General features: G+C 41.6%; 210 protein-coding genes, 1 tRNA gene and 2 riboswitches (2 of these 213 running past the window's edge). Of the genes, 95 read left to right on the forward strand and 116 right to left on the reverse strand.

The genetic code is table 11. From position 1 onward, the window contains the following. From LEP1GSC192_RS20050 to LEP1GSC192_RS06545, 3 genes are all read left to right on the forward strand, one after another. Positions 1-2,486 carry the 3' portion of an efflux RND transporter permease subunit gene (locus LEP1GSC192_RS20050; RefSeq protein ID WP_020769308.1) on the forward strand. Its footprint begins 1,180 nt before the window's first position, so 2,486 of the gene's 3,666 nt are visible here — the last part of the coding sequence; its start codon lies off the left edge, out of view; it ends in the stop codon at positions 2,484-2,486. Between the two features lie 84 nt (positions 2,487-2,570). Next, on the forward strand, positions 2,571-5,222 hold the full coding sequence (locus tag LEP1GSC192_RS06540) for a cation-translocating P-type ATPase (RefSeq protein ID WP_020769201.1): 2,652 nt from the start codon (positions 2,571-2,573) through the stop codon (positions 5,220-5,222). A gap of 214 nt (positions 5,223-5,436) precedes the next feature. After that, positions 5,437-6,036 carry a hypothetical protein gene (locus tag LEP1GSC192_RS06545; RefSeq protein WP_020769103.1) on the forward strand — a complete coding sequence of 200 codons (600 nt, stop codon included), beginning with the start codon at positions 5,437-5,439 and terminating at the stop codon, positions 6,034-6,036. Here LEP1GSC192_RS06545 and LEP1GSC192_RS06550 read toward each other — a convergent pair. From LEP1GSC192_RS06550 to LEP1GSC192_RS06575, 6 genes are all read right to left on the reverse strand, one after another. Next, a complete protein-coding gene (locus LEP1GSC192_RS06550) occupies positions 6,029-6,793 on the reverse strand; it encodes a glycerophosphodiester phosphodiesterase family protein (RefSeq protein WP_020769142.1) in 765 nt (254 codons plus the stop codon). The genes LEP1GSC192_RS06545 and LEP1GSC192_RS06550 overlap by 8 nt on opposite strands. Beyond that, complete coding sequence (locus tag LEP1GSC192_RS06555) at positions 6,793-7,611, reverse strand: hypothetical protein (protein ID WP_020769070.1); 819 nt, start codon at positions 7,609-7,611, stop codon at positions 6,793-6,795. The genes LEP1GSC192_RS06550 and LEP1GSC192_RS06555 overlap by 1 nt, the downstream gene beginning before the upstream one ends. Before the next feature lie 102 nt (positions 7,612-7,713). Continuing rightward, positions 7,714-8,085, reverse strand: coding sequence for a hypothetical protein (locus LEP1GSC192_RS06560; RefSeq protein WP_020769408.1), 372 nt, complete (start codon positions 8,083-8,085; stop codon positions 7,714-7,716). Between the two features lie 121 nt (positions 8,086-8,206). Next, entirely contained in the window at positions 8,207-8,965 is a 759-nt protein-coding gene (locus LEP1GSC192_RS06565; RefSeq protein ID WP_020769228.1) for a PPK2 family polyphosphate--nucleotide phosphotransferase, read from the reverse strand. Between the two features lie 6 nt (positions 8,966-8,971). Further along, a complete protein-coding gene (locus LEP1GSC192_RS06570; protein ID WP_020769067.1) occupies positions 8,972-9,991 on the reverse strand; it encodes a DUF2804 domain-containing protein in 1,020 nt (339 codons plus the stop codon). A gap of 42 nt (positions 9,992-10,033) precedes the next feature. Beyond that, positions 10,034-11,458, reverse strand: coding sequence for a PLP-dependent aminotransferase family protein (locus LEP1GSC192_RS06575; RefSeq protein WP_020769312.1), 1,425 nt, complete (start codon positions 11,456-11,458; stop codon positions 10,034-10,036). A 38-nt stretch (positions 11,459-11,496) separates the two neighbouring features. Between LEP1GSC192_RS06575 and LEP1GSC192_RS06580 the strand changes: the two genes are divergently transcribed. Together LEP1GSC192_RS06580 and LEP1GSC192_RS06585 are read left to right on the forward strand one after the other, a co-directional pair. Then, positions 11,497-12,726, forward strand: coding sequence for a PLP-dependent aminotransferase family protein (locus LEP1GSC192_RS06580; RefSeq protein ID WP_020769399.1), 1,230 nt, complete (start codon positions 11,497-11,499; stop codon positions 12,724-12,726). Positions 12,727-12,882: 156 nt separating this feature from the next. Then, positions 12,883-13,290: an MmcQ/YjbR family DNA-binding protein gene (locus tag LEP1GSC192_RS06585; RefSeq protein ID WP_020769087.1), complete on the forward strand. Its 408-nt coding sequence runs from the start codon at positions 12,883-12,885 to the stop codon at positions 13,288-13,290. Positions 13,291-13,372: 82 nt separating this feature from the next. Here the strand turns inward: LEP1GSC192_RS06585 and LEP1GSC192_RS06590 are convergent, their stop codons facing one another. The 5 genes from LEP1GSC192_RS06590 to LEP1GSC192_RS06610 form a co-directional block, all read right to left on the reverse strand. Next, positions 13,373-13,753: a hypothetical protein gene (locus LEP1GSC192_RS06590; protein WP_020769276.1), complete on the reverse strand. Its 381-nt coding sequence runs from the start codon at positions 13,751-13,753 to the stop codon at positions 13,373-13,375. Between the two features lie 245 nt (positions 13,754-13,998). Then, positions 13,999-15,864 (reverse strand): motility associated factor glycosyltransferase family protein, encoded by a 1,866-nt coding sequence (locus LEP1GSC192_RS06595; protein ID WP_020769155.1) that lies wholly within the window; start codon positions 15,862-15,864, stop codon positions 13,999-14,001. After that, positions 15,861-17,675, reverse strand: coding sequence for a penicillin-binding protein (locus LEP1GSC192_RS06600; RefSeq protein ID WP_020769256.1), 1,815 nt, complete (start codon positions 17,673-17,675; stop codon positions 15,861-15,863). Before LEP1GSC192_RS06600 ends, LEP1GSC192_RS06595 begins: the two co-directional genes overlap by 4 nt. Before the next feature lie 92 nt (positions 17,676-17,767). Then, positions 17,768-18,364 (reverse strand): signal peptidase I, encoded by a 597-nt coding sequence (lepB, locus tag LEP1GSC192_RS06605; protein WP_020769060.1) that lies wholly within the window; start codon positions 18,362-18,364, stop codon positions 17,768-17,770. 27 nt (positions 18,365-18,391) lie between these two features. Further along, positions 18,392-19,582 (reverse strand): acyltransferase, encoded by a 1,191-nt coding sequence (locus tag LEP1GSC192_RS06610; RefSeq protein WP_020769370.1) that lies wholly within the window; start codon positions 19,580-19,582, stop codon positions 18,392-18,394. A 166-nt stretch (positions 19,583-19,748) separates the two neighbouring features. Between LEP1GSC192_RS06610 and LEP1GSC192_RS06615 the strand changes: the two genes are divergently transcribed. The 5 genes from LEP1GSC192_RS06615 to LEP1GSC192_RS06635 all read left to right on the forward strand — a co-directional run bounded on the left by LEP1GSC192_RS06615 (position 19,749) and on the right by LEP1GSC192_RS06635 (position 24,725). Beyond that, complete coding sequence (locus tag LEP1GSC192_RS06615) at positions 19,749-20,288, forward strand: hypothetical protein (RefSeq protein WP_052005213.1); 540 nt, start codon at positions 19,749-19,751, stop codon at positions 20,286-20,288. Positions 20,289-20,346: 58 nt separating this feature from the next. Beyond that, positions 20,347-21,339, forward strand: a complete 993-nt coding sequence (locus LEP1GSC192_RS06620) for an SPFH domain-containing protein (RefSeq protein WP_020769105.1) — start codon at positions 20,347-20,349, stop codon at positions 21,337-21,339. Positions 21,340-21,342: 3 nt separating this feature from the next. Then, on the forward strand, positions 21,343-22,725 hold the full coding sequence (gene thrC / locus LEP1GSC192_RS06625) for a threonine synthase (RefSeq protein ID WP_020769040.1): 1,383 nt from the start codon (positions 21,343-21,345) through the stop codon (positions 22,723-22,725). 141 nt (positions 22,726-22,866) lie between these two features. Continuing rightward, positions 22,867-23,601 carry a hypothetical protein gene (locus LEP1GSC192_RS06630; protein WP_020769003.1) on the forward strand — a complete coding sequence of 245 codons (735 nt, stop codon included), beginning with the start codon at positions 22,867-22,869 and terminating at the stop codon, positions 23,599-23,601. A 38-nt stretch (positions 23,602-23,639) separates the two neighbouring features. Beyond that, a complete protein-coding gene (locus tag LEP1GSC192_RS06635; RefSeq protein ID WP_020769265.1) occupies positions 23,640-24,725 on the forward strand; it encodes a hypothetical protein in 1,086 nt (361 codons plus the stop codon). A gap of 138 nt (positions 24,726-24,863) precedes the next feature. On the opposite strand, the gene leuS is transcribed toward LEP1GSC192_RS06635, so the two are convergent. Further along, on the reverse strand, positions 24,864-27,452 hold the full coding sequence (leuS, locus tag LEP1GSC192_RS06640) for a leucine--tRNA ligase (RefSeq protein WP_020769028.1): 2,589 nt from the start codon (positions 27,450-27,452) through the stop codon (positions 24,864-24,866). 283 nt (positions 27,453-27,735) lie between these two features. Further along, positions 27,736-27,924: a hypothetical protein gene (locus LEP1GSC192_RS06645; protein ID WP_033271995.1), complete on the reverse strand. Its 189-nt coding sequence runs from the start codon at positions 27,922-27,924 to the stop codon at positions 27,736-27,738. A 302-nt stretch (positions 27,925-28,226) separates the two neighbouring features. On the opposite strand from LEP1GSC192_RS06645, the gene LEP1GSC192_RS06650 reads away from it, so the two are divergent. Both LEP1GSC192_RS06650 and LEP1GSC192_RS06655 read left to right on the forward strand, forming a co-directional pair. After that, complete coding sequence (locus LEP1GSC192_RS06650) at positions 28,227-28,946, forward strand: ABC transporter ATP-binding protein (protein ID WP_020769294.1); 720 nt, start codon at positions 28,227-28,229, stop codon at positions 28,944-28,946. After that, complete coding sequence (locus LEP1GSC192_RS06655; protein WP_020769030.1) at positions 28,943-31,483, forward strand: ABC transporter permease; 2,541 nt, start codon at positions 28,943-28,945, stop codon at positions 31,481-31,483. The genes LEP1GSC192_RS06650 and LEP1GSC192_RS06655 overlap by 4 nt, the downstream gene beginning before the upstream one ends. Before the next feature lie 68 nt (positions 31,484-31,551). Here the strand turns inward: LEP1GSC192_RS06655 and LEP1GSC192_RS06660 are convergent, their stop codons facing one another. The 8 genes from LEP1GSC192_RS06660 to hrcA all read right to left on the reverse strand — a co-directional run bounded on the left by LEP1GSC192_RS06660 (position 31,552) and on the right by hrcA (position 38,840). Continuing rightward, positions 31,552-31,848, reverse strand: a complete 297-nt coding sequence (locus tag LEP1GSC192_RS06660; protein WP_020769176.1) for a hypothetical protein — start codon at positions 31,846-31,848, stop codon at positions 31,552-31,554. A 57-nt stretch (positions 31,849-31,905) separates the two neighbouring features. Next, positions 31,906-32,415 carry a DUF2721 domain-containing protein gene (locus LEP1GSC192_RS06665; RefSeq protein WP_036089225.1) on the reverse strand — a complete coding sequence of 170 codons (510 nt, stop codon included), beginning with the start codon at positions 32,413-32,415 and terminating at the stop codon, positions 31,906-31,908. A gap of 4 nt (positions 32,416-32,419) precedes the next feature. Next, a complete protein-coding gene (locus LEP1GSC192_RS06670; protein WP_020769251.1) occupies positions 32,420-32,974 on the reverse strand; it encodes a YqgE/AlgH family protein in 555 nt (184 codons plus the stop codon). 9 nt (positions 32,975-32,983) lie between these two features. After that, positions 32,984-33,943 (reverse strand): Gfo/Idh/MocA family protein, encoded by a 960-nt coding sequence (locus LEP1GSC192_RS06675; protein ID WP_036089227.1) that lies wholly within the window; start codon positions 33,941-33,943, stop codon positions 32,984-32,986. 21 nt (positions 33,944-33,964) lie between these two features. Continuing rightward, on the reverse strand, positions 33,965-35,086 hold the full coding sequence (gene dnaJ, locus LEP1GSC192_RS06680; RefSeq protein ID WP_020768993.1) for a molecular chaperone DnaJ: 1,122 nt from the start codon (positions 35,084-35,086) through the stop codon (positions 33,965-33,967). Between the two features lie 7 nt (positions 35,087-35,093). Beyond that, positions 35,094-37,028 carry a molecular chaperone DnaK gene (gene dnaK, locus LEP1GSC192_RS06685; RefSeq protein ID WP_020769113.1) on the reverse strand — a complete coding sequence of 645 codons (1,935 nt, stop codon included), beginning with the start codon at positions 37,026-37,028 and terminating at the stop codon, positions 35,094-35,096. A 99-nt stretch (positions 37,029-37,127) separates the two neighbouring features. Beyond that, positions 37,128-37,799: a nucleotide exchange factor GrpE gene (gene grpE, locus LEP1GSC192_RS06690; protein ID WP_020769206.1), complete on the reverse strand. Its 672-nt coding sequence runs from the start codon at positions 37,797-37,799 to the stop codon at positions 37,128-37,130. Between the two features lie 12 nt (positions 37,800-37,811). Then, positions 37,812-38,840 (reverse strand): heat-inducible transcriptional repressor HrcA, encoded by a 1,029-nt coding sequence (gene hrcA / locus LEP1GSC192_RS06695; RefSeq protein ID WP_020769009.1) that lies wholly within the window; start codon positions 38,838-38,840, stop codon positions 37,812-37,814. Positions 38,841-39,121: 281 nt separating this feature from the next. Here hrcA and LEP1GSC192_RS06700 point away from each other — a divergent pair, with 281 nt between their 5' ends. After that, a complete protein-coding gene (locus LEP1GSC192_RS06700) occupies positions 39,122-39,436 on the forward strand; it encodes a pyrimidine/purine nucleoside phosphorylase (RefSeq protein WP_020769139.1) in 315 nt (104 codons plus the stop codon). Positions 39,437-39,490: 54 nt separating this feature from the next. Here the strand turns inward: LEP1GSC192_RS06700 and LEP1GSC192_RS06705 are convergent, their stop codons facing one another. Continuing rightward, positions 39,491-40,381, reverse strand: a complete 891-nt coding sequence (locus LEP1GSC192_RS06705; protein ID WP_036089230.1) for a GNAT family N-acetyltransferase — start codon at positions 40,379-40,381, stop codon at positions 39,491-39,493. 203 nt (positions 40,382-40,584) lie between these two features. Then, positions 40,585-40,712: riboswitch (cyclic di-AMP (ydaO/yuaA leader) on the forward strand. 94 nt (positions 40,713-40,806) lie between these two features. Here LEP1GSC192_RS06705 and LEP1GSC192_RS06710 point away from each other — a divergent pair. The 4 genes from LEP1GSC192_RS06710 (at position 40,807) to LEP1GSC192_RS06725 (ending at position 43,272) form a co-directional block, all read left to right on the forward strand. Next, a complete protein-coding gene (locus LEP1GSC192_RS06710; RefSeq protein ID WP_020769286.1) occupies positions 40,807-41,514 on the forward strand; it encodes a universal stress family protein in 708 nt (235 codons plus the stop codon). A gap of 168 nt (positions 41,515-41,682) precedes the next feature. Beyond that, the gene (locus LEP1GSC192_RS06715; protein ID WP_020769271.1) at positions 41,683-42,207 is read left to right on the forward strand and encodes a hypothetical protein; all 525 of its coding nucleotides are present in this window, start codon (positions 41,683-41,685) and stop codon (positions 42,205-42,207) included. A 197-nt stretch (positions 42,208-42,404) separates the two neighbouring features. Beyond that, the gene (locus LEP1GSC192_RS06720; protein ID WP_232420978.1) at positions 42,405-42,842 is read left to right on the forward strand and encodes a Crp/Fnr family transcriptional regulator; all 438 of its coding nucleotides are present in this window, start codon (positions 42,405-42,407) and stop codon (positions 42,840-42,842) included. Between the two features lie 4 nt (positions 42,843-42,846). Then, a complete protein-coding gene (locus LEP1GSC192_RS06725; protein ID WP_020769013.1) occupies positions 42,847-43,272 on the forward strand; it encodes a cyclic nucleotide-binding domain-containing protein in 426 nt (141 codons plus the stop codon). A gap of 7 nt (positions 43,273-43,279) precedes the next feature. On the opposite strand, the gene LEP1GSC192_RS06730 is transcribed toward LEP1GSC192_RS06725, so the two are convergent. Further along, positions 43,280-43,717, reverse strand: coding sequence for a DUF1564 family protein (locus LEP1GSC192_RS06730; protein WP_020769349.1), 438 nt, complete (start codon positions 43,715-43,717; stop codon positions 43,280-43,282). Positions 43,718-43,836: 119 nt separating this feature from the next. Between LEP1GSC192_RS06730 and msrA the strand changes: the two genes are divergently transcribed. The 3 genes from msrA (at position 43,837) to LEP1GSC192_RS06745 (ending at position 45,439) form a co-directional block, all read left to right on the forward strand. After that, the gene (msrA, locus tag LEP1GSC192_RS06735; RefSeq protein WP_020769121.1) at positions 43,837-44,370 is read left to right on the forward strand and encodes a peptide-methionine (S)-S-oxide reductase MsrA; all 534 of its coding nucleotides are present in this window, start codon (positions 43,837-43,839) and stop codon (positions 44,368-44,370) included. Between the two features lie 136 nt (positions 44,371-44,506). Further along, positions 44,507-44,890 carry a hypothetical protein gene (locus LEP1GSC192_RS06740; protein WP_020769258.1) on the forward strand — a complete coding sequence of 128 codons (384 nt, stop codon included), beginning with the start codon at positions 44,507-44,509 and terminating at the stop codon, positions 44,888-44,890. Positions 44,891-44,893: 3 nt separating this feature from the next. After that, on the forward strand, positions 44,894-45,439 hold the full coding sequence (locus LEP1GSC192_RS06745; protein WP_020769320.1) for a TetR/AcrR family transcriptional regulator: 546 nt from the start codon (positions 44,894-44,896) through the stop codon (positions 45,437-45,439). Positions 45,440-45,442: 3 nt separating this feature from the next. Here LEP1GSC192_RS06745 and LEP1GSC192_RS06750 read toward each other — a convergent pair whose 3' ends face one another. Further along, complete coding sequence (locus tag LEP1GSC192_RS06750) at positions 45,443-47,827, reverse strand: ATP-binding protein (RefSeq protein ID WP_036089232.1); 2,385 nt, start codon at positions 47,825-47,827, stop codon at positions 45,443-45,445. Positions 47,828-48,052: 225 nt separating this feature from the next. On the opposite strand from LEP1GSC192_RS06750, the gene LEP1GSC192_RS06755 reads away from it, so the two are divergent. The 3 genes from LEP1GSC192_RS06755 to LEP1GSC192_RS06765 all read left to right on the forward strand — a co-directional run bounded on the left by LEP1GSC192_RS06755 (position 48,053) and on the right by LEP1GSC192_RS06765 (position 50,850). Continuing rightward, entirely contained in the window at positions 48,053-48,766 is a 714-nt protein-coding gene (locus LEP1GSC192_RS06755) for a fatty acid desaturase CarF family protein (protein ID WP_020769352.1), read from the forward strand. A 78-nt stretch (positions 48,767-48,844) separates the two neighbouring features. After that, positions 48,845-49,909 (forward strand): alpha/beta hydrolase, encoded by a 1,065-nt coding sequence (locus LEP1GSC192_RS06760; RefSeq protein ID WP_020769012.1) that lies wholly within the window; start codon positions 48,845-48,847, stop codon positions 49,907-49,909. Positions 49,910-49,923: 14 nt separating this feature from the next. Then, on the forward strand, positions 49,924-50,850 hold the full coding sequence (locus tag LEP1GSC192_RS06765) for an alpha/beta hydrolase (protein WP_020769073.1): 927 nt from the start codon (positions 49,924-49,926) through the stop codon (positions 50,848-50,850). A 138-nt stretch (positions 50,851-50,988) separates the two neighbouring features. Here LEP1GSC192_RS06765 and LEP1GSC192_RS06770 read toward each other — a convergent pair whose 3' ends face one another. The 3 genes from LEP1GSC192_RS06770 to LEP1GSC192_RS06780 form a co-directional block, all read right to left on the reverse strand. Continuing rightward, entirely contained in the window at positions 50,989-52,152 is a 1,164-nt protein-coding gene (locus LEP1GSC192_RS06770; RefSeq protein WP_020769263.1) for a M48 family metallopeptidase, read from the reverse strand. A 21-nt stretch (positions 52,153-52,173) separates the two neighbouring features. Continuing rightward, positions 52,174-53,130: a YjgN family protein gene (locus LEP1GSC192_RS06775; RefSeq protein ID WP_020769404.1), complete on the reverse strand. Its 957-nt coding sequence runs from the start codon at positions 53,128-53,130 to the stop codon at positions 52,174-52,176. A 148-nt stretch (positions 53,131-53,278) separates the two neighbouring features. Beyond that, a complete protein-coding gene (locus LEP1GSC192_RS06780) occupies positions 53,279-53,890 on the reverse strand; it encodes a uracil-DNA glycosylase (RefSeq protein WP_036089315.1) in 612 nt (203 codons plus the stop codon). A gap of 93 nt (positions 53,891-53,983) precedes the next feature. Here LEP1GSC192_RS06780 and LEP1GSC192_RS06785 point away from each other — a divergent pair, with 93 nt between their 5' ends. Next, positions 53,984-54,925: a cation diffusion facilitator family transporter gene (locus LEP1GSC192_RS06785; RefSeq protein ID WP_036089234.1), complete on the forward strand. Its 942-nt coding sequence runs from the start codon at positions 53,984-53,986 to the stop codon at positions 54,923-54,925. On the opposite strand, the gene LEP1GSC192_RS06790 is transcribed toward LEP1GSC192_RS06785, so the two are convergent. Then, positions 54,926-56,887, reverse strand: a complete 1,962-nt coding sequence (locus LEP1GSC192_RS06790) for a methyl-accepting chemotaxis protein (protein ID WP_020769346.1) — start codon at positions 56,885-56,887, stop codon at positions 54,926-54,928. A 300-nt stretch (positions 56,888-57,187) separates the two neighbouring features. Between LEP1GSC192_RS06790 and LEP1GSC192_RS19910 the strand changes: the two genes are divergently transcribed. The 6 genes from LEP1GSC192_RS19910 (at position 57,188) to LEP1GSC192_RS06815 (ending at position 60,813) form a co-directional block, all read left to right on the forward strand. Next, complete coding sequence (locus tag LEP1GSC192_RS19910; RefSeq protein ID WP_008594055.1) at positions 57,188-57,337, forward strand: hypothetical protein; 150 nt, start codon at positions 57,188-57,190, stop codon at positions 57,335-57,337. 116 nt (positions 57,338-57,453) lie between these two features. Then, positions 57,454-57,831 carry a 6-carboxytetrahydropterin synthase QueD gene (gene queD / locus LEP1GSC192_RS06795; protein WP_020769321.1) on the forward strand — a complete coding sequence of 126 codons (378 nt, stop codon included), beginning with the start codon at positions 57,454-57,456 and terminating at the stop codon, positions 57,829-57,831. Between the two features lie 3 nt (positions 57,832-57,834). Beyond that, positions 57,835-58,542, forward strand: a complete 708-nt coding sequence (queC, locus tag LEP1GSC192_RS06800) for a 7-cyano-7-deazaguanine synthase QueC (RefSeq protein WP_020769242.1) — start codon at positions 57,835-57,837, stop codon at positions 58,540-58,542. 64 nt (positions 58,543-58,606) lie between these two features. Then, positions 58,607-58,888: an NAD(P) transhydrogenase subunit alpha gene (locus LEP1GSC192_RS06805; protein ID WP_020769315.1), complete on the forward strand. Its 282-nt coding sequence runs from the start codon at positions 58,607-58,609 to the stop codon at positions 58,886-58,888. A 7-nt stretch (positions 58,889-58,895) separates the two neighbouring features. After that, complete coding sequence (locus LEP1GSC192_RS06810; RefSeq protein WP_020769001.1) at positions 58,896-60,305, forward strand: NAD(P)(+) transhydrogenase (Re/Si-specific) subunit beta; 1,410 nt, start codon at positions 58,896-58,898, stop codon at positions 60,303-60,305. A 49-nt stretch (positions 60,306-60,354) separates the two neighbouring features. Beyond that, a complete protein-coding gene (locus tag LEP1GSC192_RS06815; RefSeq protein WP_052005209.1) occupies positions 60,355-60,813 on the forward strand; it encodes a YbaN family protein in 459 nt (152 codons plus the stop codon). Here the strand turns inward: LEP1GSC192_RS06815 and LEP1GSC192_RS06820 are convergent, their stop codons facing one another. The 3 genes from LEP1GSC192_RS06820 to LEP1GSC192_RS06830 all read right to left on the reverse strand — a co-directional run bounded on the left by LEP1GSC192_RS06820 (position 60,814) and on the right by LEP1GSC192_RS06830 (position 62,709). After that, positions 60,814-61,917, reverse strand: a complete 1,104-nt coding sequence (locus LEP1GSC192_RS06820) for a tetratricopeptide repeat protein (RefSeq protein WP_020769413.1) — start codon at positions 61,915-61,917, stop codon at positions 60,814-60,816. Next, entirely contained in the window at positions 61,914-62,318 is a 405-nt protein-coding gene (locus LEP1GSC192_RS06825) for a hypothetical protein (protein ID WP_232420979.1), read from the reverse strand. Before LEP1GSC192_RS06825 ends, LEP1GSC192_RS06820 begins: the two co-directional genes overlap by 4 nt. Positions 62,319-62,418: 100 nt before the next feature. Next, a complete protein-coding gene (locus LEP1GSC192_RS06830) occupies positions 62,419-62,709 on the reverse strand; it encodes an STAS domain-containing protein (RefSeq protein WP_036089317.1) in 291 nt (96 codons plus the stop codon). Positions 62,710-62,818: 109 nt separating this feature from the next. Here LEP1GSC192_RS06830 and flgB point away from each other — a divergent pair, with 109 nt between their 5' ends. From flgB to fliE, 3 genes are read left to right on the forward strand one after another with little or no spacing between them, the layout of a single operon-like run. Then, positions 62,819-63,250, forward strand: coding sequence for a flagellar basal body rod protein FlgB (gene flgB / locus LEP1GSC192_RS06835; protein WP_020769034.1), 432 nt, complete (start codon positions 62,819-62,821; stop codon positions 63,248-63,250). 37 nt (positions 63,251-63,287) lie between these two features. Beyond that, on the forward strand, positions 63,288-63,749 hold the full coding sequence (gene flgC / locus LEP1GSC192_RS06840) for a flagellar basal body rod protein FlgC (RefSeq protein WP_020769017.1): 462 nt from the start codon (positions 63,288-63,290) through the stop codon (positions 63,747-63,749). A gap of 12 nt (positions 63,750-63,761) precedes the next feature. Continuing rightward, positions 63,762-64,142, forward strand: a complete 381-nt coding sequence (fliE, locus tag LEP1GSC192_RS06845) for a flagellar hook-basal body complex protein FliE (protein WP_020769365.1) — start codon at positions 63,762-63,764, stop codon at positions 64,140-64,142. An 82-nt stretch (positions 64,143-64,224) separates the two neighbouring features. Here fliE and LEP1GSC192_RS06850 read toward each other — a convergent pair whose 3' ends face one another. Next, positions 64,225-65,898 carry a P83/100 family protein gene (locus LEP1GSC192_RS06850; RefSeq protein WP_020769044.1) on the reverse strand — a complete coding sequence of 558 codons (1,674 nt, stop codon included), beginning with the start codon at positions 65,896-65,898 and terminating at the stop codon, positions 64,225-64,227. Between the two features lie 157 nt (positions 65,899-66,055). On the opposite strand from LEP1GSC192_RS06850, the gene serC reads away from it, so the two are divergent. The 4 genes from serC to LEP1GSC192_RS06870 all read left to right on the forward strand — a co-directional run bounded on the left by serC (position 66,056) and on the right by LEP1GSC192_RS06870 (position 70,158). Then, on the forward strand, positions 66,056-67,147 hold the full coding sequence (gene serC / locus LEP1GSC192_RS06855; RefSeq protein WP_081603577.1) for a 3-phosphoserine/phosphohydroxythreonine transaminase: 1,092 nt from the start codon (positions 66,056-66,058) through the stop codon (positions 67,145-67,147). An 18-nt stretch (positions 67,148-67,165) separates the two neighbouring features. Then, a complete protein-coding gene (locus LEP1GSC192_RS06860; RefSeq protein ID WP_020769259.1) occupies positions 67,166-67,741 on the forward strand; it encodes a hypothetical protein in 576 nt (191 codons plus the stop codon). Between the two features lie 79 nt (positions 67,742-67,820). Further along, complete coding sequence (gene rpiB / locus LEP1GSC192_RS06865) at positions 67,821-68,255, forward strand: ribose 5-phosphate isomerase B (RefSeq protein ID WP_020769363.1); 435 nt, start codon at positions 67,821-67,823, stop codon at positions 68,253-68,255. Between the two features lie 22 nt (positions 68,256-68,277). Further along, positions 68,278-70,158 (forward strand): hypothetical protein, encoded by a 1,881-nt coding sequence (locus tag LEP1GSC192_RS06870; RefSeq protein ID WP_020769055.1) that lies wholly within the window; start codon positions 68,278-68,280, stop codon positions 70,156-70,158. Here the strand turns inward: LEP1GSC192_RS06870 and LEP1GSC192_RS06875 are convergent. Genes LEP1GSC192_RS06875 through LEP1GSC192_RS06895 form a run of 5 tightly spaced genes read right to left on the reverse strand, consistent with a single transcriptional unit; the run spans position 70,120 to position 74,596 of the window. Further along, positions 70,120-70,536 carry a hypothetical protein gene (locus tag LEP1GSC192_RS06875; RefSeq protein WP_020769186.1) on the reverse strand — a complete coding sequence of 139 codons (417 nt, stop codon included), beginning with the start codon at positions 70,534-70,536 and terminating at the stop codon, positions 70,120-70,122. The two genes, LEP1GSC192_RS06870 and LEP1GSC192_RS06875, sit on opposite strands and share 39 nt — an antisense overlap. Further along, positions 70,533-70,736, reverse strand: a complete 204-nt coding sequence (locus LEP1GSC192_RS06880) for a hypothetical protein (RefSeq protein WP_036089237.1) — start codon at positions 70,734-70,736, stop codon at positions 70,533-70,535. Before LEP1GSC192_RS06880 ends, LEP1GSC192_RS06875 begins: the two co-directional genes overlap by 4 nt. Continuing rightward, positions 70,736-71,329, reverse strand: coding sequence for a M48 family metallopeptidase (locus LEP1GSC192_RS06885; RefSeq protein ID WP_020769212.1), 594 nt, complete (start codon positions 71,327-71,329; stop codon positions 70,736-70,738). The genes LEP1GSC192_RS06880 and LEP1GSC192_RS06885 overlap by 1 nt, the downstream gene beginning before the upstream one ends. Before the next feature lie 31 nt (positions 71,330-71,360). Beyond that, entirely contained in the window at positions 71,361-73,598 is a 2,238-nt protein-coding gene (locus tag LEP1GSC192_RS06890) for a hypothetical protein (protein WP_020769202.1), read from the reverse strand. Next, complete coding sequence (locus LEP1GSC192_RS06895) at positions 73,595-74,596, reverse strand: hypothetical protein (RefSeq protein ID WP_232420980.1); 1,002 nt, start codon at positions 74,594-74,596, stop codon at positions 73,595-73,597. The genes LEP1GSC192_RS06890 and LEP1GSC192_RS06895 overlap by 4 nt, the downstream gene beginning before the upstream one ends. A 74-nt stretch (positions 74,597-74,670) precedes the next feature. Here LEP1GSC192_RS06895 and LEP1GSC192_RS06900 point away from each other — a divergent pair, with 74 nt between their 5' ends. Beyond that, entirely contained in the window at positions 74,671-75,636 is a 966-nt protein-coding gene (locus LEP1GSC192_RS06900) for a metalloenzyme domain protein (protein ID WP_020768991.1), read from the forward strand. Positions 75,637-75,642: 6 nt separating this feature from the next. Here LEP1GSC192_RS06900 and LEP1GSC192_RS06905 read toward each other — a convergent pair whose 3' ends face one another. After that, positions 75,643-76,794, reverse strand: a complete 1,152-nt coding sequence (locus LEP1GSC192_RS06905) for a lipopolysaccharide assembly protein LapB (protein ID WP_020769062.1) — start codon at positions 76,792-76,794, stop codon at positions 75,643-75,645. Further along, entirely contained in the window at positions 76,791-78,428 is a 1,638-nt protein-coding gene (locus LEP1GSC192_RS06910) for a hypothetical protein (RefSeq protein WP_020769159.1), read from the reverse strand. Before LEP1GSC192_RS06910 ends, LEP1GSC192_RS06905 begins: the two co-directional genes overlap by 4 nt. A 177-nt stretch (positions 78,429-78,605) precedes the next feature. Between LEP1GSC192_RS06910 and LEP1GSC192_RS06915 the strand changes: the two genes are divergently transcribed. Then, the gene (locus LEP1GSC192_RS06915; RefSeq protein ID WP_020769297.1) at positions 78,606-79,268 is read left to right on the forward strand and encodes a class I SAM-dependent methyltransferase; all 663 of its coding nucleotides are present in this window, start codon (positions 78,606-78,608) and stop codon (positions 79,266-79,268) included. A 69-nt stretch (positions 79,269-79,337) separates the two neighbouring features. On the opposite strand, the gene mtaB is transcribed toward LEP1GSC192_RS06915, so the two are convergent. The 7 genes from mtaB to LEP1GSC192_RS06950 form a co-directional block, all read right to left on the reverse strand. Continuing rightward, on the reverse strand, positions 79,338-80,657 hold the full coding sequence (gene mtaB / locus LEP1GSC192_RS06920) for a tRNA (N(6)-L-threonylcarbamoyladenosine(37)-C(2))-methylthiotransferase MtaB (protein ID WP_020769011.1): 1,320 nt from the start codon (positions 80,655-80,657) through the stop codon (positions 79,338-79,340). Further along, positions 80,638-81,426, reverse strand: coding sequence for a tetratricopeptide repeat protein (locus LEP1GSC192_RS06925; protein ID WP_020769006.1), 789 nt, complete (start codon positions 81,424-81,426; stop codon positions 80,638-80,640). Before LEP1GSC192_RS06925 ends, mtaB begins: the two co-directional genes overlap by 20 nt. Before the next feature lie 32 nt (positions 81,427-81,458). Next, a complete protein-coding gene (locus LEP1GSC192_RS06930) occupies positions 81,459-81,884 on the reverse strand; it encodes a hypothetical protein (protein ID WP_020769211.1) in 426 nt (141 codons plus the stop codon). Positions 81,885-81,958: 74 nt separating this feature from the next. Continuing rightward, on the reverse strand, positions 81,959-84,499 hold the full coding sequence (locus LEP1GSC192_RS06935) for an ATP-dependent Clp protease ATP-binding subunit (protein ID WP_020769333.1): 2,541 nt from the start codon (positions 84,497-84,499) through the stop codon (positions 81,959-81,961). Between the two features lie 114 nt (positions 84,500-84,613). Further along, complete coding sequence (locus LEP1GSC192_RS06940; RefSeq protein WP_020768998.1) at positions 84,614-85,438, reverse strand: ATP:guanido phosphotransferase, C-terminal catalytic domain protein; 825 nt, start codon at positions 85,436-85,438, stop codon at positions 84,614-84,616. Positions 85,439-85,444: 6 nt separating this feature from the next. Next, positions 85,445-86,137: an ABC transporter ATP-binding protein gene (locus LEP1GSC192_RS06945; RefSeq protein ID WP_020769332.1), complete on the reverse strand. Its 693-nt coding sequence runs from the start codon at positions 86,135-86,137 to the stop codon at positions 85,445-85,447. 1 nt (position 86,138) lies between these two features. Then, positions 86,139-87,512: an ABC transporter permease gene (locus tag LEP1GSC192_RS06950; protein ID WP_020769282.1), complete on the reverse strand. Its 1,374-nt coding sequence runs from the start codon at positions 87,510-87,512 to the stop codon at positions 86,139-86,141. Positions 87,513-87,647: 135 nt separating this feature from the next. Here LEP1GSC192_RS06950 and LEP1GSC192_RS06955 point away from each other — a divergent pair, with 135 nt between their 5' ends. Together LEP1GSC192_RS06955 and LEP1GSC192_RS06960 are read left to right on the forward strand one after the other, a co-directional pair. Continuing rightward, positions 87,648-88,664: a hypothetical protein gene (locus LEP1GSC192_RS06955; protein WP_020769174.1), complete on the forward strand. Its 1,017-nt coding sequence runs from the start codon at positions 87,648-87,650 to the stop codon at positions 88,662-88,664. Positions 88,665-88,743: 79 nt separating this feature from the next. Continuing rightward, positions 88,744-89,790, forward strand: coding sequence for a membrane protein (locus LEP1GSC192_RS06960; RefSeq protein WP_020769272.1), 1,047 nt, complete (start codon positions 88,744-88,746; stop codon positions 89,788-89,790). Here the strand turns inward: LEP1GSC192_RS06960 and LEP1GSC192_RS06965 are convergent. From LEP1GSC192_RS06965 to LEP1GSC192_RS06980, 4 genes are read right to left on the reverse strand one after another with little or no spacing between them, the layout of a single operon-like run. Further along, the gene (locus LEP1GSC192_RS06965; protein ID WP_020769417.1) at positions 89,746-90,027 is read right to left on the reverse strand and encodes a hypothetical protein; all 282 of its coding nucleotides are present in this window, start codon (positions 90,025-90,027) and stop codon (positions 89,746-89,748) included. The two genes, LEP1GSC192_RS06960 and LEP1GSC192_RS06965, sit on opposite strands and share 45 nt — an antisense overlap. Before the next feature lie 6 nt (positions 90,028-90,033). Then, positions 90,034-90,720 carry a toxin-antitoxin system YwqK family antitoxin gene (locus LEP1GSC192_RS06970; protein WP_020769406.1) on the reverse strand — a complete coding sequence of 229 codons (687 nt, stop codon included), beginning with the start codon at positions 90,718-90,720 and terminating at the stop codon, positions 90,034-90,036. Then, on the reverse strand, positions 90,721-91,452 hold the full coding sequence (locus LEP1GSC192_RS06975; protein ID WP_020769047.1) for a hypothetical protein: 732 nt from the start codon (positions 91,450-91,452) through the stop codon (positions 90,721-90,723). After that, entirely contained in the window at positions 91,442-92,200 is a 759-nt protein-coding gene (locus LEP1GSC192_RS06980; RefSeq protein WP_020769041.1) for a ParA family protein, read from the reverse strand. The genes LEP1GSC192_RS06975 and LEP1GSC192_RS06980 overlap by 11 nt, the downstream gene beginning before the upstream one ends. Positions 92,201-92,316: 116 nt before the next feature. Between LEP1GSC192_RS06980 and gatB the strand changes: the two genes are divergently transcribed. Then, positions 92,317-93,774, forward strand: a complete 1,458-nt coding sequence (gene gatB / locus LEP1GSC192_RS06985; RefSeq protein ID WP_020769108.1) for an Asp-tRNA(Asn)/Glu-tRNA(Gln) amidotransferase subunit GatB — start codon at positions 92,317-92,319, stop codon at positions 93,772-93,774. A 30-nt stretch (positions 93,775-93,804) separates the two neighbouring features. On the opposite strand, the gene LEP1GSC192_RS06990 is transcribed toward gatB, so the two are convergent. From LEP1GSC192_RS06990 to LEP1GSC192_RS07005, 4 genes are all read right to left on the reverse strand, one after another. Then, entirely contained in the window at positions 93,805-94,521 is a 717-nt protein-coding gene (locus LEP1GSC192_RS06990; RefSeq protein WP_020769385.1) for an ABC transporter ATP-binding protein, read from the reverse strand. Next, positions 94,518-95,771 carry an FtsX-like permease family protein gene (locus tag LEP1GSC192_RS06995; protein WP_020769027.1) on the reverse strand — a complete coding sequence of 418 codons (1,254 nt, stop codon included), beginning with the start codon at positions 95,769-95,771 and terminating at the stop codon, positions 94,518-94,520. Before LEP1GSC192_RS06995 ends, LEP1GSC192_RS06990 begins: the two co-directional genes overlap by 4 nt. Before the next feature lie 10 nt (positions 95,772-95,781). Further along, positions 95,782-96,591 carry an efflux RND transporter periplasmic adaptor subunit gene (locus LEP1GSC192_RS07000; protein ID WP_020769124.1) on the reverse strand — a complete coding sequence of 270 codons (810 nt, stop codon included), beginning with the start codon at positions 96,589-96,591 and terminating at the stop codon, positions 95,782-95,784. A gap of 149 nt (positions 96,592-96,740) precedes the next feature. Next, positions 96,741-97,211 carry a GNAT family N-acetyltransferase gene (locus LEP1GSC192_RS07005; protein WP_020769291.1) on the reverse strand — a complete coding sequence of 157 codons (471 nt, stop codon included), beginning with the start codon at positions 97,209-97,211 and terminating at the stop codon, positions 96,741-96,743. 531 nt (positions 97,212-97,742) lie between these two features. Here LEP1GSC192_RS07005 and dnaE point away from each other — a divergent pair. Together dnaE and LEP1GSC192_RS07015 are read left to right on the forward strand one after the other, a co-directional pair. After that, complete coding sequence (dnaE, locus tag LEP1GSC192_RS07010) at positions 97,743-101,264, forward strand: DNA polymerase III subunit alpha (RefSeq protein ID WP_198289302.1); 3,522 nt, start codon at positions 97,743-97,745, stop codon at positions 101,262-101,264. A 38-nt stretch (positions 101,265-101,302) separates the two neighbouring features. Further along, positions 101,303-101,845, forward strand: coding sequence for a GNAT family N-acetyltransferase (locus LEP1GSC192_RS07015; protein ID WP_020769290.1), 543 nt, complete (start codon positions 101,303-101,305; stop codon positions 101,843-101,845). Between the two features lie 3 nt (positions 101,846-101,848). On the opposite strand, the gene LEP1GSC192_RS07020 is transcribed toward LEP1GSC192_RS07015, so the two are convergent. Further along, a complete protein-coding gene (locus tag LEP1GSC192_RS07020; RefSeq protein ID WP_020769144.1) occupies positions 101,849-102,913 on the reverse strand; it encodes a histidine kinase dimerization/phosphoacceptor domain -containing protein in 1,065 nt (354 codons plus the stop codon). Positions 102,914-103,058: 145 nt separating this feature from the next. Further along, positions 103,059-103,967 (reverse strand): M23 family metallopeptidase, encoded by a 909-nt coding sequence (locus LEP1GSC192_RS07025; RefSeq protein ID WP_036089241.1) that lies wholly within the window; start codon positions 103,965-103,967, stop codon positions 103,059-103,061. A gap of 34 nt (positions 103,968-104,001) precedes the next feature. Between LEP1GSC192_RS07025 and LEP1GSC192_RS07030 the strand changes: the two genes are divergently transcribed. The 4 genes from LEP1GSC192_RS07030 (at position 104,002) to LEP1GSC192_RS07045 (ending at position 108,317) form a co-directional block, all read left to right on the forward strand. After that, positions 104,002-104,907: a sigma-70 family RNA polymerase sigma factor gene (locus tag LEP1GSC192_RS07030; protein ID WP_020769274.1), complete on the forward strand. Its 906-nt coding sequence runs from the start codon at positions 104,002-104,004 to the stop codon at positions 104,905-104,907. 39 nt (positions 104,908-104,946) lie between these two features. Then, on the forward strand, positions 104,947-105,687 hold the full coding sequence (locus LEP1GSC192_RS07035; protein ID WP_020769387.1) for a hypothetical protein: 741 nt from the start codon (positions 104,947-104,949) through the stop codon (positions 105,685-105,687). 74 nt (positions 105,688-105,761) lie between these two features. Continuing rightward, positions 105,762-107,600: a CHAT domain-containing protein gene (locus LEP1GSC192_RS07040; RefSeq protein ID WP_020769054.1), complete on the forward strand. Its 1,839-nt coding sequence runs from the start codon at positions 105,762-105,764 to the stop codon at positions 107,598-107,600. Next, positions 107,601-108,317, forward strand: a complete 717-nt coding sequence (locus LEP1GSC192_RS07045) for a hypothetical protein (RefSeq protein ID WP_020769082.1) — start codon at positions 107,601-107,603, stop codon at positions 108,315-108,317. It abuts the gene before it with no gap. A gap of 61 nt (positions 108,318-108,378) precedes the next feature. Here the strand turns inward: LEP1GSC192_RS07045 and LEP1GSC192_RS07050 are convergent, their stop codons facing one another. The 10 genes from LEP1GSC192_RS07050 to LEP1GSC192_RS19915 all read right to left on the reverse strand — a co-directional run bounded on the left by LEP1GSC192_RS07050 (position 108,379) and on the right by LEP1GSC192_RS19915 (position 117,758). Beyond that, positions 108,379-108,645: a hypothetical protein gene (locus LEP1GSC192_RS07050; RefSeq protein WP_020769229.1), complete on the reverse strand. Its 267-nt coding sequence runs from the start codon at positions 108,643-108,645 to the stop codon at positions 108,379-108,381. A 142-nt stretch (positions 108,646-108,787) separates the two neighbouring features. Beyond that, a complete protein-coding gene (pckA, locus tag LEP1GSC192_RS07055; RefSeq protein ID WP_020769306.1) occupies positions 108,788-110,386 on the reverse strand; it encodes a phosphoenolpyruvate carboxykinase (ATP) in 1,599 nt (532 codons plus the stop codon). A gap of 125 nt (positions 110,387-110,511) precedes the next feature. Continuing rightward, complete coding sequence (locus tag LEP1GSC192_RS07060) at positions 110,512-111,780, reverse strand: PIN/TRAM domain-containing protein (protein ID WP_020769422.1); 1,269 nt, start codon at positions 111,778-111,780, stop codon at positions 110,512-110,514. A 41-nt stretch (positions 111,781-111,821) separates the two neighbouring features. Then, a complete protein-coding gene (locus LEP1GSC192_RS07065) occupies positions 111,822-112,385 on the reverse strand; it encodes a CarD family transcriptional regulator (RefSeq protein WP_008593510.1) in 564 nt (187 codons plus the stop codon). A gap of 112 nt (positions 112,386-112,497) precedes the next feature. Then, positions 112,498-113,157, reverse strand: a complete 660-nt coding sequence (locus LEP1GSC192_RS07070; RefSeq protein ID WP_020769154.1) for a hypothetical protein — start codon at positions 113,155-113,157, stop codon at positions 112,498-112,500. Positions 113,158-113,315: 158 nt separating this feature from the next. Then, complete coding sequence (locus LEP1GSC192_RS07075) at positions 113,316-114,095, reverse strand: cytochrome c oxidase subunit 3 family protein (RefSeq protein WP_020769383.1); 780 nt, start codon at positions 114,093-114,095, stop codon at positions 113,316-113,318. Beyond that, a complete protein-coding gene (gene ctaD / locus LEP1GSC192_RS07080; RefSeq protein ID WP_020769330.1) occupies positions 114,082-115,665 on the reverse strand; it encodes a cytochrome c oxidase subunit I in 1,584 nt (527 codons plus the stop codon). The genes LEP1GSC192_RS07075 and ctaD overlap by 14 nt, the downstream gene beginning before the upstream one ends. 11 nt (positions 115,666-115,676) lie before the next feature. Continuing rightward, complete coding sequence (gene coxB, locus LEP1GSC192_RS07085; protein WP_198289298.1) at positions 115,677-116,702, reverse strand: cytochrome c oxidase subunit II; 1,026 nt, start codon at positions 116,700-116,702, stop codon at positions 115,677-115,679. 26 nt (positions 116,703-116,728) lie between these two features. Further along, entirely contained in the window at positions 116,729-117,538 is an 810-nt protein-coding gene (locus tag LEP1GSC192_RS07090; RefSeq protein ID WP_367899108.1) for an SCO family protein, read from the reverse strand. A gap of 58 nt (positions 117,539-117,596) precedes the next feature. Then, positions 117,597-117,758, reverse strand: coding sequence for a hypothetical protein (locus tag LEP1GSC192_RS19915; RefSeq protein WP_020769045.1), 162 nt, complete (start codon positions 117,756-117,758; stop codon positions 117,597-117,599). 324 nt (positions 117,759-118,082) lie between these two features. On the opposite strand from LEP1GSC192_RS19915, the gene LEP1GSC192_RS07100 reads away from it, so the two are divergent. The 3 genes from LEP1GSC192_RS07100 (at position 118,083) to LEP1GSC192_RS07110 (ending at position 122,069) form a co-directional block, all read left to right on the forward strand. Beyond that, positions 118,083-119,021, forward strand: a complete 939-nt coding sequence (locus LEP1GSC192_RS07100; RefSeq protein WP_020769357.1) for a heme A synthase — start codon at positions 118,083-118,085, stop codon at positions 119,019-119,021. A 5-nt stretch (positions 119,022-119,026) separates the two neighbouring features. Then, on the forward strand, positions 119,027-119,896 hold the full coding sequence (gene cyoE, locus LEP1GSC192_RS07105) for a heme o synthase (RefSeq protein ID WP_020769244.1): 870 nt from the start codon (positions 119,027-119,029) through the stop codon (positions 119,894-119,896). A gap of 166 nt (positions 119,897-120,062) precedes the next feature. After that, the gene (locus LEP1GSC192_RS07110; RefSeq protein WP_020769415.1) at positions 120,063-122,069 is read left to right on the forward strand and encodes a M48 family metallopeptidase; all 2,007 of its coding nucleotides are present in this window, start codon (positions 120,063-120,065) and stop codon (positions 122,067-122,069) included. 83 nt (positions 122,070-122,152) lie between these two features. On the opposite strand, the gene LEP1GSC192_RS07115 is transcribed toward LEP1GSC192_RS07110, so the two are convergent. From LEP1GSC192_RS07115 to amt, 6 genes are all read right to left on the reverse strand, one after another. Then, positions 122,153-122,362, reverse strand: a complete 210-nt coding sequence (locus LEP1GSC192_RS07115) for a hypothetical protein (protein ID WP_036089242.1) — start codon at positions 122,360-122,362, stop codon at positions 122,153-122,155. Further along, positions 122,346-123,860, reverse strand: coding sequence for a hypothetical protein (locus LEP1GSC192_RS07120; RefSeq protein WP_020768990.1), 1,515 nt, complete (start codon positions 123,858-123,860; stop codon positions 122,346-122,348). Before LEP1GSC192_RS07120 ends, LEP1GSC192_RS07115 begins: the two co-directional genes overlap by 17 nt. Positions 123,861-123,950: 90 nt before the next feature. After that, entirely contained in the window at positions 123,951-124,487 is a 537-nt protein-coding gene (locus LEP1GSC192_RS07125) for a metal-dependent hydrolase (protein WP_020769216.1), read from the reverse strand. 12 nt (positions 124,488-124,499) lie between these two features. After that, positions 124,500-125,672 carry a hypothetical protein gene (locus tag LEP1GSC192_RS07130; RefSeq protein ID WP_020769350.1) on the reverse strand — a complete coding sequence of 391 codons (1,173 nt, stop codon included), beginning with the start codon at positions 125,670-125,672 and terminating at the stop codon, positions 124,500-124,502. Next, positions 125,673-125,936, reverse strand: coding sequence for a hypothetical protein (locus LEP1GSC192_RS19920; protein ID WP_020769024.1), 264 nt, complete (start codon positions 125,934-125,936; stop codon positions 125,673-125,675). 148 nt (positions 125,937-126,084) lie between these two features. Beyond that, complete coding sequence (amt, locus tag LEP1GSC192_RS07140; protein ID WP_036089243.1) at positions 126,085-128,184, reverse strand: ammonium transporter; 2,100 nt, start codon at positions 128,182-128,184, stop codon at positions 126,085-126,087. A 401-nt stretch (positions 128,185-128,585) separates the two neighbouring features. Here amt and LEP1GSC192_RS07145 point away from each other — a divergent pair, with 401 nt between their 5' ends. From LEP1GSC192_RS07145 to LEP1GSC192_RS07165, 5 genes are all read left to right on the forward strand, one after another. After that, positions 128,586-129,896, forward strand: coding sequence for a 3-hydroxyacyl-CoA dehydrogenase family protein (locus tag LEP1GSC192_RS07145; protein WP_020769275.1), 1,311 nt, complete (start codon positions 128,586-128,588; stop codon positions 129,894-129,896). A gap of 18 nt (positions 129,897-129,914) precedes the next feature. Next, positions 129,915-131,180 carry an acetyl-CoA acetyltransferase gene (locus tag LEP1GSC192_RS07150; protein ID WP_020769382.1) on the forward strand — a complete coding sequence of 422 codons (1,266 nt, stop codon included), beginning with the start codon at positions 129,915-129,917 and terminating at the stop codon, positions 131,178-131,180. 56 nt (positions 131,181-131,236) lie between these two features. Next, on the forward strand, positions 131,237-131,671 hold the full coding sequence (locus tag LEP1GSC192_RS07155; RefSeq protein WP_036089320.1) for a hypothetical protein: 435 nt from the start codon (positions 131,237-131,239) through the stop codon (positions 131,669-131,671). Between the two features lie 118 nt (positions 131,672-131,789). Further along, entirely contained in the window at positions 131,790-132,302 is a 513-nt protein-coding gene (locus tag LEP1GSC192_RS07160; RefSeq protein ID WP_020769345.1) for a thioredoxin-like domain-containing protein, read from the forward strand. Between the two features lie 4 nt (positions 132,303-132,306). Then, positions 132,307-134,697: an ankyrin repeat domain-containing protein gene (locus tag LEP1GSC192_RS07165; protein ID WP_020769279.1), complete on the forward strand. Its 2,391-nt coding sequence runs from the start codon at positions 132,307-132,309 to the stop codon at positions 134,695-134,697. A 31-nt stretch (positions 134,698-134,728) separates the two neighbouring features. Here LEP1GSC192_RS07165 and LEP1GSC192_RS07170 read toward each other — a convergent pair whose 3' ends face one another. The 9 genes from LEP1GSC192_RS07170 to LEP1GSC192_RS07210 form a co-directional block, all read right to left on the reverse strand. Further along, positions 134,729-136,075 carry a hypothetical protein gene (locus LEP1GSC192_RS07170; RefSeq protein WP_020769284.1) on the reverse strand — a complete coding sequence of 449 codons (1,347 nt, stop codon included), beginning with the start codon at positions 136,073-136,075 and terminating at the stop codon, positions 134,729-134,731. Positions 136,076-136,385: 310 nt separating this feature from the next. After that, positions 136,386-136,811, reverse strand: coding sequence for a thioesterase family protein (locus LEP1GSC192_RS07175; protein ID WP_020769002.1), 426 nt, complete (start codon positions 136,809-136,811; stop codon positions 136,386-136,388). 1 nt (position 136,812) lies between these two features. Continuing rightward, positions 136,813-137,838, reverse strand: coding sequence for a phenylalanine--tRNA ligase subunit alpha (gene pheS, locus LEP1GSC192_RS07180; protein ID WP_020769132.1), 1,026 nt, complete (start codon positions 137,836-137,838; stop codon positions 136,813-136,815). Further along, the gene (gene murC / locus LEP1GSC192_RS07185) at positions 137,835-139,235 is read right to left on the reverse strand and encodes a UDP-N-acetylmuramate--L-alanine ligase (RefSeq protein WP_020769019.1); all 1,401 of its coding nucleotides are present in this window, start codon (positions 139,233-139,235) and stop codon (positions 137,835-137,837) included. Before murC ends, pheS begins: the two co-directional genes overlap by 4 nt. Continuing rightward, positions 139,232-139,861: a hypothetical protein gene (locus tag LEP1GSC192_RS07190; RefSeq protein WP_020769270.1), complete on the reverse strand. Its 630-nt coding sequence runs from the start codon at positions 139,859-139,861 to the stop codon at positions 139,232-139,234. Before LEP1GSC192_RS07190 ends, murC begins: the two co-directional genes overlap by 4 nt. Next, on the reverse strand, positions 139,861-140,973 hold the full coding sequence (locus tag LEP1GSC192_RS07195) for a DUF4340 domain-containing protein (protein ID WP_020769262.1): 1,113 nt from the start codon (positions 140,971-140,973) through the stop codon (positions 139,861-139,863). Before LEP1GSC192_RS07195 ends, LEP1GSC192_RS07190 begins: the two co-directional genes overlap by 1 nt. Then, positions 140,966-142,900 carry a Gldg family protein gene (locus LEP1GSC192_RS07200; protein ID WP_020769381.1) on the reverse strand — a complete coding sequence of 645 codons (1,935 nt, stop codon included), beginning with the start codon at positions 142,898-142,900 and terminating at the stop codon, positions 140,966-140,968. Before LEP1GSC192_RS07200 ends, LEP1GSC192_RS07195 begins: the two co-directional genes overlap by 8 nt. Then, on the reverse strand, positions 142,897-143,625 hold the full coding sequence (locus tag LEP1GSC192_RS07205; protein WP_020769135.1) for an ABC transporter permease: 729 nt from the start codon (positions 143,623-143,625) through the stop codon (positions 142,897-142,899). Before LEP1GSC192_RS07205 ends, LEP1GSC192_RS07200 begins: the two co-directional genes overlap by 4 nt. A 3-nt stretch (positions 143,626-143,628) precedes the next feature. Beyond that, positions 143,629-144,561, reverse strand: a complete 933-nt coding sequence (locus tag LEP1GSC192_RS07210) for an ABC transporter ATP-binding protein (protein ID WP_020768989.1) — start codon at positions 144,559-144,561, stop codon at positions 143,629-143,631. Positions 144,562-144,840: 279 nt separating this feature from the next. Between LEP1GSC192_RS07210 and LEP1GSC192_RS07215 the strand changes: the two genes are divergently transcribed. The 6 genes from LEP1GSC192_RS07215 (at position 144,841) to LEP1GSC192_RS19925 (ending at position 150,255) form a co-directional block, all read left to right on the forward strand. Then, positions 144,841-145,998: an ACP S-malonyltransferase gene (locus LEP1GSC192_RS07215; RefSeq protein WP_020769394.1), complete on the forward strand. Its 1,158-nt coding sequence runs from the start codon at positions 144,841-144,843 to the stop codon at positions 145,996-145,998. A gap of 47 nt (positions 145,999-146,045) precedes the next feature. Further along, a complete protein-coding gene (locus tag LEP1GSC192_RS07220; protein WP_020769075.1) occupies positions 146,046-147,626 on the forward strand; it encodes a DUF2779 domain-containing protein in 1,581 nt (526 codons plus the stop codon). An 87-nt stretch (positions 147,627-147,713) separates the two neighbouring features. Further along, positions 147,714-148,925, forward strand: a complete 1,212-nt coding sequence (locus LEP1GSC192_RS07225) for an argininosuccinate synthase (RefSeq protein WP_020769181.1) — start codon at positions 147,714-147,716, stop codon at positions 148,923-148,925. Further along, complete coding sequence (coaD, locus tag LEP1GSC192_RS07230; RefSeq protein WP_020769314.1) at positions 148,922-149,407, forward strand: pantetheine-phosphate adenylyltransferase; 486 nt, start codon at positions 148,922-148,924, stop codon at positions 149,405-149,407. Before LEP1GSC192_RS07225 ends, coaD begins: the two co-directional genes overlap by 4 nt. 13 nt (positions 149,408-149,420) lie before the next feature. Continuing rightward, on the forward strand, positions 149,421-149,834 hold the full coding sequence (locus LEP1GSC192_RS07235; protein ID WP_008593886.1) for a nucleoside-diphosphate kinase: 414 nt from the start codon (positions 149,421-149,423) through the stop codon (positions 149,832-149,834). Between the two features lie 244 nt (positions 149,835-150,078). Then, positions 150,079-150,255: a hypothetical protein gene (locus LEP1GSC192_RS19925; protein WP_020769068.1), complete on the forward strand. Its 177-nt coding sequence runs from the start codon at positions 150,079-150,081 to the stop codon at positions 150,253-150,255. A 30-nt stretch (positions 150,256-150,285) separates the two neighbouring features. Here LEP1GSC192_RS19925 and LEP1GSC192_RS07245 read toward each other — a convergent pair whose 3' ends face one another. Further along, complete coding sequence (locus LEP1GSC192_RS07245; RefSeq protein ID WP_020769368.1) at positions 150,286-153,822, reverse strand: nitrate reductase; 3,537 nt, start codon at positions 153,820-153,822, stop codon at positions 150,286-150,288. A gap of 315 nt (positions 153,823-154,137) precedes the next feature. On the opposite strand from LEP1GSC192_RS07245, the gene LEP1GSC192_RS07250 reads away from it, so the two are divergent. From LEP1GSC192_RS07250 to LEP1GSC192_RS07280, 7 genes are all read left to right on the forward strand, one after another. Further along, positions 154,138-155,352 carry a NarK/NasA family nitrate transporter gene (locus LEP1GSC192_RS07250; protein WP_020769112.1) on the forward strand — a complete coding sequence of 405 codons (1,215 nt, stop codon included), beginning with the start codon at positions 154,138-154,140 and terminating at the stop codon, positions 155,350-155,352. 34 nt (positions 155,353-155,386) lie between these two features. Then, positions 155,387-157,900: a nitrite reductase large subunit NirB gene (nirB, locus tag LEP1GSC192_RS07255; RefSeq protein ID WP_020769015.1), complete on the forward strand. Its 2,514-nt coding sequence runs from the start codon at positions 155,387-155,389 to the stop codon at positions 157,898-157,900. A 9-nt stretch (positions 157,901-157,909) separates the two neighbouring features. Next, the gene (gene nirD, locus LEP1GSC192_RS07260) at positions 157,910-158,275 is read left to right on the forward strand and encodes a nitrite reductase small subunit NirD (RefSeq protein WP_020769375.1); all 366 of its coding nucleotides are present in this window, start codon (positions 157,910-157,912) and stop codon (positions 158,273-158,275) included. Between the two features lie 4 nt (positions 158,276-158,279). Continuing rightward, positions 158,280-159,050, forward strand: coding sequence for a uroporphyrinogen-III C-methyltransferase (gene cobA, locus LEP1GSC192_RS07265; RefSeq protein WP_020769289.1), 771 nt, complete (start codon positions 158,280-158,282; stop codon positions 159,048-159,050). A gap of 183 nt (positions 159,051-159,233) precedes the next feature. Beyond that, positions 159,234-160,148, forward strand: coding sequence for a bifunctional molybdenum cofactor biosynthesis protein MoaC/MoaB (gene moaCB / locus LEP1GSC192_RS07270; protein ID WP_020769157.1), 915 nt, complete (start codon positions 159,234-159,236; stop codon positions 160,146-160,148). Next, positions 160,145-161,341: a molybdopterin molybdotransferase MoeA gene (locus LEP1GSC192_RS07275; RefSeq protein WP_020769092.1), complete on the forward strand. Its 1,197-nt coding sequence runs from the start codon at positions 160,145-160,147 to the stop codon at positions 161,339-161,341. The genes moaCB and LEP1GSC192_RS07275 overlap by 4 nt, the downstream gene beginning before the upstream one ends. Before the next feature lie 131 nt (positions 161,342-161,472). Next, positions 161,473-162,939, forward strand: a complete 1,467-nt coding sequence (locus tag LEP1GSC192_RS07280; protein ID WP_020769278.1) for an NADP-dependent isocitrate dehydrogenase — start codon at positions 161,473-161,475, stop codon at positions 162,937-162,939. On the opposite strand, the gene LEP1GSC192_RS07285 is transcribed toward LEP1GSC192_RS07280, so the two are convergent. The 3 genes from LEP1GSC192_RS07285 to LEP1GSC192_RS07295 all read right to left on the reverse strand — a co-directional run bounded on the left by LEP1GSC192_RS07285 (position 162,940) and on the right by LEP1GSC192_RS07295 (position 165,808). Next, on the reverse strand, positions 162,940-163,350 hold the full coding sequence (locus tag LEP1GSC192_RS07285) for a response regulator (protein ID WP_020769158.1): 411 nt from the start codon (positions 163,348-163,350) through the stop codon (positions 162,940-162,942). Next, positions 163,334-165,247, reverse strand: a complete 1,914-nt coding sequence (locus LEP1GSC192_RS07290) for a PAS domain S-box protein (protein WP_020769138.1) — start codon at positions 165,245-165,247, stop codon at positions 163,334-163,336. Before LEP1GSC192_RS07290 ends, LEP1GSC192_RS07285 begins: the two co-directional genes overlap by 17 nt. Before the next feature lie 327 nt (positions 165,248-165,574). Then, positions 165,575-165,808: a ferredoxin gene (locus LEP1GSC192_RS07295; protein WP_020769378.1), complete on the reverse strand. Its 234-nt coding sequence runs from the start codon at positions 165,806-165,808 to the stop codon at positions 165,575-165,577. Positions 165,809-165,911: 103 nt separating this feature from the next. Between LEP1GSC192_RS07295 and LEP1GSC192_RS07300 the strand changes: the two genes are divergently transcribed. The 5 genes from LEP1GSC192_RS07300 (at position 165,912) to LEP1GSC192_RS07320 (ending at position 169,653) form a co-directional block, all read left to right on the forward strand. Continuing rightward, positions 165,912-166,493, forward strand: coding sequence for a hypothetical protein (locus LEP1GSC192_RS07300; RefSeq protein ID WP_020769319.1), 582 nt, complete (start codon positions 165,912-165,914; stop codon positions 166,491-166,493). Further along, a complete protein-coding gene (locus tag LEP1GSC192_RS07305; protein WP_020769149.1) occupies positions 166,483-168,036 on the forward strand; it encodes an FAD-dependent oxidoreductase in 1,554 nt (517 codons plus the stop codon). Before LEP1GSC192_RS07300 ends, LEP1GSC192_RS07305 begins: the two co-directional genes overlap by 11 nt. An 80-nt stretch (positions 168,037-168,116) precedes the next feature. Next, positions 168,117-168,206 (forward strand) — tRNA-Ser (locus LEP1GSC192_RS07310). 25 nt (positions 168,207-168,231) lie between these two features. Continuing rightward, entirely contained in the window at positions 168,232-168,462 is a 231-nt protein-coding gene (locus LEP1GSC192_RS07315; RefSeq protein ID WP_020769134.1) for a DUF2905 domain-containing protein, read from the forward strand. A 9-nt stretch (positions 168,463-168,471) separates the two neighbouring features. Then, the gene (locus tag LEP1GSC192_RS07320) at positions 168,472-169,653 is read left to right on the forward strand and encodes a pyridoxal phosphate-dependent aminotransferase (protein ID WP_020768988.1); all 1,182 of its coding nucleotides are present in this window, start codon (positions 168,472-168,474) and stop codon (positions 169,651-169,653) included. 68 nt (positions 169,654-169,721) lie between these two features. Here the strand turns inward: LEP1GSC192_RS07320 and LEP1GSC192_RS07325 are convergent, their stop codons facing one another. After that, entirely contained in the window at positions 169,722-171,320 is a 1,599-nt protein-coding gene (locus LEP1GSC192_RS07325; RefSeq protein ID WP_020769340.1) for a 7TM diverse intracellular signaling domain-containing protein, read from the reverse strand. Between the two features lie 341 nt (positions 171,321-171,661). On the opposite strand from LEP1GSC192_RS07325, the gene LEP1GSC192_RS07330 reads away from it, so the two are divergent. Both LEP1GSC192_RS07330 and LEP1GSC192_RS07335 read left to right on the forward strand, forming a co-directional pair. Further along, positions 171,662-172,144: a nuclear transport factor 2 family protein gene (locus tag LEP1GSC192_RS07330; RefSeq protein WP_020769198.1), complete on the forward strand. Its 483-nt coding sequence runs from the start codon at positions 171,662-171,664 to the stop codon at positions 172,142-172,144. Between the two features lies 1 nt (position 172,145). Next, positions 172,146-172,964: an RNA polymerase sigma factor gene (locus tag LEP1GSC192_RS07335; protein ID WP_020769220.1), complete on the forward strand. Its 819-nt coding sequence runs from the start codon at positions 172,146-172,148 to the stop codon at positions 172,962-172,964. Positions 172,965-172,987: 23 nt separating this feature from the next. On the opposite strand, the gene LEP1GSC192_RS07340 is transcribed toward LEP1GSC192_RS07335, so the two are convergent. From LEP1GSC192_RS07340 to LEP1GSC192_RS07380, 9 genes are all read right to left on the reverse strand, one after another. Further along, positions 172,988-173,983: a M14 family zinc carboxypeptidase gene (locus LEP1GSC192_RS07340; RefSeq protein WP_020769338.1), complete on the reverse strand. Its 996-nt coding sequence runs from the start codon at positions 173,981-173,983 to the stop codon at positions 172,988-172,990. An 83-nt stretch (positions 173,984-174,066) separates the two neighbouring features. After that, positions 174,067-174,525: a hypothetical protein gene (locus LEP1GSC192_RS07345; RefSeq protein ID WP_020769348.1), complete on the reverse strand. Its 459-nt coding sequence runs from the start codon at positions 174,523-174,525 to the stop codon at positions 174,067-174,069. 3 nt (positions 174,526-174,528) lie between these two features. Beyond that, a complete protein-coding gene (locus LEP1GSC192_RS07350) occupies positions 174,529-175,257 on the reverse strand; it encodes a flagellar motor protein MotB (protein ID WP_020769328.1) in 729 nt (242 codons plus the stop codon). Then, positions 175,254-175,916: a hypothetical protein gene (locus LEP1GSC192_RS07355; protein ID WP_020769079.1), complete on the reverse strand. Its 663-nt coding sequence runs from the start codon at positions 175,914-175,916 to the stop codon at positions 175,254-175,256. Before LEP1GSC192_RS07355 ends, LEP1GSC192_RS07350 begins: the two co-directional genes overlap by 4 nt. A 12-nt stretch (positions 175,917-175,928) precedes the next feature. Beyond that, on the reverse strand, positions 175,929-177,071 hold the full coding sequence (locus LEP1GSC192_RS07360) for a hypothetical protein (protein WP_020769193.1): 1,143 nt from the start codon (positions 177,069-177,071) through the stop codon (positions 175,929-175,931). Between the two features lie 56 nt (positions 177,072-177,127). Continuing rightward, positions 177,128-177,967 carry a DUF455 family protein gene (locus tag LEP1GSC192_RS07365; RefSeq protein ID WP_020769287.1) on the reverse strand — a complete coding sequence of 280 codons (840 nt, stop codon included), beginning with the start codon at positions 177,965-177,967 and terminating at the stop codon, positions 177,128-177,130. Between the two features lie 2 nt (positions 177,968-177,969). Beyond that, positions 177,970-178,551, reverse strand: a complete 582-nt coding sequence (locus LEP1GSC192_RS07370; RefSeq protein WP_036089257.1) for an ATP-binding protein — start codon at positions 178,549-178,551, stop codon at positions 177,970-177,972. Between the two features lie 78 nt (positions 178,552-178,629). Beyond that, positions 178,630-180,192, reverse strand: a complete 1,563-nt coding sequence (gene gltX, locus LEP1GSC192_RS07375) for a glutamate--tRNA ligase (RefSeq protein ID WP_036089259.1) — start codon at positions 180,190-180,192, stop codon at positions 178,630-178,632. Then, the gene (locus LEP1GSC192_RS07380; RefSeq protein ID WP_232420981.1) at positions 180,179-181,132 is read right to left on the reverse strand and encodes a hypothetical protein; all 954 of its coding nucleotides are present in this window, start codon (positions 181,130-181,132) and stop codon (positions 180,179-180,181) included. Before LEP1GSC192_RS07380 ends, gltX begins: the two co-directional genes overlap by 14 nt. Before the next feature lie 227 nt (positions 181,133-181,359). Between LEP1GSC192_RS07380 and LEP1GSC192_RS07385 the strand changes: the two genes are divergently transcribed. Both LEP1GSC192_RS07385 and LEP1GSC192_RS07390 read left to right on the forward strand, forming a co-directional pair. Continuing rightward, positions 181,360-182,745, forward strand: coding sequence for a DNA gyrase subunit A (locus LEP1GSC192_RS07385; RefSeq protein WP_020769313.1), 1,386 nt, complete (start codon positions 181,360-181,362; stop codon positions 182,743-182,745). After that, positions 182,742-184,886 carry a toprim domain-containing protein gene (locus LEP1GSC192_RS07390; RefSeq protein ID WP_036089325.1) on the forward strand — a complete coding sequence of 715 codons (2,145 nt, stop codon included), beginning with the start codon at positions 182,742-182,744 and terminating at the stop codon, positions 184,884-184,886. The genes LEP1GSC192_RS07385 and LEP1GSC192_RS07390 overlap by 4 nt, the downstream gene beginning before the upstream one ends. Positions 184,887-184,944: 58 nt before the next feature. On the opposite strand, the gene LEP1GSC192_RS07395 is transcribed toward LEP1GSC192_RS07390, so the two are convergent. After that, positions 184,945-186,285, reverse strand: a complete 1,341-nt coding sequence (locus LEP1GSC192_RS07395; protein ID WP_020769056.1) for an FAD-dependent oxidoreductase — start codon at positions 186,283-186,285, stop codon at positions 184,945-184,947. Positions 186,286-186,523: 238 nt separating this feature from the next. Beyond that, a riboswitch (adenosylcobalamin (AdoCbl) riboswitch) is annotated at positions 186,524-186,650 on the forward strand. A 192-nt stretch (positions 186,651-186,842) separates the two neighbouring features. On the opposite strand from LEP1GSC192_RS07395, the gene LEP1GSC192_RS07400 reads away from it, so the two are divergent. From LEP1GSC192_RS07400 to LEP1GSC192_RS07425, 6 genes are all read left to right on the forward strand, one after another. Next, positions 186,843-187,424 carry a hypothetical protein gene (locus tag LEP1GSC192_RS07400; RefSeq protein ID WP_020769096.1) on the forward strand — a complete coding sequence of 194 codons (582 nt, stop codon included), beginning with the start codon at positions 186,843-186,845 and terminating at the stop codon, positions 187,422-187,424. A gap of 37 nt (positions 187,425-187,461) precedes the next feature. Then, positions 187,462-188,319 carry an LIC_13355 family lipoprotein gene (locus tag LEP1GSC192_RS07405; RefSeq protein WP_020769180.1) on the forward strand — a complete coding sequence of 286 codons (858 nt, stop codon included), beginning with the start codon at positions 187,462-187,464 and terminating at the stop codon, positions 188,317-188,319. Positions 188,320-188,392: 73 nt separating this feature from the next. After that, complete coding sequence (cobT, locus tag LEP1GSC192_RS07410) at positions 188,393-189,436, forward strand: nicotinate-nucleotide--dimethylbenzimidazole phosphoribosyltransferase (RefSeq protein ID WP_020769203.1); 1,044 nt, start codon at positions 188,393-188,395, stop codon at positions 189,434-189,436. A gap of 55 nt (positions 189,437-189,491) precedes the next feature. Next, positions 189,492-190,304: an adenosylcobinamide-GDP ribazoletransferase gene (locus LEP1GSC192_RS07415; protein WP_036089266.1), complete on the forward strand. Its 813-nt coding sequence runs from the start codon at positions 189,492-189,494 to the stop codon at positions 190,302-190,304. Continuing rightward, entirely contained in the window at positions 190,289-190,930 is a 642-nt protein-coding gene (cobC, locus tag LEP1GSC192_RS07420; protein ID WP_020769380.1) for an alpha-ribazole phosphatase family protein, read from the forward strand. Before LEP1GSC192_RS07415 ends, cobC begins: the two co-directional genes overlap by 16 nt. Before the next feature lie 112 nt (positions 190,931-191,042). Next, positions 191,043-192,131, forward strand: a complete 1,089-nt coding sequence (locus tag LEP1GSC192_RS07425; protein WP_020769120.1) for a VWA domain-containing protein — start codon at positions 191,043-191,045, stop codon at positions 192,129-192,131. A gap of 4 nt (positions 192,132-192,135) precedes the next feature. Here LEP1GSC192_RS07425 and LEP1GSC192_RS07430 read toward each other — a convergent pair whose 3' ends face one another. The 7 genes from LEP1GSC192_RS07430 to LEP1GSC192_RS07460 form a co-directional block, all read right to left on the reverse strand. Then, positions 192,136-193,794 (reverse strand): mucoidy inhibitor MuiA family protein, encoded by a 1,659-nt coding sequence (locus LEP1GSC192_RS07430; protein ID WP_020769230.1) that lies wholly within the window; start codon positions 193,792-193,794, stop codon positions 192,136-192,138. An 8-nt stretch (positions 193,795-193,802) separates the two neighbouring features. Then, positions 193,803-195,908: a mucoidy inhibitor MuiA family protein gene (locus LEP1GSC192_RS07435; RefSeq protein ID WP_020769356.1), complete on the reverse strand. Its 2,106-nt coding sequence runs from the start codon at positions 195,906-195,908 to the stop codon at positions 193,803-193,805. A gap of 117 nt (positions 195,909-196,025) precedes the next feature. Continuing rightward, positions 196,026-197,318 (reverse strand): sterol desaturase family protein, encoded by a 1,293-nt coding sequence (locus LEP1GSC192_RS07440; RefSeq protein ID WP_020769362.1) that lies wholly within the window; start codon positions 197,316-197,318, stop codon positions 196,026-196,028. Between the two features lie 136 nt (positions 197,319-197,454). Further along, positions 197,455-199,020 (reverse strand): OmpP1/FadL family transporter, encoded by a 1,566-nt coding sequence (locus LEP1GSC192_RS07445; protein WP_020769029.1) that lies wholly within the window; start codon positions 199,018-199,020, stop codon positions 197,455-197,457. Between the two features lie 270 nt (positions 199,021-199,290). Further along, a complete protein-coding gene (locus tag LEP1GSC192_RS07450; RefSeq protein ID WP_020769117.1) occupies positions 199,291-201,141 on the reverse strand; it encodes a chloride channel protein in 1,851 nt (616 codons plus the stop codon). A gap of 9 nt (positions 201,142-201,150) precedes the next feature. Beyond that, positions 201,151-201,951: a hypothetical protein gene (locus LEP1GSC192_RS07455; RefSeq protein WP_036089267.1), complete on the reverse strand. Its 801-nt coding sequence runs from the start codon at positions 201,949-201,951 to the stop codon at positions 201,151-201,153. Continuing rightward, positions 201,951-202,811, reverse strand: coding sequence for a CPBP family intramembrane glutamic endopeptidase (locus LEP1GSC192_RS07460; RefSeq protein WP_020769016.1), 861 nt, complete (start codon positions 202,809-202,811; stop codon positions 201,951-201,953). Before LEP1GSC192_RS07460 ends, LEP1GSC192_RS07455 begins: the two co-directional genes overlap by 1 nt. A 79-nt stretch (positions 202,812-202,890) precedes the next feature. Between LEP1GSC192_RS07460 and LEP1GSC192_RS07465 the strand changes: the two genes are divergently transcribed. Then, positions 202,891-203,805: a M23 family metallopeptidase gene (locus tag LEP1GSC192_RS07465; RefSeq protein WP_020769215.1), complete on the forward strand. Its 915-nt coding sequence runs from the start codon at positions 202,891-202,893 to the stop codon at positions 203,803-203,805. Further along, positions 203,805-204,905 (forward strand): SMP-30/gluconolactonase/LRE family protein, encoded by a 1,101-nt coding sequence (locus tag LEP1GSC192_RS07470; protein WP_020769402.1) that lies wholly within the window; start codon positions 203,805-203,807, stop codon positions 204,903-204,905. Before LEP1GSC192_RS07465 ends, LEP1GSC192_RS07470 begins: the two co-directional genes overlap by 1 nt. Positions 204,906-205,103: 198 nt before the next feature. On the opposite strand, the gene LEP1GSC192_RS07475 is transcribed toward LEP1GSC192_RS07470, so the two are convergent. The 6 genes from LEP1GSC192_RS07475 to LEP1GSC192_RS07500 are packed head-to-tail and all read right to left on the reverse strand — an operon-like array spanning position 205,104 to position 211,079. Next, positions 205,104-206,789, reverse strand: a complete 1,686-nt coding sequence (locus LEP1GSC192_RS07475; protein WP_020769414.1) for an NADPH-dependent assimilatory sulfite reductase hemoprotein subunit — start codon at positions 206,787-206,789, stop codon at positions 205,104-205,106. A 33-nt stretch (positions 206,790-206,822) separates the two neighbouring features. Beyond that, a complete protein-coding gene (locus tag LEP1GSC192_RS19685; RefSeq protein WP_020769283.1) occupies positions 206,823-207,419 on the reverse strand; it encodes a bifunctional precorrin-2 dehydrogenase/sirohydrochlorin ferrochelatase in 597 nt (198 codons plus the stop codon). Beyond that, on the reverse strand, positions 207,416-208,192 hold the full coding sequence (cobA, locus tag LEP1GSC192_RS07485) for a uroporphyrinogen-III C-methyltransferase (RefSeq protein WP_020769169.1): 777 nt from the start codon (positions 208,190-208,192) through the stop codon (positions 207,416-207,418). The genes LEP1GSC192_RS19685 and cobA (LEP1GSC192_RS07485) overlap by 4 nt, the downstream gene beginning before the upstream one ends. 9 nt (positions 208,193-208,201) lie before the next feature. Continuing rightward, positions 208,202-209,443 carry a sulfate adenylyltransferase subunit 1 gene (locus LEP1GSC192_RS07490; protein WP_020769080.1) on the reverse strand — a complete coding sequence of 414 codons (1,242 nt, stop codon included), beginning with the start codon at positions 209,441-209,443 and terminating at the stop codon, positions 208,202-208,204. Continuing rightward, positions 209,443-210,351: a sulfate adenylyltransferase subunit CysD gene (cysD, locus tag LEP1GSC192_RS07495; RefSeq protein WP_020769398.1), complete on the reverse strand. Its 909-nt coding sequence runs from the start codon at positions 210,349-210,351 to the stop codon at positions 209,443-209,445. The genes LEP1GSC192_RS07490 and cysD overlap by 1 nt, the downstream gene beginning before the upstream one ends. Beyond that, on the reverse strand, positions 210,348-211,079 hold the full coding sequence (locus LEP1GSC192_RS07500) for a phosphoadenylyl-sulfate reductase (protein WP_020769316.1): 732 nt from the start codon (positions 211,077-211,079) through the stop codon (positions 210,348-210,350). The genes cysD and LEP1GSC192_RS07500 overlap by 4 nt, the downstream gene beginning before the upstream one ends. A gap of 690 nt (positions 211,080-211,769) precedes the next feature. On the opposite strand from LEP1GSC192_RS07500, the gene LEP1GSC192_RS07510 reads away from it, so the two are divergent. Further along, a complete protein-coding gene (locus LEP1GSC192_RS07510; RefSeq protein ID WP_020769059.1) occupies positions 211,770-213,737 on the forward strand; it encodes a phosphoethanolamine transferase in 1,968 nt (655 codons plus the stop codon). Here LEP1GSC192_RS07510 and LEP1GSC192_RS07515 read toward each other — a convergent pair whose 3' ends face one another. Beyond that, complete coding sequence (locus tag LEP1GSC192_RS07515; RefSeq protein ID WP_020769418.1) at positions 213,738-214,721, reverse strand: lysophospholipid acyltransferase family protein; 984 nt, start codon at positions 214,719-214,721, stop codon at positions 213,738-213,740. Between the two features lie 180 nt (positions 214,722-214,901). On the opposite strand from LEP1GSC192_RS07515, the gene LEP1GSC192_RS07520 reads away from it, so the two are divergent. The 6 genes from LEP1GSC192_RS07520 to LEP1GSC192_RS07545 all read left to right on the forward strand — a co-directional run bounded on the left by LEP1GSC192_RS07520 (position 214,902) and on the right by LEP1GSC192_RS07545 (position 222,196). Beyond that, positions 214,902-216,032: a carotenoid 1,2-hydratase gene (locus LEP1GSC192_RS07520; protein ID WP_020769318.1), complete on the forward strand. Its 1,131-nt coding sequence runs from the start codon at positions 214,902-214,904 to the stop codon at positions 216,030-216,032. A gap of 103 nt (positions 216,033-216,135) precedes the next feature. After that, a complete protein-coding gene (locus tag LEP1GSC192_RS07525) occupies positions 216,136-217,149 on the forward strand; it encodes an ABC transporter permease subunit (protein ID WP_020769219.1) in 1,014 nt (337 codons plus the stop codon). Then, positions 217,146-218,186, forward strand: a complete 1,041-nt coding sequence (locus tag LEP1GSC192_RS07530) for an ABC transporter permease subunit (protein ID WP_020769126.1) — start codon at positions 217,146-217,148, stop codon at positions 218,184-218,186. The genes LEP1GSC192_RS07525 and LEP1GSC192_RS07530 overlap by 4 nt, the downstream gene beginning before the upstream one ends. Beyond that, complete coding sequence (locus tag LEP1GSC192_RS07535) at positions 218,183-219,175, forward strand: ABC transporter ATP-binding protein (protein ID WP_020769192.1); 993 nt, start codon at positions 218,183-218,185, stop codon at positions 219,173-219,175. The genes LEP1GSC192_RS07530 and LEP1GSC192_RS07535 overlap by 4 nt, the downstream gene beginning before the upstream one ends. Continuing rightward, complete coding sequence (locus LEP1GSC192_RS07540) at positions 219,172-220,134, forward strand: ABC transporter ATP-binding protein (RefSeq protein ID WP_020769410.1); 963 nt, start codon at positions 219,172-219,174, stop codon at positions 220,132-220,134. The genes LEP1GSC192_RS07535 and LEP1GSC192_RS07540 overlap by 4 nt, the downstream gene beginning before the upstream one ends. Before the next feature lies 1 nt (position 220,135). Next, a complete protein-coding gene (locus LEP1GSC192_RS07545) occupies positions 220,136-222,196 on the forward strand; it encodes an AsmA family protein (RefSeq protein WP_020769225.1) in 2,061 nt (686 codons plus the stop codon). Here the strand turns inward: LEP1GSC192_RS07545 and LEP1GSC192_RS07550 are convergent, their stop codons facing one another. From LEP1GSC192_RS07550 to LEP1GSC192_RS07560, 3 genes are all read right to left on the reverse strand, one after another. Beyond that, a complete protein-coding gene (locus LEP1GSC192_RS07550; protein WP_036089330.1) occupies positions 222,197-224,167 on the reverse strand; it encodes an LTA synthase family protein in 1,971 nt (656 codons plus the stop codon). An 80-nt stretch (positions 224,168-224,247) separates the two neighbouring features. Next, a complete protein-coding gene (locus LEP1GSC192_RS07555; protein WP_020769400.1) occupies positions 224,248-226,158 on the reverse strand; it encodes a MutS family DNA mismatch repair protein in 1,911 nt (636 codons plus the stop codon). Continuing rightward, complete coding sequence (locus tag LEP1GSC192_RS07560) at positions 226,155-226,388, reverse strand: hypothetical protein (protein WP_020769226.1); 234 nt, start codon at positions 226,386-226,388, stop codon at positions 226,155-226,157. Before LEP1GSC192_RS07560 ends, LEP1GSC192_RS07555 begins: the two co-directional genes overlap by 4 nt. A gap of 165 nt (positions 226,389-226,553) precedes the next feature. Here LEP1GSC192_RS07560 and LEP1GSC192_RS07565 point away from each other — a divergent pair, with 165 nt between their 5' ends. Next, positions 226,554-226,760, forward strand: a complete 207-nt coding sequence (locus LEP1GSC192_RS07565) for a hypothetical protein (protein WP_020769014.1) — start codon at positions 226,554-226,556, stop codon at positions 226,758-226,760. Positions 226,761-226,906: 146 nt separating this feature from the next. On the opposite strand, the gene LEP1GSC192_RS07570 is transcribed toward LEP1GSC192_RS07565, so the two are convergent. After that, positions 226,907-228,529 (reverse strand): caspase family protein, encoded by a 1,623-nt coding sequence (locus LEP1GSC192_RS07570; RefSeq protein ID WP_020769353.1) that lies wholly within the window; start codon positions 228,527-228,529, stop codon positions 226,907-226,909. Between the two features lie 309 nt (positions 228,530-228,838). On the opposite strand from LEP1GSC192_RS07570, the gene LEP1GSC192_RS07575 reads away from it, so the two are divergent. After that, entirely contained in the window at positions 228,839-229,204 is a 366-nt protein-coding gene (locus LEP1GSC192_RS07575; protein ID WP_036089342.1) for a hypothetical protein, read from the forward strand. 81 nt (positions 229,205-229,285) lie between these two features. On the opposite strand, the gene ilvC is transcribed toward LEP1GSC192_RS07575, so the two are convergent. Both ilvC and LEP1GSC192_RS07585 read right to left on the reverse strand, forming a co-directional pair. Beyond that, positions 229,286-230,287 carry a ketol-acid reductoisomerase gene (gene ilvC / locus LEP1GSC192_RS07580; protein WP_020769171.1) on the reverse strand — a complete coding sequence of 334 codons (1,002 nt, stop codon included), beginning with the start codon at positions 230,285-230,287 and terminating at the stop codon, positions 229,286-229,288. A gap of 194 nt (positions 230,288-230,481) precedes the next feature. Further along, a protein-coding gene (locus LEP1GSC192_RS07585; protein WP_020769407.1) for a SpoIIE family protein phosphatase crosses the window boundary here: on the reverse strand, positions 230,482-230,686 show its end. The gene runs 2,567 nt beyond the window's last position; 205 of the gene's 2,772 nt are visible here — the last part of the coding sequence; the start codon falls outside the window, past its right edge — the gene reads right to left on this strand; its stop codon occupies positions 230,482-230,484.

Here is a 230,686-nt window from a genome sequence, read left to right on the forward strand (position 1 = left end):
ACATAATGTCCTTATCCGGTCTTGCAATTGCGATAGGCGACGTAGGCGACATGGGGATCATCATGACGGAGAGTATCTACCGTCATGTCATGGATAAAGAGGATAACAAACCTTATTTCGAGAAAGTTTACGAAGGTGCAAAAGAAGTGTCCGGGGCGATCTTAACGGCAGTAACAAACACTATCGTTTCTTTTGTTCCGGTATTCTTTTTGACCGATCAAGAAGGAAAACTATTTAAACCCCTGGCCTTTACAAAAACCTTCGCCATCGGCTCCTCCGTGGTACTCGCTCTGACGGTGGTTCCTTTCCTTTGTTACCTGCTATACAAACCTTTCAGCATTTCCCAAAAAAGAGCGGTCCTTCTCTCCTCCCTTTCGGCTTTCCTTGTCGCCATTTCGGTAAAGTTCGTAATCGCGCCGAATCTTATGGGGATCTACAGCGGCTGGCCGAGCTCCATCACGGCCGGGGTAATCGTGGGCTTGTTCGTATATAGAGCCCTAACGGAGAAATTCATTCCATTAGAAAAAAATTATGCTTCCAGACTATTGATCAGGATCTATGAGCCTTCGCTCCGCTGGGTATTAGAAAATAAGAGAAAATTTATCATCCTGCCGATCTCAATCCTTGTGATAGGGGTCACGATCTGGGTCGGGATCGGCACTGTTTTTCGCCCGTTAGAATGGGTCGTAAATTTGTTCAGCTTCGAAGAAGCTTCCGAAGAGCTCAAACATTCATTATTTATACCTCATAACCAAAAGTTCAAAAGACCTTTATTAGAATTATCTTATATGAGGTTCCAAAATCTGAAAAACGTTCACAATGGATCTTTTTCCTTTACGCTTCTGCTTCGAAGGAAAGATCCCAAAGACCTTCACAAGGAGATGGAACAGGGCTGGAGATTGTCCTCCGAGACTAGGATATTGCCGGGGATCGGAAGGGAGTTTATGCCTCCGTTAGACGAAGGCTCAATCCTATACATGCCGACGATGCTTCCTCAAGCCGCGTTATCCGAAGTAGTAAACGTGAATCGCGGACAAGACGAGATTATTTCCAGAATTCCGGAAGTGGAATCTATAGTAGGCAAGTTAGGAAGATCCGACTCGGCCCTGGACCCTGCTCCCATCGGAATGATAGAATCCATCATTTCCCTAAAGCCGGAAGAGGAATGGAGAAACATAAAGGAAGAAAGGTTCTATTCAAGCTGGCCTAATTTTCTCCAATTTCCTTTTCGTATATTCTTTCCAGATTCTAGAAAGATCACAAAGAAGGAAATTTTAGAAGAGATCCAAAAGAAGACCAGCATACCCGGGGTGATCCCCACCTTCTTACAGCCGATCCAAACCAGGTTGATAATGCTCCAAACCGGATTTAGAGCGATGATGGGGATAAAAATATACGGAACGGATTTAAAGAAAATAGAGAACTTGGGACTGCAAATCGAAGGGATCCTCAAGGGTGTTCCGGGGGCAACGGACGTAATCGCGGATCGTATAGTAGGAAAACCTTATATAGAACTGGTCATTGACCGGGAAAGGATCGCTAGATACGGAATTGCCATCCGTGATGTCCAAGATGCGATCGAAATCGGTATCGGCGGTATGAATATTACCGAGACGGTCGAAGAGAGGGAGAGATACCCTGTTCGCGTTCGTTATCTACGCGATTTCAGGGAGGATATCCCCGAAATCGGAAAAATTTTAGTGCCTGGTATGAGCGGAGCTCAAATCCCCCTAGCTCAACTCGTTTCAATCCGGACAGTAATGGGTCCGCAGGAGATCAAGGGAGAAAAGGGACTCCTCGTAGGATACGTCACGCTAAATACCAGGGACCGGGACGAGATCAGCGTAGTAGAAGATGCGGAGAAAGTGCTGCGCGACGCAGTGAAGTCGGGACAATTGATCGTCCCGCAAGGATGTTTTTGGGAATGGTCCGGACAATTCGAAAACCAAAGAAGGGCGACCGCTACGATGAAGGTCGTAATTCCGGTATGCCTTTTCGCGATGTTCGTACTTCTCTATATAGGTTTTAAAAGGAAATGGGTCGCGTTCATCATCTATTTCGGAGTCTTGGTCGCCGCTTCCGGAGGTTTCATTTTTCTAGCAGCTTGGGGAGCGAATTTGTCGGTTGCAGTCTGGGTCGGGATGTTGGTCCTGTTTGGAGTAGTGGACGACGACGGAGTCGTGATCTCAAGCTATTTGGAGGATATATTTGATAAAGGAAAGCTTCATTCCGTTCGAGATATTCGAGAAGCGGTAGTAGCGGCAGGGATCAAGAGGATCCGTCCTTGTGTGATGACTATCTTCACTACAGTATTCGGACTGGCTCCGATATTTATGACTAACGGAAGGGGATCAGATATTATGCAGCCTATGGCGATCCCGTCCATCGGGGGTATGACGGTCAGTTTGGTCACTTTATTCATAGTTCCTTGTTTGTTTTGTGCGGTGGAAGAATGGAAGTTCAAAAAAACGGGAGCAGCTTTGTGATGCGGTTTAGACCGAGCAGCAAAGGCAACAAGGAGTGGGAAGGATCGTAAACATCCTATCCCGAAAGAAGGCGGGGACAAATCGTTGAAAGAAGTTATACATAACATAAATATAAATGAGATTATTCGAATATTCCAAACTGATACCGAAGCAGGCATATCCTCGCCTGAAGCGGAAAGCCGTCTCCAGAAATACGGACCGAATAAGATCCAAGAAGAGAAAAAGAAAAGTATATGGTTGGTGTTTATAGAACAATTTAAGAGTCCGATCGTATACTTACTTTTTCTTGCAACCGCCCTATCCTTTTACTTCGAAGAATGGCTGGATGGAAGCGCGATCTTGGTCGTAATTTTGGTCAACGGATTGATCGGATTTTATATGGAAGTGAAAGCCGCAAAATCCATGGATGCCTTAAAAAAATTGTCCACGGTGACTGCAAAAGTAAAGAGAGACGGAAAAATACAAGAACTGGATTCGGAGTTGGTTGTTCCGGGAGATATCATTTACCTGGAAGCCGGAGATATTATTCCGGCTGATGCACGGATTTTTTCCCTTGTAAGCCTTCAAACCGACGAATCGACGTTAACCGGTGAATCCACCCCTTGCGATAAGAACAACGTATCTTTGCCGGATGACATCCCCCTGGCAGAAAGATCCAACTTGTTATTTAAGGGAACCTTCGTCACAAAGGGGAACACATTCGGCATAGTAACTTCGACCGGTATGGCGACTGAAATCGGAAAAATCGCCAAAATGCTGCAAGGAGCGGATTCCAGCGCCACACCTTTAGAAGCCAAACTATTACAATTCACTAAAAGATTGATCCAAGTAACCGTCTTCTTGATCGGTTTGATCTTTGTACTAGGTCTATGGGAAGGCAGACATTTCCTGCAAATGCTTGAGACTTCCATCGCATTGGCGGTCGCCGCTATCCCGGAAGGACTTCCAATCGTGTCCACTCTTGCGTTAGCCCAAGGAATGCTGCGGATGGCAAAGCACGACGTAATCGTGAAAAAACTTTCCGCAGTAGAAACATTAGGCGGAACAAACGTAATCTGTACGGATAAAACGGGAACTTTGACCCAAAACAAGATAGAAGTCGTAACGATCGTTACTCCTGACGGAAGTTTTGATCTTGCCTCGAATTGGACCGGCATAACAGGAATTAGCCGGGATATATTGCTTCAAGTTTCTATTCTGTGCAATACGGCCGAGATTGATCATCAATCCGGATCCGAAAAGGAGATAGGAGATCCTCTGGAAACTGGTCTATTAAAATTTGCGGAACGACTCGGTTCGGATCCGACTAAGATCCGTAAAATGTATCCTAAGATCGGCGAGATCCCTTTCGATTCCGATACGAAGATCATGTTGACACTTCATCGAAATGAGGAAGGAAATAGGTTACTGGCAAAAGGCGCGGCAGAGGTTATGATACAAAAGAGCAAAAGTATGCTGTCCTCTTCCGGAGAAAAGGAGATGGCTAACTCCGATTCAAAAAGTTGGCTTGACCGGGCTGATGAGATGGCTTCCTCCGGTCTTAAAGTAATCGGGTTTGCTTATTCGGACACTAAAAGATCGGAAATAGATCCATCGTCCGAATTCGTATTCGCAGGTTTGGTAGGTCTAAAAGATCCTCCAAGACCGGAAGTCTATAGTGCATTAGAAGAATGTAAAACTGCCGGGATCAAAGTGATCATGATCACAGGGGATCATCCTTTTACCGCAAAAAATATCGCTTTAGAACTAGGGATCACCGATCCTTCTTCGAGTTCGAAGGTCATACTCGGAAAAGATATGCCCGGGTTAAAGGAATTGACCCAAGAGCAAAAACAGGATTGGATCGGTTCCAATATTTTTGCGAGAGTCAGCCCGAAACAGAAACTTGATCTAGTAACGGTACTTCAGGAAAATAAATTCATAGTCGGAATGACAGGAGACGGAGTCAACGACGCACCTGCTTTGAAAAAGGCCGACATAGGGATTGCGATGGGAGAGAGAGGAACACAAGTCGCCCAAGAGGCGTCCGACATGGTGCTCAAAAACGACTCTTTCAGTTCGATTACCGTTGCCATCCGTCAAGGCAGGGCAATTTTTGAGAATATTAGGAAATTTGTAATATACCTTCTTTCCTGCAACCTAAGCGAACTACTGGTGATATCTTTTGCATCAATACTAAATCTTCATTTTCAGTTATTTCCTTTGCAGATACTTTTTATCAATTTGATCACCGACGTATTGCCCGCTTTGGCATTAGGAGTGACCGAGGCCGGTCCCAAAATTATGGATCAGCCTCCTCGTCCTTCTTCTGAACCGATTATCGACTCCAAGAGATGGAAAACGGTCTTTATATACTCCTTTCTAATCTCTCTTTTCAGCCTTTCGTCTGTCTTTATAAGCCATTACACCGTCCATCGGTCCGAAGCTTGGAATCCGGAGCTTTGCAATAATATTTTGTTTTTTACCCTTATCTTTTCGCAAACACTCCACGCATTTAATATGGGCTCAGGCAGATCAGGTTGGAGAAATTCGGAAATACTAAAAAACCGCTATCTTTGGATATCTTCCTTCGTTTGTATAGGACTAGTCTTGATCTGCATCTACATTCCAGTGTTTAAAAAAGCATTAGATATTCATGAAATGACTTTCGAAGATTGGTCTATTTCGATCGGCTTTTCTCTTTTCTCATTTTGTGCGATCCAGATTTTCAAAAAGCTAAAGTTAGTGACTCAGTAGTTTTTCGAAAAAAATTGCATTCGTAAAGAAATCGGATCAGGAGAATTGTATCAGATAAAATGCGGATACTTAAATAAACGCTGCGTATTAGAATTCTAAATCCTCTGAAGGTACTCGGACGGATTGAACGTTAAAATTGTATTTTTATCGATGGATTTTTTTCCGAAAATAAGTCATACTAAACGACAGATCGGTTTTTGCTTTCGGTATTCCTATGAAAACAGCTCTTCAAATATTATTGGTCTTTCTGGCCATTCTCCAATTTTCTTCCTGTTCCAAATCACCTCAAGAAAAAGTAAGAACGATACTTTCCGACGCGCAATTAAACGAAGAAGAAAAGATCAAAATGGCAGCATTCGCTTTATTCGGTGAAAGATTAAAAGAAATCGATCTCATCAAAACCCAAGATGATAAGGGCACTAAATATGAGGTGTACTTAGGATTCGGAGGAACTTCTGCACTTACATTTCTAGGTTCCGAAAAATACTCAGATCATATGAAACTGGAATTGGCTTTAGGTACTTATAAATTCCTGCAATCTTTGCAGGGTTTTCGTTTCGGAAAATATAGAATGAGCCTGATCAAACCCTTTTTCATTAAGAACGGAGAAGCAAGAGGTGCAGAAGAATTCGAGATCTATAGATTCAGAGCGGAAGGAGAAGATCTGAAAAATATAGAAGGATTTCAAGAAACCGACGCATTCTCCTCCGATAATTACGATGTTCCTTCCGAACAGGTAGTATCTGTCCTAAAAAATATGATAGATCATTGGCAAGTAGAGCTGGACCAATTTGCCAGAGTAGAGATCAAGTAAGAAGAGATCTCATTCTTTTCGGATAATTCGTAAAGATCCCGTCCACGCCTAGATCTATTCCGAACTTCAATTCTTCTTCCGTATTCAAAGTATAAACTAAGACGTTAAAACCTTCCTTTTGGATCTTGGAAACAGTTTCCTTGTCCAGACCCTTTGCGGAAAGATTCAAACTGAAAACGTTCAATCTAAAACCTAGATCTAAAGCTTCCATCCAAGAAGAAGTTTCTTCTCCGATCAAGATCCCAAGTTTTGCTTCTACGGACAATTCCCTGAGTCTCACCAAAGAGTCCCAGCAGAAAGAGGAGAATAACGTTTTATGGAAAAGAGAATTTTTTTTCGTATAGTCTATCAGTTCCTGTTCGATCGGAATTTCGATCGGGATCTCTTCGTAGGCGCAGGATTTGATCTCCACATTCAGGCCTATATTTTTGGATTTTAAAAAATCCCAGACCTCCCAAAGTTCCGGCACCTTCTCCCCTTTAAATTTTGGATCTTTCCATACGCCCGCATCCGCTTTACGGATCAAATCGAAAGGAAGAAGTTTTACTTCTCCTTTTTGATCGGTGGTTCTATCCAGGGTATCGTCGTGAATGACTACTATTTTTCCATCAGCAGAATGGATGATGTCCAATTCTATCCAATCGGCCCCCAGTTCACAGGCGCTTTGGAAGGAGATCATAGTGTTTTCGGGATATTCTCCGCTGTCTCCTCTATGCGCGATCACCCAAGGTTTAGGAAGAAGAAATGGATCCGTCATTAGAAGGCCCACCCGACAAAAAGATTCAAACCAAAGCTGGAGCCGGGCAATCTTTCTCCATTCTGATATGCATACTTTCTGTATAAAAGATCCCCCATACTTGCGGTCCTATCCGAATAATAAAGATCGGAAACGGAGAATGAATTATGATAAGGAGAATACCAGCTCCATACACCTTCCCAACCGAAAAAAAGACCGGAAGAAGTTTGGAATCTGAATCCGACTCCGAAACCGGCATAGTTTCTTGGTCCGGAACTATAAGAATCTTTTTCGAAACGATACGTATTTCCGGCGGATTCCCAATAAAGAACCGTTTGGGTTTTTTGGAAATGTTCTCTTCCCAACCAAAGGGAAACGAAAAAAGGAGAATCTGCTATGAACCTTTGGACGAAGAATGCTCCTCCCCAATACTTTTCCTCATAATTTCTCAACCTACCGTAAAAATCATGAGGCGGAAGAAAATAAGAATAAGCGGTATCATTATCAAAACGATTCACATAAGAGTTAGTATATCCGCTGAGTCCGATTGCCCATTGTGAATCCAACATTCTGGCAAACTGCAAAGAATAATACCTATCGAATCTTCCTAACGCGAACCCTCCGATCTGGTTCTTGAATTTTTCCCTAAGTTCCGGCTGGCTTGGTCCAGTCGGAGTTTTTTCAGGAGGAAGTTCATTCAAAGGACTAGGCTTTTGCTCAATATTTTTATCCGGAGAAGGTTCCGTAGTTTGGGGCCAAACTTGGAAAGATAGGATCATTACTAGGAGAACGGATAATTTAGGAAAAAACGCTGAGGCGGATTTTGGATGGGAGAACATCCCTAGCAAAAACACCCGAAAAAAGAAAATGTCAAGCAGTGGAAAATAAGAGGTGGGAAGAAATTAGCAGGCGAGGTTTCCCTTCGCCCGCTCGGTCGGAAATTAAGCTTTTCCCTTTGCAGTAGCTTTGATTGTCTCAGCCACTTCGGTTAATTTCGCTTTAACAGCTTCTAATTGTCCTTCCGGAACGCGTTTTTTGATCTCTTCGGAGATTTGATTGTACTTCTCAACGATCTTGCCACGAGTTTCCTCGTAGTTTTTACCGGCAACAGTGGAAACTTCTTTGATTTCGTTCAAAAGTTTATCCACAGATTCGCGAATTTTTACGGAAGTTTCAGAATTGTCTGCAGCGCCTTTCGCTACTAATTCTCCGTAGGTTTTTTCCAAATCTACTTTCGCTTTGTCTAGTCCTTCTTGTCCAGATTTCAAAAGTCCGATTCCGGCGTTAAGAATGTCCAACAGTTGTTTTTCCATTTTTCTCTCCTTTTTTCGCAGCATTTTTAGTGCAGCGCACAAACCATTCATATTGCACCGCACCACAACGGTCAACCTCTAATTTATGAAAAATTTGAAAAAATGAAAAAAGAAAACTAGGCTAAATCCCGCCTGGTAGGACTTCCAACTTAGGATATTTGAGATCCATATCTTCCAATTCCTTGCGGACGGACTTAGCGATCAAATAATCCCGGCACCATTTTTTGTTCGAAGGAACGATTACCCAAGGAAAACGATCCTTTGAATGGGAAAATATCCACTCATACGCGCTCAGATACTTCTTAAAATTTTTACGAGCTTCGAGATCGCTTGGATCGAATTTCCAATTCTTTTCCGGATTTGATAATCTTTCTTCTATTCTTTTGGTCTGCTCCTCTTGGGAAATATGTAGGAAAAATTTCAGGATATGAGTATGATTTTCCTTTGATACAAATTCCTCGAAAGAATCTATAAATCCTAATCTGTCCTTCAGCCTATCTTTGGATAAACTTTCAGAAACGTACGGAACCAGAATATCCTCGTAATGAGATCGATTGAAGATCTGGATCCAACCTTTCCCGGGAAGTTCTTTATGGATTCTCCAGAGAAAGTCGCGACTTAATTCCTCGGACGTAGGAGCTTTCCAAGCCTTGCAGGTACAACCCAACGGATTTAAAGCCGAGAAAAGTTTTTTAACAGTCCCGTCTTTTCCGGATGCATCTACTCCCTGAAGAATGATTAGTAATGATTTCTTTTTACTAGCAAAAAGACGGATCTGAAGTTCTTCTATTCTTTCCAATTCCTTAAGGCGAAGTTCTTCCGCTTTTTCTCTGGAAAGATCTTCGTTCGGTTCCGTGGAATATTCGGAAAGTTGGATCATTCTAACCTACCAACGAGCGATATGATCTTCCGCCCAACCTTGACCGTTTTCAATCCTAAATTCACTTTTGCCGATCCGGAAAACGCCGTCAAAACTTCCGATCATTTGATTCACCTTCGAAGAAATTAAACCCATATTGGAGTAGGCCTTTCGATGGAAGTCGGGAGTGAATACAAGCTCGACCGCTTTACTTTCCTTGGAATAGATCATCCAAGGTTTTTTAGGATCTTTTTTATCGAATTCAAAAGCGATCACGGAAGGAATTTTATAAATCCTACCATTGATCAAAAGAGCATTCTCGGTAGTCCCTGTTCCGTCGGTCCAACCCCCGCCCAAATTCATTCCATAGACTTCGCTGCCACCGGGACGATACGACATGGATGCCCAATTCCATTTGCTGAAATATGGCCAAACACCTCTTCCATAATCCAAAACACCGAAAGAGGTTTTAGGTTGGAATTCATAAGATTTAGAAGCAGTCGTAACTTTCCCCTTTGCCCCCAATCCGAATAATTTATGAGTGAATTGAAAACGATTTCTATTCCAAGGAACCACAACGTTCAGACTTTCCCATTGATTCGGAACTTCTAATGTAATATCCGCTTGGATGGCCTTGCGGGTTCCCTTTAGGAAGTCGACTTTGATCCGGTAATTTCCATCTTCGTCCATTTGGAAATCCAGAAATCCTTCCTTACCTTCGTAACGAGCGCTGCTGGAAACGGTTTGCCCTAATAGAGTACCTTTTCCGAAAGGAGTGATGACAGTGGACTCTTGGAACTCGCCGGTCTTTCTATCCAACCAATAACAAAAGATCACGCCTGCGTAATCGATATCCGAAACAGTAAAAGAAGCCAAAAAATTTTGATCGTAAAAACACCAGTAATTCCATTTTTTCTTTCGGAGCCAGTGGCCTTTTACATTACATCTATGTAAGGGAGTTTTGGACCAGCCGATCGCATTCCGATTCACTTTACCGGAAGGGTCGCATAAAATGGTAGGTTGTTGGATTTCTGTTTCTAAGTTCATGCTCGCAATGGACAATACCTTGGGCCTGTACGGACCCACAATCTAAATTTCTTTTGCAATTTTTCCGAGAGTCTGGATGGCAGAGATCACCTTTGGTCCCATGAGAACTCCTGCATTAATCCTAAAATTGTTCACATACTTACCGGAAAGAGAGAAAAGATTTCCGGGAACCAAACTGATCTTCTTTTTAGCGGCTTGGAATCTGAGGACTCTGGAATCTTTTCCTTTCGGAAGTTCTATCCAGAGAAGAAAGCCGCCTTGTGGAATGGCAACCTTGGTCCCCTTCGGAAAATATTCCAAAAAAGAATCCGCATACGAAAGCACCAAACCTCCCAACTTTCGTCTAAATTCCCTCAAATGTCTTTCATGAGCTAGAGATCCCATAAAATAAGAAGCGGCAAGCTGGGGAATTGCAGGTAAAGAGATCGCCTCCGCTAAACGAAGACGTCTAACATTTTCCACTTTAGTCGGATCACTGATCATCCAACCGATCCTAAGCCCGGGATTCACGGATTTAGAAAGAGAAGAAACCTGGGTCACAATTCCTTCCGTATCCAAAGATAAAAGAGAAGAAGGACGGATGCCGCCGTTATGCTGCAAGTCCCCGTAAATATCGTCCTCCAGAATTTTCACACCGTACTCGGAGGAAATTTTCAGAAGTTCATTTTTGGATCCCAATGGCATAAGACTTCCGGTGGGATTCGAAAAGGTAGGAATGGTGATCAAAAACTTAGGAGATTCTTTCTTTATAACGGAAATATAAGATTGAAGATCCAAACCGGAAACAGGATCGGTTGGTATCTCGATCGCCTTTAGTTTTAAATCGGAAAGAATTTGATACAAAACAAAATGAAGAGGACTCTCTACTGCAACCTTATCACCCGGTTTGGTGGAAAGGCTCAAAGCCAAAAACGCCGCTTCCGAACAACCCAAGGTGATAAACACTTCCTCGGGACGGATCCTTCTTTCTTTACCGGAAGAACGGATTGCGATCTTTTTTCTGAGTTCCAAAATACCGGCTGCATCCGAATATTTATAAACCTGAGAGTCCTTTAAGGATTTCTTATATGCTTTCTGCAAGGAAGAGTACGGCAAAAATTGAGGATCCGGGACCGCTGCCCCGAAAGGAATGAAGCCGGGATCCGCAAGTTCCGACATCAAAGAACTTACCTCTTCCGGAACCGACGGATTCGGAACTCTTACAGGTTTTTGTAATTTATATTTAGGATAAAATTCCGGTCGCGGAAGAACGAAATAACCGGACCTCTCTCTACCGCTGATAAGGCCTCTTTCCTGAAGAATGCCGAAAGCTTCCACGGCAGTTGAAAGATTACATTCTTCGAATACACAGATCTTTCGTAGAGAAGGTAATTTGGAACCGGGAGGGAATTCTCCAGATTCTATCCTACGTATCAAAGAATTTGCGATCTTAGAATATTTAGTAATAGCTCGATCTGTATCGGTCATAAAAACGATTTCTGTATCTGTATGGTATTCTCAATTTAATGTATAAACAAAATAAGAAGATGGGCAAGTTAATTCTAGAAAATAGCTCCGAAATTTTCCGACCTTCTGCAAGGCCGGCCAGAACTCCTGCGTCTGTGACGAGAGAGATACTGAAGGTAATCGATACACCGGGTATGATCTCTTTTGCGGGAGGTCTTCCGGATGATACTTTGTTTCCGATCCAAGATCTAAAATATTTTTTCGAGGCTTCCGTTTCTAAAAAAGGCGCAAAACTATTTCAATACGCGGATACTCAGGGACATTCCGACTTACGTGCCTGGATCGCAGATCGATATTATCCAGGTTCTAATGCTGACGAAATTCTTTTAACTTCCGGCTCACAACAAGCATTGGATCTACTCGGTCGTTATTTTATAGAAGAAGGTTCGCTCATTCTTTTAGAAAGACCCAGCTACTTAGGAGCCATCCAAGTATTCTCTTCTTATGCACCATCCTTCTTAGGGATCAGCTATGGAGAAGAAGGCCCGGACATGGAAGAATTAAAATATACATTGGCGACTTCCTCCGTAAAACCGAAATTCTTTTACTGCATTCCTGATTTCCAAAATCCTTCCGCGTATTCTTATTCTTTAGAAATTCGACATTCGATCTCTGAACTCCTTTTAAAAAATACAGTTCCGATCATAGAAGATACTGCTTATAGAGAATTGTATTTCCAGGAGAACTTGCCGATTTCTTTATGCGAATTAGGCCCGGAAAATACGATCTCTATCGGGACATTCTCCAAAACACTTTCACCCGGATTGAGAGTCGGATGGATCAGGGCACCGAGACAGATCCTCCAAGATCTGATCGTACAAAAACAATCCATGGATTTACATTCCGCTACCCTGAATCAGGAATTAGTATTTGGATTCGTATCTTCTTCCAAATATGAAGAACATCTATCCTTGATCCGAAAAACTTACAAAAAGAAATCGGAGCATACGTTTACCTGTTTCCAAAATAATTTCAAAGATTCTATTCCATTACAAATTTCTAAAGGAGGTTTATTCTATTGGCTGGAATTTCCGGAAGAGATCGATACGGACCTACTTTTTCGAAAATGTTTGGAGAAGGGACTCGCGGCGGTTCCAGGATCTTCTTTCTTCGTAGGTAAACCGGAAAACAATCATCTACGATGGAACTTCTCAAACGCTTCGGAGGAAGAAACAAAACTTGGAATAGAGAGATTATATAAAGTGTATAAGAGCCTTTCAGGCTCTTGAAGCCCGAAATCAAGTACCAGTCGATAACCTTAATTTAGGGACGGACTATCAGGAAATGACCGAGGTATAAAGTTTACTTTCTTCCTGTACTCTCTTTCGAATTTAGATTGCAAGTTTGTATCTAAGGAACTATAATCCTTCCCCCCGGGTGTTCCAATGTCGGATCATATTTCAGTCCCAAATACAATTCTATCCAAACTACGTTTGATCTGTTTGGATCTTCCGGAAGCTTATGAAGAACAGGCTTGGATCGGAACTCGCTGGTGTATCAAAAAGAAAAATTTTGCTCATGTATTGATGTTGCAGAACGGGTACCCGCCTGCTTATGCAAAGGCTTCCGACCTGGAAGGAATTGCTTGTTTATTAACCTTTCGTTATTCTCCCAAAAAGATGGATGTTTCTCGTTTTAAAGATTACCCATTTTTTAAACCGGTCTGGTGGGAAGATATTATCGGGCTCGTGATCGACGATTCGATCGACTGGGACGAGGTAGAAGTTTTATTGAAGGAAAGTTACTGCCAACTTGCGCCTAAAAAATTAGCGGAGATGGTGGAAAATCGTTAATTTAGATCAGAAAAAGAAAAGAGAAAAAAATTTTCGGCGGGAAGGATCTCCCGCCGATATTGGGAGGTTCAAAAGGCTTTTATTAAGCAGTTTTTTTAGTTGGAGCAGCAGGTTTTTTAACTGTCTCCGTAACTTCGCTAAATTTTGCCTTGATAGCTTCGATTTGTTCAGCGGGAACTAATTTCTTAGCTTCTTCAACAATCTGGTTATAAACTTCAAGTGCCTTAGCGCGAGAATCTTCATAGGTTTTAGTAGCTGCGGTAGTTAATTCTTTAGCTTCGTTTAAGAATTTGTCTACGAACTCACGAACACGAACAGATGCTTCGGAATTGTCGGAAGCGCCTTTAGCTGCGAGTTCTTGAAAACTCTTAGTAAATTCTGCTTTCGCTTTATCCAGACCTTCTTGTCCGCTTTTAACCAAACCAAGACCTGCGTTCAGTACATCTAGAATTTGTTTTTCCATTTTTAGCTCCTTGATGCACCGTTGTGCGGCGCACAATCCATTTGTAGTGCGTAGCACAAATACAGTCAACAAAAAAACGAAAAAAAGTTTCAAAGGTGGATTTTTACGTTAATTGAGGAATGCGACGCACATGGCAGAAATCTGCCGAAATTCTAGCATGATATAGACGTTTATAGGGATTCGGGCAGGGTTATTTACAGGTTATGAACATATACCGGCTAGGAAGAACGAAAATAATTCTTTTTTTACGAAGAAAAGCGCCTCACTGCCTTACTGATCAGCTGCAAATTCATTTCCGTACTTTTTCTTAGACCCGAATAAAGAAGAAGGCTCTTTTTCGCAACTGCAAGTCTTTCATTCTTCTTCTCTTCCAATGTAAGTTCGGTGTCGTATCCTTCCGTGATCGCCAAGATCACTCTCTGCAAACTGATCCCTAAAAATTCAGTTAGCCCTTTTTTAGAACTGATACGATCATCTATTACGGAAATCTCATGCAATGCTTTTCGAATGGACTCTTTGTCCTTCTCTCCGTTTTGGATGAGGTCGTAAATTTTCTCGGAAAGGACTTCTCCTTTGGAAACTTGCACTCCGAATTCTTTTAACTCGTTGCGGATCTTGTTTAATTCGACCGATACTTTTTTGCGATTGATCTTGGAAGGAAGAAGGTCCTGGATCTTTTTTTTGATCTCGGTTACCTCTTTTATATTCGATGGGTTTTGTCCATACCATTCTTGAAATGTAATATTCTGGATCCCTTCTAACTTTGCTCCGTCTTGCCCCAGATTGGCCCAAGGACGGTCTTTTTGTCTTTCTTCGAACCATTTTTTGAAGATCAGAAGTTTTTCATTTGTCCTAAGTTTTTTTCCCCGGATAGATTCGATCCACTTTGGCGGCAAAGCGGTCATCTGCTTATAATTATGATGTTCCCTTCTCTTTGTTCTGGATTCCAAAAAATTTAATCTTTCTTCTAAGATTGCACCCTTACAATGCGCTTGGGAACCCGGAAAAGAAAGGTCTTGTCCTAAAAGTAAAACGGACCTTGCATCCATTTTTTCCGCTAGACTTGCGGCATTTGTGGAAACGGAACCTCCGAAGTCCACGGCTCCCAGTCCGTTTTCGGAAGCATTTTCCAAAAGTTTAATCCAGGGAAAAGGAGAGGAAGTCAGATAATGGTTTCCACCTATATAAGGCATTCTTAATGAATGATAGGAAGTAGTAGGATCGAATACAAACTTTGCCTTTCCGAAATATCCTTCTAAATATTTTGAATTTAAAGGTTGGGGATCCACACTAAATACAAGATCGGGATCTATTCCTGATTTTTGCAAAATAAGAAGCGCAGTATCCACTGCGATCAATATAAAGTTTTCTCTATATTCTTTCAAGTCTTGCAAAGAAAGATAAAGAGAGGGCCCGGCACCGCAAACTACCACATCTATCTTGGATTTGCATAAACCGAATAATTCATTGATGGGGCTCATATCTACAAGTTCCGGAAGATTGCGGATAAAATTACCGGTCCAGACCTTCTCGAATCTGGTCAATGTGGCTGTGTTCACATCTTTTTTATGGAAGAATGTCTCGGCCAAAAACCTAAGTTCTTGGTATTCTTCCTGTTTCCATTGTAGACTTCCTCTATGAGGTATAAAACTTACGGGATATCCCGAGATCCCTTTAAAACCCTCGTAAAACGCGGATTCTTCGTATGGGGGGAGAAATATTCTCAACTTACCGGAAAGGATCATGGGAGAAAAATCGAATAATGAAAATGCAGCCTTGATAATTTCCGGAAAAGGTTCCATCCATACGCAGATTATTTTATCAAATCTTAATGTATATTGGATGGAATAACCGAGCCCTGCTCCGAAAAATAGGAATGCCCTTTCTTCATCCCCTTTTTTCAGATCCGCAAGCTGTCTTTCCGCTTCTTTGCGAGGATCCATGGAACTATGTAAAAGTACATTGCCGATCTTTAAACTTGGATCTTCCGTTTTTGTAGGGACTATCTCGAAATTGATCCGGGAAGATCCTATTCTTTCGGAGGCTTTCGGCGCGAAACTGCGAAGTGAGGCCAAATTTTTTTCGAGTAAATCCGACCTGAGTTCTTTCATTGGAAGAATACGTTTATCCTTTTTCCTTCGTAAGAAGAACCCGGAGAGGGATCTTGCTCGTAACAGAAACCGCTTCCGTGAAGTTTATAAGGAACTCCTAACGGAGCTAATAATTCCACAACTTCTCTTTTACTCCTTCCGATGAGATCGGGAATACGTTCCGATTTGCCCGTAAGAGGTTTTCTGTCCAACTTAGGGAGTTTTACGTTAATCGTCCTTTCCCCTTGTTCTATGATCGGAATAATATTCTCCACTACTTCCCTGAATACGGGAGCGGCAAGTCCTCCCCCTGTATGACTGTCCCCTCTCGGCTCATCAAAAAGGATGAGGCCGACCACTTTCGGTTTGTCTGCCGGAAAAAATCCTAAAAAGGATGCGGACCAAAGTCCGTCTTGGTATCCTCTACCAGACACCGCTTTTTGACCGGTTCCTGTTTTTCCCGCGATGGAATATTCTTGTATGTATGCGTTCTTTCCTGTTCCGGCTTGGACGACTCTAGTCATCGCTTTCAATAATTTTTCGGTGGAATATTCTTTGATACCTACCGGAGTCTCTTCCGATTGGAATTCCTGCATGACTTCTCCGTAGGAATCGGTGATATGAGAGACCACCCTAGGTGTGATAAATCTTCCTCCGTTTACGATAGAAGCTGCGGATGCTACTAACTGTATAGGAGTTACCGATATTCCCTGGCCGATTGCCATGAACATCGGAGTGGTCGGAGTCCATTTATTCAAGATCGGCATATATCCCACGGATTCGTTGGGCAGAAGTCCCGCTCTTTCCCCGAAACGGAATCGTTTCATATATTCATAAAGTACATCGTTCGGGATCTTTGCGGCCGCCTTTATGATCCCAGCATTGCAGGAATACTGCAAAATCTCTTCCAAGTTCACTTTTCCATGAACATGTGTACATTTGATCCTGGTCCTTCCATAATCGACGTAACCTGGACAATCGAATTTTTCGTTCGGATGGATTAAGTTTTCATTAAGAAGAATACTTGCTAGGAAAATTTTCATGGTAGATCCGGGCTCGTACACATGTCGGATCGCCCAATTCGTATGAGAATATTCTTCAAAAGAAGAATAACGATTCGGATCGAAGGATGGAAAACTGGCCATCGCCAAAATTCTTCCCGTATGGATCTCCATCAATAGACCTACTGCTCTTTTAGCACCGGCTTCTTCGAATCTTTTTCCAAGCGCCTTTTCCAGTTTGAATTGGATGAGTCCGTCCAAAGTCAAATGGACATTTGCACCTCTGGTGGAATCCGCTTCAGTAGGCGTCATCAATTCTTGATTATAATAATATTCTAAACCGGATAGAGCCTTATCGTCGTCCATCCCGGTAAAACCGACAAGACTTGCCGCCAAACTTCCGTGAGGATATACTCTTTTAAATTCTCGTTCTCTTCTGACTCCGGGAAGGGCCATCTCCATAATACGGCTCGCGGTCGTATCGTCTATCTCCCTTTTCAAAAGGAAATATCTGCTTTTTTCTCGGATCAAAGATTCTATCTTTTCGGGAGGAATGTCCAAATAAGGAGAAATTTGTACTGCGGTAAAATTCGGATCGTAAACATTCCCGGGATAGATCCCGATCGTAGAAGAATCAATGGACAATGCCAATTCGATCCCTCTTCTATCGTAGATCGCGCCTCGCCCAATCCTTTCTCCATTCTTGAATGCGATCTCTCTATCGTTAAAGAATACCAGATAACCTACTCGGACCAAAAGCCCGGAGAAGAATACGCATAATAGAACGAATAATATGGTGAATCTTTTTCGATTAAGAGGGCTATAATCCATCGATGAGCGAACCGCTTTTATAAATTTCGGTCTTTTTCAGAATGATTAAAGAGCTTTTCTAGTACAAGTGAAATCCGAATTCGAATAATGGTTTAAAAGCTAGCGATTACCTTTCCTCTCAACTTTTTGAAAGGAATTAGGCCGTAATTTCTGGAATCTGTGGAGAATTCTCGGTTATCCCCCAAAACCAAAACATAACCAGGAGGGATCCTTCCCGAATCTCCGATGCCTATATTTCCGGAGACTCCGATCACAGGTAGAATGGAGGCGGAAGGAGCTTGGGTCTTATAGCCTGAGTTCAAGAAAGGTTCTTCTAAGGAAGAGTCGTTTATTAAAATTCTTCCTTCCGAAAATCTGAAAAAATCTCCGGGAAGCCCTACCACTCTTTTTAAACTTAACTCCGCTCCGATCCCATCCAAGACTAAGACATCGAATCTGTTAACGTCCGGTTCTAAAATGTATAAAACCCAGGGACCGATCTGCGCCGGGAAACCCCATTTTTTAACTAGGACCCAATCGTTTTCTTTATAGCTTGGCATCATGCTCGTGCCGCTGATTAGATAGAATTGGATCACAAAAATTCTAAAATATAAAATGAAAAATATTGCGAACAAGATCGGAAAAGAAAGTTTAATCCATCGAAATGTGGAGTGCCGAATAGAACGAATTATTTCCGAATCGAATTTCATACTATGGTTTCGTAATTATTGGACAGACTATGAAGTCTTGGTCTCACTCTTATTTTCCAAAACTTTCGGTTTTTCTTTCCACCAAATAAAAGGTTGTTCTATGAGTAAAAAGATCGGCCAAGCTGCTAAGAATGTAAACCCAAAGCATATAAAATAGAGCTTAGGTAATACGCTTAAAGTGACCAATGTTTCCCCTTTTAGAGCCCATTGAGTGGCAATCCCCATCAACGGTATGTTCCATAAATACACAGTAAATGTGATCCTGGACAATGGACGGAAGATCGGTAATGCTAAGATAGTTTTAAAAATTCCTTCTTTTTGGATCGCTAAATAGATGATCAGAACCAATGCGATATTGTAAAAATTATTCGCAAGCGTCAATCGAATGAAATGTTTCCAATTGAAAGAATAAGAGATCAAAATGAATACGATCGCCGAGAATCCGATCAAAGAATATTTCAGTTTTCCTAAACTTTCTCCCACCGGTCTAGAGTCCACATATTCCGCCAAAAGCATTCCTGCGATCATGGAATCGAATCTGTTCTCCGTCCAGAATAGGGCATTTGCGTTCATCTGACCTTTAGAGTATAGATAACATCTAGATAAGAAAGGGATAATATATATGATCGATAATATGATGACCCTTACTTTTTTGGTTCTAGAGAATAAGAAGAAGGGTCCAAGAACCACCATCAAAAAGTAGATCTGCTGCTCTAAGGAAATATACCAACCCACATCCAAAACCCTAGGAAAAAAGTTGGATAAGAAGATGCTGTCGGCCCAAACGTAATCCAGACCCTTTTGGCCTTTATCTATTAACCAGATCAGATCCGCACTTGGATTCGGTATATTTTTCAGGCCTTCTACCTGTTTAGAAAAGAAATAGTAAGAAAAAGCTAATGCAGTGTAATATGCAGGAAGAATTCTCAAAGAACGATTTATGATAAATTTGCGATAGGGAAAACTGTTTTCCCTTTTATAGTATTGGAGTATACCTCCGTAATTCAGAAAACCTCCCAATACGAAAAACACATCCACGATGGTGGTTTGATTCTCCACGAACCAGGACAACCAATAAGGCATTTCGCGCATGATCGGTTGTTTGGAAACCCAGAGATGGTTTGTCATAACCATCAGAATTCCGATCGCTCTGATCCCGTTTAATGATTCTATTTCCCCCTTTTTAGAAGCAAAGATAGACAATATATAGGATTTCATAATGAAAAGATTCTGTTTCCTGAATTGAATTAAAAACTTTTCAAGGATCTGCGAGCAAGAAATAAACCGGGGAACCCCAAGACCTAAGTTACGATTTCACGGATATGATACGAAAAGAGTAGTATTTGTCTTGCTTGGGAAGAAATTCCGGATCATTCTTCTAACCATGACTTCGAACAACCCAATCTCACAATATGTTTCCAGATTCAAAGCGGAGAAGGGAAAGATCTTATCCTTTCTATCCGCATTTCCATTTTATGGAGAAGTCTTAAAGAACCATCAGTATTACGAAGCGGATAGGATCGCTCGAAACGAATTAGCCAAAAAATTGGATTCGCTCAAAGAACCGATCCGTAGGATCGAAGAAAATTTCGTCCGAGAAAGAAGAATGGACCTAATCGGTTCTACGGAGGTCTTACTTTCCGTCTTAGAAAGACTCAAAAATGAAATTATCGGAGCAAGTTACGGCCTAAACGGATTGGGCACCGGGTTTAAGGCGACCGAATCTGAGTTGGAAGCTTTGGCGGAATGGGATTATTCTTTGATCCATCATGCGGAAGAATTGTCCACCAAGGTTCGATCCCCGGACTTTCCTCCGGAAGTTTCGGTCGACACTGTAAGGAATTGGGTCAGCAGTTTTAGATCGGAATTAGATGAGTTCGATGCCGCGCTAAAGAGCAGAAAGGACGTCTTCTTAAAACGATAGTCTCATTTTTGATTTGCCGAATGTAGAGTAGTGAATAATATATTTCCAAGGAGTTCTTATGGCATTAATAGACGTAATAAAATACGAAGGGAAACCGGGAGAGATTGTATGGAAATTTCCCAGAAACGATATCAGTACCTTCGGACAATTGGTAGTGAACGAAAGCCAGGAAGCTATCTTCTTTAAGGAAGGTAAAGCTCTGGATATTTTCGGACCTGGAACTCATACTTTAAAAACAGGAAACGTTCCTATTTTAGAAAACTTAGTGAACCTTCCTTTCGGAGGACAAACTCCTTTTACTGCGGAAGTGGTTTATATTAACAAGGCCCTTATCCAATTAAAATGGGGAACTCCTGCACCCATCCAAGTCGAAGATCCTAAATACACCATCACTTTGGGAGTCCGTGCAAACGGTGCATATAATATCAAGATCGTAGATTCCAAAGCGTTTGCAGTAGGAGTGGTCGGTGCAAGAGGAGCTTATTCACAAGACGAGGTGGATAATTTTCTAAGACCGATGATCGTAACTAGGCTAAGCGATTTCCTAGCGGAAGTCGTTTTAAAATCGGGAGAGCCGATCACTCGATTGAACCAACATTTGGAAGAGGCCTCGTCCGCAGGAAAAACGAAAATCCAACCGGACTTCTCAAAATACGGGATAGAAGTTTTGGATTTTTTTGTCCAATCCATCAACTTCGATCAGAACGATCCGAACTTCCAAAAGATCCAAAAGATCCTCACAGACAAATTCGAGATCGATGCTTTGGGCGGAATGTACCAACAAAAAAGAATGTTGGATATCGGAGAAGCGGCCGCAAAGAACGAAGGCGGGAACGCAGGTGAAGGAATGTCCGCAGGTATGGGACTCGGAATGGGAATGAATATGGGCAATATGATGGCCGGGATGATGGGCCAAAACAATGCAGGTAATAATGCCAACCAGAACGATGCGACAGCGAGACTCACAAAACTTAAGAGTATGTTGGACCAAGGCCTGATTTCTCAGGAAGAATTTGATACCAAAAAAAAGGACATTTTAAATTCTATCTAAAGTATGAGCCTTACCTTCACCAAGTTGAAAGCGGAATTTCGCTGTATCAACGATTCTTGCGGAGCAACGTACGATCTGAATGATATCGTATACGAATGTCGTAAATGTGGAAGCCTTCTCCAGGTTTCCCATGATATGGGAGCTCTCAAAGAAAAATCGGGAAAGGAATGGAAGGACCTATTCGATTCCAGATTGGGTTCGGTAAAATTCCCGAACAGCTCGGGTATCTGGAACAAAAGAGAATGGGTTCTTCCTCATGTAGGGGACTCGGAGATCGTAAGCTCAGGCGAAGGTCTTTCTCATCTATTCAATTCCGAAAGACTCACAAAACATTTCGGCCTAGGGGGACTTTGGATCAAACAATGTGGGATCTCCCACACAGGTTCATTTAAGGACCTGGGCATGACCGTTCTTCTCTCCCAAGTAAAACATATGTTGAATCAGGGAGCAAAGATCAGAGCGGTTGCTTGTGCAAGTTCCGGAGATACTTCCGCCGCACTTGCTTCTTACGCTGCGAAGGCAGGGATCCCTGCGATCATTTTTCTTCCAGCAGGGAAAGTTTCCCAAGCACAATTAATCCAACCGGTTTCGAACGGTGCAAAGGTAATCGCTCTCGAAACCGATTTTGACGGTTGTATGAAGATCGTGAAAGAAGTTACCAAAGAAGCCGGCATCTATCTTGCAAACTCCATGAACAGCCTCCGTATCGAAGGACAAAAAACGATCGCACCGGAGATCGTTCAACAATTGGAATGGAAAGTTCCCGATTGGGTGATCATTCCCGGAGGAAATTTGGGGAATGTTTCCGCACTCGGAGCAGGCTTCGAGATGGCAAAAGAGTTGGGACTGATCGACAAACTTCCAAGGATCGTTTTAGCTCAAGCGGAGAATGCAAATCCGCTCTATCTTTCTTATCTGAAAAATTTCGAGGAATTCAATCCTGTTGACGCGAAGCCGACTCTTGCTTCTGCAATCCAGATCGGAAATCCTGTATCAGTCCAAAAAGCAATTCGTACATTAAAAAAATTCAATGGGATCGTGGAGCAAGCAAGCGAAGCGGAACTTTCGGAAGCTTCTGCCAAAACCGACCTATTTGGATTGTACAATGACCCTCATACCGGAGTGGCGCTTGCTGCTCTTTACAAACTAATGGCTAAAGGAACGATTGCCAAAGGTGATCAGGTGGTCGTGATCTCCACTGCTCATGGACTAAAATTTACCGAATTCAAACTCAAATTCCATGAGGGAAAGATCCAGGGAACCGACCCGAAATTGGTTAACGTTATTCGATCCTGCAAACCGGAAGTAGGGGCCGTCATGGACGAAATCGGGCAATTTCTTAATCCCGAAAAAAGCTGGAATTTATCTGATGTTAAAGAAGTTTAATCGAGTTCAAAAAAGTTGAATTTTCTACAAGTGAACCCCTGATTTTTTGCAAATTCGACTCGAAATAACCCTTCTTTTTTCCCGGGTGTTTTTCGTTTTTTTCTCGTAAGCGCGCCGGGGTCCATATAATCGAGAATCCAAATGTACGAGGGAATCGAGGAACTCCCCCAAGAATTCCTCTTCGAGGTCGAGACGGCCGTAAAAAAAGAAGAGCCAATTTCTATCATTACCTACGTCCTGAGTACCCGGGGCGAAAATAAGCTCAAACATATCATACAAACCGTCCTTTCCAAATACCAAAGAGTGGATCTGACGGAACTCATATTTACCTCCGCAAAAGAGCTGATCGTAAATGCGACCAAAGCGGCTATTAAACGGGTTCTATTCAAAGAACTAGGACTGAATATCGCTGATCCATCCCAGTACGATTTGGGTATGGAATCCTTTAAGGAAAATCTAGTCAGTAGAAAGTTTCCCTACTATCGTAGGAAAATGAAAGAGCATGGTCTATTTGTAAAAGTCACCCTCAGTTTCAGTTCGGACCGGATCATTCTATTCGTACAAAATAATTTCACACTCGCAGTCCGAGAAGAGAAACGGATCCGGGAAAAGTTCGTACATTCTAAAGAATTTGACAATCTATTCGAATACTATATGAAATACGGTGATACCACGGAAGGTGCAGGTATGGGTATCACTATGGTGGAAATTCTGGTAGCCCAAAGCGGCTATGACCGCCATTTGTTTACGATCTATAGCCGCCAAGCGGAGAATAAAACCGTCGCGAGAGTTGAAATCCCTTTGGATCAGAATTATGTGCCTAGAAGACAAAGATACCAAAAATGGTTACAAGAAAAGGCTAGCGGCTTAACATGACCTAAAGTTCTCCTTACGACGGTTAGGTCTTTTGCAATATGGAACAGAATCCTCAGACAAGTAAACTCCAAGAACAGGCAAACCAGATGAACCTTGCTTTGGAATCCGTTCATACCGAAGAACAAGCAATCGAACTTATCCAAGGAAAAATTAAAGACGCCTATCTTTTAAAATTAAGGATCGATGTTGAGAACAAAGCGGGTGTGGTCCTAGGGCTTTTATCCAGATATAAAAACGAATTTTTGGAATTGTATTCCTTGTTTTCCAACTCTTCCATGATCCGAAAAATCAGGACCTTCGAAGATTTCGGTCAAATCTCGCATGATATCGCAGAAGCAGCTAGACAGGAAGCTCCGGATCCGGGTTTGTCGGACCAGGTCGGAAGAATTCTTCACACTAAATTAACAAAACAAATATTAGAACAATATTATCCTATGTGGGATCGAAACGATACCGCTGCTCTGGTAAACATGTTGGAGAACCAGATCAAAAGTGCTATGAAGATCAATATGATCCGCGTTCAAGCAGACGTAGAATACGTATCCAGCTTGAAATGTAGGGGTAAAAGTTTTTTTACAGGTATCATCCAATCCATTCCTAAACCTCCTGAAGAACCCGCAGACGGAGCAGTTCCTGTAGAAAATTTAGATCCGGAAAAAGCGGCAGTCATGCGCCAGATTGAAACCATTCGAAAAGGTTTCGGAAGAGTGGTGCAAGCAAAGACGATCCTTTCTCCTGTAAACGGGGTCGATTTTGATGACCTGAATGAAGGCGACAAGATCCTTTTACAACTTCCTTCCGTTTCTCCTGAAGAAAAAGCATTGGCCAAAACTTTAGGCGCTATGGATAAGGACGGGAACGTAAAACCGGTGGTCGGTTCTTTCGTAGCGATCGCTTCCGGTAAAAACGAATATCATATTTTTGCAAAAGGTCCGGCAGGAGTTCTTTTACAAGCATTCGAAGAAAGACCGGTCCGTTTAGCCAGGCCTAAAACCGCTGCTAACGCTCCTCGTCCAGCAGGTATGGGTGCAAAACAATCCGAAGGAAGTAATACTCTTAACTACGCTATCCTGGTTGGTGTCGTGTTGTTGGTGGGGCTATTAGCTTTTATTCTTTTGAAATAGTATGTCTACCCTGCACTCGCGTATTCGTCACCGGGATGTAGGAGCTTATAAAACTTTATCGTTTATCTGCAAATCCGCGATGCAGGAATTCCTACATCGCATATTCTGAAAATTTTGATCGGTGTAATCTCGGATCTTCTATCCGACCACTAGGTTCACCAGTTTGCCGGGAACATAGATCTCTTTTCGGATCTGTTTTCCGTCTAAAAAGACCTGTACCTTATCTAAGGATTTTGCGATTTTAATCGCTTCTTCCCCCGCGATCTCTTTTGCTGCTTTGAATTCGGCTCTTAACTTTCCGTTTACCTGGACCACGATCATGATCTCGTCGTCGGTCAGATATTTCTCCTCATAACCCGGAAAAGTTTGGTAGGTCAAAGAATCGGATTTTCCTGCTAAAGACCAAAGTTCTTCCGCCAAGTGAGGAGCGAACGGAGCGATCAAAAGTAGGAATGGTTCCAGGATCTTACGAGGTCTGCGTTGGCTTGGAGTTAACTCGTTCACAAAGATCATCAACTGAGAGATAGCAGTGTTGAATGAGAAATTATTAATATCATCATCCACTTTTTTAATGGTTCTATGAAGGATCTTTAATTCGTCTTCGTTCGGTTCGATATCTTCCAAACGGAAAGATTCTTCCGCACCTGAATGATATAATCTCCATACACGGTTCAAGAAACGGAAAACACCCTCTACACCTCTAGTGCTCCAAGGTTTTACCATTTCGAAAGGTCCCATGAACATTTCGAAAAGACGTAAACTATCCGCTCCGAAATTCGTAACCACTTCGTCGGGATTGATCACATTCCCTAATGACTTGGACATTTTTCTTTTATCTTCGCCCAAGATCAGACCTTGGTGGACCAGTTTTTTGAAAGGTTCAGGGGTCGTTACGTATCCTAGATCGAATAATACCTTATGCCAAAAGCGAGAATAGAGTAAGTGAAGAACCGCATGTTCCGCACCACCCACATACAGGTCCACCGGCATCCAAGTTTTTTCCAAATCTACATCCACGAACTTGTCCGGATTTTCCGGATCTATATAACGCAGATAATACCAACAAGAACCCGCCCATTGAGGCATAGTATTCGTTTCTCTGGTACCGATCTCACCAGTTTCAGGATCTTTGTATTTCAACCAATCTCCCGCTAAAGCAAGCGGAGATTCTCCCGTTCCGGAAGGTTTAAATTCCGATAAATTAGGAAGTTCTAATGGAAGTTCGGACTCAGGAATGGCCTTTGTAACTCCGGAAGGAAAATGTACCAAAGGTATAGGTTCTCCCCAATATCTTTGGCGAGCAAACAACCAATCTCTGAGTTTGAATTGGGTTTTCCTCTTTCCGATCCCTTTTTTCTCAGCCCAATCCGCAATTTTAGAAAATGCTTCCTTATATTTGAGACCATTAATAGAAACTTCCGATGAAGATGAATTGATACAGACGGATTCTTTAGAATCGAAAGCTCCTTGGGAAAGATCTCCTTCGATCACAGGTAGGATATCCAACCCGAAAGCTTTTGCAAATTCATAGTCTCGTTGGTCATGAGCAGGCACCGCCATAATAGCCCCTGTTCCGTAACCATAGAGAACGTAATCTCCGATCCACACCGGGATCTTTTTAGAAGGGTCCGCAGGATGGACAACATAAGCGCCTGTGAATACACCTGACTTTTCTTTGGAAAGTTCCGTTCTATCCAAATCACTTTTTAAAGCGGAAGACTTTTTGTATTCTTGCACCTTCTCCCATTGTTCTTTGGAAGTTATGGAATCCACTAAAGGATGTTCCGGAGCAAGCACCATATAACTTACCCCAAATATGGTATCGGGACGAGTGGTGTATACTTTGATCCCATTTTGAGGAGAAGAAGGATCAAAAGGAAATATCAGCTCCAAACCTTCGCTCTTTCCGATCCAATTCTTCTGCATTTCCAAAGTAGAACTTGGCCAAGTGACTAAAGACAGATCCTCTAGCAACCTTTCTGCGTATGCAGTGATCCGCATCATGTACTGTCGCATAGGTTTACGAACTACTTCGTACCCTTTTCCAACCCATTCTTCTACTTCTTCATTCGCAAGAACTGTTCCAAGACCCGGGCACCAGTTTACCGGGATTTCCGCCTGATATACGAGACGGAATCCGGAGAGAATGGCTTCTTTCTTAGCATTAGAAAATTCTTTCCAATCCTTTGCGGAGAAGGTCTCGAGATCCTCAAATCCTTCGGAGCCCTTAGATTGGAAGATTTGGACCAATTCGAGGATTGGTTTTGCCTTAGAAGCCTTAAAATCATACCAGGAATCGTATAATTTCAAGAAGATCCATTGGGTAAATTTGTAGTATTTTGGGTCTGTGGTGGAGATTTCCCGGTCCCAATCATAGGAAAGACCGATCAATTTGATCTGTCTTCGGAAATTGTCCACATTCTGCTTTGTAGTGATAGCAGGATGAATCCCTGTCTGCATTGCGTATCTTTCTGCAGGAAGACCGAACGCATCCCAACCCATAGGATGCAAAACCTCAAAACCTTTCATTCTCTTGTAACGAGAAATAATGTCTGTAGCCGTATAACCTTCCGGGTGACCGACGTGCAATCCCGCGCCTGAGGGATAAGGGAACATATCTAAACAGTAGAACTTCGGTTTAGAAGAATGCAGATCCGTTCGAAAGGAAGAATTCTTTTCCCAGTAGTCTTGCCATTTTGATTCAATTTTCCGAAACGGATAGTCCATACCGTGAAGTTTTTTCCTCCGGCCTAGAATCCAATTCTTTTTTGTGATACTGGAAGTTGATTATAGGGGTGAAAAATCTTGAATGAGAAAGGTTTCTTTCCTTTTAGGAAGAAAAAAGGGATTCAGATTTGTTACTATAAGAAGTGTTTTTAAATAATCGGGAACCAAAGAGTTGATTTCGGGTCCGAAATGAAGAAAGCCGGAGGGAAACCGGCTTTCTCTGGGAGTGAAATTCTAAGCTCTTGCTTAGAAAACGGACAAAAAATTTGGATAAGAATCTGACTTATTTACGTACTGAGTCAATAACCTTGATCAATCGTCGAAATGTTTGGTTCAAACAATCTCGACATAGGTCGTACTGAAAGAGATTCGGTGTTTCTTTACCGCATCCTTTACATGTATATTGCTTACTTTGCGCTTGGGTAAGTTCCGCTTCTTCTTCGTTCAAATCCGTCACTGCTAATAATTGCATTTTGCTCCCAGAAAATTCCATTGAATGTCTTTTTATTTACGGAGTGTAAATAAGTCCGAAGATTGATAAGTGTTTTCGGAACTTCTCTCCGTACGTCGAGAGTTACTTTATAAAATCGGCTCACTCTAGAGTCAAAAAAAATTAGGTTGGAAGTTTGTGAAAATGACCGCAATTTTTTTAAAAAAAATTTCTAAGCGCGGTTTTATTTGGAATAGATTTTCAAGTGCGGTTTTTTCAGGTAAAAATAAATTTCCTATCAAGTGCCGAGTTTACGTCAGTCAAATCAAAAAGAAGGTGATCATTTGTTATCTATATCAGGCTTAAACAAGTCTTACACTGTTGCAGACCAAACATTTAACGTACTAAAAGATGTTTCATTCCAGGTAAAGTCCGGTGAGTTCGTTGCTGTTATCGGCCCTTCCGGTTCAGGCAAATCTACATTACTCGCAGTTTCGGCAGGATTAGACAAAGCTGATTCAGGAACGGTGCTTTTAGATGGAATATCTCTATTTGAAAAGACTGAAGATGAATTGGCAAAGATCAGAGGAGAACAAATCGGCTTTGTATTCCAAAATTTTCAACTGATTAAGACGTTAAACGCTTTGGAAAACGTTTCCCTTCCTCTTGCTTTGACGACAAACCTTCCGGAAAAAGTGATACATGAAAAAGCGATGTATTGGTTGGAGAAGGTTGGCATCGCACACAGAGCATACAACTTTCCGAGCCAACTCTCTGGCGGAGAAGAACAAAGAGTAGCGATAGCACGTTCCTTTATACACGAACCTAAACTTCTTTTTGCCGACGAACCTACCGCGAACTTAGATAAGAAGAATGGAGAGAATATCATGTCTCTTCTTAAACAACTCAATAGAGATCGAAAATCCACTTTATTGGTTGTTACTCATGATCCGAAAGTAGCGTCAATGGCGGATAGGATCTTAGAAATGAGAGATGGAGTGATCTTAAACGGAACAAAATCCAAAGTGGGCGTTAAAAAGAAAGTATCTAGGAAGAAAAAATGAATATCAGATTCTTTTTAAGGGTAATGTTCCGGGAGATTTTTTCCAAAAAGACTTCTTCCTTGCAGATCATTCTGGCAATCACGATCGGAACAGGCGCTGTTCTTGCAGTTCACTCATATAGGGACCAATTTACGGCATCTATCATAAAAGAGGCTAAAAACATTATGGGTTCGGATCTTGTTGTTACGAGCCCTACTCCATTAAATTCCGAACAAACAGCGTTTCTTTTGAAGGAATTGCCAAAAGGAAGCAAATTATCGCAATTAGTGCAGTTCCCTTCCATGATCCGAAACCCTGATTCCCAGGATTCCAGTCTTTCCTTGATCAAGGCAATCCAAGGAGAATATCCGTATTTTGGAGAAATAGAAACGGAACCAAAAGGCCTTTTTCGCAAACTAAAACCGGGAGAAATACTCTTAGAAAGCGGGCTGATCAAAAACTTAAAACTTAAAGTAGATTCCAAGGTTCAATTAGGAGAAAGTAATTTTGTCCTAAGAGGAAGTATCTTAAAAGAACCGGGAATGGCAGGAAACTTCCTCTCCATGGCTCCAAGCTCCATCATTCGAAAAGAATCTTTGGCCGAAACAGGTCTGGAACAGAGAGGTTCGCGTATAAGTTACCAGGTCCCGATCCTTCTTCCTATCGGAACAAACGCAAACGTATTCAAAAAAAGTAAATTTTCCGAATTCGCCAAGAATGATCTGATCTTATACGAAAGTACGGAAGCAAATTCAGGATCTCAAAAATTCCTTACAAACACATTGGATTTCTTTTCTTTATTGGCATTATGCGCATTCTTCCTGGGAGGGATCTCCATCCTTCTTACAAGCAGGGCTGTCGTAAGAGCTAAATCGAACACATTCGCGATCTATAAATGTTTAGGGGCCGGACCGAATTTGGTTTTAGGTCTTGTACTTTCGGAACTTTTAATACTATCCACGATAGGAGCCGTATTCGGATTTTTATTCGGAAGCTTTTTACAAACTCAGATCCCGAATATGGCGGATAAGGAATTTCTTTTCGAACCTAAGCTCGTTCCGGATCTAAAAGCGTTTTTCTGGGCATTCGTTTTAGCTTGGGTAGTTCCGTTAGTTTCCGCTTGGGAAAGTCTCTCTGCTACTCGAAATTTAAGTCCGATGTACGCACTTAAATCGGATTTTGCAAATGAACTTTCTTCCGTACCCAAACTAAAATTAAAACAGTCCGTTTCTTTTTTTGGAGTATTCGGATTATTTTTCATACTCGCTTGGTGGGAAACGGGAGACTGGATCAAAGGATTGATCTTATGTGCAACTCTTCTTTTCTTACCCGTGGTTGTTTATCTCGGAATTTTAGGAATTCGTTTTGTGATCCGGTTTTTACTACAAAGATCCGAATTTTCCGCAAGTGTAAGAATGGCATTACGAAAACTAGATAGACCTAGAACGGGACTCTCTTGGGTTTCAGTCGGACTTGGTTCTTCCGTTTTCGTTCTATTGCTCAGTATTTTTTTAAGCGATAGTTTATTGGAATACAGCGGAGCAAAGGACAAGGAAAGAAGACCGAATATGTTCGTGTTGGATATACGACCGGAACAACTGGAAAGTTTCCAACAAACGGCGGAAAAGTATAATGTGGAAAAACTTTTAACTTCACCGGTGATCGGAGCAAGACTCACACGAGTGAACGGTGAACTCGTTAAAAAGGAAGATATGGAACTTTCCGCTCTCAGAAGAGATTGGAGATCCACGGCAAGGACCAGAGAATATTTCTTATCTTATAGAGAAAATTTATATCCGACTGAAAAGGTCACTGACGGTGATTTTTGGAGAAAAGGAGAAGAAGACCAAATCTCCGTCGAAAAAGAATTTTCCAAAAACTTAAAAGTGGACTTAGGAGATAAACTTTCTTTTTCGATTGGCGGGGTAGAAGTCACCGGAACCATCCGGAATTTCAGGACAGTCAACTGGTCGGACATGAGGCCGAACTTCGTAATCCTATTTTCAAAAGGGATCTTGGAAAAAGCTCCTAAATTCTATTTAAGTTCGTTTTTGCTAGAATCTTCGGACTCTAGATATTCTCTCCAAAAAGAATTATCAAATGAATTTCCGAATCTCACCATTGTAGACACGGAAAAGGCGGTCCAATCCTTCTTAGGGATTTTAGAAAAGATGTCCTTTGCCATCCGTTGGATGACCGGGCTTATCGTTTTGTCTTCTCTACTGTTGATACTTTCTTCTTTGGAACTGAGTAGAAAGGAAAGATTGGAAGAAACTTCCCTTCTCAGGATCATCGGCGGGACTAAAACCTTTTTACGAAAATACTTTCTAGCGGAATCATTACTTCTCGCGAATCTTTCTTTCGTATTGGCGTTCGTTTTAGTTTGGGGAGTTTCTTCCTACATGTCGGAAATGATTTTCGAGATACAAGCAAGTGTTCCTTGGTTGGAGATAGCGATCTTTTATGTTTCTCTGAACTTGGCGGTTGTAGGAATGTATTTCGGAACCTTACGGAACGAATGGAAAAGAAGTCCGACTCTATATCTGAAGGAAGTGTAAGTTAGCCGAACCGATGCTGGCAGAGTTTAAAAAGAGCGGACGCCCGAATAAATCTGGATGATGAAATGTTATTTTGTGCGAGTCATGCGGGCAAGAAGATCTTCCGGTTTCGGATCGAATTTCGCGGAACAAACCTTATAATTCGAAGCGGTCGGACAGGCCGCGGTTCCGGTGATCTTACATCCTTTGTTCTCGCAACGTTTCCTTGTATCGAAAGAATCAGATCCGGAAAATCTACAATAATCCCTGCAAGCGTCAGAACTATTTACGGAACAAAGATAACAACCGTCAGCGGACAATTCTTTTATAAACCCAACGTAACCTAAAAAGAATATGATAGAAAGTGAATATAATATCTTTTTCAAATAAAACCCCTTAACCTTAGATCCCGATTGTAAGATATCGCATTGGGAACCTGGCTTTTATTTACTTATGGAGGTGTCCGACTTCTTCTCCACTTTATCTTCTAGAAACTCCGCAAATTCTATCTGACCTTGGATAAAATTCAAATTATAACGGCTTTCGTACAGTAAAAGACTGCTCGCAATAAACAAGAAAATCCCGCCTATCAAAGCTAGTCCTGTGGCTACCCAAGATGCGGAACTAGATATGGCAACTATAATCCCCAAACTCAGACTGGAAGATACAAAAAACAAAGTCGCTGTATAAAGAGCTGCCATAGACCTTTGGATCAAATTCGCTCTTTTCTTTTGAACTTTTAATTGTCTTCTGAGATAGGCAAGTCTCTCTTCCGGAAAAGAAAGTTTTCCTTCCACGACTCCTTCTATCTCGTTTTTCAGTAAATTCACGCGATCGAATATTCTACCCAATCGATTTGCGGTAGAAAAGATCAAACTCGCGGTTGCCGAAATCAAAACGGCCGGAGCGATCATACCTGCTAAAATTTCCGTTCCGGTCAAAGCAGAGAGCATAATCCTAGTTCAGCATCGGATCTTTTGTATGTTCCACAAAATACTTATACAATCCGCCTTTACTCTTTAAGGCTTCTTGCCAAGTTGCTTCCGGATCTTCCGTAAAGATCCACTCTGCATTCGGATCGTGAACAACCCAAGATTTACGCTCCATTTCCCCTTCTAGTTGAGAAGCTCCCCAGCCGGAATATCCTTGGTATACGTTAAACTTCGTTTTATCAGGATGTTCTAATAGTTCCACCAAAGCTTCGAAACTTCTGGCTAAAAACACACCTGGAATAACTTCGATCCCCGGTTGTTTCAACTTAGGATTATCGTGAAGGATAGAGACAAATGTAGGATCCACAGGGCCGCCGGAATAGATCGGATAAGAACCGTCTATGCCCTCCGGGATTCCTTGGATCACATCGCTTAGGGCAACATCCATCTTTTTATTCAAAACAAGACCGAACGCACCTGCATGATCATGTTCGACCATGAGGATCACGGTACGATTGAAATAATCCGTTACGATGGATGAATTAGAAATTAATACTTTTCCGCCAAATCCGTTTTCCATACAACCCGATCAGTTTTTATGTATCTCACTCAAAATTTTGTAGGCGATCTCCAAGGTTTGGATATCGGATCTTCCATCTACTAAAGGTTCCGTTTCTTTCAGGATACATTTTACAAAATGTTCATGTTCCTGTTTTAAAGGGTTGTCTTTGTGAACAAAGATCTTTTCCACGATGGATTCTTGGCGATACTTGATCTCTCCGGTCCTGAGTAGAATGTCCGAAGTTGCTTGCCGATGAAGCTCGATCTCTTGATCGCTAAAATCCAATGTTATGTACACGTCTTTTTGTGTGATATTCAGGGTCCGAATTTTTGATTGTGTATTTCTGCTCGCGGAAATATTTGCTATCGCGCCATTCTCAAAATGAAGAATAACGGCAGCAATATCTTCGTGACCGGAAACCACTTTGGTCCCCACTGCACTTAGATATTTGACGGGAGATTTTACTAGATTCAAAACGATATCTATATCATGGATCATCATATCCAGAACTACACCCACATCCTTAATTCTAGGATTAAAAGGGGCTAATCTTCTGGATTCGATTAAGAGAGGTTCGGTTACGATCTTTCCGAGTTCCAAAACGGCTCCGTTAAAACGTTCAACGTGACCTACCTGTAAGACCAGATTGTTTTTAGAAGCAAGTTCCACGAGTTCTTTTGCTTGTTCTAAAGTTTCCGCGATCGGCTTCTCTACCAAAACATGTTTACCAGCAACAAGCGCCTTTTTAGCGATTTCATGATGTAGGAAAGTTGGTACCGCAATGATAACTGAATCAGTATGTTTGATCAGATCGTCTACGGTGGAGAAGGCGGAGGTTTTGTGTTTTTCCGCCATCTGAGACGCTCTTTCGGAATCGGAGTCGTAAATGCCTATCAGCTCCGCATCGCTTAATGTTTTTGCCACGTTTACGTGGTATTGGCCCATATGGCCAGTTCCGATTACTCCGATCTTGACTCTATTAGTCATGAAACTTCCTTTTTATGGATATTACTTATTCGTAAAAATTTTACCCTTAGAACCGGAAACGGATTCTCCGGACTCTCGAGCAAATTCTTCGATCAATTCTCTTTGTCTTCTAGTCAGTTTTTTAGGGATCTCAATGCGAACGATCACATGCTGGTCCCCTTTTCCATATCCGCCTAAATACGGAATACCATGACCTTTCAAGCGAAACACTTGGCCTGACTCGGTTCCTTCCGGAATTTTCATCTTTACCTTTTTGCCGTCTATGGTTGGGACTTCTATGTCCCCGCCTAAGATCGCTTGTGTTAGGCTGATCTTTTTGTTTAAGATCAAGTCGTTCGCTTGGCGTTCGAATAATTCATGTTTTTTAATATGTGTTACCACATATAGATCGCCATGAGGACCACCGTTAGGTCCTGCTTCCCCTTCTCCGGAAACTTTTAGTCTGCTACCGGATTCGATACCGGGTGGGATCTTAATATTGATGGTACGTCTTTTTTCTACCAGACCTTGTCCATGACAGGTCTTGCATGGATTGGAGATGATAGTACCTTTTCCCCGACAAGTACCGCAGGTAGTTGCTACGGAGAAGAATCCCTGAGATCTACGGATCTGCCCTGAGCCTCCACAGTCCGGACAAGTAGAAGGTGTACTTCCTTTGTTCGCACCGGAACCTCCGCAATCTACGCAGGTTTCAAGTCTTGGGATCTCGATCTTATATTCCCTACCTAAGCTTGCGTCTTCGAGAGAAACTTCTAGATTGTAACGAAGATCAGAACCGCGTTGAGGACCGGACCTGCGGGATCCACCGCCCCCGGCTCTTCCTCCTCCGAAGAAGTCGCCGAAAATATCTCCGAAATCACCGAAAATATCGGAGAAGTCGGTATACGCTCCTCCTCCGTATCCGCCTTGGGCGCCTGCACCCACTCCGGCTTTGCCGTATTGGTCGTACATGCGACGTTTATTAGCGTCTCTTAAAACTTCGTAAGCCTCGGTAGCTTCCTTAAATTTCTCTTCAGCAGCTTTATCACCCTGATTTTTATCAGGGTGATATTTGATAGCTAACTTCCGATACGCGGACTTGATCTCTTCGTCAGTCGCGGATTTGGAAACACCGAGGATATCGTAGTAACTTTTGTCACTCATGTCTTAGTTACTTTTTCTCATCGTCCACTACGGTATAGTCCGCGTCCACGACCTTTTCTCCCTTAGCTTGGGAATTGTCGGCACCTTCGCTTGCTCCGGCACCGTTAGGTCCTGGACCTGCTTCTTGCCCTGGAGCTCCTTGGGAATAAATTTTGGAACCTATTTCCGAAGCTCTTTTCGTGATGGACTCTTTCGCAGCATTGATACGACCGATATCTCCAGATTCGATCGCTTCTCTTGCACGTTTGATCTCGTCATTCGCCAACTGTTTTTCGCTGTCGGAAAGTTTATCCCCGGCATCGGTTACCGCTTTTTCCAAAGAATAAGTGATCGTATCCAACTCGTTCTTAGCTTCCACAAGTTCTCTAGCGGCCTTGTCCGCAGCGGCATGTGCCTCCGCATCTTTTACCATTTTAGAGATCTCATCTTCGCTTAATCCGGAAGAAGATTCGATACGTATCTTCTGCTCTTTACCTGTTCCCAGATCTTTTGCGGAAACATGGACGATACCGTTCGCATCAATATCGAATGTAACTTCGATTTGAGGAACTCCTCTTGGTGCCGGCGCAATCCCGATCAGATCGAATCTTCCGAGTGTACGGTTACCTGCCGCCATATCCCTTTCTCCTTGGAGAACATGGATAGACACAGCATTTTGGTTGTCCGCAGCAGTTGAGAACACCTGGGATTTTTTAGTCGGGATCGTAGTGTTTCTCTCGATCAGCTTAGTCATTACACCACCCAAAGTCTCGATACCGAGTGAAAGGGGAGTAACATCCAAAAGAAGAACATCGGAAACTTCTCCCGCTAAAACTCCTCCTTGGATAGCGGCACCGATTGCTACCACTTCGTCAGGGTTTACGGAACGATTCGGTTCTTTTCCGAAAATTCCTTTTACAAGTTCCTGGACCGCCGGGATACGAGTGGATCCTCCCACTAATATCACTTCGTCGATGTCGGCAGCCTTTAAGCCAGCATCGCGCAGCGCGTTCTCACATGGAATACGAGTTCTTTCCACCAAGTTGCGGGTCAACTGATCGAACTTAGCTCTGGTAAGATTCATATCCAAGTGTTTTGGTCCGCTTGCGTCTGCAGTGATGAACGGAAGATTTACTTGGGTGGACATAGTACCCGAAAGTTCTATCTTCGCCTTTTCCGCTGCTTCCTTCAAACGTTGAACGGTATTTTTATCTTGGGAGATATCTATCCCGTATTGTTTTTTGAATTCTTCGATCATCCATTCCATGATGACCATATCGAAGTCGTCCCCACCTAAGTGAGTGTCACCGTTGGTGGACTTAACTTCGAACACTCCGTCTCCCAATTCTAGGATAGAAATATCGAAGGTTCCTCCTCCTAAGTCGTAGACAGCGATCTTTGCGTTAGTCTTCTTTTTATCGAATCCGTAAGCAAGCGCGGCTGCGGTCGGTTCGTTAATGATCCTTTCCACGTCCAAACCTGCGATCCTACCTGCGTCTTTCGTAGCCTGACGTTGTTCGTCATTAAAATAGGCAGGAACTGTGATCACAGCCTTGGTTACTTTGTGGCCTAGGTAATCTTCCGCAGTTTGTTTCATCTTTTGCAGAACTCTTGCGGAAATCTCCTGAGGAGTAAACTCTCCGGAAGCAGTTTCGAATTTCAGGCCGTCGTTACCGCTGCGGATCACTTTATAAGAAACGTGTTTCATTTCTTGTTCCGCTTCGTTAAATCGGCGCCCGATAAATCTTTTTGCTGAACGTACGGTATTTACTGCGTTAGTAATTGCTTGGTTTTTGGCAAACTGCCCAACCAAAGTTTCTCCCTTAGCGGTAAAAGCCACAATCGACGGAGTGGTTCTCGCTCCTTCGGAGTTTTGGATTACTACCGGATCCCCACCTTCCATTACGGAAACGCAAGAGTTGGTGGTCCCTAAGTCGATCCCGATAATCTTCTCTTTTGACATTTTGGTTTCTCCTTCCGCTTTTTCGGGATTTCCCGCCAGCGGTTATTCAAGATATATTTCGCTCTATTCAAGGCGATATTTCGCCTAACAACCAAAGTATTATACCTTTGGTTTTCCGATCCTCACCCTAGCGGGTCTTAAGGAAAACTTATCTTCATTTTCCTTAATATAAAATCCCGCCTGATAGACTTCTATCACGGTTTCTTCCTTATACTGATCCCCTTCTTCCGAAGACAATGCTTCCATCAAAGTCGGATCGAAAGGTTCTCCCTGAGGATACTGCCTAAACACATTCGACTTTTCCAAAACGGAATAGAATTCCTTCAGGATCATGGCGACCCCGTCCACGAAAGGTTTCACCTCTTCCGTGACGTTTACACCGGAACCTACACGATCCAAATTATCGATAGGATTCAAAAACTCCGTTACCAAAGATTTGACTGCTTCCCTCTTTATATTAGAGAATTCTTGTGCAGATCTTCTCTTATAATTCTGAAACTCGGCTCTTTCCCTGGTCCAGGAATCTTTTAGGGATTCGATCTCCTTTTTCGCAGCCTCTAATTCCTTACGTAAAGTTTCCTCTGCCGTTTCCGGTTTTTTGGAATCCTCCGGATTTTCTCCGGCAGGCGTTGCGACCGCTTCTTCCTGACTCATCTCTTTGTCGTTTCCTTGTATAATATTTTCGGTACGCGTATTTTCGGGCTCCGGTCTCGCGTTATCCGGAGCGGCGTCGGTCCTATTTTGAAAGTTATTACCCTCTCTGGTTTCCACGTCGTTCTCCCTTTATTTACTAATCCGTGTGATCATCTCCGAAACTAATTTCGAGGTAAAATCCACAAGAGGAAGCGCTCTATGATAATCCATCCTTTGAGGACCGATAATTCCCATAGCGCCTATCCTTTTCTCTCCCATTCTATATCCGGACGTAATGATGCTCACCCCGCCCATTCTTCCGTCTCCGTCCTTTCCTATAACGGTATACACTCCGTCGTGTTCGGAATATTCTCCGAACATTCCGGTGAGGAATCTTTTATCATCCAGCAATGAGAGAACCTGGTTGAGTTTTTCCTCTTCATCCTTAAATCTTCCGTATAAATTCTTGAGACCGTCGATATACAAAGACACTTCCGAATTATCGGGTGTCATAGCAGCGGAGATCACTCCGGACACTTTATAAAAATCTAATGGTCCATCCTTTCTCAGCAACAGGGAAGGGATAACCTTCTCCTGGATCTCGAACATATCGTAACCTTTCGCGTTATCGTTCAGATACTTTGAGATCTGATACAACTCTTCCTGGCTGTAATTTCGATCCAAAAATACGTTTCGGTTCAGGACAGCTCCGGAACGCATTACCATGATCATCAGGACCTCGTCCCCATGCACATGGATCAATTCCACGTGTTTCAGAGTGTCCAAACTTTTAGCCGGTCCTAAAACCACTCCCGCAGAATTGGAAAGACTAGCGAGAACACTTGCAGTCGCCTTCAGGATTTGATCCAGTTTGAACTGCATCTTCAGATATTCTTCCTGGATCCTTTGTTTTTCCTTGATGGTTAACTCATAAAGAACCACCAGCGAATCCACATAGAATCTATAACCGATCTCTGTCGGGATCCTTCCCCCCGAAGTATGCCGAGAAGCGAGATAACCCATCTCTTCCAGTTCCTTTAAAACGGTCCGAATGGAAGCCGGGGACAAACCTATATCATGTTTGTCGAATAATGTTTTAGAGCCAACTGGACGGTTCTCCTGGATAAACTCGTCCACCGTTGCCTTAAGGATCATCCTATGTCTTTGGGATAGTTCCATATCTACTCTTATTGGCACTCTGCAAGTTAGAGTGCCAAATCACCTCTCAAGTTTCCATACGGCTCAAAAAAAAGTCAAGAATTTTGGATTTTAAGCAGTCCCAGAGCTAGTCTGACAGAAAAAATTGGAAAAAATACATCCCATAAGGGATAAAATTAAAAGGCCAAGTGGATGAAACCTTAGTTTCCTTTGAGGTGGCATGAGTAGGAAGAACCAAGCGATTATTTGGTATCGCTCTAGGCTCCGTTCTAAATTTTAGTTTCGGAGCTTGATTCTATAAAATGCAACAATTCGAGAACGTAACAGTAATCAAAAAAGCAAACGTATACTTCGACGGCAAAGTTACCAGCAGAACCGTATTATTCTCCAATGGAGAAAAAAAGACGCTAGGTATCTTGATGCCCGGAGAGTACGAGTTCGGAACAGACGAAAAAGAAATTATGGAAATTTTAGACGGAGATCTTTTGGTCCAACTGCCCGGAAATACGGATTGGAAGCAGATCAAAGGTGGACAATCTTTCGAGGTTCCTGCAAATTCCAAATTTAAACTAAACGTTAATAAGCTGAGCGATTATTGCTGTTCCTATATTAAATAAATCTATTTGGCCGTTCTCGTCTTATCCGAACGAAAACGGCCTTTTATATCGATTTCAGGTTTGAGCTAAAATCGGAAATTTAAAGCACTTTTCTGGAACCGGAAATTCTCCCTTCACAAACAGAGGTGACTCAAAAGGCGCCTCGAATTTTTCGCAACGAATATCGAATTTTTCCGGAGAAAAACCGAATCGAATCTCGGCGGCCTCAGGTATTCCTAAAGAAGCAAGTAGTTTTTCAAGATCGGGCCTTCTATCGCACAAAACATCATAAATCCATAATGTTTTGTCTTCCCTCCCAATAACTAAGATCGAATTTTCCGAATCGTCGTATAGGAACTGAAAAGATTCTCCCGCTAAAAAATAAAAAAGTAGGATCGAACCGTATCCCATAGCCCCGAAAATTTCCGTTGTAGGCAACGAAAAAGATGAGATCCTTTTCAAGATCTCCACATCTTGTGCAAAATTTGGATTTAGAATTCTGTAATGCTTTTTCTTTCCTTTCCCTAAAATACTTTCAGGATATGCCGCTCTGAACCAAATTTCTTCCACTTTTCGAAATCCGAACTTAGGATAAAAATCGGTAACGGAATCGTTTGCAAAAAGAAATACCAAGCCGTTCGAATACTTTTCCAAAACGGTTCGTATCAGTTTTGCGGACAGACCCTGTTTTCTATAATCGGGGAGAGTTCCTACTGCCCCGAGTTGAATTGCGCTCCTTCTATCTCCTAAAAGAAGAACGTCCATTTCCATTACGGAAACGTTAGATAGGATTTTTCCCTCCGGATCGATCAATGAATTGGGATGGTACTTTTCAGACCAACCTCCTTTTTCGAACCAAGGACGAAAGTCAGCCCCATACAAAGCCTGGGGAGTAAATTCGAAATATTTTTCTCTCAGGTCGGATCTGTCTCTATAACTCGAGACCGTGGATACACCTCTGTTCATAAGTTTTCCTTTTCTTAAAGACAATATATATACCTGCGCAGTTCGATGATTAGAATGCGCATTTTGTAACTTAGATTTGTTTCGGAAAATTTTAGAGGTGGGTCGGAGTCATGGCTGGTCTTAATCTGTATGTACCAAGGTATTTTGTCAACATTTAGCTTCTATTCTACTACTTGACAAATTCGTTTTCCAAGCTACACTTCGTTTAGAGTCTGCTTAATCCGACAGAAATCGGAGCGGAGGAACCAATTTTTGGGGCTAACCGTTCTCACGGGGGAAATCTCTCTTTCCTAGCCCGTCAGCTAACTTCGTAAGCATGGAGAGAAGACCAGGAGTTCCCTCCCAATCTTCCCGGCTCATTCTGACCTCGGGATTTTTTCATCCAACGAAATAGTTCCGGGAAAATTATAACCTAGGAGGCGAAAATGAAAGTCCTAATTTCTTTTGCCAATCCCAAGATGGGAGCAAAACTTTTCGGGCTAACAAGGGCACTATTCTCAAAGTCCCGCGAAAACCTTTCCATAGTAGCGTTACACGTCGTTTCAGTGGAATCTAGATCCGAAGGGTTTCCAATATTAGAAGAAGACGAAATTTTCCAAGCAGTAAGAGAAGAAGCTGCCGGTTCCGAATTCGATTTTGAAACCGTTGGATTTCCTTCCGACTGGGTAGTGCCGGGTATTGTCGAGATCGCAAAAAGTAAACAGATCGATTTACTTCTATTAGGTGCAGCGCGTTCGTTATTCTCCGAGGATCTGCTAGGAGGAAAAGTAGGAGATGTGCTCAGACAATTGTCCGATCTGGATATCGCAGTACTTGCGGATAACGGATTAGTCGCTCCGATCGAGCCGATTATCTATTCTCCAGGTCTGGATTCGGCTCCACTTTTTCCATTCTCCACCGGTCTTTCTGCTTTTATAGAAAAACCGATCCCTGTCCTTTCTGGCGTAAATCAGTCGGAGTTCGGGTTGAACCAATCCAATCAATTTAAACCTTGGATCCCATTTTCTTTGAACGCAGCCGCGGACCAAACCAAAAATTTGGCAATCCTAGATTACGGGACCTATAAATCTTTTCACTCGGCTCTTTTGGATAGAAAAGGACTCTCCTTTCTAATCTTAAGAAAGGGAAATTAAAATAATAGTCTAAGTTTCGGAAAATTATACTCTCCGTATAACAATTTCTTAGCAGCATTATTTGTAATCGCCGCCTTACTGAAAACAGGCGGTCTTTTTTTATAATATTATCTTTTCCTTGCCTAAAAGTACAAAGCGTTAGATCCTTCCCGAAATCGGAAGGCGCACTTGAAATCCAAAATTTTAAATCCTGTTCTAATTCTTTTCATTCTATCCATAATCTCCGCCATATCGATATTTATTTTTGTAGCGACTTATTCTTCCCCTATTAATAGAAGTCAAACGTCCGCAACTAACACTGAAATTGGGGGATTGATCTGGTTGGTAGTTACTATATTAATTTTATATAATGCGGGATTAGCTTCTTTTCGGAACCTATTTTTGGAAAAATTTTCGGAGACCCGAGAAAGTTTAGGAACTGCAAAAGGTTTGTTTTTTAGCGTTGTGAGCCTTATTTTATTTCTAATCGGATCTAAACTTGGTAGTTTATTTAAGGCGGAGATCAGTAGCTCGGAACTTCTCATGATCTTTCCTATCGTCTTTGTAGCGACTTGGGAAAATTTTCTAACCAAAACGATCGCCCTAAAATTCAGATCCGTTTATCTCATCTTAACCACAGTATTCCAAATTATAGTTTATATAAGTTTCATGCTCTCTTTTCTCACAATAGCCAGTTTGGACGGATTCGACTAAAACCCGGTCTAACGGTGTTTTAGAACGGTTTATCAAATTCGATTTTTGAAAAAAATCGGATCCGGTTTCGGATATCCGTTTTTTTTCCCGTCTTACATGAAATGCCGACCATTCTGGATTTCGTTCATAGCGTTTTTACTCGAGTTTATCCCAAAGATTCCTTCATTTTTAAGGAAGGTGAAGAATCCGACGGAAATATGTATTTCCTTTTCCAAGGACATTTAATGGTCAGCAAGAATCGCCCGGAGGAAGGAGATAAATCCATTAAAGAAGTTTTTCCGGGAGAATTTTTCGGAGAGATCGCTTTGATATCCGGAAGAGCCAGAGCTATGTCCGTCCAAGTTCTTTCTCCTTCCGCAAAAGTTGGGGTCCTGAACAAGGGTGTTTTTGAAAAACTGGAAAAAACAAGTCCTCAATTCCTACTTTTACTTCTTAAAAACACTTTTGAAAAATTGAATCGAGCAGAGATGAAACTAGAATCCCTATACGCGGAAATCCATAAAAAGGAAGAAGAATCCAAAACCGCAGCTGGGCCCATTACGGAGAACCAAGCGGTAATTCCGGAAAATGCCGAAGTTATCGATTCCGGTACCTTCCACGAAACTCCCGCAGAAGCGACAGGAAATAAGGAATGATCAGATGGGAATTAATATTTTAGAATTCATTAATAACGTTTCCGTTAAAACCTATCTAGCCGGAGAAGAAGTTTTTAAAGAAAAAGATCCTTCTAACGGTATGATGTATTTCGTATTCACAGGAGCTTTAGAGATCAGAAAGTCTTATGACGGAGAAGAAAGAGTGATCCGAAATTTGGAACCCGGAGCTTTTTTCGGAGAGATTGCATTGATCAACAATGTACCAAGGGCTGCAACCGCAAGAGTGATCACTGAAAAAGCTAAAATAGGGATCTTGGACCAGGAAATGTTCTATCGGATCGGACAAACGAATCCTAAATTTTTTTCACTGCTTCTCAATACTACGATCCATAGATTGGTTTCCGTAGAAGACGAGATCGCAAAATTATGTTCAGGACAGCCTATCCATCCGATCCGCAACAAGGATTAATTTCCGATCAAGCTACCTTCTTCTTTTCGGAAACCTCCGGAGAAGGAGTTTCCGAAAAATATCTACTTAACAAAAACGTAAATAAGTAACACTTGGAAACTCCGTGTTTTCTTGCATAGTTGCCTAGAAGGTTCCAATCGTCTAGATCCGGCCTAAAATTCAGGCGGTTCCAGTCTTTCTGTTTACCTTCTTCCTTTTTTTGGTACAACATCAAAGTGGAGTCCGGATTTAGTTTTTCTTGAAAATGTAGATCGGGACCGTACAATTCCAATAAATCCTTTAGGCATCTGGCTCCTGACCTAGACCCGCTCCAGTTTTTCAGATAATTTTTAAATAACTTATCCGGCAGGATCAACGTACAGACCGGCATAGATTCTCTGGGAGACTTTGCCTTCCAAGATTTACTTTTGATGGGTTTTGGGTTTAATATTAGTTTGAACTTCATACCCGTCCCGGTCTCTATTCCGGTCCGACGCTTACGTTTTTTTCCGCGTAAATCCGGAAAAATGTTTCCGGGACCCTACTTTCCGACCGGAATCAAATCTAATAAGAAAGGAGGATGGAATGTCGGAACAAAAAGATCTGGAATATGCAATTTTAGGTGGGGGATGTTTTTGGTGCGTCGAAGCGATCTACCAATTGGTAGACGGTGTAGAATCCATTGTCTCCGGCTATGCGGGAGGTCATGATCCTGCGCCCAATTATAGATCCGTTTGCACCGGACTGACGGGACATGCGGAGGTGATCCGAGTCGGATTCGATCCAAATAAGATCTCCTACAAAAACATTTTAGAAATCTTTTGGGAAGCGCATGATCCAACTACTAGGAACAAACAAGGCAACGACGAAGGTCCTCAGTATAGAAGTATCATCTTATACGAAAACCAAACTCAGAAAGAAATTGCGGAAGCTTCCAGAGCGGAAGCAGGTCCTAAGTTTGCTTCCCCTATCGTGACGGAGATTGTTGCATTAGAGAAGTTTTTTCCGGCGGAGAATTACCACCAGAATTACTTCAGACTGAATCCGGGACAGCCATACTGTCATTATGTGATCCGCCCTAAGATAGAAAAATTCCTGAAAAAGAAAACTTCTGCCTGAAATCGTACGAATTATTGGGACAAAACTCGGATATTTTCGGGTTTTATTTTAATAAAAAACATACCATACTGTATGGTATGAAATTGACAAACTCCGGAAAAAGCTTATCTTTAGGTTGAGAAAAAAGGAGGGAGATATGGACTCCGAAATTTTAATCAGATCAGGCGCCGTATTTAATCTTGGATTTGCGGTATTCCATTTATTCTTTTGGAAATTATTCGAATGGAAGAAGGAATCCAAACGAATGAGCCGAGCCAACTACGCGATTATCCAGATTTTCAATCTATGTTTGATCCTAGTATTTATCGCGATGGGCTGGATCTCCTGGTTCCATTCAGGAGAACTTTTAGGTTCTGCATTAGGCAAAACCGTCATTTTCTTTTTTGGTTTATTTTGGGCGGCAAGATTTCTGGAACAATTCATATTTTTAAGAGTGAATCGAGTTATGGTACATGTATTGTCCGTTTTGTTTTTACTCGGAACATTATTATATTCAGTTCCGTTCTTTAGAGGGATCTAATAATTGAAATCAGGAAAAGAAGATTGGATCAAAGAAGGTCTTAGGATCTTGTATGAATTAGGACCGGAGTCTTTGGTGATCGAAGAACTTTGTAAAGGGCTTTCCAGGACCAAGGGCTCCTTCTATCATCATTTTTCCGGAAGAGAAGATTATTGTTCCCAACTTCTAAATTATTGGAAAAATAAAAACACGTTAGAAGTGATCCGTATTTCTTCTAAAAAAAATAGTTCGGATAATGCTTTGGCGAGACTTACCGTCTTAACTCGCAATCTAGAATCTAATCCAGAAAGAGCGATCCGAGCCTGGTCTTTTAGAGATCCAATCGCAGCAAAAGTCCAGAAAGAAGTAGATGAATGGAGAATCGATTATTTAAAAAAATTATTATCTGAAACCTATTCCGAAAAGATCGCAGAACTCAAAGCGAAAGTGATCCATTCCGTTTTTCTAAGCTACACTTTAGCTTTCTCTTCTATTTCGAAAAAAGATCTGGTGAAAATTTACGAAGATATTGTTCCGGAAACGTATCCGAATACATCCAAAAAAAGATGAGGATTATATCGGCAGGATCACTAAGAAGGCAGTACCTTGGGGAGAGGTTTCGAATCCTATAGATCCCCCATGATTTTCCACGATTCGTTTTGCGATATCCAAGCCTAATCCGGATCCTTCTCCGGGGGCTTTGGTTGTGAAGAACGGTTCAAAAATCCTTTCTTGTATAGCTTCCGGGATCCCAGGTCCATTATCCGAAATCTTAATACAGATATGATCTTTACCTTTCCCGGTGCTTACGTTAATTTTTAGAATTCCTTTGAAGCTCATCGCTTGTGCCGCGTTGTAGATAAGGTTGGTCCAAACATGTAACAGATCATCAGAGTATCCCGGAACAATCGAGGTTCCTGCATCATATTCTTTAATGATCTCAATGCCCGCCTTCAATTGATTTTGATAAATAGTAAGAACGGTATCTATACTTTCCCTAATATTCACAGGAGTTTTAGGTCCACCATTGCTAAAATGGGAAAAGTTTTTAAGCGCATACACGATCTTAGAGGTTCTGTCTACGGACATATCCACTAATTTGGAACTTCTGCTTGCTTGGATCTCATCCAAGGCATATTGGATAATTTGATGGACCTTTTCTCCGATAAATAATTTCGGGAATTCTTCTAGTGCGGCCTCTAATCCTGCTTCTATCAAACCTTCCGCTATATTTCTAGCTTCTGAAATCCCAAGTTCCTTAAGTCGAGATTCTAAAATTTTTGTTTTGGCTCTCACTTCTTTTGGTGGAATAATTTCTTGGTAGGCTCTTCCTTTTTTTAATAAAGATTGGAATTCCAATTTGGCTTCGTTATCAAGATTTTCCGAAACTGAAGCAGCTTCCTGCATTCTATCCAATACACGATCAAAATGGCTTTTGACGGACTCGTTCGCCGCTCGGATCACTCCGATGGGATTATTGATCTCATGTGCAATCCCGGCGACCAATTGACCTAAGGAAGCCATTTTCTCGGAAAGTATCAATTGATTTTGAGTTTTTTGAAGATACTCAAGTGTGGACTCTAATTCCGTTTTTTGTCTTGCAATCAATTCGTTCTGAGCGGAGATCTCATTGTTCAAAATCCTTAATTCTTCAGCCTCTTTTTTGGAAGAAATATCCTTTACCATATTGATCATACGGGCTTCTCCGTCGATCACTGCGAATCTAGTGGAAAATTCAACTTGGATCATACGTCCATCTTTGGCCCGGAATATTACTTCTTCGTTATGTAAGAATCCGTCCCGTTTGATCTTTTCCTTAAAGTATTCCCTTTCAGCGGAATTTAACCAGATACCAAGCTCCACGCTAGTGCGACCGATTACATCGTCTCTTGTATAACCGAGTAATTCGGTAAATCCGTCATTGATATCCACATATTTTCCATCTTCGAAATTGGAAATGGATGTAGCATAAGGGCTTAATTTGAAAACTTTGGAAAATAATTCCTGGCTCGCTTTAATCTCTTCACCGGCGATATGTTTTTCGGTAATATCCTGGCCGGTCCCATAACCCATTATGGAATCTTTATATTTCCCCTTTGCTAAAATATATCTGGTTCTCCCGTCGTCACCCTTGGCCTTAAAAATAAATTCAACGGAGAAAGAAGGATCATTGAAATTTTTTGCTCCTTCGGAAAGTGTAAAAATAATTTTTTCCTTATCCTCCGTTTCTACGTATTTTTCCAAAAATTGATCCATAAGCATCGTTATGGCTCCTTTGGCGGTTTTATCCCCCAACATGATACGATATTCTTTTGATAAGGTCACTTCCTTAGTTTCCAAATTTATCGTAATTCCGCCTAACTTAGCATCGATCTGTGCCCTGGATAATTCTTCTCGTATTTTAGATAATCCCGATAGTCCGAATTTCATCAGGATCCAGGCCATAAACAAACCTACTGAATTTCCAATGAAGACGGACCATTCTCCCACCGGATAATTTGGCGCAGGTATCATCCCTTTGGATTTTAAATAGATGCTTACAAGTCCGGTAAAGAAGGACAATAATGTATAAAATAAAGCCCCAGCTTTCCCCAGGATCAAAGAAGCGAGAACAATTATGATCATAAACTGAGAGAAAGATATGGCATAAACTCCGCCTTCTCTCAATGACACGATACAAAGTGCAAGCCATTCTAAAAAGATCATGAGATGGGCGCCTAGTTTTACCTTCCCCGATTTGGCAAGAAGGTGGCAAAGGATCACCGCAGTAGGAATGATATAAAAGGAATAATAAACATTCTTAGGTTTTTCAGAAATGAGCGGATGAATGATACGATAGAGGACCGCAACGGTAAAGGTGACATACATCAGACCATAAAGAAGTTTTATCGAAACCTCTTTTTCGGCGTCTGCTGACAGTGGAGGATAAATTAATCTTTTAAGACGTCGCAGAATCATTCTTAATGCCGTTGACTTGCCAATTTAGAATTTCTTGCACAAGATTGAAAAGCGGGATTTAATGATCCTTATAAAATTCAAGTAAGATCAAAACATTCCATTAATCCGAAAGATCTAAATTTTTAGTCGATCTGTCTCTTATGTATCGGTTTTGAAGGGATCTTTTTTTATCCGTATAAACAGATCTTGTAAAAAAATTTTTGCAAACCAGGTGACATGGTATAAATGAGAATCATGAATTTCCTGAAAAATCTATTTCCTTCTCCTTTTAAGATCCACAGACTCGTGGAAGTTCTAAGCATACTTTTATTTTTAGTTTTTTTAGGAATGTGCCTGTATCAGTTTGCAAAGATGTCCTTGCCGATTTTGCAGGATTCTCCCTGGATCTTCTTTTCCAAACTTTTAGCTCTCTTATTCTTAGCTTATATTGCTGCTGATTTTCTTTCAGGCCTCGTTCATTTTTTAGGAGATAGTTTCGGGAACGAATTCACTCCTTATATCGGTCCAGCTTTCATTTTTCCTTTTAGGGACCATCATGTAGACCCGAAAGGGATCACAAGACATGATTTCGTAGAAACGAACGGAAATAATTGTCTAGTTTCTCTTCCGATCCTTCTGTATTGTTTTTTTGCTCCTTTAAAAAGCGGGGATTTTCCTTGGATGAGAACATTTTGGACCTTAGTTCTAGTCGGGATCTTTTTCACGAACCAGATCCATAAATGGGCCCACCAAGATGAGCCCAATACGTTCATTAGATACATGCAAAAAAAACATTGGATACTTTCTCCTGAACACCATAAAATACATCATACCGCTCCATACGATACGTATTTTTGTATTACCACCGGTTGGTGGAATCCGTTACTGCACAAGATACGATTTTTTCCGGCAGTGAAGAAGTCTGTGAATTCCTTTCTAGATCTTCTACACATCCGATAATACGAACATCGTTCTTTACTTCCATTTTGATTTGGAATTTTCCTTGATTCCATTTCGGCAAGGAGGAGGATCGCGGGTATGCTTCGTTTTCTCTCCGCATTCTTCGTATGCGTACCGCTAATCGTTTCTTGTTCCGCGAATATCGCGTTAAAAGGTGAGATCCTTCATCCAAAGACCTCCGACGGTTGGGATCTGACTCTGGAACATTTTCCTCCTCTACAAGGAACTTCACAAAAAAAATATCCTGTGATTCTTTGTCATGGATTCATAGCGAATCGTATCTATCTTAAGATCAATGAAAAGTCGTCGATTGTCGCACATCTTCAAAAAGAAGGTTACGACGTTTGGCTTTTGGACCTAAGAGGAAAACAAGAAGCCGGATCTCCATCTTTATTTTGGGGAGATAAAACTTTCGATTATTCCATAGATGATTATATAAAACAAGATGCGGATGCAGCGATCCAATATGTTCTTAAAACAACCGGCAAGGAGAAGGTGAACTGGATCGGTCATAGTATGGGAGGAATGCTGCAATACGCAAGACTCGGAAGTTTAGGAGAAAATAGAGTCGCTAACTTCGTAGCGATAGGTTCTCCCGCAATCATGGATCCCCCATCCGACGCGTTAAAATTATGGTCTAGTTTTACTTGGCTTATGAACCTTTGGCCGGCAGTCCCGACGGAAACCTGGTCTGGCATCCGGGGAGGAACGGGACTCCCGATCTTTCCTAAAAAAAGTTTCGAAGAAGTTTTTTGGCACCAACCGAATATAGAACCGAAAATTGTATCTGGGATCTTTACCGACTCTATCGCAACAGTATCTAAAAGAGAAGCAAGACAGATGGATAAGATCGTAGAAACAGGACAATTCCGTTCCGAAGACGGTAAGTTGATCTACACCCAAGGTTTTGGAAATATCAAGATCCCCGTATTACTCGTAGCGGGCAGAAGGGATAAACTAGGATTCGCATATTCTCTCCGATACGTTTACGACCAATTAGGTTCTACCGATAAAACATTATTCGTACTTTCTAAAGGGAAAGGTTTCTCAGAGGACTATGGTCATACGGACCTAGTGGTAGGAAAAAAGGCGGATGACGAAGTATTCCCGACGATCATCCAGTGGCTGAACAAAAGAAATTAACTCCGGATCATAAAATGAAATTCAAAAACAAAATCATATTTTTCTTTTTTTCCATTTTTCTGCTTCTCTCATGCACTCGATACGCAGTGATCACGGAAGAAACTTTTAAAAATCAGACGGCAAATATTGCGTCTAACGTATATCTCACAAACTTTTTAAAACATAGCTCGGACTATCCGCCTATCCTACTATTGGATCCTATCCTAGTGAATAAAAAGTCCTTATACCTGGGTGATTATAACGGATTGATCGGAGTACTAAGCGGCAATGGATTCTCGGTATTCCTTTTACATTTCGAAGTGTATCCCGGTTTAGATCTGAAAGAAGTCGGAGAAAAACTACTCCCACAAGCCGTCTCTCAAGTCCAAGGTTTAAGCAATCGAAAAGATTACATTTTAGGCGGGGTATCCGTTGGAGGTCAGGCAATTCTTCATTATATACGATTCAAAAAAGATCCTGCAATCTCAAAGGTTTTCTTTTTAGGGACCGGAATGGATTATAAATACAACGATAGTTTTTTGGATGATATGAAAAAAGAGAAACGATTCGGCACTGACCTTTCCAATTCCTGCAAGAACAAAGATAGTTTCTGCTCTAGATTTATTTCTTTGGACGAGGATAATCCGACTACTTTATATCTTTACCAAACATTGTGGAACTATCTCCCTCCATTGGAAGAAAATCCGAAGGTTTGGACCGATTTCGAATTAATGGATTTTCCTACTCTTTTTGTCGCAGGTAAGTTGGACAATATTGCAACTTCAGAATCTATCCATCCGGTATATCGTAGAAAAAGAGGATTTTCTCAGTTTTTCGAAGTAGGAAGGGACAATGGAGGAAAGATAGACTATGACCATCTTTCCTTATTTGCACATGAATCAGCTCCTTCCGATATTTATCAAAAAATAGCGGATTGGTTGGCTAAGAAGAAAGGAGAGTAATTCGGACGGCGATGCAGGAATTCCAGTAAGCTCCGAACCGCACGTCGAAAGTTATGTTGGAATTCCAACTTCGTGTAAACTGTAAATTCCTGGTCTTGTAGGAGTTCCAACAAAATGTTAGAAGGGGTTGTAGAAAGATTACAACTCCAGTGGATTCTTAAATTCCTTTTTCGGTTTAATAGGAGAACAAAGCCCGCGGATACGATTCCATTCTTTATTCGAAATCCCTAATTTTCCTTTTGGATAGTCGGGATGAGAGATTATATTTTTCACATATTCTATTCTCTCTTGCGTAGCAGGATGAGAACTTAAAAAATCCGGGACATTGACAGTGTCTTTTTCTTCTTCCCCTTCTACTGGGACTTCGTATTCTTCCTGGATCCTTTTAAAAAAATTCAAAAAACCTTCTCCGGTTAGATTCGATTTTTTTAATTTTTCCAATGCGATCTCATCCGCTTCGGATTCGTATTCTCTGGAGAATTTTTGGTCGTATATAGTTACGCTTAAGACTTCGTAAAGAGAGTCCATATTTTCCAACATGTCCACTCCCTCAAATCCGGAACCGATACCTAAGGACAATAATACTACATTCCCCGCAGAGCGGATCTGCCTTCGGACTCCGTGCCTTTTGTGAATATGGGCCATTTCATGGGCCAATACTCCTGCGAGTTCTTCCGGAGTTTCCGTCTTTTTTAATAGTTCCGTAAAAACCACTATGGTCCCACCCGGCATAGCGAATGCGTTAAACACATCGTCATCGATCACTATAATATCGTAATCAAAGGGATCGTCCTCATCCTTCAGCTTTTTGCCGATCTTCTTCAAGGTAGATTTTAAACTTGGAGAAGAACATTCTGAAAAATAATCCCGGACCCATCCTGACATTACTTGTGATTGTTTTTTATCGTAACTGGTCGGGACAAAAAAATATGCGTAAGAAAGCCCCGTATTATAAACTGAAAAAGCCAATATTGCGGTAAGTATTAAGGCTCCGATCTTAACACCAAAATTGGCATTCTGCCAAAGATCTAAAAAAGGTAACTTTCTCAGGGACTTTCTTCCCAAAAGAATCGAGGTATAACTTTCTTTCGAATAAAATACGATTATAAAACTATGAGTTGGATTTTCCGGATTTCTGATCTCTAATCTAAATTCCCGACCGACGGGATCTAAGTTTAGAATATCGGAATATTGGAAACTAACGGTTTTCTGATCCGAGAGAAAGATTATCTTGTCTTCCTCCGAGACCAGATTCCCCTGAAAAGGGACAGCCGTTTTTCCGTCGTATAGTTTATCTTTCATCTGTATTTTCTCGGATTAGTATTAGTCGAAGATATCCGCTAATGCTTCCAGAGAACTTTCAAATCCTTCTGCCAATGCGGAAGCTCCCTTGTCATATTCAGGCTGGATCTGGCTAAGATCCGGTTCCACTTCCAGAGAGATCGCTTCATAAAATAGTTTGTACCAAATCACGGCAATCCAAGGAAATGCCAAACCTAAAGAGAACAAGATCGCCAAATAGGAAAGGATGGTATAAACCAGTATATCTTCTCCCTTTAAATTGGACTTGAATCTGATCCCGTTTACCGTGGTGTGATTCCAAAAATAGTTATAAACGTTTGCCTGCCACCAAAAAGTGTAAAATCCTAATGTCGGCAAAAGAAGAAGGAAACCTTTTATATGGATCCAAAATAAAGATCCCCCCTTACCGTCAAATTTGAACCCTGCGTTCCCGTAATACGTATTTTCTATCTGGAACCTTTTCAGACGTATCGTGAACCAGGGAGAATAAAATCCGAATGTGATAATCGTAAGCGGAAGGCCGATTAGGAAAATTTTAACAAGTTCCAGTACTCTTCCCGCGAAATGAAATCGGATATTATTGTAAGACGTCCTACTTAAATGAAATCTCAATCTTCCTACGAAAATAAAAGGTCCTAATATATATAAAAGAAGGAAGATCGGGATCAAGTTGGAGAGAGGTTCAAATTCCGGAGAAAAGACCCACCATTGTAACGGAAATTTGATCGCGCAGAATAGGATAATTGCGATCGGAGCCGCTTTTAAGAATCCTAAAAATCTTTCCAGACCGGTGGCGTGAAAATCAAACCTTTGTCCCAAAAAAACGGTATGTTGTCTTAAGTATTTTTCGACCCTTACCCTTGCCCAAAATGAATAAATACCTAAAGTACTGATGGTAGCTAAAGCATTAAAAAGATATAATTTAAGCAATTCCCATCCGGTCCCATCAAACTTGGCCCGGGTCGTTGAATTTTCCATTTCATTCTCCTGAAAGATTCCCTATTCGTAAATCAAGGATTACGCAAAAGTTTACAAACAGAGGGTCAGATTAGATCTCTGTTTCCCGTCTGCAAGAAACAAATTTCCAACCGATTTCCTTTTACATTGGAATAGGATCTATTTTATACTACCCGGAACGTTTCCAACCCAGTCGTTCCAAGACTTTTTTTATATCTTCCCAAACGTCTCTTTTTAAGGGACTATTCTCTCCACCGTTGCGGATTACGTAACTTGGATGGTAAGTTGGCATGACAGGGATCCCGTGAAAGTCTCCCCAATTTCCCCTAAGTTTCGTGATCCCTTCTTTTGTTCTCAAAATAAATCTAGTAGAGGGATTTCCTAAGGTAATGATCACTTTAGGTTGTATGATCGAAATTTGCCTTAGTAAAAAAGGAGAACATGCGATCACCTCATCTTCTTCGGGGGGTCTGTCCTTTTCAAATTTTAGATCTACTGTAGGTCTACATTTTGTGATGTTCGCGATGTAGACGCTGTCTCTAGAAACTCCCATCCCTCTTTCAATAATCCTAGTTAATAATTCTCCCGCTTTTCCTACGAAGGGCCTGCCTGTCAGGTCCTCTTGTTTCCCTGGACCTTCTCCTATGAACATAACTTCCGCATTCGGATTACCTTCTCCGAACACGGTTTGAGTCCGAGTCTTACTCAATTTGCATCGAACACAAGGAGCCACTTCTCTTGCGATGATCTCCAACTCTTGTTCTTTCGAAGTTTCACTCATACCTACCCTTATCGATAAAGAGAACCTATTATCCTGCAACCAATTTCTAAAAAAGTGACTGGAAGATTTCGAACCGTTCTTTATCTTAGATCCATGCACGGACATCATCATCATTCTCACGATGATCATCATGAACATTCTCACTCTCATTCGGGCGATCCGCATTCGACTTCTATGCCTGAAAACTCCCGTGCATTCTTATTCGCGTTCCTTTTGAACTTCGGATTTGCCGGGATCGAATTTGTAGGCGGTTATTTTTTCGATAGTTTGGCCATTCTTTCGGATTCACTCCATGATCTGGGAGATAGCGGATTTTTAGCTCTTGCTTGGATCTTTCAAAAGATCGCAGCAAAACCAAGGACCCAAACGTTCACATTCGGGTTCCGAAGACTTAGTCTTTCCGCCGCATTAGTAAATTCTTTTGTTCTATTCTTAGGATCTTTCGGGATCTTATTCTTTGCTATTTCCAAATTGAAAGAACCAGGTTCACCAAACGGCTGGGGAATGTTAGGACTTTCCGTATTAGGTGTGATCGTAAACGGAGCTGCGTTATTCAAATTAAAAAACAGCTCCGGTCTAAATGCAAAGACTGCATTCCTTCATCTTTTAGAAGATGTGTTAGGATGGGTCGCGGTATTCTTCGGAAGTATCGCTTTATTGTTATTCAAATGGTCTTGGGTGGATCCTGTCTTATCCATAGCAATCTCTCTTTGGGTCGGCATCCAATCATTCCGCAATCTTAGAAAGATACTTCTTTTACATCTGCAATCTTCTCCGGAAGGGATCGATACCAAAGAATTAGAAAATCGGATCTTGAAATTAAAGGGGGTTCGCTCAGTTCATGATCTTCATCTTTGGTCTATGGATGGAGACTATCATGTTCTTACACTTCATGTCGGCGTTCAGGAAACTTCCATCGCGCAAGCTCAGAAATTAAAGGAGAAGATCCGTAATATCACTAAAGAATTCCATATCCCTCATGCAACTGTGGAATTAGAACCTGCAGGTGCGGAATGTCCGTATCAGGAATGCTGATCAGTGGATCCTGAAGGAATCCACTAATTCCCTAAGTCGGTTCGTCTTCGAATTCATTTCCGAAGTGCGGGCTTTTAATGATTTTGTGGATCCGTTCGATTCCTCGATCGACTCATTGATCTGATATACTTTAGAAGCAATCTCTTGCAACGCATTCTTTTGTTCAATCGTACTTGCGCTGATGGACAAAGATCTTTCCTTTATAGTAGTAATAGAAGCTTCCAATTTTTCCTTTATTTTCATTTCCTCCGGAAGAAGTAGAGTCATTTCGTTTAACCCATCAAAAATAGAATCCACTCCGGAGGTGATCAATCGCCAAGAATTTACTGAGGCATCTACTGCAGACTTACCGGCTTGGGCTTCTTCCGAATTATTAACTACTATTTTGCGTATTTCTAATATACTCTGCGAAGTCTGTTCGGCTAACTTAGTAATTTCGGAAGCCACCACTGCAAATCCTCTTCCTGCCTCTCCGGCCCTTGCAGATTCAATGGACGCGTTGATTGCGAGCAATTCCACTTTTTCGGCGATTTCATTAATGATATCCACAATTTTACCGATTTTGTCCGAACTTTTAGAAATACCATCGATAGTCTTCACAAGAGACCCTAGATTCGTTTCGCTTTCATTCGCTACTTGTTTCATTCTTTCCATTGAAGTTTTTACTACTTGGATCCCATTAGAGATCCTCTCTATTAGAATCGAGAGTTCCCCGGCTTTTTCCGTTAGAAAAGATAAACTTTCAATCTCTGCCTCAACGGTATTGGTAACAAATTCGGAGGAAGATGCAATTTCTTCCGTCGTCGCAGTCAACTCCTGAATAGAAGAAAAATTATTGCTCGAAGTCTTTTCTAATGTATCCGAAACGGAGACGTTCAAATCGGCTATCTCTTTTAATCCTTCTGTCACTTGAATTACGTCCGCCAAAACCAAACGAATTCTTTCGACGAACGTATTAAAACCGACCGCTATCTCCCCGAATTCCGCACCGGCATTCTCATCCAATCGTTTCGTAAGATCCCCTTTTCCTACGGCAATTCCTTCCATCCTTTTAACGACATTCCCGAATTGGGAAGATAATTTAAACAATGTAATCGCGATACCAACGACAGGAATCGTTAACAAAACAAAAATGAACCCGAGAATCGAATAATTACGAATTTTTAAACTGCTTATCCTATTTATTAAACCTTGTTCAAGAGAATCAGAAGATGCTTGATACAGATCTTCTGTATATTTCGAAATATTTAACAATTCTTCGGATAATTGCTTCCGATAATCTTCTGTTCCATTTACATTCGATATTAGATTATTTAAATTTATCAGACCGGATTTAAACCTGGAATATGGAGTAAGTAATCGATTATTATAATCAGAATTAGTTTCGAGAATCACTGAGATGCCTCGGTCCATTCCAGAAATCGTTTCTGTTAACACTCCGGATTTGGAAATTAGCCTTACTTGGAAACTTTCGAAATTTGCCCCCCGCTCTTGATTCATACGATTTATCTCTTCCAATAATTTATAGAGTATAGGTATACGTATGAGTACGATATCCATCAGATAGTACGTATCCAAGTCAGGATCTAAAATGAGATTTGAAACATCTCCGATTCTGTTATTCAATTCTAAAAGTTTATTGATTTCCCTTTCAGATAATTCGGGAGATTTTTGATTAGGGGTTTCCTTTTTGAATAATTCCAAAGTGGGAGAAAGTTCTATTATTAATTTTGAATTTCTGAATTCGTGATCGAAAGTTTTCATCTTTGTAGACCAATCCGTTTTTTGATCCTTCCATAGGTGCATAACTCTTCTTAATAAATGAACACCGGATAATTCCTTTTCAGCGAACTCGATTCGTATATTTTGTTCCGAGACTAAAAAATAGATTATGAATGGGTAAGGTAATGAAAGAAATACGGATAAAAATAAAATCCTCTGCCAAATTTTCCAATTTTTCATTTTTCTCTACCGGTTAACGTTCCTAACGCTTTTGGATTGATTTTGACGAGACAAAAGGAGTAAATTAACAAACACAGAGGTTGAAAATTATCAACATTCGATATAGGCCTACGGGGACAATATCTCTCCTTTGGTGGATTTTTCGTTGGGGCTTATGTTATTGCGGTTATTATTCAGGCTTATTTTGGACATAATTGGTTTTCTTTTTCATTCGAATATTCCTGAACATGTTTCAATTCCATACTCCTGAACAAACCTTCTATACTTGACAGGGCGGAAACGACCCGGATTTTGGTTGGTATGAACCAAAAAACAGCTAAACTTCTCAAAAAATACGCGGAAGCAAAAGGTATTAACGAGAAACAGATCAAACGTGAGTGGCTGGTATTAAACGAATTTCAGAAGGACCAAAAAAAACAGGAAATCCTGAAAGAACTGGTTAAAAAGTAATCCGCTACCTGAGCCTTCTTAAGACCGGATTCACAAAGTCGGTCCATGTATTCCCGGATCGGTTCTCCGAAACCGGGCTTTCATTTTCCAGAACCAACCACTCATCCAATGTCTAAATGGAAGAAATAGAACTTACCAAAGAATTTCGTTTCGATGCCGCACATTTCCTTCCGAATGTTCCGGAAGGTCATAAGTGCAGAAGGATGCACGGACATAGTTTTCGATTCAAATTACATCTGAAAGGTAGGGTAGACGAAAAAACAGGTTGGTTGATGGACTTCGCAGAAGTTAGTAAGGTTGTTAAACCGCTTCTCGAAAACTATCTAGATCATTATCTTTTGAATGAGATCGAAGGTCTAGAAAATCCTACCAGCGAAAATATCAGCATTTGGTTGTGGAAAAAACTTAGACCTGAGCTTCCTCTTTTATACAAGATCACTTTAAACGAAACTTGTACTAGCGCCTGTGTTTATAACGGACCTTCCGAGAAATAAAAGATGAGTCCTTCTGCTAAGTCGAACAGCGTTCGAACGAAATCTCATTCTAAAGATCCAAAGGCAGTCGTTCTTTTCTCAGGCGGTTTGGATTCCACTACTTGTTTGTTCCAAGCAATCCAAGACGGTTATTCTCCTATAGCTCTTTCCTTCGACTATAATCAAAAACACAAACAAGAACTGAAATCGGCCAAAAAGATCGCAAAACTTTTAGATATACCTCATCTGATCCAAAAATTGAATCCTGAATTTTTCCAAGGTTCTTCCCTTACTGAAAAGAAGATCAAGGTACCTAAAAATTCTTTGGGGCATTCTGAGATCCCAAACACTTACGTTCCAGGAAGAAATATTTTATTTTTATCTTTCGGAGTCTCTCTGGCAGAAGGTATCGGAGCCAAGAGACTCTATATTGGCGTGAATGCATTGGATTATTCCGGTTATCCGGATTGCAGACCTGAATTTATCAAAGTTTATTCTGATGCAATCCGTCTCGGGACCAAAACAGGAGCGGAAGGTCATCCTCTTGAGATCTGCACACCTTTGCAGTTCCTGGATAAAAAAGAGATCGTTTTATTAGGCTCTAAATTAGGCGTTCCGTTTGCCATGACTCATTCTTGCTACGATCCCGTCGGAGGCAAACCTTGCGGAAAATGCGACTCCTGCCTGCTTCGAAAAAAGGGTTTTCAGGAAGCAGGCGTCCCAGAAAAGTGAACGAACAGATTTTAAGGCATCGGTTTTGAGGATTTTTTCCCGCCGCCGTCCATAGGAAGCTAATATGGAACAGTTCGTAAGCTACCTGACGATATTTTTAATCGCAGTGTTCGTAGGAATCGAGGTCATCAACCGTATTCCTCCTTTATTACATACCCCTCTTATGTCAGGCTCTAATGCCATTTCAGGGATCACGATCATCGGGGCGATCCTAACTCTTCATACAACCAATCATTGGATCATTCAAGTATTAGGATTTCTAGCAATTGTTGCGGCAACCGTCAACGTGATCGGAGGGTTCGTAGTAACTCACCGTATGTTGGGAATGTTCAAGAAAAAGGATTAAACCATAAATGGAAAAAGCGTATATCAACCTCATTTATCTTATCTCCAGTATCCTTTTTATCGTTGGATTAAAGTTACTTTCTCACCCTAAAACTGCGGTGAGAGGAAATTTTACCGGAGCATTCGGAATGTTCCTAGCGGTTGTGGGAGTATTCTTCGAATATGGAACCATCAACCAAAGTGATATCATCATTATCGGTGCGGCGATCCTAGTCGGGACCACAATCGGAACTTTTATCGCTCTTAAAGTAGAAATGACAGGAATGCCTCAGCTTGTGGCCCTTCTAAACGGACTTGGAGGACTCGCTTCCTTCTTAGTCGGTGGAAACTCCTTGATGGAGATCCTACAACCAGGTCATGATACAAAACAACTTGCTGATTTCCAGTTCACAATCTCCACTGCGGCAACCGGTATTATCGGAGCCGTAACTCTTACAGGAAGTTTGATCGCATTCGGAAAACTGCAAGGTTTGATCTCCGAGAAAGCCGTTCGCTACTTCGGAGACCAGATCGTTAAAGTTCTATTTTTGATCGGTGCGCTTTACTTAGGTTATTTGAACGTAACCGAGCCTACTAAGATCGAGTGGTACTGGTACATCGTATTAGTCGCTTCCGTCCTCGGAGTTCTGTTAGTAATTCCGATCGGTGGAGCGGATATGCCGGTGGTAATCGCTCTTCTGAACTCTTATTCGGGACTTGCTGCTTCCGCTACAGGATTCGTTTTAGGAAACAACGTACTCATCATCTCCGGATCTCTTGTTGGAGCTTCCGGGATCCTTCTTACTCAAATTATGTGTAAGGCGATGAACCGTTCCCTTCCAAACGTTCTTTTCGGAGGAATTGGAGCAGCGACGTCTTCCGCGGATTCCGGGGACATCTACGCCGGAAAAACAAAATCTACTTCCGCAGAAGAAGTGGCTATGTTACTGGATATGGCTCAAAGAGTGGTGATCGTTCCCGGTTACGGAATGGCGGTTGCCCAAGCACAACACGCAGTTCGCGAACTTTACAACCAACTTACAGATAAAGGGATCGAAGTTGAATTTGCAATCCATCCGGTTGCTGGAAGGATGCCTGGTCACATGAACGTTCTATTGGCGGAAGCTGATATTCCTTACGACAAAATGAAGGAAATGGACGAGATCAATCCTACTTTCAACACTGTGGACGTAGTTATCATTAACGGTGCAAACGACGTCGTGAATCCTCTGGCAAAAACGGATCCAGGTTCTCCAATCGCTGGAATGCCGATCCTAGATGTGGACAAAGCAAAAACCATTATCGTGATCAAACGTTCCTTGAGCCCGGGATTTGCAGGGGTTCCTAACCCGCTTTTCATCCAAGAAAACTGTCTCATGTATTTCCAAGATGGTAAAAAAGCCACCCAAGAGATCGTGACTGCACTCAAGGATACCTAAGAAGGTTTTTCCGAAAAATATCGGAAATGATCCTTGCAAAAGGGAGGCTATGGCCTCCCTTTTTTTATGTAGGAGCATTCCGTTGGCAGAACAAAAGGATTATAGCCATGAAGTAAAACTTCACAGATATGGATTCGTTCGTTATTTATTGATCATAATCGGGACCATATCCTTAATTCTGGGAATTATCGGGATCTTTACCCCGGTTTTACCTACTACTCCGTTCTTACTTTTAACCGCAGCTTGTTATGCGAGGGCCTCTCAAAAATTCTATAACTGGCTGATGAATAATAAATATTTCGGAAGTTTTATTAGGGATTGGAGAATACACAAAGCGATCCCTCTAAGAGCAAAGATCATCTCCGTTTCCACAATCGTGATCACAATGACTATCAGCGCGATATTCGCACCGATCCTGCAAGTTAGGATCGGAATGGCAGTGATTGGTGTATGCGTAATCTATTATATTCTCCGCTTTCCGACTAAAAAGAAAGAAGTTTCCGAATAATCAGTTATTATACGGTGAACGGGAAGGAAGCATATGATATACTTTCGGATCATTCTCTCTCAAAAGTTCCGCTGTATCCAATGCTTCTTGGATCTTTAATTTTTTTTCAGGTTCTTCCAACATCCATGAAGCGACAAAAGTTTCTAACCTTCGGTAATCCTTAATATACACCAAAGATCTGAGATAGTTGATCCGATCCTCTTCCGAGAGGATCTTAGAACCCGAAATGATAGAATACACGTTTGCAGAAGCCCTGTAATTCGAAGTGTGAAAGTAAGCATGGGCCAAAAATCTTTTTTCGTTAAAAGGAAGATCAGGGAACTGATTGTATAATTTGATCGCCTTACGGAAATTTTTATCTATATCCATCGTAAGACGTGCATAAATATAAGCGAATTCCCTGTGAACAAAACCTTCTTTTGCAAATTCCTTACATTGGGCGAGAGCGTCGGCTTTATTTCCCAAAAGAAAATTCACTTTTAATAATATGAGTTTTAAATTCCTGTAATTCGGCTTGAGCTCTATTCCCTTCTCCGCTTCTGCTTTTGCTTTCAGATATTGCCCTGTTTCGAAATAAGCCAGAGCCATATTCAATCTGTAAAATGGGTTATAATTCGCAAGCTCTACCGCTTTTTGGAAATAGGGGACGGAAGATTCCCATTTACTTCTTCTTACAAATATCATTCCGAGAAGGTAATAGGATGGATCATGACTTGGATTAATCTCTACCGCTTTTAAAAGCGCTTTTTTAGATTGGGGATATCTTCCTATTACGTACAGATACGCGCCGTTCAGATAATGATACTCCAAACAATCCGGATCCAACTTTTTCAAACGTTCTATATTTGTTTGGGCTCTTGCTAAAGCATTGGATCTTAAGAGATTGATGGTCTCCGTATTCAGGGCAAGGATCTGGTATTTTCTTCTAGAAACTTCGCTTTGGTCGGTCGGTTGAGGGGGAAGAGGTAATTCCCCTTCCGGAGAAGGGGCAATTATCGATTGGTTTTCGTCGGAAAGTTCGGTTTCCTTTGATCCTAGGTTCGCTCCGAATAAAAATATAAAACCTAGGAGTAATGCAGAAATATTCTTCCGACAGAAGATCATTCGGGAGCAGGACCTAACTTTTTATAAACTTCGGTATTGTTCAGATCCGGATTGAGTAGTTCTAAAGTTTCTTTATTCGCTTTTTTCACTATATAACGAATATCGAATCCTAGATTCAAAAACCTAAATATAAGTTCAGGCTCTCTAGACTTGGTTTCTTTCTCATAAAACTCGTATTCTATTCTGCGCTGATTTTCTGGATCTTCCGGGTTTTCGTAGATCGCAAGTCCTGGTCTAAAGATAGAAAGTTTAGGAGCCTTACCCGGATCCGAATTTTTACACTGTCCGTCGGCTGCACAAACGGCGGTTCTTTCCCAGATACCTAAAATTCTCTCTTGTAGTGGAGGTTGACAGCCTATAAATAAGGATAAGATCGCTAAGGAAAAAAGAATTTTTTTCATGGAAGCCAAGCTATATCCTATAGTAAGGATGTCCAGGGAATTCCCGAGCCCCCGGGGACCTAAAGCGATTTGAGGAATAAAGTGAGGCTCTAAGCGAATTTTAGATTCGCTGAAAGTACTCGTCGATCTTGAGCACTTCAAATGTTTTCATCAGGTCGGGATGTATTTCCCTAATATCGATCTCGATCCCTTCTAACTTAGCGTTTTTGCAGAACCAAACCAAGGAACTAATAGAAATGGAATTCATCACGGGAATTTTGCCCAGATCCAAGACGATTTTAACCGGCTTTTTGGCGATCGCATCCATTAACTGGTTTCGAAATGCGTAATAGTCGTTAAAAAGGGCAGTTAGCTCCGGTTTGATCTCGATAATCTCCGAATTTTCACCCATTTTCGATTTGAGTCCTTTTTTGGCCTTTTCTGAGAAATTTTTGGCCGGATTTCTTTTTTTATCTTTGGGAATTTTGAAATTCAACCGAAATTTTATTCGGGAGAGCTTTATGTTCCAAAAAACACATTTCATGAAGACTCAGGACTTGCTCGAGAGAGGAATGAACGCTGCCTCAATGAAAAGAAAAGTCCTCGCGGACAATATCGCGAATGCGGATGTTCCCCATTTTAAAAGAAGTGAAGTACTTTTCGAATCCATGATCAAAAGAGCCTTGGAATCCGAAAAGATAGAAGCTTCTAAGGCGATCCCGACCAGGATCGAAGATGAACGTCATATTTCCTTTTTTACGCCATTAGATTATAAATCCGTAAAGCCAAAGGCTAACATAGATTATCTGACCACAGTCAGAGCCGATGGAAATAACGTGGATCCCGAAAAAGAAGTAATGGAAGCATCCAATTCTCAAATGCAATACATGATGATGGTCGAAAGACTGAATGCGAACTTCCGTGATTTGAAGAACGTAATGAGGTTGGCTTAATCTCGATAGAGACATAGCTAAGATTTAGAGGAAGAAGATGGGACTATTTAGCGCAGTTAATATCTCCGCCACCGGGCTTTCGGCACAAAGACTTAGAATGGATGTGATCGGGAACAATATCGCGAACGCAACCACTACCAGAAATACGAATGGAGACGGTCCTTTCCGTAGGGACAGAGTGATACTGACTCCCGTAAATCTAAGAACCCGCTGGAAAAGTCCAGTTTATCCTTTTGGTCTCTCTCCCGGAGAAGGTAAGGGTGTGAAAGTAATGAAGATCGAGAAGGATATGAGTCCTTTAAGATTAACTTACGATCCTACCCACCCGGATGCGATCCAGATTGGACCTAAAAAAGGCTATGTAGAAATGCCGAACGTAAATATAGTCACCGAAATGACGGACATGATCTCTGCTTCCAGATCCTACGAGGCAAACGTCCAGATGATCAACGGATCTAAGGCAATGTTCAACAAGGCCTTGGAGATCGGAAGAGCTTAATAGGAGAGAAGAATGAACGTAGATTTTAATTCCAAACTTTGGTACACCTATAACTCGGGATATTCCGATTCTCGTTATCCCCTTTCTCCTAAAGGAGACAAGGTTTCCGTAAAGATAGAAGACCAACGTCATTACGGAGATGTGAAAGAGCCTGTTGCTCCGGACTATGTTGCTGAAAGTTTTTCGGAAGCGATGAGAAACGCATTCAAATCAGTAAACGATCTACAAGTAGAAGCGGACGAACTCACTCAAAAAATGGTATATGATCCGAATAGTGTGGACGCTCACGAAGTGATGGTCGCTTCCGAAAAAGCAAGAGTAGCACTAACATTCACTAAAACTCTAGCGGATGGTGTAGTAAGAGCTTATAGAGATCTTACTTCCATGAGATAATTTTCATCATTCGATTATCTATTCCTAATATAAAAAAAGGCGGGTGGAGACCCGCCTTTTCCGTATAAACCAAAGCCAAATCTTACGGTTTGATCTTTTTGATTAATTTCAGATCGGCTTTGCCGAACACTGCAATTTCGGTTTTTCCGGAACCTTCTTCCTTGCCGGTTACGTAAATTTTTTCACCGAAGAAAGTCACATTGGAGTTCGGGCTGATCTCCTCTTCACTTCCCGCAGTTTTCTTTAAGGCTTTGTCGTAACGGCTTAAATAATATTTTCCGTTTCTTTCTTCAAAGGCGTAGATCTCTTCTCCTTTGATGATCATTGGAGAACGCCAGAATACGGAATCTGCAGACCAAATCGCCGGCTTTAATGTTTCCTGATCGATCAGTATCAATTTGTGGGCAGCGGAGTGATCGGATTCGTAACCGACCACAAGCGCTTTTCCATCCACTACTTCGAATGTACGTCCACAAATCTTATTGAAGTCACCCTTGAAGATCGTATCGTCCTTGGTAGGATCTAACGCGTGTAGCTCATTGCTATAATGTCCGTCGGAAGTGTACTTTAAGGTTTTTAAGAATAGAATTTTTCCTCCGACAACGTTCTTGTCGAATTCTTCCTTCTTCTTCTGTTCTTCTTTAACCGTTTCCAGTTCCTTTTTAGTTTCTTTCAGTTCTTGTTTTAACTCTTCCTTGGACTTATTATCATCGGACTTAGCCTCGGATTTTTTTGCATCTCCGGAGGAAGAACTTTTGGAATCGGAAGAAGATGAGGAAGATTTAGAATCCGATTTACGGGATTCTTCTTTTTTAGCGATTTCTTTCTCTTTTTCCTTTAATTGTTGCTCTTCTTTTTTGGCCTTTTGTTGTTCTTGTTGGGCCTGTTTACGTTCTTCTTGTTTTTGAGTGATCTTTTGTTTGTTTTTAACAGGATCTTTGTTCAGTTCCTGGATCTCTCTTTCAGCTTCTCTTTCTTTGTTGGAAGCTTCTTCTTGTTTTTTTCTATTCTCTTCTTTTTTGTCCTGGAGTTTACGTTTTTCTTCGTCCGCCTTCTCGTTTTGAAGGTCGTTCATTCTTTTTTTATCGTCTTGGCCTTCTTTCTTTTTGTCCAGGTCCTTATTGACTTCTTTTTCTAGCTCATCGGTATCCAGATCTTTTCCGTCGTCGGTAAGAATATTAAATACGATTGGGATTACGATCTGTGTTTTACCAGGCCATTCCGTATAACGTCTACCGATACCGATCTTGTCTTTTTGCGCGTTTTTCACAACTTCGGTATTATACTTACGTTTGATATAATCCGCACTCTTACGATGGATCGCGTTGTAATAAAGTATATAAGTCGCTAATGTATCCGAGTTCGCTTCGGAATATCCGAAATTTGCCTTAACATATCCGGAAAGGATCCTTTGGATGGAGTTGATATGTCCGTAGTCGGCGTCTTTACCGATGCTGATCAGATCGGCTCCGAATTTTTTTTCCTTCTCGTCGGGAAGGATGCGGATCGCGGTGATCCCATCCGCAGAAGCGGGAGATTTAGGATCTTTTTTTAATGCTTCGGAGATACCGGCACCGGTTCTGGCGTTACTTCCTTTTGTCTCTTCGTCGGCTCTTGCAGCGGATCTATTGATGAAGTTCACCTTTCCGGTAGAACGAACTTCCTTTTCTCCAAGTTTGGGCCCCTCTTGGGCGAAGATCGGAAAGCTAAAACTTCCGAGGAAGATTAGAAATACGGCCAGTCGAATCCGTGACATTATGGAACTCCTTACAAATACGAATCTCCCGAAATCGGGTGAGACGATTGGCTATCTTACGATTCTAGTTAGGACTCTGCCAAGGATTTTTCAATTCTTCCAGAATGTTGGAACAGTAAGAAGTTGCCTCCCGAGACCTGATTTTTACCCTAACCTCATGAGCAAATTTGAGCGCCGAATCTACAATTTTTGCGCAGGTCCTGCGATGCTTCCCACTCCAGTCATGGAAAAGGCCGCATCCGAGTTTCTGAACTATCGCGGATCCGGTATGTCCATTATGGAAGACAGCCATAGGGGAAAACTTTTTGAAGAAGTCCTGGATACGTCCCTTTCCTTGCTCAGAGAATTATTATCTATTCCGGAAAATTACGAAATTATGTTTCTTTCCGGAGGAGCTAGCCTTCATTTCTCCGCCCTCCCCTTAAATCTTCTAAAGGAAGGGGAATCGGCCGACTTCGCAGTCACAGGTATCTGGGCGAAGAAGGCTATGGAAGAAGCTCTCAGATTCAATCCGGTCAAAAAGATCTACGACGGAGAAGATCATAAGTATACCGAGACTCCGGAACTAAACGACTCCATGGTAAATCCGGGAGCGGCTTACGTATATATTACTTCTAATAATACTTTATTAGGAACTCGTTATGCGAATATTCCGAATATCACCAAGGCTCCACTGATCGCGGATATGACTTCCGAAATTCTTTCTAGAAAAATAGACGTAAGTAAGTTCGGCGCGATATTTGCGGGAGCCCAGAAAAATATCGGACCTTCCGGTCTCAGTGTTCTCATTATCCGCAAAGAACTGCTCGGACGTTCCGGAAGAACCGTTCCTATATTGATGGATTATGCTCTGACAGCAAAAAATAAATCCATGTATAATACTCCTCCTACTTATTCCATCTACATGTCCAAACTTGTGTTTGAATGGCTAAAAGATCTAGGCGGAGTGGAGAAGATCGAAAAGATCAACGAGGAGAAGGCTAAAATCCTGTACGATTATTTGGATACAACTTCCTTTTATAATGCTCCCGTAAAACCGAATTCCAGATCCGTAATGAACGTTGTCTTCACTTTGCAAGATAAAAATTTAGAATCTAAGTTTTTGGCTGGAGCAGAAGAAAGAGGACTCCACGGATTAGAAGGTCATAGGTTAGTCGGCGGTTTACGAGCTTCTATCTATAATTCCATGCCGAAAGAAGGTGTAATTGCCTTAGTGGAATACATGAAGGAATTCGAGAAAAAGGTTTAAATCTTTCGGAAGGATAAAATGAAACACATTCTTCTGATCCTCACTCTTGTGTGCGCGGGTATGATCCGGATATCCGCTTCTCCATTATTTTTTCCTACAAAACTGAAAGTAGGCCATTGTTTATCCCAAGGCTCTGGCTCAAAAGAGTTAAAGGAATTTTATACTTCTAAACTCTCTCCGGAAGAGAGGACCAAGATCGCCGAAAATCTCGCCTTACAAGAAGCTAAATCCGCTTACCAAAGTTTGGAATGTATCCGTATGTCCGGACTTTCTAAAGAAGAACAAGTGACTTTACTCGCCGACCATTCTCGTCATAGAGAAACCAAAGAACTTATGTTTTCTTATTACGAAAACTTTTTACTCTCCGACGAAAAGACCATTCGTTTGTCCGCTTTTGAAGAGAAAAACTTACGTAACTTTTTAGAGGCTAAAAAGGAACTTTTAGCAAGGCTTCACCAGGCTGAGTACCAATCCTTATCGGAAAAGCTTCTTCCCTTATCCACTTTCCAAAATACCTATATGGCCCTCTTCGTCCAACATTGGGAATTCTACCAGACCGCTCCCGATTTCCTGAAAGAAGGTCTCTTCGATTAAGAAACTTTTCCTTATTTTCCGATCCTTGCTGTAAATTGCTTGAATCGGAGAATTCACGTAGGTACGGTACCTATAGAACATGAAAAAAATTGGCATCGCTTCCGATCACGGTGGATTCGAACTCAAAGAATACCTTCGCAAAGAATTGGCGGACTCGATTGAGATCCTGGACTTAGGCACAAAGGATGAGACCTCTGTGGATTATCCTTTAGTAATTGCAGACGCTTGCAAAAAAGTACTTTCTAAAGAAGTGGATGGACTGATCGCACTTTGTGGGACAGGGATCGGAGCTTCTATCGCAGCAAATCGTCATAAGGGGATCAGAGCTGCTCTTTGCCATGACGAGTTCACCGCGGAAATGTCCCGCCGTCATAACAATGCAAACGTATTGGTTTTAGGCGGAAGAGTTTTAGGTAAAGACCTGGCAGCCCGAATCGCTCAAAAATGGCTGAATACTTCTTTCGAAGCGGGACGCCATGAAAGAAGAGTGGGTCAGTTAGACACCATCGTTTAAAATCGGAATATAACTTTTAAGAATGCGAAACAAGATCCTTTATCCGGTCTATCTCTTAGGTTTGGTCGGTCTTGTTTCTTTTTTCTCCGTCTCCATCTCAGCCGAATCCAATTCATTTTCTTTAAGCGCATTCGTTCTCAAATATGTTCGTTTGGGAAGTACGGAAAACGGAGCCCCCAAATTAGAATTAAGCCCCCGCGATCGTAAAGAAGGTTCCGATCTATTTTTAGATTTCGAGGAGAAGGAAGCCTCGGACCTGAACGACAAAGCGGGAGGTTACAGAATATTATCCTCTTCTTATCTTCCCGATTCGGCAAAGGCACATTCCGGAAAAAGATCCGCAGATTTCGTCGGTAAAAGATCGGGTATCAAAGTTTCCGGAAAAACAAAAGGAATACTTACAAGTTCCGACATTAAGGAGGAATTTTATATCTCCTTTTTTATATTGCCCGGAAATCTGGATAAGGAAGCCGTCCTACTCTCCAAAGAGCTGTATACTCGAGGAAAAAAATTCGGCTGGGACCTTAGGATAAAAGACGAAATACCGATATTAGAATTTCGTAATTTTTTCCAAAAAACGGACAAAACACATTTATCTTTGAAACTTGCAGGGAACTCGAGACTATCCAGATCGGATTGGAATCATTTTATCATCCATTTCAAGCCTGCTCAAAGAGAAATTGTATTCTATATTAACGGGAAAGAAACCGACAGGGCTTCTGTCTCTTCTAAGGAACCGATTATGCGGATCGGTTTCCATCCGGAGGACAGCACTCCGTTCAAGATCGGGGAAAGTTTTTATGGATGGTTGGACGACTTTTTAGTCTCTAAAGGAAGCCCTGATCCTGAGGTCCTATCCACACAATACGACGGGCAAAAGTACGATCCTTCTTCCTTTACTGCGGATGCGAAATTCGGGACCGCAATTTCTCCCGTTTACAAGACCAAGTTCTCCAATTCTTTACCGGAAGCAATATTATTAAAAGCGAATATACCCAAATCTTCCGTGCTCGAGTTATATTTCAGATCATCTCCTAAAATTTTCTCCAAAACGGAAGAATACCCTTCGTGGAAATCGATCGATCTCAGAAAGATAGAAGAAGAATTCAAAGAAGATGATCCATATAGGGAAACGGAAGAAGAAAGTTCTCCAAAAGGAAAATCTTCCAGCTATCGTATCCCTCTGGATAAAATCTGGGGAAACAAACTCTCTTATTTCAAATATTACCAAGTAAAGGTCAAATTTAAGACCGATTCAGGTTCAAAGTCCAGCCCTGAATTAGAAGCTTTAACTTTTTCTTATAGAGAAACTACTCCTCCAGTCAAACCCGCCGGTTTAAAAATAGTGAACTTTGACGATTATGATCCGGAAGCACAAAGTCCTCGCGTTTGTTTGAGCTGGACCCAAAACCCGGAAAAGAATGTGCAGCAAAAAGGCGGTTATGTTATCCATTATGGGGTCGGTCCAAACCGTATGGTCGGGATCTTAAAAGGCACCAGCAAAGAATTGGAAAAAGGAAAAATGCCGGTTCTATCCACCAAGGGAAAAACCAAACATCCGATGAGCGAGTATTTAGATCCGATCTTTGGTGATGATTCGACTTGTCCAAAACGTAACGATATGAGCGGGCCAAAACTTTGTCAGTGTATAGACAATCGGCTCATTTCTTTGAACGCGGAAAAGCCGGAAGAAAATGACGACGAAGATGATAGTCCTAAATCCAAAAAGAAAAAGAAGAAACCTCGTAAGGACCCTTACGATAAAAAACTTTTATTCTTCCAAAAAGGATTAACGTATTATTTCAAAGTTGCGGCTTATAACTCTTTGTACGATCCGGAAAATGGTCCGGACCAACTGAGTCCTTTAAGCGACCCCGTCGAGGTCTATTTCCTGAGCGAGTAAGATCTTTACTAAATTCTGCTCTTTCCATTTAGGATCCGTACATAAGATCCCATCCAAGTCCGCCAAAGAAGCGGTCGCAATCTCCAACCATTCTTTCCAATCCAGATTTTTAGATGCAGAAAGCCGTATCGCAAGCGAGATCTCTTCCTTTCTTATGGTGAGAAAATCCAAGAATAAATTTTTGGATTGGTTCCAGATGATCTCCCTTGTTAAAGGATCGGGCTCTTTTGCAAGAACCGTATCCAAACTAGGAAGAGCCAAAACGAAGATATGATTTTTTTTGGTAAGTGATTCGATCGCATTCGATACGGAGCGACGAGAAGCGGAATTTCCGAGCATCAAATCCCTGAAACAATCGGAAGAAACTAATAATTTCAAACTTTTGCTTCCGGATAAATTTTGGATAATTCTCTCAAGGCTTCCAATCTTTGATAAGAATCCGATTTAAACACTTCGTTCCGAAAACAGGAGCGAAGTAGTTCGGACGCGGAGAGGTCTCGTTTCTCCGCCTCAGTCCTCAATAATTCGAATTCTTCCTCGGTGAGGAGCATCTGAAATCTTCTTTCGACACGGGCCATTACTCCTCTTCTTTCAGTTCCTTTTCGTTTTTCAAGTAGGTTCCGTAATAAATTTGAGAATCTAGGATTTGTCCAAGGCTTTCGTAAATCGCCCCAATATTGTAATTTGCCTGATTCAAACGAAAATCATGCTTAAAAGACTTCTTAAATAGCTGAATAGCTCGGTCTTCCCTGCCTGCATACCATTCGGACATGGCCCATAAAAAGGTCCACTTTCCCAAATCCGGATCTCTCGGACTTACCTTTGCTAAATATCCGACGTTCTCTTCGAAAAGACTGGCTGCTCTCAAGTAATTATCCCGGATCTTTCGGACCTTCTCCATTCTAGAAAACACATCTTCCGAATGACCAGGCAGTTCCAAGTCGGCTCTCCAAAAAAGTGCCCGGGCTAAATAGAGTTTATAGACCAACTCATTCGGATTTTTTTTAACGTATTCTTCCAGGAAAGGAAGGCTCTCCGCTTCTTTTCCACTTTGGTGAAGAAGTAAAACTTTCTGTTTTGCCGCCTTATTCCATTCTCTTCTATTTTCTTCTTGGGGAAAAGAAGGAAAAAAACTGGAACAGATCAGAAGGATGTATAAGAGAGAGCGCATTTTCGATTCAATCTTATCCGACAGAAAAATATTAAATATATGTGTACAAATTTTTTCCGTTTTCCGGATAAGGAAGTGGAGTGATCTGATATTCCTTTCCTATCGAATCCAAGATCATTCTAAGTTCCGATTCTCTTTCCTCTCTGGACAAAACGAAAATTTCGGAAGGAGAAACTCCAAACCCGTAATCTTCCGCTCCGAGTCTAGGTTGGACCTCCTCAAGTACTTCTTTTCTCCATTTGTCAATGGCAGAATAATCCAAGTCGCCCGTACATTTGATCTTGTATAAATTACATCTGCTTCTTTCGCCGTGAGTTGCCCAACGAAGAAGTAAAAATTGGATCTGGACCAAATCCCTTTTGTCCTGGATGGCATGCGAAGCCTGCTCTATCTCTAATTGTAAAAATGCATCTTCCACGGGTTCTATGGAATTTTCCACATTCTCTTTAATCTGATCCGCCAGATCGTTATTAGGCGGGTCCGGGAACATTAGGAAAAATCTAAAATCCAAACCGGATCTAAAAAGTGGAAAAGAAACAATTCTCATCACTCCATCCAAATCCGCAGAGTCGAATTTTTTACGGAAAAAATGATCGTTACGCCTTTCTTCAGTAACGTCAATGATGGAAACATCTCCCGTTTCTTTCCCTAAAAATTGATCTCCGTATAAAAAGATCATATTCTGACGGCTATAAGGTTGTAAACCGTAGGACACAACAGGAAGATAAGCTCCCCTTCTTCTATCATAAAAATGAATACTGAAAGATTTCAGATGAAGAGAGGAAAAAATCGTAAGATAATATTTTAATAAAGAAGAAACGGGAGCATCCAAACCCTGGTGGATCTCATCTAAAACTTCTAAAATTTTCCTTTTTTCACGGATCGGTTGTTTATCCAACCAGCTTCTGAATTTTTCCGAAAGGGGAAGTTCCTCGTTCGGATCGGTTTTACGAATTCCCCACCAAGCTCTCGCCCAAAGAAAAAATCTTGATTTATGCTGAGGAGCAAGCCCCCTCGCAGCTTTCAAACCGATCTCCGCTAGTCCTGTTACTCTCAGGGCTTTTGCTAATAGTCCCGAATCTTTTGGACGATCTAAAATTTGGATCTTAGGAATTTCTGGAGAAGTGGATTTTACCTTATCCACAAGTCTTGCTAATTCGTCCGTGAAAATAGAATCTCTCTTTTTCTGCAGAGCTTCGGGCATTTCCACAACGGATACCGCCGAAAGAGCGGAAGCCACTTCACTTTCTATATGGATTGGCTCTTTCTTTTCTCTCAAAAACTTAGGAGTTAAAAAAGAATCCCCGGGCAGATCGAAAGGTAGAACATAGAATGTCCCGCTAGCATTAGGTTTAGTCTCCAAAACGGGAGGGATCGTTACGATTTCCGGAAGATCGGGGAACTCTTGCATTTTTGCCGCTTCGATCTGTTTAAAATTGGTCTCTTCTATCCTTTTAGAAAGAGTTTGAATGAGTTTGGAAACATCCGATTTCGAATAGGAAGAAGAGGACTTACTTTTGCGGACAAAAAGGATACAAGCATCCAATAGGAGCAATAAGCCGAAAAATACCGGGAACAATATTAAGAAAATATTACGTTCGAAAGGTACTAAAAGCAAAATCCCTTGGATAAAACCTATCTTATCTTCCGGATAAAAAGCGTAATATGCCCTGTATAATTTATCTCCTAAACGGATCTCTTTAAAGTCGGTTCCTCCATCTTTCATAGATTTCAAAACTTCTTCCGAAACCTTTCTAGGATCCGTTTTATCCCCATTTTCTTCCCAATCTTGGAAAGTGCCTAGTCTTGGTTCAGGAACGAAGTATTCCACCTTATCGTCCAAGGAAATTTTGAATTTTTCCTTATCTAAGACGGCAAGTACTGCGACAGACTTCGTATATAAGGGAACGAATAGTACAGGTTCGTTTTCTAAAGAAAGAAAACGACTCGTCTTTCCTTCCCAAGCTTGGGACAATAAATACCTTTCCTTGTCCCCTGAAAATTCCAGATTCGGAGTATTTTTTAGGTTCGGGTCCCAGGATAAAAAATTTTTTACGGGAAGAAATACATTGTTCGCGTCCAATTCTTCCGGATCCGATTCTCTGATCTTTTTTTCTAACTCTAAGATCTCTTTATTAAAGGAAACAAATACGGATTCCAATCTGGACTTATAAAAGATCCCGGAAGGGAAGTACGGTTCTAATAGAAGTACGGAAACGGAAAATATAAAAGATAAAGCGAGTATAAGTCTGAATTTAAAGCCGATCATTTTGCCTTTTCCCTAAATTGTCCGAGTAAACGGATCAGCTCGGTTTTCATTTGGACCACCTCATCTCTTTCGGAAAAACGGTTCTCCATTCGGATTGTGAAAAGTATTCTTGAGGCGAGTATTCCGCAAATCAAAGCGATTAAAGAAATTCCGAAAGCACTCAAGACCAATAATAACTCTTCCGCTCTTGTCTTCCTTGGTTGGGAAAGAAAAATTTCCAAATCGCCTGTAACGATCTTTTCCCAAACGGGACGCACTAGAATATTCCGGGACTTGGAGTTTTTATCCAACAGTGCATGTATCATTACCTTTGATTCCTCAGAGTTTGCAACTTCGGTACTATCGGGAAGTAAAGTACTGTTCGGGTTCAGATTGGTTTCTAAGAGTTCGGAATTTTCTTCTTTCTTCTTATATACCCAATACAAGATCCCTTCCGAAAAGTCCCTAGGTAAAAAGGATTTTTTAGAACCGCTTGCTTCTTGGACGATCCGATCGCCGTCTTCTTTTAAGATCTGTAGATATAGATCACCTGAAGAATTTCTGTATAATAAAAATCCGTCCGTATCTTCTACCCAATCTGCCTTAGACACCTGCATTCCGAGTAATCTGAGTCCTTTGTGAAAACCAGGACCTTTCGGATCGGAAGAATACATTGTCCTAAAATTATAATCATAAATTCGGATCTGTTTCAACTGGATGGAAGAAATGAAAAGTTTTCCCAAAGCCTCTGCGCCCTTGTCGGTTTCAGGTTTGGGAAATTCTCTCATCAAATATTCGAATCTATAACCCAAGTCATAGTACTTGTTCTGAAATCTTTCTAGGATAGAGTCTAGGAAAGATTCCTTTTTCAGTTTAGGGTACAAACTAAGAATTTGGATCGGAGAGAAGAAAACTGCATCCTTCCATGCGCTTGGAAAAAAAGGGATGGTAATCAATACGATACATAGCAGTATCAGAGATAGAATTCGAGATCTTTTGCTATGTTTACGCGGGTTCACCCTTCTAGTATCGGCGATTCCTTCATAAAGAATCAGTCTAATTCAATGGGATAATCGATACTTCTCGGACCAATATGATATTTTATGTATTTATAGACGGGATAGGCTTTGGGGAAAACAATCCGGATAAAAATCCATTCTCCAAGTATGCAAAGGGGATATTTCTACCCTTGGGCAACAAAACGATCCCGGAAGATTCCCCCTCCAAATTAAGAGAACTCACCTATATTAAAACGGACGCAAGTATGGGTGTCAAAGGGCTCCCCCAAAGCGCCACAGGCCAAACTTCACTTTGGACAGGGATCAATGCCTGCCAGGTCTTGAACCGTCACATGAGTGGATTTCCCACATTCACCTTAAAACGTATCATCGCAAAATATTCCATTATTCGTATCTTAGAAGAGAACGGATTTAAAGCGGATCTATTGAACTGTTATACCCCAGGTTTTGCAGAACATATAAAAAAACATCCTAGACATGTATCCGCTTCTACTTTGATCCAAATGGCTGCAGACAAACCCTTAAAAGATATGGATGATTTGAGAGATGGTAAGGGTCTATATATGGACATCAGCCGCGATTTCCTTAGGAAGTTCGGAAAGGACTTTATAGATAAGGATGATCCGGTTTTAGAGATCCAAGATCCGTACAAAACCGGTAATGAGATCATTCCCGCGATGAAGGATCATACTTTGTGTATCTACGAATACTTTATCACGGATAAGGTAGGCCATAAAATGAACTGGAAAGGTGCCGAAAAATGTATCTCCGACCTGGAGAGTTTTTTACTCGGAGTTTTGGACGCGATGGATCCTGAACAAGACCAGCTCATTCTCACTTCCGATCATGGAAACCTGGAAGATCTGACTGTAGATGTGCACACTGTGAATCCGGTGCCAACTATTCTGTACGGTAAATATACGGAACAAATGAAGGACAAGATACACGCTTTAAAAGATATCCCTCATGCAATCTACGATTGTTTAGGGATACAGATCCAAATGTCCGAACAAGAATTTATTCAGACATCTGCAAATTAAAATTTCTTAATATTTCCAATCGTCGTCTTGACGATCATCGTCGCTAGGTTTAGCTTTTCCGCCGCCTTCTCCGTCCTTGTATCTAAGATCGTCTTCTATCTGATCCAAGGCTTCTTTTTTCCAAGCAGCCGATTTTTTACCTACAGGACTATCGGGATTTCTATCCGCAGATTCTTGGAAAACCGCAGCAGCTTTCTCATACTTTCCGCCTCTGAAATAAATGGTCCCCTTTCTGAACATAGCGGCTTGATCCAAGGTTCCGTCCGAATTTTCCAGGATTTTGTTCAAATACTGGATGGCTTGTTCCGATTTTCCCAAAGCGTCGTAACTTTCCGCGATATAATACCAGGCTTGTTCCCTAGCTCTTTCGCTGACACCGATGTCCAAAGCCTTTTTCAAGGTTTCGATCGCAGAGTAATATTCCTTGCGAACGTATAATTCTCTTCCCTTCTCGAGAAGTCCGGAACGGAATTCCTTATCCACGGCAACCTTGTCCGGATCGAAGTAAGCGTCGGACTGAACGTAATCCTCGTACACATCGTAAGCGGACCAATCTTTACCCATTCTACGTAAAGATTTTCCCCATCTGACCCTCGCTTTTACGTTTTCAGGATCTTCTTGTAAGGCCAATACGTAGTTCTTTCTAGACTGATCGTAGTTACCTTTTTTCATATAATAATCGGCAATTGCGGATAACGCGTTGGATCTAAGCTTATTGTCTCCGGAAGTCCTAAGAACTTCTTCCAAGTGTCCCTTACCTTCTTCATCCCTGTTTAATAAAAGAAGTAGATTCCCAAGGCCGTAGGCGACCCTAGCCTTTTCCTCGCGAGCCAAACCTTCTTTTTGGTTCAGCTCTCTGAAGATGCCAAGGGCTCTCATCTTATCTCCGGTCTTGTCCAGAGCGGTTGCCAGATCGTATTGGATGCGGAAAGAAAGATCCGTGCCCACATCCTTGGAGGATAATTCAGCGAAAATGTCCAAGGCCTTTTCGGAAGATTTAGGATTGGAATGTTTTAGGAATTCCTCTCCTTCTCTGACTTTTTCCATGATCCCTTTATTTGTGGAATCAGTGTCTTGGATCACCGCAGTGTATATTCCGGTAAGAAGGCCTGCGCATACGAATAAAAATCCCGTGACTAAAATGATGGAACGGTTCATCTTCTTCCTCCGCCGATCCGGGCCAGACATTGTTTGGTCCAGAACTCGGTTCGTTCCGGATTGTAGTTCTTTGTATCCTTTTGAACGAAGAACTTTAGGGCTTTATTATATTCGCCCTTCTTATAAAAAGACATTCCGAGGAAAAACTTTGCTTTTCCTCTAATATCTATATCACTAGAACCTGCATAAGGAGCCAATTGTTTTACCGCTTCTCCGTATTCGTTTTTCCAATACGTCGATCTCAATACACGATCAATTTCTTCGTCGGTCGGTTCTTCCTGCTCGACGATCAAAGGTTGTTTTTCATCGTTCTGAACGTTTTGGTTATTCTGAGGAACTTGCTCTTCTTCCGTCGGTTCGTTTTTGCTAGGTTTGTCGTTTTCTGCCGTTTGGGTATTGTTCTCGGTAGGACCGGATCCACCGATCGCCACATACGATTGATCCTGAGTCAGAGTGAAATCTTCCAAATCTCCTCGTTTTACGGTAACCCCAAAATACATGGTTCCGGTGTAGGCTTTCATCTTCACCATCACGTTCGTATCCGGATGAGCTATTTCTCCCAATTTTCTAACATTACCGCCAAGGAAAGTAGAAACCCCGCCCGATAATGGTTTACCCGCTTGGTAGATGGAATAGATAGTATTTTCATCCGCACGATCGGGAGATTTCCAATCTAGACGAACTCCTCCGTCAATCACACTTGCCTTCAGATCCTTTACGTGCATTTCATCGTATGCGAATTGAGGATTTGTAACTACTGAATCTCCTTCGTTAGGAGGTTTTCTTTTATCTTGATCATAAACATAAAATTGACGAATGAAGGATTGGTTCTGCACCAAAGGTAGAACTTCTTTCAAACCTTGTTTTACGGAAACGCCATAATAAAGAGTTTGTGACTTTGTCAGATCCTGATCCAAGAAAGTGTTTTCCGGATGAGAAACTTCCGCTAACTTCTCCGCTTTTCTCATCGATGTCATGCTGGACATCGGTTCTGCGGATTTATAGATCGTGTAAATAGTCTCCCCTGGAATTCCTTTAGGATACGGTTCCCAAGAAATACGAAGGAACTGACCTTCTCTTTTTACGGAGATATCGGTGACCCTAGCGTTATCCGAAAGATACTTCTGCTCCTCAGGTGGCGGCTGATTCGTATTCGTAGCGGGAGGGTAATTATTCTGAGTATTGGTCGGAGGATAATTTGTCTGTGGTTGTGGATTGTTCTCTATCACAATCGGGATCGTAGTGTAATTACGATTTGCGACTAATCGAACATCCTTCTTCCTTACGTGATGAGCCAATATAACTGCGTAATAATAAGTTCCGGGTTTCAGATTATAATCATAGATCTGATTCACACCGTTAGCGACACCGCTCGGAAATTTTCCTAACGAATCGGAGATATAACATTTTTCGGGACTATCAATGATGGAAGAAGAACGGGCCACTATAATTTCGCCTGTCTCCCTAGGCGCCTCCCAACTGATTCGGACGGACCTACCATCTTTTAGGACTTCCACGTTGATCGAATTGGCGACACTTGCGTTATCATTATCCAGACGAAAGTCCTGGGCATAGATAGAGCCGCCAAATACCGAAAGGAAGAATATAGATAGGATCCGGAGTCGAATTTTCATCTGGAAATGAGGTTCCGAATTAGATTATCGGTTGCTACAACGCAAATTTTTACTTCGGTTTTTAGGAGAATGTGGGGAAAATAATATAAAATGCACAATATATGGAAACTTCTCCTTTCGGTTTGATCTTGACTAACGAAAGCATTCATATGACATAATACGACTTCCGGCAATTAAATGATCGATATAGAATATTATTACGACCCAGAATATCAGAATTTTCTCCTCTCTAGTAAGAGACGTGAGCTTACTCCTCCGGAAATCGTTTTGAAACATTTTTCGCTAAAGGATGTGCAGAATATCGTGGATTTCGGGATGGGTCTTGGTTTCTGGACGGAAACACTTCTCAAATCCATTCATAAAGAGGGCTGGGTCTGGGGTGCAGAATGTAACCAAGATTTTCTGGACGAAGTATTACATTGGAAAAACCGCGAAAATATCCAAAGATTCACTCCGTTTTATATGGAAAAAGCGGACCGTCCCCTATTGCCGGAATGGATCCCTGTTCCTGAAGTTATTTTTGCATCCTTAGTACTTTCCACTTTTGCCGACCCAGGCCAAGCAATGGACGGCCTCATTCGTTCGATGAAGAAGGGTGGCAAATTGATCGTCCTAGACTGGGTTAAAAACGAATATCCGATCGGCCCTAGGATCAACGATAAGATCTCTTTGGATAAAATGAAGTTTTTAGCGGAACAGTATAAATTAGAAATTATTAAAACTGTTCGCATCAGTGAAAACGTATACGGATTGGAAATCCAATCAGGCCCTGAATTCGAATACGGTTATTACGATCTGAGAGAAGAAGAAATGTATTCGGAAGAATTGATCCGTTCTTAAACTTCTTTGGCTTGTATATGACGAACAGTCCAAACGGATGATCCTAATTATTTAGAAAAATCTAAATAATTAGCCGATCGCGGCAAGTATCCTGGCGGAGACCTTACCTTCTTTATCGGAAGTATCGGGGATATACTCTCCGATCTCTACAGTCAAGAACTGTCCCGGGCTTAAACTTTTCACATCGCTTTCGGGTATCACTGCTTTTAGATAGTTGTCTGTCACCGCAATTCCGCCTCTTTCCAAAACGGCCTCTCTGCTTTTAGAGAATTGGCTTTCTGCATATTTGCGATGGAGCCTTTGAGAAAGATCCATAAGAGAATGAACTCTTTCCTTTTTAGTATCCTTAGAAACGGTTTCCGGAAATTGCTCCGCGGAAGTATTTTTCCGAACGGAGAACGGAAATGCATGTATTTTAGAAAAACCTAATTCTTCCAGAATAGAACAAGAGTCCTGAAAATCCTGTTCTGTTTCTCCCGGGAAACCTACGATCACATCCGTTCCTAAAAATAAATCAGGGATCTTGGACTTAGCGAGTTCTATCCTTTTACGGAAAGTTTCCGGAGTATAACTGCGTTTCATTCTTTTCAGGATCTCTTTACTTCCACTTTGTAAAGGAACGTGCAAGAACGGAGTAAATCTAGGATGGGTAAGAAGTTCCGCAAGTTCCACACCCACATCCGGAGGCTCAATGGAAGAAAGTCTGAGCCTGGAATATTCCAATTTATTTAAGATTGCCTCGAGCATTTTAGGAAATGCCTTTTTGCCTTCTGCGTCCCTATACCATCCCAGGTTCACACCCGTAAGTATGATCTCTCCTACTCCGTTGTCCTGAAGAAAGGAAATCTGATCCAGTACATCCTTCCAATTTCGGGAGACACCCTTTCCTCTGGCCTGGGGAATTTTACAATAAGAACATTGACGATCACATCCGTCTTGGATCTTTAAATAAGCCCTAGTATGTCCATTTGGTAGAACGTCCGAATATGCAAATCGATCTGAAACGACTGGAATATAAGAAGGATCCGCTCCTTCTTTTTCTAAGATCAATCTAGGCAGATCTGATTTGTTCTCGTTACCGATCACACCTGCGATCCCAGGAATGGATTCTATGGATTCTTTGTCGGTTTGAGCATAACAACCTGTTACCCAAACCTGAGCGCCGGGATATCTTTTGATGGCATTGCGAATAATATTACGATTTCTTGAATCTGCTTTATTAGTGACGGTACATGTATTGACCACAACCACATCGGGAATATCTTCCGCACCGGCTACGGAATATCCGTGTTTACTCAAAGAAGAGAATAAACCGTCCGACTCAAAAAAATTGAGCCTACAGCCTAAGGTATGGAATAATACTTTTTTTTCAGCCGGCGGAAAGGGCATTGATCCTTGCCTCTATTCTTCTGATATTACCTTTTATTTTTTCGTCGTCCGGTTTTAACTTAAGTGCGGATTCCAATTGTTCTTTAGCGTTTCTTAATTGTTCGAGGGCCTTTTTGATATTCCCTCTTTTTGCTTCTTGGTTTCCCGCTTTTTCGTAAACTAACCCTAAATTATTCAACACATTCGGATTATCCGGAACTAAAGACTGAGCCCATTTCAAACTGACTTCCGCTTTTTCCGCGCTTCCTAAATAGAAATAAACCTGAGCTTCCAGAACTAAAGGACGGTAATCGCTCCCATCTTCTGCTTTTAGTTTTTCGATAATATATAATGCTTCTCTCGCTTTATTATTATATAATAAAGAAGTCGCGTATAATAATCTTACTTCTCTATTTTTAGGATTGGATTGGTAAGAATTATATATGATCTCCAAAGCGTCGGGATTTCTACCTACTTGGATCAGATATCTGGCAAAATCGATACTAACGGCCGGATCTCCGGGTTTTAATTTTAAAGCTTCGGACCAATGAGTGGCTGCAGATTTATTTCTTCCCGCATTATAATGACAGAAAGCCGCCAAATAATGGGTTTCGTAGGATCTTTTTCCTTGTTCGTGAAGTACACGAATGATCTCTAAAGCTTTTTCGGAATTTCCTTTTTGGAATTCTTCCAATGCCGTTTGGTAATCCGGTTCGCTTTGAGCGATAATATTCCCCGCGGAAGATACAAATAGTATCAGTGTAAGTAGGAGTATTTTTCCTTTGTGCATCTTTTGGTCACTTTTTATAGGCGGGAAAAATTTTAGGTGGGGACCCCCATTGATTTTGTATTTAGACAATCAATTAAGGAATGAAATGGCTCCACCGGGTCGATGAAAACGATTATACTCGGATATCGTATGGAAAGGAAATGTTCTATTCTTTCCTCAGATACGATCTGAAAATCCCCGGTTTCCAAAACAGGTAAACCGTCCAAGTTTCTGTAGATCTCGTATTCCTCTTGGTCGAGGAAATCCGTCAACAGCATATAACCGGATCCGAAGTAGACCCCGCCTTGGAAGTAGTATTTGTAGAGGACGCGTACCTCGGGAAGAAATAAATCAGGCTGGAAAACACATAGGGAAATTTTTTCGATCCCTGCAACGGTTCTGATCTTACGTAAATGGAACCATACCTTACGGACCAAAAGGTAAAGGAGCACAAATATGATGGGAATCAGGTACGGCATACACCCTCTCCAATAAAGTCTCCCTTTCTAGATCAAAAGCCCCCTTTTCGTTTCCGTAAGGGGGCAAAGATCTATTACACTAGCGCAGGTTCTTCGGAACGCTCCGGATTGTTTGGAGAATTTCCTCCGTCGGAACCTTGATCCGCAGGTTTATAATCGGTCCAAACTTCTTCCAAGAAGTCCAGTTTTCCCTCTTTAAAGGATACTGTGATCTTGGTAGGCTCTTTATAAGCCCCTTTCAAGGTTTGGACAGCCATATAATCTTCCAACTCACGTTGGAACACTCTACGCAATGGACGTGCTCCGAACTTCTCGTCGTAGCCTATATCCATGAAGTGGTCCTTCGCTTCTGGAGTCAGGTCTATCTTGATCTTCTTATCCAATAATCTCTTATTGGTGTCTTTGATCATGATATCCATAATCGCCATTAGCTCTTCTTTTCTGAGAGGTTTGAAGTAAACAACCTCGTCCACACGGTTCAAGAACTCCGGATTGAAATGTTTTTTCAACTGCTCTCTTGCTTGGTCCGACTTGTACTTGTCTGTCTCTCCGGAACGATCTTCGAATCCTAAACGAACCGTGCTAGAAATTTCTTTAGCACCGATATTAGAAGTCATGATGATGATCGCATCCCTGAAGTTTACCTTACGACCTTTGGTATCGGTCAGGTTCCCTTCTTCCATTACTTGGAGAAGAACGTTGAAAATATCATGATGAGCTTTTTCGATCTCATCCAACAAGATGATAGAATACGGTTTTTTACGCACGAACTCTGTCAATTGTCCGCCGTCATCGTAACCAACATAACCTGGAGGAGCACCGATTAATCTACTGACCGCATGCGGTTCCATATACTCGGACATGTCGACACGCAACATTGCATCTTGGTCTCCGAATAAGAACTCAGCCAACGCTTTAGCAAGCTCGGTTTTACCCACACCTGTAGGTCCGAGGAAGATAAAGGATCCGGTAGGTCTACGTTCTGCTTTAAATCCGGTTCTCGCTCTACGAACGGATTTTGCGATTTTTTCGATCGCTTCGTCCTGACCGACCACTCTTAGTTTGAGTTCCTCTTCCAAACGAAGAAGTCTAGAGGACTCGTTCTCTTCCATCCTTTGTAATGGAATTCCGGTCCATTGAGAAACCACGGAAAGAATATCGTCTTCGTCGATGGAAACCGCGAAATCATCCAGTTTCTCCTGCCAAGATCTGATCTTTTCTTCCAGAACTTGTTTTTTACGATTTACCTCGTCGCGAACTCCTGCAGCTTTTTCGTATTCTTGGGAGCGAACTAGATCTTCTTTCTTTTGGGAAAGTGATTTGATCTCTTCTTCCAAATCTTTTACTGCTTGAGGACGGGCACAGTTCGCAAGTCTCGCTTTTGCTCCCGCTTCATCGATGATATCAATCGCCTTGTCTGGTAGATATCGATCATTGATATATCTATGAGATAATCTAACTGCCTGGTCCAAAGCTCTTTCGGAGTAACGCACCTTATGGTGAGCTTCGTACGCTTTTTTGAGTCCTGTAAGGATTTGGATCGCATCGTCTACGGAAGGTTCTGCAACTTTTACGACTTGGAACCTTCTTTCCAATGCCGAATCACGTTCTATATACTTGCGGTATTCGGTACTGGTCGTAGCTCCGATACATTGCAGCTCGCCTCTTGCCAGCGCAGGTTTCAGGATATTTGCGGCATCTACCGCTCCTTCTGCTGCTCCCGCTCCGATCAGAGTATGCAACTCGTCGATAAATATGATGATATTATTAGAAGAAGAAATTTCTTTCATGATCTTCTTCAATCTTTCTTCGAACTCTCCGCGATACTTGGTTCCAGCGATCAAGCTTGCTAGATCTAGGGAAAGTACACGTTTTTCGAAAAGAAGATCCGGGACATTCTTCTCTACGATCGCAAGCGCAAGACCTTCGACAATTGCCGTTTTACCGACTCCGGATTCTCCAACGAGGACCGGGTTGTTCTTAGTTTTACGAGAAAGGATTTGGATCACTCTTTGGATCTCGTTGGATCTTCCCACGACCGGATCCAGTTTTTTATCTCTGGCTAGTTGGGTAAGATCTCTTGCAAACTCATCCAAGATCGGAGTTTTCGTTTTTTCAGCGCGAGGAGTTCCGGGCTGAGCGGTTGGCTGGCTGGAAACTCCCACTGTGCTTGTAGGAGGAGCGCCTAAAAGACGCAAGATCTCTCCTTTGATCACATTATAGTTCACGCTAAAGGAGTATAACGCTCCACCTGCGATATTATTATTATCCCGCAATAATGCTAGAAGAATATGTTCCGTTCCAACATAGTTGTGTTTCAGACGTTTGGCTTCTTCCTTGGAGAGTTCGATAATTTTTTGGTATCGATCCTGCCCTTGGGCCATGTCCATCAACAATGTGCCGGAGTTCTCCCTGGTCCTTCGCTCTACTTCTTTACGAAGTTCGTTCAGATTGATGTTCAGGTTATTCAGTATTTTTATCGCGACCGAATCTTCTTCCTTTAACAAACCTAATAAGATATGTTCAGGGCCTATAAATTCGCTACCAAGACGTTTTGCTTCGTCCTGCGCGATCTCGTTGATTACTCGTTTTGCTCTTTTAGTAAATTCCAACATAATTGCACGCCCTTCCTGATGGGTTCTGTAGGTTAGACTGTATTCGTATCCAATTTCCAACTGGGAGCCGGAATCTCCCTTAAAGAATATATCGGACTAGTTAACCAAAAAGGATTACGGTTCAAATGAGGCTTTTGTCTCGTCTTTTCCGCTTATTACCAGTAAGGCTAAATACGAAACCAAATTGAAAAAGGAATTTTTTCGATTTGGACCGAAATTTTTTCGGAAAAAAACCAATCTACCCTTCAATTCTTCCCGATAGAAGCCCCAGTCTGTAGGCAATCGGAAATCCTTTAACTCTCCCGAGTCCGCAAGTCTTGCCGGAATGGAAACAGAAAGTTTGTCCCCAAAACCGGAGTTGGTAGGACAGGAATTGATGAATCCGATCCCTTTTTGAAAATCAAACTTATCTTCTGCCTCGAATTTTATTAAAAAATCGGATTTTAGGACTGAGTTTAACTCAAGAAGGGAATCAGTCACATATTCCCAGCGAATATGATCCTCGTCTCCCACTACTAATGTCCCTGATTCCCAAGGAATTCTTTGTTTTAATTCCGGGATCAGTCGATTTTTTCCCGAATTTAGATCTTTGGTCTTGGAATCATTCTCTCCTATAAACGAATCTAGAAATTGGTCCGTTTTTTCGGAACGTTCGGTATATGTGGAATTTTTCGGGTTTCTGGCAATACGAAATCTGTATGTAAACGGTAAACGATGAGAATCTATATATGATAGACCTTCTTCCCAATTCGTTTTTCTGAATTTTTCCCAGACGGAAATTGCGGGAAAATGAGAAGGCGGTTCCCAATCGGAAGGAGCTTGGATCGGAATAAACTTGGTATATTCCTCTCCCAAAAATTGGATACAATGAGCGCATCCGATTTTTCCCCGATTTTTCCAGTCGAGTAGGGATAAGCCGCAATAAATACAGCCATCCATAATTGTTTACACCGTTTGCGGGATGACTGCGGGTTTCAATTTTCCTTGGAAGATCTGGTTTCTTTTATGTGCAAGAGCCGCCAGTTCCATATCGTGGGTTACTAGTATTAGACTGAATCGAAGATCCTTTTGTAATTCCTGGATTAGACCCATTAGATTTCTGGAATTCTCTCTGTCCAAGTTTCCCGTAGGCTCGTCGGCGAGTATGAGTTTTTTTCCTGCGACAAGCGCTCTTGCCACACCCACACGAGCGCTTTCACCTCCGGAAAGTTGAGAAGGATGACTATGAATTCTTTCTTTCAGTCCTACTTTTTCCAACATGGAAATTGCTTCCTTTTCCGCTTTAGAAGTAGAATAACCTTTGATCAAAAGTGGAATGCTCACATTTTCCAAAGCGGAAAAATCCGGAAGAAGAAGATGATGTTGGAAGATGAATGCGATCTTCTCCGCACGAAAACTTTCTTTTCCCCTCTCGTCCATCTCGCTTAAATTAATTCCGCAAACTTCCACTTCGCCGGAATCGAAACCGTCCATGGCTCCCAATATGTTTAGAAGAGTGGATTTTCCGATCCCGGATTTTCCCTCTATCGAGAAAATCTCTCCTTCCTCCACGTCCATGTCCAATCCATCTAGTACGGAAAATTCCTTTTCGAGGATATGATACTTTTTAACCAGATTTCGGATCTTAATAATACTCACGTTAGTCGTTCCTTATGGTGTCGACAGGATTCAGGCTTGCCGCCCATCTTGCAGGGAAGTATCCGGCAATTCCGGAAAGTATGGTAGCCGCAGTGGTCACCATAAAAATAAAAGGTATATTGATATCCACAGGAAGTTTATCAAAATAATAGATCCGTTTAGGAACTAATTCCACAGGAGTCCAATCCGAGCCGGTAAAAGAAGGTCCGAGCATATTGATGATCTCTTCTACATAACCTATAATCGTATCGAGTGAGTTTGCTAAGAATACTCCCGTAACTCCGCCGGTCAAAGATGCTAAGATCCCTACAAGCATCGCATTCAACGTAAAGATCAAAAGTATATCGGAAGCCGGGAGCCCAAGAGCCTTGAGCACTCCGATCGATTTCCGTTTTGCACGAACTAGAGAATAAACGGAAGCGACCATCCCAAGCGCGGCTAAGATAATAAATAAGAAAACGATTATAGAGATGATCGTCTTCTCCAATTGTAGTGCTGCTAAAAGATTTTCCTGCTCTTCTGCGATCGTTCTCACGGATAAAGAAGAAGCAGCATCTATTTCCTGCTCGAATTCTAAACTATTAAAAAGTTTGTAAAGTTTACGTTTGCTGATCGCAAGATCATCCAGGGATTTCGCTTTGATCGTGATCTGGTTTACGGAATCTTTCATTTTGAAAAATTTCTGCGCTACCGGCAATGCCATATAAACAAAACTGGAATCGAACTTATAGTTCCCTGTTTTAAAAAATCCGGATACTCTGAAGTTTTGAACGCTTACTTCCACCCCTTTTCCAAGAGAGAATCTTCCTCCCGGCACTGCCAAAGTAAGCTGTTTGCCCAAACTGAAATTGTAAAGATCCTCCATCTCTTTTCCCAAGATGATGTAGTTCTCTCGATTCAGATGACCCAGCTCTTCTCTATCGTAATGGACAAGTCTTGGAAAGTTATGAAGTTTATGTTCTGTCAGCGCATCCACACTTGGGACTGCGACCGCCTTGATTAGAACCGGATAAAATACGTTATATCTCTGGATGAGCCCGTGACTTTGGATCCCACCTTCAACGGAAATGATCCTATCTTTGAGATCAGGATCGTTTTGTATATATTTGATGATTTTTTGGTAGTCCCGGATCTCTCCGCCATTGGAACTACTTTCAATTGTAATATGTTCTCCACCTTGCCACAGAGATTCCTTAAGTTGCCTTTGAAATCCGTTGAAGATAGAAAGCACTACGATAAGTAGGGCGACTCCGACAGCCATAACGATAAACGAAATCCTGGATTTGATCGAAAGGAGTCCTGTAACTCTGGATCCTCGGATATATCGGGAAGTGAGAAGTAGGATCAGGGGGGATCTATGAAAGAAGAAATTCATCAGTTTGGCGATTGAAATTAAACAAATTCGCAAATTTCCTTAGTTTGACAATTATCAGATTCCGATGCAGGATGTCAAAAAAAAGTCGATACCGATTTAGCCTCATAGTAGGATCGGTCTCTCATTCGAAATTATATGCCATCCGAACAAGTATACTCCTTATTATTTCAGTCTAGGGACGGGGCTTCCTCTCTTTACATCCTATTTGGGGGAATCGTCGATCCGGTTTCCAGTCGGATCGATAGATTCGAAGTAGTTGCGGTGGGAAATAGCGAGTTGATCAACGTTCCGTTATCCGGAACAACCTTTAAGGATGTCACCAATATCTGCCAAAAGATCAAATACGAAGGCAAACAACTTAAAAATCTCACAAATAAACTTCAGGAACTATTCCAAAACAGCGGACGCTCCGACGATTTTATGGAGCAGCTCATTCATTATATCAATAAGCGCGAGGACGAAAAGATCAGATACCTGATCAATCAGATCCAAAACCAAGCAATGGGAAATTCCAAACCGGATATCAGTCTTTGGTATTCCTTAATCGATCGAGATAAGATCGAGGAAGCCGGTTCCGGGAAAACTTCCTTTGAAACGTTGGATTCGGCGGAAGAAGTCCATGAAGAATCCGCACCGGAAGAACTTCCTACAATCCCAATTGGAATTCCGACAGGAATAGATGCTTCTATTCCTCCTACCGCTTCAAGAGTTCAGTTCAAATTTATTCTTTCTCCTGTTTCCGGGATCCCGGTCAATCAACTCAAACCAGGGGATCAGATCGTAGTCCAATTGATCGGAAACGATCCTACTACTTTGGGGATCATAGACTCTATGAAACTCAAAACGGAAGACGGAAGTATTAAACCTATTCCGGCCACGGTTGTCGCCACTGAGAATAAAGGTGTTGAGAATGAAACCATTGTCAAAATAGGGAACGATGTCTTCGGCAAAATTTACGAAGAAGAAAATTCCATCAAGGTCCGTCTTTATACCGGAGAAAAACCGGTTTCTAAGTCCGGCGGCCCGAGCAGCGCCTCTTCAACTTCCAACGCTTCCTTGGAAGCGGGAGAATCCAGTCTACTTCTGACTGTATTGATCGCATTAGGGGTTGTGGGAATTGGAATGATCGCGATTTTTGTATTCTTACTTTAAGTCAGGTCTTTCTCTCACAACTTTTTGGATGGAGAGAATCCAGCTCAGTAAAATCATAGCCCTATAGACGGATTACGATATGAAATCTCGCATTAAATTGACTATCACTTACATTATTCCATTCGTTCTTCTATTGGTCAGCGGGTTTCAACTTTTTTTACAACCTACTTTCTTAAATACAAATGACACCGCAACAATGGAAGCTTTGTTAGACGGGACTGCGAGAGAGCCTATCTCCGGATTTTATTTCCAAGGTGGAGCGATCTCTCAAATGATGCTGACCAAAAAGATCCTAAAAGAGATAGAAGATCCAAGTCTTCCGAACGATTCCCAACCCGAAGAGATCAAAAACAGATTAGGAAGAGTATTACTCGGACAAAGATTGCAGATCTTCTTTTATGTATTTTTAGCGATCCTCTCCCTGACTTCTTTTCTTTCTCTTTATTTCAGGGCATTTTTCTACACGTTCTTAAACAGAATATTGTACTTTTTCGGCTTTATTCACGGACTTTTCAGTATGCCGAATATTGCTTTAGCTGGAGCAAGTTCCGGAAGAACGGAAGACCTTTTTTGGGTGATCCCTTCTTTATTTTTTGCGTTCGCTTGGATCATAGGTATGGTCTATTTGATGTTTACCATCGGAAAACTTTTTTCAAAGGATGACGCAGATCGCTTTTCTTCTCTTAAAAACTTGAGAGAGGACGAATCTGAATTTAGATCAGAAAGTAATCGGAACCATTCTTTTGCTACCGCACTTCTCCATTTTTTGGGAATTGTAGCTTTGGGAACATTGATCGGAAATATCGTTTATATCCCGCTGTTCGTTCTCCAAAAAAATTATTCGGAACCTTTCGGGATCTTGATCGCAGGGGCAGTCGTCGTGATTTCTGCGTTTTATATCCGCAACTATCTCAAGTTCGGAAAAAGCTCGGAGTTGAGTACCTACCAAAACTTGGCCTTAGGGATCAGTTATCTACAGGTCAGATTTATCAGGATCGCTTTGATGATACTTTTGGTTTTGGTCCTGGTGGTCGTATTTATCCTGTTCTTATTCAATCTACTTACGATCAACTTCGGGATCTTAGAATCCCTGTTTCCATCCATCGACAGTAGACAAAATCTCTAAAGCGTTCTTTCCCAACCAATAACAAAGAACAATATGAGAAAAAGCTAAAACAGAATAGCTCAATCTATCCAACACTCTTCTAAATGCGATAAATATCCCGAGATGGGTCACGACCAAGGAGAGTATAAAACCTTCTCCCGCATAATGATTCAGAGTGAGATAAACACTTAAGTAAACCGTAATGATGAAAAATCCCCAGGCTGCAAACTTTTCCAGTTTGAGATGTCTGGGATCCATTAGGGATTATCCGCAACGAGATTCTTTTTTCTGAACTTCACAAAGAACTTTTCCAGTCGGAGAAAAGATAGTCCTGGATAAAAAATTGCCATTCTCATCGAAAACTTCGACAGACTCTGTTTGCCTGTTCGGAAAATAATAGAACCAGGTGCGGATCTTTTTTCCTTTGGAATAATAACCTGAATATTCCAATTCTCCGTCTTTGAAGTATTTCTGCCAAAAATCGGACTTCTGTCCGTTCTTATAATTTCCTTTTACTTCCAGAGTTCCTTCCGGATAATATCTTTCGTACGGACCTTCTTCGTTTCCTTCGTCACCGTTAATTTGAGCGAACTCGTCTTTGATCTGGCTTCCAAATTTTTGTTTGATATAGGGTTTACCATCCGCAAAATACCAAACCCAATCCCCAACCTTGGAACCGTGTTCGTATTTTCCTTGGGAAGAGATCCCTTCCTCGGATCTGAGATAAGATTTACATAGTCCATGATAGAGTTTGTTCTCATCTAAAGGACATTCGAAGTATAACTTCCCATTATCGTAATATATTCTGGCAAGCCCCGGCTCGTTCAGAATATACGCGTTCATATTCTTGTCGTATTTTGCGCCTGCAGGTAGACCATGAGGCCTTTCCGTAGATTCACAAAAGAATAAAAAGGAGCAGACGAAGAATATTATAAATTTTGAAAATTTCATCTAATCGATGGTGAATTTTTTGGTCACGAGAATTTCTCCGTTCTCGTCCTTGATCTCAGCTTCGTAAGCGCCCTCTTCGTCGAAGAAAGAATCGTCGTAGTAGGTTTGGAATTTATCGAATCTGCGTTTGAACTCTTTCTCCTGAACGCTGACCTCTTCCCTGGATTCATCCACCTTATAGATCGTAAGTTTGATCTTATCGGGAGAGAACCAACCGCCTCTTTTATAATATATGAAAAAGTCCTGTCCGTGAGTAAAATGATACTCTTTTTCCGAACCCATTCCGGAAACCTTGTCCGGGGTCATTTTATCCACGTCCATATAGATCTCGTGTTTAGAAGGCCATAGCCACCATACAAAGATCAATACCAAGAAGACACCGAGAATGCGGATCCATTTTTTATTTCCGTTAGAATCGCGGAGTCCCGTTTGTGTGTATTCTTCTATCCTCATACCGTTGTTTAGCTTGAAAATGGGCTCTTTTTTGGGCAATTGTTTTTCCCGGCTTTCGGGCGGTTCGGAAGGAGTAGAATCAATCTCCGACTTGGAACCGGGTTCCGAAACGAAACCAGTCTCCTCGGAAGGGACCCGAGTCGAGGAAATCGGTTCTGAAACCGCGGGTGTCTCCGGCTCCTTTAGATCCGGCTTTTTTTCGGCGGAAAATTCTCCGCCTAATGTTTTTTTGACGGCCGCCCCTGCCGCTTTTTTTAATAAGTCCTTCTTACCCGCCAAAAGAGTAGACCTCGTCTGTGAATTGCTGGTAAGCCTTGGTTGTTTTATTTTTGGGCTGGTATTCGTACAAAGACTGGTTTAAAAGATGCGCCTCTTCCACTGCAACGGAAGGAGGGATTTTCGATTCGAATAGACGAAGATGTTCTTCAATCATAGGAACTACCGTTTGAGACATCGTGGTCCTTTGTTGGAATAAGGTCAATAATGCTCCTAAAATTTTCAATCCGGGGTTAAACCTTTTAACGGTATGGTTTTTAGCTTCTAAGATCGCCTCTATCCCATCCAAAGAAAATTTAGAGATCTGCAACGGAACGATGAGTCCGGTCGCGGCGACAAATGCATTCATAGTGATCAATGAAAGGCTTGGCGGACAATCGATCACCACCCAATCAAAATCATTCTGAACCGTTTCCAAGGCTTCCTTCAGAACAAAAAAGCCGTCCATTTTTCCGGAAAGAAGAACATCGATCTGAGAAAGTTTAGAAGACGCAGGAAGCAAACTCAAACCGGGAATCCTGGTCGGAGAGATGAGTTCGCGAATCGGGACCTTCTCGCTAAAAAGTAAAAAAGAGTCCTTACCGTTCTTGGAAGAAGATTCCGGGAACACGGAACTCGCATTGTTCTGGGCATCCAGGTCTATGAGCAAAACCCTTTCTCCCTTTTTCGCAAGGCCCACGGCAAGATGGACGGACGTGGTGGTCTTTCCCACTCCCCCTTTTTGATTGGCTATACAAAGAGTCTGTTTCATTCAAAAATCCGTTGCCGGTACTGGTCCTCTTAGAAGAATAACTCCATAGGCCTCTAAAATTTCAAGGAGAAGGAAAAATTTCCTGGTCTTTCGGAGAAGGAGGCAAGGGAGCCCTAATGGAATACGAAGTAATCATCGGTTTGGAAGTACATGCTCAATTAAACACGGATTCCAAAGTTTTCTCCGATAGCCCTTCTAAATTCGGAGCCGCTCCCAATTCCCAGGTTTCCTCGGTTTGTTTGGGACTTCCCGGTTCTTTGCCGGTTTTAAACGAAGAAGCGTTGACCAAGGCGATCATGGCGGGCCTGGCATTCGGTTCCAATATTACTCTACATACTAAGTTCGATCGAAAAAATTATTTTTATCCGGACCTTCCCAAAGGGTACCAAATTTCACAATTCGACCGACCTATCTGTGAAGGAGGTAAGATCACCTTTACCGTTAAGGGAGAAGATAAACCTAGATCCGTAAACCTCACCCGCATTCATATAGAAGAAGATGCCGGAAAATTAATACACTCCGCTGATCCCAAGATCCCTCAGTCTTACGTAGACTTAAATCGTGCAGGCACTCCATTGATAGAGATCGTTTCCGAACCGGAAATGCGTTCTTCCGACGAAGCTTACTATTATCTTTTAGCTCTTAAATCCGTTCTCAGGTATATTAGAGTTTCCGATTGTAATATGGAAGAAGGTTCCCTCCGTTGTGATGCAAACGTTTCCATTCGCCCGAAAGGTTCGGACAAATTCGGCACAAGAGTAGAGATCAAAAACCTGAACTCGTTCAAAGCGGTCAAAGCCGCTATCGATTACGAGGTAGAATGGCAAAGAGATATGTATTCTCAGGGAAAAACATTCCCTCAACAGACCAAACTTTGGGATTCCGCATCCAACGTGACTCTCACTATGAGAACTAAAGAAATGAGTCACGACTACAGATATTTTCCAGATCCGGACCTTCCTCCCGTAATTCTTACAAAAGAAACCGTAGAAGATATCCGCAAATCCCTTCCGGAACTTCCCGATGCAAGAAGAGACAGATTCGTAGAAAAATTAGGACTTCCCAAATATGATGCGGAAGTACTCACTGCGGAAAGGGAGATTGCCGATTATTACGAAAGCGCTCTTAAAGTCTCCGGAGACCCTAAAAAAACTTCCAATTGGGTCAAAGACGAAGTATTAGGAATTGTTAATAAAGAAAGTATTACGATTTCCGAATTTAAAGTTGGACCGGAAAGAATAGGCGGACTGGTAAAACTGATCGCTGACGGAAAAATTTCGGGTAAGATCGGTAAAACCGTCTTTGAAGAAATGCTCGGGACCGACAAAGATCCGGAAACAATCGTGACCGAAAAAAATCTGATCGTAGTTCGAGACGATAAAGAGATTGAAAGGATTGTAGACGAGGCAATCGCTGCAAACGAAGACGCCGTCCAAAAATACAAATCAGGAAAGGACAGAGCTCTCGGTGCAATCGTAGGTTATGTGATGAAAGTTTCCAAAGGAAAAGCGGACCCGAATCTGGTAAATCAGATGTTACTGGATAAATTAGGGCCTTTGCCTCCTAAAGGTTAAGACAAGATCATTACATAACTTTAGTCGACCTTAGGATTTCGATTTTCTTTTTGTGGAATTCTGCCTTTGGTCCGATTCTATTTGTCCGTCAACCATATTGATCCTTCTGTCGGCTAAGGCTGCGTATTCCGGATCATGAGTTACATACAGGATCGTTGTGCCGTTCTCTTTATTCCGTTGCTTAAAGATCTCCATCGTTTTGTCTCCGTTTGCCGTATCCAAATTTCCTGTGGGCTCGTCCGCAAAGATCAATCCCGGCTCCATTATTAGCGCTCTGGCGATCGCAGCTCTTTGTTGTTCTCCGCCGGACATTTGCGAAGGATATTTATCCTTACAATGTTCCAACCCGAAGTCCTTCAGTAGGCTGCGAGCATAATCTCGTTTCTTTCCTTCTTCTCCAATTTTTCTTGTGGGCATCAATATATTCTCGATTGCACTTAACTCGGGAAGAAGATAATGAAACTGAAAAACGAATCCGATATTTTTGTTCCGAAAACTATGAGCTTCTTTACTTTCCATTTGGAAAAGATCTTTTCCTTCCAAATATACTTTACCGGAACTTGGAGTATCCAATCCGCTCAACATGTAAAGTAAAGTGGACTTTCCGGAGCCTGATCGACCGGTAAGAGAAACGAATTCCCCTTTTTTTATGCTAAGAGTAACATCACGTATTGCTAAAGTAGCCGGTTCTCCGAAAGATTTTACGAGAGAATCACAATTAAGAATTATATGAGGATCGTAATTCATGCGCTTCCCCGAATGATCTCTACAGGAGACAATTTAGATGCCGATCTGGCCGGAATATATGCAGCGATCCCACTAGTAATGACGGAAAGGCAAAAAGCCTGGATATAGATACCGTAATTCCAAGAGATCTTCATTACGTTGGTCATCATCGGACCTTTTGTGGTTTTTCCTCCGATCGGATAACCATCCAACCAATAACAAGCAATCGCTCCGACCAAAAGTCCCAAAAGTGCGCCCAGGAACCCCAATAATAATCCTTGGATAATAAAAAGACGGATCGTATCATTCTCGTCGAATCCGAGAGATCTTAGGATCGCTATCTCTTTTTTCTTATGGTTCACGACCATATTTAGTACATTATAAATTCCGAATGCTACAACCAGAATGATCGTAAATGTAGTCGTATTCCGTACTATGTTCTGGGTCTTAAATACCGAAAGGATACTTTCGTATGCTTGGTCCCAACTTTGTACCTTATCCCTTGTCAGAAAAGACCATTCGGTCGCAACATCCGCCGCCATTGAAACGTCTTTTAATCGGACTACTATCTCCGAAATAATCCCGTTTGCCTGAGTAAGTCTTTGAACTGTTCGGATAGATGCATATACTGAACTCTCGTCTATCATACGATTTCCGATCCGAATCACCCCTTCCACTTTTACGTTTGAAATTTTTCCATTCGTCGAAACTACTTGGATGATATCTCCCGCTTCGGCACCCAATCGTTCTATGAGCCCGGCCCCTGCAAAAATTACGTCGCCACCCCGGTCCAGGTCCCGCAAATTTCCCTCTTCGACGTAGTTCCCGATTGTGGTAACTTTCGTTTGTCTGACCGGATCTATCCCGAACAGTTTGGCGGGAAGAGTTTGTTTTCCGAACTTGAAAATCAATTGCCGATTCAATTGGGGAGCGTAAGCCTCCACCCTCTCATCAAGATCTAATTTTAGGAACCAACCCTTAACGTTCGTTAGCTGAGTTGAATCGGTTTTTCCCGATGGAGGTTTGATCCAACGAACGAACGAATCCGGAAAAAAAACTCCTTCAAAACTTTCCTCTTTTAAGACCTCGTCCCTAGGAGAGATCCTGATCTGTGCATCGTTATTCACCAACTGATCAGTGATATATTCCTGAAAGCCCAACATCATCCCGGAAAAAACAACGTAGCCTGCGGTTCCTAAAAGGATCCCGAAAAAGGTAAGGAAAGTTTGTTGTGGACGACTGATCAATTGCCGGATTGCTAAAAAAAACATTCCGATCTCCTTAGGGGTTTCCGTTCATCAGAATCGAATCGGTCTCTAAGACGGAATTTTCCAATACCTCGCACCATTCACCGTCAACCGCTCCCACTTTCGCATCTACCCAAAGTTTTTTTCCGGATCTTATTATATGGATCCTTCCTTTTATGATGGATTTCACAGGGACCAAAAGAGCTTTTTCTTTTTTAGCCACTTCAACAGCTACGTCCGCAGTCATTTCAGGCAAGACCCCTTCCGGCATAGAGTCTACATCTACCGTCACATAAAATTGTCCATCGGATGGATATACTCGATCGATCTTTCCGGTAAGTTTATTACCACGGATGGTTTCAAAACTTAGTTCCGCTTTTTGCCCTGGTCGCATTCTTAATACTGAATCCTGGTCCAAGGAAAGTAAAATGTAGGTCTTTTTCAGGTCCATGATCTTAAGAATAGGAGTGCCCGGCATAACAACCTCTCCTTCTTGAAATGAAAGTGTTGTCACAGTTCCGGAAAAAGGAGCTTTAAATAGGGTGCCGGTATCCGTGTAGAGTAGATCGGAACCTTCTCTCACTTCCTGACCTTCCTTTACATATAACTTTCGGATGGAAGATGTAACGCCTAACTTTAAATGGTAAACTCTTTCGGATTTTACCGTTCCAAGGGAATAGACCAATTCAACGATCGATCCTACCTTTGGGGAGATCTCTTCTTTTCTTCCTTTCATATACGCATAAGTAAGGAACAAGAACAAAGTTAAGAAGATTCCGGCTGCCGCAAATCTTCGCTTTTTAGAAGAATATAATAATTTTACAAAAGCTAGAAACTTGCTCATTCGGATTTCCCAATCTATCTTATCTCCACTATTTTCTACGATTTTAAGCGCAGTATGTCAACAGGAGATGGGACAAAAGGGGAATCCAGCCGATAATCAGTCCAGTTAAAGGGAAAAAAGTTCTCTTTGTTAAGCCGGGATAGCCTTCTCTATTTTTCCTTAGGGACTGCCCAGTAGTAATGCAAAAATTCCTCGTTTAATTTGAATCCAAAACGTTCATAGAGATGTCTCGCGTGGCGATTATCAGGGTGAGTTTCCAAACTCATCCCTTTGCCTCCGTGTTCAATGATATGATTTGCCACTCCTCTCAGGATCTTTTTAGCAGTTCCCTTTCTACGTTCCGTTTCTCTAATGTATAGATCGTTGAGTATATAATCTCTTTTTAAGGATAATGAAGAGAAGACGGGATAAAGTTGTGCGAAACCCAACAGGCCTCCCCCGCCTTCTGCTACGATCAAGACTGAGTCCTTATGTAAAAGTCTATCTTCTAAAAACTTTTTTGCCCCGACAGGATCCGAAACAAACCCATAAAACTTACGATAAAGGTCGAATAATTCCGAAAGCTCTTCTAAGTCGGAGCGGCTAGCGATCCTTATACTGATGGACTTTTCTGTTTGCATATTTGTTTTAAGAAAGAGCAAAACAATCCATGCTTTAAAGTCTATTTCGATTTTCTAAATTATATCTTTTCCTATCCGATTTCTTGGACTTTCTCCACCTTTCGAACGTTTCCCACCGATAGGCAGCAACAATCGTTAGAACATACTTCAAATAATACAAAATAGAATGTAGTGAATCCTTTGACCAAGAGCCAAGCCAAAATGGCAAAGTGATCCCCGAAGTTTTGCAATAGAAGCGCCGGTAAAGGAGAAGCTAATGAATTCGCTGCTAAAATTACTCTTAGAGTATTTTCGAGATAGGTTCAGAAAAGCGGAATTCGAATAGATTGGCGGCGGCTAAGACTTACGTAAATAGTATTACATCGTTTGTTCAGAAAAGATGGATTTTATCTTTTTTTGCCATTATGATTCTCAAGGAAATCCTTCGAGAAATTCTGGTATTTCGGTATGGAAAATCCATACCCGGTTTTCAAGATTTCGGCCTACTCCGCTTGACGGAGACAGGTCCCGCTTTCTATTATGTCCCTTGTTATGGAAGACTTTGCCCACCTTCATCTCCACACAACTTACTCCATGCTCGACGGGGCAATCCGCATCAAAGAGCTAATGCAACATGTCAAGGAGCTTGGTATGAGCTCCGTGGCAATGACGGACCATGGGAATATGTTCGGCGCCATCGAATTTTACAATGAGGCTACCAAAGCCGGGATAAAACCGATCATCGGCTGCGAATTTTACGTTTCTCCCAACAGAAAGGCGGAAACGGAAGAATTTAAGATCGCGGACGGAAACGCATACCATCTCATTCTTCTTGCTAAGAACGAAGTAGGTTACAAAAATCTAATAAAGCTTGCGAGTAAATCGTATACCGAAGGTTTTTATAAGAAGGCAAGGATCGACTACGATCTTCTGGATAGAAATAGCGAAGGTCTAATCTGTCTTACCGCCTGCCTAGCAGGAGAAGTGAACCGCAAAATTTTAGAAGGTAAAACTCCTGAATCCTTCCAACTCGCGGGGAAACTAAACGAAATTTTTAATAAAGAAGACTTCTACTTAGAGATCCAAAACCACGGGATTCCGGAACAAGATATTGTCGCGAAAGGTGTATACGATCTCGCTCAAAAGACAGGGATCAAATTAGTAGTAACGAACGATTCTCACTTCTTAAAAAAAGACGATAAGGAAGCCCAGGACATTCTTCTTCGTATCGGAATGAGAAAAACGATCGAAGACGAAATGGAGTTCGGATTCAACCAGCACTTCTACGTAAAAAGCCCTGCGGAAATGAAAGCACTTTTCCCTGAAATCCCTCAGGCATTCTATTCTACATTAGAAGTTCGTGATAAAGTAGATCTTAAATTAAAGTTCGGCAATTATCTTCTGCCTGAGTTTGCTGTTCCGGAAGGTTTCGATGAATACGGTTTTATGGAAAAACTGGTTTGGGAAGGAATACGCCAGCGTTATCCTCAAGTTACTTCCGAGATCAAAGAAAGAGTAGAATTCGAGCTAAACACGATCAAGAACATGCACTTCGCAGGCTACTTCTTGATCGTTCAGGATTATATCAACTTCGCCAAAAAAACCGGTATCCCAGTCGGTCCCGGAAGGGGATCCGCAGCAGGTTCCATCGTGGCTTATGCACTCGGGATCACGAACGTAGAACCTTTACAGTTCAATCTACTCTTCGAAAGATTTTTGAATCCGGACAGAAAGGACATGCCGGATATCGATACGGACTTCTGCGTGGAACGCCGAGAAGAAGTGATCAATTATATCCGCAAAAAATACGGAGAAGATAGAGTCGGTCAGATCATTACATTCGGTTCCTTGGGCGCCAAGGCAGCGCTCAAGGACGTTGCCAGAGTGATGAATCTTCCTTTCGAAGAATCAAATCGACTCACAAGTTATTGTCCTAGCAAACCAGGTATCACAATAGACGAAGCATTGGCGATGTCCGGTGACTTGAAACAAGCCAGTGAAAAAGACGACTTAAACAAAAAGATTTTCGCGATCGCAAAACGTTTAGAAGGGAACCATCGGCAACCGGGACGCCACGCTGCGGGCGTAGTAATCTCTCCTTTTCCCTTGGAAGATGTAGTTCCACTTTCCACTGTTGCGGAGAAGGACAAGCCGGGCGTTCGATCTATCGTTACCCAATACGAAAAAAACAATTTGGAATCCGTCGGCCTGATCAAGATGGATATTTTAGGTCTCAAAAACTTAACGACCCTAAACTATGCGATCAAACTTGTTAAGGAAAGAAGAGGGATCGACTTAGATCTGGACAAAATCCCTCTGGATGATGCAAACACGTACGCATTATTAAGAAAAGCCAATACACTTGGTATCTTCCAATTAGAATCCACCGGTATTACGGATCTTGTCGCTCGAAGCCAGGTCTCCAATTTCGACGAGATCGTAGCCTTGATCGCACTTTATCGTCCCGGTCCAATGGAATCAGGGATGTTAGAGGAATATTTGGAACGTAAGAGTGGCAAAAAACCGGTCACTTATCCACATTCTTCTTGCGAGGTAATTTTAAAGGAAACTTTCGGACTCACCGTATACCAAGAGCAGGTGATGAGTATCTCCCGAGTTGTGGGAGGATACACCATGGGCGAATCGGATATGCTCCGAAAAGCCATGGCAAAAAAGAAAAAAGAACTCATGGATCCGTTGCGGATCAAGTTCATCGAAGGCGCGCAAAAACAAGGCCACGCAAAAAAATTCGCAGAAGAACTATTCGACCAGTTGGAAAAATTCGGAGGATACGGATTTAACAAATCGCACTCAGTAGCGTACGCGTTAGTCACCTACCAAACCGCATATATGAAGGCAAATTATCCGACCGAGTACATGGCTGCATTACTCGCAGGAGATCATTCCAAAACGACCGACATTGTAAAATATATCAATAATGCTCGCGAAATGGGGATCAACGTTTTGACTCCGGACGTAAACGAGTCCGATGTATCCTTCTCCGTAATCGATGACCATACGATTCGATTCGGGATCTCTGCAATGAAAGGTGTAGGAGAGGGTGCGGCAGAAAATATAATCCAAGCAAGAAAGAACCTCGGAGGTTTCAAAAAGATCACCGAGTTTATGACCAATATAGATACTCGAGTACTGAACAAAAAGATACTCGAAGCATTGGTACAAGGTGGTGCCTTAGATTCTTTCGGCTACACTCGAAAATGTCTATTCGAGTCCATGGACAGTCTGGTTTCCTTCGCACAAAAAGAACAGGAAAGATCTAGAGAAGGTCAATTCTCCCTTTTCGGAGACAGCGGCCTCAGCTACGAATTAAAACTCCCTAAAGACGCAGACGAATGGGAAATGGAAGATAGGCTCAGAAGAGAAAAATCGATCACCGGTCTTTTTCTTTCTGGGCATCCTTTGGACAAATACCAAGGTCACTTAAAAAGTCTGAACTCCGTTCCGATCGAAACCTTGGACAATATCAAAGCAGGTAATAAAGTAGAAGTTGTAGGGATTCTTACTTCTTTAAAGATCAAATTCACTAAAAAAAAGGAAGAATTCGTAAACTTTAAGCTGGAGGATCGCACGGGAGAAATAGAATGTGTGGCCTTTCCTAAAGTGTACCAAAAGTTCAAAGAACTCATCAAAGAAGACCAAGCAGTATTCCTAAAAGGAGATTTAGACAGGATAGAAGCCGGAGAATCCGAACTCAGGGGGCAGATCAAAGTAAACAGCTTTGAGATCTTGAACGAAGCAACCATTGAAGACAAGATGGAAAAAGCGCTTCACATCAAGTTAGGAGACCGCCATAGAAAAATGCCGGATATCATCGGTCAGCTGCATACTTTACTCGCTGCATACCAAGGGAACTCCCAAGTTTATTTCCATCTAATCTCAGGAGACGAAGAGAAGAAGGTGATCCGCGCTCATAATCATTACTCAGTGCAGCCGAATCCTGAATTGATGAATCGATTGGTTACTTTATTGGGAGAAGATACCGTTTTCGAAAGTTTCGGAGACAATGTCAGACTCTACGGAAACAATGGGACCAAACAAGCGGTTAAGATGTAATTTCCAACCGCACTCAAATTTTATATTCTCAATCACAGATGCTGGAAACATCCCGCTTACTATTAAGAAAATGGAGAAAGGAAGATCTGGAACCTTTTTCCAGAATGAATTCCCATCCGAGCGTGATGAAATTTTTTCCAAAACTACTCGACAAATCCGAAACTGAAAAACTTACCCTTAGGATAAACCGACATTGGGAAAAATTCGGTTTCGGATTGTTTGCCTTAGAAGAAAAGTTATCCGGGATATTTTTCGGATTCACCGGCTTAATGTATACGAATTTTAATTCCTTCTTCACGCCAGCATTGGAGATCGGTTGGAGATTGGATCAAAATTTTTGGGGAAAAGGATACGCAAAAGAAGCAGCGACAGCAGCTTTAAAATTCGGATTTGAAAATTCCCTTTCAAAAGAGATCGTTTCTTTTACTTCTAGGATCAATCATCCTTCCAGAGGAGTGATGAATAGTATAGGATTATGTTATTCTGGAGAATTCGAGCATCCCAGAGTTCAGAAAGGTTCTTCACTTAGGACCCATGTTCTATACAGGATCAGTTCGGAAGATTGGAAAAATAGAATTTAAACATTACCTTTTCAGAGTCACTAAACTAGCCGAAACTTTTCCAATCCCGCTCGGATCCACTTTTAGATCTCCGCCAGAATGACTTAATAGATCCCTAGAAAAACGGCTCCAATCCCCTTCCACCAAACTTGCCCCTTCAACTTGTAATTCTAATGTTCTAATCGAAGGATTTCGAAAACTGATCTTCAGATCTTCTACATGATTCGTAACGGATTCGGAAGTTGCCGATACGATCTCTCCCAAAACTAAAAGCAGAAGGTTCGCTTCTTTCACATCTAACTGATAATGTTTCGCGACAGGATCCAAGTTAGGAAGTGCTTTGTATTTAGAAACGATACGATTCAAATAATTTTCGATCACATCCCCGATTGAAACACTCTGGATATGTTCGGCATCTAGTGAAACTGTATGAACGGACGCGAGGGCCAGTATTCTTCTCTCTAAAATCTGTAAAACGTTTCTCGTTTCCATCGAATCTTCAGAATCTTTGAGAAAGGAAACCATCTCCAATATCACTTGCATATTATTTCTGACCCTATGAGACAGTTCTCTCAAAAGAATATCTTTATCCGAGATCAACTTGTTCAGATTTGCACCTATCAGAATCGCAAATAAGGTAAGAACGCAAAGGGATGCAATGGAGTCCGTATAAATTTCACTGCCGTTAGATCCGATAGAGACACCCGTCTTCCAAAAAATAAGTCCTAAACAATAGAACATGGCTATTATCGCCGTCTTCCGATTGAAAAAATAAAGTTGGAAAAAGACTAAAACAGGAAACCAGACCGCGGCATTCTTAACTCCAGGACCAAAAACAACGCCTAGTCCCAAGGCCAAAGCAAACATAAAGGAAGAGAGATAAACCGCTTCTTTGTATCGGGACTTATACAATAAAAAACAACAAAGTATTGAACTGATCCCAGTGACCGTATATCCCGGACGGAATGTATGATTGCCAGTTAAAAACTCGAAACCTAAAATACCGGCGGACATTAAACCGACGACTATCGCGATCCCTAAAAGATATTTTTTCCGAGGTAACCCCGGAATATCCACGATTTCAAACATAAAGACACCTAATCTTCCGAAAGGACCGGATAGAATAGCCTATTGGACGGAGCAGACTTTTTATCCGCAACAAAGCAATTTAAGTTGGAATTCGGAAATAAAGAATAATCTAATTTTTATAATTCGATTAACCGTTAAAGATATACTAACGGATTCGGCTTACGTAGAAAGTGAACGTTTTTTCGGTAAGATTTTGACGAAAGTCCCATGCGAGGACCTTGATCACATTCTCTCCATTTCGAAAATCCAAATGACCAACCAGATATTGATCCTTAAAATAAAGTTCTGAAAATGGAAAACCTTCCGAATTTTTCCATTCTCCTTTTTCATAATGTAAATTGGAGAAACTTGCCTTCTTTAATAATTGCCCATTCAGGGAGATCTGGATCTGAGAAACGCCCCTTCTCTGACCCGGTTTTTTACCTGCATCTTGGATCCCTACAGTCACAGGAAAAGCCTTGGAAATATTGATATTATCTCCGTCATTTACCTGGCTGTATTTGTATTCATCCTGATGGATGAGTAAATTTCCTATCACTGGTGGGCTTTCGTCGTCCACGATAGGCAAAACCTTCATAGGATCTTGGATAGTCTTTCCGAAGTCTTTTAGTAAAACGAAATGTAAGTGGGCGCCGCTAGAGTGACCCGTGTTCCCTGTATAGGCGATCTTTTCTCCCCCGGCGACTAGACGTTCTTCTAAAAGTCCCGGAAAACGACCATCCTTCAAATGGTAATAAGAGGAATACGTCCCATTTCCGTGATCCAGCCAAACTGAGTTACCCGTCCCGAATTCTTCCCCAAAAGGATCGTCTTCACCAAACCGTGAATAGAGGATCTTGCCCTCCGCCATCGCCAAAACCGGCTCTCCCGTTGAAGCGATGTCCATTCCGTTATGAAAATGGTCCCCCCTGGATTCTCCGAACACAGAGGTAACCTTATTCTCGATTCCGTCGGTTTTCACCGGGAAAAGAAAATTTATTACTTTATCGTTTTGCGCAAAGGTGCTTAGATGGAACGCGGCCAAGATAATTCCGAGGGATAAACTACGTCTCATATCGTTGGCTCTCAGGTGCAAGGTTAAATAAAGAATGAATTTGTCAAAGGATAAAACCCTCGACCTAGTTACCCGATGCGGGGAAGGAGACGAGGCCGCTCTCAAGTTATTCTTCGAGTCCTATTCCGAAGATATTTACAATTTTCCGATGAAGATTTTCCACCTCAGTGAAGATGATGCCGGAGACTTCTTCTTATACGCGTTCGAAAGATTGAAAACCGGAGCTAGATTTTCCAGCTTCAAAGGTAAATCAAGTTTTAGAACATGGTTTTATTCCGTTCTACGTAATATGCTCATCGATTGGCAAAGAACCAAGAGAGAGCTAAAGATGACCAACCTTGGAAAGGTCAATAAAGAAGGAAAAGAATACGCCACTATCGAAGACGAACCGGATCTTCGTCCGGATTTAGTGGAAGAAGCCCAGGAGCTTACCAAACATTTCCACCAAGTTTTAGGGGATATTGGAGTTGAGAAGAGGGTAATTTTCAAACTTTCATATATATATTATCTTAACCTCGACGAAGGGGAGATCCAATTCCTAGTCGAAAAAACGAATCTAAGTGTAGAGGATTTAAAAAAGAAAATTTTAGGTCTTCGCTCCGAACTTTCCAAGCGGGAAGAAGAGAATATCCGTATGGAAGATAAGATTACGTCTCTATATTTAAATATTCTGGAATTGAAAGAAAAGCAGACGGCAACTGTTAAAAAAGCCCCTTTACTTCCTCAAGAAATAGATAAAACTTCCCAAGCTCTAAAGAAGAAATACGAACAACGGAAAAAACTCTTAGAAAAGCGCAAAAAAGGCCATTTCCTTGCAAGAACCCCGTACAGAGAGGTTGCAGACCTTTTAGGGATAACCGAGGGAAATGTGAGCGTTACATTACTCAGATTGATCGAAAAAATACAAAAAAAACTCAAATTTTCCGAATTGTCCGAGTAGAAAGAATCGTCATAAAACCTATTGGAGAATCTTACTCAAATGGAATCCAACCACGAAAACCCGGTGTCAGAAATCATCCAGTCACTATTCGAAGGGAAACCAGAAATACTGACTAAACTAGAAAAAGACGCCGAATTACAAAACGAACTTATTAGAATGGAAGAAGCGCTCCAGGCTAGCCTAAAGGCTGCCGGTGAGTCCTACTTCGATTCAGCTTCACGTAAACATTCTTTCCAATCCTTCCAGGAGGATCTGGATCTGAATAAGGCCGAACTAAACGAAGGATGGCAAGCGAAACCGTTTCCTGAATATCTGAAAAGATATGTGGAAATGGAATTAGCCCGTAAGGCACAAGGAAAAGAGTCCATCGTAGTTAAATTAGGAAAATCCGGAGCACAACTTTTCGGAAGCCTGATTGAAACTCTTCAAATCAACACTCGTGTAGATTATGCGCCTGCTATGCGTTCCGCAGTAGCAAAATCGCCGTCTTCTTCCGAGTTCATCGTTTTTGAAGAAAAAATGGATAAGGACTGCAAGTTCACTTACCAAGTCGTACAAGAAACCGACGAAACCGCTTACTTAAGTGTCAAAATCGAATGTCCAAGACCGGAAGATTTCCAAAGAGTAAATCTTTCTAAGGACGGAAGATTCATACTTTCCAACCAATTCAATTCCGAAGGGATCACTAATTTCTCCGGACTGAGAGAAGGAAAGTACACAGTGGAGTTTCAGGGAAAAGACTTGTCTAAATCCATAGATCTCTTTATCCTTTTGGATTAAGAGCGTTGTAATCAGTTTCCTTCCTGCGCTTATGTCACGGCAAGGGAACTTTTTAGGCGCAGTTTTTAGATCCAATGCTGAACCTAATCATAGACAGAGTCGGTGCCGTAAACGTATTCAATATTCTAGATAGTTCCGGCAGCGGATCCGAATCGCATCTTCAGTCCACGATGGACGAAGATCTAATCCTAGAATATATTAAGGAAATTGAAAACTTAGTCCGAGTCTCCGTCGCGATCCACCAAAAATCGGCACAAACTCCGACATTAGAAACAGACATTCTTCATGATCTAAAGATCCTGGGAGAGACTTTTTACGATCAGTTCTTTCCTGCAGCTATCCAAGAAAAACTCAGACTTACTACGGAAAAATACCTTCACTTTAATATAGACCCTAAATTAGGAGTGATCCCGTGGGAACTCCTACATGACGGTACCTGTTTTCTTTCCGATAAATTCTATATAGGAAAAACGGTACGAGGAGAATCCTCCGGCGGTGCCTTCAAAGAAAAGGAGAAGCTCCGAATGCTCATAATCGCCGATCCGACTGAGGATCTAGAATGGGCCCAAAAAGAAGGAGAGCAGATTTTCCGCGTTCTAAGTGAGAAGGTGCCTAGCTCCAGATTAGAGATTGAATTTATAGGCGGACGACAAGTTACTAAATTAAAACTTCTTTCTCTCATAAAAGGAAAGAATATCATCCATTATTCAGGACATTTGTATTTTTCCGATGATCCATTGGAAAACGGATGGCTGATCTCCGAGGGAAAGATCCTAAAAGCAAGAGAGATTAAAAACTCGGGATTTAATACCGATATGGTATTTTCAAACTCTTGCCAATCCAACAAAAGCACCACTAGAAATCTGAACGCAGATCTGATGAATAATTTTGCGGGCTCCTTTTTGATGTCCGGGATCAAAAGTTTTATCGGGACCAACTGGGAAATCGCGGATAATCAGAATACGATCGACTTCACGATCCAATTTTATACGAATTTATTCGCGGATAAAAGTATAGGCGAGTCCTTGTATTTAGCAAAGGAACATGCCAGAAGGAACTACGATCCGAGCGATCTGACTTGGACTAACTACAGTCTTCATGGACAACCGATCATCAGAGTTGTCTCCGATCCTACAAAAGGAAAACCTGTCCATAAGATCATTAATCCTTCTTTAATATTCAAATTTTATCCGAACCCGATCGCGGCGTCTTATTACAAATTCACTGAAAAACAAAAAGAAGAATCACTCACTTCCTATCAGTTAATGGAACATTTGATCTTCGCTTTCGAGGAATTTTCCAAGGTGATCGGAGGGATCCTTTTCAGCGACCACCAGAATCACTCTTTAGGAAAATATATCCCGAACAATCCGGACGACGCGTATAATACGGAGAGATGGTGGGAACTGATGTTCCAATGCCTTCATGATTTCAGAAAACTGGAGATCACTCCTGTCGTTACGGACCTTCCTGAAATACTTTTTGCAAACAAGGATACGATCTCGAAGATGATCCAATGGATCGATCTGTATTCCAAAGGACAGATCCAACCCGAGTCAGCGGACGGATATCTGATCACATTCCAGTATTATTTTGAAAACCTTCTAACGGAGTTGGAAGAATTGGAAAGGATCAGCATCTTCTTAGTTTCTACTAACTCGAACAATCATCTATTCTTCCGCGGTATAAAGCCCGAATCTTCCTTAGTCGCTGCTCCAATGATCAAACAGGATTTTATAGGAGAACAGATCGAAAAGTATAGAGGAAAGGTAATCGTTTTCCATGAAGATAGACTGCAGATCTTCCCTCTGAACTGTAATATTGTAGAAAATCCAGCGACGAAAGAATTAGAACTCGCGTTCTTAGGATTTCTTCCTTCTAAACCCGGGAATCTGCCTCACGGCGGTTTATAAGTGGGTCTTTGCCAACCCTCCGCAGACGTTCCTTTTTCCTGCGGGGCCTGCTGCGGATTATTCAATCTAGAATTAAAACCCGACCAATTCAGGACTCTCCTAAAAGAAAGGACCGAGATTTTCAAAGGATCAGTGGACTTCTCCAAACCTTATACGATGGCGGAATTCAGAAAGATAAGAGAAGAAGCGGAAAAAAATTTTGTTAAGAAAGATCCTCTCACCTACAACTGTCCTTTTTTAGGAATGCTTATGGAAGAAGTAAACGGACATTCTCCTGAGACCAAGGTCAGAAGTAGGATCGGTTGTATGATCCATCCGGTTTATACGGGAGATCCACGTAGCCAGAATTATTCCTTTTATGGAGCATCGATCTGCCAAGCCTACGATTGTAGGAACAAAGAAAGGAGTTTCGCGGATGAATGGGAAAGTGTATTCTCCGAATTTTCCGATGATTCTTTTTCTTATTCGGCCCTTTCTTCGGATTATAGAAGTATAGATCTGATAGAAGGTTATCTAACCGAAAAAGGGATCCCTTCTTCCGAATGGTTTACTAACTTTAGGGAGACTATTATAAAGATCCTGAAGATCAAATTCGAACAAAATATCTCCTTGTGGAATACTTCTTTCGAACTGGATATGGAAAGCCCGCCTCCGATCCCATATAAGGAAAGATTAGCGAAATGGTTGGGCCTGGAATCGGATGATCCCAGGCTTTAATATATTTTGAAAATCGATTTGGATTGGTGAGGAAGATTAAAAACGAAATATAGTAAGATTCTCAGTCCTTAGAGTTTTTCTTACCGAATTCTTTTTTTGCTTCTTCTACTTTAGAGTTCACTTGGCCGGCTAGTCCTTCCACGGAACGTAATGCGTCTTCGATATATTTTCTAAGATTATTTGCAACTTCGCTTTGGTCTTGAGAACCTTTTGCGGAGAGTTCTTTAAATTCTTTTTCCACTTTTAAAAGAATACTGTCCGCTTGTTCTCTCAGGGTTTTTGCCGCTCCGATCGCGAAATTCAGTGCTTCTTTGATTTCCTTTTCCATGCTTTTGATCCCTATATATTCTATGATGATTATGCGCCGCACAACGGTTTGTCAACAACTTCCCGAAACACCGCGGGCATAAAAAAGGAGTAAGGGGAAAACCCACTTACTCCTCCGGACAAAATCCGACTTCTTAAAGATCTTAGCCTAACTGAGGTCCAAACGCTGTGAAGTCGAAGTCTTTGGAACCTTCTACATATTTTTTGAAGTTCTCAATAAACATGCCGGCAAGCTTTCTAGAAGACTCGTCATAAGCAGCTTTATCAGCCCAAGCCTCACGAGGATCCAGAATAGCGCTATCCACACCTTCTACGGTTTTAGGATATTCTACTTGGAAGATCGGATGTTTTACAAACTGAGACTTGTCGATGTTTCCGTTCATGATCTCGTCGATAATTTTACGGGTAGAAGGAAGATTCATCCTCTTACCTGTTCCGTAAGCTCCGCCAACAAGTCCTGTGTTCATCATGTATGCGCGAACGTTATGTTTACGCATCTTCTCTCCCAACAACTTAGCATAAACGGTTGGGTGTAGTGTCATGAACGCAGCTCCGAAACAAGCCGAGAAGGTAGCGGTAGGTTCTTTAACACCTCTTTCAGTTCCTGCAACTTTCGCAGTGTAACCGGAAAGGAAGTGATACATCGCTTGTTCGATAGACAAACGAGAGACAGGAGGGAGAACTCCGAATGCATCGTAAGTCAAGAAGATGATCACTTTAGGGTGGCCACCTTTGGAAGGAACTTGGATGTTTTTGATGTGGTAGATCGGGTAGGAAACTCTGGTATTTTCGGTTTTAGCGGCGGAAGTATAATCTACAACTTTCGTTTTTTCGTCGTAAACCACGTTCTCTAAAAGAGCGTCTCTTTTAATCGCTTCGAAAATTTCAGGCTCCGTTTTAGGATCTAGGTTGATCACTTTCGCGTAACAACCGCCTTCGATATTAAAAATTCCGTTATCGTCCCAGCCGTGCTCATCGTCTCCGATCAGTTTACGGTTCGGGTCAGTGGAAAGAGTAGTCTTACCCGTTCCGGAAAGCCCGAAAAACAGCGCGGTGTCTCCGTCTTTGTTCCCTATATTCGCGGAACAGTGCATGGAAACGATTCCCTGCAACGGTAACTTATAGTTCATTACGGAGAAGATACCTTTTTTCATTTCTCCGCCGTATTCAGTCCCGCCGATAATGCAGAGTTTTTTTGCCAGGTTGAAGATTACGAATACTTCCGAGTTCAGGCCATGCTCTTTGTATTTTTCGTTCTTCACTCCGCAAGCGTTGATGATAGTGAATTCAGGAAGAAGATTTGCTAACTCTTCCTTGGTTGGACGAATGAACATGTTAGTACAGAAATGGTGCTGCCAAGCTTTTTCGGAAACTACACGAAGACCGATCCTGGTCTCAGGGTTTGCTCCTGCGTATCCGTCGAATACATAGAGTTTTTTTCCGCTCAGGTAATTTACACATTTCTGATAAAGCTCTTCGAAAACCGCTTCGGAGGCTTTAAAGTTGATATGACCCCACCAGATATTCTTGTTAGAAGAAGGTTCGTCTACGAAGTACTTATCTTTTGGAGAACGTCCGGTAAAAATACCGGTATCCACCATCATGGTTCCGTTAGAGGAAAGGACCGTTTCCCCGTTATTCTTTTCGTGTTCGAAAATTTCGTCGTATGAAAGGTTATGGAAGACTTCGGAGGGCTCTATACCGAGCTCCTTCAGTCCCTTCACTTGCGTCTGGGCCTGCATTTGGCTCTCCTTATTGAGATCGTATTTCAATTTTTTTTCGGGTCAGGATACCGTCAATTCGGAACCGGGTCGAATTTTGAGGCAATTCCTAAATACGACCCGCATTCTGTCTCTTTAGCGACCGCTTATTGCTGTTGTTGCTGCTGATCTTGGAAATCTTTACGATTCCCGAAATCTTCACCTCTACTCTCGTTGCGATCGCCTCTTTCTTGGTAATTACCGCGGTTCTGGTTTTTGTTTTGGTAATCTTTACGATTCCCTCTTTCCTCGTTTCCTCGGTCCCCACGATCGTATCTGTTTCCACGATCTTCTCCGCCACGATCGCCTTTACCGCGATTTTCTTTTTCGGGAGCTCTCTCGCCTTTATCGAAGCTACCGCCACCACCGTTTCCGTTAGCCTTGGTGAAGATCATTTTTCCGGCAGCAGTCTGGATGATAGAAGTGACAGTAACCTTCACTTCTTTGCCGACTAGGTGTCCGCCGTTCTCGATCACTACCATTGTTCCGTCTTCTAGATAGCCGATACCTTGGTTTTCGTCTTTTCCTTCTTTGATGACTTGGATAGCCAATTCTTCTCCAGGAAGAACGACAGGTTTTAATGCGTTTGCCAAAGTGTTCAAGTTCAGGACTTTTACTCCTTGGAGTTCCGCGACTTTGTTCAGGTTAAAGTCGTTGGTCACAATCTTTCCCCCGGTGTCTCTAGCAAGTTTGATCAACTTAGCGTCCACTTCTCTAGTGTCCGAATAATCTTTGTATGTGATCTTAACTTCGATGGAACCTTTTCTTTGGAGTTTGTTCAACATCTCCAAACCGCGACGTCCTCTGGCTCTTTTGATCGGATCGGAAGAATCGCTGATAAGCTGGATCTCTCTTAACACGAAGTTAGGCAGAATGAGAGGACCATCGATAAAATGTGTATCAGCAATATCTAATATTCTTCCGTCGATCACGACAGAAGTATCCAAAATTTTGTCCCGTACTTCGTCTTTGCCGATGGAAGCCACGCCGAATGGATCTACTAGAGAAGTAGGTCCACCCCCGCCTCCGCCGAATATGGAAAGGCCGGGTTCTTTAGCGAATGACTTACCTGCTCTAGCTCCGAAAAGACCTAGGATCAGATACAATGCAAGATTCAATTCCTCAAAACGAATAATCGTTCCAATAAACCAAGCGAGTGCGAAGCCCAAAAGAGCACCCACTCCTACACAAAAAATAACGTCTCCGCGAAGTTTTGGAAATAGTTTAGTTTCACCGAACAAAAGTACGAGAGAAATTACGAGTACAAGCCCCGCACTGGAGCCTGAGAATACAAACTCTTGGGTTTGTTTTTGCGTCACAAAGAACGACACTAAGGAGAGTAGGACGGCCGTTAGACCTTTATAAAAATACGCCATAACTCAAATCCTTTGATAATAGATTCGAGTTTTATCGGAAATTATTCTTCGTCTATGTCGACTGCTGCCACGGGAACTCTTTCTCCCGGAGCGAATGTACTAGCTAGAACATCTGACACGAGATTCCCTGCTTCTTCTTGGGAAACTCCTTTGCTTAGGGCGACTTCCATCTTAACTAGATTGTACGCGCTTTCGTACAATTTACGTTCCATGATGGACAGTTCTTTACCGTTTGCCCTGCGGAATAAATTCCTGCACACATCCGCCACTTCGAAGATCGATCCGGACTTTATTTTGTTCAGGTTGTTTTGGTACCTGATCTTCCAGTCCTCCTCAGTATCGACCTCGTCTTTCTTGAGTAGATTGATGACTTTTTTAATATCCTTCTTGTCGATAATGGGTCGAATTCCGACCTGCTTTGCTTTATCGACCGGGATCATCACCTTCATCTTGCTACCCTGGATTTCCATTACGTAGCACTCTTTTTTCTTTCCCAGGATAACCTTTTTAGCGATTTCGGTGATTTCACCTACCCCGTGGATCGGATATACGACGTAGTCGCCTACGCCATGATCGTAGCCAGATTGTTTCTTTTTGCCAGCCAATTAGTATTAAGACTTCCGTTAAAACTCTGCTCAAAAATATAGCAAATTTTGAGGCAAAGTCAAGGAAAAAATGAGTAAACGCTCAAGACTGAACTTTATCCGAAAATTCGGATCAAAATTGAAGTTTGTGAATGGAAGTTTTGTGAAAAATCGGATCGTTCAGAGGACGAATGGATTCCAGAGCCTTGGTGGCTTCTTCTTTTCCGTAAAAATATCCTAGGAATAATTCTCCGTCTTTGGATCTGAAAAATCTTCCTTGGAACTCAGGTCTTGCTCTTAGCAATTTTTTTCCAATTTCCATCGCTTCTATCGAATCTTCGGTCGGGATAGATAGGAAATAATTTTCCTTATCCGATCTAGCGGGATATTTGAGTCCTGGATTCCGATTAGAAGTGGAGGAAGAGGAAGTTTCAGCAGATCGTTCGCTTGCGTTAGAATTCGTGTTTTCGGAGGAAGAATTTTCTCTCTCTTCCACCGATTGCTCGGTTCTTACGTTTTTCCCTGTATTATAAAAAGACTGAGTTTCGTTTTGAGCAAAGGCTTGCTCTTTCTGATCCAATCTGAGACCGACCACTACCCCACCCGTAAAAAGAGAAATAGCCCCTACTAAAACCAGAAAGATGGATCTTGAGCTCGGAAAAGAGCGGATGGGAGAATTTCCCCCTCTCACATGCTGGATGGTTTGCACGGTTGGGAAAGATTCACCCTGACGCGGAGCCGGTCCTCTGGTTCCGGATTGTCTCAGTCTTCTGGAATAATCTATATTTTGCATATTGTGTCCGGGAAAACTAGTCTCTTTTCAAATATCGGCAGGATTCGCCGTTTCTTTGCAGTTTTTTTGAGCCGGGTCTTGTGGAGAAAAATAAAAAAGCCGGAGAAAAAACCCCGGCTTTTCGCAACGATCTTTCAATCGCAGTTTTTGATTCTAACTTATCCCACTAAATAAAGAAGAGGGAAGAGGTAAATCCAGATCAAGTCGACCACGTGCCAGAAAAGCCCGACTCCTTCGACAGGAGTGTAGTATTCAGGACCGACTTGGTTTTTGATCACTTTCAAAAGTACCCAGAAGATAAGAAATGCACCTGCAAGAACGTGCAAACCGTGGATCCCGGACATTACGAAATAGAATCCGAAGAACAAAGGCCAATTTTTGGTTCTTTCTAAAAGGGTAAGATGTTCGTATTCAGTTTCGTCCAGATGAAGTTTGTGCTCTCTTTCTGCAACGCTAAGTTTGTTAGCTTCTGCAAGTAATGCACCTACTTTAGTTACCTTCTCACCGGAAGCGTTTAATTCTTCGGTGTAAGCGTATTTACCGGGAACTGTGCCTACGTGGAACTTGTGAGTGTACTCGAAAAATTTTACGACCATGAAGATCGCCGCACAAGCGATTGTCACCGCAAGAGCGATGATCGCCTTATTTTTCAGCCCTCTTTGCACATAGTTGATCCCGAGCGCCATAGTGAAGGAGCTGAATAGAAGAACTACTGTGTTCACCGCACCTAACACAACGGAAAGTTGCTTACTTCCCGCATGGAAAACCTGAGGATACAAAGAATGGTAGATGGAATATCCTACGAATAATCCACCGAACATTAGGATTTCCGTAACAAGGAATAACCAGATCCCTTGTTTAGAAGACTCGTATTGATGTTCTGCGCTGTCGAAATGATGTGCGTGATGAAAACCACCTGTGTGATTAGCGGTACTCATATGGCCCTCCGGTTAGTACTGGGGTCTTGTCAAAGTTTTCGTGTGGAGGAGGAGAAGGAATGGTCCATTCCAAAGTTTTTCCTCCGAAAGGATTGTTTCCTGCTTCTTTTCCTTTCATAAGTGCATGAAACACTCCGAAAAGTCCGACCAAGAATCCTGTTCCGATCAACCAAGATCCAAAAGTGGACATTTGGTTCAACTCGGTGAATGTAGGAAGATAATCGTAGTATCTACGAGGCATTCCCATATTTCCTAAAATGAATTGAGGGAAGAAGGTTACGTTAAATCCGGAGAAAATAAAGACCCAGGAAATTCTTCCGAGTAAGTCGCTATAAATTTTTCCGGTCACTTTAGGGAACCAGTAGATCAATGCTCCCATAAGAGCCATCAGAGTTCCACCAACCATCACATAGTGGAAGTGCGCTACCACGAAGTAAGTATCATGGAAGTGAACGTCCATACCGGTAGAAGCCAGATACACTCCGGTCAATCCACCGATGGTGAATAAGAACATGAACCCGATCGCGAACAACATCGGAGCATCCAAACGAATACTTCCTTTATACATGGTTGCGATCCAGTTGAACAATTTGATCGCTGTAGGAACTCCTACTAACATCGTGATGAAGGAGAATAGAACCCCGGCAAACTCGGATTGTCCGGAAACGAACATATGGTGTCCCCAAACTAAGAAGGAAACCCCGGCGATCGCTAAGGAAGAGTAAGCGATTGCAGTATATCCGAAGATGATCTTACGTGAATAAGTTGCTACCAACTCGGAGATCACTCCCATCGCAGGAAGGATCATGATATAAACCGCAGGGTGAGAATAGAACCAGAAGAAGTGCTGGAATAGCACCGGATCTCCTCCCAACTGAGGATCAAAAATCCCTACTCCAAGAGTTTTTTCCGCAATCAGCAGAAGTAGAGTGATCGCAAGAACCGGAGTTGCCAATACTTGCAGGATCGCTGTAGAGTAAAGGGCCCAAACCATGAGAGGAATTCTGTTCATGGTCATTCCAGGCGCTCTCAGCTTATGAGTGGTTACAATGAAGTTCAGACCCGTAAGGATTGAAGAGAATCCGATAATAAATACTCCAAGAACCATCGGGATCACTCCCATTCCGGTTTTAATGGAAGAATACGGAGTGTAGAATGTCCAACCGGTATCTACGTTTTCTAAGAAGAGAGTGGAACCGGTGATCGCAGCACCGATCATCAGCATATACCAGCTCATCAAGTTCAATCTTGGGAAAGCTACGTCTTTTGCTCCGATCATGATCGGAAGAACGAAGTTTCCGAAAATTGCAGGAATCCCTGGAACGATTACCATGAACACCATAATGGCTCCATGGTAGGTCATCATTCTATTGTAAACGTCTGCGGAAAAAAGGGTTTTTCCGGGTGTGAATAATTCTGCGCGAACTAATAGAGCGAAAACTCCTCCTAAAAAGAAGAAGCTCATGATCGCGATAAAATACATGATCCCGATACGCTTATGATCTAAGGTCGTAAGCCAGGACCAAATCCCCTTCTGGTGATTCAGGTAATTATGTTGCTCGTGGGCCATTGTCCGTAATCCTATTTAAGCGTCTTAATGAATTCGATGATGTCCTTGATCTCGTCCTCTTTGATCCTTCCTTGGAAAGAAGACATTGCAGGAGGAAATCCAGCGACGATTTTCGCAGTCGGAACAAGGATGGATTGTTTGATATAAGCATCGTCCGCAACAACGGAAGATCCGTCTGCGAAGTCTCTCTTAGTACCGTAAAGACCTTTGAAAGTCGGTCCAACAATCCTGGATCCGTCGATCGAGTGACATCCGCTACATCCAAGGCTTCCTTTGAAAAGAGCTTCTCCTCTTTCCGCGGGTCCTTTGTTACTAGCGCCAGCCATTCCGGCGAGTTTTTCAGACTGCCAAAGAGCGAATTGCTCTCCATCTACCACACGGATCGTAGCCATCATGTTCGAGTGTTTTGTTCCGCAATACTCAGTACAGAAAACCGTGAAGTCCCCTTTCTCGATCGGAGTAAAAGTGAAAGTGGTCCGTCTGCCGGGAACCGCATCCATTTTGTTTCGGAACGCAGGAACATAGAAGCTATGAAGAACGTCATCGGAAGTAAGAATAAAACGAATGGTCTTACCGACCGGAACCACTACGACCTCAGGTTTGAGAAGAGTAGAGTCCGGATCATTCTCCACTAACTTTTTGTCGCTGGGGCTATTGATCTCGATATCATTTGCGTATTTGAAAGTCCAAGCCCACTGACGAGCCGTCACGTGAACTTCAACATCACCTTTCTCTCCGACTCTGCGAAGATCATGAAATACACTCCATCCCCAAGCAAAGATGATCATCATGATCACGAAAGGTATGAATGACCAAAGGAACTCAGCAAGAGTATTATGCGTGATATACGCACTTTTCTGATCTTCCGTTTTTCTTCTATACTTGAAAATGAATATTACCATTCCCCCAATGAGAATGATAAAAGAGATAAGGCCCGAAACAAGAAGGAAGATATAGAGGTTATCTACATCTCCCGATTCTTTAGTCGCTGGAACCGGCATGAAGCTTGTCGCCGTAATAAAAGAGAACCAGTTCATCGGATCGAAATCACTCCTTCCTTTTTTTATACTGTACTAGACGAGTTTTGTTTCTTCCAAAAGCGGAATAAGAACGCTGCAAGAACGAGGACGGTAAGAAAACCGCCGATTCGCATGATATTGAATGCGTATAATGTATACCTATTTTTGGATGGATCAAATTGGAAGCAAAAAAGGGCAACACTGTCAGTCAAATCGCCGATTTTACCGTTTCCTGCCTCTACGAGAGATAATCTCAGGGTCCTTTCATCCATTGGCATCCCTTTTAAATACCTGGAAATTTGTCCATCAGGGGTGATCACATAGGCTACGGAAACATGCACCCATTGATCATTATAAGGATTCCATTTGTATGTAAAACCCAGGCTGGAAGACAATGCCTTTATTTCTGGATCATTTCCGGTTAAAAAACTCCAGCCGGAACCGTCCCCTCTTCCATAATCTTTCACATATACTTCTTTTTTCGCTTTTGCCAGATCCGGTTTTTCTTTCGGATCAAAACTCACCGCTACGTAATTGAATTCTTTTCCAACTTCTAAATTCAATTCTTTGAGCGCGGTTGAGATCTCGTTTAAATAAAGACTGCAGAGTGTGGGACATCTATAATATACTAAGGTAAGAAGAAGAGGTTTTCCTTCTTTCAAATAATCGCCAATGCGGACTTGTTTTCCCTGCTCATCCACGAAAGATAGATTGGTATCGATATAATTCCCTAACTTTTCTTCCAGACCAACGCCTTCTAATTCGGGTGGGACCGCATGAGCAGGCAACTCTCTCTCGGTATCGAAGGATAAAACGGATAGGAATGGTAATAAAAGTATTAGAGCCGCAGCTATTTTAGAAAAATGCTGCGGATGATTGGAGGAGAACAACGTTCTATCCCGGCTTCTTTCCTTACTTCGCTGCTGCCGAAGTGTTAGAAGGAACTACTTCGTTATAATCTTTAACACCTTTGTGGAACGCAGAAAGATAAACGAAATAAAGAATGTTTGCGGCCAATACGACCACGAATGTCCAAAAACCTGCCTTGTTGTAATGGTCTCCGTTTTGGCTCATGGAATGACTCCTAAAGTATCAGAAAAAAAACGTTTCACTTCTGTTAAAAGCGAAAGATACCAACCAGTTTTGGAGACCTGTCCTTTTTTTGAAAGCGTTTTTGCTTTTCAGACCTTTCAGACGTTTAGAACCGACATAAAAAGCTTCTATCCTTAGGTCGGGATAGCAGAACGCTCGTTCTTTAGAATCATCGAATGTACATTGCATGAGAATTAGTCTCAGATCAAAATGGAACCTTTCAATTTTCAAATATCAAATCTCTTGCCCCAAATCAGTCGCGCTCAAGTATGGTAAAGGAGAGCTCGGATTCTCCGAAAAAACAGAATGATCGCCTCTACTTATTCTCATTTTAGAAAGTTTTCTCTCTTTCTCGTCATTTATTCGGTTTTAATTTTTCTAAACTTGTTGTATGGTCCGCTTGTCCGAGCCACTGATTCCGGACTCGCATGCCCCGATTGGCCATTTTGTTTCGGTAAAATTTTTCCGGACTTCGATTTTAATATTTTTATGGAAGTCGGACATAGATATTATTCCGGATTTTTAGGAATTGTTCTTATCGCCGGCACGATCTGGACTGCAATCGTTCCCGAATTAAGGAAACCTTTCCTGGGCTATTTTATACTAGCGATCTTGTTGATTGCTTCTCAAGTAACCTTGGGCGGTTTGACTGTTCTTCTTTCCTTGGATCCTGCGACCGTAAATCTTCACTTATTGAATGCTATTCTGTTCTTACTTTGTATCGTTACAGCTACGTTCAAGGCTCGCAATCTTACAAAATTCCCAAATTCGAATGAATTTCTAACCAAAGAAAGTTTATTGCAAAAGGACCAGATCCCTCTATTGATCGGAGTTTTATTGATATTCTTCCAAATCATTTTGGGAGGAAGAGTAAGTTCCAACTACGCGGGTCTTGCTTGTTTGGAATTCCCGACCTGTAACGGAGAATGGATCCCTTCCGTTCCAGAACCTAAAATACAAATCCAAGTGCAACATCGATTGGGTGCATATCTAGTAGCATTTTACGTTCTTCTAATAAACCTTTATGGAATATTCAAGGGATTTTCGGAAGAGACCAAAAAATACGTGAAAACGGCGATCGTTCTTCTGATCATACAGATCGGCTTGGGAGTTGTAAACGTCTATATGAAACTCCCGAAATTAGTGACTGCTGCACATACCGGAGTGGCCATTCTTCTTTTCTTATCCGTTTATGCGGTTTGGGTCCAAAGAGCTTCCGAGCTTTCTAAGAGTAAGGTTTCTTAAATAGAATGAATAATTTTCTTTCAGACTGGAATCAGATGATCAAACCTAGGGTTACTTCCCTAGTGTTAGCAACAGCTGTGCCCGGTCTATATCTTGGCTCTTCTTCGGCTCCGAGCACCCTTTTGGTTTTTATGACCATGCTCGGGACCTTTTTGATGTCTTCCGCATCTTTTATCTTCAACCAGATCTTGGAAAAAGATAGGGACGCTAAAATGAAACGAACTGCAAATCGTCCGATCCCTGCAGGAAGGATCAGCGGCACTCAAGCTTGGATCGTGGGATTCGCGATGACTTTTGCTGCGTTCGGGATCTTGTATTATTTTGCAAATCTTCTGACTGCGATATGCGCATTTGCGGCACTTCTCGCTTATGTTTTTCTTTATACCATATTATTAAAACCCAGAACACATCAGAATATCGTAATAGGAGGAGTGGCTGGTTGTGTAGGACCTCTAATCGGTTATGCAGCCGTTAGTAATTCTTTACCTTTGCCGGCTTGGATCTTATTTCTAATGATCTTTCTTTGGACACCTGCTCACTTCTGGGCTCTTGCCATCTTTTTAAAAGAAGATTATAGCGACGCAAATTTTCCAATGCTACCGGTTGTAAAAGGTGTGAAGGAGACCGGACGCTCTATTCTGTTTTACACCGTTCTGTATGTCGGCTCCGTGATTGCGTTCTATTGGGCGGAACCTTCCATGGGTTGGTTGTATATGGTCTCTTCCGTGGCGCTGAGTATATCTATACTTTATCTTTCCGTAAAATTGTTCCAGAATCCTGAGCCTAAATTCGCCAGAGGATTTTTCTTTTTCAGCATTCTGCATTTATTTTTGATCAATATATTGATCCTAATCGACCATTCCATCCCTGCCTAAAATTAGAAGTTTTCCAAATCCGGTTCGGATATAATTTATTTAGGAGAAAATTTCCTTTACTTTAAACCCCCATTTTCGAGCAAAAAATTTCACTCCGTTTTTTAAACCTTTCAGAGTTGACAGTCGCTTAAGAGCGTATAGTTTTCTCTCCTCAGAGGTTTTTCCCATGATCAATCTTTCGTACTCGGTTCGTCCTTATGTCCTGAAACTTTTGGCTGTTTTAGGTTTAGTTTCACTTTCGGGCTCTCCGATTTTTTCTCAGAACAAACCGGGAGAATTCGACGCGGAATTGTATGCACAGTTAGTAAGACAAAGTAACGTGCAGTTTACAAATCTGATCAAGTCAAAGACTGTGCTTACGGATCATAAAGGATGGAAGAAGCCTATTGACAAAGCGTTCGGCAAACTTTCCAAAAATTCCGGCAACCCTCCTTTTCCTTTAGTTTACAAAATCGTAAAGGAAGGAAGTTTCAACGCATTTGCCATGGCGGGCGGGCAATTTTGTATTCATTCAGGTGCATTAGATTCACTCGATGAGATCATCAAACAAAAAGAAGCGGATGCAGCTCAAAAGTTGGACTTCCATCGAGAAAGATATATAGCAGGAGTATTGTCCCACGAGTTAGCTCACTTCTATAACAGACATGTTTTTAACAGTGTAAAAAAGTTTTATGCACTCAAGGATGAACCGTCCGGAAAAGCATTCTTAGAAAATAGCAAATTTTCACAAGAGCAAGAGTTGGATGCGGACCAAACGGGCTTATTTCTACTGGATAAGGCAGGTTACGGCGGAGACTTTATGCTGATCACTCTGCAAACTTTGAACGAAGTGGAACAATCTTATAAAGAAGCATTAGCAGCTTCTAAAGCGGATAAAACCAGACCTGAATTGATCGGCTCTCATTATTTCTCCAGCCACCCTTCTCCGAATGAGAGATTGTCCAGACTCAAAACGGATAAACAAGAACTGTACAGCTTCTTGGCTAAGATGGAAAAAACTTTCGATGATATTCAACTGGGAAGAAATTTAGACGATGCCAGATCGAATTTAGAAGACGGACTTAAAAAGTTTCCGGAAAATACTTATTTAAGTAAAGCACTCGCAGTTTGTATGCATAAGATCTGGATGGCAACCGCTTCCAATGAAGAATTAAAATTAAAACCGGTTTTGGACATGCCGTCTTTCAGAGATAATATGGTGTTTCCTCCGGATAAGAGTAAACGTGCAGTTATGAGGATCATTCCGGGAAACGAGGCCGCTTATAATCGTGCCCTCAAAGCATACAGAGAAGTGATCGTAAAAACGGACGATCCGTACTTCCTCTCCAACTATGCAGTATTACTTTCGTATTCTGCCGACGAAAAAGATCTAGACGTAGCTGTTAGCATTGCCAACAAAGCATTCCAAGCGGAAGGAACCGTTTCCTTAGCAAATAACTTGGGTGTCGTTCTATTCTGGACGGACAAAAAGGAAGAAGCTAAAGAACTTTTTAATCGTCTCGCCTTGTCCATCGATCAAAAGATCAGAACTCTTGCTTCTCAGAGCGGAAACAATCCTCAGATCGCTCAGTATTTAAGAACGATCGGGCAATCCACCGCTCAGAAACAACAAGTAGATCCGGATTATATCTATGAGAACTTTACTCCAATCTTGAATATCGCATTGGTAGAATCTTATTCGGCTGTGGATCCCAAATCCAAAGGACTTGCAAATTATTATCTTACCAATTACGATTCCACTTCCGGTTGGGCAAAAGTATTAGCAAAGATCCATTCCATCGAACTGACCGCTCCTACTCCTGCAAACGAAGTGAATGCGTTTAAAGTGGGTGGCGTCGGCCCTGGAGACAAGTTAGAAGATCTTCTAAAAAACTGGGGAAAACCTACACGTATCAAAACGGATAAAAAAAGCGGTTTGGAATATTTCGAATACGATAACAAAGAGACCGCTTTTATTTTAGATATGGGAACGGTAGTGCAAGTGAATGTAGTCGGAGATGCTAGCCCCGGTTTAGGACAAGGAATCACGGTAGGCGCTTCTAAACCTGCTGCGGAAAAACTTTTGGGTTCTAAATTCAGAAAACAAGGCGAATATCACGACTACTACGAAAAAGGAAAAGCTTTCGTGAAGTATAATAAACGGGGAAAGATTGACCTTTTAGTGGTTCAGTGAAGTTGATTTAGATTTTTTAAAATCAGCCTCGAAAGGTTTTCGAGGCTTGGCTTTACTATATCATAAATTCTTAATTTTAAATATTAAGAATTTATGATTATTGAGCCGGCAGAACGCTCTGACTCGGATAAATAATTTTTATATTCAGCTCTAGATTCTTCCATATCTTTATATATCAAAGAAGCTAACGAGGATAATTCCTCCAGTTCAATATCCTTAATCTTTCCGGCATTTTTGGCTTCTTCGATAACGCTAGTAAAAAGCATATCCATTGGATCAGTGTTTCCAGGCATTCCAAGCTCCTTTAAGATTATTCCGATACATTACGGAAGGAGGGAAACTCTCTTCAAGCCTTTGAGGTTTTGAAGGGTCGTCAAGTAAAAATAATGAATTCGTATATTGTATTGCTAGAACGGATCTCAATGATTCATCCCCTGTAGCATCCATAAGAATTCGGCCTACTACCGAATCAGAATTTGATATATAATGTTCCTTAAAGCCAATTTCAGCAAGCCAAATGAACTTCGGTAAAGCTAATTCTAAAAACACTTTTCCTAACTTTCCGAATTTATCCTTTAAAGGAAACCAAAAGCCCTTCCATGATTTTGAGGACGTCAGCAATAATCGAAAAGTAAATGGGCCTTGATCTTTTATTGGCTCAAGACCAAATCGTCTATCCCTTAAAACTGCCTTTGCAAGAGTCCTTGCCCGAATCGCATCCAAATGAATTTTCGGATACAAAGGAACTACAGTATTTACTACATGCGCTCCTTGAAACTGACTATTACTTTGATAATATTCGAACGGATTTTCAATCATTGCAAACTGGTAAGGAGTATGATTATCGTCTTGGAAAATATATTTTCCGGGAATGCTTGCTGTGTCGATTATATCCACTTCTTGGCCATTATATAAATTTAATTTTTCGGAGTTTGCATGATTAATTGAATCGACTGATCTAACTTCATGGCCAATTAAAACAACTGCATGAGATATATTTTCATTATTTACAGTTAATATTTGCGGTATGCCGGATTCTGCGTAAGTATATATGGTTTCATAAAAGACTTTCTTTTGATTATCAGAACTTCCAATACTATAAATCATACTGCCAAAGCCGAATTCTTTCAGTGCACGAGAAATCTGTAATGAGGTAAGACCTTCAGAAGGGAGACTTCTTCTAGGATACGTAGATTCAAGGACCTTCCGAATTTTAGAAGGCAAGACTGGAATATAATCTCTATATCTTTGAGAAAAATATTCCATTACCGACCAAATACAAGTTTCTGCACAAGTATGAGTATGAGAATCTTGTGAAGAATAAGGAAAACCTACGCTTGAAATAATTTTTCCTCTCACTTGGACTTTCACTTCGGATAAGCATATCTCTGCATTTTCTCTCCGTTTCATAAGCTCCGGAGATATATGGCTTCTCCCCAATAAACGATGTGGAGTTGGTCGCAATACAACAAAGCCAAAATATGATTTAGAACCGTCAGCTGGATCTGAGACTGAAGAAGAATTAAAGAAATGAATCCTAATGCAATCTCTTTCATATCTTCTATGTTTTGCGGAATAATATGTATAATAGCTATCTCTATAAAGGGGGTCTACATAAGGATATTCAAAGACAACAATCGCTTCATCTTTAATTTCCAGCCAAAGCTGTTCCAAACGCTCAAACCCTTGTTTTACATTCAAATCGCCAACCGAAAAACCAGGGTAATCTGTTATAATAGTCTTGAATTGTGTTTTCCAGTCATTTAAAGAAAAAGATTTCAGCTTTATCATAGAGATATTAAAAGGACGAATAACGTTCTGATAAAATATCGCCCGTAATTCAAAAATTTAAAGCTATTCTTTACGATTAGATCGGAATTCTTATTCAGTTTTTCTAATAAACCACCTTATTCCAATTCCCACAATTGAAACCAAAATTGCCGGGATCCAAATATACAAAAGTTCCGATTGGATCACAACCCATCCTCTTGCAGTAAAAAAATTCCTAGGGCCGATTGGAGAAACTCTTATCGGCCTGAACTCGAAGAAAGTTCTTTCAGAACTCCAAGGTATTAAAAATCCGACTCCTAAACCGCCTGTGGTCATTGCATCCAACACTCCATGAGAGACCGTAGATACAAAAAGAAATGAAAAGAGAGTAAGCCAGCTTACTTTCAGTTTGATCTTGAAGAATGCCACAATGCAGGACATTACCAGCGCGAATAAAATAGAATGAGTAAATCCTCTGTGACCCCAATCGCTTTCATACGGGATCCCGAATTTAAAAGCGACTACGTCAAAATCTGGAAGAACAGAGAAAAATATTCCAAAAATCGCAAGTAAGACCGGGATTCTTTTTTTTCCGAAAAAGAAGAAAAGGGAAATTGGAACCGCTGGGTGGGAGAATATTGTAGCCATTATTAATCTATTTCAAGTCCTACAACGGACCAAACTCCCGTCTTTACGGAAAAAGATCCTCATCTCCATTCCCTTCTCAGGAGCCTGGGCATGATAATCCAATTTGCATTCCGATTCGGAAGGAGAGAAAGGATTTCGGGGAAGTTTTTCCTTAGGGCACCAAAATCTTTCCTTTTCGGAACTATATAATTTCCAATCGGAAGGATAGAGAGGGTGGATGCCTGCGTCTAAGAACAGGTTCCTGGAGAGTTCCTGAGGCTGGTAAGGACTTCCTCCTCCGTGAACTCCTACAAACATATCCATTCTATCGTCTCGGATGTACAGAGGTGATCCCGTATCATTCAAGCAGAAATAACCGTCGTGGCTTTTACCATTCTGCATTTTGATCCTCTTTTCTTTGATCCTGGGAATAAACGCCAGCGCGCCGATGACCTTTGACTTATTGCAGGAAAAAATTTTAGACCCGATTTTCTCGCAAAGATCCTTAAAACTTACTGCCAACGTTCTGTAAGGAAACACCTGATAATTGTATCCTGCTCCCCAACCCCATTCCAGATCGTAGAGCTCGTATTTTCCCTCTCCTGCGAAATGGTATTTCTTTCCATCCTTTGCGATCCCACTTCCTTCCCAGCGCACTTGTTCTAAGAATGTAGCGGACGCTCTGCCGATCTCTTTTCCGGAAGGAGAATAAGCCGCTACCTCCGTTCCAGGAAAAGCTTCTTCCAATGCCAAATGATAATAGGTAGGATAATAGGTTCCTAAACTTGTAGGTTGGAATTCAGACAAACGTTCCAGGTCTTCTTGGGAGAGAAACCTTTCTAAAGGTTTAGGAGAATGATCCAAAGTGGTCTGCATGGGCCGAAATGTATGTTGGTAAGCAAGGGGTTTCAAATTTGCCCTTGGATAGATACAGGAATCCTTAGAGCGACGTATCTTTGATTGTTCGGACTTTATGAATGGATCTTCTAAAATAACGGCTTCTCCGTGAAATACACGGATACTTTGCTCCTTTTCAGGAAACTTACATTCACAACCTTCCGGAGAGTTAACGCAGAGTACTTTTGCGTAAACCGGAGGAGAGTTTTGGCTGAATAGGGAACTAGAAAATAGGAATAAAAGTAGAAGGCGGAGTAATATCCCGCTCCCAATAGGGAGCGGGACCAGTTTTCTCAGAAAAAAGAGCAATTAGATATTGCTCCCTCCTTCGCCGGAACCGCCGGTTGGGAACAGGCTTGGTGCAGGCGTAGGTTCTGGGGTCGCAACTGGAGCAGCAGGACGAGGCGCCGGTTTCGGAGCAGTTTTTTTCTTAACTACTTTCTTTTTAGGCGCAGTCTTCTTCTTAACTGCTTTTTTCTTAGTGGCTTTAACGACCTTTTTTTTCGCTACTTTCTTCTTTGCCGCTTTCTTCTTCGGTGCGGCTTTTTTCTTTGCTTTCTTCTTAGCTACCATGGTAGATACTCCTTGTATCTGGGGAATCTTTCCGTTATTCCTAGAGTAAATTTCCACTCGTAAGACTTAGAGCCAAAAGAGTAAAACCTTTTTTCATTTTCTTTCGTTAAAGCAATCTAAAACGATTCATAATGTTTCGTTTCTATCTCTAAGTTGCGCTGAATGAGTATCCTAGATCGGTAAATCTCTCTTCAGGAGAACGTAGTCGATGGCTGATTAAGAAGGTTTTGACTAAACCTTTTCCTTTCACGTTGATCTCTCCCCTTTCCGTTAAAGCAAAATCGGATCGAATAAGTTCTGCAGTGGACTCTGTAACCTGAATTTCTCCCGGAACACCGTGAGATTCCATACGACTGGCAAGATTTACTGCGTCTCCCCAGATATCGTAGATGAATTTTTTCGTACCGATGACACCTGCAACTACTGGACCCGTATTAATCCCAATCCTCATACGCAGTTTCGTACCCATTTTTTTGAGTTTGAATTTGGAAAGAAGCTCCTTCATATCCCAAGCCATATGAGCTACAAGCAAAGGATGCGCCTCATTCGGTAGAGGAAGACCCCCAACCGCCATATACGCGTCTCCAATCGTCTTAATTTTCTCCAAACCATACTTTTCTGCCAGAATATCGAAGTGAGAGAACACTTCGTTTAAGAGTCGTACTACGGACTCGGGCCTCATCACTGCGGAAAGTTTAGTGAAACCCACGATATCCGCAAAAAGAATAGAAACTTTCGGATAACTATCCGCGATAAGCCCGGCATTCGCCTTCAGCTCTTGTGCGATGGAGTGAGGAAGGACATTCAGAAGTAATTTTTCCGCCTTATCCTGCTCGATACGCACCTTTTCATACGCGTCCGCAATTTCCGCCCTTGCTTTTTCATTGTCGGCAAGTGTAGAACGTACTGTTCCCAAAACCAAATTATAACGTTCAGCGATCTGACCTACTTCCGTAAACGGTTCTACAGGAACATCCACTGCCAAGTCCCCGGTCTTTCTCTGGTAATCCATGGCTAAGAATAGATCGATCAGCTCCGTAGTAGCCTTATGCTCCGAAATGTTTAGCCCCATTCTTTCTTCGTCCCCATCTACCCGGAGAGGGAAAAATTTATTAATCAGGTAAAAGATCAGCAAAGAAAGTCCGAATGCAAATCCACCCACGGAAAGTATACCCAATACTTGGGTAAGAAGAAGGGAAGTTCTTGTGACATTATGACCAATCAGGTTCAGATCCGCAAAAATTCCCACAGCAATCGTTCCCCAAATCCCTCCGATCAAGTGGACGGGGATAGCTCCCACCGCATCGTCTATCTTCAGTTTATCTAAAAGTTTTTCTGCAGGAAGAACCAAGGAACCCGCTATGCTACCGATGATCGCAGATTGAATCGGAGTAAAACAATCCGCTCCCGCAGTGACGGCGACTAAACCGGCCAAAGAACCGTTCAATGGGGCAGTCGCTTCCGGAAATCCTTTAATCAACCAAGCGGATAACATCGCTACCATAAGGGAGAATCCGGAAGAGATGATAGTGTTCAGTATAATGCCCGGAACTTTTTCATTAAAAGCTAAAGTACTCCCTCCATTAAATCCCATCCATCCGAACCAAAGGAGAATTCCACCTAACATCGCCATTGGGAGATTACTTCCGGTGACTGCTTTGGGTTCCTCATTCTCCGGAAATCTTCCTATTCTAGCACCCACTACAAGCAGAAGAGAAAGTGACACCCAACCACCCACGCTATGGACGAGAGTGGAACCTGCGAAGTCATGAAATCCTCTAGCAGCCAGCCAACCAAGACTTTCATCCGTCATACTTCCTCCCCAACACCAATGACCGGCGATCGGATAGATCAAACCCGAGATCAGAGCTGTGGCGAATAAATAAGAATGGAATTTTAATCTTTCTGCAACTGCTCCTGAAACGATCGTCGCAGAAGTTCCGCAGAACACTAGCTGGAATAAGAAAAAAGTCGGAGGCCAAGCCTTACCTTCCGGAAACACAGGAGCAAATAAAGAAGTTCCTATGAGACCGTTCCATGTGACTCCGAACATAAGCCCGAATCCGAACGTATAAAAAAGGAGAGTGGCTACTCCGAAGTCCGCAATATTTTTAATGGCGACATTAATGGAGTTTTTGGCTCTAGTAAGTCCGGATTCTAATACAAGGAAACCGCCTTGCATAATGAGTACCAGTCCTGAACATACCAAGACCCAAAGTATATCTAGTAAGCTCTTTTCTAAGATCATAGAAAAGGTTCCCCCGAATGATTCCTGCTACAATTGTTTCGCTTATTAATCTAAATTATCGGAATCATTTTAATCTAATCTAACAAGACGCAAGCGGGAAAACTCATAATAATGTAACAAAGAGGATGATAAATACCCCAAAAATCCTCCCTCACTGAAATGAGTTTTAATCGTAAAAGGCATTACGGGCCCTTCTCCAAACCCCGAAACTTCTTAAAATTCGAGAGAAAATTCGTTTTTTTCGAAGAACAGTGTTTATTTCGAACGTAACGACCGTTCTACAAAGTCTTATAGATAACGGCTAAAGCAGGGGCTTCGAAGGAGAAAAAAGCCTTTCCCTCTAAAAAGCCTGTTTTAAACAAGGATTAACTCTACAAAAACCGAGATGTTGGTATAATTCCATGAGGGAAATCAAAACCGTAACCGTTCTTGGCGCAAATGGGACAATGGGCGCCGGATCCGCAGCTATCGTGGCAGCTTTTGGTAAGGCAAAAGTCTATATGTTAGCCCGTGACGTTAACAAAGCTAAAGAAGGGATCGAAAAAGCTATTTCTTCCATCAAAACGGACACAATCCGTCCTAGATTAATTCCCGGTTCTTATGACCAAGACCTGGAAAAAGCTGTCTCCGAATCCGATTGGGTTTTCGAGCTTGTTGCAGAAAGTTATGAAGTAAAAGAACCGATCAACAAAAGGATCGCTAAGGCTCGTAAACCGGGCACGATCGTATCCACTGTTTCTTCCGGTCTTTCTATCGCTCGTTTAGCGGATGCTTTCGACGAAGACGGTAAAAAACATTATTACGGAACTCACTTCTTCAACCCTCCGTATAAAATGATCCTCTGCGAATTGGTAACTCATGCAGGAAACGATAAAAAAGTTACCAAAAAACTGGGAGAATACCTGGATAAAACTCTGGGACGCGCCGTCGTTTATACGAACGATACTCCGGCATTCGCAGGTAACAGGATCGGATTCCAGTTAATCAACGAAGCTGCTATCAAAGCGGAAGAATATTCCGACAAAGGTGGTATTGCACTTATCGACGCAATCATGAGCGGTTATACCGGAAGAGCAATGGCTCCTCTGGACACTGCGGACTTCGTCGGTCTGGATGTTCACAAGGCGATCGTAGACAACCTCTATGAGATGACTAAAGACGCTGCACATTCTACCTTCAAACTTCCCGATTATTTCCAGAAGTTGATCGATAAAGGCGACTTAGGAAGAAAGTCCGGACAGGGTCTTTATAAGATGACCAAAGCTCCTGACGGTAAAAAGGAAAAATTGTATTACGATATCAAAGGTGACCTGTATGTTCCGGTCCCTAAATTCGATATTCCTTTTATCAAAGAAGCGAACCGCAGGATCGGCGAAGCTGATTATATCGGCGCAATGAATATCGTAAAAGAAGCGAAAGGTTTGGAAGCGGACATTGCTCGTTACTTTATCGCTCGTTACGTAAGCTACTCTCTTTCTATCGTGGGAGAAGTTGTAGAAACCAAAGAAATGAGCGACCTTGCAATGGGAACCGGATTTAACTGGGCTCCTGCATCCGCATTCGTAGACTTCTTGGGCGGACCAAAAGAAGCAATCAGTCTAATCACTAAGGCTAAACTTCCTGTTCCGGATGTATTGGCAAAAGCGAAAGCGGGAAAACCTTTCTATCAACTGAAAGACGTTTTAGACGCTCGTTCTCTTTTTAAAGGATAATAAGGGAGGAAAGATTACATGAAAGATGCAGTTTACGTACTCGGCGGAGAACAAACAGACTTCCAACGTAACTGGACTAAAGAAGGAAAAACCTTCATGTCCTTGTTCAGGGAAGCCGTTCAAGACGGACTAGAAAAAGTTGGTCTTACTCCCGACGAAATCAAAAAGTTAAACAAACAAAATCGTATCGGTGTTTTCGTAGGAAACTTCGACGCGGAACAATATGCAGTCCAAGGACATCTGGGCGCTTTTTTAACTGAAGTTGATCCTTGTTTCTTCGGAGTTCCAGGCGCTCGTTACGAAGCAGCTTGTGCTTCCGGATCCGTCGCTTTAGATGCGGCTCAAACCAAACTTCGCTCCAAAGATTATGATGTAGCGATTGTTGTAGGTATGGAGATCATGAAGACTGTTTCTTCTTCCGTAGGGGGAGACTTCTTAGGAACCGCAGCATATTACGAAAAAGAAGCGAAGGGAGTCCAATTCCCATTCCCTAAACTTTTCGGAAAACTCGCAGACGTCCTTTTAGAGCGTTATAAGTTGGATGAAAAACGTTATATGGGCGCTCTTGCGGAAATTTCCAGAATTAATTACGCAAACGCAAAACGTAACCCTAAAGCTCAAACCCGTTCTTGGTTCATGAACAATGAACACGCAAACGCAAGAGGTGGAGAATTCAATATGGCAGTGGGTGGACGTCTTGCAATCACCGACTGTTCTCAAGTAACTGACGGCGCTGCGTTAGTGGTTCTTGCTAACAAAAATTATGCGGAAGAATTCGCTAAGAAAAAGGGAACTAAACTTTCCGCTTATCCTAAGATCAAAGGATGGGGACATAGAGTAGCTCCCATCACTTTCGAAGCGAAAGTTGCCGAATCCAAAGGAGATAAATGGGTTCTTCCTTGGACTCGCCAAACCGTGAAAGACGCATTCGATCGTTCCGGTCTGAACACTAAAGACATCGACGTTTTCGAAACTCATGACTGTTTCACTTCTTCCGAGTATGCAGCGATCTCCGCATTCGGGATCACTCAACCAGGAAAGGAACATGAAGCGATCGAAGACGGAGTGATCGACTTCCATGGTAAAAAACCGATCAACCCATCCGGTGGACTTATCGGAGCGGGACACCCTGTTGGTGCTTCCGGTGTGAGAATGATGTTAGACATCTACAAACAAGTTACCGGAACCGCAGGTGATTACCAAGTAGAAGGCGCGAAAAACGGACTGATGCTCAATATCGGCGGATCAGCAACCACCAATTACGTGTTCGTAGTCGGAAAATAAATTCTTTCTACAAAAAAAGAATGGAAAAGCCCGGTATTCCCGGGCTTTTCGTTTATATGGGTTTACGCACGGCAAAAGATTGGAATCAATTTTTACTCAGGTTCTTCGTAGCTCTAGGCTTCTGGGAAGTAGCTTCCGTTTCTCTTCGAACTCTTTTATTCTCCACTTTCTATTTTGATCCGAATCTAAAAAACTTCTTCGTTCCTATGTCGCAGGTCTTTTGGATCGGACCCATCGTAGCAGACATATTAGAAGTATTCTTCATTGGAATATTAATATCTCTCGTTAGACCGGCATTACCGTACGGGCTTATTGGCGGACTTCTTGCAGGGATCATTTTTTCCATTGCCGCTTTTGCCGCCCCTGCTCTAGCAATCTCTCAATTCACCGGCGCTTTTCCGGTAAAACTGGTTTGGCTTTGGGTATTCTATCAATCCGTTCTAAGCATATTATCTTGTTTCGTTTTTACGTTCTCAAGCGAAGAAGATTGACTGCACCCGGTTTCATTCCGAATTTTTAGAACTTCATTCCAAATCCAAAAACCTTGGGAGTAAATCCTAACCTGCCAGGGTCCAATCTTCAAAGAGAGATCCTCTTTTCAATAATTGTATGAAAACGATCCTTTGGGTTCTAATATCACTACTTTCTTTCGGGAGTCTTGCAGCAGACCCCAATGATCAAAGCGAGGTCCGCAATATTCCCCTCTATTCCTTGGATTTGGAAAGAAAAACATTATACCAAGAACTCGACCAAATCCCCGATGAAGATCTAGTGATTTTAAATTTCACCAGTTCCGATTGCCCTCCCTGCAAAGAAGAAATACCTAATTTATTGGAATATTCTAAAAAATGGAACGCTTCTCATCCAAAAAGAAAACTACATCTTTGGATCATTTTTGTAGGAGATGATCCAGGTTCCGTTTCCGAATTAGCGAACGAACTTGGTATCAAACGACAAACATCTTTATATTTTGACAGCCTTCAAACTAGCATGAGAATTTTAGAATTCCCAGGAACTCCGACCAGCATGGTGGTCCAAAAGAAAAAAATAATATTCAAAGAATACGGATACACTCGGGAAAACTGGTCCAAAATGATTTCCATTCTGGAAAACAAGAGGTAATCCTTTGGAAAACGATTCCGTAAAGCCTGGGCCCAAGTTAATAACGGCAAACACCATCGTGGATTCCAATCGGGAATCTTATCCTGTAGAAGTTCAAACGATCAGCTTCATTCTGAATCTTTGTAATGTTGGAATTCCAACAAAGAACGAATTTATTAAGTCCACCCTTATAAAAGTCGCTTGTATTTTTTTAATTTTCTTTCTCTCTGGTTCGGAACTTTTTTCGAAAGAAAATTCGGTCCGGAAGATCTATGTCCATAAACTGAAATTAGAAAACGGTGTGCCAAAATATCTAGAGAGTAGATTTAGGAACGGGATCATCAATTCCATATTAAAAAATTTTGAAGGAAAATTCAATATAGCCGACGATGATTCTTTGGCGGCACTTCTAAAACAAGTTGAGCTAAGCCAAAAATTGAACTGTAACGACGAGATCTGTATGAAACAGATCGCAGATGCGATCGATGCGGACGAACTGATCTCAGGTTCTATCTTTCTTTCAAATAAAGGGTATAAGATCAATCTAAGATCCCAAAAAAGGGATTCTGTGGCGCTCACTTATTCGATCAAAACTTCTTTCGATTTGGAGTTTCCCGAATACCAGATCGATTATTATTCCTCGGAAGCCGGTCGCAAACTGATCGATCCAAGATACGCAATCAACTTTGCAGCGGCGTTCCCTGGAATAGTAGAGAAGGTAGAATTCCCCAGCTTTAAGGTCCAAGATGATAAAACCGGAGAGATTAATGTTTTAAATTTCAAAATAGAGGACCAGAGCGCGAAAAATTTTATAGAAACGATCCGGCCTAAACTTTCCAAAGCGGACGACCTGGTAAAAGAAAAACTCTATGAGAAATCGATTTTGGAATACGGGGAAACCTTAAACGCCTTAGAACAAAGACTTTCGGACAGATCCAGATCGGAGATGTCCGACTATCTAAAAAATATCAGAGGCAAAATTTCAAATTCATATTTTCTAATATATAAGGATAAATTCTCAGAAATAGACTCATCCGCACAGAAAGGAGGAGAGATCTCTTTTTTAAAGAGATTAAGCGAAGAATATAAGCAGCTCAAAAAAGAATACATAACCAAAACACCTTCTTCTTTCCGATTGGCAGAATTTGAAAAAGCATTAGATGATCGGATCGAAAAACTGAATTTTCTGATCTTCGGTCTCCAAGAGAAGGAAGGGGACAGACTTTATGCGGACTTCGATTTTAGCGGCGCTATTTTAAATTATAAATCCGTTCGAAACGAGCTTATCAAATTAAGATCCGGGCCCGAATCCTCCGCATTAAAAGCAAGAGTGGAAAGAAAGATCCTCACTTCCGAAACTACCGGAAGATCGTATTTGCAAAGTAAACTTTCCGGATTGTACCAAAGTTTGGAAAAATCATTTTTAGCGGAAGCATTGGAATCGGACCCGGAACGCAAAAAAAATCATATCGAAAAAATTGGAGAAGGTTTCAGACAGATCCTGGAAATTTTAGCCAGATCCGAATTTGTTTCGGAAGAACAGATCAAATATTTCAATCATTTCCGGACAAAAGCAGCTCCTCAGGTTGGTAAAAATTTATTCGACCAGGGAACAGCGGACCTTCTTCTTCATGAAGGAATTGATAAAAAATCCAAAACACAGGTGGATACCTGCATCAAGTTAGGGGCAAATCCGAATTCTACTCATTCGGATTCGGGAAAAAACGCTGCCCAAAGATTAGCGGAAAGCGATATGATCCTGATCAGCTCGGACTCCTTAAAGATCGTAAGAAGTTCCCTCAAAACCGACGCTAGTTTGGATCCGGATTTTTTTGAATCAGTGCGCCAAAGAAAGATAGATGACATCAATCGATTCGTACTAAGAGGCTCCGATCCGAATACGAAAGATTATTTGGACAATACACCTTTGCACAAGTCAGCCGGTTTCGGATACTATGAAGTATCCGCCTTCCTTTTACAGATAGGAGCGGAATTGAATTCCAAAAACGGAGAAGGGGAAACTCCATTGCATAGAGCGGTTCTTCATGGTTTCTACGAGTTATGTGCATTGTTCTTAAGATCAGGTGCAGATCCGAGTGCGACGAGAAATGACGGAATGACCCCTTTACATTTGGCTGTCCAATTTCCCGAGATCACAAGATTACTTTTGCAGAGAGGATCGGATCTAAATTTAAAGAATGACGATGGATGGACACCTGTTCACAAGGCCGCGGAAAGTGGGCACCCTGAATCCTTAAAACTGTTGATCCAAGCAGGTGCAAGAGTAAACGAAAAAGATAATATCGGTTGGACACCGATGGACTGGGCGGTCCAAAAGAATCGGTACGAAAACCCGAATATAGTGAAGATCCTAAAAAAAGCAGGAGCGGAATGCCAAGTGAACTGTGTGGAGTAACCTGGCCCGATCTATAATATATTATGGTTTCCTAATTCGTAAAATTCTTCCGAACCGCATCCTTTGAAAGATTCCCTTCCTTGTCCGTTTTGATCAGAATCGGATCTATATAAATCGCAGGCTTTCCTTTTGTGTAAGCCACTATAATAAATCCGTCCGAAACGTTCAGGATTCGATAGGCTGAATACAATCTTTTCGTTTGTTTTTTCTCCCAAAGTTTCTTTCCTTCGGCGGAAAATTTCACCAAACGTAAAGGACCTTCTCCATCGGAGGAAAGAGCCATAAAATCTTTTTCCGGGGTTTCTATTATATCCGTTAAAAATCCGAGTCCTTCAATCTTTTGTATAGTTTCCCAGATTATTTCCCCGTTTTGATTCAATTTCATGAGCCAGGTCTGAGTGTTCCTAGAATTTAGAGTTACAGCACCTGCAAAAAGTAGATTCCCGTCTGAAACAGAAATGATCTTGGAAGCCCATTCCTCTATTCCCGGTTTTCCATATTGTTTTTTCCAAACAGGCTTTCCGTCCTCGTCAATTTTATGGAGGATCACATCCTTTTGGGATTCCTTTCCGGAATGGATGCTTGTATTCTCTGCAAGTAAAACTCCTCCATCAGAAAATCCTAAACTAGTTTCAGGAAAGTTCTTAAAATCCTTTAGGTATTTTACGAATTTAATATCTCCATCTTTAGAAAACCGAACAAAAAAATATGCAGTCTCTATAGTACTCGATATCGTGGTAGTATTTCCCTCTTTTGTTTCTTTTTCTAATCTATATTGAACGGAAACGATCGCTGTCCATTTGCCGTTCGAAAGTTCGTGTAGATGACAAACACTTACATCCGTTTCTCCACAAAAAGAATCACAAAAGTCTTTGGGCAAAAGATATTTGTCCCAAAGCAGTTTTCCATCGGCATCGTATTTCATAAATACAAGCTGTTTCTTTTCGACGGAACCCATGGTGCCCATTGTTACGAACCCGCCATCCGAAGTTTCATGAGAAAGTTTTGAAAGTACACTTTCATGATTCAAAACGAATTGGGTGTATCCGCCAAGGTCGATCGGTTTTCCCGTGAATAAGTATTTCCACCAAACAGGATTTCCGTTCCCGTCAATCTTGGTTGCCCAGGCATTGGAATATTTTCTTTTCTCCGCTAGGGCATGCGTATCGAGCCTACTACAATCGTTGGCGGATCCGATGATAACGGAGCCTCCGTCTTTTAACATAATAAAGTGACCTGGCAGATCTTCCGGACAATCCTTGGCAATCATGCCGTTGTATTGTTCTCCTCCGACTATCGTTTGCCAAAGGTTTGCAGTTTGAGACCATACGGGAAAAGAGAAGGAATAAATTAGAATAGTTAAGAAGGTTCGTTTCATTGGAAATTCCAAAAGGAAGCAAACGATGTTGAATTTTTATATTTTGTAAAGAATTTATTACCTCCGTGGGGATTCCTAGTTATCCCCAAAGTTATAAATCATTTAAACTTCGGGAATACTTTTGGATTGTTCTTCCGGACTTTTCCCGACATTCTTTTGAGATCTTTGATAGAAAGTTTAAAATGCACCGGGCTTGAATTTGCTCCAGAATATACGACCTTCTCCTTTTAACCTTTGCGAAAATCTACCGCTCACTACTCCGAAAATTTTTGTGTTCTGTTTTTCAAAGACCGCAGGTAAAAGGAAAAATTCAATCCGCTTTTTCAAATGTGGCTTTGAATATCTCCAAATCCTCTACCAAAATTTTACGGATCCAATCCGGGATCGGTATAGAGGATTTATTCCTATGATCGTAAGACACTTGGACCGTTTTTGCCTTAGTAAAAATTTCCTTGGTTTCCGTATGTCGTATTAAGGAAGTAAAATCCCATGACTTATTCCCGATTTTAGAAACGCAGGTCCAAACTTCTATCGGATGAAATAATTCGACTGCCTTAAGCATATCCACTTCCATTCTTGCGAGTAAGAATGGAACATCGTAGATATCTTTGGTATTGAATTTTTTGGAACAATAATCCACTCGTCCTATCTCAAAATAGGACATGTATCTGGCATTATTCACATGCGCGAAAGGATCCAAATCGTTCCATCTGGTTTGGATCGGAGTGATAATCATATTAGAATTGTTTTAAGAACCTCAGGTTCCCTGAATGTAGATAACGGATATCATGGATCCCGTATTTCATCATAACTAATCTGTCAAGTCCGAGTCCGAATGCAAATCCGGTCCACTCTTGAGGATCTAAACCGTTCAGTTTGAAAACGTTCGGATGTACTAAACCGCAAGGCATCAACTCCAACCAACCGGATTGTTTACATACGGAGCAACCGCTTCCTCCGCAGACCTGGCAGTTGATATCCAACTCGAATGCCGGCTCTACGAACGGGAAAAATCCGGGTCTTAGCCTGGTCTTTACTTCTTTCTCGAAAACTCTTGAAAGTAGGACTTCCATCGTATAGAGCATATTACCCGCGGAGATGTCCTTTCCTACCACCATACCTTCTATCTGATAGAAGGATGTTTCGTGAGAAGCGTCCACTTCTTCGTAACGGAATACACGTCCCGGTCCGATAATCTTGAAAGGTGGTTTCAATTTTCTTAATGCACGCACTTGGATCGCGGAAGTGTGAGTACGAAGAAGGTTTCCGTTTTCCAAATAAAAAGTATCCTGCATGTCTCGAGCAGGGTGATCGTCCGTAAAATTTAAGGCGCCGAAATTATTAAAGTCAGTTTCAACTTCCGGCCCGTCCCAGATCTCGAAACCCATCGAGGTAAATATGTCCTCGATCTCATATTGAATTTTCGTAATAGGATGTAATGTGCCGGGCTCTGTCTCTCCCAATGGACGAAGAACATCGAACCATTCTTTTTCGGACTGTTCTTTAAAACCTTTGGCCTTGAGATTTTCCCTGGTTTTGGAAACGATCTCTTCCAGACTTTTAGAAAGGTCATTCGCCTTTTGGCCGACGGTTTTTTTTTCTTCGATAGATAAGGACGCTAAGTTTTTGAGTACTGAGGTAAGTTTTCCTTTTTTACCCAAATACTCGTTCTTGTTTTTGTCCAGATCCGCTTCGTCGACGGAAGATCCGATCAAACGATTCGCTTCTTCAAAAATTTTGTCTAATTCTTCCGATAGATTCATTTTCTAGATCCGACCAATTCCTTCAAAGAAGGATAAATTCCGCCGAAAGCCCCATTGGACATCGCTAGGATCAGGATTTTATCCTTCTCGAATTGGGGAAGGATTTTCCGAACTTTCTGGACCAGATCCTTAGGGTCCTTGCAGTAAAAGGGAAGGGTCCCCGAATGTTTTGGAAGTTTCAGGATCAGCTTTTTTACATCCAATCTGCTGTCCTTGGAGACCTTTTTCAGATTATAAATTTCCGTAATCATGGTCACTGCAGAACCCTTAAATGCAAAAGAGTACTCCTTTTGGAAAACGTTTCTATGGGAAGTAGCGCTTCGGGGTTCGAATAAGCTGATAATTTTAAAACCAGGAAATCTCTGCTTTACGGAGCGGATCGTTTCTTCTACCGCAACGGGATGATGGGCAAAGTCCTCGATCAAGATACTTCTCGCAGACTCGAATAATATCTCCTGTCTACGTTTTACACCGGGGAAGGATTCCAAAGCATCCAGTAACTTTTCCTTTGCTTTTGGAATATTTTCTTTTTTTAATATTTCTTCGCAAACCCTGAGCGCGACTTCCGCGTTCCTATAATTATGGTTTCCGAAAAATCCAGGACGGAGAAGTCTTTCTCCGGAATATAATTCTCCCTTCTTCCAAATAAGAAAGGAATCCTTTTTATTAAATTCGAACGCTTCCGATTTTACGAATTTAGAAGCTTCTCCACAAATTCTTTTTAGATTTGAGGCGCCTGCCCAGTAATATACTTTTCCGTTTCCAGGCACGAGCCTCAACAATCTGGAGAACATTGTTTCGATCTCTCCGATATCCTTAAAAATATCTGCATGATCAAAATCTAATGCGTTCAAGACCGCATAGGTAGGTCTATAGTGTAAAAACTTGGAGGCCTTATCGAAGAATGCCGTATCGTATTCGTCTCCTTCGATCACAAAATAGTTTCCGTTCGTGAATTCGAAACCTGGAAATCCGTCCTTACGGATCCCGCCTACGAATAATCCGGGATTCAATCCTACTTCTTTCAATAAATGATGGATCAAAAATGTGGTTGTGGTTTTGCCGTGAGTTCCCGCAACTACCACCACTTTTTTTCCGGCGAGAATATATCTTTCTAAAGCGGCGGACATGGAAACATATTCCAATCCGGAATTTAGGACCTCTTCGACTTCAGGGTTTCCTCTGGAGATCGCGTTTCCGATTACGATTAGATCTTTGCCTTTAACTCTCTCCGCATCGAAACCTTCTGAATAAGGTATGCCCCACTCTTTTAATTTATCGGACATTGGAGGATATACTCCGGCATCGGAGCCGGAAACTTCGTGGCCTAGACTTCTCAGCATGGAAGCCAGGTTTCCCATTGCGATCCCGCCTATCCCTATCAGATGAATTTTCAATTTAATAAGGTCCTAATAATATTATAGATGAATACGAAAACCAAGGAAATACTTAATAGATACGCTGTCCCAAAAAGGAAGAATATTAGAATTTCTTTAGATTCTACTCCGCTCACTCTTTTCATTCCTATAAAGGAGAGATATACGGAATACAAAAAAGAAATCCCTATTAATCCCAAATTGATCGGACTCGGAAGGATCCAAAAGATAGAAGAAGCGGAGAAGGCTAAAAATGCAAGCGTCAGGACGTCGGCGGCGGGATAATTCTCCCCTTTTGTGCGATCCACTTTTCTATAAAACACTCGGACCACATCATACTGAGAAACTACTAGAAGTATAACAGGATAGATGATAAGAGAAGTGATCACTCCGGAGAACGGATTAAAATCCACTTCCTCTCCGAAGATCAGGTCCAAAACGATCTTGATCAGGTTCCCCGCAATTTTCGAAATCGGGGCAAGGAGCCAAAGCGCATAATGTAATCTTAATAGTTCCTTTCTACCCAAAGATGGATTTCTAAGATAAAGATCGAAAGCTTCCGTAGGGGCTCTGAAAATTTTATCCAATAGAGAAAGTTTGGACTTTTCTACTTCAGTGAGTTCCGAGTTCGGCGTGATCAAAAACATTATTTTTTCCGAGAGGTATTTCCAGGCTTTGTTTTAGCGGGTTTTACGATCGCTTTTGCGTTTTTGATCGCAGTCGCGGCAGCTTGAATTTGAGTAAATGCATTTGCCACTACATAAACCGGAGGTTCTTTAAAATTAGAATTTATAATTCGGATCACAGGAGTCAGTTTTTTATCTCCAATGCTGGTCTCTTTATGAAAACGATATACGATCTCGTTCCCGTCGGAAATCAAAACCTTTACACTAGCTAAAGAAAATTCGGACTTCTCGGCATCGGGAGCGAGTATATTTCCAATGCCAAAACCGGCGCCATTCTCATCATCAGGAAAAGTTTCCACCTTCAAACCTGTCATGTATCTGTATAGATCTTCGCCAAACTTAGGTTCCAGCAAAATGATCTCGCCGGAAAGCCTGCGCCAGAAATTTTTTTTAATACTATTCGATTCAAAAGGAGTATTATCGATTCGGATTGAAGTACCATTCTCATCTACATAAGAAATTTCTTTTACATATTCCTTATTTAGGGTCAAAATACTTTTTTGACGGAAGTCTTGAGGACCTTTTTGGAATCTATCGAATAAATAGGAAGAAGAGGTCAGTATATTTCGGATCGGCCCTTCATGCAAGATTACTCGAGTAGAACCTAAGGAATGTTTTTTTCCGATCCTTAAAGTTTTGGAAATATTGCCGGAATAAAAAACTAATTTAGGTGAATCTTCCCCTACTTGTAAGGATTCCTTGATCTGTACGCCTTCTAGAACTTCTTCGGTCCCTTTTACTCTATAAGTCCCGAAATCTCGGACGGTATTCTCCGAATTATAACCGCCTTCGTATTCTATTTCCTTTCCGGTTTCAGTGTCTTTGTTTAAGACAGTAAAAAATTTTTCTCCCTTTCGAATCCCTTCTTTCACGGAGATCGTAAAGGGTTTAGAATAAAATTTTTCTCCCGTCTTTTCTATCCATTGTTCACTAGGCGGATAATATTCGATCCGATCCAAAGAAAGTTTCCAATATTCTATCTCTGTCGTATCTTCCTTAGTTTTTTCCACAAGGAAGAAGGCCAAAAAGAGTAAAACGACAACGAGGCCGAGTAAATAAAGTTTATTACGCATTCTTCTGCCCGGCCTTTCTTCTTTTGATCACGTAGATGGAACCTAGACCCGCAATGAGTCCGGGAAATAAGAACATTCCCAAGATCCAAACTGCTCTTTTCTGCCCGTCCGTTAAGGAAACGGTTTCGATCTCTTCTTTTTTAGGAGGGATCGCGGGAAGACTAACGTCTTGGTACATCCAAGTGACGGAAGCTCCCGCAAGTTCGTAGTTCGCCTCGTAAGGAAGATATTGGTTCGTGATCCAGGAAGTTCCGGAATAGATCACGATCCGTCCTTCGTCTTCCGATTTTGTTTCCGGCAATATTGTGGGGGGTGAATTCGGATCCGCAGGCGGAATGACCGGAGTCGACGACTTGGTTTTTAATACCAAAGCGATCGGAAGATTTTTTTTCTCTTCTTCTTTCTCTTGTTTTCCGTTTCCATTCTTATCGAGATAAACATCTCCTCCGGTTTCCAATAGGATAGAAGCGTCTAACTTTATTTCTGCAGGATTAGCGGGAGGTTTTTGTTCGAAATATCCTCCATAAGGAAATACGATCCCGGTGTCTTTTTTAGATAGGGATTCTTCGATCGCATGATCTCTAAAAGCTTTGGTTAAGATCAAACCAGGAGCCCGACTTGGACTTTGGGAAAGATTGCCTTTTGCAAAAGAATATCCCGCGGCTTCTAAAAGCCAATCGAAACTTTCCCCGCCTCTTTGTTCGATCGTGATGAAAAGTTTTCCCTTCTTTTTAAAAACAAAATCCAAAATGGACGCCCTTGCTTCCGGGGAGAATGGAACAGTAGGTCCTGCAATTACCAGAAATTCCGCATCATCGGGGATCTTTGGAGGCCAATTATTTTGGAAACCGATCCCGGTGGATTTAAAATTCAAAAAAGATAATGAATCCGCAAAACGGACCACCTTTTCGTTCGGAAGATTTTGGAAAGTTTGGGAATATCTTTCCCCATTCGCTTCCGTAAAGTACACCTTTCTTTCTTTGGTGGTGACGTTCATAAAAGCCTGGACCAATCTTCTTTCCAGATCTTCCAGTTCGGATTTATCTTTCACTCCGACCTTTTGCTCGGGATACGGACCGGCAATAGAACCTGCTTTACGATAACGTATCAAAACGTTACCATTAGAAACCTGTCCGAATTCGGCAATTTCATCCAGTTCCACATCCGCATTGATAAACTTTACTTTGAATCCCGGATGAATAGAGACCAATTGGCTGAGTAAAATTTCCAGATCGGGACGAATTCTTTTTAGCGCGAGAGAAGAACTTCCATCCGCATTTCGAGCGGTGCTGTCCAGCGGGCGAGGATAAAAAGCGATTACGTCCACTTCTCCACCTTCCGGAATTTCTTTCAGGATCTTTTTGGCTTCGATGGAGAAGGAATGAACTCCCTTGGAGCTCAGATCGAAATTATGATTTCTCATTACGGAAATATAATTCGCTAATATTAGTATAAGAAGAAGTATCCCCGTCCCGAGAAAAAAGTCCCTGACAAGGCTTTGTTTTCTTCCTTTCAGACTGGATTGGTTTTCGAAGGAGCTTCTCTCCCATTCTCTTAATAATCCTAAGAATACGCTTCCCAATACGAATAATACCAAGAAGACCAAAAGGAATTCCCTTAAGTTTGAGATCCAAACCGGAGCAGTTCCCCCTTTTTGAAGAGAAAGATCTTCCAAATAGACTCTCAGGAAATAAATTCCCAAAGAAACAATGCCCAATCCGGAAGAGATGAGTAAGTTGATCTCCTTATCTTCTTTTTTGGAACTTAAATACGATAAAAATCCGGATCCAGCGATAATAGAAATTACAAGAATGGAAATCGCCCATCGGACTCCTGCGCTTGAAAAAGACTCATAAGCAGGGAAGAAGAGTAATAAAAATACGATGGAAGCCCAGGAAAGAATTCTAGACATTAAATTTGATCTCATCCTCTCCATCTCCTAGATTCTAAAACTTTTACTGTAAGATACAAAAAGAAGATCGTTCCACTGATAAAAAAAACGGTACTGCTCAAAGGGAGCACTCCTTTTGAAAAACTGATAAAGTGAGTAAATATATGCAAGTGAAACAAAACGCTACGAGTTGCGGCATCGAATAGATGGGAGAAGTAACCGATCACCCATAAAGTCAACAAGATCGCGATCGAGATCAAAAGAGAGATCATTTGGTTTTTTCCCAAACTAGATCCGAATAATCCGACTGCAAAGGTGAAGAGCCCGAGTAAAAAAACTCCGATCGTACCGGAAGCAACTATGTATAAAGGAGCTTTCCAAAAGAAATAGAGGAAAAGCGGAAAGAGACCATCCACTGCAACGGAGATGATCGCACATACAAACGTTCCGAATAAAAATTTACCTACTACGATCTCCAGATCGGAAATAGGAGCGGTAAATAGGAACTCCAACGTTCCTCTGTTTTTTTCTTCCGTTATAGAACCCATGGCAACGATCAGCATCGCAATCAACATTGTGCTCATAAAGGAGATAAAAGTAATGATTGTTGTTTCGGTATAATTCGTTCCTGAGTTAAAATTCAAGATCAAAACGAATAATGAATTTAAGAACGCTGTCCCACCCAAAACCAAGGGAGCCAAATAGGTGCCGAAAAATACCCTAACTTCTTTTAAGAAGATCCATTTAATATTTCGAAACATGAATTAAACCTTGTTCATAAAGATTTGTTCTAAGGTCACATCCTGCTTGCGGATAAATTCAGGCAGGATACCGGAGGAAGAGATCCCGGCATATAATTCTTCTTTAAACTTCCTTTCCGAGGAAGTGTTAATCAGAAAAGTAGAACCTACGGAATCTTCCCCTACGAATTTTAAGGTCGCGCCTGATCTGCTCGCGATCCCATTCAGGTAAACTTCCGTTTCCGATCTGGATTTCCCGGATAAGGTCACTTCGAGTCCGGAAAGATTTTCCATTTCTTTTTCCAGTTCCTGGCGGTCACATTGGTATACCAATCTTCCCTTATGCAAGAACAGGAATCGATTGCAGGTTTTGTAAACTTCCGGAAGGATATGGCTGGAAAGAAGAATGGTGTGTTTTTCCTTCAGGCCATGGATTAGATTACGGATTTCTACTATTTGTTTAGGGTCCAAGCCTGAGATAGGCTCATCCATAATGATAATTTCAGGATTTCCTAAAATAGCTTGAGCGATCCCGACTCTTTTTCTAAATCCTAAAGATAGAGTTTCGATCACTTTCTCTTTCACTTGAGTCAGATCAGTTAGGCCTAAAACTCGATCCAATTCCGAGGAAAGATCCGCCTCCGAGATCTGCTTGATCCTAGCGGCAAAGGTGAGATATTCCATCACGGTTAATTCCGGATAAAGAGGAGGAGTTTCCGGAAGATATCCTATCTTCTTCTTTACATCCAAAGGATGTTCAAACGTGTTAAGTCCGTTCAACTCGCATAATCCGTCGGTTGCCATCAGGTAACCGGTAAGTATTCGGATCGTAGTTGTTTTTCCTGCACCGTTAAGGCCAAGTAAGCCCACAATTTCTCCCTCTTTGAGTTCGAAATTCAAACGATCAATGGCTAATTTCTCTCCGTAAAATTTGGAAAGGTTCCTTACTTTTATCATATTGTTTTTTCTGTCCGGTCCTACCGGAGATTAGAAGATATTTCTAATTAGAAGGGTTTTGGAAAGAATAACCTCATGCGGACCCGACTAGGTCAATCATTTTCCCGGAGAAGGACGGAACCGCAAGGTTTTGAGAGATTTTAAGCGAACAATCGGATGTTTAATGGAACGGTCGTTCTTTACGAACGCTATTCAGAACGAAAAAGCTCTTTAAAAAAGAATTGCGAACCCAAGGCTGGAAAGAAAAGCATCTTCTAACGACTTATAACAAGGCATAATATGGCAGTAGCAAACTTTTTGAACGAAGCGAAAGCTCAAGGCAATAAACTTTTTTTGCAATTCGGAGGTCAGGGTTCTCCTTGGTTGAAGGAACTTTCTAAACTTTACGAAACGGATCCTTCTTTAAAAGAATTGTTTGATACAGCTTTCAAAGCACTATCTGAAGAAGTCCCCGGTCTAAACAAAAATATCATTTCCCAAGGGTATGATTTCGAATCCTGGATCAAAAACCCAGACTCCGCGCCTGACGAAAATTACCTCTGTAGTGCGCCGGTCTCCATCGTAGGTATCTTCCTAACACAAACCGCAAATTACGTCTCTTTAGTGAACAAAGGTTTTGCCACTTCCGAGTTGATCGCAAACGCAAGCGGCGCGACAGGTCATAGCCAAGGAATCGTTCCTGCAGTATTAGTCGCCTTAGGAAAAGAAGGCGCCGACTTCTACAAAGATTACTCTAAATTTTTAAAATTCATTCTATATTTAGGATATAGAGCTCAGGAACTTTACGGAGTTTATAATCCTTCTGAAGAAGTTCTAAAAGGTAACGAAGAGATCGGAGACAAACAACCGGCTCCAATGGTTGCAGTCATCGGTTACACGGCTGCTGAACTTTCCGAAAGAGTTCAAAAGGCAAATGCGGAACTTGGACTCAGCGGAACTAAAGCGATTTATGTTTCTCTATTTAATACTCCCGATTCTAATATCGTTTCCGGAACACCGGAAGCACTTCTTGCTTTCCGCAAAAAGTTCAAAGCGGAAATGGATGAGAAAAAAGTAAAATTCGTCTACTTGAGAACTACCGCTCCTTTTCATTGCCCTATCATGGAGGAGACTGAAAAAACCGTTCCACAAGATATGGAAAGGATCGGATTCAGCTACAAAGGTTCCGAGTTAAAGATCCCTGTTTATTCTATCTTCGACGGAAGAAATTACCAAAACGACGCGGATATCAGCCTACCTTTGTTCAGAGAAGTTCTGATCAAAGCTCTTTATTGGGACAAAGCGATTGCTACCTTCGTTAAGACTCCAAAGTTAGTCGGTATCGATTTTGGACCAAGTGTTGTTTCTCAAAAATTGACCCAAGCAAATTTGGGAACTTCCGAGAACAAAATTTACAGCGCTTCCAGTCCGAAAGATATCAAGGTACTTTTGGCTTAACTTTCCGATATCGGGAATTTTCCCGTCGGAAATGAAAAGACTCCGCCATGGATTCGGTTCCTAAATTACTAAGAACCTCGATTCGGCGGTTGTCTTTTCTTTTTCCTGAATCTCTACGACGAAAACTTCTATTCGATGTTCTGGCCCCCTATAGGGAAAAAGAACTCCCTCTATTAGGAAGAACCGCATTCCAAATAGGCCAGCATTGCGAATTACAGTTTTGGAAATTTCTAAAAGAACCTAACCTTGAGTTCGACATTTCCAATCAGTTCATTTCACCTAAACAAAAGTCTTTGCTCAAAGATATCGCGGGTAATCTTTTCCCGGATGCAAAACACGGTGGATATAAGGATCCTAAAACGAGATCATATTTAGATTCGAAACAACCCGTTAAAGGAGCATGCGTCAGAACGAAATTTTTCGATACAAGAGCCGACTTTCTGATTCCACAAGAAGAAGGTTGGCAGGCAATTATTATCAAAGCATCTTCTTCCGCCAAGAAGACGCATATTTCCGAACTTTCATTTATCAGAATGGTTTTGGAAGAAGCCGGATATAAGGTGACTTCTACTCAAGTATGGACGGTAAGTTCTGAATATACTTTTAACGGAGCGGAAATTGAACCGGATCGATTATTTCACAAAAAGGATTGTAGTAAAGAAACTTTAGCCAATCTGGAAGACACAAAGGAAAAAGCGTACAAACTCCTAGAAATATTAGAAAACGATAAAATTCCTTCCACTATCTTCTCCAAACATTGCAATCATCCCAGAAATTGTATCCATCCGAAATCCTGTTATTCGGATTCTCCCCCGGGAGATCTATTCACCTTGAGAGAGGGAAAAGAACTCACTCTTACTCTTTGGAATCAAGGTATAAGAAATCTATCCGAGGTAGAACCGGATTCCGAATTTACCCATCGCCAGAAGATCCAAGTAGAAGCAGTAAAGACCGGAAAAGAATATCTGGACCGAGACGCACTCTTATCGTATCTAAATCGATTGAAGTTTCCTATATATTGTTTGGATTTTGAGACGATTAATCCTCCCGTACCTGTTTATCCGAATACACATCCTTTCCAACATGTACCGTTCTTATATTCTTTACATATCCTTCGAAATGACCTGGAAGAAACGCCGGAAGAGTACATCTATCTGGACGATCATGATAATGATCCTCGGTTAGGGATCCTTGAATCTCTTGCCTCGCATATCAAGCCGGGAGGAACTATCCTAGCATTCAACGATAGTTTTGAAAAACGTTGCCTGAAAGAATCCGTCCAAGCTTATCCTAAATTTAAAGAATGGTTCCAGTCAATTGAGTCCGATTTTTCCGATCTAGCGAAACCGTTCTGGGATTATGATTATTATCACCCGGATCAAGAAGGAACCACGTCTTTGAAAGTGGTTCTTCCTGTACTAACGGGTGCCCATTACAAAGAACTCACAATTAATGCGGGTCATATCGCAAATTTCGAATTTTTAAGGGTCAAGACCGAGAACGTAACCGAGCAGGAAAAAAGAAGAGTGGAAGCCGATCTGATCGCTTATTGTAAGATGGATACCTATGCTTTAATTCTGATCCTGAGAGCATTCGCGGAGAAGTTAAACTGGCCCGGAAAATCTTAACAATTCCAGCCGGACCGAATCTTATGTAGGAATTCCAACGAAAATCGGACTTGTCGGGAGGGGTCCAGCGATTTCCCTATCCTTAGAATGGCGGCTCAAAAGAACATAAAGAAAATCGTATTAGCATATTCCGGCGGATTGGACACATCCGTAATTCTTACCTGGCTGAAGGAAACCTACGGTTGTGAAGTGGTAGCATTTACCGCAGACGTAGGCCAAAAAGAAGAGCTCACCGGCCTGGAAGAAAAAGGAATCAAAACCGGAGCCTCTAAAGTTTATATTGAAGACCTTCGTTTAGAATTCGCAAGGGACTTTATCTACCCCGCCATCCAAGGAAACGCGATCTATGAGATGAGATATCTGCTCGGAACTTCCTTAGCTCGTCCTTTGATCGCAAAAGCGATGGTAGAGGTCGGTAAAAAAGAAGGAGCAGATGCATTCGCCCACGGTGCAACCGGAAAAGGTAACGACCAAGTCCGTTTCGAGTTGGCTTTCAAATCCCTGGCTCCCGAAAAAGAAATTATAGCTCCTTGGAGAACCTGGTCCTTCGGAGGACGAGCAGACCTAATAGAATATGCGAAGTCCAAAGGTATCCCTGTGCCGGTTACTGCTTCCAAACCGTATTCTATGGATAGGAACCTAATGCACATCTCTTATGAAGGTGGAATATTAGAAGATCCTTATAGAGAACCAAATGAAGATATGTTCCTTCTTACGGTTTCCCCCGAGAAGGCGCCGGATTCCCCCGAGTATGTGGAACTCGACTTTGTTGAGGGAAATTGTGTAGCCGTTAACGGTAAAAAAATGGATCCGTACCAAGTAGTGGACACCCTTAATACGATCGGTGGAAAACACGGGATCGGAAGAGTGGACATCGTAGAGAACAGATTGGTAGGAATTAAATCCAGAGGAGTGTATGAAACCCCGGGTGGAACAATTTTATTCCATGCACATAGAGACCTGGAATCCATCACGATCGACAGAGACACACAACATCATAAAGATAAATTATCCGCAGAATTTGCGGAGCTGATCTATAACGGACATTGGTTCTCTTCCAGAATGGCTGCAGTGAGAGCGTTCATCTCCGAGACTCAAAGATTCGTAACCGGAACCGTAAAGGTGAAACTATATAAAGGAAACTGCATCATCGTAGGAAGAAAATCCTCGGTTTCACTTTACAATCCGGAAATGGCAACTTTTGAAAAAGAAGAATTGTACAACCAAAAGGATGCCGAAGGTTTTATCAACCTATACGGACTGCCGGCAAAAGAAGCGGCAAGGTTGCGTAAAAAATGACAAGAATTGCTGTTTATCCCGGCTCCTTCGATCCTTTAACGAGAGGGCATTTGGACATTCTCCAAAGGTCTGTAGGTCTATTCGATAAAGTGATCATAGGTGTCGCCGTAAACTCCAATAAAAGTCTTCTTTTTTCGATCGAAGAAAGAATAGAATTCATCCGAGAAGCGACCAAAGGTTGGGAAAATCTGGAAATAGACACTTTCGAAGGACTGACAGTGGACTATTGTAAAAAAAGAGGGGCTAAAAGTATCATCAGGGGATTAAGAGCGGTCACGGACTTCGATTATGAATATGCAATTTCCCTAATGAACAAAAAACTCGCCCCCGAAGTGGAAACCATCTTCCTAATGTCCTCGAACGACTATTCTTTCGTTTCCTCCACAATCGTAAAAGAAGTGGCAAGACACGGTAGGGACGTATCCGCTCAGGTCCCGGAACACGTTAGTAAAGCATTACTTAAAAAATTATACCACAAGTAACTAAGGAATAAAAATGGCTAGAACATTTATCATGATCAAACCCGACGGAGTAAAAAACAAACATGTCGGCGATATCCTACAAAGGATCGAAAAAGAAGGATTCAAAATTTTAGGACTAAAATACCTTAAACTTTCGCTGGAAGACGCAAAACAATTCTATAAAGTACATTCAGCTCGTCCTTTCTATAACGACCTTTGCAGCTATATGTCTTCCGGACCGATCGTTGCAGCCGCTTTAGAGAGAGACAATGCGGTCCAACATTGGAGAGACGTGATCGGAGCAACCGATCCTAAAGAAGCTGCTGCAGGAACGATCAGAGCCTTATTTGCGGAAAGTAAAGAAGCGAACGCAGTACATGGTTCCGATTCCGATGACAATGCTGCATTAGAGATCAGCTTCTTTTTCAAAGGGAACGAGCTGTTCTAATAAAGCAAATTTTTCCTTTTATAGACCCGGTGTCCCTAAAAAGACCACCGGGTTTTTTATTATTATCTTCTAATATAGTACAACCTAACATTCGTTCTATATAAAAGAACTTATTCGACCGACGTTCTTGTCGGAGAAAAAAATCCGGATTATAACGAATTTTTCTTGTACTTTTTGGAAATATCTTTCTCTATTTTTCCTACGTAGGCGAAATAAAACCACCGTTTCGACCGAAGCTAATAATATGAACGCAGCTACCAAAGAGCAGATCATCAAGCACAATCGTATCATAGAAAAATACAGAACAAAGGATACTTTGTTCGACAGCGCCCCGGATTGGATGGACGATGTTTTGGAAGTGATCTACTCCCAAGACGATTTTATCTCGGAAAAACCCGATATAGATCTGGATATAGAGTAATCTAATCCCTCTTCTATTCTTCGAAAGTTCTCAAACCGGAGCGAATGCTTCGGTCTCTCTTATTATTTTCAGTATCTCAGGCCTACAACTTCCACAGCCCGTTCCCGCTCCGGTCTTCTCGGAAAGAGTCTTGAGATCGCAGACACCGTTTCGGATCTCTTCTTCTATATTCCCTTTTCCTACTCCATTACAAGAACAGACCAATGCGCCTATCGGGGGTTTAAGTGGAGAAGATCCTGTCAAAAGTTTATCTCTTTTATCTCCTAACTCGATTCCTGAGGAGATCATCGTTTTAAATTCCGAAAATTCGGACTTGTCTCCGACTAAAATCGCTCCAACCAAACGGTCTCCCTTAATGATACATTTTTTATAACGGCCCTTTCTTTTATCGAAAAATACGATCTCTTCGTATTCGGGACCTGCCTCGTCCATCGGTACATCAGGCAATCTTAAGGAAACTAATTCCAAACCCGGTATTTTTAAAAGATTAGAATGCATCGAGCCGGAATATGAAGCGATCTTATATCCGTATATATGCCAAGCGGCAAACTCGGCCTGCTCTTCCGTGGCAGCAACGGTTCCATACATTCCGGTAGAATGTTCAGCGACTTCTCCTAACGCATAAATATCCGGATCGCTGGATTGTAAGAAGTCATTCACTAAAATCCCGGACTTACAATTCAGTCCTGCTTCTTTCGCTAGTTCCAAATTTGGAACCGTACCGACTGCAAATACGATCCCATCCGGACGAATGCTGGAACCGTCTCTGAACTTAACACTCTCCAATCTTTCCGATCCGTATACTTTTGAGATTTCAGTATCGAATAAAATCCGTATTCCTCTTGCTTCGACTTCTCTTCTTAAAATTTCTCCCGAGATCTCATCCAATTGTTTGGACATTAATCGATCCGTTCTCACAAGAATGGTCACATTTACATCCAAGGATCTTAATGCGGCAGCAAGCTCTAAGCCTAGCAAACCCCCGCCTACGATCAACGCATGAGTATTCGGAACAAAAAATCCTTTAATACGGTCCGCATCGTTTTTTGAACGAAGACTGAAAACCCCTAACATCTTCTCCGGGATATATTTAGGGATAGAAGGTCTGCTGCCTGTGGCAATGATCAGTTTATTATAAGAATATAAAATACCTTGGGAATCTCTGACCTTCTTTCCTTCCGGAAGGATCTCGGAAACGGAGACGGAAGGTTTTACTTCTATATTCCAGGATTCTATTTCCTCTTCGCTCACCGCAGATAATTGGGAGAATTGTTTATCTCCACTGATAAGGTCGGGCAAAAGAATACGGTTATAAAATGGATGTTCTTCCTTGCATAAGACTGTGATCTCATCCTCAGGAGAGATAGCTCTGAACTTTCTAAGGAAAGCGAGAGTACCATTGCCTCCTCCTATAATCAGTATTTTTTCCTTAGGTTTTTTATAAGGAAGGACTTCCACTGCGGAAATTTTAAACCCGGGCTGTTTGGAAAATGGATCGAACTTAGAGCTTGTGAGATTGTTCGCTCTTGCCTCATCGTTTCCGTTCTTTCTTCCCCAGTGCATAGGTAAGAACACGGTACCTTGTCGGATACTTTCCGTAATCGTTGCCCTAACTCGAACACTGCCTCTTTCGTTTTTGACTTCTACGATCTGGGAATCAAGGATCTTTCTTTTTTTTGCATCGATCGGATGGATCTCTAGATAAGGTTCCTTTTTATGTTCTTTAAGCTTTCGCACCTTTCCCGTGCGGGTCATCGTATGCCATTGGTCTCTGATCCTGCCGGTAGTAAGAATTAAAGGAAAGGTTTCGTTCGTTTTTTCGGAAGTATCCTCAGGTTCGACTGAATGTATTTTTGCTTTTCCCCCCGGACGATAAAACTTTCCGTCAGAAAATAATCGAGGAGTTCCCTTATGGTCCTTGGAAGGAAAAGGCCATTGTACGGATCTTTTTTCTTGTAAGATAGAATAATCCAATCCTGCAATATCCAGATTAGTACCCTTAGTAAGCTTACAATGTTCCAGAAAAACTTCTTCTTCATTCTTATAATGAAAAGAAGGACCGAATCCCATCTTCTCCGCAAACTCTGTCAGTATCCAAGTATCCGCCTTTGCATCGCCGGGAGGATTGAAAATTTTAGGCAGATACGTTATTCTCCTATCTGAGTTGGTCATGGTGCCTTGCTTTTCTGTCCAACCGGCAGCAGGTAGAACGAAATGAGCGAATGGAATGGATTCATGTCGATTGGAAATATCCTGCACAACTACTAGTTCGGCATTTCGAAGTCCCGCTTCTACTGTCCTTGCGTCGGGAAGACTTACCGTGGGATTTGTACAAACGATCCAGATGGCTTTCATCTTTCCGCTCTTGAGATTTTCAAACATCTCCGTAGCAGAATAACCGGGCTTGTCCCGAATGGATTCCACTCCCCAAAAATCCGCCACTTCTTTTCTATGACTTTCATCCGCAAGATTTCTATGAGCAGGTAAAAGATTACATAGTCCTCCGACTTCTCTTCCGCCCATCGCATTCGGTTGACCGGTTAAGGAGAATGGGCCGGAACCCGGTTTGCCAATCTTTCCTGTAATCAAATTCAGATTAATTAAAGCTAAATTTTTATTAACTCCTACGACACTTTGGTTCAAACCCATTGCCCAAAGAGTTAAGAATCCTTTTGCATTTGCGATGAGACTTGCAGCGTTCCTGATGGATTCTTCCGGTACTCCGCAAGAATCCGCATATTCTTTCATACTGATAGAAAAAACTTTTTCTTTCAGCTCTTCAAAACCTTCGGTATGAGATTTTATAAAATTCGGATCTAATCCGCCCGTCTCTATCAGACTTCTTGCAATAGCATTGAATAATAATATATCGGTTCCGGGTATAATTTGAAGATGTAAGTCAGCGTTTTCACAACTTTCGGTCTTTCTAGGATCAATCACTATGATCTTTACATTTGGGTCTGAATTCTTTCTATCTTCTATTCTTCTAAAAAGAATCGGATGACACCAAGCAGGGTTGGCTCCTGCTATCAAAAAACAATCCGCAATCTCTATATCGTCGTACGATATCGGAACGCTGTCCTCGCCTAAGGACATCTTATAACCTACAACTGCCGAACTCATACAGAGTCTTGAGTTTGTATCTATATTATTCGTATTTAAAAAACCTTTGGTGAGTTTATTCACTACGTAATATTCTTCCGTCAATAATTGTCCGGAAACATAGAAACCGACGGAATCGGGTCCGTATTCGTTGATCAGATTTTTAAAACGGGAAGCAATCTCTCCTAACGCAGAGTCCCAATCCGTTTTTTGTAATTCTCCCGTTTTAGGATTTCTTGTCATTGGGTATAAAAGCCTGTCGCTCTTATCCAGAACGGTGTGATGCAAGTTCAACCCTTTGGAACAGAGCATTCCCTTATTCGCGGGATGATCCGGATCTCCTTGGACGGTAAAACCGGTTTCACTCTCTTTCTGAATCAATACTCCGCATCCGACTCCGCAGTAAGAACAGGTACTTCTAAATCCGTTTTTTGTATTCACAAATTCATTTTTAGCAATTTTCATGCCAAATTATAAAATTTATTCACAGACCATCTAAACAAGCAAAACCTCTTAATGGAATTTGAGCGAATGCAATTGGTGCGCATTTAAATTAAGCATGATGTACAATATATGCGTATTTTCTAGCTATTTCGCTCTTCCTTCTTTAATCATACGTCGATGATTTTTACATTAATGTTCGAAAAAGAAGACCTCAATCTAAATTTTTATATGATTCTAACTGAATACGATGTTTTTCAAAAACTTATCCATATATTTGGCATGACTCTTGCTATAAGTTGCGTGTGAGCATTTTTGCTCGTTAACGGAGAGCTTTAAATGAAAAAGTTTCGTGAATTTCTATCTATCGGTCACTTTCCATCGCTTGTGAGCTCCTTTCTATACTTTGATTTCAGCTTCATGGTATGGATGTTGCTCGCCGCTTTGGGTGTTTTTATTTCAGAAGAATTCAAACTAGGTCCTGCTCAGAAAGGTATGTTGGTTTCCGTTCCTCTATTAGGAGGAACATTATTAAGAATTCCTTTAGGGCTGCTTTCTGATCGTTACGGATCAAAGATTGTCGGTTTGTCAGGAATGGGGATCACAATGTTCACCCTTTTGATGGGTTGGAAATTTGCGAATACTCTTCCTGAAGTGTTCGTGGTTGGATTATTATTAGGAACGGCTGGCGCAAGCTTTGCAGTGGCGCTTCCTTTAGCCAGTAGATGGTATCCTAAAGAATACCAAGGTTTAGTAATGGGTATCGCAGGTGCCGGAAATAGCGGATCTGTGATCGCAACATTCTTCGCTCCTGATCTTGCAAGAAATTTCGGGTGGCATGCCGTTTTCGGCCTCGCTCTTATCCCATTAGCTTTTGCCTTCGTATTCTTCTTAATTTTTGCGAAAGATTGTCCGGGAACAATTTCCAAAAAACCTTTAAAACAATATTTAGTACCGATCAAATCGAGAGACGCTTTATTCTTCTGTTTACTGTATAGCGTAACGTTTGGTGGTTTCGTAGGTATAGCCAGCTTTCTTCCCATCTTCTTTCATGATCAATACGGTGTGGATAAGGTTACTACAGGATTATACACCTCTTATTGTATCTTAGGTGCAAGTCTGGTTCGCCCGATCGGAGGATATCTTTCCGACAAATTCGGAGGAGTTACAGTTTTACTAACCGTATTCGCAGGAGTCGCATCTTGTTTGATAGCCGTCTCTTGGTTACCAACTGTCGGGATTATACTTCCGATTTTCGTAACTCTAATGATCTTTTTAGGATTAGGGAACGGTTCCGTATTCCAGCTCGTACCTCTTAGATTCAGCAAAGAAATCGGGATTATCACGGGATTTATCGGAGCATTCGGAGGTTTAGGAGGATTTTTCGTTCCGAATCTATTAGGAAGTCTGAAAGCGGTTTCGGGCACTTTTTCCATAGGATTCGTCGTTCTGTCCGTGGTGGTTGCGTTATCCGCCTTCCTTCTGTTCATGATGAACACTTATGTTTGGGAAAGAAATAGAAAAAACGAATCCTTAGAATTGGAGTCGGCTTAAGCCGACTCCTAAAAGGGAAAGGAGATAGATAAAAATGAAACGGAAGTTAGTAATTCTTGGGAACGGAATGGTGGGTCATAGATTCGCCGAAAAGATCGCAGAGTACGGTGGTACTGAAAAATTTGAAGTAACTATTCTAGGAGAAGAACCTAGGAGAGCTTACGATCGGGTTCATCTTTCCGAATATTTCACGAATAGATCCGCAGATTCACTTTATCTTTCTCCTTCCGATTGGTATAGAACCAACGGGATCCGCTTATTACTCTCGGAGCCCGCTATTTCAGTGGATACGGTTTCCAGAAAAGTCGTCACTTCTGCCGGGACTGAATTACCCTTTGATGAACTAGTAATAGCTACCGGTTCTTCCGCGTTTGTTCCGAATTTCGAAGGTGTTGATAAACAAGGAGTTTTCGTTTATCGAACTATTGAAGATTTAGAAAAGATCATGACTTATGCTAAACAAGTCTCCAAAGTCGCAGTACTTGGCGGAGGTTTATTAGGTTTAGAAGCCGCTAAAGCGGTTTTAGACATGGGAAAAGAAAGTCATGTGGTGGAATTCGCTTCTCGTTTAATGCCCAGACAATTGGATGAGGCAGCTTCTTCCGTTCTAAAATCAAAAATAGAATCCCTAGGCGTTCGTATTCATCTAAACAAAGAAACCAAACAAGCATTAGGCGATTCTAATTTCCAAGGACTGGAATTTGTAGACGGATCCGTTTTAGAAGTGGAGATGTTGATTATTTCTGCAGGTATCCGACCCAGAGATGAACTGGCAAAAAACTCCGGAATAGAGGTCGGACAAAGAGGCGGGATCATCGTAGACGACGAGTTAAGGACGAATGTGTATGGCGTGTACGCGATCGGAGAGGTAGCGCTTCATAAAGGAATGATCTACGGACTTGTTGCCCCAGGTTATGAAATGGCTGAAATACTCGCTTATAATCTTTGCAGTCCTGGACAAAAAACAAAATCTTATGCAGGTTCCGATCTTTCCACAAAACTAAAACTCATCGGAGTGGATGTCGCTTCTTTCGGCGATGCGTTAGGGCAAACAGAACATCTTCCTATCGCTTACACGAACCCTCGGACGGGGGTTTATAAAAAATTGGTAATTTCTCCTGACGGTAAAAAACTGAAAGGGGGAATACTTGTAGGAGATGCGGATGCATATTCCAACCTTCTCACTCTTTATTTAAATAATGTAGAACTTCCTGCCGAGCCGGAGTCCTTGATCGTAGGTACTCCATCTGAAGAAGGATCCGCATTCGGCTCTCTTCCTGACGATGCAAAGATCTGTTCTTGTAATAACGTTTCTAAAGGAGATCTTTTAGGCGCGATCCGTTCCGGTTCTTGTTCCGATCTGAAAGGTTTAAAAGAATGTACCAAGGCCGGAACAGGTTGTGGTGGTTGTATCCCTCAGATGAATTCCATCTTGAAGGAAGAACTTCGCGCACAAGGGAAAGTGGTTACGGAACATGTATGCGAACATTTTAAATATTCCAGACAAGAGTTGTTCCAGATCGCAAAGGTAAAAGGGATCCGCAGTTTCGAAGAGTTGATCCGCTCTCATGGTATGGGGAACGGTTGCGAGGTTTGTAAACCTGCTGTGGCTTCTATCATTGCTAGCATTTATAACGAACCGATCCAAAAACATAGAGAGATCCAAGATACCAACGATAAGTATCTGGCTAATATCCAAAGAGGTGGAACTTACTCCGTCGTTCCTCGTATCCCCGGCGGTGAGATCACTCCGGATAAGTTAATCGTGATCGGACAGATCGCGAAAAAGTACGATCTTTATTGCAAGATCACCGGCGGTCAAAGGATAGATCTACTTGGCGCAAGAATGGAACAACTTCCCGACATCTGGAAAGACCTAGTGGAAGAAGGTTTCGAAAGCGGGCATGCATACGGTAAAGCTATGCGAACCGTTAAAAGTTGTGTGGGTTCTACTTGGTGTAGATACGGAGTACAAGATAGCACCGCATTTGCGATCCGTATCGAAGAAAGATACAGAGGGATCAGAGCTCCTCATAAATTAAAATCAGCAGTCTCAGGTTGTATCAGAGAATGTGCGGAAGCAAGAGGTAAAGACTTCGGCATCATCGCCACTGAAAAAGGCTGGAACCTTTATGTCGGCGGGAACGGAGGAGTAAATCCTAAACACGCGATCCTTCTTGCTGCAGACTTGGACGAAGAGACCTGCATCAAATATATTGATAGATTCCTAATGTTCTATATCAGAACGGCGGATAAACTTACTAGAACATCCGCTTGGTTAGAGCAAATGGAAGGCGGGATAGAATATCTAAAAGATGTGATCATCAATGACAGACTCGGCATCAACAAAGACCTGGAAGAAGAGATGAATCATCTTGTCGGGACCTACGTTTGTGAATGGAAGGATGTGGTAGAAGATCCTGAAAAACAAAAAAAATATAAACATTTTATAAACAGCGAAGATTCAGATCCTACAGTACGTTTCATCGAAGAAAGAGGACAAAAACGTCCTGTAGACTGGCCTAAAAAAGAATTGGTTTCGAACTAGGAGATGAAAATGAACACAACCGCAAAAGAACCTGTTTGGATACCCGTTAGTACAATAAGTGAATTTCCGGACGATGGTGGAGTCTGCGCCAAGGTTTACGGAGAACAAATTGCAATCTTTCATTTCAGTTCCAGGAATGAATGGTTTGCATGCGAGAATAAATGTCCTCACACAGGAGACATGGTCTTATCGAGAGGAATGATCGGTGATTCTCAAGGAGAACCTAAAGTTGCATGTCCTATGCATAAAAAATCATTCTCTTTAAGGACGGGAGCTTGTATCAGCGGAGAAGAATATTCCGTAAAAACGTACCCTGTCCATATCGAGGACGGGACCGTTTATATCGGGATCGAAGACCCGGGAACTCAGGGTTAGGATCATGAATTTCACCGCAGGAAAAGTATATTTAGTAGGCGCAGGCCCGGGTAATCCGGACCTTCTCACCGTTCGTGCAGTAAAACTATTAAGAAAAGCTGATGTAGTTCTATACGATGATCTGGTTTCTGCGGGAGTTTTGAAATACTGTAAAAAATCCGCAGTCTTGGAATATGTAGGTAAAAGGATCGGACAACATAGCTGTCTCCAGACTGAGATCAATCGAAAATTAGGGGAATATGCTAAACAATATTCTAATATAGTTCGGTTGAAAGGCGGAGATCCTTCCATATACGGAAGAGCCGGAGAAGAAATAGAATATCTTGCTTCCTTAGGGATTGAATGTGAAATTTTAGCCGGAGTCACAACAGCATCAGGGGCAGCTTCCAGTTTGGGAATTCCACTCACGCATAGAGAATATGCAAGAGAGATCCTTTTCTTATCAGGTCATAAGAAAACCGGAAATAATCCGGAAAGTTTCGAAGACTTGATCTTAGAAGATAAAACGGTTTTGGTTTATATGGGATTGAACAGTCTGGAAAGTATCCGGGAGAATTTATTGGAATCCGGAAATTCAGGCTCCACTCCTATGGCTTTCATTGAAAACGCTACTCTTCCCACTCAAAGATTGGTGTTAGCAAATCTGGATACCTGTCTAGAGAAAGCGGAAAAATTCCAGATCAAGACACCGGCACTTTTGATCTTTGGGGAAATCATTCGTTTTTATACGGAGTTACAAAGACTAAAAGATGAAGGTAGGATTTCCTATTGTTAGTAGGCCTTGTTCCTGTTGCGAATGTAGGAACTGCTCCATCCTGGATCTTGTCATTTAATCTTATCTTTAAACACGCTGTAGGAACTCCAACAAAACGTTTTTACATAAAAACACAGGTAAACTACTCGCAGTTTTCCAGCGCAGAATTATATTGATTCCTGCGGATTCCCGCCAAGAGGAAGCATGAACGATATCACCGGAAAGAAAACAACGCTTAGAACTGCCCAAGCGGAGGGTTTTGTATTCTGCAAACCGGAAACCATAATCAGGATCAAAGAAAACACCCTTCCCAAAGGAGATCTTTTCGGAGTGGCAAAGGCAGCCGCACTTTTAGGTTCTAAAAAAACTGCAGAATTGATCCCTCATTGCCATCCAGTCTCCATTGATTCCTTCCAAATAGAATTCGAAGTCCTTTCCGACAAAAACGCTGTCCGGATCTTGGCCACAGCTAAGTCCATAGGAAAAACTGGCATAGAGATGGAAGCTTTGACTGGCGTAAGCGTAGCTTCATTAGTGATTTACGATTTACTAAAACCAATCGATAAAGAGTTAGAAATTTCCTCGATCCGTCTTTTAGAAAAGAAGGGAGGAAAAACGGACTCTCAGATCACGAAATTTGCCGCAGGCTCTAAGGCTGGGATCTTAGTTTGTTCCGACTCCACTTTCCAAGGAAAAAGAGAAGACGGCTCCGGAAAAGCAATCCTAAATCTATTAAAAGAACATGATGTAGAAACCGTTAAATCGGAAATTTTACCTGACGAACCGGAACAGATCCGAAATACAATATTAGAATGGTCTAAAATAGGTTTGGATCTGATCGTCACCACAGGTGGAACCGGGCTCGGCCCCAGAGACAATACTCCGGAAGCGGTAAAGGAGATCCTAGAACAAGAGATCCCGGGGATCGCGGAAGCAATGAGATCTTTCGGTCAAGATCGGACTCCATTTGCAATGTTATCCCGATCTATCGCAGGTAGAATAGGCAAAACCTTAGTGGTGTCCGTTCCGGGAAGTACGAATGGGGCGACTGAAAGTTTGCAGGCCATCCTTCCCGCCGTATTCCACGCAAAAAAAATGATGAGAGGAGAAGGACATTGATCTCTGTCCAAGAGGCGCTTTCACTCGTCGAATCTGCTGCGAGTGTTTCTTTTTCCGAAAATACAAACTTGGAAAATTCTCTTGGTAAAGTCCTGAGAGAAAAGATCTATGCGGATAGGGATTATCCTCCTTTTCATCGGGCGACCATGGATGGATTTGCTTTGAAGTCCGAAAGTTTTTCGGAAGATCGGATCTATTCTTATACAAGAGAATTACATGCGGGAGAATCTTTCCAATTGGAAAACGGAGAAGAAGCCATTCGTATAATGACCGGTGCTCCTGTTCCGGATGGTTTTGATCTCGTTATAAAGATAGAAGATTCCGAAGATGTAGGAATTTCTAATGGAAAGAAACAGGTTCGCTTTCGTACGGAGAAATCCGCCCCTTTCTCCAATATAGCGATCCAAGGAGAAGATCTAAAACAAGACCAAGAGATCCTAAAAGAAGGTACGTTCATTAGCGCTTCCGTCTTGTCTTTACTTTCTTCTTTGGGAAAATATTCCATCCAAACTTCCAAACTTCCCAGAGTGAGAGTGATCTCGACAGGCAACGAGATCGTAGGTCCCGGTGAAATCCCGAAACCTTGGCAGATCAGAGATTCCAATTCCTACTCTATCCGATCTTTATTACAAAAATATTGTATAATTCCCCTATCCGTTACTAGAGCCGGAGATGATCCTATCCTTTTGGAAAAAGCGGTGCAGGAAGGATTAGATTCGGATCTCCTCATTCTTTCCGGCGGAGTCTCTATGGGAAATTTAGACTTGGTCCCTAAAATTCTGGAAGCCTCCGGGGTGAAGGAAATCTTTCATAAAGTAAGGATCAAACCTGGAAAACCGATTTGGTTCGGTAAAAAGAACGACCAGGCAGTTTTTGGTCTCCCGGGAAATCCTTTTAGCGTTCAGGTTTGTTTCCGGATATTTGTAGAAGCGTATTTGAGAAAATTTTTAGGACTTCCTTCTGAGAAACCGATCTATCTGCCTTTCGCGGGAGAAAGAAAGAAGAAAAACAAACTAACCGAGTTCTTCCCGGTCTCTTATGAGACCAAAGACCAAACTTTTTTATCGGAAAAGAAGTTTAATGGAAGTGGAGATATTCGAGCGGGAATTTTTTCGGACGGACTCGGAGTCCAATTTTCGGATACGGAAACTCTGAAAGAGAGAGATGTATTGGAATTCTATCCCTGGACTTAATCCAGATTGACTTAGTCTGCCTCGTCGGTTGAAGTAAGATTTTACTATCTCAAAAACGTTTTGTAGGAATTCCTACATCCGATATTTGAGCACATATTCGAAAATATATAATTATTTCGCCGGAGGTCGGTATGAGCTCGAAGAAAAAAATCGCTGTCGCTAAAGGAGATGGGATCGGTCCGGAAATTATGGACGCTACTCTTAGGATCTTAGAAGCGGCAGGTGCGAGCATTGAACCGATCTTTATAGATATCGGAGAACAGGTCTACAAAAAAGGCCATAGTGCAGGAATAGAACCGGCGTCTTGGGATATTCTCCGCGACACAAAAGTATTTTTTAAAGCTCCAATCACAACCCCTCAAGGTGGCGGTTATAAAAGTTTAAACGTTACCGTTCGAACCACTTTAGGACTATTCGCTAACGTTAGACCCTGTATCTCTCTTTACCCTTACGTGGATACTAAACATCCGAAGTTAGACGTGGTTATCGTAAGAGAGAATGAAGAGGACCTTTACACAGGTATAGAACACAAACAAACTTCCGACACCGTACAATGTCTAAAATTAATTTCCAGACCGGGCTCCGAGAAGATCATACGTTATGCATTCGAGTATGCAAAGGCTTACGGCAGAAAGAAAGTAACCGCGATGGTAAAAGACAATATTATGAAACAATCCGATGGATTGTTTCATGAAGTCTTCAAAGAAATTGCAAAAGAATATCCCGATATAGAAGCTGCAAGCGAGATCATCGACATCGGTGCGGCTCATTTAGCGGAAAGACCTCAAACTTATGACGTAGTGGTTACCTTAAATTTATACGGAGATATCATTTCCGATATAGTCGCTCAGGTCGCTGGTTCGGTAGGTATGGCAGGGTCTGCAAACATAGGAGAAGTTGTCTCCATGTTCGAAGCCATCCACGGCTCCGCCCCCGACATAGCGGGAAAAAATATCGCAAACCCAAGCGGACTGATCAACGCAGCAGTCATGATGCTTGTCCACTTAGGACAACCCGATATCGCAGCCAAGATCCAAAACGCTTGGTTACTTACGATCGAAGAAGGGATCCACACCGGAGATATCTACAAAGCCGGTGTAAGCCGTATTAAAGTAGGAACAAAAGAATTCGGAGAAGCTGTTATCGGAAACCTAGGACATCTTCCCGAAAAATTCAAACCTATCTCTTTCGGAAAAGCAAAAGCGATCCATATCCCGGAATACAAAAGGACAGTTCTAAAAAAAGAATTAGTAGGCGTGGATGTATTTTTAGATTGGGTTCCCGGAACGTCCGAAGAGCTGGCAAAAAAACTAAGTGCCGTCTCAGGAGATCTGAAACTCAGAATGATCACGAATAGAGGAGTGAAAGTTTATCCGAACGGGGCTCCCGAAACCTTTTTAACGGATCATTGGAGATGCAGATTCGTAAATCCGGAAACTCCGGATACAGAATCGGGCGACGGTTTTATAAAGATCCAGCCTGAACAGATCGCAAAATTATTACTTAGGATCTCGGAAGCCGGCTTGGATAGTATTCAAACTGATAACTTATATAAGTTCCAAGGAAAAAGAGCCTTTTCCCTAGGTGGAGGAGAATAATTAGGACTGGTTTGTTAGGATCTTTTTAAACGAATCCAAAGACACAGGTTTGATTATATAATCTTTTACTAATGGAATTTCTTTCGCTCTTCTAAGATCGGAATCATCCACGGAAGAGCTAACCATATAGATTTCCGGCTTTTTGCTGAGCGAGTTCACAAAGTTGGCGTACTCGTCTAAAAACTGCCAACCGTCCATAAACGGCATATTTATATCCAAAAATATAAAATCAGGAATGATATCCGGATCGCTTTGATGTTCTCGCAAAAAGCTGATCGCACCTTCTCCATCCTGAAATACTTTTAAACTTTCGACCGCGCCGGTTTTTTCGATGGTTCTTTTGGCGATTTCCACAAAAATCGCATCGTCATCGACGAGTAAAAGTTTCTGTTTTTTAGATAGTGAATTCATTTGCTTTCGAAAGATGAATGATAAATTTAGAGCCCTGACCGGGAGTACTTTCCACATGGATTTCGCCCCCCAAGGATTCGATTTGGTTTTTGGTCATAAATAGACCCAAACCCCTTCCCTCGGTGTTCCGGTGAAATCTTTTGTGTAATTTAAAAATCTGATCCCCATGTTTATTTAAGTCAATTCCTAAACCGTTATCCTGCACTTCCAAAATATGATTTCCGTGAGACCAGTATGTCTTAAATCGGATCACCGGATGAGGGGATTCGCATCTATATTTCAAAGAATTGGAAAGTAGATTTAAGAATATACTCTCTAAATACACTTGAGGGTAAATAATAGAAGGAGATTCCGAAAAGTCTGCGATGATTTCCGCCTCATATTCCAATATTTGGCCCAAAAACATTGCCTTTACTCTGGAAAATACGGATTCAAACAGGATTTCTTCCGAAACAACCTTCGGACTTTGTCGTATTTTAATAACTTCTACGATTTCGTTTAATGTAGTAAGTAATTGGTCGGAGGTCGTCTTGAGATAGTCCATGTATTCGACTCTTTCTTTTTCCGTCTCTGCTTCTTCTAAAAATTTAACTAAAGTGGAGATGTTCCCGATCGGGGATCTCATATTATGGGAAACGATCTGGTTGAATTCCTCCAACTGAGAGATTCTCTCCTTCAAGTGAGTCCCTACGGATCTTAGCCTTGCGTTCTTTTCTCTAAGGATATTTTCTAAGATCCGTTTGCGGGAAATATCCTGGATCTGAGAAACAATGAACATCAACTCTCCTGAATCTTTTCGAACCGCAACCCCGGTGATGAATACCCATACGATATGTCCTTTTTTGTGTAAGTACCTTTTGGCAAATTGAGCGCTATCTCTTTCTCCATTTATTATTTTACGAAATGCTTCTGCTCCTATATTCAGATCTTCAGGATAAGTAATATCTTGGAAAGATTTGAAAAGAAGCTCATCCGGTTCATACCCCAACATCTTAGCGAATGACTGATTCAGTTCCAAAAAGTGGCCGTTCCTATCCAGAAGGATGATCCCGTTACCAGAACTATGAAATGCTTCCGAAAATTTTTTCTCACTTAGACGGATCTCTTCTTCCACCAATTTAGAAAGAGTGATATCCTGCATCGCTCCGTATACACCAACGATCCTTCCATCGGAATAAGCAGGCTTCCCTTGAGTCCTTACCCAGATAACTCGTCCCGTCTCAGTGACCATCCTATGCTCTACAGAGTAAGTCTCACCTTTCTGATAAACTCTTAAGTTATTCTCCTTTAATTTTTCCAGATCTTCGGGATAAGAATATTTTTGGTAAACGGTATCCCTATCAATTCCGAGAGAAGGGTCTCTCTCCAAGATCTTATAAATTTCAGATGACCAATATAAAATCCCGGTTTCAATATTAGATTCCCAGGCTCCTACCTTTGCGAGTTCCGACATAATAGAGGAAAATTTTTTTTCCTGCTGCAAACTCTCCGTTAGCTGTACTTGGTCCGTAACATCTCTGGAAGTTGTGTTTAAGTGAGTTACCTTGCCTTCTTTATTTCGTATAGGCTGGGTCAAGGTTTGGAACCAAACATAGTCCCCATCCTTCTTTAAAAAACGATATTGGGTAGCGACCGTTGGTCTTCCTTCTTTTGCAGGATTATGAGAATCCGTACGAATACGCTGCCGATCATCAGGGTGAATAAAATCGTACGGGTCACGGCCCAACAATTCTCCCGGTTTAAAACCGGTAAGAGTTTCAATAATCGGATTAACGTATAAGTAAATCCCCTCCGGATCGTGGAGGCAGATCAACTCTCGACTGGTTTCGATTAAGACCCGGTACAAATCTTGGTTTTGATCCAATTTGATTTCTTCTTGGCCCGGTCTTTCTTCCATAAAATGCAAGAACTTGCTCTATCGACTAATACATATAAAGACAGCATAGACGAGTACATTGCGAGTAAAAAAGGCCCAAAATCCTAAAATGTAAGGGATTTATTTCCGCAACATAAACCGATCTAAGATTTCAAATGTCACTCGAACTAATCCTTTCGTTATAGAACGAGTGATCTACTATTGGGAATTCGATTCCGATGGAGCCTTTTTTTTCGCGTGGGCGTTCTTTTTTGAAAGGGTTAAAATAGGATAGGAGAATTAGAAAAATGTAATTTGATTTCTGGGGAAGTTTTTCGATCGGCATAAAACCGAAAAACTCCGGACCGATTATTCTCCGTCGTCACCGATCGCTTCGACAGGACAAATTTCCTTCGCTTTGCGAGCGGCAATTGTTTCTTCCGGAGTAGCAGGCTGTCTATGGAAATATACCTTAGACTCATCGTCGGTATATTTCAAAAGTTGAGGAGCCTCTTCCAAGCAGTCATTACAAGGAACACAGCTATTATCAACATAGAATTTTCCCGGAACATTTTCCGGAACTTTGTCATTCTTATCTGCCATGAATACTAAGGATTATCGAACGTTTGGAACGTCAAGTTGGTTTTCTATAGGGAAACGGGTAGGATAGGATTGACAACTCCAAGAATCAAAGGAAAACACTGCAATGGCAAATTCAGCCCCGCGTTTTTCCCGTAAAACATTCTTGAGACTGGGACTCGCCGGTTCGGGAGCTCTAGTACTCGGGGGATCTATTTGTATTTTAAACAGATCTTCCGGACAATTACCTAAGGTGTTATTTTTCTCCGAATCGGAATTAGAAACCCTGGCCGCATTATCGGAAGCTATCTTACCCGAAGCTGTTGGAGCTCCAACGTATAAAGAAGCCAAGGTACTCGAAAGATTGGATGAAGAATTTTATTTCGTAGATCCTTTCTTATCCGAGGACTTTAAAACTTTAATATTGGTTTTGGAATATCTTCCATTCTTCCATTGGAAGTTTTCCAGATTCTCCAAACTTTCCTTGGAAAGTAGAAGAAAGTTCTTATCGGAGTTGAATCAATCCGACTCGGATACTGTCAGAGCGGTTTGGGCAAATTTGAGAATGCCGATTTTTCTAATGTACTACGGACACGAATCCACTTTCAAAACGATTTCGTATGACGGACCGTTTTTAAATCCTCCGGAAAAGTTAAGCGAATCCAGGATCTATTATCGCAAACGAGTAGGAGGTTCCGATGTCGGGTAAAATTTACGAATGGAAAAATTTAGGCGAGTCCAAGGAGATCCACACCGAAGTTTTAGTGATCGGAACGGGCTGCGGGGGAGCCACCGTTGCTTATGAACTAGCTAAGCTAGGTAAGAAGGTAACCTTAATCGAAGAAGGAGGTTACTATCATACCGGAACATTCGATAATCATGAATTGAATATGGCTGGCAAAGTTTCCGCAGAAAGGAATATGGCAACCACTGCGGATGGAACAGTCAATATAGTGTATGGAAAGAACGTGGGCGGCGCCTCCGTTCATTATTGGGCGGACAGTTATAGAACTCCTAAAGATAGATTGGAACTCTGGAAAGACAAATTCGGGGTATTGGGTCATGGGCCGGAAGATTTAGAACCGTTTTGGAAAGAGTTAGACGACACATTAAATGTCCATCCTGCAAAGGAAGAAAATTATAATAAAATGAACCAATTGGTTCGTAAGGCTTCGAAAGAATTAGGATGGGAAGGAAACCCGGTTCCCCAAGCTCGCAAGAATTGCCAAAAGTCCGGACATTGTATGCAAGGTTGTATGTTCGGAGCAAAACAAAGCCAATTAATCACTCATATCCCGATGGCTATGGCATTAGGAGCTGACCTTTACGCCGATACTAAAGCGTTAGAATTGGAACTGGAAGGAGACAAAGTAGTCGGATTAGAAGCGGTTGTGATAGACAGACCTTCTCAAAAAGAATCCGAAGTAAAATTGCGCTTTAAAGCGGACACAGTCGTGGTCGCCGCAGGAGGTTTCGGGAGTTCCACCTTTCTTCTTAAAAACGGGCTCAAAAAAAAGTTGCCCGCATTGGGAGAATTTTTGGCGATCAATCCTTCTCCATTCGTCCATGCTCTCTACAAGGAACCGATTATCCAATGGAGAAATATTCCATCGGCATACGGTGTAGAAGAATTCAGACTGGCACGTTATGCGGGCGGCATTTATAGGGAAGGCGGTTATCTGATCATGGCCAATCAATTACAACCGGCAGCGATTGGTGCTTTGGTTCCGGGATTCGGCGCCGAACATTTCGAGGTCATGAAAGAACTTCCTAGACTCGGCGGCACGATAGGTTGGATAGACGATCCGGACACCGAGTTAGGAAGAATAGAAGTCAAATCCAGCGGGAAAAGAGAAGTGCAGTACAGCTTCGGACCGCTTACTAAAGAGATACTCAGAGACTGCATTCGTAAACAAGTTACTCTGAACTTTAAAGCAGGCGCATATAAAGTGATCCTTCCGGATCTGAAAAGAACCGTTTTAACTAAACCAGAGGAGATAGGCGTTGTGGATTCGCTTCCATTAACACCCGCTTCTATGGCGATGGCAGCTCCCCATCCAGCCGGCGGATGCAGAATGGGATTGGATCCTAAATCTTCAGTCGTAGATTGGAAACATAAGGTGCATGGAATTTCGAATTTATATGTGAGCGATTCCAGCGTATTTCCTACGGCGGTTTCCGTGGACCCAAGCTATACGATCATGGCATTCTCCAAAAGAGCGGCCCAATTTATTTCAGAGAAAAAGTCCTAATCCTCCGCTCGGAACTTTTGGATCGAATCTCCTTGACCGGACCGCTCCTTGGAAAATCATCGTAATCGCAACCAAGAACCGGAGAGGTGTCCGAGCGGTTTATGGTACTTGCTTGGAAAGCAAGCGTAGGGTAACACCTACCGGGGGTTCGAATCCCCCCCTCTCCGCCAGTTCTTGATTCCAAGTGGACCTGATATGGAACCGCTAGGTAAAACATTTCTTTGGATCGGGGCATTTTTCCTGGTTATCGGAGCCGTTATCCTTTTCGGCTCCAAACTCCCGTTTATCTCTTCTCTCGGAAATTTACCGGGAGACTTCAAGATCGAGAGAGAAAATTTCAGATTCTATTTTCCATTTGCGACTTCCATTCTGATCAGCATCGGACTTTCCCTTCTTCTGTATCTCTGGAACAGATTTATACATTAAGAAAACCGCATGGATTCGGAAAACACTCCTCGCTTTAGCGACAGATTCGAATTCATTCCGGGAGAGAACGATCTTTATTCACTTTTAGGATCTTTTAGGAACTCCGGACAGGATTGGATAGATCTAACCGTTTCCAATCCTACTAAAGTCGGGCTTGTCTATCCAAGAGAAGCAATACTACATTCCTTTCAAAAACCGGAAAGTATGGAATATGATCCAGATCCGAAAGGAACGTTCAACGCGAGAAGATCCATCGTAAACTATTACAAAGAAAAAGGACATATCATTTCGGAAGAGGATATTTTTTTGACATCTTCTTCATCAGAGGCGTATTCTTATTTAATAAAACTATTATGCAATCCTGGGGAAGAAGTTCTCATCCCTTCACCAGGATACCCGCTCTTTGAATTTCTATCCGTATTGGAAGGAGTAGAATTCAATTCATATAAACTAAATCAGAATGATTGTTGGAAAATCGATTTTGAAGATTTAGATTCTAAGATCACGAACAGAACTAGGATCTTATTTTTAGTTTCTCCGAATAATCCTACGGGAAGTATTCTTACCTCGGAAGAATTCGAAAGACTAAGGATCATTTCTAAATCCAAAAAGATAGCGTTAGTTTTAGATGAAGTATTCTCGGACTATTTGTATGAAAAAAATCAGGAACAAATCGATTTCTTTCATACCGATTTTCCTTTGTTTGTTGTAAACGGAATATCAAAGATACTCGCACTTCCCCAAATGAAACTTTCCTGGATCCATGTTGGTGGTCCTACTAACTGGAAAAAAGAATGTAAGGAAAGATTAGAGATCATCTCCGATACTTATCTTTCCGCCGGAACTCCGATACAACTTGCTCTTCCTGAATTATTCCAATGGAGAAATATGATCCAGAGCCAAGTATTAAGGAGAATACAAAGAAATTTGCAGATTCTGGAAAGTTTCCGTTCTTCTCATCCTCAAATTGTTTATACTTCTCCGAAGGGGGGATGGTATACGATATTACAATCCAAATCCTTCTTAAACGACGAGGAGTTCTCCTTTCGATTATTACAAAAAGAGAAAGTATTAGTCCACCCGGGTTCCATGTTCGGACTCGAGGAAGACTTAGGAAGTATAGTGGTCAGTCTGATCTCCGAGACGGAATTGTTTCACTCAGGACTCGAAAAAATTTCCCGGCTCCTATAAGAACCTGTCCCAGGCTATCTAAGCTCGGAACGGAATACGTATCGTTAACCTAAACTTTTAGGACGTTCTTATAGAACCGCCTTTTGTACGAAACTTTTGTATTGTTTAGGAGTAAGACCCGTCGCCTTCTTAAATTCCACATTAAAAGAAGTTTTGGAACCGAAACCTACTGCAAACGCAATATTCAGAATATTGTCCTCGGTATCGTTTTTTAGCAGAAGTTTCGCTTCTTCTATTCTTTTAGAATTCAAATAAGCCGCAAACCCCATACCTAATCTGGAATTCAGAAGTTCGGATAATTGATGAGTGCTCAAACCTACCTTAGAGGCCACCATCTGGATCGTAACTTCCTCCTCGGCGAATAATTTCTCCATATTCATCAGATTTTCGAGAGAGTTCAGAGACTCATCTACATCGAGGCCGGAGATCTTAGAACGAGCATATCTGGGCTTATCTAGGAAACCTCTCAAAGTCTCGAGTAGACTATTCTTCTCCTCCAAATTCTGGGAATATTTTTGGATAATATTATAAAGAAGGATAAGAAGGTCCGCAGGAAAGAAAAGAGGCACCGAATAGACCGTAAAAAATCCGTATTCCAAAAATCCCATATAGTAAAAAATACTAATATATCCTAGAGTAAGATACAATCCCCAAGAAACCAAAAACAGATTTAATTTGCGATTTCCCCGTCCTCTCAAATAGATCCCTGAAATCAGGATCATCGGAATAGAAACGGAATAAATGATCTCGTTGGTAAGAGTGAGATAGGCGATGGTTTCCGTCGCAAAAATAAGCGGAAGTGTAAAACCCAAAACTATCGCAAAAAAGAATAAAATTCGATCTACCCAAGGCAAAAAAGTTTTTGTTTCCAAAAATTTTCGGATAAATTGAAACCCGAAAATGCCGCCCAAATTAAAGAAAAAGTAATTCACTTTCTCGGCCCAAAGAGGGGAATTTTCCCAAAATAGCTCTATTGCATTTCCGTAATTTACGTCGTAAGAGGCTCCCATACAAAAAGCATAGCAGGTATATAGTAGAAATTCCTTATATTCTGTAGCTCTATAATACAATAAAGCCACCAGGATAAGCATTCCGTATAAGCATGCGGAGAGTGAAAATACTCCTGTTTCTATGGCAAGATTTGCTCTGAGACCTGCCTCATCCATAATATCGATCGGAAATGACATAATGGATTCCGATTTAAGCCGAACGATAAATTCTCTTTCTTCACCTGGCTCTCCTTGCAAGAGCAATGTCGGATAGAGGACGTTTTTTACGGGCCAATCATTTTTTGATAATGTATCTCCCACTCTTTGTATCGGACTTACCCCATTTGGGGTATATAATTCCGCTAAATCATGAGCTTTCCATCGGATCACGAAGTAAAGATTTTCACGAATTTCTTCTCGAAATTGAATTCTGAATTTTAACCAATAGGACCTTTTTGAAAAATTGAAATTTAAGGCATTTCTTCCAATTTTTTTCCAGCCGTTGACCTGATGCGAAGGAGGAGGAATATTTTCAGTATCTGTTTTTTGCCAAAGGTAAAGTTCAGGCGTAATATTTTTATTATGTTCGTTTGTTTTTAGAATGAACGGAAGTTCTTTTGCAAAGATAGAACCGAAACTCGAAAGGAGAAGGAAAAATAAAAACGAAATTCGGATCATGTGTTAAAAACATTTTTTTGTAATTCAATTGGATGCAAACAAAAAACGTTCATGTCTATAATCCCGAACGATTTCCGATTCTATATAGTATATTATTGAAATGTTACTCTCCAGTAAGAGTTATCACTTGACTCATATTCGTTAACTGGAGTTTACACCAACGCCTTATGGCGTTTTCTATTCGCCTTGCCTCGGACGAGTTTAATCCGCTTGTCCGAATGATTTTCAGGCCCGCCATCTAGCGGGCCTTTTTTTATCTTTTCCCGAAAATTTTTACTAAATCCAGTCACACTAAATCGGCAAATTCGATCCTAATATGCGAAATCAAAAAGGAAATTCACATGCATCCAAACGAAGCCAAAATCAGAGACTTTTATAAAAGTTTTCATTCTAGAAATTCCGCAAATATCGCGGACTTTTACTCACAAGACGTCGAATTTTCAGATCCTGTTTTTCCGAAATTAAAAGGCGGAGCTGTACCAGGAATGTGGTCCATGCTTTTGGAAAGAATGGATCCGAACGCTACGATCGAGTTATTAGAAGCAAACGCTGACACTGAAAGTGGAACCGCATATTGGGTTGCCACTTATCTATTCTCAAAAACCGGAAGAAAGGTTCAAAACCATATCCGATCCGAATTCCTATTTAAAAACGGAAAAGTGGTCAGACAAAAGGATAGATTTCCTCTCTGGAAATGGACCAGAATGGCTTTAGGCACTCCCGGAGTACTTTTGGGATGGACACCTTTCGTCCAAGGAAAGGTGAGATCGGAAGCTGCCAGAAATTTGGAACATTATCTTAGGAAGAAAGGGATCGCAGCTTAGAATGGAAAGATCCGTAACCATACAAGACGAGTTTACGGATATGATCCGGATCGCCTTAGAAGGAAGACCTAGGGCGATGGAAATACTTTTGGAAAAGATCCAAGATTATATCTTTAATCTTTCTTTAAGAATGTTATGGGATCCCCAAGAAGCGGAAGATGCTACCCAAGAGATATTATTCAAAATTTCTAATAAACTCTCGGGATTCAGGTTCGAGAGTAAATTCACAACTTGGGTATATTCTGTCGCGAGCAATCATCTTTTATCGATCAAAAGACCTAAGAATATCGTATATCTAAGCAGAATACGCCAAGAATACCTTTCTAAACCGAACTCCGTTTCCTTAGAAGATCAGGTAGAAAGCAAGATCCTGGAAGAAGAGATCCGATTCGGCTGTGTACATGCTGTTCTATTAAAATTGAATTCCGCAGACAGGATCGTATTCGTATTATCCTCGGTGTACGGAATGAGTAGCGAAGAAGGAGCCGAAATTATAGGAATCAGCGCGGAAAACTTTCGTCAAAAACTTTCCCGCTCGAAAAAGAAACTATCCGAATTTTTATCCAAAGAATGCGGAATGTGGATCGATGATAACAAGGCGTGCCCGTGTATAGGCTTGTCAGGCCATCTTTTAGATCGGAACAAGGATAATTTTTCCTTTTTTACGGAACTGAAAAAATTAAGAAGGAAAAATCCTACTTTAGAAGATTCTAAAGTATTAGGCCATTTAAAAGAGCTGGATCGTCTCGCCTGGATCTATAAAAGCCAAGGGATTTACGAAACTCCCAAGGAAATTTTAGAAAAGTTAGGGCCTTCTTAAATTCTCCAAAGCACCGGCAGAAACTACTGAGCTTCCGTCCAGTCCTTAGGTTTTGTCAGACCTAAACGTACAAAGTCCCTTAAAAAACCTCTATACCTTGTCAAAACTTCGCTCTTATTGTGTTCGGCAGGTCTAAAGATCCCTTTTTTAGAAAATAACTTCAATGGTTCTTCTTTGATATCCGACCAGGTCCCTACTTCCAATGTCAAGGGGAGGAATTTAGAACTCCAACCGGCTTGTTCCGCATACAACTCTTGGTAATGATCGTAAAACTTATCCCAGAGATCTCCGTGAGTGGTGTAACTCGCACTCTGAGGACCATACGCAAAATTGATATGACCACAATGTCCCTTCAAATGAGAAGCGATCCTTTCGTATAAAAACGTATCGGGACAGGGCTTATGAGTATAAGCATAAGGCCACCAAACATTATCAACCGTTCCAAAACCCGAATGTAAATCCAGAACAGGCAAGATAGAATCTCGGACATGAAAGAATTTTTCGAAAACAGTTCTAGAAAGAGTTCTGGATTCAGGTTCTAATCCGTGTCCCCTAAAATAGGGAAGTTTGTTCGAGAACTTTTGGCCCCCGAAAAACGGAAGAGGTTTCTCCGCATCTATTCCTGAGTTTCTCATCAGATCCACACCCCCTGGATTTGCCCTAGTCTTTGCGGCCACTCCTCCGGGATTCACAATTGGAATAACAACTAATCCTAATTTACCTTTTTTTAATTCGGGAAGAAAGCCCGTGGATCTAGGATGAATAATATATTCCAAAAAATCGATAAGTATCTGGATACCGATGGTCTCTAATCCATGAACACCGGCGGTAATTCCAACCGGATGTTTTTCAAGACCTTCTTTTGTTCCTATTTCCAAACTATAGATCGGAAAACGAAAACCTTCCTCAGTCCTTCTGGAAAAACCTGCTTGGTTGATTTTTACGAGTTTGCCGCCCAGTTTTGCGATCCTGAGCAATCTTTTCTCGTAACGATTCAGTCTTTTGATACCTCTGAGCAAGGTCCGCCTCCGAAAATTTCAGATCGTATCTTTAGTCCACGGTTGGGCCGAAAGCCCGGGTCTTTTATCAGACCTTTATATTTTTACTCTCTGGAGTTTTGCAGAGCTTGTAACCATTTACAATCTTCCGAAAGTTCGGAAACTCCTTTTTTGATCAGAGAACAATCTGCCTCGGTAGCCGCTTTCAAACAGGAAATGGTCCTGCCTAAAACCAATTTAGGTTCTTGCGCAGCCAAAGTATACACTTTGGATTCTTTAAATTTTTCTAAACAAAAATCCTTTCTTAGTCTTTTTTCTAGAATAGCCTCAGAATCCGGATTCAAGGTTTTCATGTCCGGGTCCGCACATTGTCTGACCTTTTCACAATACTTGGAAACCCATACAAACCCGCTGGAATTCCCCACTCCATCCTGATCCGCTTTCCAAATAGATTCCACTGCAGCCGGAACTTTTTTCTTTTTGGAACAACCGGATGAGAAAGCTCCCACCAATGCGAGTACCAATCCGAAAGGAATTAAAGTTTTATTTAGTCTAGAGATCATTCCTTATTGTTCCTTTCCTCGTTTACGAATGATGATTTCTATTCTTTCTTGAGAGGCTTTTATTTCCGGGCTGGGACCTTCTTCCGGTCCTAACTTTCTAAATCCATGATACGCCTGGACGGAGAGTCTATCTCGAGAAATACCGTATTTTTCCGACAAAGTTTCCGCGATCAAACTTGCACGATGTGCATTGTATTCCCAAGTATTTCTAAAACCTTGGCCAGCTTGCTCTGCATAAGGGACCTGAACTCTTAAAGTGATGTCCACATCCATACCTTGCGCGACTTCCGCGACTTTTTTGAATGTGAAGTCTGTATCCTCATCCGGATAAAATTCACCTTCTCCCAAGGATGGTGCGAATACTTGTATACGGATTTCTTCCGTTTCATTGATTCCGATGAATAATTTCGTTTTCTCTTTCAGCTTTTTTAATGCATAAGAGATCCTTTCCCAGAAACGATAGATTTGGGTCCTTGGTTGTAATAAAGGATCCTCTTCCAATGTGATATTGGAACCTTCAAAAAAGGATTCTCCTAAACCGAATCCACCTCGAACCAAGTCCGCCACTTGTTTCAATTTATTTTGGTCTACTTGCGAAATAGAGTATAAAATAATAAAAAGTCCGAGAAGAAGGGTGATCATATCCGCATACGTCAAAAGCCATCTGTCGCGATTCTCATCTCCGGTTTCGACAGGCTTTCTGTATCTGGAAAAACGTGATCTTCCGTTCAAGCAGACGACTCCTTAGGCTGCTTTCCATTCAGGAAAGCGGACTCTAGATATTCCGTCTCTCTTCTCTCCACTTGCTCGATAAAAGAAACAAAAATTTCAGGGGACACAGGTAAAACTGCGTTGTATGCCTTCTCCACCGATTCGAATAAAAGAGAAACTCCCAATAGAGATGCCATAAACCTGGCAGGTCGGATCAGATAAGCGGAGATAGGTTTATGCGCTAGTTCATAAAATGTTCTGAGGTTATGAAGAACGATCTCTAACTGTTTTTTTCTTTCTTCTTTATGACCGTATGCTTTGTACAGATCGTCGTATTCTTCTCTGGTAAGTTTTTTACCGTCCCAATCCCTTTGGACCAACAGCTTTGCCATTTCAGAATCTAAATGATCCGTTAGATTGTTTAATTCGATCAAAGTTTCTAGATTCGCTCTGGTGGTTTCCTTCATCATACCTTTTACTTTTTGATAAGTGTCCAAGGCGAGATGCATCCATGCTTCTTTTCCATCCAAGTTGTAAATGGTTTCGAAAAAATACTCCACCATGGAGATCGTCTCTTCCAGGTGAAAATAATCCGCATAAAATTTGCGGAAACGTTCCACCTGAGCTCGAACGATCTCTGCTTTGGCTTGTTTAAGTTTATGTTCTTCGAAACTACTCACGATATTATCCGATTATTTGGACTTTCCTCTTGGAACCAAAGATAGAGGGTAACTTTTGAAACCTTGCTGGTCTATTTCGGTTTTTACGGAACTGTAATCCGTAGGAAGATTGATCGTCTCTCTATAAGACTTGGAACTGGAACGCACCAACAAACTCGGAACACCATCCACTTCAGGAGTGTATTTAAAACGAACTCCGTATTTATGGTTTCTCGCCCAACCTTCTTTGGTAATTTCCAATAAAGGAACCTTGGAGTTGATATATTTTTTTTCGAAAGAATATACGGAAGATCCCGGAGAATAATATCTCAATCCTTCTTTGCCGGAATCCACTTCCAATTTTCCTCCTTGAGGAAAAGAAAGACTGATATAGGTAGTGCCTGAATAAGATCCTCTGTTTTTGAACCAGATCACTACCTCGGATGCAGTATCCTTTTTCCAAACCGTAGGAGCTTCGACACTTAGTAACCCCGGAGCGGCCACATTCGGAACATCAGGAACCATTTCCCATCCGTTGAAGTTAAAATTTTGAGCGTAGGTCCGATTATTCGGAAAGATGGTGAGATTCTTCTCTTCTTTATTATAGGAAAAATCTATACGTTTCGATTTCGCTAAAAACTGATGATCCTTTAAAGAAGCAAGTCCGTCTAGAATTTTTTCACCTTTGCGGATCACGTACGGAACGGAAAAAAGCCCTAAAGGCGGTTCTTCGCTTAAAACTTCCAAAAAGAGAGAATTGAAAGAATCTCCCGGAAGTTCTTCCATTAGAATTCTTTTAACTATATAGCCGGATTCCTTTGTATTCTCATCTTCCCCGGCTTTCCAAGCGGAAACCTTAGGATCGTGAACAAATGGACCGATATTAAGAAGATTAAAACCGATCTTTGATTTGAGAGTCCATTCTCCGTTTTGTTTTTTGAAAACTGCGAGTATCTCTTCGGTTCCATTGCGAACTAAGGCGAATGTTTCCAGATCCGGATCCTCGTCCAGGTTGCCCAATTTTTTTAGGACTACATCCGGACTTTTTTCTTCGGCCTCCGGAATGGTTAACGAAACGATCTGGGAATCGGATGGCGTTTTTGAATTACAAGCTATGAGAAGAATGACTACTGAAAAAAGAATCAGTACTCGTGCAAAAGAAACAAAACGAAACATATTCTGAACTACAGCTTCTTTCCAAGAAAAGCAGATGTCTATCGATTTCCTAGGCCTTAACTAGCCCCCATACCTAACACATTTTTTACGATTCTAGCATTTGTAGTACCATCGTATTCGTCCGTATAAGCTCCTAGGGCCTCTGCAAACTCGGTCGATAATCCGGCTTTGGTCCTAAGTTCCGGAAAATATAAAAATCCCTTTGCCCTTCTGGGAGTAAATGGATGGGTCAGATATTCCAGATATTTCTCCCATTGTCGTTCTTGGGAAACCCCGTCTGAGAATACGATCTTAGCTCCTCTTTTTACGTGGCGGATCTCATCCTCATGAACGATCTGCATGATATCGGCCCGTTTTTGGTCTCCGAATTTTTCGAATGCTTTTTTATAGATGATAGAAAAATCCAAATTGGCTCCTTCGAAAGAAAGGGCCATGATCGCAAAAAATTTCTGCAATGTCTGCATATTGGGGGTTTGTTTCCAGAATATATAATTGAGGGGACGATCTCCTAGGTCCATTCCCCATTCTCGGATCGATCCCAAATAAAGTTTCAGATGTTTTTGTTCTTCCAAGATCGTCTTGTACATACTTTTACGAACAGAAGAAGGAGCATTCTGAAATTTTAATATAGCCCAAGCGAAGATCTCCACGGCCATAAGCTCATGATTAGCAAAATGATGGAGGGAAAGGATCCGATTTTCTTCGGAATTCAAATGTTCCACTCGGGGCATTTTCGATTTTTTATCCGAGAAAGATATTTTAGATGATCTTTCCGGTCTGTCCTTCGGAAGAAAATTCGGCCAAAGAATATCTTCCGGCATTTTTTCCGGAGAATATAACTTATCCTCTAACTTGGGAGAACTTAAAAGAAATTGAGCGTATTCGTTTAAAGTCAAAGTCAGTGTTTTTTAGAATCGAATGCTAATTCGATGATAGACCCGCGGATACTGGAATCGGTAGGGTCTGAGGAAATTTTTCCTTCTTTACAATGATACATGATCTTTACCGAGTCCATTAAGGATTGCATAATGAGTAAACCTTTTCCCAAGTTCCTATGCTGCGTAAGCTTTCCTCTGTTCGGAAGGACTTCACATTTGCCTTCTTGGTAGGTTTTTACTTTTTTTAAGAAATCTTGTAGGGAAGAAGGTTTCGCTTCCGCAATTTGCTCTTCTATCTTTTCTTTTTTCAGACCGGAACCGTAATCCACAATCCATAAAGTGAACTTAGAATCGTTAACGATCCATCTGCAAATGATTGTTTCTTCCGAACTAGAATTATAATTTGCGGAAATGGAATTGGTGAGTGCCTCATCAGCTGCTAGTTCGATCTGCTGGATATCTTTAGAGATGAATGTATTCTCTTCTAAAGATTGGCGAAGGGCTCTTCTGAACTCCCGAATGCTAGCTAAATCAGGAGGTAGGAACATAACGTACGAACCCGAATGATGTTTAACCAAAAGTGAATCGGCCGTATCCCTCATTTCTTATCTGAGAAGTCCTCTAGTATAGTAATACAGAGCGAAAGGGGGGTTTTGCAACAAAAATCCCCCGAAAAAATCCTAAGGTAAAGAAATTCCTACTTGTACCGAGATTTTCTCTATTCGTTTGAGTAGCTTTTCCTTCCCTAAGAGAGGAAATAGGATAGGTAACTCTAGTCCATGGGCCTTGCCGGTTGCGGATACTCGGATCGGCATAAATAGGGTCTTTCCCTTTTGGCCGGTCTGTTCTCCCGTTTGGGTCATCAAAGCCTTATAATCCTCATCGGTCTTTGGATCCGAGTTTCTTAATAATTCGTAGAATGTGGAGACAACTTTGGGAGAAAATTCTTGGGAAAGAATTTCTTTCGCTTCCCCCTCTTGGACCTTCAGGTCGGATACGAAAAATTCCGCAATATAGTCTGGAGCCTGGCGTAAATTGTCCAGATACACTCGAACACTATCGACTAAAGAATGTAATTCCTTGTTTTTAGGATCTCTGTATTCTTCCGGAATATCCGTTCTGTTCTCTAAAAACGGAGCTAGACTATCCGCTACTTTTTGGATCGGTAGTTCTCTGATGTATTTGTTAGAAAGCCAATTCAATTTGGATTTCGGGTTCATCGCTTCTGCGATCTGATCTAAGCTCGAGAAGTTAGTCGCAACTTCTTCATCTCCACCTTTCGGTTTTTTAAATACGTCAAAGGTGGAAGGCGACTTGGAACAACGATGCACATCGAATGTTTTAGGAAGAATGTTCCCTGGCAGATATTCCTGGCCGTCAGGAGATGTCCATCCTAACAGAGCCATATAATTTAAGAACGTCTCCGGTAAATAACCTAAATCACGAAATGCTAATATAGAAGTCGCTCCAGCACGTTTGGACAATTTTTTACCGTCCATCCCGACGATCTCGGATGCGTGAGCAAATTCCGGAACCGGGAAACCCAATGCCTCATAGATCAGGATCTGACGAGGTGTATTGGAAAGATGGCCCACTCCACGGATCACATGAGAAATTTTCATGAGCCCGTCGTCCACAACCACTGCGTAATTATAAGAAGGGAAGCCGTCCGATTTTACAATGATGAAATCTCCGATCAGTTTCGTATCGAACTTCACTTTTCCCTGGATGATATCATCGAAGATCAAAGTTTTGGAAGGAGTTTTAAAACGAACAGAATAAGGAGTCCCGGCTTTCAGTTTTTCTTGGACTTCCGCCTCGCTCATATTCGCGTGAAGTCCGTCGTATACATACGGAACCCCCATCGCCTCTGCTTGTTTTTTCTTTGCTTCTAGTTCTTCCTGAGTACAAAAACAGCGGTAAGCTTTTCCTTCGGAGATCAACTTCTCCGTATATTCTTTGTAGATGGAAATCCGTTCCGATTGAACATAAGGACCGTAAGGACCTCCTACATGAGGACCTTCGTCCCATTCTATTCCCAGCCATTTTAAGGATTCAAGTATGGTTTTAAAAGATTCTTCGGTAGATCTTGCTTGATCCGTATCTTCTACCCTTAATAAAAATTTTCCGCCTTGGGCTTTGGCGTATAAGTAATTGAATAAAGCGGTTCTAGCTCCGCCCACATGAAGGAACCCGGTAGGTGACGGTGCAAACCTGGTTCTAACTTCCTTATTTTCTGGCATTGTCGTAATCTTTTAAGAGGATGATTGGATAGTTCTTCAAATCGGCCGAGGCAGTAAACGGAATATTATTGGCTGCATCATAAAAATGTATAGGTATGAATTCATCCCTTCTCTTCTGTTTCCATTTCGATATATTCTTTGAAGTCAGTAGATCCTCCGGAAGAATTCCCCAGACCCAACGATATTCACCTTCCTCTTTGAAAGTCCAAACGGGAAGTCTACCTTCTGCCATATTTACGTATTGAAATATTTGGTTCTTATAATCGTAGTCCGCGTATGGAAAACTTTTACCGCCCGGGCTTGTGTAATCCGTGGTCAAGTAAGTGCGGTTATTGCGAACATTCTCCCAATTCAATTCCACATTCTTACCTAAACTTCTATATTCTTTAGCAACCCATACGATCCCTGATTGGGAAAAATTATATAGGATTCCCCAATCGGAAATACTGAGTTGTTTAGGAGATAAAGTTTGTATTCCCGATCTCAAACTTTCTCCTTCCCAATTCCAAGAGAGAACTCCCTGGGGATGAAAGGAAACTTGTTTAGGATGAGAAGATTCCCCGTCTTCTAATTTGGCAGAACCGGAAAATAAGGAAGCCTTAAAACTGAGTTTCGGAAAAACGATCCCTTTAGGGAGAGAAGTATGAAAATCTTCTTTTGTTTCCCAAAGATCCACTTCACCGGTCCAAATTTTTTCCTTAGAAGCTTGGGTCACTAGTACTAAGTATCTCAGATGACCCGGCTGGTTCCGGAAAGATTCGGAACTTGCAGGGATAGAACTAATATTGGAATAGATCCGAATACTGGGAAGATCTGAAACGAAAGGTTTTTCTTCCGTCCATTCCGTCAAAAGAGAACAAGACATTAGAAAAAGTAAATAGGTGGTTAAACCTAGTGAGAAGAATGTTGCTGTGAGATAAGATCGAGACTTCGGTTCCAAAAAAATACAGCCGGAAAAAGAGGATTTCTTGAAAAACTTCCCGTTTTAGTCCGAATCTTCAAGGAAAAACCGGGAAATTTTCTTTCCTTATCGGTGTTTCCCAACAAGAAAGTAAGAATTACTGCAACTTGAGTCGATTTCTTCCTAAAAAGTATGTACGAATTCGGGTAGTACGTTAAAAGGTTGACAGTAAAACCGTCCTAAAATCCTTTGGCAATAAAAGTCCTATGAAAGATTCCAATAAATCAGGTAAAGAAAACTTCCCTAAAATACCGTTTGAGGACCAAGTCAACGACGATCAGAGAAAATATTCTCGATATGTCTGCGATTCTCGGGCAATTCCTCACGAAATCGACGGCTTAAAGCCCGTCCAGAGAAGAATTCTTTGGGCAATGTGGAATTCGGACGCACGCAACCGGTTCACGAAGACCGTAAAAGTAGCAGGACTCGCGATGGGATATCACCCACACGGAGATAGATCCATCCAAGACGCTCTTTCTCAGATGGCTCAGGATTTTACGTTCGCAAACAACCACCCCCTAGTTGCTGGAGAAGGTACGTTCGGCGACGTTTTAGATCCGAGCGCAATCGCTTCTCCTCGATACACCGAGGTAAAACTTTCCGACTTCGTAAAAGATCTGGGATTTTTCGAAAGTTTGCCGGATATCGATTACGTAAAAAACTACGACGAGACTGAAGACGAACCGATCCACTTCGTAGGAAAAGTACCTATAGTCCTTCTGAACAATATTATGGGAATTGCAACTGGCTTCCGTTGTTTTATCCCGGGACACAAACTTTCCGATATTATTAATTCGCAGGTTAATTATCTCAAAACCAAAAAGCCTCTGCCCTTAAAACCTTGGTACAAGGATTACAAGGGTGAGGTGAAAATGGCCAAGACCGAGGCCGGTAATATTACCATGACTACTACCTTCGGTTTTACTTGGGAAGGAGATACTCTGTATCTTACAGATGCACCTATGAACTGGAACAGGGAGAAGGTAATCAATCTTCTGGATGATATTCTGGAAAGAAAAGATTCCTGGCTGAAAGACTATGTGGATCATTCCAGCCAAACTTTCCGTATAGAACTGAACTATAAAAAAGGAGAAAAGCCTAGTGCGAAAGAGATCGCAGCGGTAATCTCCAAAGAAGATACTCAAACTCTAGCCAATAACGTAATCACTTACGACGGTCGTTTGAAAAATTTCGGACCGGAAGAGATCATCAAACGTTTCTGCGATTTCAGAAAGACCCACTTGATCCGTAGATTCAAACGTTTGGCAGGTCTGGAAGAAGAGAAGATCGAAAGAAACTCTGAATTGATCCGTTTCATCAAAGAAAAATGGAACGAAAAAGTGATCGGTATCAAATCCAAGAAGGATTTTGAGGATAAATTACAGAAGGCAAAATTCAAATATTTTGAATGGTTGGCCTCCATCCCCATCTACAGGATGACTTTAGAAGAAGTTCGCAAATGTGAAGAAGCCATTGTAGAGGCCAAAACCGCCCTTTCCAGATACCAAGGGCTTGTGAAAGAAGATAAAAAATTAACGGAATTCATGATCGGAGAATTAACCGAGCTGAAGGATAAATGGGACAAGGAATGAGCACTGCTAAAACCAAAACCGAAAAGAAGCCCACGTCCGGAGGAGAACGACACTTCAAGAAACTCTCCAACGTAGAACACGTAAGGATGAGGACCGGAATGTGGTTGGGGCAAAACTCCACTTCCACATTCGAGCAGCATTTTTTCCGTAAGAACAGCGACAATTTATACGAAATCGTCCATGAGGAATTGGAAGACGTTCCCGCCAAATTAAAATGTTTGGACGAGGCCTGTATGAACGCGGTGGACGAGTACCGCAAAAACCAAAAGGATAAATCCATTCCTGAAAAGGATAAGATGTCCAAATTGGTCATCCAATTGTCTTCCGACAGAAAGACCGTAAGTGTCATCGACAACGGAAGGGGTATCCCTGCAAAAAATGCGGAAGGTGTATTTCTACATTTGATGTACGGAGAGAACTTCGACGACCAGGTAAAACAAGACCATGTTGCCGGCCAGAACGGAGTAGGTATCTCCCTCGTAAGAATGGTTTCTTCCTATTTTAAAGTAAAAACCACTAACGACGCAGTCACTTTCAAAAAACTGTTCACTATTCACGAAGACGCAAAGAAGCAGATCCGTTCTTATAAACTTTCCAAAGAAGACACAGAAAAAGCTTTCCTGTATTTCGACGAGCATGGAAAATTCGACGACTGCCCTGTTCTCACAAAAGATCAGATTGATAAACTGAATCCTATTTGCAAAAAAACGAATATGATTGAGGCGATCGAAAAAGGTTCCAAAGAAGATCACGGAACTTCGGTCGAATTCGAACTTAATCCCAAGTATTTCAATAACCTGGATATTTCCTTCAACGTGGATCTGATGAAACAGTATCTGCAGGACATTGCAATGACCAATCCTGGATTGGAAGTGCAGTTCGTTCATAAAGGTAAGAAGGAAAAGTTTAAGTTCAAAAAAGGTTTGGATGAGATATTCTCACATTCCGATCTGACTTACTACAAATTGGATTACAATGCACCGTCTGCCGGATCCCAATTACATTTAGAAGCTTACTTAGTGATCGGACAGAACAAAAACCTGACTTGGGTGAACTCCATATTTGCTCCTCAAGGCGGTTCAGCCATCGAGTATCTGGAAAATAGACTTTGTGACGAGGTCCGTAAAAAAAGCCAGATCGTTTCCTTAGAGAAAAAACTCAAAACAAGCTGTACTCGTAACGACGTAAGAAACTGCTTTCACATGTATGTGAACATGAGGCTGCTCAATCCTCGTTTTAAATCTCAGGACAAATCTTATTTGATCAACGACTTAAACGAAGACATCCGAAATGCGGTGGATAAACACTTAGATAAGTTTATTAAAAAAACCGGATTATTGGAAGAAGTTAAACTCCAAATGGAGAAACGTACCCAACTAAAAGCTTTCGAAGACGCACAACGCGGACTCAAAAAAGCAAGTAAGATGAATATACCTAAACTCATGCCTCCTACGGGAAAACCGGGAGATTCGGGAAGGGTATTATTCGTAGCGGAGGGAGATTCCGCGATTGCCGGTCTTCGTCCCGCAAGAAATCCAAAACTTCATGGTCTGTTCCCTCTCAGAGGAAAACCCATGAACTGCAAGGGAGTTTCCCTAGCAAAAGCGATCGCAAACGAAGAGCTAAAGAACATAGTCGCGATACTAGGTCTTCCTTTGGACCAAAAAGTAAAATCTATAGACGAACTGAATTATGAAAAAGTAAGTATCATCACGGATGCGGATTTTGACGGATATGCGATCCGTTCCTTAATGCTTTCTTTCTTTTACGAGTATTGGCCGGAACTTTTCGACCTAGGACTCATCCATATTTCCAGCGCACCTTTATACGAGGTGGATGTTAAAATGGGAGATTCCAAAAAGACAGAGACCATATTCTGTATCGACGATAAGGATTACGATGCCTTAGTCAAACGAGTGGAAAAATCCGGAGGCCAGATCGTTCGTAAAAAACGAAACAAAGGACTCGGAGAGACCGGGAAAGAAGCGATGAAGTTCGCAGTCGATGAGTGTATGACCAAGATCACCATCGGAAACAAGAAAGAAGCTTCCAAGATCCAAAACCTTTGGTTCCACAAAGACTTTGCAGAACAAAGAAGGGATGCTATATCCGAATACGCAATGAGCGTGATCGAAGATTAACCTTCCGACTTAGCATCTTAAGATAAAAAAACCCGGAAGTGATTCCGGGTTTTTTTGTTTAAACCAGATTTACAGCTTTGATCGCGGAGCTTAATGCCGCCTCTACTGTACCGGTAATTTCTCCGGTATGTTCTCCTGCGAAGAAGATACGATCAAACGGTTTTCTGAGAATGATCTCCGATCCAAAACTTCCCGGTGGAAATTCGGCGATCCCATTGGGTACGTAATCTTTTTTAGTATCCGTAAAATAGAATCTTTGTATCTGCAAGTCCTTCTTCAAACCCAAACGATCGAGAGTGAGGCGAATATATTCCACTTTTTGGTCTTGGCTGGCGGAATCGAATACGGAAAATCTATCTCCGTTAGCTATAACACCTAAAACCTTATCTCCGGTATCCGACTTGGTACCTGCATCATATAAAAATTGAGCGGCAGCATCCGAATGGACTGAAAAAGGAGAAGATTCCCATGGCGATTCTTTTAATACCAAAAACAATTTAAAGATCTGCGAATAGCGAACTCTCAATGCGGCCAATAGTTTTTCCTTATCCAGTCCCGGATTCCATTTTACGTTCGAAATTTGATTCGCAGGTAAAGTGCATATACAAGCTGAACCGTTAAATTTTCTGCCGGAAGTTGTACTTACCGTAACTCCTGAAGAATCCTGGTCCACAGACAGCACGGGATCCGAAAAAACGAATTCGGTGTTTTCTATATTCATCACCAAGGTTTTGGCGATACTTTCCATTCCACCTTCGATTCTACTATTCCTTTGGGGGAATTGTGCAAGATCGCTTAAAACTTTTTCGGCGGATAGAACGCGAATACTATCTCCGTAATGAAGAGAAAGTTTATGGCCAAGCAAGGCCAAGTCTTCCGGACTGACTCCCTGATATATTAGATAATTATAAAAGCTAATCCGATCCAAGGCTTGTTGTTGAGCCGTATCTAATTTAGAATTTTGTGATATTAATTTACTTAGGATTTCCTGGGATTTAGAAGAAAGTTCCCATGTGCCCGCTTTTTTGTAAGTCCCTAAAAACAGATCAGGGATCAAAGGAGAAGGTTGCAATTTTAATCCCAGTTCTCTAACCAAACTGCGGACCGTTTTTTCCTCCGAAGAAACCCATTCCGCTCCTAGCTCCACCACATGGCCGGAAGGATCCTGTATAGATCTTACTCTTCCTCCAACTCTGTCGGTAGCCTCTATCAGAGTTACCTTACTTCCCGTTTTTCCTAGAATGTACGCGGAATAAAGTCCGGAAAGTCCCCCACCAAGTATGATCACCTTTTTCCCGGAGTTTGTATTTTGAGCGGATAAATTTCCCTTACGACTTCCTAATAAAGCTGCGGCGGTTAAAATTCCGGCTTTTAGAAAAGTGGATCGGGTAATTTTCATCGGATTCCTCTTTAGAAGTTTTATTAGAACTCTTTCTTTTATTTTCGGTCTATGAAAGATCTTTCCCGAATTTTTTGCGAACTATAAGTCTCATTGATCTTAAATTATGCACCGAATCGTTCCAATCCGTCCCTATACTTTGAATATCGCAGATTTATTCCGATATTGCAAGGAATAGATACCTTTCGTATCCTAATAGTTTTTCCCTTGCCAGGGGAAGCGCTAAACCAAAACCTGGAATTACGCTTTCAGGGAGGAAGTCGGGTGAAAATCCCGCGCTGACCCGCAACTGTGATGTCCGTTTTACACGGAATAAGCCAGATCTTCCCCGCGATACTGAAACCTCGAGGTTGGGGAGTATCGTAAATCTCGCTCTTGAGCGCATCCGCGCTTTCTGCGATGGGGCCCCGAAAGTTAAAATGTCGGGGCTCTCGAACGGAAAAAGAAACCACCGCAAATACACAATCGTTCAGATCTGAACAAGATCAATGATCGACTAACGTAATTTTGCTTTTATTTTCTTTTTCTGCGATATCCGGCAGAACCAGGAGAGAAAAATGAAAAGATTCAGAAAACTAGCGACCTTGCTGCTAACCATCACTTCACTATTCGTATTTGTGAATTGTTTCGATTTGGGAGATTCAAAAAAATCCGACGATCAGAACATACTTGCTTTAGTAGCAGTTGCAGGATTAAATCCGATTGCGGGCAATTACAATTACTACAATGGAACTTCCGATTACCCGGGCGGGACTTATACTGCGCCGGGAAATGAAATCGTTGGTACGTACAATATTTCCCTTTCTTTAGTCGCACAAACCATGTTCGACGAAACTTACGGAAACAGTTATTTATACGGAGAAATCCAAGAGATCGATACGAATAAAAAAGTCATTTATGTTCGCTTCCGTTCAGATTCTTCCTTCTCTCAAGGAAGTTACGGTTGGTATAGATGGACGATTAAAGACGGTAAAACTTACGTTTGTCCGGACCTTTCAGACGTATCTACTCAAACAACTTTAGCATCCGCCAAAGACGATGATTTGGATTATTATTCCGATCCAAGCGACATTAACGCAGGTTGCGGTTTAAATAGCGGTTTCGATCCGGCTCCTTGGAGCAGGCTTGAATTGAATTAAGATCGAATAAGAGAAACAGGTTGAGCAAGAAATCCTTATGAAAATATTTCAAATTTCCTTAATATTGGCCTGTTTCTCTATTGGGCTCGTCAATTGTGAGGATTCCAAGAGTTCATCCGCTGCCGAGTCGCTTCTTGCTTTAGGTTTAGGGGGATCCGGTTTCCTAAGTTCCTGTGATTCGAAAAATCCGGAAACAGGTAGAGGAATTTTTGTAGCCGATGAAATCGTTTCTGCACCGACAAGTAACGGGGTCGGATTCAAAGATTCCGATTGTTTGGTGGATGGAGTTCGCGGTCAGGGAAAATTTAACGGCTCCTTGGACGTTTATAGTTTAGAAGATTCCGGAAGCGGATCTGCGATCATACTTCGTTGGTCCGGAGTTAAGGTTCTTCCCGTAAGCGGGATCGATTTTATAGTTTACGAAAATCCTTTTTTCATCGGGGTACAAAACGATTCCAACCCTTTTAACAACGTATTTATGGAACCTTTAATCGTTGAAGTCGGAAACGATTTAATCAATTGGTGCGGTTGGGATCCTGAATATACGAACCCCGATCCGAACACTTTTGTAGGAAATCCAATTTATTGGGAAAGATTCGCAGGTATCACACCTTTCGTTTATAATCAGGATACAAATCCTATGACCGTTTCGGAAGTTTTTGATACTGATATCGTTAATGGTGGCGGAGGAGGAGACGGTTTCGACCTAGCCGATCCTAATTTTGGAAATTCAGGGACAGGATGTGATGGAAGTTTGAAGACCGATATCCAAACGAATGGATTTGCCTATATAAAAATCTCTGCGGCAAAAACAATCCTATCAACTCTACCGATTGACGCGGCTCATGCAAATCCCGATATAGACGGAGTTATAGCAAGATCTGTGACTCCTTGACTTAAAACCGAAGCAGAGATCTTCCGATCCTTTTTTCGGTTTAACGATTTAAATTTTTGAAAGTGAAAACAATATGATCCGCCCTAAAGATGTATACCAATTGAACTTAGATAAACATTTACGCAATAAGATTGATACCAAGACGAAACCATTAGGCGCTTTGGGAAAATTAGAAGATCTAGCTTACCGTATAGGTACGATCCAAAACACTATAGATCCCGTATTATCCAATCCTCATTTAATGGTGTTCGCAGGGGATCATGGACTCGCGGACTCCGGAGTCTCCGCATTTCCAAAAGAAGTCACATACCAAATGGTATTAAACTTTTTGAATGGAGGAGCGGCCATCAACGTATTTTGCAAACAACATGGGATCAAATTGTTAGTAATAGATGCAGGAGTTTCCGGCAACTTCGAACAAATTCATCCTGATTTTATATCTGCAAAGATCGCATCAGGCACTAGGAATATTCTAAACGAACCGGCTATGACTAGAGAAGAATGTGAAGAAGCCATCCGTATCGGCGGAGAGATCGCAACAACAAGGATCCCAAAAAATTGTAACGTGATCGGTTTCGGAGAAATGGGAATAGGAAATACTTCCAGTGCTTCCCTACTCGCTTCCGTTTTTTTGGATCGTTCCACGGAAGACCTTACGGGTAGAGGTACCGGCTTAGACGACGAATCTTTAGATCGTAAGAAAAAGATCCTAGGTGAATGCAGGTCAAAACACCAAGTAAATCCAAAAGATCCGATTGAAGTCCTCTCTAAGTTCGGAGGTTTCGAGATCGCGATGATCTGCGGAGCGATGCTTTCTTCTTATAAAGAGAATCGTTTGATCTTAGTTGACGGTTTTATCGCAAGTTCCGCATTCTTAACAGCTTCCAGAATTGAGCCGAAGATCGTTCGAAACGCGGTTTTTGCTCACAAGTCTTCCGAACAAGGTCATAGATTGATTCTCGAATTTTTCGACGCAGATCCTATCTTAGATCTCGGGCTTCGTTTGGGAGAAGGGACCGGATGCGCACTCGCCTATCCGATTTTAGAATCCGCATTGGCATTTTTGAGAGAAATGGCAAGCTTCGAATCCGCGGGCGTTTCGGAAAAAAAAGACTAAGCGCGAGGTAAATTCTCGCTGATCGAATCGGAGGAATGAATAAGTTCGTCTTTGCATGTTTGGATTTATCCGCAAAGAATTGATCATTTTTTTTTCCTCCGTACGTTATAATACCCGCATCATTGTTCCGGCATGGGTGGAACATTCCGACGAATATCTTAATTCTTCTTCCAGATATTTTCCTTTAGTAGGATGGATTGTCGGAATTTCGACATGGTTCGTCCTGTGGGTTTCACATCTTTCTTTGAGCTGGGAGATTAGCATCGTTTTGGCAATGGCCGTTTCCGTTTTGGTGACCGGAGCTTTTCATGAAGACGGGTTTACGGACGTTTGCGACGGTTTCGGAGGGGGTTGGACTAAGGAGAAGATCCTTGATATCATGAAGGACAGTAGGATCGGTGCCTTTGGGACCATCGGGATCATTCTTGTACTTCTCCTGAAATTTTTCTGTTATAAATCTCTGGAAGATTTTTCTATCGAAGTGCTATTTATAACTATAATTTCTTCTCATTCTTCCAGTAGGTTTTGGGCTCTATTTACCGCAAAAACACTTTCTTATGTGAGAGAAGATCAGCTGTCCAAGGCAAAACCCATCATTCAAACATTAAAAACCTCTAATGTACTCATCGCTGGGATCTGGGGATTGGCTCCTTGGCTCGCTTTCTTACATAATAACTATCTTCCATCTGACCGGGTTTTCGGATTTATTTTGTATCCTTTTCTATTGCAAACTTTCGGGTATTTGTATCTTAGGAATTTTTATAAAAAATGGTTGGGCGGATATACGGGAGATTGTTTAGGTGCAGTCCAACAAGTCACCGAATTATTATATCTCATCGGGATCGTTGCCGCATGGAAATCTTTTTAGTCAGACATACAACCCCGGAAGTGGAACCCGGAACCTGTTATGGTAAATCCGATCTAGGACTACCTTCCAGTTTTGAAAAAGAAGCGGAGAATGTGCTGAAACTTCTTCCAGAAAAAGTGCATTCTATCCGGACCAGCCCTTTATTCAGATGTTATAGTTTAGCGGAATATATCAGTAAACATCAGGAATCTAAATCGAACGCTCCTGCTTGGAAAGTGGACTCGAAGATCCAAGAGTTGGACTTCGGTGATTGGGAAGGACGATTGTGGGAAGACCTTCCTAGATTCGAAACGGATCCTTGGATGGAAGACTACGTAAACAGAAGACCACCAGGTGGGGAAACCTATTCCGAATTAAAAACAAGGATCTTAAGATCTTGGGAAGAAGGTCTGCAAGAAGCAAGGTCCTGGGAAAATCTCAAAAAAGAAGAAGGAGAAATATCGGAATACAAAACAATCTGGGTCACCCATGGCGGACCCATCCGATGTTTGTCCTCTATCGTATTAGGTTTCCCTTTGGAGAATTCGTTTCGTTTGGTTCTAGAGTATGGATCCGTTTCTTGTCTTAAGATCCGATTCGGAGAAATACAATCTTATCCTCAGTTCGTTTATTGGAATAAGAAATAATACTCAACTCATAACAAATAAGACATAAATAGAAATACTAAAAGATTATTTGCGATAGATTCTAAGGTGTTTTTACTTCTGTCCGATAAGGAATATAGTATTCGGATCGCCAATGCTCTTTTTCCAAATATTCAGATATAGACCCCATATTAATTATAAATATATAAAGTATATTCTACTCATATTCTTACTTCTTGATCCTTCCTTTATCGTTTCGGATACATCTCCCGAACTTGTTATGCCCGAACAATCGGAAAGAGCCAAATTGTTTATCTTAGATGCAAGCGGCTCCATGAACGAATATCTAGGGATTTACCAAAAAGTACATTTAGCTAAGAAGTACGTTCGACATTTTGTAGAAAAACTTCCTGAAGAGACCGAAGTAGGTTTTATCGCTTACGGAAATCGTCTCCCCGGTTGCCAATCTTCCAGGTTGTACCAACCTTTAGAAAAAGGAAATCGTCCCGGCTTTCAAAACAAACTTTTCGGCCTAACCCCTTCCGGGGCGACCCCGCTTGCAGAGTCCATCCGAATCGCAGGTGATTATATTATCCGAAGAAAAACTCCGACGGATCTGATCTTAGTAACGGATGGAATTGAAAGTTGTTATGGAAATCCCGAAAAAGAACTCCAAGTCTTACAACAAAAAGGCGTAAATTTCAAAATGTATATCCTAGGACTTGGATTAAAACCGGATGAAAAAAGGATCATGCAGTCTCTTGCAAAAACAGGGAACGGAAAATTTTATAATGTCGGAGAAGATAGCGACTTCTTCCTTGCAATCGAAGATCTTTTAAAACAAGAACCTCTGTCTAAACGAACCGAACTAGAACCCGAAAAACAAAAGTCCAAGATCCGGATCTCCGAGATCGAAAAGAAACAAACCGATTCGGAGGAACATTTTTACAGAGTCAAATTCGTTTTTGAGAATTCGGACTCTGATAATCAATGTGTAATTCTAAATTTAAAAAGAAAAAATTCCTCTCCTACGAAAACACAAAACTGGAATCCACAAAGAACTAGCGAACCGGAAAGAGTTTTACGAACCGAACAGATCTGCTTCCAAGCAAGAAAAGGAGAAGGTGAATTTCAGATCTCTGCACCGGCGCATCTTCCTTTAAATTTGGAATTAGAACTCTGGGACACACAAGGTATCCCAAATTCCGTGGACAGAAGCGGAGAAAGAAACCTTACAAAGTAAGATCTTAAAATGATCTTAAAAAATCCAAGTTCTGATTGTTAGGATATGTTACCTTATATTCCAATTTAATCTCTTTTTTGCCGGAAGCCGGAATTTCCAAACTCCACTCTAAAATTCCGGAATTAAGACGATATTCTTTTGAACCTGGAGTGGTTCTCTCGTCATTCACTTCCACTTTTACACCGGCAGACTCGGAAATAGGGATCTGTTCTCTTACGATTACCTTTTTACTTTCTTTGCCGAAATTTTCCAAACTGAGATAAACTTTCTTCTCCATCACTTTCTGAGTGGAGATCAATCCTTCTTTCGTTTGGTTCCAATCTTTTCTATAAGAAAGTCTTAAACTACCTTCCGTTCCTAATGAAACGGAAAGATTTTCTTTAGGAGAAACATAGGGGACTTTTGTCCTTCCCACAAGTCCTGAACTTCTGAACAAAGAAACTTCACCGGGTAAAATCGGAAACTCACCCATATTTTGGAATTCGGCTTCTAAAAGAGGAAATGGTTTATACCTGGGGGAAGCGATCGTTTTAACCTGGATGGGTGCATTAAAGGATAACATCTCGAATTTTCTAGATTCTTTTTGAGAGGCTAACGTGATCGTTTTAGGAAGCCTGAATAGAAATCCACTCCCTCTTTCGCTGGAGGGAGAAGGTTCTTCCGTAGTAGGAATATTTGATTCTTCGTTTGGCATTTGAGCGGCTCCAACTGCCTGAGTTTGGTTGGTGAGAATTTCCTGCTTTGAGTCCACCTCTACATCAAATAATCGTAATGGACGAAGCCTGTCCCTTCTGAGTGACAGGTCCGGTCTAGTGGTAGAAAGAAGAAGTTGGACCCCTCTCCAATCTTCTCCCGTCTCTTGTCTGATTTCCACTATATATTCTAACTTAGCTTTACTTAAAGCATCATCCGCAGTCAGGATGTAAGCGGGTCTCCAATCGGCGTTAGAAACCAAATAGCTTAAACGAAGTTCCACACTTTTAGTCTCGGAACCGGTGTTTACGATCTGGACCCAAGTAGTACGTGTACTTTTTTCCGCTTGAGACAATAAGAGTGAAAGTTGTGCTCTTGCTTCTTCCAGTTCTGTTTGGACTTTACGTTTGGATTTTTCCAACTTCTCCCAAGATGCAAAAATAGAAACTGCTTCATCTCTGGTTTTTTTGAGATAGGCCCCCCAGTTTTTTCCGTCCCCCTCTACCCTACCATAGAGAAGATTACGGCCCACAACATCCGAAACCTTTTTGCGCATCTCGGACAGTAGATCCTTTTCTGCTTTTAGATCATTCTCTTTTGCTAATATACTTTCCATGTCCTTTTCCAGTTGTTGCACTTTCTTCTGGAGTTGAGCGACTTCCGGATTCGAGGCGGCTGTACCTTCTTCCTTCCAAGTCCTGGAACCCGTGACCTCTACCTGAGAAGAATTGACCGCAGCTGTTAAGGTTTCTTCTAAAAGGGAAACAGGCAAATAGGAGATCTCGATCTTGTTTGTTCCCGGTTCTAGCTGCACTCGACCTGATCTGAGGATCTGAGCAGTTCCTTGGTGAACAGTCACTTCCTTGATGGGAAGGTTGAATTCTTTTCCGAATATGGGAATAGAAATCAAAACGAATAGAAAAGTAAAACGAACGAGAGATGAATACATTAATTTTTTATAATTTTTCATGATTAGCCTCAATAAGAATCCGAACCTGGAGTTTCTCTCAGGATATTGTCCGCAGGATAGGAGACTGTGTATTCAAACTGGATCGTTTTGCGGGAATTCGCCCCTATTTCGAATTCATATGTCAGGATCCCGTCTTCGGTTTTGGACTTAGGAGTATCCGTCCCGGGAGCCCATTCTACCCGTACGCTATCGTCGTTCGTATAAGGAATACGATCGATCAATCGAACAGGAACGGCTCTACGTTTATTATTTTTAACGGAAATGGTAACTCTATATCGGATATTCTTTTTGCGGGAAATGATCCCGGACTTATCATCCAGTTTTTCCTGCTTTCTTTCCACCTTGATATCCCGATCAGGACCAAGTTCCATTTTGATCTCTTGCCCGGGTTTTAGAGTGGAGACGGTTGTAGTTCCAAGAAGATTTTCGCCGGAATAAATTTCGAGAGGACCTGCAAGTAGCGGTTCCCTTTCCGTATTCGAAGATACCACGTTCAGAAAAACTCCATCGTTCGTAAGGGGAGAAGTCTCGTACCCTGGACGAACCGAGATATTTCTTTTGCGAAGAAAGACCCGGTTCAATGTTCGATCGGAAGGGATTTTTTCTCGAGACTGAGCGATATATCTGAAATCAAATCCTTCGGAAGAAATTCCCGGAGCGATCAACTGATTGGAATATTTTTTATCGGAACTTAATTGAGAGGATCTATTCAGAAGATTTTGTACTTCGTTTTCGAGTTCTTTCAATTCTTTTCTGGAACTCTCTCTCAAACCGGAAAATCTGCGAAGAGCTTCCTTTCCATATCGAATGGATTCTTCGTAAGACCCTTGGTCGAAGGAATATTTTTGGCTCGCAAGTTCTCCTTGCAGCCTGTTCATATTTTCTTCCACACGAAGTGAATTGGATCTATCCTTATAATTTCCTTCGATCAATGCGCGGGACTGCATCAAAGGACTATCGTTCTTCTCTTGGTAATAGACGTCGTCTATTCTCTCTTCTGCCTTACTTCTTTGAGAAACCTTAGGAGCAGGAGCTTTTTTCTTAGATTCTTTTTTGCTTTGGATCACACTGCCGGCATTTGCGGAAGGTTTAGAAGGCGCGTTATACTCTTTGTCTGCGGCGGAATAATCCTCATCTCCCGAATACACTGCAACTTCCTTGGAAGCGATCCTATATTCTCGGTACTCAGGTAAGTCTATGTCTTGGTTCGGATTAGCCGTGGAAAATTCTAATCGAACGTTTTTCCAATCCTCTCCAGTTTCATTTCTAACTAAAGCATGCCAACCTAATTCCGCCTCTTGTCCATTTTGATTCAATTCCAAAGTATAACGAGGATACCAGTTCGCGCCTCGTATCAGATATTTATATTCGAAAGGAAAAACATTTGCGGAATCGGATTCCACATCCAATCGGATCTCTTTCCTGCGAAGCGTATCTCCTTCTGCAAGATGAGCAAGTTTAGTAGTAACTATATAAAATTCTTCCCGGATTCGATCCAATTCTTCCAGCTTTAATAATCTAAGTTTTGTATTATCTTCCGCAAGTTCTGCGTATGTTTTTCGGAAAGAGGAAAAATTTTCGGAGTCGATCTTCTCCACTAGTCCGTCTTTTTCTCGAATAGAGGGTTTGATAGATTTGATGGAAGTTTCCCAATCCAAAAGGTCTTGGACCTCTCTGGACTTTGTGCTTAATGCCAAGAGTAGACCTTCTTTTCTTTTTTCTAATTCTTCCGCTTCTTGGGATTTTTTTCTTCTAGAAGCTTTTTCCGATACTCGGATCCCTTTGATCTTAAATTTTTTATTCGGATCCGTAAATGTGACGATCACACTTTTATCCAAAGAAGCGATCGGGACTTCTCCCAATAAAACTTCCGAAACTCCGACCGGAAGTTTAACCTCGGATTGCCTTGTTACGTAAACCAAGTCTGAATATAAAAGAACGGAATCTATTCTAGCGTACGATACCGAGACCGGGGACTTGGAGGCCTTCTCTTCTTCCGTAATCGCTGTGGGTGTATCACTTTCGGAGGGGTCGGATCCTTGTGCAAAAAAATCGGTCCCTAGTAAGATCAGAAAGATAGTCGCAAGAACCGAGGAGGAAAAACGGGAAATCATAGGTTCTAAGTGGATATTGCCGAAACACACTTCGTCAATTTATTTTCACGGCCATAAAAAAAGCGCCTTCTTTGAAAAGGCGCTTTTCATTCTAAAAACTAGCTCAAAAAACCGGGATTAAACTGTTTTAGGCGTGTATCCTTTGATGCTGAAAAACCGTTTTTGAGAAACCAAAAAACCTCCCAACACGAAAAACGAGATCAATGCGACCTGTTTCATTAACATAGGAAGATATTTCAAAGTTTCTATCGGAAGAACCGCAGTCAATCGTTCCACATGAGTGAAATCGAAAGGATACACGTAGGTCAAAGCGGCGATAGAAGCCAGACGGATCAGTTCGGAGACGATTCCCGAAGTTTTTAATTCGAAGATCGCACCGATATTCCAAAGAGTCCATAGCACGTAAAAACCTAAAGTGCACATTTCCAATAGAGGTAATTCTTTTTTGAACTCTATATATACCATAGATGCGCCCAACCCAAAGAAAAATTGAGTAATGGAATACGCGAGAAGTGTATAAGGAATATGTGTATTAAATTTTTGGTAATTAGATCGGTCTATCTCTGGAGGAACGACAGATTCCCCCAGATCTTTCGGTTTCCAACCCGGAGGTTTAAACCAAACTAAAAATTTATCCTTCCAACTTTTCGTCTTCCAGGAAAGAAGAAACAATTCTTCGAAATAATGGAATTGTGTCCAAACTGGACTCCAGGTCTGCATCGGTTTTACGATCCCGAAGATAGGTTCTTCTTCTTCCTCTTTATAAGATCCGAACATTCTGTCCCAGATCGCAAAGGTTCCTGCATAATTTTTATCTATATATTTAGGATCCCTTCCGTGATGTACTCTGTGTTGGGAAGGAGTATTGAACACCCACTCGAAAATTCCCAACTTAGGGATCGCTCTAGTATGAAGCCAAAACTGATAAGCAAAATTGATCTGGATACAAAGAAGGAACATGATAGGAGGAAACCCCATCACTGCCAAAGGAAGATAAAAAGGTAGGGAGAAAGTATTCTGAGTGACTCCTTGTCTTAAAGCCACCGTAAAATTATAATCTTCACTTTGGTGATGAGGAACATGGGAAGCCCAGAAAATATTTATTTCATGTCCGAACCTATGATACCAATAATAGAAGAAGTCTGCCAGAACGAAACAAAACACCCAGCCTATCCAGGAATCGTTGGAAATGTTCAATATTCCAAATTTTGCATATACCCAGGAATAGACCGCCATTAATCCCAGAGAGATAAACACAGTGAATATCTGCATAAAAATCCCGGCTGAAAGATTATTGATGGAATCCTTAAAACGATAGAACGGTTTGTTCCCAAATACGGAATAAAGCAGTTCCACAACTACCAATACGAAAAAAACGGGAGTGATCAGTTCAATAATATTCTTTTCCATCTCTATACCGAGTTTCGACTATCTCTGTAGCGATCATTCGGTCAAGAAAAAGAACCGAGGCGGGTTTCGAATTCCGCCTCAGATGGAGCTATTAGATAACAAATGTTATTTCATTTTCCCGACAATGGGAAGAAGTTTAGAAGAATAAGCTTACGGAGAAGGTTACTGACCAGATATAACCGCCATAATTATAGTTTGGATTCCTTTCCGTAGGAGTATATTTATTTATCTCAACACTTCTCAATTGTTGGTTCGAAAGAGCCAAATCGAAAATTACGGGGTTTTTCAATCTATCTTTCAAGAATGCGAAATTCCTTCCATTGAAGATATAGGAAACACCTAGGGAATAGATCATACGATCGTTATCCATCCAATTGTTTTCCCCCGCGTAATGTGGAACAGGGGATGGTCTTTTTCCGATCCCTCCTCGAAACTTCAAGAAAGGACGGAAAGCATATTCTGCTCCCATACGAACATTGGTTGTGTCATGGAAATCCAAAGGCTCGGAATATTTTTCCTTAATCCTGGAAAGTTTATATAAACTCCAGATCTCTCTGTTCACATCTACACTTAATAAAAGTTTTTCTGTCGGTCTGAATCCTATACCGTAAGACCAAACTCTCGGGTTGTACTGATCCAATAAAGCCAGATCAAAATCCAATTGGATTCCTAAAAGAGTAGTCTGGGCCCGAGCAGGGATCGGGTCCGCAGACAGATAGGTTTCTCTTTTATACGAAACCCCGGCACTCCATTTTCCATAAGTGAATTGGAGACCGTAAGTCGGATTGATGATAGGCTTTAAAGTTAATACTACCTGTGAGTTAGCAGTTACTGGATCCGGAGAGATCGGAACGTCTTTTAGCAAGATCGCACCGGAACCTCCAGCAAGAGCGGTGATACCAACCCCTGCAAACAAACGGTCCTTCCAAAGTTCCACACCGACCCCGGCCATGATAGTAGGACGTTCATTACTTTTTCCTGAATTAAGATATCTAGGAACGGTAGGGTTTTGATCGTTCACTACCATCAAATTTCCGGAAGCAGGAACGATAGCATTCAATCCGAAACGAATGGTTCTACCGATATCGAAAATTTCGTTTAGGTTCATAGTAAAACCCAAACCAACGTAACTGTCATCCGGGTTTTTAGTGTTCTCGTTTTTAGGAGCGTTATTCTTTAACGTAGGGTTTGCGTAAGTTCCTAAAAAAGACACTTCATGATAAGGACGGTTCGGACGGAGAAGAGGCTGATACGTGAACATCCCTTTTCCCATATTTGCAAAGCCGTCTCTGAAATTAAACCAAGCTCTTTTGTACCACTTAGCAGGAGCTCCACCATCCTCTGTTTGAGGTTCGGTGTTCAACAAAGGACCTTCCTGAGGAATAGGATTCCCATTTGCGTCTTTGGGAGTTTCTCCGCTAGCCGCTGCTTCTTTCTCTTTTTCCTTTTGTTCCCATTGAGCGATGAACAAATCCGCTTCGTTCAATCTTCCCAATCCGGCAACATTATAGAAAACCGAAGACGAATTGTTTACCGTAGCGGTAACTGCCCCGGCCATCCCGGCTGCACCCGCATGGGCTCCATATATATCCCCATAACTACCGGCAGTCAGCTCGGATGTGCCAACTCCCAATATCCCCAAAACTGCGAGGGCAATCCTCGACCTGGAGATAATTTTTTGACTAGAAACTCTGTTTCGCATTGTCCCTTCCTGCTTTGAACCAATTCCTTAACTTACTCTAACCCATCTAGAATTGGCTGATCTCTTTATTACACATCAGTTATTTTTTAAAAATTTTCCGTATCTTAGCGGAAAGCCCAAAATTGTCCACTAAAATCAAAAAAAGAGCCTTTAGGTGTTTTTATTCATAAAAAAGTAAAAATCGCTAAAATTTGAAGATAAACATTGATTATTGTAAAAGAATGAACGCTACATATATTTTTAGCTTTTAAAGAAGGAGCTAAATTGAGCTTAAGTGCTTGAAACCGGCTTAGCAGATCGAGTCTTTTCAAAATATATGGAAATAATGTCAGCATAACGTAAATATCCCAAATATTTTCCATTCTCTTCCACAGGAATCTTATCCATCCCCATATCCAATAGGGCCTTAAATGCGGTCGCCAGGTTTGTTCGGATGGAAATCGGAAGAATAGATGTGTCGGCGACATCTTTTACAAGGATCAGGTTTTGAGTGAGATCCCTTCCTTCTAAAAATAATCGACTAGTGCGTAAGGATATCATCCCAAAATAATTTCCATTCTCTTGTATTACGATATAATCGCTGGCGTTGATCTTCAAAGCTTCCTCTTCCAGCTGAGAGAGTAAAACGGATGTTTTGACTTCTGCAATATTCCTGAGCCTATCCCGAATATCTTCGATCCGTATTCCTTCCAATAAATCTCGGTTCATGTCCCAATCATGGGCGGGGGATTGGAAACGAGTATTTTTCTGGCTTTTATACAAATTCAATTTGTGAGAAAGAACAAAAGTTATGATGGAAACGATCATCAAAGGAGGAAGAAGTGAATAACTTCCTATGATCTCGCAGATCATCACCATTCCTGCGATCGGTGCGCTTGCAATCCCCGCGTAAAAGGCTCCCATTCCTACGAGCACGAAAGAAGCGACGGATACCTGATAACCCAAAACCAATTTCGCAAAGGTGCCGAGCGCTCCACCCAACATCCCGCCAATAAATAAGGAAGGCCCGAACATTCCTGCGGATCCTCCGCTTCCGATCGTAAACGAAGTGGAGATAATTTTTAAGAATGCAAGTAGTAAGAAGAAAAAAATGATCTGTATATCTCGATCCAAAGAAGAAGCGTAATTCGGAAATTGAAAGCTACCTTCCAATACATCTTGCAGAACCCCTGCCCCAGTCCCAAGAACTTCAGGTAAAAAATAACCTATGATGCCTACAGGAATGCCGCCTAACGCAGGTTTTCCCCACATCGGAAATTTCCAGTTCTTAGACCATTCCTGAACGAACTGAAACACCTTGATAAGAAAGGCACCGTTCAAATAACACACGATCCCTAAAAACAAATAAAAGACGAGTTCCTTATATTCAATAAAGCCGATCTCCGGAACTTTGTATACGGAACCGAACCCGTTAAAGGAAGAATATGTCAGGAACGCAGTTACCGAAGAAATGATACAAGGAACCAATGTATCGCTTTCTATATCTTCTCTGTATACCATCTCTACGGAGGTTAATGCTCCTCCTAAAGGTGCATGAAATATGGCACCTAGACCCCCTGCAGTCCCGGCGAGTAATAGAGTGCGTCTTGCCCTTGCACCCGCCTTAGTTAAATTTGCGACTAAGGAACCGAATCCGGCGCCGATCAAGGAGATCGGACCTTCTTTTCCTCCGCTTCCTCCGGAAGATAACGTGAAAACGGTTGCGATCGACTTGATCAGAGGGACTTTAGGGTCCACCTTACCTTCTTTATTATGAAAAGAATCTATCAAGGAATCCGTTCCAGTACCGGCGGAATCCCTAGAGAATTTCCAGATAATCCAACCCGAAATTAATCCTCCTAAAGGTGGAAGTACCAAAAGCGCCCATCTTCCCAAATAAATGGAGGCAATCGGTTCAAGCGAAACGTAAAATTCTCCGCCCGAATGCGTATTATGTAAACCTGATATTGATTCTAAAGAAATGTATTCCGCCCAGGCGAGCGCTCTGGAAAAAAGAAGTGCTCCCAAGCCGGAAACGATCCCGGTCAAAACACAATATAGAAATAAAGACCTTCTGCCCTTAATGGTGAAATAAGACGATAGCGGTCTTTTTCGGAACTCTTGTAAGACTTTTCCGAACATAAAAGATCCTTAAAACGATTTGGAAACCGAGATCTCCATGATCCTATTATGGGTATAGGTATCCTGCCAACCGCCGATCATTCTATACAATCTAGGAATGATCAATAAACCGATAAATACAGGCGCTCCGGGAGAATCCAAAACATTTCCGGAAGCGGTAGGTTTTAGGAAATAAGACTCGAGAGCACTGTTCTTCTCCATCGTAGTAGTCGCATAATAATAACCGACCCCTGCGAGTAAAAGATCCGTGATGAGATAACCGAATATTCCTTTAATTCTATCCGAACCCCCGTAGACAGGAGATTTATAAGAGTTATAAAAGACGGAAGCAGCCGGATGGATCAATGCTAAGGATTCGCTCCAAAAATAACTTTTACGATAAGGTTCGAATTTTACATTTTCCGAAACGTCCGCGGAGTTATAAATTCCGAGCCCTCCAGTTAACTCTTTTTTAGTGAGTTCTTCCTGGAGAAAGTTTCTAAAGACCCTTTCTGCTCCTTTTTTAGAAGACTCGATCCGGATCAAACTCATCTTTTCTCTTTTTGCAAGTCCTAAAACGAATACGTCCAATCGTAAGGGTGAATACCATTTAGAAACGTATCTGAATGCAAAACCTTTCGTATTTTGGTCGGATAATATCCTATCATAAGTCAATCGGTTCAATGCGGAAAGCAGCCTGATATCGTTCTCCCCGGGATCACCTTCTAATTCGAAAACTTCCCCTGCATAAACGGAAGAGAAGGAAGACAAAAAGAAAAATACGAATAAGGTTTTTAGGATTTTATGTTGAATTTTTTTTTGCATGTTCATTAAGAGATCCGATCCCCAAGCAGAAATCCAGCCAAAAGCATGGATGCGTTATATGTGATATGTGCGGTCACAGGCACCCATATATTACCGGTTTTTAAATAAGAAATTCCAAATGAAAATCCCACAAAGATAAGAAGGATCGGAGCCACATAAGATCCCCCGTTAAAATGTACAACCCCGAAAATAACGGAGGTGATAATTAGTCCTATGGAGCTCAGGTTTTTTTCCACAAAGTATTTGAGCAAAAATCCCCTGAAAAAAAATTCCTCGAATATTCCGGCTCCGAATGCGATTGCAAGCAGGGTCCATCCTAATAATTTCCAATTTAGAAAAAGATTTTTGGTAAGTATGATTTCCATATAATTGGATTGGGGTTTGCCTATGATAAAAAAGATCAAACTACTTGCTACATTCACAAAACAGAATGTAGCAAATCCGGTCGCAACTCCCGCAAGTATATCTCTCCCACCTGCGGAATCGGTGAACTCGGCGGTTTCGATCCGTGCGATCCTTCGAATAAAAAAGTAAGAAGGAACCAGAAAGCATAATCCCCAGATAATTCTGTCCAAGGACAATAACCATGGACGTTTGGTGACTACAAATTCGGTATACTCTCTAACCGCTTTTTCGGCAGAGGCAGGTTCGTTCCAAACCACCTCGGAAGGTAAAGTGTTTACGATTTCTTTTTCTTTTACAAAGTTCTGCTTGGATGTTTTTATGGATAAGGTGCTTTCTACTTGAAATCGGGTGACCTTCATATAGGAATACATACCGATAAACAGTACAAAAACCTGGATCAGGCCCATGAGCAGAACGTCTCTGCCAGGTGTGAGTTTTTGATCTTCCTTTTCTAAATCCATTCCAAAGGGCCCTTCCAATCATTTACGGGGGATTTTTTGCGTCATTGTTTTTTTATGATCTGCCGACTAGAGAAAAGATATGCCTTCTTTCAAAAGACATCTCCAAATTTTGTTATCTGCACTCATCCTGATCTCTTTAAGCGAGGTCCAAGCAGTTTACGATCGTCTCCCATTAAAAAGTTTGGAATATTCGGACACGAAGATCATTCGAGTCAGAGAAGAGATAAAATATAACCTTCAAATTTCAGTTTCCAACTTGGACCAAAAAGATCTGGTCCCTCTTAGATTCCTAGTCTATAAAGTTGGACCTAAGGATACTTTTTTTAAGATCATGGCCAGGACCGGAATGGACCTGGACACTCTTTCCTCCGTAAACGAATTAGCCTCTCCCCAAGACATTTATCCGGGGATGGAACTTTTGATCCCGAATATGAGAGGTGTTTACGACTCGGAAGAACATTCTCCAGACGAATCCGGACGCAAAAAAGTCGCGGCCCGTTTTCGGATCTCTCCCAAGTTCTTATACTATGATGACCTCAGAAAATCCTGGTTCGTTCCAGGAAGAGGATTACCGAAAGAAGAGAAAAACTTTTTTTACGGATTAGTTTTCTCCGATCCGTTAGCGGAAGAAGGAAGAGTCAGTTCCAAATTCGGAAGAAGAAAGGACCCTTTCACTAAAAAGGATACTTTTCACGGTGGCATCGACCTCGCGGCAGAAGAAGGAACACCTGTGTATGCATCTGCTGACGGAGAAGTTTCCTTTTCCGGAACAAGAGGAGGTTACGGGAGACTGATCATTTTAAAACACGGATTGGGTTACGAAACCAAATATGGACATTTAAGCAAAGTATTGGTATCTCCAGGCACAAAGGTCAAAAAAGGACAGTTGATCGGAGAAGTCGGAATGACCGGAAGAGCCACCGGATTTCATTTACATTTTGAAGTGTTGAGAAATAGTTTGAGACAAAGGCCCGTATTTAAGGGTCATGTCTGATGTTCTATCGATCTATTTCTAATCCCTATATCAGAATACTTTTCCCTTCTTTTTTTATTTTCCTGGTTTTCGGGATATTCATTCTATTTGGTTGGAACAAAACGGATCCGACCGACTACGAGCCGGACGATATCATCCGCCAAGAAGAAAGAGATATATTATTTATATCTAATGTAGTCAACGAAAAATCGCCTATCGAAAAACCTTTCGGTCTTGCGGTGGATTCTAAAGGAGCCATTTATACGGGTTCTTCCGATGGAAATATCTACAAGATCAAAACCGACGGACAAACGGAACGATTCGCTAAAACTTCCGGAAGAGCGCTAGGAATTGTATTCGACGGAAAGGAAAATCTGGTCGCCTGCGTTTCCGGATTAGGTCTGGCATTTTACGATTCCAAAGGAAATGAAAATGTACTCCTCCGAGAAGATTCGGAAGGAAATCCATTAACTAACCTTTACGGTTTGGATATTGCCTCTGACGGAACAGTTTATTTTACCGAAGTCAGCCGAAAGTTTTCTTATGAAGATTCCTATTTGGAAGAATTGGAATCCAAACCTAACGGCAGAATTCTTTCCTACGATCCGAGGACCCAAGACGTAAAAACGATTTTAGAGGATCTTTATCATCCTACCGGGATCAGCTTGTCTTCTTCCGAAGATTTTTTAGTTTTTGGAGAAAAGTATAGGCATCGTGTTTCTCGCTTCTGGTTAAAAGGAAAGAAGGCCGGCAAGGACCAGTTCTTTATCACACATCTTCCCGGTAGCCCCGCTCTGATCAGTTCAGACTCTCAAAAAAATTTTTGGATCGCCTTATCTTCTCCCCGACATATCGCAATCGATAAGATACAAAATTTTCCGCTCTTAAAGAGAATACTCGCTTCTCTTCCGTTTTTCTTTAAGCCGATTGAAGGAGAATTAGCGTACGTTCTTTCTATGGATGAAGAAGGAGATATTAGTCTTTCTTTGACGGATAATACATCGGATAAATTGGGATCGGTTACTTCCGTTCTGCAATACGGATCAGGACTTTTACTTGCGGGATTTTCTTCTCAGAAAATTTGGAAATGGAAGTTCGAGACTCTGGAAATGTTTTTCTAGAACCTATTTCAAAAAACACTCTCACTAGAATAGCTCGAAGTGAGTTCTTTTTGCCTGAGAGCGAAGCCAGGATGGCGAAGCGACCCGGAGCTCTGCACAGGATGTGCAGGCGAAGGGGAAGGCAAAAAGAACTCACTCCAAGAAACTATTACGGGTCTATTACAGGTTTTTGAAATAGACTCTAGCTAAAAACTGGAATTACATCGCTCCTAGCAATTCCCTGAACTTATCCAAAGAATATCGAGCGGCAAAGTCTCCGAATCTTTCGTTCGGGTTTCCTTCTTTTTTCCAAACTTCGAAAGCTTTCTCTAGTTGAATAGGAATGTCTGCGAACGGGACCTTCTTAGCAACATAGTCGCCAACTTTGGTTCCTTCCGGATTTCCTCCAAAAAATAAGGAGTATTTTCCTCCTGCTTGTTGACCAACGATCCCAATCTCTGCGGAATATGGTCTAGCACATCCGTTAGGGCATCCTGTCATTCTTACGATAGGAGCTCTGTCGTTCAGATCCAGCTTATCGATCACTTTTTGGATGGATTCCAGTAATTGTGGGAAGGTCCTTTCGGATTCGGTCAATGCAAGACCGCAAGTAGGAAGTGCAGGACATGCAAGTGCGCGATCGTACAAAGGTTTAGGAGAAGCAGGATTAATATTATATTCCTTTAATTTAGCTTCTAATTTATCCTTATCTTCTTTTTTAATACCCATCAAGACCAAATCCTGATCGGCAGTCACCTGCACACTCAGCTTGAAAGTGGAAATAATATCTTTCAAAGCGGTCTTTAAAGGTTTATCAGGAAAATCTTTAATCCTTCCCGAAAGAGTATGGAATCCCAATGCAAGAGTTCCATCCGCTCTTTCTGTCCAACCCAAATAATTCGGAGTTTCCCATTTAGGAAGTTTACGATCGAGATCGAATTTTACACCGGATCTGCGTTCTACTTCGGAGCGGAACCATTCCACACCCTTCTCAGCTAAAACGTATTTCAAACGAGCATGTTTACGATTTGTACGATCCCCGAAATCTCTATGAGAAGTTACGATACCTTCCGCAACGGAGATCAGGTCTTTTTCAGGGATCCAACCAAGCAAGTTAGCAGCTCTAGGATACGTATCCGCCTTATTGTGGGTCATTCCGAGTCCACCGCCAGCGAATACGAAATAACCGTCTATCTGACCGTTCGCATCTAAAGTGGCCGCGAATCCCATATCGTTGGTGTAAATATCGACGGAGTTATTGCCTGCAAGAGTCACAGCCACCTTGAACTTTCTAGGAAGATAAGTGGTTCCATAGATCGGATCAGGTTCGTCCTCTTTGTTGATCTGATTTTCACCTAACCAAAGTTCGGCGTAGGCGTTACTCTTATATTTAAAATGATCGGATAAAAGTTGAGCGATCGGGTCCAATTGGCTAAGCTCTTTGTTCCCCCAAGGGTTTAAAGCTTGAGTAACGTTACGCACAACGTCACCGCATGCCCCCATAGTGGAAAGATTCACTTTATGCACCGCCTGCATGATCGGTCTTAGATCCTTCAGAAGGATCGTATGCATCTGGATGGATTGCCTAGTCGTTAAACGTAAGGCGCCTCCACCGAATTTATCGGCCAGATCGTCCCAGACCATGTATTGGTCCGAAGTAAGCCTTCCACCCGGGATCCTTCCTCGGATCATAAACGATGTAGGATTTTCGATAAATTCTCCAGCTTCGTCCTTTCTACGGTCTCTGTCCTTCTGCTGGTACATTCCGTGGAATTTGATCAATTGTTTGTCGTCATCCTCGAATCCGTCTGCTCCTGTTTCGATAGCAGTACCGATCTTTCCTCTTAGTCCCCTAGAGGCGGTTTTAATATGCTCGACTTCGCTAAGTTCTTTTTCTTCTGACATCGATCGTATTCGTCCTTTTGGATTAGCTTCCTATTATTTCGTATCCGTTGATAAGTATTTTTCTTTAAACTCGCTCAGCAAAAATTTGAGAGCCGTTTTTCTTTCTTCCGGATCGCCTAGTTTACGTTTGCTCAAATTACGGATTTCTAATAAGTTTTCCAATTCTTGGTCATGGTCCTTTGGAAGGATCTCTTCTAGAATGGTGCGAATGGTCCCGGCAAGTCCGGCGAACCCTCCTTGGGTGGAAACCGCCACACGGACCGGTCCCCTATCAAAATATGCGGAAGAATAAAAATCACAAAGTGAAGGATCGTCCGCACAATTGATCCAGATCTTTTTTTGTTTGGCATATTCCACAAGATCACGATTGGTTTGCCTATCGTTTGTGGCGGAATATACCAGATCGAAACCGTCCAGATCGGACACCTGCACTTCTCTTGTTTCCATTTTTGCTTCTTTTACGGAGGAAAGCAAACGAACAGTTTCCGATTTGAATTCTTTAGAGATAACTGTGAGTTGGCAGCCTGTGTCTTTCAAGTGTTGCAGTTTTTCGAGAGCAACGTTTCCTCCGCCTACTACTAACACTTTTTTATTTTCTAATTTTATAAATACTGGAAGAAGTTGGTTCATACTTCTTCTCCTTGAGAGGCAAATCCCCGAAGATCTAGTCCAGGGGTTTCTCCGATCAGATGAACTACGGGACCTATATAGATAATTCCAGGCCCGGAACTTTGTTTGGATAAACCTTCTTCGAGAATTCTACCCAAATTTGTCACCGTTGTCTTCTGATTTTTTAAACTTGCGTTTTCTACCAAAGCAACCGGAAGAAGTGGAGAAGCCCCGTTATCGATCAATTTTTTAGTGATCTGTACAATGGAAGAAGTTCCCATAAACAGAGCGATCGTGCCCTTGAAATCCGCGAACCATTTCCAATCGGTGTTTTCTTGCAAAACGGTATGACCGTCCATGACCAGAACCTGTCTAGACAGTCCTCTATGTGTAAGAGGAAATCCTGCTCCGGAAGATCCCGCACTTAATGCACTAACGCCAGGGATGATCTCGTACGGAATTTTATGTTTTCTTAAAGTGAGTAATTCTTCTCCGCCTCTACCGAATACGAAAGGATCTCCTCCCTTCAAACGTACTACGGATTTTCCTTGGAGAGAATATCGAACGATCAGGTCTTGGATCTCTTCTTGGGTAGCGGAATGTTGGCCTGCCCTTTTGCCCACATAATGAACGATAGAAGTAGAAGGGAAATATTCCAAAAAGGAAGAATCCAATAATGCGTCGTACAAAATTACTTCCGCTTTTTCTAATATTCTGAGGGCCTTTAAGGTCATTAGTTCCGGATTTCCGGGACCTGCACCCACCAAATATACTTTTCCCACTTCGGTATTCATTAAATTAGATCAATAGGCTCCTACGATCATCCCGGCGCCCACGGTATTATTGGTACCTTCGTCCACTAAAACAAAACTTCCTGTTCCCCGATTTTCCGAATAACTATCGAACGCTATCGGTTTGGCAGTTCTGATCTTTATCCTTCCGATCTCGTTCAAAGCAAGTTGAGAAGATTCTAATTTTTCGTGGGTTTGGATATCTATTCTAAAGGAAATTTCTTTGACCGCGGATTTTACGGAACCTGTGGTCTGTCTTAAAAGATATTTGTTTCCAGGCACTAATGACTTAGCATCCATCCAACAAAGTTCCGCTTCTATATCCTGAGATACAGTCGGCTGATGTTTATCGGTTACGATCATATCCCCACGACTAATATCTATTTCATCTTCCAAAAGGATCGTAACGGACATAGGAGCAAAAGCTTCTTCAACTTCGCTTTCGTACGTATGAATGGATTTGATCTTAGAACGTAATCCGCTCGGAAGAACTACGATATCGTCTCCCTTTTTAAAAACTCCACTTCTGACCTGGCCTGCATATCCTCTGTAATCATGATGCTCTTCCGTTTGAGGACGGATCACATACTGTACAGGAAATCTAGGCTCGTGTTTGGTCTCATCCACTTCGATCTCTAGATCTTCTAAATAACCCAGAAGTGTTTTCCCTTTCCACCAGGTCATATTGGGAGAAGTATCTACGACATTATCCCCGTTCAGAGCGGAAATCGGTATGAATTCCAATCCTTTAAATTCCAGGTCGGAGGCGAAGTTTTTATAATCTTCCACAATCTCATCGAAACGTTCTTTGGAAAAATCCACCAAGTCCATCTTGTTCACACAGATAACTACATGAGGGATTTTTAATAGAGAGGCGATATAAGAATGTCTGTAAGTCTGTTCGATCACTCCCTTACGAGCGTCTATCAGAATGATGGCAAGTTCCGAGTTGGAAGCGCCGGTCACCATATTGCGAGTATACTGGATATGCCCTGGAGCATCCGCGATAATAAACTTTCTTTTGGGAGTGGAGAAGTACTTATAGGCCACATCGATCGTGATCCCTTGCTCTCTCTCCGCTTTTAGTCCGTCTGTCAAAAGAGCCAAATTGATCTGACCGTTTACTTGTCCGGTCCTTTCGATCGCTTCCAACTGATCTTGGAATACGGATTTACTATCATACAAAAGACGACCGATCAAAGTGGATTTCCCGTCGTCTACACTTCCCGCAGTAATAAAACGTAATAGATCCATCAGAAGTAACCGCCTCTTTTACGTTCTTCCATTGCAGCTTCCGAACGTTTATCATCCAATCTGGATCCTCTTTCCGTAGTTCTGGAAGTTTGGATCTCACGAATGATATCATCCAATGAATTCGCCTCGGATTCCACCGCCGCTGTGCAGGTCATATCGCCAACAGTCCTGAAACGTACGGTTTTTTCTTCCACCTTATCGGAAGAATCAAGAGTTACGAATTCCGAAACAGGAAACACAACATTCTCTCTCCAAACGATCTGTCTTCTATGAGAGAAATACAATGAAGGAAGAGGAATATTCTCGGCTTTAATATATTCCCAAACATCCAACTCGGTCCAGTTGCTGATAGGGAAAACTCTTACGTTTTCTCCTACATGGATCTTTCCGTTATAAATATTCCAAAGTTCAGGTCTTTGTAGTTTAGGGTCCCAACTTCCAAATTCGTCTCGTACGGAGAATACTCTTTCTTTTGCACGGGCTTTTTCTTCGTCCCTTCTCGCTCCGCCTATACATGCGTCAAATTTGAATTCTTCGATCGTATCTAATAAAGTAACGGTTTGGATCGCATTCCTACTCGGGAATTTTCCTTTTTCTTCCACTGCTTTTCCCTGGTCTATGGAATCCTGAACGTATCTAACGATCAGTTTTTCTCCGATACGGTTCGCGAGATCATCACGAAATTGTAATGCTTCCGGAAAGTTATGACCGGTATCGATATGTACCAATGGAAACGGGAACTTTCCCGGACGAAAAGCTTTCAGTGCGAGATGCACCAAAGTGATCGAATCCTTTCCTCCCGAAAATAAAAGCGCAGGTCTCTCGAATTGGGCGGCAACTTCCCGAAGTATATAAATGGATTCCGCCTCTAGTTGTTGGAGATGCGACAATCGAGTTCTAGTCGTCATACTTCTGATCCTTTTTTTCTTACCAATTTTCCATCCACCCAATGCAGTCCGCATTCTTTCGTGGATTCATTTTCCCACCACCAGCGCCCGGCTCTGAAATCTTCGCCAGGCATGATCGCTCTTGTACAAGGAGCGCATCCGATACTGGGATATCCCTTATCGTGAAGAGGATTGTACGGAATATTTTTGTCTTGGACGTACTGTTGCACATCCTCCCAAGACCAATCCAGAATAGGATGGAATTTCAAAATATCCCTTCCGGTATCCAACTCCACTTTGGTTAAATTTTCTCTGGAACCGGATTGGTCGTTTCGAATTCCGGTGATCCAAATTTTAGCTCCCTTTAAAGCTCTGTTCAAAGGGACAACTTTACGAATATGACAACATTCTTTTCTATTTTCTATGGAATCGTAGAACGAATCCGGACCTTTCTCATTGATCAGATCTTCCACCGCTTGTGCATCCGGGAAGAATGTTTGAATACGTTTCCCGTACATCCCATTCGTACGCTTATGAAGTTCGTAGGTTTCGGTAAACAATCTACCGGTATCCAATGTAAAGATACGAATATCCAGATTTTGGGAATAGATTGCGTGAGTGATTACTTGATCTTCCAGACCAAAGCTGGTGGAAAACACCGCCTGCCCAGGAAAATCCCGGGAAATTTTCGCCAAAGAATTTTCTAAGCTCAAACCTTCTAATTTTGCTTCCAAATCGGATGGACTCATCGAAATCGAACCTTTTTATATTGGACGCACCCAAATTAAGGCTGACCAATATAATGTACCAAAATTTTATATATTGGATTATTTGTAAAGTATAGTTGATGCTATATTACAAGGTTCCCACCGGAGTCGGTACAGAATAGAGAATTTTTATCGGATCAACAAAATCTCCTTATATGCTTAAAAAATTCTAAATCTCTGCCGAATTTACCGCCCTGTAATAATCCTTTAAATCGAAACTTTTAATTATGTCCCAAAAAAAGGGAAGGATAAGCTTTCATCTGACTAAGCTTGGAATGGTACTTTGCAATAATGAATAGGCGGAAGAAGGATTGGAAGAAGATAGAAAGCTTCTTCATTGCCATTCTCAAGATTTGGATCTTTCCTAATATCAAAAATCCATCTAAATATTTTGGAAACTCATCCATCTATCTAATTATACTTTGTCAAAAAACATAACGATCCGACGGCCAAGCACGTCTAACTCCTCGTATTCGATTTAGACCGGAGAGTTTCATTTAGTATTGGATTCGTTCCATTTAAAATTCAGAAGAAAGAATCGGAATTGACATTAATCATAACTGAACATCGGTCTAATATTCATTTTTTATAACTTTCTTTTTAGTCGTTGAGAAGGTATGATATACTTGGTGTAATTGACGAATTACATATCATCAGGAATTTTGGATAAAGATGGGAACTATAAATAAAAAAAATATACTAGAGATATTCTCCCGTTATTCCGTCTGGGTTCTGCCTGTAGTAATACTAGTTTCAGATTTTATTGTTAGAGATGAGATATTACCCACATTCAAACCTTTACAGTGGGCGTTCTATTTTCTTTCATTCGTATATTCCGTTATTCTCTATTCTGCAGCGATCATTCTTCTCAGAATATTATACAAACGAAGATCGAAGCTTGCATTCAATATCGTATTCTTTCTGATCCTATCTTTTTATACGGGAACATTATTAGGTTCGTACGGTTATTACGCGTATACGGGCATCATGCCTAATTTTTTCGTATTCTCTTTTATATTCCATGAACCTTTGAACAGTTGGACGATCGTGCAGGGGGGATTTACCAAATCTTCTTTGATTTTCGGACTTCTCTCTTTTATCGTTTTAGGCGCTTCTCTTTGGTTTACCGCGACTAAAGAACCTTTAAGATACAAATTCCAAGTACCTGTTAGAATAGCAGTAGTGGTCTTATTCTTAACAATCAGTGGTTTCCTACATAATAATACCAGATTTAACGACCAAGTATATGTTTCGGATACCAATACGATCGCGTTCGTTTGGAGGAACTTATACAATCACCTAACAGGCGATAGTTTAGGATCCGCAGGTTTACAGTCTAGGAACAAACCTAGGCTCACTCAAATCGTTTCCAATCCGGGATTTAATGTTCTTTTCGTAGTAACTGAAAGTTTAAGAAAAGGAAGTTTGGGAGTTTACGGTTACGAAAGAAACACCACTCCTTTCATGTCAAAATTCGCCCAAACTGCGGACAGAAACCGATACTTCTTATTCAAAAAGGCGTATTCCAATTCCAGCTCAACCCTTCTCTCTTTTCCGAGTTTACTGACCGGAGTTTCTCCAGCACAACCGGTGCCAATGACACATACGTATCCTTTGTTTTGGGAGTATGGGAAATCCGCCGGGCTTTCAACGTTTTATATAACAAGCCATAACCTTCAGTGGAATAACTTCGAAGGATTTTTCAAAAACTCAGGGATCGATTTCCTTTGGGATAAAGAAAGAAGCGGGTTAAATGTATTTAACGATATAGGGATCGATGATAGGGAAACGGTCAAAGAATTCAAAAGACATTTGTCCGGATTAAAAACTTCGGATAAAAGATTCGCGGGAGTTCTGCACCTCAACACGAATCATTTTCCATATATAGTACCGGAGGAGTCCAAGTTCTTCGCAGTCGACTCAGTACCTGACCAATACGATAATTCCGTCCGACATCTTGATAGCCTTCTTGAGGATGTGTACACTTATCTAAAAAAAGAAGGGTTTTTGGAAAATACGGTAGTGATCTTCACGTCCGATCACGGAGAATCCCTTTTCGAGCATGACTACCTGGGGCATATAGATAGCAACTATGTGGAAACCGTTTCCATTCCGATGCTGTTATATATTCCGGATTCCCTAAAAGAATCCGTAAACCTGCAAGCGATAAGAAGAAATACGGAAAAACCCGTGGCAAACACGGATTTGATCCCGACTTTTATAGATATTTTGAATCTGGAAAACAATCCTGCGATCAAAAGGTATTCCGCAAACTTGGAAGGTAGGTCCTTACTCAGAGATATTTATGGGGACCGTAGGATTATCATTACCAATAATAACGAGATCTCTTTGTATAAAGTCGGGATCAGTTATATAAAGGGAAATTATCATTATATAATGAACCTCAATTCTAATCCTTCCAAAGAACGTCTATTCGATCTTTCTAAAGATCCGAAAGAGTTAAAGGATCTTTGGGTGGAAGCAAGTGAAGAGAATAAGATCCATTTTAGAGAAGTGGTAAAAGACTGCGGAGTCTGTGTGGAATTATTTATATCCCAAGATCTACCGTACCAAACTTCGGAAGCAGATCTGGAAACTGCGGAACTAAAAAGAAATTCCCCTAAACCGGCTACATTCTGATCAAACCTTAGAACTTTCGGAAGAAGGTCTATATTCTTTCCAAAACTTATCGAGATCTTCTTTATTTTCCGGCTTAGTATGCCAACGTCTATGCAACCAGAAATAATCTCCCGGATGTTTGTAGACTTCTTCTTCCAAACGTTTTACCCATTTGTAAGTGAATTCTCTCTCCCAAAGTTCCGGGTCTTTTCTCGGGTCCAAATTGGGTCTTTCGAATTCTTCCACATAAAAATATAATTTTCCGGCCTTATCATACCAACTACTGCAGAATATGATAGGCACATCTGTCATTCTGGAGAAAGTTGCCGGTCCTAAGAATGTGGAAGCCAGGTTTCCTAAAAAAGGAAAGAAGGATCCCGTTTTGCCCGCGTCCTGATCCGAGATAAAAGCGACTAACTTTCCTTGTTTTAAAAGAGTTAAGGCCTTTCTAGGGCTTTCATCCGTATAAACCAACTTGATCCTTTGGGATGCTCTGTTCCGTTCAATCCAAGCGTTCGACCAAGGATTAGATTGCCTTTTTGCAAAAACGTACAGATCGTTTTTAGGAGCGGTATAGCAGATAGAAACCCCCATTGTTTCCCAGTTACCTAAATGGCCTAAAACCAAGATCCCACCTTTCTCAAATAAGCGAGTATGAGTTTTTTTATCCGGCAGGAAAGTAACCCATTGATCTATGAATTTTCTGTCCATTCTCGGTTCTTCACAGAACTCGTTTGCCATATGGGAGAGATTTCTGAGGTTATGAAGAATGTATTTTTGTATCTCGGAATCCGACTTTTGAGGAAACGCGGTCCGTATATGTCTTTCGATCCTTTTTTTAACGGCGCCTGTCGTTCTGGCTAGGAACTGAATGATATAAAATAGGATCTTTCCCCTTAGAACATAAGGAAAAATGGAAAGAGTACCTACTAATACTCTCGCGAAAACATACTGTAGGAATTTTTTGACTTTCTGTCTTTCTCTTCTGGGTTTAGGATTTCCCATAATTATGATCCCATGTTTAAGACCGGTCCGAAGACCACCCGATGTATTCTAAATTTTAAGACCTTCTTCAATTCTAAAATAAAAAAACGAATCGATTGAATACTGAAAAAGGAAAAGAAACCATGGTCGGGTCTAATTTTCCAGGACTTTATCCCGATTAGAATGAAAAGGTCGATTTATATGCCCTTCAATTTTATAACCAATAGAATCGAAAAACCGAAAAGGATTTCTTGGATCTTCGTATTAGTTCTGTTCTCCGGTATATTCTTATTCTCGGGTGGAATCGGATTTGCCGCTCCCAAAACCGATCTAAAGGAAACTCCAGGCAAAGGTTTTAAATTTCCCCAGGATCATTTTTTCCATAAAGGATATAGAGTGGAATGGTGTTATTTCATAGGTATACTGGATACGGAAGAAGGAAAAGAGTTAGGATATGAGTTAAGCTTCTTCCGAGCTTATCTAGGACCGAAAGTCGCATTATATCCTGTACATTTTGCGATCTCCGATCTAGAAGACGAAAAGCACAAAATTTCCCAAACCATCGAAAGAGAATTAGGTGGGGTTGCCGGACAAGACAAAACCAATCTATGGAGTGGGGACTATCGAATGGAAGTCATCGGCCCTGCGGATTTTAGGATCACTGCATTTCCTAGAACGGAATCAGGCTTCGGTTTGGAACTAGAACTCAGCACCAAACCTAAAAACATACTAATACACGGCAAAAACGGAAAATCATTCAAGAGTAGAAAGAATCCTAAATTTTTCTCTTATTACTATAGTATTCCTCGTTTAGAGACCAAAGGTTCCCTCTATTTAGAAGGAAAAGAATATCATGTCAAATCAGGGACAAGTTGGATGGACCATGAATGGAGTAGTCCGGAAGGTACGGACGCTGCGTTCGATCTTTCCTCGAAGGACATTTCCTGGGATTGGATCTGCATTCAAATGGAAGATGGCTCCGATATTATGGCATTCAATTTTAAGAATCGATCGGGAGATATTGAAACCTTCGGTACTTATCGTTCTCCGGACGGAAAAGTGACTTCTTTAGAAAATGAGAACGATCTGAAATTTATTCCGGAGGACAAGGCCTGGAAAAGCGACCAAACAGGAAATTCCTACAAATTACGATGGAAATTAATTTCCGAACGATTTAATTTGAATATCTCGCCTAGATTCGAGGAGCAGGAGTTTGATGCAAGATCTAGCACCGGACTCATTTATTGGGAGGGTGCGGTCAAAGTCGGCGGAGAGATCGAAGGAAGATCCGTAAAAGGAAAAGGTTACCTAGAGCTAAAACCTTTCCGTTAATTGCCAAACCCGGCCGGAGAAAAAACCTTTATCCCTGGCAATCGGTATGGAAAATTGTTCGATGCCCGAGGCGGGTTGCGATATATAACGAATTTTAATCCGAATGAGAAATTATTTTTTAAAAAGGATCCTGCTGATCGTTCCTACTATTCTCGGAATCACATTCCTAGTATTTATTTTATCCCACTTGGCTCCAGGTGGACCCTTAGAACGAGAGATCGCTAAATTAAGAGGTTACGGCAACGAAGACGGGGCCAGATCTTCTTTGATCAATAACGAAGAAATAGAGATCCTAAAGCAAAAGTTACGTCTAGATAAACCGCTCCCGATTGCTTACTTATATTGGTTATGGGACGTGGCGAGTTTGGATCTGGGAGAATCCCGGTTACATTCTCGGCCTGTGAATGAACTTATCTTCGAAAAAATTCCCGTTTCTCTCACTTTCGGTCTTTCCGGATTTTTACTTTCTTATTTGATCTGTATTCCATTAGGAATTCGTAAAGCGATCCAAAGCGGGCAACCGTTTGATAGCGGTACCAGCATCGTAATTTTGATCGCATACTCCATCCCCGTATTCGCCCTTTCCATGTTGTTATTATATTTGTTCTCTTCCGGAGAGGTATTTTCCGTCTTTCCATTAGGCCACGAATATTCGGATAATTACGAAGACCTAGACTTTTTCGAAAAGATCATGGATAGAGCAGAGCATATGTTCTTACCGGTACTATGTTACGTTTCCGGTTCCTTTGCAATGCTTACTCTTTTGATGAAAAACTCACTTTTGGATCAGATCTCTAAGGATTATGTTCGGACTGCAATTTCCAAAGGTTTATCTTTTAAAGATGCTATTTACAAACATGCTTTTAGGAACAGTTTGATCCCGATCGCCACCGGATTCGGTTCCAATCTAAGTTTAGTCCTAGCGGGATCTCTAATCATCGAGTTGGTATTCAGTATAGACGGGATCGGGCTACTCAGTTTTCAAGCGGTTACGGAAAGAGATACCAATCTGATGATGGGACTTTTGCTGATCCAAAGTTTTCTTTCATTGATCGGAAATATCCTTTCCGATCTTTGTTACGTTATTATCGACCCTAGGATCAATTTCGAAACATGAACTCGCTCGCTAAAAGAAGATTCGAAAAATTCAGATCCAATACAAAAGCATGGATCTCTCTTTGGATATTAGGAACCTCTTATATCATTTCCCTATTCGCGCCAATACTTGCAAATAATCAACCTTGGATCGTTTCGTACGAAAATTCTTGGAAGTTCCCCATCTTCTTTCGTTATACTGATAAGGACTTCGGCGGATCGGAGTATTCTCCTATAAATTATAAAAAACTAAAATTGAGGGATGATTTCGCGGAGGGTAATGATAACTGGATCTTATTTCCTCCTGTTCCTTACGGATATAACGAAGATAATTTAGAAACTATCGAAGACGACGAAAATCCACCTTCTTCTCCTAGTTTAAAACATTGGCTCGGTACGGACGATAGAGGAAGAGACGTATTCACACGGATCTTTTACGCCTACAGAAATTCCATGAGTTTCGGACTGATACTAGTAATTATAGAATTTATCTTCGGAACGATCGTAGGCGGGATCCAAGGATATTACGGAAAAAGAACGGATATCATTTTACAGAGGATAATCGAAATCTTATCCGCAATTCCCTTTTTATATTTGATACTGATCATGGGCTCTTTTTTCGGAAGGGGATTTATCGTATTAGGGATCACTTATTCCGCATTGAGCTGGATAGGCATCAGCATGTATATGAGGGGAGAATTTTACAGATCCAAGTCCCTGACTTATGTAGATGCGGCTAAAGCGTTAGGCGCTAGCTCTTGGAGTATTATGAAAAATCATATTCTCCCGAATGCGATCACTCCACTGGTTACCTTCTTACCTTTTGCACTTATTAGTGCGATCTCTATTTTAAGCGCTTTGGACTTCTTAGGTTATGGGATCCCGGCGCCCAATCCGTCTTGGGGAGAAATGATCAGCCAAGGAAGGGATAATCTCAGAGCTTGGTGGTTGATCACTTTTCCTTCTTTGTCATTGGCTGCGACCATTCTTCTTTCTTCATTTATAGGAGAAGGGATACGTGATTCTTTTGATTCTAAGGAGAAGGTAACGTACGAATGAATTCGGAAGCGATTCTCCAAATATCCAACCTAAATCTGGAACTTTCCAAAGCAGGAAGGTTTGTACCGTTATTAGAAGATATCAATTTCGAGATCCGTAAAGGAGAAGTTCTAGCACTTGTTGGTGAATCGGGTTGTGGAAAATCTGTCTGTGCCGCTGCGATCACTAAATTACTTCCTCGTGAATCGTTTAGGTATGCGGACGGAAAGGTCCTATTCCAAGGAACGGATCTTCTTCGAACCGACCCAGAAACTTTAAGAAAGGTCCGAGGAAAAAAAATCTCGTATGTTTTTCAGGAACCTTTCTCCGCTTTAAATCCTTTGAGTAAAATAAAGGACCAAATGACGGAAGGATTTTTAGAACACGGACTCGGGACCCGTAAAGAAGCCGAAGATAAGGCCGAATATCTCCTTGGAGCGGTAGGAATTACCGACATAAAATTAAGGATGAATTGTTATCCTCATCAGTTGAGCGGTGGGATCTTACAAAGGGTTGGGATCGGAATGGCACTGATGTGTGATCCTGAACTTTTGATCGCAGATGAGCCTACTTCGGCTTTGGATGTTACAGTCCAAGCGCAGTTGGTGGAACTCCTACTAAAACTTAAGGAAAGGATGAACTTATCCGTTTTATTTATCTCCCACGATTTCGGTTTGGTCAGCCATATCGCCGACAGGATTTGCGTATTGTACGCAGGAAGGATCGTAGAACTTGGAACAGTGGATCAAGTTTTAGACCAACCGAACCATCCATATACGAAGGATCTTTTGGATTCTTTGCCTTCTCATTTCTCCCGGACCGGTGTTTTTAAACCGATTGAAGGAAGATTACCTTCTCCCGGAGATTATCCTATAGGTTGTCACTATTCGGAAAGATGTGATTTCGTGTTCTCGCCTTGCAAGACCGCAAAACCTAGATTAAATAATATGAATGGAACGGGTCATTTTTCCGCATGCTTCTTAAATGAGAAAGAGGAGCTTACTCGATGAAACTTTTAGAGATAAAAGATCTGAACGTAAGTTACGGAAAAGAAGGTTTCTTTGGCGTCAGAAAATCAGTCATTAAAGCTGTAGAAGATGTAAACCTGGAAATGGAAGAAGGGGAGACATTCAGCCTAGTAGGAGAGTCAGGTTGCGGAAAATCCACATTAGGAAGAGCGATACTGAAACTGCTAAAAACGGATTCAGGTTACATATTTTTCAAAGGAAAAGAGATCTTAGAGCTTAAAGACAAAGAATTTTTACCTCTCAGAAAACAAATCCAGATCGTATTCCAAGATCCTTATTCTTCTTTAAATCCAAGAAGGAATATTAAGGAAATATTGACCGAGGGACTTTTTATTCACGAAAATTATACGGATAAGCAAGCGGAAAAGGAAGCTTCGGAAATTTTAGAAAAAGTAGGACTTTCTCCCGAGATCTTGAACAGATATCCTCACGAATTTTCCGGAGGGCAAAGACAAAGGATTGCGATTGCAAGAGCACTTATCCTTAAACCTGAATTTATACTTTTCGACGAAGCTGTATCCGCTTTAGACGTATCCAACCAAGCTCAGGTACTTCTTCTATTACAAAAACTAAAAGCGGATTTCGGACTTTCTTACCTTTTCATTTCTCACGATCTAGGTATCGTAAAATCCATCTCGGACAAGATCGCAGTCATGTACCTGGGAAAGATCGTGGAAGTTGGTACAAAGCCTCAGATCGTGGATAAACCTTCCCATCCCTATACGAAAGCTTTATTCGGAGCTATATTCGAAGTAGAGAATCGTAAGACCCGAAAAACACCTCTACAAGGAGAGGTACCTAGTATATTAAATAAACCTAAAGGATGTCATTTCCACACTCGTTGTCCTATCGCAAAAGAGATCTGTTCCGAAAAGGCCCCCGAATGGAAAGATCTAGGTGAAGGTCATAAGTCCTATTGTCATTTTCCGGAAGGAAAATAAAATGCGTTCCTGGGATGTAATCAATCGATATTTAGAGGAAAATAAGATCCGGTATATTTCCGCGCTCGGATTTTTCATATTATTATTCGTACTGATCGTTTATATCCCTTTTATGCAAAGAAAGGATGTATATAAAGAATTCATACTAGATAGGCTTCGAAGCTCCACCGGCCTGGACATTAAGGTAGAAGGGTCGGACCTGTATCTTCTTCCATTTCCAGGGATCGAGCTGAATAAAATAGAGATCCGGAAAGATAATGTACTGATCGCGGTTAGTGATAAAGTAGATATAGATATTTCCTGGTTCGGTTTGATAAAAAGAATGATAGAGATCCGGGATATTTCCATCAACGGAGGATCCCTTCATTTAGAAAGAAGAAAAGATGGAACTTTTGATATAGTAGAATATTTGAATGGAAAGAAAAAAGAAGCCGAACAGAAAAGTAACGTAAAAGAACTTTTTGACGATGTAAATTCTCGAATCGGATTTTCTACTGAGGACTTTTTTGCAATCAGTTTAAAAAATATAGAAGTAGATAATTTTACATTAGTATACAACGAACAAAGTCACGATAAAAAATATATAGTTTATTTCAAAAAGTCCCAAGTCTCCGTTTCTTTCTACGGAAAGGATGTGGATCTCCTCTTTCAAGGAAGAATAGACGATCAACCAATCGATCTGGAAATGACAGGAGGCCTGCAAAACTTTCCGGTGAATTGGGAAAAATTGCAGTTTAGCGCCGTCCTAAAAACCGAAGAACTTTCCCTTTCATTACTTAGAGAAGTATTTACAATCTTTCCTGCCGGCGATTTTTCTAAGACAAAAATTTCCGGAAGAACGGAAGTAGTAAAGGAAGAAGGTACTATATTCAAATTCAAAGTCCGGAATCAAGTTAAAGACCTTTCTTACAAGGGAGGACTTCCTTTCGGAAATATCAGATTGAATGTGGACTTTGATCTGGACCTCATCAATAAAAAGGTCGCATTTCCTTTTATAGAAGCCGTTTGGGAAGGAGTAGCAAAGGTTACCGCAAAAGGAAGCGTGAATTGGAAGAATAGGAGTTTAGGCCAGTTCGATATCAAAGCGGATTATGGAGATTATCATAATCTTTTAAAACTAGGAAAACTATTCCAAGTCAGGGAAGATCTTTTCGATCCCAATTCTCCTCCGGGTATTTTCTATTTTACCGGGGAATTGAATAATATTTTCGCATTCAAACATAGATTTGCCCAGATCAAAATAGAAGCGAAGTACGTGGATCCGCTACTTTCTATCCCGAATTTCCATGCTTATATCTATAACGGAGAGATATTAGGAAAAGCTAAAATATATCCGGATATACCTAAGATAGAAGTAGAAGGAGACGCCCATAGACTTCAGGTGGAAAAGGTTCTTCTTCCCTATCTGTCCGAAAAAATTATGGAAGGCGAACTTTCTAGCTGGTTTTCCTTTGAAACACAGATCAAAAATCATTCCCGGGACTCCATGACGGAACTTTTTGCAAACATGAAAGGTATAGGGAACATCACGATCAAAAATGGAGAGCTGGTCGGTTACGCAAACTTCATGGTTCCGGTCTTGAATACCTTAGGTAAAATAATCGCATTCAAAGGAGTAGATGGGCGAGAATTAAAATTCGTTACTCTTAAGTCCGATGTGAAAGTTGCAGGCAATGAAATGTACTTTCCCAATATGAAATTAGAGATTGAGAACAGTGGAATGGATGTGGACGGGAAAGGTACCGTAGGCTTCGATCAAAAAATTGATATGAGACTCCATCTTCGTCTCGGTGGAAAATTAATAGGAAAAGGACTACAGATCCCGATCATCTATACGGGAACTTTCGGAAAAAGTATACCTTACGTGGATCCGATCTGGCTCGGAAGTGTGTATACTGGTATGACACTCCTAGGGCCTTATCTTATTCCACTCGGTGGACCATATGCAGGTGGGGTCGCCGGATCCGTGATCGGAGAATATGTCAGAGATCTATGGGATGGTGTTACCGGTTTGTTCGGCGGTAGCAGCTCCGACTCGGACAAAAAACCAAAAGAGAAATAGTTAATACTCTTTTCTTTGCAATTCTTCTTTGGTTGGAAATACCAAATTCTGATTCATCAGCTCATGACTTAGATTCAAAAAGGCTCTGGCCTTATTAAAATGAGAATCGCAGATCTCAGGCTGCGTATCGCAAAGACTAACTTCTTCTCTCGGGCCTTTTGCGGAATATTTTAAGTTACGATTTCCATCCACGAAATGGATATAGAATAGATCCGACTCGATCCAACCGATCAAGTTTCCATAGGCAAAGTACGCAGATTCCGTCTTTTTGGGAGCAAGCAAATTTCTTCCCATAGCGGAGAAGTACGTTTCTTTTCCGACTAGACCCAGGATCGTAGGGATCACATCCAATTGAGAAGCGTCCCTATCGTCGATAGCAGGCAATATTCTTCCAGGAGAATATATTAAAAACGGAATATTCCTGTCTTCATAATAATCCAAATAACGGTGATGAGTATGGTCTGCTACGAAGATAAAGATCGTATTATCGAAATATTTTGATTTTTCCGCACGATCCATAAAATCCCGTAAAGCCCAGTCCGCATAATGATACACATTTAGATATTCAAAGTCTCTTTCATCTTCTTTAAAGATCCGGAACCTAGGATCTGGAGCACGATACGGGTAATGTGTGGATAAGGTTAGAGAAACTCCTAAAAAGGGGTTTTTGGATTCCGAAATTTTTTCATGCAATACCTGAAGCACATCCGCATCGTCATAACCCCAGGCTCCGATCTTGAATCGATCCAATTTAGCGATCTCTTTCTCGCCCATAACGGTATCGAATCCCCAATGAGGCATTAAAGTCGCTTTATTATCAAAACTTAAATCTCCACCGGTTACAAAGAACGTATCGTATCCCAAACCTTTGAAGATATTTCCGATCCCGGAAAAATTTCCCAAGACTTGGTGGGTACGGACCACAGTCAATCCGGGTCGATCCGGCAAACCGGTCAAGATAGACATCATACCGTTCGTAGTTCTTCCCCCTGAGGCAAAAAACCTGGTATAAAATCTTCCTTTTCTTAAGAGTTTATTAAAATTCGGAGTGAGTTCCTTTCCGAAAACTTTTCCGTCGCTGATCGGATCTATAAATTTTCCGGTCCAGTTTTCCAAAAGGATCAAAACGATATTCGGAGGTTTTCCGTTATTAGTTTGTTTTTGTTTTCTTAATAAAGGATATTTTTTTCCTACAAATTCCGCACCATCATAGGAAATCTCTTCCCGAACAATACGGACCGATTCCTTCGTTTCCAATTTCAGATAATTCGGAATGGATTGGCTTTTCAGATCCATGATAGAAGTGAACACACCATTCAACGCGATATTATTTACGAAAGAATGTCCGGAAACGATTGCATTACTCGCTCTTAAAGGAGTTTCCTGAACTCCTCCTCGGATCGCAAAAATAACGATTACTAAAACAACAAATGAAAGAATAGAATCCCTTTTCCAAGACTCTGGCTCGTGTTTGTACGGATTAAATTTTAAGAAAAGATAAGTGGATAAAGGTAAAAATACCAAAATTAAAAGAGAAGCAACGACAGCAAGAAATGGATTCTGTTCGAAGGCGGACTTTAAGATCACACCCATATCTTTTCCTAGAAATACGAAGCCCTCATAGCCGATATGTTTGTTCGCATTCTCGAAATAAACAATATCAGCGATCAAATGAGAAAGCATCCAAACGCTGATCAGGATCGGAAAGTAACCCCAAAAAAAATTAAAAAACTTAAAACGATTCAAATAGGGAAGACAGGAAAGAAAAGCGAACGGCCCCAAGATCATTCCGATCACTGAAATATCGAATCTTAGTCCTACCAAGATTGCCCATAATATATCTTTGGTTTCCGCACCTTCTAATCGATAGGAGTACACCCAAAGAAAAGCCGCTTTATAAAAAATTAGAATGAGAACAAAGTAGATCGCATATCCGCCGATCAATTTAAGATTGTTTGGTAAACGTTTCATCTTTTTCATTTGATTAGAATTTTAGAGAGTTTGTCGGCAAGACAAAAAAGAGAGACGTCGGTTACCAATCGAAGTCAAATTTAATCCAGATCCAAACCTTCTAATCTCAAAACTTCCAGAGCGTTGCTGGACTGGACTATACCTGATCTGATCTTATAATCGAAAGTCATTTTGCCGTTCTCTATTTCTTCTCTGAAATGAAACAAAGAAAGCTCGGGCAAGTCCGCCAATTCTAGATCATGGGTCGTAATGATCCCGAATACTCCGTACTGTCTTAACTTCTTCAGGATCCCTTTGCAGGCAATTGTCCTTTCTCTGGAATTCGTACCTTTTAAGATCTCGTCCAATAGAACTAATCTACCTTTATCGGAATTTTTAATATCTTGTAATATTCTTCCTAAACGTCTAACTTCCGCGTAAAAGAAAGAGATTCCTTCTTCTACAGAGTCTTCGTTACGGATACTGGAATGTACTTCTAAGATAGGAGTAATAAATTCGGATGCAGGAACCGGTCCGCCTGCCATCGCGAATATTCCCGAAATTCCTAGCGCCCTTAAGTATGTTGTTTTTCCCGACATATTCGATCCGGTTAAAAGAAGAAGTTTCCCCGGTTGCATAGGCTCCAGATCGTTCGGCACTCTCTTTTCATAGGGGATCAACGGATGAACAAGATCCTTCGCATAGATTGTCGTATTCGATTTTTCTAATTTAGGGAATGTAAACCCAGGCTCTATCCAACTCAAGTTTGTAAGCGGAAGTAGGGAATCCAACTCTGCGAGATCCGACATAGAAGCCTTTAAGGAAGTTCCATCCTGATTCCACCAAGATGAGTACCTTCTCCAGATCCAAAGATCGAAAAAAAATAAAATATTCAATAAGGCATGAGCGAGAGGAGATTGGGTATAAGCCGCTAGGTTTGAAATTTTCAGGAATGTTTTCCAAGAATCTTTTAATTCTTTCTTCTTCCAATTGGAAAGAAAAACTTCTCCTTTTGTTCCGGTAAGATTCGAAGACCGAATATAGAGCAGAAGTTTTCCTAATTCCTCTAATGTTTCGGAGTCTTCCGCAATGGGTTGTAACATTTTTAAGGATCTATTTCTATAAGATCCGAAAAATGCGGAATGTAGAATGAAGATCCCGAATCCCCAGGTTTGCCCGAATAGAAAACTTCCCAGTACTAAAAGCCAAATAAGAACTAACCAAAAAGGAAATAAAACTCTAAACACTCCAGCCATTTTTCCAAAGGAGGATTTCCAAAAAGCGTTCGGCTCTTCTTCAAATAAATTAAAGGGAAAATCTATCTTATTCTTTTCTGAACGTTCCGGCTGTAAGTTCCCGATCTTCGGAATATAAGAGGGAAGTTTTTCTTCTTCTCCTTCTCTTCTCGCCGGAAAAGAAGCCTCGTACAACCTAAATTGTCTGAGTAACTTTTGTACGACCCTACTTTTTTTGGAAAGCCCATATACTGCGTTTTGTCTTGCAATCACATTGGATTCATCGGGAGTTTCCAAAAAGTATCCTAAAAATCTGGAAGTTCCTTTCTGGATAACAGTGGTGTCTATTCTAGAAAAAATCCCCTTTTCCCCCAAAAAATCCAGATCTTTCGTCCAAGCGGGAAGTCCTGTCTCTAATACAAGATTTTTATAATATTCTCGCTTGGCCTTGGGATAACGTTTCCCATCCAACTCGATCCTGGAAATCTGAGCCGTTAGGAATTCGGACCAGACATGTAATCTTCGGATCTTCTCCCTTCTCTTTTGGTATGTAGATAATAAACGATAGAAGATCGCTAAGATAAGAATAGAAGGTAAATAATACAGATCGGATACTGTACGGAAAAGATAAACTCCGACAACCCAGGCGATAAAGAATAAGAAAGAAAGTATCCGGAAAGTGGATAATAAGGAAAGAGCGGATTCTTCCTTTTGAATGATCTTGCCCAGACGGGAAATTTCGGATCCAAGTCGACGGACCCTATTCAGGGGGTTCATACCGCTATAGTAACGTTCTCGTAATTTTCGGTCTCTCTTTTGTATATTTCATGGTCCAAAAGACGAACCAGGGAACCGACGTCTTGCATCAACCATCTGGAGACCATTTTACCTCTATCGCGGCCCAAAAATTTGTCTACGTAGACGTAGCCGAATAGATCCGTTCCGTACTCATAAACGACGAATCTCCCCGATCTTTTGCCGGTCCTATTTTCCAGACGGATCTGCATTTTTACCGAATTTACTCCGTACTTTCTTTTAGTACAAGAAAAAAAATATCTCAAGTATTTTCACAATGTCCCGAAGTACAGTTTGGGAGAAAGCTTCCTTTCCAAGGACGGAAAAGCCGGAACTTTCTCCCTTTTTTCCCGAATGGGGTCGCACGGAGGCGATTTATGATATATCCCGAAATGGATCCGGATCTACGGAGTTCCTTCGCAAAAATCGGAAAAACCTTTGCCAATCTTACAAACGATACCGCTTTACCGGAATTCGGTCTAAAAGCGGGAAATTTGTTGGATAGAAAACAAATGAAAATTTTAGTCGAAATCCGTAAAAGAAGGATCAATTCCAAACAATGGAATAGTTTCCAAAAAGATTAAAACCCAAACCAGGAACAAAAAAAGCCCCTCGATTTCCCGAGAGGCTTCCTGAGACCTAAGAACCTGTCTTCACATTCTTGAAGCCCGAAATTATACACTAAATTTATAGCCGAAATATTTGAACGGACTATAAATATTCAAATTTCTTAATATTTGGTTTTGGTAGAAGGAAGTTTTACGTTCAGGATAATATCCACTTCAGTTACTTCTCCTTCTCTTACCTTAATATCCGCATTATTCAAATTCAGATCTTCCGCGAATGTAGCTTTGATCTCGTACTCCCCCGGTTTCAGGTTTGTAAACCAGAAGTTACCGTTTTGGTCGGTATTCAATTTTTGGATACCGGTCACGCTTGTGATCGTAGGCATGAAGATCGGTTGATTGATCACAGGATTATCCAAGGTTCTGTAGAATACTTTTCCTCGGATCGCGCCATAGCCGGTCATAGAGGTTACCACTTCCAGATCGTTTCTCTTATTAGGAAGGACAGCCTGGGTTTTTTGAATTTCCGGATAATCGTCCGCTTGAATGGTCACCTTATGAACTCCGGCAGGTACACCTTTGATTGTTAAGGTATAAGTTGCACCTGGTGTCAGTTTCCCCATTCTCTTAGTCGCGCCCCAATAATTGGAAGATTCGGTAGTGATGGTTTTATCCACTTCCTTATCATCGATAAGTACTCTAATAGACCGATTTCCCACTCTCTTCTTACCGGAAGTCAAACGGATCTCCGGAGGAAGATCGGAAACAGCATAAGCTCTGTCTTGGATGATCGTGGTTTTGATCACAAGATCACCTTTCAGATTTGTAGGAACGACCGGAGGTTCTTCGTTAGTGACAACGGGAGTTTCAGGCTCAGGTTTAGGAGGTTGTACATCCGGAACCGGAGTCGGATTTACGGGAGGTTTAACCGGCTCAACAGGTTTTGGAGGTTCGGGCTTTTTTTCTCCGGCTAAGAAGATACCGGACGCGTTACCCGAAATCTGAGGCACCTGTTCGTGATCGTACTTTTTAGCCATATTCACCGTTTCGTCTTTAGAAGCGAAGAATGCTTCGAGTGCGGTGATCACGTTGTCCTGGTTTAAATCCCCCTTAGAGAGAGCCTTTCCGAAATTGTACGTAAAGATCCCGTGATTGATCGTTCCACCAACTTCGATTGCAGTTTGATTATCATCCGCACTGGAAATAATCGCCTTATCTTGGAAGAAAAAATCCTGAGAGTCTTGTTTGACTGTTCCATCACTACCTTCCGGGATCGGAACATTGGCAGATCCTCTGGTTGCCTTTCCCTTTTTAGCGATCCCGCCGGAGAAGCAGCAGTCGAAAACGAAAACCGTTTTAGGAGATTTGATCCCTTCTAAATAATCGTTCAATTCGTCGTCGGAAAGGTGAGGCCTATCATAGCAAATGATCAGGTTTCTCATTCCGTTCTTTGCTTTTTCATCTCTTTGAAAAGCACCATGACCGGAGAAATAAAGAAAAACCGTATCGTCCGCTTTTGCTTTGGAAGCAAGAGCCTTAATTTCTTTCTGAATATTGTCTTTGGTTACGTCCTTACCTAAAACAATTTTAATTTCATCGAATTTTCCTACACGTTTGATCTCATCGTGTAGATATTTGGCATCCGCCTCGCAAAGATTTAATTCCGGAATTCCGGCTTTGTTTCCTTTATAGTTGGATCCGAAGATAAGGCCTAACCTTTTCTGTGCGAACACATCGGTGGAAAACAAAAAGAGGGAAATTCCGATTATGGAAATTAAGGATTTCAATCAGAGCCTCCTGGCTTGGGTGTCTCAAAATAGCAAAAAGCTAGGCTTTGTCATTATTTTTTTGCCCTAAGGATAGATACCTTCTAAGAGCAATTGCCGGACGTAAGACCCGGTTTTTTTCGATTTTTTTTCCAAACTTTGGCTGATTTTAGGGGCTCAGGCAAGAAATTTCCAACGTATTCTGCCAAAAATTCGCTGCTATTTGGGACAATATGAAATTCCTTCATCCCATAAGGTTCATTCTAAATGATTCAGGTCAAAATAGATAAATTTGATCTCCTATTTTTGTCTAATACCAAAGGTATTAAGGTGCGAAAGATTCTTTTTTATTTGATGGTTGCATTTTATCTATTAGCAGGGTCGGCTCATTTTATTATCCCGGAATTTTATTACGGAATGATGCCCCCGTATATACCTTATCATTATGAGGTGAATATATTGGCGGGAGTCAGCGAAATTTTACTCGCTCTCGCCTTACTACCTAAATCAACCAGAGTGTTCGCCGCCTGGGGAATTATCTTACTATTGATCGCGGTTTTTCCTGCGAACATCCAAATGAGCTTGAACGCTTACGAATCAAAAGACCCCAAATTTCTTTTAACATTGATTCGACTGCCATTCCAAATATTATTCCTTGCCTGGGCATGGATGTTTACTAAGAAGGATCCCGCTTAATTGGATCACAAAGTTCGTTTAGTAATAAAAAAAGGCCGGAAAAAGTCCGGCCTTTTTTTATCCAAGTTTATTAGGATTTTATCATTTACTCAGCCATTTCATCATGCTGCGTAATTTTTTACCAACATCCTCGATCGGATGACCTGCGTTTTTCTCTCTCATCTTATTGAATTCAGGATAGCCTGCTTTAGTTTCCGCGATCCAAGCTTTTGCAAACTTAGAACCGTTCGCTTTTTGGATATCCGCAAGAACATCCTTCATGCGGGCTTTAACACCCGCATCGATGATACGAGGTCCGGAAACATAGTCTCCGTATTCCGCAGTTCCGGAAATGGAATAACGCATACGAGCTAATCCACCTTCGTAGATCAAGTCGGTAATCAGTTTAACTTCATGTAAACATTCGAAATAAGCGATCTCAGGATCGTACCCCGCTTCGGTTAGAGTTTCGAATCCCGCCATGATCAAGTTGGAAAGACCACCACAGAGAACAACTTGTTCTCCGAAAAGATCCGTTTCAGTCTCTTCTCTGAAAGAAGTTTCTAAGATCCCTGCTCTTCCGCCACCGACTCCCGCTGCGTGAGCAAGCGCTCTTTGTTTCGCAGTTCCGGTTGCATCTTGGTTTACGGCGATCAAACAAGGAACTCCACCGCCTTCTACATACACTCTGCGGACTAAGTGTCCCGGTCCTTTTGGAGCCACCATGTAAACGTCTACGGTTTTAGGAGGTTGGATGAATTCGAAATGGATATTAAATCCATGAGAGAAAACTAATGCGTCTCCGTCTTTCAGGTTCGGCTCGATATCCGCTTTATAAATATCAGCTTGGATCTCGTCCGGAGCTAGAATTTGGATAATGTCCGCTTTTTTAGCGGCTTCGGAAACGGAGAATACTTCGAAACCGGCTTCTTCCGCTTCTTTTTTGGATTTGGATCCTTCCTTGAGACCGATGATAACTTTCAGCCCGGAATCTTTCATGTTCTGAGCTTGTGCGTGACCTTGGCTTCCGTATCCGATTACGGCGATGGTCTTTCCTTTTAATACGGAAAGATCCGTATCTTTATCGTAATATAAATTAGCCATTGTGGTACCTCGAATTCTACCTTTGACCTTTAGATACCCTGCGATTTGGAATGAGACTTAATGCCAAAGGCTTGATCTCGAATTTTTGGAGTTCCTGATTATGGCAGGCTATGGAAACGGGAGTCGAACCGGTTTCTAAAGGGTCTTTTTTACAAAACATTGTGAAATGGCCGATTCCACAATCTAAATTTGTTTTAGTAGCCCTTCGATTTCAAGAGTTCGTCCAGCTTTCTGACTCCTGGACTCTCCGCATCTATCGACCATGCAACTTCCAGGACGGAACGAGCCTCGCTAAAACGGCCCAATAGTCTATAATTATCCGTAAGATTGATTAGGTTTGCAAGACGATGAGGTTGGGAACTGCGAACCTTCTCCGCTGCAGAGCTCGACTTTGTATAT

Source organism: Leptospira sp. B5-022, assembly GCF_000347035.1.
Lineage (GTDB): Bacteria > Spirochaetota > Leptospiria > Leptospirales > Leptospiraceae > Leptospira_B > Leptospira_B cinconiae.

Coding starts and splice junctions, on each gene's coding strand:
- LEP1GSC192_RS07325 (WP_020769340.1), bottom strand. CDS start 171,320: ATGATCCGAATTTCGTTTTTATTTTTCCTTCTCCTTTCGAGTTTCGGT.
- LEP1GSC192_RS07465 (WP_020769215.1), top strand. CDS start 202,891: ATGCCTTCTTTCAAAAGACATCTCCAAATTTTGTTATCTGCACTCATC.
- LEP1GSC192_RS06765 (WP_020769073.1), top strand. CDS start 49,924: ATGAAATTCAAAAACAAAATCATATTTTTCTTTTTTTCCATTTTTCTG.
- LEP1GSC192_RS07120 (WP_020768990.1), bottom strand. CDS start 123,860: ATGATAAAGCTGAAATCTTTTTCTTTAAATGACTGGAAAACACAATTC.
- gatB (WP_020769108.1), top strand. CDS start 92,317: ATGGAATACGAAGTAATCATCGGTTTGGAAGTACATGCTCAATTAAAC.
- LEP1GSC192_RS06880 (WP_036089237.1), bottom strand. CDS start 70,736: ATGGCCCGTGTCGAAAGAAGATTTCAGATGCTCCTCACCGAGGAAGAA.
- leuS (WP_020769028.1), bottom strand. CDS start 27,452: ATGGACTATCCGTTTCGGAAAATTGAATCAAAATGGCAAGACTACTGG.
- LEP1GSC192_RS07470 (WP_020769402.1), top strand. CDS start 203,805: ATGTTCTATCGATCTATTTCTAATCCCTATATCAGAATACTTTTCCCT.
- LEP1GSC192_RS07555 (WP_020769400.1), bottom strand. CDS start 226,158: ATGAACCCCCTGAATAGGGTCCGTCGACTTGGATCCGAAATTTCCCGT.
- queC (WP_020769242.1), top strand. CDS start 57,835: ATGAGTCCTTCTGCTAAGTCGAACAGCGTTCGAACGAAATCTCATTCT.
- LEP1GSC192_RS07075 (WP_020769383.1), bottom strand. CDS start 114,095: ATGAGTACCGCTAATCACACAGGTGGTTTTCATCACGCACATCATTTC.
- LEP1GSC192_RS06860 (WP_020769259.1), top strand. CDS start 67,166: ATGAAACACATTCTTCTGATCCTCACTCTTGTGTGCGCGGGTATGATC.
- LEP1GSC192_RS07405 (WP_020769180.1), top strand. CDS start 187,462: ATGAAAATATTTCAAATTTCCTTAATATTGGCCTGTTTCTCTATTGGG.
- LEP1GSC192_RS06990 (WP_020769385.1), bottom strand. CDS start 94,521: ATGAATTACGATCCTCATATAATTCTTAATTGTGATTCTCTCGTAAAA.
- LEP1GSC192_RS06930 (WP_020769211.1), bottom strand. CDS start 81,884: ATGCCGTACCTGATTCCCATCATATTTGTGCTCCTTTACCTTTTGGTC.
- LEP1GSC192_RS06620 (WP_020769105.1), top strand. CDS start 20,347: ATGGCATTAATAGACGTAATAAAATACGAAGGGAAACCGGGAGAGATT.
- LEP1GSC192_RS06555 (WP_020769070.1), bottom strand. CDS start 7,611: ATGTTCTCCCATCCAAAATCCGCCTCAGCGTTTTTTCCTAAATTATCC.
- LEP1GSC192_RS06815 (WP_052005209.1), top strand. CDS start 60,355: ATGGCCTCCCTTTTTTTATGTAGGAGCATTCCGTTGGCAGAACAAAAG.
- LEP1GSC192_RS07315 (WP_020769134.1), top strand. CDS start 168,232: ATGGAACCGCTAGGTAAAACATTTCTTTGGATCGGGGCATTTTTCCTG.
- LEP1GSC192_RS06740 (WP_020769258.1), top strand. CDS start 44,507: ATGGACTCCGAAATTTTAATCAGATCAGGCGCCGTATTTAATCTTGGA.
- LEP1GSC192_RS06610 (WP_020769370.1), bottom strand. CDS start 19,582: ATGAAATCCTATATATTGTCTATCTTTGCTTCTAAAAAGGGGGAAATA.
- LEP1GSC192_RS06955 (WP_020769174.1), top strand. CDS start 87,648: ATGCCATCCGAACAAGTATACTCCTTATTATTTCAGTCTAGGGACGGG.
- LEP1GSC192_RS06730 (WP_020769349.1), bottom strand. CDS start 43,717: ATGAAGTTCAAACTAATATTAAACCCAAAACCCATCAAAAGTAAATCT.
- LEP1GSC192_RS06995 (WP_020769027.1), bottom strand. CDS start 95,771: ATGTTTTTTTTAGCAATCCGGCAATTGATCAGTCGTCCACAACAAACT.
- LEP1GSC192_RS07020 (WP_020769144.1), bottom strand. CDS start 102,913: ATGTTTGAAATCGTGGATATTCCGGGGTTACCTCGGAAAAAATATCTT.
- LEP1GSC192_RS06615 (WP_052005213.1), top strand. CDS start 19,749: ATGACTTCGAACAACCCAATCTCACAATATGTTTCCAGATTCAAAGCG.
- LEP1GSC192_RS07320 (WP_020768988.1), top strand. CDS start 168,472: ATGGATTCGGAAAACACTCCTCGCTTTAGCGACAGATTCGAATTCATT.
- LEP1GSC192_RS07535 (WP_020769192.1), top strand. CDS start 218,183: ATGAATTCGGAAGCGATTCTCCAAATATCCAACCTAAATCTGGAACTT.
- flgC (WP_020769017.1), top strand. CDS start 63,288: ATGGGACTATTTAGCGCAGTTAATATCTCCGCCACCGGGCTTTCGGCA.
- LEP1GSC192_RS19925 (WP_020769068.1), top strand. CDS start 150,079: ATGAACGCAGCTACCAAAGAGCAGATCATCAAGCACAATCGTATCATA.
- LEP1GSC192_RS07015 (WP_020769290.1), top strand. CDS start 101,303: ATGCTGGAAACATCCCGCTTACTATTAAGAAAATGGAGAAAGGAAGAT.
- moaCB (WP_020769157.1), top strand. CDS start 159,234: ATGAACGATATCACCGGAAAGAAAACAACGCTTAGAACTGCCCAAGCG.
- LEP1GSC192_RS07125 (WP_020769216.1), bottom strand. CDS start 124,487: ATGGCTACAATATTCTCCCACCCAGCGGTTCCAATTTCCCTTTTCTTC.
- LEP1GSC192_RS07100 (WP_020769357.1), top strand. CDS start 118,083: ATGATCGCCTCTACTTATTCTCATTTTAGAAAGTTTTCTCTCTTTCTC.
- amt (WP_036089243.1), bottom strand. CDS start 128,184: ATGATCTTAGAAAAGAGCTTACTAGATATACTTTGGGTCTTGGTATGT.
- LEP1GSC192_RS07440 (WP_020769362.1), bottom strand. CDS start 197,318: ATGGAAAAGAATATTATTGAACTGATCACTCCCGTTTTTTTCGTATTG.
- LEP1GSC192_RS07560 (WP_020769226.1), bottom strand. CDS start 226,388: ATGCAGATCCGTCTGGAAAATAGGACCGGCAAAAGATCGGGGAGATTC.
- ctaD (WP_020769330.1), bottom strand. CDS start 115,665: ATGGCCCACGAGCAACATAATTACCTGAATCACCAGAAGGGGATTTGG.
- LEP1GSC192_RS06700 (WP_020769139.1), top strand. CDS start 39,122: ATGCAACAATTCGAGAACGTAACAGTAATCAAAAAAGCAAACGTATAC.
- LEP1GSC192_RS07235 (WP_008593886.1), top strand. CDS start 149,421: ATGGCTAGAACATTTATCATGATCAAACCCGACGGAGTAAAAAACAAA.
- LEP1GSC192_RS07330 (WP_020769198.1), top strand. CDS start 171,662: ATGCATCCAAACGAAGCCAAAATCAGAGACTTTTATAAAAGTTTTCAT.
- cobA (WP_020769289.1), top strand. CDS start 158,280: ATGAATTTCACCGCAGGAAAAGTATATTTAGTAGGCGCAGGCCCGGGT.
- LEP1GSC192_RS07335 (WP_020769220.1), top strand. CDS start 172,146: ATGGAAAGATCCGTAACCATACAAGACGAGTTTACGGATATGATCCGG.
- LEP1GSC192_RS06630 (WP_020769003.1), top strand. CDS start 22,867: ATGTACGAGGGAATCGAGGAACTCCCCCAAGAATTCCTCTTCGAGGTC.
- LEP1GSC192_RS07305 (WP_020769149.1), top strand. CDS start 166,483: ATGTCGGGTAAAATTTACGAATGGAAAAATTTAGGCGAGTCCAAGGAG.
- coaD (WP_020769314.1), top strand. CDS start 148,922: ATGACAAGAATTGCTGTTTATCCCGGCTCCTTCGATCCTTTAACGAGA.
- msrA (WP_020769121.1), top strand. CDS start 43,837: ATGTCGGAACAAAAAGATCTGGAATATGCAATTTTAGGTGGGGGATGT.
- LEP1GSC192_RS06595 (WP_020769155.1), bottom strand. CDS start 15,864: ATGAAAGAACTCAGGTCGGATTTACTCGAAAAAAATTTGGCCTCACTT.
- LEP1GSC192_RS07385 (WP_020769313.1), top strand. CDS start 181,360: ATGAAAGATTCCAATAAATCAGGTAAAGAAAACTTCCCTAAAATACCG.
- LEP1GSC192_RS06645 (WP_033271995.1), bottom strand. CDS start 27,924: ATGCAATTATTAGCAGTGACGGATTTGAACGAAGAAGAAGCGGAACTT.
- LEP1GSC192_RS06970 (WP_020769406.1), bottom strand. CDS start 90,720: ATGAAATTTTCAAAATTTATAATATTCTTCGTCTGCTCCTTTTTATTC.
- LEP1GSC192_RS06965 (WP_020769417.1), bottom strand. CDS start 90,027: ATGGATCCCAGACATCTCAAACTGGAAAAGTTTGCAGCCTGGGGATTT.
- LEP1GSC192_RS07040 (WP_020769054.1), top strand. CDS start 105,762: ATGCTGAACCTAATCATAGACAGAGTCGGTGCCGTAAACGTATTCAAT.
- LEP1GSC192_RS06915 (WP_020769297.1), top strand. CDS start 78,606: ATGATCGATATAGAATATTATTACGACCCAGAATATCAGAATTTTCTC.
- LEP1GSC192_RS06820 (WP_020769413.1), bottom strand. CDS start 61,917: ATGATCTTCTGTCGGAAGAATATTTCTGCATTACTCCTAGGTTTTATA.
- ilvC (WP_020769171.1), bottom strand. CDS start 230,287: ATGGCTAATTTATATTACGATAAAGATACGGATCTTTCCGTATTAAAA.
- LEP1GSC192_RS06570 (WP_020769067.1), bottom strand. CDS start 9,991: ATGAACTTAGAAACAGAAATCCAACAACCTACCATTTTATGCGACCCT.
- LEP1GSC192_RS06790 (WP_020769346.1), bottom strand. CDS start 56,887: ATGAAAAATTGGAAAATTTGGCAGAGGATTTTATTTTTATCCGTATTT.
- LEP1GSC192_RS06980 (WP_020769041.1), bottom strand. CDS start 92,200: ATGAAACAGACTCTTTGTATAGCCAATCAAAAAGGGGGAGTGGGAAAG.
- LEP1GSC192_RS07285 (WP_020769158.1), bottom strand. CDS start 163,350: ATGAATTCACTATCTAAAAAACAGAAACTTTTACTCGTCGATGACGAT.
- LEP1GSC192_RS07550 (WP_036089330.1), bottom strand. CDS start 224,167: ATGAAACGTTTACCAAACAATCTTAAATTGATCGGCGGATATGCGATC.
- LEP1GSC192_RS07360 (WP_020769193.1), bottom strand. CDS start 177,071: ATGTTTCGTTTTGTTTCTTTTGCACGAGTACTGATTCTTTTTTCAGTA.
- LEP1GSC192_RS19920 (WP_020769024.1), bottom strand. CDS start 125,936: ATGGTAGCTAAGAAGAAAGCAAAGAAAAAAGCCGCACCGAAGAAGAAA.
- LEP1GSC192_RS07445 (WP_020769029.1), bottom strand. CDS start 199,020: ATGCGAAACAGAGTTTCTAGTCAAAAAATTATCTCCAGGTCGAGGATT.
- LEP1GSC192_RS07060 (WP_020769422.1), bottom strand. CDS start 111,780: ATGGCGTATTTTTATAAAGGTCTAACGGCCGTCCTACTCTCCTTAGTG.
- LEP1GSC192_RS07225 (WP_020769181.1), top strand. CDS start 147,714: ATGGCGGCTCAAAAGAACATAAAGAAAATCGTATTAGCATATTCCGGC.
- LEP1GSC192_RS06810 (WP_020769001.1), top strand. CDS start 58,896: ATGGAAAAAGCGTATATCAACCTCATTTATCTTATCTCCAGTATCCTT.
- LEP1GSC192_RS06885 (WP_020769212.1), bottom strand. CDS start 71,329: ATGCGCTCTCTCTTATACATCCTTCTGATCTGTTCCAGTTTTTTTCCT.
- LEP1GSC192_RS07530 (WP_020769126.1), top strand. CDS start 217,146: ATGAACTCGCTCGCTAAAAGAAGATTCGAAAAATTCAGATCCAATACA.
- LEP1GSC192_RS06905 (WP_020769062.1), bottom strand. CDS start 76,794: ATGAACCGTTCCATCATTTTAGTCACGGGATTTTTATTCGTATGCGCA.
- LEP1GSC192_RS07490 (WP_020769080.1), bottom strand. CDS start 209,443: ATGGATCTATTACGTTTTATTACTGCGGGAAGTGTAGACGACGGGAAA.
- nirD (WP_020769375.1), top strand. CDS start 157,910: ATGAACACAACCGCAAAAGAACCTGTTTGGATACCCGTTAGTACAATA.
- LEP1GSC192_RS06870 (WP_020769055.1), top strand. CDS start 68,278: ATGCGAAACAAGATCCTTTATCCGGTCTATCTCTTAGGTTTGGTCGGT.
- LEP1GSC192_RS06565 (WP_020769228.1), bottom strand. CDS start 8,965: ATGATCCAACTTTCCGAATATTCCACGGAACCGAACGAAGATCTTTCC.
- LEP1GSC192_RS06770 (WP_020769263.1), bottom strand. CDS start 52,152: ATGAAAGATAAACTATACGACGGAAAAACGGCTGTCCCTTTTCAGGGG.
- LEP1GSC192_RS07425 (WP_020769120.1), top strand. CDS start 191,043: ATGCTCTTTTTCCAAATATTCAGATATAGACCCCATATTAATTATAAA.
- LEP1GSC192_RS06780 (WP_036089315.1), bottom strand. CDS start 53,890: ATGAGTGAAACTTCGAAAGAACAAGAGTTGGAGATCATCGCAAGAGAA.
- LEP1GSC192_RS07430 (WP_020769230.1), bottom strand. CDS start 193,794: ATGAAAAATTATAAAAAATTAATGTATTCATCTCTCGTTCGTTTTACT.
- cysD (WP_020769398.1), bottom strand. CDS start 210,351: ATGACGACTAGAACTCGATTGTCGCATCTCCAACAACTAGAGGCGGAA.
- queD (WP_020769321.1), top strand. CDS start 57,454: ATGGAAGAAATAGAACTTACCAAAGAATTTCGTTTCGATGCCGCACAT.
- LEP1GSC192_RS06705 (WP_036089230.1), bottom strand. CDS start 40,381: ATGAACAGAGGTGTATCCACGGTCTCGAGTTATAGAGACAGATCCGAC.
- hrcA (WP_020769009.1), bottom strand. CDS start 38,840: ATGGAACTATCCCAAAGACATAGGATGATCCTTAAGGCAACGGTGGAC.
- LEP1GSC192_RS07150 (WP_020769382.1), top strand. CDS start 129,915: ATGAAAGATGCAGTTTACGTACTCGGCGGAGAACAAACAGACTTCCAA.
- LEP1GSC192_RS07210 (WP_020768989.1), bottom strand. CDS start 144,561: ATGATAAAAGTAAGGAACCTTTCCAAATTTTACGGAGAGAAATTAGCC.
- LEP1GSC192_RS07280 (WP_020769278.1), top strand. CDS start 161,473: ATGAGCTCGAAGAAAAAAATCGCTGTCGCTAAAGGAGATGGGATCGGT.
- LEP1GSC192_RS07250 (WP_020769112.1), top strand. CDS start 154,138: ATGAAAAAGTTTCGTGAATTTCTATCTATCGGTCACTTTCCATCGCTT.
- fliE (WP_020769365.1), top strand. CDS start 63,762: ATGAACGTAGATTTTAATTCCAAACTTTGGTACACCTATAACTCGGGA.
- LEP1GSC192_RS06585 (WP_020769087.1), top strand. CDS start 12,883: ATGTCGGATCATATTTCAGTCCCAAATACAATTCTATCCAAACTACGT.
- LEP1GSC192_RS06775 (WP_020769404.1), bottom strand. CDS start 53,130: ATGGAAAATTCAACGACCCGGGCCAAGTTTGATGGGACCGGATGGGAA.
- LEP1GSC192_RS19915 (WP_020769045.1), bottom strand. CDS start 117,758: ATGAGCCAAAACGGAGACCATTACAACAAGGCAGGTTTTTGGACATTC.
- LEP1GSC192_RS07515 (WP_020769418.1), bottom strand. CDS start 214,721: ATGGGAAATCCTAAACCCAGAAGAGAAAGACAGAAAGTCAAAAAATTC.
- LEP1GSC192_RS06750 (WP_036089232.1), bottom strand. CDS start 47,827: ATGATTCTGCGACGTCTTAAAAGATTAATTTATCCTCCACTGTCAGCA.
- LEP1GSC192_RS07200 (WP_020769381.1), bottom strand. CDS start 142,900: ATGAGATCAAATTTAATGTCTAGAATTCTTTCCTGGGCTTCCATCGTA.
- rpiB (WP_020769363.1), top strand. CDS start 67,821: ATGAAAAAAATTGGCATCGCTTCCGATCACGGTGGATTCGAACTCAAA.
- LEP1GSC192_RS07450 (WP_020769117.1), bottom strand. CDS start 201,141: ATGTTCGGAAAAGTCTTACAAGAGTTCCGAAAAAGACCGCTATCGTCT.
- LEP1GSC192_RS07540 (WP_020769410.1), top strand. CDS start 219,172: ATGAAACTTTTAGAGATAAAAGATCTGAACGTAAGTTACGGAAAAGAA.
- LEP1GSC192_RS06805 (WP_020769315.1), top strand. CDS start 58,607: ATGGAACAGTTCGTAAGCTACCTGACGATATTTTTAATCGCAGTGTTC.
- LEP1GSC192_RS07070 (WP_020769154.1), bottom strand. CDS start 113,157: ATGCAAAATATAGATTATTCCAGAAGACTGAGACAATCCGGAACCAGA.
- flgB (WP_020769034.1), top strand. CDS start 62,819: ATGTTCCAAAAAACACATTTCATGAAGACTCAGGACTTGCTCGAGAGA.
- LEP1GSC192_RS07035 (WP_020769387.1), top strand. CDS start 104,947: ATGGAATCCAACCACGAAAACCCGGTGTCAGAAATCATCCAGTCACTA.
- LEP1GSC192_RS06850 (WP_020769044.1), bottom strand. CDS start 65,898: ATGTCACGGATTCGACTGGCCGTATTTCTAATCTTCCTCGGAAGTTTT.
- LEP1GSC192_RS07290 (WP_020769138.1), bottom strand. CDS start 165,247: ATGGAAGAAAGACCGGGCCAAGAAGAAATCAAATTGGATCAAAACCAA.
- LEP1GSC192_RS06675 (WP_036089227.1), bottom strand. CDS start 33,943: ATGACTAATAGAGTCAAGATCGGAGTAATCGGAACTGGCCATATGGGC.
- thrC (WP_020769040.1), top strand. CDS start 21,343: ATGAGCCTTACCTTCACCAAGTTGAAAGCGGAATTTCGCTGTATCAAC.
- LEP1GSC192_RS07110 (WP_020769415.1), top strand. CDS start 120,063: ATGATCAATCTTTCGTACTCGGTTCGTCCTTATGTCCTGAAACTTTTG.
- LEP1GSC192_RS07520 (WP_020769318.1), top strand. CDS start 214,902: ATGCCCTTCAATTTTATAACCAATAGAATCGAAAAACCGAAAAGGATT.
- LEP1GSC192_RS07195 (WP_020769262.1), bottom strand. CDS start 140,973: ATGCGTAATAAACTTTATTTACTCGGCCTCGTTGTCGTTTTACTCTTT.
- LEP1GSC192_RS07005 (WP_020769291.1), bottom strand. CDS start 97,211: ATGCAAACAGAAAAGTCCATCAGTATAAGGATCGCTAGCCGCTCCGAC.
- LEP1GSC192_RS06545 (WP_020769103.1), top strand. CDS start 5,437: ATGAAAACAGCTCTTCAAATATTATTGGTCTTTCTGGCCATTCTCCAA.
- LEP1GSC192_RS07500 (WP_020769316.1), bottom strand. CDS start 211,079: ATGAGTCCATCCGATTTGGAAGCAAAATTAGAAGGTTTGAGCTTAGAA.
- dnaJ (WP_020768993.1), bottom strand. CDS start 35,086: ATGAGTGACAAAAGTTACTACGATATCCTCGGTGTTTCCAAATCCGCG.
- LEP1GSC192_RS06560 (WP_020769408.1), bottom strand. CDS start 8,085: ATGGAAAAACAACTGTTGGACATTCTTAACGCCGGAATCGGACTTTTG.
- LEP1GSC192_RS07545 (WP_020769225.1), top strand. CDS start 220,136: ATGCGTTCCTGGGATGTAATCAATCGATATTTAGAGGAAAATAAGATC.
- LEP1GSC192_RS07220 (WP_020769075.1), top strand. CDS start 146,046: ATGGATTCGGTTCCTAAATTACTAAGAACCTCGATTCGGCGGTTGTCT.
- LEP1GSC192_RS06755 (WP_020769352.1), top strand. CDS start 48,053: ATGAGAATCATGAATTTCCTGAAAAATCTATTTCCTTCTCCTTTTAAG.
- LEP1GSC192_RS06900 (WP_020768991.1), top strand. CDS start 74,671: ATGATATTTTATGTATTTATAGACGGGATAGGCTTTGGGGAAAACAAT.
- LEP1GSC192_RS06720 (WP_232420978.1), top strand. CDS start 42,405: ATGTATTTCCTTTTCCAAGGACATTTAATGGTCAGCAAGAATCGCCCG.
- LEP1GSC192_RS07205 (WP_020769135.1), bottom strand. CDS start 143,625: ATGTTTCGAAATATTAAATGGATCTTCTTAAAAGAAGTTAGGGTATTT.
- LEP1GSC192_RS06950 (WP_020769282.1), bottom strand. CDS start 87,512: ATGAATTTCTTCTTTCATAGATCCCCCCTGATCCTACTTCTCACTTCC.
- LEP1GSC192_RS07475 (WP_020769414.1), bottom strand. CDS start 206,789: ATGTCAGAAGAAAAAGAACTTAGCGAAGTCGAGCATATTAAAACCGCC.
- LEP1GSC192_RS06825 (WP_232420979.1), bottom strand. CDS start 62,318: ATGAAAAAAATTCTTTTTTCCTTAGCGATCTTATCCTTATTTATAGGC.
- pheS (WP_020769132.1), bottom strand. CDS start 137,838: ATGAATCTATCGGAAGAATTAGACAAAATTTTTGAAGAAGCGAATCGT.
- LEP1GSC192_RS07000 (WP_020769124.1), bottom strand. CDS start 96,591: ATGAGCAAGTTTCTAGCTTTTGTAAAATTATTATATTCTTCTAAAAAG.
- LEP1GSC192_RS06580 (WP_020769399.1), top strand. CDS start 11,497: ATGTATAAACAAAATAAGAAGATGGGCAAGTTAATTCTAGAAAATAGC.
- LEP1GSC192_RS07300 (WP_020769319.1), top strand. CDS start 165,912: ATGGCAAATTCAGCCCCGCGTTTTTCCCGTAAAACATTCTTGAGACTG.
- LEP1GSC192_RS07525 (WP_020769219.1), top strand. CDS start 216,136: ATGAGAAATTATTTTTTAAAAAGGATCCTGCTGATCGTTCCTACTATT.
- LEP1GSC192_RS06940 (WP_020768998.1), bottom strand. CDS start 85,438: ATGGATGGCTGTATTTATTGCGGCTTATCCCTACTCGACTGGAAAAAT.
- LEP1GSC192_RS07245 (WP_020769368.1), bottom strand. CDS start 153,822: ATGAAAATTGCTAAAAATGAATTTGTGAATACAAAAAACGGATTTAGA.
- LEP1GSC192_RS06760 (WP_020769012.1), top strand. CDS start 48,845: ATGCTTCGTTTTCTCTCCGCATTCTTCGTATGCGTACCGCTAATCGTT.
- LEP1GSC192_RS07025 (WP_036089241.1), bottom strand. CDS start 103,967: ATGAGACGTAGTTTATCCCTCGGAATTATCTTGGCCGCGTTCCATCTA.
- LEP1GSC192_RS07050 (WP_020769229.1), bottom strand. CDS start 108,645: ATGGAAAAGGAAATCAAAGAAGCACTGAATTTCGCGATCGGAGCGGCA.
- LEP1GSC192_RS07345 (WP_020769348.1), bottom strand. CDS start 174,525: ATGATCTCTAGACTAAATAAAACTTTAATTCCTTTCGGATTGGTACTC.
- LEP1GSC192_RS06600 (WP_020769256.1), bottom strand. CDS start 17,675: ATGGATTATAGCCCTCTTAATCGAAAAAGATTCACCATATTATTCGTT.
- LEP1GSC192_RS06910 (WP_020769159.1), bottom strand. CDS start 78,428: ATGAAAATTCGACTCCGGATCCTATCTATATTCTTCCTTTCGGTATTT.
- LEP1GSC192_RS06550 (WP_020769142.1), bottom strand. CDS start 6,793: ATGACGGATCCATTTCTTCTTCCTAAACCTTGGGTGATCGCGCATAGA.
- pckA (WP_020769306.1), bottom strand. CDS start 110,386: ATGCAGGCCCAGACGCAAGTGAAGGGACTGAAGGAGCTCGGTATAGAG.
- LEP1GSC192_RS07370 (WP_036089257.1), bottom strand. CDS start 178,551: ATGAGGGATACGGCCGATTCACTTTTGGTTAAACATCATTCGGGTTCG.
- cobA (WP_020769169.1), bottom strand. CDS start 208,192: ATGAATACCGAAGTGGGAAAAGTATATTTGGTGGGTGCAGGTCCCGGA.
- LEP1GSC192_RS07455 (WP_036089267.1), bottom strand. CDS start 201,951: ATGAACATGCAAAAAAAAATTCAACATAAAATCCTAAAAACCTTATTC.
- LEP1GSC192_RS07460 (WP_020769016.1), bottom strand. CDS start 202,811: ATGGATTTAGAAAAGGAAGATCAAAAACTCACACCTGGCAGAGACGTT.
- LEP1GSC192_RS06890 (WP_020769202.1), bottom strand. CDS start 73,598: ATGATCGGCTTTAAATTCAGACTTATACTCGCTTTATCTTTTATATTT.
- nirB (WP_020769015.1), top strand. CDS start 155,387: ATGAAACGGAAGTTAGTAATTCTTGGGAACGGAATGGTGGGTCATAGA.
- LEP1GSC192_RS06635 (WP_020769265.1), top strand. CDS start 23,640: ATGGAACAGAATCCTCAGACAAGTAAACTCCAAGAACAGGCAAACCAG.
- LEP1GSC192_RS07145 (WP_020769275.1), top strand. CDS start 128,586: ATGAGGGAAATCAAAACCGTAACCGTTCTTGGCGCAAATGGGACAATG.
- dnaE (WP_198289302.1), top strand. CDS start 97,743: ATGGAAGACTTTGCCCACCTTCATCTCCACACAACTTACTCCATGCTC.
- LEP1GSC192_RS19685 (WP_020769283.1), bottom strand. CDS start 207,419: ATGAACCAACTTCTTCCAGTATTTATAAAATTAGAAAATAAAAAAGTG.
- LEP1GSC192_RS06710 (WP_020769286.1), top strand. CDS start 40,807: ATGAAAGTCCTAATTTCTTTTGCCAATCCCAAGATGGGAGCAAAACTT.
- LEP1GSC192_RS06665 (WP_036089225.1), bottom strand. CDS start 32,415: ATGCTCTCTGCTTTGACCGGAACGGAAATTTTAGCAGGTATGATCGCT.
- cobT (WP_020769203.1), top strand. CDS start 188,393: ATGATCCGCCCTAAAGATGTATACCAATTGAACTTAGATAAACATTTA.
- LEP1GSC192_RS06590 (WP_020769276.1), bottom strand. CDS start 13,753: ATGGAAAAACAAATTCTAGATGTACTGAACGCAGGTCTTGGTTTGGTT.
- LEP1GSC192_RS06925 (WP_020769006.1), bottom strand. CDS start 81,426: ATGCACAAAGGAAAAATACTCCTACTTACACTGATACTATTTGTATCT.
- LEP1GSC192_RS06785 (WP_036089234.1), top strand. CDS start 53,984: ATGCACGGACATCATCATCATTCTCACGATGATCATCATGAACATTCT.
- LEP1GSC192_RS19910 (WP_008594055.1), top strand. CDS start 57,188: ATGAACCAAAAAACAGCTAAACTTCTCAAAAAATACGCGGAAGCAAAA.
- LEP1GSC192_RS07175 (WP_020769002.1), bottom strand. CDS start 136,811: ATGATTATCACTCCGATCCAAACCAGATGGAACGATTTGGATCCTTTC.
- LEP1GSC192_RS06725 (WP_020769013.1), top strand. CDS start 42,847: ATGGGAATTAATATTTTAGAATTCATTAATAACGTTTCCGTTAAAACC.
- LEP1GSC192_RS06575 (WP_020769312.1), bottom strand. CDS start 11,458: ATGACCGATACAGATCGAGCTATTACTAAATATTCTAAGATCGCAAAT.
- LEP1GSC192_RS06670 (WP_020769251.1), bottom strand. CDS start 32,974: ATGGAAAACGGATTTGGCGGAAAAGTATTAATTTCTAATTCATCCATC.
- LEP1GSC192_RS07390 (WP_036089325.1), top strand. CDS start 182,742: ATGAGCACTGCTAAAACCAAAACCGAAAAGAAGCCCACGTCCGGAGGA.
- lepB (WP_020769060.1), bottom strand. CDS start 18,364: ATGAAATTCGATTCGGAAATAATTCGTTCTATTCGGCACTCCACATTT.
- LEP1GSC192_RS07295 (WP_020769378.1), bottom strand. CDS start 165,808: ATGGCAGATAAGAATGACAAAGTTCCGGAAAATGTTCCGGGAAAATTC.
- LEP1GSC192_RS06655 (WP_020769030.1), top strand. CDS start 28,943: ATGAATATCAGATTCTTTTTAAGGGTAATGTTCCGGGAGATTTTTTCC.
- LEP1GSC192_RS07400 (WP_020769096.1), top strand. CDS start 186,843: ATGAAAAGATTCAGAAAACTAGCGACCTTGCTGCTAACCATCACTTCA.
- LEP1GSC192_RS07395 (WP_020769056.1), bottom strand. CDS start 186,285: ATGAAAATTACCCGATCCACTTTTCTAAAAGCCGGAATTTTAACCGCC.
- LEP1GSC192_RS07565 (WP_020769014.1), top strand. CDS start 226,554: ATGATATATCCCGAAATGGATCCGGATCTACGGAGTTCCTTCGCAAAA.
- coxB (WP_198289298.1), bottom strand. CDS start 116,702: ATGAACTGGTTCTCTTTTATTACGGCGACAAGCTTCATGCCGGTTCCA.
- gltX (WP_036089259.1), bottom strand. CDS start 180,192: ATGCCAGAAAATAAGGAAGTTAGAACCAGGTTTGCACCGTCACCTACC.
- mtaB (WP_020769011.1), bottom strand. CDS start 80,657: ATGCCCTTTCCGCCGGCTGAAAAAAAAGTATTATTCCATACCTTAGGC.
- LEP1GSC192_RS07190 (WP_020769270.1), bottom strand. CDS start 139,861: ATGTTTTTGATCACGCCGAACTCGGAACTCACTGAAGTAGAAAAGTCC.
- cobC (WP_020769380.1), top strand. CDS start 190,289: ATGGAAATCTTTTTAGTCAGACATACAACCCCGGAAGTGGAACCCGGA.
- LEP1GSC192_RS06935 (WP_020769333.1), bottom strand. CDS start 84,499: ATGTTGGAATTTACTAAAAGAGCAAAACGAGTAATCAACGAGATCGCG.
- LEP1GSC192_RS07160 (WP_020769345.1), top strand. CDS start 131,790: ATGAAAACGATCCTTTGGGTTCTAATATCACTACTTTCTTTCGGGAGT.
- LEP1GSC192_RS07115 (WP_036089242.1), bottom strand. CDS start 122,362: ATGCCTGGAAACACTGATCCAATGGATATGCTTTTTACTAGCGTTATC.
- serC (WP_081603577.1), top strand. CDS start 66,056: ATGAGCAAATTTGAGCGCCGAATCTACAATTTTTGCGCAGGTCCTGCG.
- LEP1GSC192_RS07155 (WP_036089320.1), top strand. CDS start 131,237: ATGGGTTTACGCACGGCAAAAGATTGGAATCAATTTTTACTCAGGTTC.
- LEP1GSC192_RS07030 (WP_020769274.1), top strand. CDS start 104,002: ATGAATTTGTCAAAGGATAAAACCCTCGACCTAGTTACCCGATGCGGG.
- LEP1GSC192_RS06960 (WP_020769272.1), top strand. CDS start 88,744: ATGAAATCTCGCATTAAATTGACTATCACTTACATTATTCCATTCGTT.
- dnaK (WP_020769113.1), bottom strand. CDS start 37,028: ATGTCAAAAGAGAAGATTATCGGGATCGACTTAGGGACCACCAACTCT.
- cyoE (WP_020769244.1), top strand. CDS start 119,027: ATGAATAATTTTCTTTCAGACTGGAATCAGATGATCAAACCTAGGGTT.
- LEP1GSC192_RS07170 (WP_020769284.1), bottom strand. CDS start 136,075: ATGAAACGAACCTTCTTAACTATTCTAATTTATTCCTTCTCTTTTCCC.
- LEP1GSC192_RS07415 (WP_036089266.1), top strand. CDS start 189,492: ATGTTTGGATTTATCCGCAAAGAATTGATCATTTTTTTTTCCTCCGTA.
- LEP1GSC192_RS07215 (WP_020769394.1), top strand. CDS start 144,841: ATGGCAGTAGCAAACTTTTTGAACGAAGCGAAAGCTCAAGGCAATAAA.
- LEP1GSC192_RS07435 (WP_020769356.1), bottom strand. CDS start 195,908: ATGATTTCCCGTTTTTCCTCCTCGGTTCTTGCGACTATCTTTCTGATC.
- LEP1GSC192_RS06830 (WP_036089317.1), bottom strand. CDS start 62,709: ATGGGTGAAAATTCGGAGATTATCGAGATCAAACCGGAGCTAACTGCC.
- LEP1GSC192_RS07510 (WP_020769059.1), top strand. CDS start 211,770: ATGGGAACTATAAATAAAAAAAATATACTAGAGATATTCTCCCGTTAT.